This is a genomic window from Bradyrhizobium sp. SZCCHNR1043, from assembly GCF_032489675.1.
Classification (GTDB): Bacteria; Pseudomonadota; Alphaproteobacteria; order Rhizobiales; family Xanthobacteraceae; genus Bradyrhizobium.
The window spans coordinates 1-230,686 of the sequence record NZ_JAUEYN010000009.1 but is presented as its reverse complement, the minus strand read 5'-3'; the positions used below and the strand labels follow the sequence as shown (position 1 = coordinate 230,686).

At 66.0% G+C, this 230,686-nt stretch carries 200 protein-coding genes, 2 tRNA genes, 1 pseudogene and 1 riboswitch (1 of these 204 cut by a window edge); of the genes and pseudogenes, 113 read left to right on the top strand and 90 right to left on the bottom strand.

Translation table 11 applies throughout. The features are described from left to right. Positions 1-1,373 carry the 5' portion of a gamma-glutamyltransferase gene (gene ggt / locus QX039_RS17595; protein WP_315770684.1) on the bottom strand. The gene continues 334 nt to the left of window position 1, outside the view, so only the first 1,373 of its 1,707 coding nucleotides appear in the window; its start codon is at positions 1,371-1,373; its stop codon lies beyond the left edge, outside the window. 169 nt (positions 1,374-1,542) lie between these two features. Here ggt and QX039_RS17590 point away from each other — a divergent pair, with 169 nt between their 5' ends. Next, entirely contained in the window at positions 1,543-2,946 is a 1,404-nt protein-coding gene (locus tag QX039_RS17590) for an MFS transporter (protein ID WP_315770595.1), read from the top strand. 78 nt (positions 2,947-3,024) lie between these two features. On the opposite strand, the gene purH is transcribed toward QX039_RS17590, so the two are convergent. From purH to QX039_RS17575, 3 genes are all read right to left on the bottom strand, one after another. Then, entirely contained in the window at positions 3,025-4,617 is a 1,593-nt protein-coding gene (gene purH, locus QX039_RS17585; RefSeq protein WP_315770593.1) for a bifunctional phosphoribosylaminoimidazolecarboxamide formyltransferase/IMP cyclohydrolase, read from the bottom strand. A 23-nt stretch (positions 4,618-4,640) separates the two neighbouring features. Continuing rightward, positions 4,641-4,721, bottom strand: a riboswitch (ZMP/ZTP riboswitch). Between the two features lie 184 nt (positions 4,722-4,905). After that, positions 4,906-6,621, bottom strand: coding sequence for a heparinase II/III family protein (locus QX039_RS17580; protein WP_315758723.1), 1,716 nt, complete (start codon positions 6,619-6,621; stop codon positions 4,906-4,908). 244 nt (positions 6,622-6,865) lie between these two features. Then, the gene (locus QX039_RS17575; RefSeq protein ID WP_315770591.1) at positions 6,866-8,218 is read right to left on the bottom strand and encodes an RsmB/NOP family class I SAM-dependent RNA methyltransferase; all 1,353 of its coding nucleotides are present in this window, start codon (positions 8,216-8,218) and stop codon (positions 6,866-6,868) included. Between the two features lie 195 nt (positions 8,219-8,413). Here QX039_RS17575 and QX039_RS17570 point away from each other — a divergent pair, with 195 nt between their 5' ends. Continuing rightward, entirely contained in the window at positions 8,414-8,668 is a 255-nt protein-coding gene (locus QX039_RS17570; protein ID WP_315740657.1) for a DUF1674 domain-containing protein, read from the top strand. An 84-nt stretch (positions 8,669-8,752) separates the two neighbouring features. Here QX039_RS17570 and QX039_RS17565 read toward each other — a convergent pair whose 3' ends face one another. Both QX039_RS17565 and acs read right to left on the bottom strand, forming a co-directional pair. Then, positions 8,753-9,259: a L,D-transpeptidase gene (locus QX039_RS17565; RefSeq protein ID WP_409998828.1), complete on the bottom strand. Its 507-nt coding sequence runs from the start codon at positions 9,257-9,259 to the stop codon at positions 8,753-8,755. Between the two features lie 216 nt (positions 9,260-9,475). Beyond that, positions 9,476-11,428 (bottom strand): acetate--CoA ligase, encoded by a 1,953-nt coding sequence (gene acs, locus QX039_RS17560; protein WP_315770589.1) that lies wholly within the window; start codon positions 11,426-11,428, stop codon positions 9,476-9,478. A 377-nt stretch (positions 11,429-11,805) separates the two neighbouring features. On the opposite strand from acs, the gene QX039_RS17555 reads away from it, so the two are divergent. After that, complete coding sequence (locus QX039_RS17555) at positions 11,806-12,993, top strand: DNA topoisomerase IB (protein WP_315770588.1); 1,188 nt, start codon at positions 11,806-11,808, stop codon at positions 12,991-12,993. A gap of 12 nt (positions 12,994-13,005) precedes the next feature. Here the strand turns inward: QX039_RS17555 and QX039_RS17550 are convergent, their stop codons facing one another. Further along, positions 13,006-13,374 carry a hypothetical protein gene (locus tag QX039_RS17550; RefSeq protein ID WP_315770586.1) on the bottom strand — a complete coding sequence of 123 codons (369 nt, stop codon included), beginning with the start codon at positions 13,372-13,374 and terminating at the stop codon, positions 13,006-13,008. A 482-nt stretch (positions 13,375-13,856) separates the two neighbouring features. Here QX039_RS17550 and QX039_RS17545 point away from each other — a divergent pair, with 482 nt between their 5' ends. From QX039_RS17545 to QX039_RS17535, 3 genes are all read left to right on the top strand, one after another. Beyond that, positions 13,857-14,411, top strand: a complete 555-nt coding sequence (locus QX039_RS17545) for a fasciclin domain-containing protein (protein WP_315770585.1) — start codon at positions 13,857-13,859, stop codon at positions 14,409-14,411. A 215-nt stretch (positions 14,412-14,626) separates the two neighbouring features. Next, positions 14,627-15,280 carry a cytochrome b/b6 domain-containing protein gene (locus QX039_RS17540; RefSeq protein ID WP_315770584.1) on the top strand — a complete coding sequence of 218 codons (654 nt, stop codon included), beginning with the start codon at positions 14,627-14,629 and terminating at the stop codon, positions 15,278-15,280. A 14-nt stretch (positions 15,281-15,294) separates the two neighbouring features. After that, a complete protein-coding gene (locus tag QX039_RS17535) occupies positions 15,295-16,077 on the top strand; it encodes a molybdopterin-binding protein (RefSeq protein WP_315770582.1) in 783 nt (260 codons plus the stop codon). A gap of 167 nt (positions 16,078-16,244) precedes the next feature. On the opposite strand, the gene QX039_RS17530 is transcribed toward QX039_RS17535, so the two are convergent. Beyond that, positions 16,245-17,477, bottom strand: coding sequence for a YbfB/YjiJ family MFS transporter (locus tag QX039_RS17530; protein ID WP_315770580.1), 1,233 nt, complete (start codon positions 17,475-17,477; stop codon positions 16,245-16,247). Between the two features lie 213 nt (positions 17,478-17,690). Between QX039_RS17530 and leuB the strand changes: the two genes are divergently transcribed. The 4 genes from leuB to QX039_RS17510 all read left to right on the top strand — a co-directional run bounded on the left by leuB (position 17,691) and on the right by QX039_RS17510 (position 23,031). After that, positions 17,691-18,803, top strand: a complete 1,113-nt coding sequence (gene leuB, locus QX039_RS17525; RefSeq protein ID WP_315770579.1) for a 3-isopropylmalate dehydrogenase — start codon at positions 17,691-17,693, stop codon at positions 18,801-18,803. Positions 18,804-19,400: 597 nt separating this feature from the next. Further along, entirely contained in the window at positions 19,401-20,912 is a 1,512-nt protein-coding gene (locus QX039_RS17520) for a sugar ABC transporter ATP-binding protein (protein ID WP_315770577.1), read from the top strand. 4 nt (positions 20,913-20,916) lie between these two features. Then, complete coding sequence (locus tag QX039_RS17515; RefSeq protein WP_315770576.1) at positions 20,917-21,960, top strand: ABC transporter permease; 1,044 nt, start codon at positions 20,917-20,919, stop codon at positions 21,958-21,960. 129 nt (positions 21,961-22,089) lie between these two features. Beyond that, positions 22,090-23,031: an ABC transporter substrate-binding protein gene (locus tag QX039_RS17510; protein ID WP_315770681.1), complete on the top strand. Its 942-nt coding sequence runs from the start codon at positions 22,090-22,092 to the stop codon at positions 23,029-23,031. Positions 23,032-24,168: 1,137 nt separating this feature from the next. Here QX039_RS17510 and QX039_RS17505 read toward each other — a convergent pair. After that, the gene (locus tag QX039_RS17505; RefSeq protein WP_315740669.1) at positions 24,169-24,552 is read right to left on the bottom strand and encodes a hypothetical protein; all 384 of its coding nucleotides are present in this window, start codon (positions 24,550-24,552) and stop codon (positions 24,169-24,171) included. A 228-nt stretch (positions 24,553-24,780) separates the two neighbouring features. Beyond that, entirely contained in the window at positions 24,781-25,584 is an 804-nt protein-coding gene (locus QX039_RS17500; protein ID WP_315770574.1) for a hypothetical protein, read from the bottom strand. 114 nt (positions 25,585-25,698) lie between these two features. Here QX039_RS17500 and QX039_RS17495 point away from each other — a divergent pair, with 114 nt between their 5' ends. Next, on the top strand, positions 25,699-26,733 hold the full coding sequence (locus QX039_RS17495; protein WP_315740740.1) for an aspartate-semialdehyde dehydrogenase: 1,035 nt from the start codon (positions 25,699-25,701) through the stop codon (positions 26,731-26,733). Positions 26,734-26,767: 34 nt separating this feature from the next. Next, positions 26,768-27,310, top strand: coding sequence for a TIGR00645 family protein (locus QX039_RS17490; protein WP_315770572.1), 543 nt, complete (start codon positions 26,768-26,770; stop codon positions 27,308-27,310). A gap of 66 nt (positions 27,311-27,376) precedes the next feature. Here QX039_RS17490 and QX039_RS17485 read toward each other — a convergent pair whose 3' ends face one another. Then, the gene (locus tag QX039_RS17485) at positions 27,377-28,021 is read right to left on the bottom strand and encodes a carbonic anhydrase (protein WP_315740672.1); all 645 of its coding nucleotides are present in this window, start codon (positions 28,019-28,021) and stop codon (positions 27,377-27,379) included. A gap of 101 nt (positions 28,022-28,122) precedes the next feature. Between QX039_RS17485 and QX039_RS17480 the strand changes: the two genes are divergently transcribed. After that, positions 28,123-29,001: a CoA ester lyase gene (locus tag QX039_RS17480; RefSeq protein ID WP_315740673.1), complete on the top strand. Its 879-nt coding sequence runs from the start codon at positions 28,123-28,125 to the stop codon at positions 28,999-29,001. Positions 29,002-29,005: 4 nt separating this feature from the next. Here QX039_RS17480 and QX039_RS17475 read toward each other — a convergent pair whose 3' ends face one another. From QX039_RS17475 to QX039_RS17455, 5 genes are all read right to left on the bottom strand, one after another. Continuing rightward, a complete protein-coding gene (locus QX039_RS17475; protein WP_315770569.1) occupies positions 29,006-29,377 on the bottom strand; it encodes a cytochrome c in 372 nt (123 codons plus the stop codon). 34 nt (positions 29,378-29,411) lie between these two features. Further along, on the bottom strand, positions 29,412-29,828 hold the full coding sequence (locus QX039_RS17470; RefSeq protein ID WP_315770567.1) for a DUF6455 family protein: 417 nt from the start codon (positions 29,826-29,828) through the stop codon (positions 29,412-29,414). Between the two features lie 111 nt (positions 29,829-29,939). Further along, entirely contained in the window at positions 29,940-30,740 is an 801-nt protein-coding gene (locus QX039_RS17465; protein WP_315770566.1) for a hypothetical protein, read from the bottom strand. Between the two features lie 81 nt (positions 30,741-30,821). Continuing rightward, a complete protein-coding gene (gene leuD, locus QX039_RS17460; protein ID WP_315770564.1) occupies positions 30,822-31,424 on the bottom strand; it encodes a 3-isopropylmalate dehydratase small subunit in 603 nt (200 codons plus the stop codon). A 90-nt stretch (positions 31,425-31,514) separates the two neighbouring features. Further along, entirely contained in the window at positions 31,515-31,913 is a 399-nt protein-coding gene (locus QX039_RS17455; protein ID WP_315740677.1) for a metallopeptidase family protein, read from the bottom strand. A gap of 143 nt (positions 31,914-32,056) precedes the next feature. Here QX039_RS17455 and QX039_RS17450 point away from each other — a divergent pair, with 143 nt between their 5' ends. From QX039_RS17450 to QX039_RS17435, 4 genes are all read left to right on the top strand, one after another. Beyond that, entirely contained in the window at positions 32,057-32,365 is a 309-nt protein-coding gene (locus QX039_RS17450) for a hypothetical protein (RefSeq protein ID WP_409997714.1), read from the top strand. Between the two features lie 275 nt (positions 32,366-32,640). After that, positions 32,641-32,910: a hypothetical protein gene (locus tag QX039_RS17445; protein WP_315770562.1), complete on the top strand. Its 270-nt coding sequence runs from the start codon at positions 32,641-32,643 to the stop codon at positions 32,908-32,910. A gap of 94 nt (positions 32,911-33,004) precedes the next feature. Continuing rightward, a complete protein-coding gene (locus tag QX039_RS17440) occupies positions 33,005-33,280 on the top strand; it encodes a hypothetical protein (protein WP_315740680.1) in 276 nt (91 codons plus the stop codon). A gap of 322 nt (positions 33,281-33,602) precedes the next feature. Further along, a complete protein-coding gene (locus tag QX039_RS17435) occupies positions 33,603-34,247 on the top strand; it encodes a hypothetical protein (RefSeq protein WP_315770560.1) in 645 nt (214 codons plus the stop codon). 84 nt (positions 34,248-34,331) lie between these two features. On the opposite strand, the gene QX039_RS17430 is transcribed toward QX039_RS17435, so the two are convergent. The 7 genes from QX039_RS17430 to ffh form a co-directional block, all read right to left on the bottom strand. After that, positions 34,332-34,547, bottom strand: a complete 216-nt coding sequence (locus tag QX039_RS17430; protein ID WP_315770559.1) for a hypothetical protein — start codon at positions 34,545-34,547, stop codon at positions 34,332-34,334. 191 nt (positions 34,548-34,738) lie between these two features. Next, positions 34,739-36,145, bottom strand: coding sequence for a 3-isopropylmalate dehydratase large subunit (gene leuC, locus QX039_RS17425; RefSeq protein ID WP_315770557.1), 1,407 nt, complete (start codon positions 36,143-36,145; stop codon positions 34,739-34,741). Positions 36,146-36,593: 448 nt separating this feature from the next. Further along, the gene (rplS, locus tag QX039_RS17420; RefSeq protein WP_015663536.1) at positions 36,594-36,977 is read right to left on the bottom strand and encodes a 50S ribosomal protein L19; all 384 of its coding nucleotides are present in this window, start codon (positions 36,975-36,977) and stop codon (positions 36,594-36,596) included. Positions 36,978-37,086: 109 nt separating this feature from the next. Next, on the bottom strand, positions 37,087-37,863 hold the full coding sequence (gene trmD, locus QX039_RS17415) for a tRNA (guanosine(37)-N1)-methyltransferase TrmD (protein WP_315740683.1): 777 nt from the start codon (positions 37,861-37,863) through the stop codon (positions 37,087-37,089). A 202-nt stretch (positions 37,864-38,065) separates the two neighbouring features. Continuing rightward, positions 38,066-38,662 (bottom strand): ribosome maturation factor RimM, encoded by a 597-nt coding sequence (gene rimM, locus QX039_RS17410; RefSeq protein ID WP_315740684.1) that lies wholly within the window; start codon positions 38,660-38,662, stop codon positions 38,066-38,068. 127 nt (positions 38,663-38,789) lie between these two features. Next, positions 38,790-39,122 (bottom strand): 30S ribosomal protein S16, encoded by a 333-nt coding sequence (gene rpsP, locus QX039_RS17405; RefSeq protein WP_008964221.1) that lies wholly within the window; start codon positions 39,120-39,122, stop codon positions 38,790-38,792. 140 nt (positions 39,123-39,262) lie between these two features. Further along, positions 39,263-40,813, bottom strand: a complete 1,551-nt coding sequence (gene ffh, locus QX039_RS17400; RefSeq protein ID WP_315740685.1) for a signal recognition particle protein — start codon at positions 40,811-40,813, stop codon at positions 39,263-39,265. Between the two features lie 412 nt (positions 40,814-41,225). Between ffh and QX039_RS17395 the strand changes: the two genes are divergently transcribed. Next, the gene (locus QX039_RS17395; protein WP_315740686.1) at positions 41,226-42,218 is read left to right on the top strand and encodes an MBL fold metallo-hydrolase; all 993 of its coding nucleotides are present in this window, start codon (positions 41,226-41,228) and stop codon (positions 42,216-42,218) included. 212 nt (positions 42,219-42,430) lie between these two features. On the opposite strand, the gene QX039_RS17390 is transcribed toward QX039_RS17395, so the two are convergent. Together QX039_RS17390 and QX039_RS17385 are read right to left on the bottom strand one after the other, a co-directional pair. After that, positions 42,431-43,141, bottom strand: coding sequence for an SIMPL domain-containing protein (locus tag QX039_RS17390; RefSeq protein ID WP_315740687.1), 711 nt, complete (start codon positions 43,139-43,141; stop codon positions 42,431-42,433). Positions 43,142-43,146: 5 nt separating this feature from the next. After that, entirely contained in the window at positions 43,147-43,917 is a 771-nt protein-coding gene (locus QX039_RS17385) for a GyrI-like domain-containing protein (RefSeq protein ID WP_315740688.1), read from the bottom strand. A gap of 170 nt (positions 43,918-44,087) precedes the next feature. Here QX039_RS17385 and dapF point away from each other — a divergent pair, with 170 nt between their 5' ends. Both dapF and mtaB read left to right on the top strand, forming a co-directional pair. Then, positions 44,088-44,954 carry a diaminopimelate epimerase gene (gene dapF / locus QX039_RS17380; protein ID WP_315740689.1) on the top strand — a complete coding sequence of 289 codons (867 nt, stop codon included), beginning with the start codon at positions 44,088-44,090 and terminating at the stop codon, positions 44,952-44,954. Next, positions 44,951-46,243, top strand: a complete 1,293-nt coding sequence (gene mtaB, locus QX039_RS17375; RefSeq protein ID WP_315740690.1) for a tRNA (N(6)-L-threonylcarbamoyladenosine(37)-C(2))-methylthiotransferase MtaB — start codon at positions 44,951-44,953, stop codon at positions 46,241-46,243. Before dapF ends, mtaB begins: the two co-directional genes overlap by 4 nt. 64 nt (positions 46,244-46,307) lie before the next feature. Here the strand turns inward: mtaB and QX039_RS17370 are convergent, their stop codons facing one another. Beyond that, positions 46,308-47,204, bottom strand: a complete 897-nt coding sequence (locus QX039_RS17370; RefSeq protein WP_315740691.1) for an RNA pseudouridine synthase — start codon at positions 47,202-47,204, stop codon at positions 46,308-46,310. Between the two features lie 59 nt (positions 47,205-47,263). Between QX039_RS17370 and ftsY the strand changes: the two genes are divergently transcribed. Together ftsY and QX039_RS17360 are read left to right on the top strand one after the other, a co-directional pair. Next, positions 47,264-48,211: a signal recognition particle-docking protein FtsY gene (gene ftsY, locus QX039_RS17365; RefSeq protein ID WP_315740692.1), complete on the top strand. Its 948-nt coding sequence runs from the start codon at positions 47,264-47,266 to the stop codon at positions 48,209-48,211. 119 nt (positions 48,212-48,330) lie between these two features. Then, positions 48,331-48,933 (top strand): septation protein A, encoded by a 603-nt coding sequence (locus QX039_RS17360; protein ID WP_315740693.1) that lies wholly within the window; start codon positions 48,331-48,333, stop codon positions 48,931-48,933. Between the two features lie 312 nt (positions 48,934-49,245). Here QX039_RS17360 and QX039_RS17355 read toward each other — a convergent pair whose 3' ends face one another. The 5 genes from QX039_RS17355 to ccmA form a co-directional block, all read right to left on the bottom strand. After that, positions 49,246-49,842, bottom strand: coding sequence for a DsbE family thiol:disulfide interchange protein (locus QX039_RS17355; RefSeq protein ID WP_315740694.1), 597 nt, complete (start codon positions 49,840-49,842; stop codon positions 49,246-49,248). Further along, the gene (gene ccmD, locus QX039_RS17350; protein ID WP_315740695.1) at positions 49,839-50,018 is read right to left on the bottom strand and encodes a heme exporter protein CcmD; all 180 of its coding nucleotides are present in this window, start codon (positions 50,016-50,018) and stop codon (positions 49,839-49,841) included. The genes QX039_RS17355 and ccmD overlap by 4 nt, the downstream gene beginning before the upstream one ends. A 1-nt stretch (position 50,019) precedes the next feature. Beyond that, positions 50,020-50,796: a heme ABC transporter permease gene (locus QX039_RS17345; protein WP_315740696.1), complete on the bottom strand. Its 777-nt coding sequence runs from the start codon at positions 50,794-50,796 to the stop codon at positions 50,020-50,022. A gap of 93 nt (positions 50,797-50,889) precedes the next feature. Further along, positions 50,890-51,558, bottom strand: coding sequence for a heme exporter protein CcmB (gene ccmB, locus QX039_RS17340; RefSeq protein WP_315740697.1), 669 nt, complete (start codon positions 51,556-51,558; stop codon positions 50,890-50,892). 322 nt (positions 51,559-51,880) lie between these two features. Then, the gene (gene ccmA / locus QX039_RS17335; protein ID WP_315740698.1) at positions 51,881-52,510 is read right to left on the bottom strand and encodes a heme ABC exporter ATP-binding protein CcmA; all 630 of its coding nucleotides are present in this window, start codon (positions 52,508-52,510) and stop codon (positions 51,881-51,883) included. 223 nt (positions 52,511-52,733) lie between these two features. Between ccmA and acnA the strand changes: the two genes are divergently transcribed. The 3 genes from acnA (at position 52,734) to QX039_RS17320 (ending at position 57,211) form a co-directional block, all read left to right on the top strand. Next, a complete protein-coding gene (gene acnA / locus QX039_RS17330) occupies positions 52,734-55,451 on the top strand; it encodes an aconitate hydratase AcnA (RefSeq protein ID WP_315740699.1) in 2,718 nt (905 codons plus the stop codon). A 188-nt stretch (positions 55,452-55,639) separates the two neighbouring features. Next, positions 55,640-56,422 (top strand): DUF1223 domain-containing protein, encoded by a 783-nt coding sequence (locus QX039_RS17325; RefSeq protein WP_315740741.1) that lies wholly within the window; start codon positions 55,640-55,642, stop codon positions 56,420-56,422. 423 nt (positions 56,423-56,845) lie between these two features. Beyond that, positions 56,846-57,211 (top strand): DUF2794 domain-containing protein, encoded by a 366-nt coding sequence (locus QX039_RS17320; protein WP_315740700.1) that lies wholly within the window; start codon positions 56,846-56,848, stop codon positions 57,209-57,211. Positions 57,212-57,254: 43 nt separating this feature from the next. On the opposite strand, the gene QX039_RS17315 is transcribed toward QX039_RS17320, so the two are convergent. The 4 genes from QX039_RS17315 to QX039_RS17300 form a co-directional block, all read right to left on the bottom strand. After that, positions 57,255-57,782 (bottom strand): GNAT family N-acetyltransferase, encoded by a 528-nt coding sequence (locus QX039_RS17315; protein WP_315740701.1) that lies wholly within the window; start codon positions 57,780-57,782, stop codon positions 57,255-57,257. Positions 57,783-57,934: 152 nt separating this feature from the next. Continuing rightward, positions 57,935-58,726 (bottom strand): Bax inhibitor-1/YccA family protein, encoded by a 792-nt coding sequence (locus QX039_RS17310; protein ID WP_315740702.1) that lies wholly within the window; start codon positions 58,724-58,726, stop codon positions 57,935-57,937. A gap of 264 nt (positions 58,727-58,990) precedes the next feature. Beyond that, positions 58,991-61,561 (bottom strand): ABC transporter permease, encoded by a 2,571-nt coding sequence (locus tag QX039_RS17305; protein ID WP_315770555.1) that lies wholly within the window; start codon positions 61,559-61,561, stop codon positions 58,991-58,993. Continuing rightward, on the bottom strand, positions 61,558-62,295 hold the full coding sequence (locus QX039_RS17300) for an ABC transporter ATP-binding protein (RefSeq protein ID WP_315757140.1): 738 nt from the start codon (positions 62,293-62,295) through the stop codon (positions 61,558-61,560). Before QX039_RS17300 ends, QX039_RS17305 begins: the two co-directional genes overlap by 4 nt. A 55-nt stretch (positions 62,296-62,350) precedes the next feature. On the opposite strand from QX039_RS17300, the gene QX039_RS17295 reads away from it, so the two are divergent. From QX039_RS17295 to QX039_RS17240, 12 genes are all read left to right on the top strand, one after another. Further along, entirely contained in the window at positions 62,351-62,983 is a 633-nt protein-coding gene (locus tag QX039_RS17295; protein WP_315770679.1) for an arylesterase, read from the top strand. Between the two features lie 204 nt (positions 62,984-63,187). After that, positions 63,188-63,727 carry an RNA 2',3'-cyclic phosphodiesterase gene (gene thpR / locus QX039_RS17290; protein WP_315740705.1) on the top strand — a complete coding sequence of 180 codons (540 nt, stop codon included), beginning with the start codon at positions 63,188-63,190 and terminating at the stop codon, positions 63,725-63,727. Positions 63,728-63,918: 191 nt separating this feature from the next. Beyond that, positions 63,919-65,100 (top strand): cell division protein ZapE, encoded by a 1,182-nt coding sequence (gene zapE, locus QX039_RS17285; RefSeq protein ID WP_315770553.1) that lies wholly within the window; start codon positions 63,919-63,921, stop codon positions 65,098-65,100. 226 nt (positions 65,101-65,326) lie between these two features. Beyond that, the gene (mdh, locus tag QX039_RS17280; protein WP_009031546.1) at positions 65,327-66,295 is read left to right on the top strand and encodes a malate dehydrogenase; all 969 of its coding nucleotides are present in this window, start codon (positions 65,327-65,329) and stop codon (positions 66,293-66,295) included. 127 nt (positions 66,296-66,422) lie between these two features. Continuing rightward, positions 66,423-67,619 (top strand): ADP-forming succinate--CoA ligase subunit beta, encoded by a 1,197-nt coding sequence (gene sucC / locus QX039_RS17275; RefSeq protein ID WP_315740707.1) that lies wholly within the window; start codon positions 66,423-66,425, stop codon positions 67,617-67,619. A 55-nt stretch (positions 67,620-67,674) separates the two neighbouring features. Beyond that, a complete protein-coding gene (gene sucD / locus QX039_RS17270) occupies positions 67,675-68,559 on the top strand; it encodes a succinate--CoA ligase subunit alpha (protein ID WP_172184319.1) in 885 nt (294 codons plus the stop codon). Between the two features lie 139 nt (positions 68,560-68,698). Beyond that, positions 68,699-71,656, top strand: coding sequence for a 2-oxoglutarate dehydrogenase E1 component (locus QX039_RS17265; RefSeq protein WP_315770551.1), 2,958 nt, complete (start codon positions 68,699-68,701; stop codon positions 71,654-71,656). Positions 71,657-71,794: 138 nt separating this feature from the next. Beyond that, positions 71,795-73,033: a 2-oxoglutarate dehydrogenase complex dihydrolipoyllysine-residue succinyltransferase gene (odhB, locus tag QX039_RS17260; RefSeq protein WP_315740710.1), complete on the top strand. Its 1,239-nt coding sequence runs from the start codon at positions 71,795-71,797 to the stop codon at positions 73,031-73,033. Between the two features lie 12 nt (positions 73,034-73,045). Further along, positions 73,046-73,270, top strand: a complete 225-nt coding sequence (locus tag QX039_RS17255) for a hypothetical protein (RefSeq protein WP_315740711.1) — start codon at positions 73,046-73,048, stop codon at positions 73,268-73,270. A 57-nt stretch (positions 73,271-73,327) separates the two neighbouring features. Further along, positions 73,328-74,074: an SDR family oxidoreductase gene (locus QX039_RS17250; RefSeq protein ID WP_315770549.1), complete on the top strand. Its 747-nt coding sequence runs from the start codon at positions 73,328-73,330 to the stop codon at positions 74,072-74,074. A gap of 44 nt (positions 74,075-74,118) precedes the next feature. Next, positions 74,119-75,522: a dihydrolipoyl dehydrogenase gene (gene lpdA, locus QX039_RS17245; protein WP_315770548.1), complete on the top strand. Its 1,404-nt coding sequence runs from the start codon at positions 74,119-74,121 to the stop codon at positions 75,520-75,522. Between the two features lie 129 nt (positions 75,523-75,651). Then, positions 75,652-76,182, top strand: coding sequence for a hypothetical protein (locus QX039_RS17240; protein ID WP_315740714.1), 531 nt, complete (start codon positions 75,652-75,654; stop codon positions 76,180-76,182). 41 nt (positions 76,183-76,223) lie between these two features. Here QX039_RS17240 and QX039_RS17235 read toward each other — a convergent pair whose 3' ends face one another. Further along, positions 76,224-76,814 carry a DUF4337 domain-containing protein gene (locus tag QX039_RS17235; protein WP_315770546.1) on the bottom strand — a complete coding sequence of 197 codons (591 nt, stop codon included), beginning with the start codon at positions 76,812-76,814 and terminating at the stop codon, positions 76,224-76,226. An 82-nt stretch (positions 76,815-76,896) separates the two neighbouring features. Beyond that, a complete protein-coding gene (locus QX039_RS17230) occupies positions 76,897-77,880 on the bottom strand; it encodes a tyrosine recombinase XerC (RefSeq protein WP_315770677.1) in 984 nt (327 codons plus the stop codon). A gap of 117 nt (positions 77,881-77,997) precedes the next feature. Here QX039_RS17230 and QX039_RS17225 point away from each other — a divergent pair, with 117 nt between their 5' ends. Continuing rightward, entirely contained in the window at positions 77,998-80,208 is a 2,211-nt protein-coding gene (locus QX039_RS17225; RefSeq protein WP_315770544.1) for a primosomal protein N', read from the top strand. Between the two features lie 112 nt (positions 80,209-80,320). Here QX039_RS17225 and QX039_RS17220 read toward each other — a convergent pair whose 3' ends face one another. Then, the gene (locus QX039_RS17220; RefSeq protein ID WP_315740717.1) at positions 80,321-80,869 is read right to left on the bottom strand and encodes a septal ring lytic transglycosylase RlpA family protein; all 549 of its coding nucleotides are present in this window, start codon (positions 80,867-80,869) and stop codon (positions 80,321-80,323) included. 650 nt (positions 80,870-81,519) lie between these two features. On the opposite strand from QX039_RS17220, the gene QX039_RS17215 reads away from it, so the two are divergent. The 6 genes from QX039_RS17215 to QX039_RS17190 all read left to right on the top strand — a co-directional run bounded on the left by QX039_RS17215 (position 81,520) and on the right by QX039_RS17190 (position 88,542). Next, entirely contained in the window at positions 81,520-82,080 is a 561-nt protein-coding gene (locus QX039_RS17215; RefSeq protein ID WP_315770542.1) for a F0F1 ATP synthase subunit delta, read from the top strand. After that, the gene (gene atpA / locus QX039_RS17210; protein ID WP_315715935.1) at positions 82,080-83,612 is read left to right on the top strand and encodes a F0F1 ATP synthase subunit alpha; all 1,533 of its coding nucleotides are present in this window, start codon (positions 82,080-82,082) and stop codon (positions 83,610-83,612) included. Before QX039_RS17215 ends, atpA begins: the two co-directional genes overlap by 1 nt. A gap of 156 nt (positions 83,613-83,768) precedes the next feature. Further along, on the top strand, positions 83,769-84,647 hold the full coding sequence (locus QX039_RS17205) for a F0F1 ATP synthase subunit gamma (protein WP_315770540.1): 879 nt from the start codon (positions 83,769-83,771) through the stop codon (positions 84,645-84,647). A 96-nt stretch (positions 84,648-84,743) separates the two neighbouring features. Beyond that, complete coding sequence (gene atpD / locus QX039_RS17200) at positions 84,744-86,186, top strand: F0F1 ATP synthase subunit beta (RefSeq protein WP_315740720.1); 1,443 nt, start codon at positions 84,744-84,746, stop codon at positions 86,184-86,186. Between the two features lie 97 nt (positions 86,187-86,283). Beyond that, a complete protein-coding gene (locus tag QX039_RS17195) occupies positions 86,284-86,691 on the top strand; it encodes a F0F1 ATP synthase subunit epsilon (RefSeq protein ID WP_315740721.1) in 408 nt (135 codons plus the stop codon). Positions 86,692-86,859: 168 nt separating this feature from the next. Beyond that, entirely contained in the window at positions 86,860-88,542 is a 1,683-nt protein-coding gene (locus QX039_RS17190; protein WP_315740722.1) for an adenylate/guanylate cyclase domain-containing protein, read from the top strand. 82 nt (positions 88,543-88,624) lie between these two features. Here QX039_RS17190 and QX039_RS17185 read toward each other — a convergent pair whose 3' ends face one another. The 14 genes from QX039_RS17185 to QX039_RS17120 all read right to left on the bottom strand — a co-directional run bounded on the left by QX039_RS17185 (position 88,625) and on the right by QX039_RS17120 (position 105,161). Then, the gene (locus QX039_RS17185; protein ID WP_315740723.1) at positions 88,625-89,131 is read right to left on the bottom strand and encodes an RNA pyrophosphohydrolase; all 507 of its coding nucleotides are present in this window, start codon (positions 89,129-89,131) and stop codon (positions 88,625-88,627) included. 137 nt (positions 89,132-89,268) lie between these two features. Further along, entirely contained in the window at positions 89,269-89,775 is a 507-nt protein-coding gene (locus QX039_RS17180) for an RNA pyrophosphohydrolase (protein ID WP_315740724.1), read from the bottom strand. 87 nt (positions 89,776-89,862) lie between these two features. After that, positions 89,863-91,077 carry a divergent polysaccharide deacetylase family protein gene (locus tag QX039_RS17175; RefSeq protein ID WP_315740725.1) on the bottom strand — a complete coding sequence of 405 codons (1,215 nt, stop codon included), beginning with the start codon at positions 91,075-91,077 and terminating at the stop codon, positions 89,863-89,865. Positions 91,078-91,263: 186 nt separating this feature from the next. Next, entirely contained in the window at positions 91,264-92,616 is a 1,353-nt protein-coding gene (locus QX039_RS17170) for a S41 family peptidase (RefSeq protein WP_315740726.1), read from the bottom strand. Further along, positions 92,613-93,983 carry a murein hydrolase activator EnvC family protein gene (locus QX039_RS17165; RefSeq protein WP_315770539.1) on the bottom strand — a complete coding sequence of 457 codons (1,371 nt, stop codon included), beginning with the start codon at positions 93,981-93,983 and terminating at the stop codon, positions 92,613-92,615. The genes QX039_RS17170 and QX039_RS17165 overlap by 4 nt, the downstream gene beginning before the upstream one ends. Positions 93,984-94,016: 33 nt before the next feature. Next, on the bottom strand, positions 94,017-94,499 hold the full coding sequence (gene rlmH, locus QX039_RS17160; protein ID WP_315740728.1) for a 23S rRNA (pseudouridine(1915)-N(3))-methyltransferase RlmH: 483 nt from the start codon (positions 94,497-94,499) through the stop codon (positions 94,017-94,019). A 56-nt stretch (positions 94,500-94,555) separates the two neighbouring features. Then, positions 94,556-94,912 carry a ribosome silencing factor gene (gene rsfS, locus QX039_RS17155; protein WP_315740729.1) on the bottom strand — a complete coding sequence of 119 codons (357 nt, stop codon included), beginning with the start codon at positions 94,910-94,912 and terminating at the stop codon, positions 94,556-94,558. Between the two features lie 307 nt (positions 94,913-95,219). Next, positions 95,220-95,843, bottom strand: a complete 624-nt coding sequence (locus QX039_RS17150; RefSeq protein ID WP_315740744.1) for a nicotinate-nucleotide adenylyltransferase — start codon at positions 95,841-95,843, stop codon at positions 95,220-95,222. A gap of 66 nt (positions 95,844-95,909) precedes the next feature. After that, the gene (locus QX039_RS17145; RefSeq protein ID WP_315740730.1) at positions 95,910-97,199 is read right to left on the bottom strand and encodes a glutamate-5-semialdehyde dehydrogenase; all 1,290 of its coding nucleotides are present in this window, start codon (positions 97,197-97,199) and stop codon (positions 95,910-95,912) included. A gap of 74 nt (positions 97,200-97,273) precedes the next feature. Beyond that, positions 97,274-98,410 carry a glutamate 5-kinase gene (proB, locus tag QX039_RS17140; protein ID WP_315740731.1) on the bottom strand — a complete coding sequence of 379 codons (1,137 nt, stop codon included), beginning with the start codon at positions 98,408-98,410 and terminating at the stop codon, positions 97,274-97,276. Positions 98,411-98,553: 143 nt separating this feature from the next. Continuing rightward, positions 98,554-99,624 (bottom strand): GTPase ObgE, encoded by a 1,071-nt coding sequence (gene obgE / locus QX039_RS17135; RefSeq protein WP_315740732.1) that lies wholly within the window; start codon positions 99,622-99,624, stop codon positions 98,554-98,556. Positions 99,625-99,751: 127 nt separating this feature from the next. Continuing rightward, positions 99,752-101,866, bottom strand: a complete 2,115-nt coding sequence (locus QX039_RS17130; RefSeq protein ID WP_315740733.1) for a hypothetical protein — start codon at positions 101,864-101,866, stop codon at positions 99,752-99,754. A 19-nt stretch (positions 101,867-101,885) separates the two neighbouring features. Next, on the bottom strand, positions 101,886-103,121 hold the full coding sequence (locus tag QX039_RS17125) for a phosphatase PAP2 family protein (protein ID WP_315770537.1): 1,236 nt from the start codon (positions 103,119-103,121) through the stop codon (positions 101,886-101,888). Between the two features lie 117 nt (positions 103,122-103,238). After that, entirely contained in the window at positions 103,239-105,161 is a 1,923-nt protein-coding gene (locus QX039_RS17120) for an adenylate/guanylate cyclase domain-containing protein (protein WP_315757165.1), read from the bottom strand. A 494-nt stretch (positions 105,162-105,655) separates the two neighbouring features. Here QX039_RS17120 and QX039_RS17115 point away from each other — a divergent pair, with 494 nt between their 5' ends. Beyond that, entirely contained in the window at positions 105,656-106,573 is a 918-nt protein-coding gene (locus QX039_RS17115) for a DMT family transporter (protein WP_315740834.1), read from the top strand. A gap of 37 nt (positions 106,574-106,610) precedes the next feature. Here QX039_RS17115 and QX039_RS17110 read toward each other — a convergent pair whose 3' ends face one another. From QX039_RS17110 to rplU, 3 genes are all read right to left on the bottom strand, one after another. Further along, positions 106,611-107,201, bottom strand: coding sequence for a GNAT family N-acetyltransferase (locus QX039_RS17110; protein ID WP_315740833.1), 591 nt, complete (start codon positions 107,199-107,201; stop codon positions 106,611-106,613). 140 nt (positions 107,202-107,341) lie between these two features. Beyond that, complete coding sequence (gene rpmA, locus QX039_RS17105; RefSeq protein ID WP_008961804.1) at positions 107,342-107,611, bottom strand: 50S ribosomal protein L27; 270 nt, start codon at positions 107,609-107,611, stop codon at positions 107,342-107,344. 132 nt (positions 107,612-107,743) lie between these two features. Continuing rightward, a complete protein-coding gene (gene rplU, locus QX039_RS17100) occupies positions 107,744-108,127 on the bottom strand; it encodes a 50S ribosomal protein L21 (RefSeq protein ID WP_315740832.1) in 384 nt (127 codons plus the stop codon). A gap of 374 nt (positions 108,128-108,501) precedes the next feature. Here rplU and QX039_RS17095 point away from each other — a divergent pair, with 374 nt between their 5' ends. The 4 genes from QX039_RS17095 (at position 108,502) to QX039_RS17080 (ending at position 111,918) form a co-directional block, all read left to right on the top strand. Then, complete coding sequence (locus tag QX039_RS17095; protein WP_315740831.1) at positions 108,502-109,638, top strand: ROK family protein; 1,137 nt, start codon at positions 108,502-108,504, stop codon at positions 109,636-109,638. Between the two features lie 482 nt (positions 109,639-110,120). Next, positions 110,121-110,780, top strand: a complete 660-nt coding sequence (locus QX039_RS17090) for an outer membrane protein (protein WP_315740830.1) — start codon at positions 110,121-110,123, stop codon at positions 110,778-110,780. 240 nt (positions 110,781-111,020) lie between these two features. After that, positions 111,021-111,110, top strand: a tRNA-Ser gene (locus QX039_RS17085). A 49-nt stretch (positions 111,111-111,159) separates the two neighbouring features. Continuing rightward, positions 111,160-111,918 (top strand): DUF2786 domain-containing protein, encoded by a 759-nt coding sequence (locus tag QX039_RS17080; protein ID WP_315740829.1) that lies wholly within the window; start codon positions 111,160-111,162, stop codon positions 111,916-111,918. Between the two features lie 110 nt (positions 111,919-112,028). Here the strand turns inward: QX039_RS17080 and QX039_RS17075 are convergent, their stop codons facing one another. Further along, a complete protein-coding gene (locus tag QX039_RS17075; protein ID WP_315740828.1) occupies positions 112,029-112,637 on the bottom strand; it encodes a hypothetical protein in 609 nt (202 codons plus the stop codon). A 190-nt stretch (positions 112,638-112,827) separates the two neighbouring features. On the opposite strand from QX039_RS17075, the gene QX039_RS17070 reads away from it, so the two are divergent. Continuing rightward, a complete protein-coding gene (locus tag QX039_RS17070) occupies positions 112,828-113,163 on the top strand; it encodes an MmcQ/YjbR family DNA-binding protein (protein WP_315740827.1) in 336 nt (111 codons plus the stop codon). Positions 113,164-113,204: 41 nt separating this feature from the next. Here the strand turns inward: QX039_RS17070 and QX039_RS17065 are convergent, their stop codons facing one another. Then, positions 113,205-114,239 (bottom strand): hypothetical protein, encoded by a 1,035-nt coding sequence (locus QX039_RS17065; RefSeq protein WP_315770535.1) that lies wholly within the window; start codon positions 114,237-114,239, stop codon positions 113,205-113,207. A gap of 501 nt (positions 114,240-114,740) precedes the next feature. Between QX039_RS17065 and QX039_RS17060 the strand changes: the two genes are divergently transcribed. The 3 genes from QX039_RS17060 to QX039_RS17050 all read left to right on the top strand — a co-directional run bounded on the left by QX039_RS17060 (position 114,741) and on the right by QX039_RS17050 (position 118,883). Then, the gene (locus QX039_RS17060; protein ID WP_315770675.1) at positions 114,741-115,238 is read left to right on the top strand and encodes a YchJ family protein; all 498 of its coding nucleotides are present in this window, start codon (positions 114,741-114,743) and stop codon (positions 115,236-115,238) included. A 365-nt stretch (positions 115,239-115,603) separates the two neighbouring features. Continuing rightward, positions 115,604-117,112: a bifunctional class I SAM-dependent methyltransferase/glycosyltransferase family 2 protein gene (locus tag QX039_RS17055; protein ID WP_315740824.1), complete on the top strand. Its 1,509-nt coding sequence runs from the start codon at positions 115,604-115,606 to the stop codon at positions 117,110-117,112. Between the two features lie 151 nt (positions 117,113-117,263). Continuing rightward, the gene (locus QX039_RS17050) at positions 117,264-118,883 is read left to right on the top strand and encodes a hypothetical protein (protein ID WP_315770534.1); all 1,620 of its coding nucleotides are present in this window, start codon (positions 117,264-117,266) and stop codon (positions 118,881-118,883) included. 19 nt (positions 118,884-118,902) lie between these two features. Here the strand turns inward: QX039_RS17050 and QX039_RS17045 are convergent, their stop codons facing one another. Then, entirely contained in the window at positions 118,903-119,643 is a 741-nt protein-coding gene (locus QX039_RS17045; protein WP_315770533.1) for a GntR family transcriptional regulator, read from the bottom strand. Positions 119,644-119,850: 207 nt separating this feature from the next. Here QX039_RS17045 and QX039_RS17040 point away from each other — a divergent pair, with 207 nt between their 5' ends. The 7 genes and pseudogenes from QX039_RS17040 (at position 119,851) to QX039_RS17010 (ending at position 125,362) form a co-directional block, all read left to right on the top strand. After that, complete coding sequence (locus tag QX039_RS17040; RefSeq protein ID WP_315770531.1) at positions 119,851-120,885, top strand: extracellular solute-binding protein; 1,035 nt, start codon at positions 119,851-119,853, stop codon at positions 120,883-120,885. Further along, a pseudogene (locus tag QX039_RS17035) lies at positions 120,882-121,313 on the top strand (ABC transporter ATP-binding protein); the annotation flags it as partial. The gene QX039_RS17040 and the pseudogene QX039_RS17035, both read left to right, overlap by 4 nt. A 419-nt stretch (positions 121,314-121,732) precedes the next feature. Further along, positions 121,733-121,906, top strand: a complete 174-nt coding sequence (locus QX039_RS17030; protein WP_315770673.1) for a TOBE domain-containing protein — start codon at positions 121,733-121,735, stop codon at positions 121,904-121,906. A gap of 2 nt (positions 121,907-121,908) precedes the next feature. Then, positions 121,909-122,775 carry an ABC transporter permease gene (locus QX039_RS17025; RefSeq protein ID WP_315770529.1) on the top strand — a complete coding sequence of 289 codons (867 nt, stop codon included), beginning with the start codon at positions 121,909-121,911 and terminating at the stop codon, positions 122,773-122,775. Next, the gene (locus QX039_RS17020) at positions 122,772-123,572 is read left to right on the top strand and encodes an ABC transporter permease (protein ID WP_315770527.1); all 801 of its coding nucleotides are present in this window, start codon (positions 122,772-122,774) and stop codon (positions 123,570-123,572) included. Before QX039_RS17025 ends, QX039_RS17020 begins: the two co-directional genes overlap by 4 nt. A 4-nt stretch (positions 123,573-123,576) precedes the next feature. Continuing rightward, entirely contained in the window at positions 123,577-124,488 is a 912-nt protein-coding gene (locus QX039_RS17015; protein ID WP_315770525.1) for a polysaccharide deacetylase family protein, read from the top strand. Positions 124,489-124,546: 58 nt separating this feature from the next. Further along, positions 124,547-125,362, top strand: coding sequence for an NAD-dependent protein deacetylase (locus QX039_RS17010; RefSeq protein WP_315770524.1), 816 nt, complete (start codon positions 124,547-124,549; stop codon positions 125,360-125,362). A 126-nt stretch (positions 125,363-125,488) separates the two neighbouring features. On the opposite strand, the gene QX039_RS17005 is transcribed toward QX039_RS17010, so the two are convergent. After that, entirely contained in the window at positions 125,489-125,662 is a 174-nt protein-coding gene (locus QX039_RS17005; RefSeq protein WP_315770523.1) for a hypothetical protein, read from the bottom strand. 186 nt (positions 125,663-125,848) lie between these two features. Here QX039_RS17005 and QX039_RS17000 point away from each other — a divergent pair, with 186 nt between their 5' ends. Then, complete coding sequence (locus QX039_RS17000) at positions 125,849-126,094, top strand: hypothetical protein (RefSeq protein ID WP_315770522.1); 246 nt, start codon at positions 125,849-125,851, stop codon at positions 126,092-126,094. 60 nt (positions 126,095-126,154) lie between these two features. On the opposite strand, the gene QX039_RS16995 is transcribed toward QX039_RS17000, so the two are convergent. The 3 genes from QX039_RS16995 to QX039_RS16985 form a co-directional block, all read right to left on the bottom strand. Continuing rightward, entirely contained in the window at positions 126,155-127,456 is a 1,302-nt protein-coding gene (locus QX039_RS16995; RefSeq protein ID WP_315770520.1) for a sorbosone dehydrogenase family protein, read from the bottom strand. Positions 127,457-127,599: 143 nt separating this feature from the next. Continuing rightward, positions 127,600-128,028, bottom strand: a complete 429-nt coding sequence (locus QX039_RS16990) for a type II toxin-antitoxin system VapC family toxin (RefSeq protein WP_315770519.1) — start codon at positions 128,026-128,028, stop codon at positions 127,600-127,602. After that, on the bottom strand, positions 128,028-128,276 hold the full coding sequence (locus QX039_RS16985; protein WP_315770518.1) for a type II toxin-antitoxin system Phd/YefM family antitoxin: 249 nt from the start codon (positions 128,274-128,276) through the stop codon (positions 128,028-128,030). The genes QX039_RS16990 and QX039_RS16985 overlap by 1 nt, the downstream gene beginning before the upstream one ends. A 511-nt stretch (positions 128,277-128,787) precedes the next feature. Between QX039_RS16985 and QX039_RS16980 the strand changes: the two genes are divergently transcribed. The 9 genes from QX039_RS16980 to QX039_RS16940 all read left to right on the top strand — a co-directional run bounded on the left by QX039_RS16980 (position 128,788) and on the right by QX039_RS16940 (position 139,707). Further along, entirely contained in the window at positions 128,788-130,125 is a 1,338-nt protein-coding gene (locus QX039_RS16980) for a DUF3422 domain-containing protein (RefSeq protein WP_315770517.1), read from the top strand. 69 nt (positions 130,126-130,194) lie between these two features. Next, complete coding sequence (locus QX039_RS16975) at positions 130,195-130,887, top strand: DUF2848 domain-containing protein (protein WP_315740809.1); 693 nt, start codon at positions 130,195-130,197, stop codon at positions 130,885-130,887. Positions 130,888-131,214: 327 nt separating this feature from the next. Further along, positions 131,215-132,369 carry a glycosyltransferase gene (locus QX039_RS16970; RefSeq protein WP_315740808.1) on the top strand — a complete coding sequence of 385 codons (1,155 nt, stop codon included), beginning with the start codon at positions 131,215-131,217 and terminating at the stop codon, positions 132,367-132,369. Positions 132,370-132,396: 27 nt separating this feature from the next. Continuing rightward, complete coding sequence (locus QX039_RS16965; protein WP_315740807.1) at positions 132,397-134,661, top strand: exopolysaccharide transport family protein; 2,265 nt, start codon at positions 132,397-132,399, stop codon at positions 134,659-134,661. Next, positions 134,658-135,815 carry a glycosyltransferase family 4 protein gene (locus QX039_RS16960; RefSeq protein WP_315740806.1) on the top strand — a complete coding sequence of 386 codons (1,158 nt, stop codon included), beginning with the start codon at positions 134,658-134,660 and terminating at the stop codon, positions 135,813-135,815. The genes QX039_RS16965 and QX039_RS16960 overlap by 4 nt, the downstream gene beginning before the upstream one ends. Then, the gene (locus tag QX039_RS16955) at positions 135,812-136,000 is read left to right on the top strand and encodes a hypothetical protein (protein WP_315740805.1); all 189 of its coding nucleotides are present in this window, start codon (positions 135,812-135,814) and stop codon (positions 135,998-136,000) included. The genes QX039_RS16960 and QX039_RS16955 overlap by 4 nt, the downstream gene beginning before the upstream one ends. Next, positions 135,997-137,517 carry a lipid II flippase MurJ gene (locus QX039_RS16950; RefSeq protein WP_315740804.1) on the top strand — a complete coding sequence of 507 codons (1,521 nt, stop codon included), beginning with the start codon at positions 135,997-135,999 and terminating at the stop codon, positions 137,515-137,517. Before QX039_RS16955 ends, QX039_RS16950 begins: the two co-directional genes overlap by 4 nt. Beyond that, positions 137,514-138,536, top strand: a complete 1,023-nt coding sequence (locus tag QX039_RS16945) for a polysaccharide deacetylase family protein (RefSeq protein WP_315740803.1) — start codon at positions 137,514-137,516, stop codon at positions 138,534-138,536. The genes QX039_RS16950 and QX039_RS16945 overlap by 4 nt, the downstream gene beginning before the upstream one ends. Then, positions 138,529-139,707, top strand: a complete 1,179-nt coding sequence (locus QX039_RS16940) for a glycosyltransferase (RefSeq protein WP_315740802.1) — start codon at positions 138,529-138,531, stop codon at positions 139,705-139,707. The genes QX039_RS16945 and QX039_RS16940 overlap by 8 nt, the downstream gene beginning before the upstream one ends. Here the strand turns inward: QX039_RS16940 and QX039_RS16935 are convergent, their stop codons facing one another. Beyond that, complete coding sequence (locus tag QX039_RS16935) at positions 139,708-140,892, bottom strand: glycosyltransferase family 4 protein (protein ID WP_315740801.1); 1,185 nt, start codon at positions 140,890-140,892, stop codon at positions 139,708-139,710. 147 nt (positions 140,893-141,039) lie between these two features. Between QX039_RS16935 and QX039_RS16930 the strand changes: the two genes are divergently transcribed. From QX039_RS16930 to ipdC, 4 genes are all read left to right on the top strand, one after another. Then, the gene (locus QX039_RS16930) at positions 141,040-142,260 is read left to right on the top strand and encodes a hypothetical protein (protein WP_315770672.1); all 1,221 of its coding nucleotides are present in this window, start codon (positions 141,040-141,042) and stop codon (positions 142,258-142,260) included. Between the two features lie 198 nt (positions 142,261-142,458). Next, positions 142,459-143,370 carry an acyl-CoA acyltransferase gene (locus QX039_RS16925; RefSeq protein WP_315740800.1) on the top strand — a complete coding sequence of 304 codons (912 nt, stop codon included), beginning with the start codon at positions 142,459-142,461 and terminating at the stop codon, positions 143,368-143,370. Between the two features lie 141 nt (positions 143,371-143,511). Next, positions 143,512-143,703: a hypothetical protein gene (locus QX039_RS16920; RefSeq protein WP_315770516.1), complete on the top strand. Its 192-nt coding sequence runs from the start codon at positions 143,512-143,514 to the stop codon at positions 143,701-143,703. A gap of 156 nt (positions 143,704-143,859) precedes the next feature. Beyond that, positions 143,860-145,497: an indolepyruvate/phenylpyruvate decarboxylase gene (ipdC, locus tag QX039_RS16915; RefSeq protein WP_315770515.1), complete on the top strand. Its 1,638-nt coding sequence runs from the start codon at positions 143,860-143,862 to the stop codon at positions 145,495-145,497. A gap of 33 nt (positions 145,498-145,530) precedes the next feature. Here ipdC and QX039_RS16910 read toward each other — a convergent pair whose 3' ends face one another. Beyond that, a complete protein-coding gene (locus QX039_RS16910) occupies positions 145,531-146,682 on the bottom strand; it encodes a hypothetical protein (protein WP_315770513.1) in 1,152 nt (383 codons plus the stop codon). A gap of 315 nt (positions 146,683-146,997) precedes the next feature. Between QX039_RS16910 and QX039_RS16905 the strand changes: the two genes are divergently transcribed. Then, positions 146,998-147,603 (top strand): LuxR C-terminal-related transcriptional regulator, encoded by a 606-nt coding sequence (locus QX039_RS16905; RefSeq protein ID WP_315770512.1) that lies wholly within the window; start codon positions 146,998-147,000, stop codon positions 147,601-147,603. A gap of 127 nt (positions 147,604-147,730) precedes the next feature. Here the strand turns inward: QX039_RS16905 and QX039_RS16900 are convergent, their stop codons facing one another. The 5 genes from QX039_RS16900 to QX039_RS16880 all read right to left on the bottom strand — a co-directional run bounded on the left by QX039_RS16900 (position 147,731) and on the right by QX039_RS16880 (position 152,667). Further along, entirely contained in the window at positions 147,731-147,976 is a 246-nt protein-coding gene (locus tag QX039_RS16900; RefSeq protein WP_315740795.1) for a hypothetical protein, read from the bottom strand. Between the two features lie 240 nt (positions 147,977-148,216). Next, a complete protein-coding gene (locus QX039_RS16895; protein WP_315770511.1) occupies positions 148,217-150,766 on the bottom strand; it encodes a hybrid sensor histidine kinase/response regulator in 2,550 nt (849 codons plus the stop codon). A gap of 6 nt (positions 150,767-150,772) precedes the next feature. Continuing rightward, a complete protein-coding gene (locus QX039_RS16890) occupies positions 150,773-151,087 on the bottom strand; it encodes a response regulator (protein ID WP_315770509.1) in 315 nt (104 codons plus the stop codon). A gap of 223 nt (positions 151,088-151,310) precedes the next feature. Beyond that, positions 151,311-151,700 (bottom strand): response regulator, encoded by a 390-nt coding sequence (locus tag QX039_RS16885; protein WP_008968243.1) that lies wholly within the window; start codon positions 151,698-151,700, stop codon positions 151,311-151,313. Between the two features lie 244 nt (positions 151,701-151,944). Next, positions 151,945-152,667 (bottom strand): Crp/Fnr family transcriptional regulator, encoded by a 723-nt coding sequence (locus QX039_RS16880; RefSeq protein WP_315740838.1) that lies wholly within the window; start codon positions 152,665-152,667, stop codon positions 151,945-151,947. A 651-nt stretch (positions 152,668-153,318) separates the two neighbouring features. Here QX039_RS16880 and QX039_RS16875 point away from each other — a divergent pair. From QX039_RS16875 to QX039_RS16830, 10 genes are all read left to right on the top strand, one after another. Then, positions 153,319-154,068: a histidine kinase dimerization/phospho-acceptor domain-containing protein gene (locus QX039_RS16875; protein ID WP_315770507.1), complete on the top strand. Its 750-nt coding sequence runs from the start codon at positions 153,319-153,321 to the stop codon at positions 154,066-154,068. A gap of 296 nt (positions 154,069-154,364) precedes the next feature. Next, positions 154,365-155,915 carry a flagellin gene (locus QX039_RS16870; RefSeq protein WP_316158702.1) on the top strand — a complete coding sequence of 517 codons (1,551 nt, stop codon included), beginning with the start codon at positions 154,365-154,367 and terminating at the stop codon, positions 155,913-155,915. A 226-nt stretch (positions 155,916-156,141) separates the two neighbouring features. Next, complete coding sequence (gene flbT, locus QX039_RS16865) at positions 156,142-156,537, top strand: flagellar biosynthesis repressor FlbT (RefSeq protein WP_315740791.1); 396 nt, start codon at positions 156,142-156,144, stop codon at positions 156,535-156,537. A gap of 258 nt (positions 156,538-156,795) precedes the next feature. After that, complete coding sequence (locus QX039_RS16860; RefSeq protein WP_315734104.1) at positions 156,796-159,591, top strand: hybrid sensor histidine kinase/response regulator; 2,796 nt, start codon at positions 156,796-156,798, stop codon at positions 159,589-159,591. A 26-nt stretch (positions 159,592-159,617) separates the two neighbouring features. Continuing rightward, the gene (locus tag QX039_RS16855; protein WP_315740790.1) at positions 159,618-160,091 is read left to right on the top strand and encodes a chemotaxis protein CheW; all 474 of its coding nucleotides are present in this window, start codon (positions 159,618-159,620) and stop codon (positions 160,089-160,091) included. 30 nt (positions 160,092-160,121) lie between these two features. After that, the gene (locus tag QX039_RS16850; RefSeq protein ID WP_315716971.1) at positions 160,122-160,511 is read left to right on the top strand and encodes a response regulator; all 390 of its coding nucleotides are present in this window, start codon (positions 160,122-160,124) and stop codon (positions 160,509-160,511) included. 29 nt (positions 160,512-160,540) lie between these two features. Next, positions 160,541-161,410 (top strand): protein-glutamate O-methyltransferase CheR, encoded by an 870-nt coding sequence (locus tag QX039_RS16845; RefSeq protein ID WP_315740789.1) that lies wholly within the window; start codon positions 160,541-160,543, stop codon positions 161,408-161,410. Between the two features lie 34 nt (positions 161,411-161,444). After that, the gene (locus QX039_RS16840) at positions 161,445-161,768 is read left to right on the top strand and encodes a PilZ domain-containing protein (RefSeq protein WP_315740788.1); all 324 of its coding nucleotides are present in this window, start codon (positions 161,445-161,447) and stop codon (positions 161,766-161,768) included. A gap of 197 nt (positions 161,769-161,965) precedes the next feature. Further along, complete coding sequence (locus tag QX039_RS16835; protein ID WP_315740787.1) at positions 161,966-162,475, top strand: response regulator; 510 nt, start codon at positions 161,966-161,968, stop codon at positions 162,473-162,475. Positions 162,476-162,934: 459 nt separating this feature from the next. Beyond that, on the top strand, positions 162,935-163,570 hold the full coding sequence (locus tag QX039_RS16830; protein ID WP_315717165.1) for a response regulator transcription factor: 636 nt from the start codon (positions 162,935-162,937) through the stop codon (positions 163,568-163,570). Positions 163,571-163,669: 99 nt separating this feature from the next. On the opposite strand, the gene QX039_RS16825 is transcribed toward QX039_RS16830, so the two are convergent. The 3 genes from QX039_RS16825 to QX039_RS16815 form a co-directional block, all read right to left on the bottom strand. Beyond that, complete coding sequence (locus QX039_RS16825) at positions 163,670-167,281, bottom strand: PAS domain S-box protein (RefSeq protein ID WP_315740786.1); 3,612 nt, start codon at positions 167,279-167,281, stop codon at positions 163,670-163,672. Further along, complete coding sequence (locus QX039_RS16820; RefSeq protein ID WP_315740785.1) at positions 167,262-167,696, bottom strand: response regulator; 435 nt, start codon at positions 167,694-167,696, stop codon at positions 167,262-167,264. Before QX039_RS16820 ends, QX039_RS16825 begins: the two co-directional genes overlap by 20 nt. 401 nt (positions 167,697-168,097) lie before the next feature. Further along, positions 168,098-168,808, bottom strand: coding sequence for a GntR family transcriptional regulator (locus QX039_RS16815; RefSeq protein WP_315773920.1), 711 nt, complete (start codon positions 168,806-168,808; stop codon positions 168,098-168,100). Between the two features lie 123 nt (positions 168,809-168,931). On the opposite strand from QX039_RS16815, the gene QX039_RS16810 reads away from it, so the two are divergent. From QX039_RS16810 to QX039_RS16790, 5 genes are all read left to right on the top strand, one after another. Continuing rightward, positions 168,932-169,963, top strand: a complete 1,032-nt coding sequence (locus tag QX039_RS16810; protein ID WP_315740783.1) for an ABC transporter substrate-binding protein — start codon at positions 168,932-168,934, stop codon at positions 169,961-169,963. After that, positions 169,963-170,727, top strand: coding sequence for an ABC transporter ATP-binding protein (locus QX039_RS16805; protein WP_315773918.1), 765 nt, complete (start codon positions 169,963-169,965; stop codon positions 170,725-170,727). Before QX039_RS16810 ends, QX039_RS16805 begins: the two co-directional genes overlap by 1 nt. A gap of 11 nt (positions 170,728-170,738) precedes the next feature. Beyond that, positions 170,739-171,599: an ABC transporter permease gene (locus QX039_RS16800; protein WP_315773916.1), complete on the top strand. Its 861-nt coding sequence runs from the start codon at positions 170,739-170,741 to the stop codon at positions 171,597-171,599. After that, positions 171,596-173,332 carry an L-arabinonate dehydratase gene (gene araD / locus QX039_RS16795; protein ID WP_315773915.1) on the top strand — a complete coding sequence of 579 codons (1,737 nt, stop codon included), beginning with the start codon at positions 171,596-171,598 and terminating at the stop codon, positions 173,330-173,332. The genes QX039_RS16800 and araD overlap by 4 nt, the downstream gene beginning before the upstream one ends. Before the next feature lie 163 nt (positions 173,333-173,495). Further along, positions 173,496-174,215, top strand: coding sequence for a ribonuclease activity regulator RraA (locus QX039_RS16790; RefSeq protein ID WP_315773914.1), 720 nt, complete (start codon positions 173,496-173,498; stop codon positions 174,213-174,215). Positions 174,216-174,410: 195 nt separating this feature from the next. Here the strand turns inward: QX039_RS16790 and QX039_RS16785 are convergent, their stop codons facing one another. The 4 genes from QX039_RS16785 to QX039_RS16770 form a co-directional block, all read right to left on the bottom strand. After that, positions 174,411-176,510, bottom strand: a complete 2,100-nt coding sequence (locus tag QX039_RS16785; RefSeq protein ID WP_315773913.1) for a S9 family peptidase — start codon at positions 176,508-176,510, stop codon at positions 174,411-174,413. Positions 176,511-176,518: 8 nt separating this feature from the next. Then, positions 176,519-177,706: a pyridoxal-phosphate-dependent aminotransferase family protein gene (locus QX039_RS16780; protein WP_315740778.1), complete on the bottom strand. Its 1,188-nt coding sequence runs from the start codon at positions 177,704-177,706 to the stop codon at positions 176,519-176,521. A 155-nt stretch (positions 177,707-177,861) separates the two neighbouring features. Beyond that, positions 177,862-178,587: a thermonuclease family protein gene (locus QX039_RS16775; RefSeq protein ID WP_315773911.1), complete on the bottom strand. Its 726-nt coding sequence runs from the start codon at positions 178,585-178,587 to the stop codon at positions 177,862-177,864. A 209-nt stretch (positions 178,588-178,796) separates the two neighbouring features. Continuing rightward, on the bottom strand, positions 178,797-180,524 hold the full coding sequence (locus tag QX039_RS16770) for a hypothetical protein (protein ID WP_315773909.1): 1,728 nt from the start codon (positions 180,522-180,524) through the stop codon (positions 178,797-178,799). A gap of 428 nt (positions 180,525-180,952) precedes the next feature. Between QX039_RS16770 and QX039_RS16765 the strand changes: the two genes are divergently transcribed. Then, positions 180,953-181,813: a caspase family protein gene (locus QX039_RS16765; RefSeq protein WP_315773908.1), complete on the top strand. Its 861-nt coding sequence runs from the start codon at positions 180,953-180,955 to the stop codon at positions 181,811-181,813. Positions 181,814-182,151: 338 nt separating this feature from the next. On the opposite strand, the gene QX039_RS16760 is transcribed toward QX039_RS16765, so the two are convergent. Beyond that, positions 182,152-183,033: an efflux RND transporter periplasmic adaptor subunit gene (locus QX039_RS16760; RefSeq protein ID WP_315740774.1), complete on the bottom strand. Its 882-nt coding sequence runs from the start codon at positions 183,031-183,033 to the stop codon at positions 182,152-182,154. A gap of 200 nt (positions 183,034-183,233) precedes the next feature. On the opposite strand from QX039_RS16760, the gene QX039_RS16755 reads away from it, so the two are divergent. From QX039_RS16755 to QX039_RS16745, 3 genes are all read left to right on the top strand, one after another. Then, positions 183,234-184,229: a L,D-transpeptidase family protein gene (locus QX039_RS16755; protein ID WP_315740773.1), complete on the top strand. Its 996-nt coding sequence runs from the start codon at positions 183,234-183,236 to the stop codon at positions 184,227-184,229. 448 nt (positions 184,230-184,677) lie between these two features. Next, positions 184,678-184,902 (top strand): hypothetical protein, encoded by a 225-nt coding sequence (locus tag QX039_RS16750; protein WP_315740772.1) that lies wholly within the window; start codon positions 184,678-184,680, stop codon positions 184,900-184,902. A 114-nt stretch (positions 184,903-185,016) separates the two neighbouring features. Next, a complete protein-coding gene (locus QX039_RS16745; RefSeq protein WP_315740771.1) occupies positions 185,017-185,388 on the top strand; it encodes a hypothetical protein in 372 nt (123 codons plus the stop codon). A 30-nt stretch (positions 185,389-185,418) separates the two neighbouring features. On the opposite strand, the gene QX039_RS16740 is transcribed toward QX039_RS16745, so the two are convergent. Beyond that, positions 185,419-185,838 (bottom strand): hypothetical protein, encoded by a 420-nt coding sequence (locus QX039_RS16740; RefSeq protein WP_315740770.1) that lies wholly within the window; start codon positions 185,836-185,838, stop codon positions 185,419-185,421. Between the two features lie 716 nt (positions 185,839-186,554). Further along, a complete protein-coding gene (locus QX039_RS16735; RefSeq protein WP_315740769.1) occupies positions 186,555-187,361 on the bottom strand; it encodes an N-acyl homoserine lactonase family protein in 807 nt (268 codons plus the stop codon). Between the two features lie 351 nt (positions 187,362-187,712). Here QX039_RS16735 and QX039_RS16730 point away from each other — a divergent pair, with 351 nt between their 5' ends. From QX039_RS16730 to QX039_RS16715, 4 genes are all read left to right on the top strand, one after another. After that, positions 187,713-189,272 (top strand): caspase family protein, encoded by a 1,560-nt coding sequence (locus QX039_RS16730; RefSeq protein WP_315740837.1) that lies wholly within the window; start codon positions 187,713-187,715, stop codon positions 189,270-189,272. A gap of 134 nt (positions 189,273-189,406) precedes the next feature. Next, positions 189,407-190,084: an OmpA family protein gene (locus tag QX039_RS16725; protein WP_315740768.1), complete on the top strand. Its 678-nt coding sequence runs from the start codon at positions 189,407-189,409 to the stop codon at positions 190,082-190,084. 160 nt (positions 190,085-190,244) lie between these two features. Further along, positions 190,245-191,171, top strand: coding sequence for an efflux RND transporter periplasmic adaptor subunit (locus QX039_RS16720; RefSeq protein WP_315740767.1), 927 nt, complete (start codon positions 190,245-190,247; stop codon positions 191,169-191,171). Beyond that, positions 191,171-194,323, top strand: a complete 3,153-nt coding sequence (locus QX039_RS16715; RefSeq protein WP_315740766.1) for an efflux RND transporter permease subunit — start codon at positions 191,171-191,173, stop codon at positions 194,321-194,323. The genes QX039_RS16720 and QX039_RS16715 overlap by 1 nt, the downstream gene beginning before the upstream one ends. A gap of 24 nt (positions 194,324-194,347) precedes the next feature. Here QX039_RS16715 and QX039_RS16710 read toward each other — a convergent pair whose 3' ends face one another. Both QX039_RS16710 and QX039_RS16705 read right to left on the bottom strand, forming a co-directional pair. Further along, a complete protein-coding gene (locus QX039_RS16710; protein ID WP_315740765.1) occupies positions 194,348-195,982 on the bottom strand; it encodes a glycosyltransferase family 39 protein in 1,635 nt (544 codons plus the stop codon). A gap of 266 nt (positions 195,983-196,248) precedes the next feature. Continuing rightward, the gene (locus QX039_RS16705) at positions 196,249-196,923 is read right to left on the bottom strand and encodes a Crp/Fnr family transcriptional regulator (protein WP_315740764.1); all 675 of its coding nucleotides are present in this window, start codon (positions 196,921-196,923) and stop codon (positions 196,249-196,251) included. 212 nt (positions 196,924-197,135) lie between these two features. Between QX039_RS16705 and QX039_RS16700 the strand changes: the two genes are divergently transcribed. Beyond that, the gene (locus QX039_RS16700; protein WP_315740763.1) at positions 197,136-199,214 is read left to right on the top strand and encodes an AsmA family protein; all 2,079 of its coding nucleotides are present in this window, start codon (positions 197,136-197,138) and stop codon (positions 199,212-199,214) included. A gap of 258 nt (positions 199,215-199,472) precedes the next feature. Continuing rightward, entirely contained in the window at positions 199,473-201,926 is a 2,454-nt protein-coding gene (locus tag QX039_RS16695; protein WP_315740762.1) for an adenylate/guanylate cyclase domain-containing protein, read from the top strand. Between the two features lie 134 nt (positions 201,927-202,060). Here QX039_RS16695 and QX039_RS16690 read toward each other — a convergent pair whose 3' ends face one another. Beyond that, positions 202,061-202,618, bottom strand: a complete 558-nt coding sequence (locus tag QX039_RS16690) for a MarR family transcriptional regulator (protein WP_315740761.1) — start codon at positions 202,616-202,618, stop codon at positions 202,061-202,063. A 166-nt stretch (positions 202,619-202,784) separates the two neighbouring features. On the opposite strand from QX039_RS16690, the gene QX039_RS16685 reads away from it, so the two are divergent. From QX039_RS16685 to fahA, 5 genes are all read left to right on the top strand, one after another. Further along, the gene (locus QX039_RS16685) at positions 202,785-204,419 is read left to right on the top strand and encodes an FAD-dependent oxidoreductase (protein WP_315740760.1); all 1,635 of its coding nucleotides are present in this window, start codon (positions 202,785-202,787) and stop codon (positions 204,417-204,419) included. Between the two features lie 12 nt (positions 204,420-204,431). Next, positions 204,432-204,659, top strand: coding sequence for a DUF2783 domain-containing protein (locus QX039_RS16680; RefSeq protein ID WP_315740759.1), 228 nt, complete (start codon positions 204,432-204,434; stop codon positions 204,657-204,659). Between the two features lie 27 nt (positions 204,660-204,686). Further along, positions 204,687-205,643 (top strand): MBL fold metallo-hydrolase, encoded by a 957-nt coding sequence (locus QX039_RS16675; protein WP_315740758.1) that lies wholly within the window; start codon positions 204,687-204,689, stop codon positions 205,641-205,643. After that, complete coding sequence (gene hmgA, locus QX039_RS16670; protein ID WP_315740757.1) at positions 205,643-206,989, top strand: homogentisate 1,2-dioxygenase; 1,347 nt, start codon at positions 205,643-205,645, stop codon at positions 206,987-206,989. Before QX039_RS16675 ends, hmgA begins: the two co-directional genes overlap by 1 nt. A 122-nt stretch (positions 206,990-207,111) precedes the next feature. After that, positions 207,112-208,386 carry a fumarylacetoacetase gene (gene fahA, locus QX039_RS16665; RefSeq protein WP_315740756.1) on the top strand — a complete coding sequence of 425 codons (1,275 nt, stop codon included), beginning with the start codon at positions 207,112-207,114 and terminating at the stop codon, positions 208,384-208,386. Positions 208,387-208,564: 178 nt separating this feature from the next. Here fahA and QX039_RS16660 read toward each other — a convergent pair whose 3' ends face one another. Next, positions 208,565-208,876, bottom strand: coding sequence for a DUF1272 domain-containing protein (locus tag QX039_RS16660; protein ID WP_315740755.1), 312 nt, complete (start codon positions 208,874-208,876; stop codon positions 208,565-208,567). 93 nt (positions 208,877-208,969) lie between these two features. Then, positions 208,970-209,449 carry an Lrp/AsnC family transcriptional regulator gene (locus QX039_RS16655; RefSeq protein ID WP_315740754.1) on the bottom strand — a complete coding sequence of 160 codons (480 nt, stop codon included), beginning with the start codon at positions 209,447-209,449 and terminating at the stop codon, positions 208,970-208,972. A 121-nt stretch (positions 209,450-209,570) separates the two neighbouring features. Here QX039_RS16655 and hppD point away from each other — a divergent pair, with 121 nt between their 5' ends. Next, a complete protein-coding gene (gene hppD / locus QX039_RS16650) occupies positions 209,571-210,689 on the top strand; it encodes a 4-hydroxyphenylpyruvate dioxygenase (RefSeq protein WP_315740753.1) in 1,119 nt (372 codons plus the stop codon). Between the two features lie 368 nt (positions 210,690-211,057). Here the strand turns inward: hppD and QX039_RS16645 are convergent, their stop codons facing one another. The 4 genes from QX039_RS16645 to QX039_RS16630 all read right to left on the bottom strand — a co-directional run bounded on the left by QX039_RS16645 (position 211,058) and on the right by QX039_RS16630 (position 216,245). Beyond that, entirely contained in the window at positions 211,058-212,170 is a 1,113-nt protein-coding gene (locus QX039_RS16645) for a CaiB/BaiF CoA-transferase family protein (RefSeq protein WP_315773924.1), read from the bottom strand. Between the two features lie 281 nt (positions 212,171-212,451). Further along, positions 212,452-213,252: a xanthine dehydrogenase family protein subunit M gene (locus QX039_RS16640; RefSeq protein ID WP_315773906.1), complete on the bottom strand. Its 801-nt coding sequence runs from the start codon at positions 213,250-213,252 to the stop codon at positions 212,452-212,454. A gap of 68 nt (positions 213,253-213,320) precedes the next feature. After that, on the bottom strand, positions 213,321-215,660 hold the full coding sequence (locus QX039_RS16635) for a xanthine dehydrogenase family protein molybdopterin-binding subunit (protein WP_315740751.1): 2,340 nt from the start codon (positions 215,658-215,660) through the stop codon (positions 213,321-213,323). A 99-nt stretch (positions 215,661-215,759) separates the two neighbouring features. Continuing rightward, positions 215,760-216,245 carry a (2Fe-2S)-binding protein gene (locus tag QX039_RS16630; protein ID WP_315717018.1) on the bottom strand — a complete coding sequence of 162 codons (486 nt, stop codon included), beginning with the start codon at positions 216,243-216,245 and terminating at the stop codon, positions 215,760-215,762. Between the two features lie 299 nt (positions 216,246-216,544). Here QX039_RS16630 and QX039_RS16625 point away from each other — a divergent pair, with 299 nt between their 5' ends. The 4 genes from QX039_RS16625 (at position 216,545) to QX039_RS16610 (ending at position 223,000) form a co-directional block, all read left to right on the top strand. After that, the gene (locus tag QX039_RS16625) at positions 216,545-218,581 is read left to right on the top strand and encodes a methyl-accepting chemotaxis protein (RefSeq protein WP_315773904.1); all 2,037 of its coding nucleotides are present in this window, start codon (positions 216,545-216,547) and stop codon (positions 218,579-218,581) included. Positions 218,582-218,985: 404 nt separating this feature from the next. Continuing rightward, positions 218,986-220,500, top strand: coding sequence for an MFS transporter (locus QX039_RS16620; RefSeq protein WP_315773902.1), 1,515 nt, complete (start codon positions 218,986-218,988; stop codon positions 220,498-220,500). 3 nt (positions 220,501-220,503) lie between these two features. Beyond that, on the top strand, positions 220,504-221,322 hold the full coding sequence (gene otsB / locus QX039_RS16615; protein WP_315740748.1) for a trehalose-phosphatase: 819 nt from the start codon (positions 220,504-220,506) through the stop codon (positions 221,320-221,322). Positions 221,323-221,539: 217 nt separating this feature from the next. After that, entirely contained in the window at positions 221,540-223,000 is a 1,461-nt protein-coding gene (locus QX039_RS16610) for a trehalose-6-phosphate synthase (protein ID WP_315740747.1), read from the top strand. Between the two features lie 36 nt (positions 223,001-223,036). On the opposite strand, the gene QX039_RS16605 is transcribed toward QX039_RS16610, so the two are convergent. After that, complete coding sequence (locus QX039_RS16605; RefSeq protein ID WP_315773900.1) at positions 223,037-223,378, bottom strand: hypothetical protein; 342 nt, start codon at positions 223,376-223,378, stop codon at positions 223,037-223,039. A 221-nt stretch (positions 223,379-223,599) separates the two neighbouring features. On the opposite strand from QX039_RS16605, the gene QX039_RS16600 reads away from it, so the two are divergent. Together QX039_RS16600 and QX039_RS16595 are read left to right on the top strand one after the other, a co-directional pair. Further along, a tRNA-Ser gene (locus QX039_RS16600) sits at positions 223,600-223,689 on the top strand. Positions 223,690-223,856: 167 nt separating this feature from the next. After that, the gene (locus tag QX039_RS16595; protein WP_315773898.1) at positions 223,857-225,134 is read left to right on the top strand and encodes a tyrosine-type recombinase/integrase; all 1,278 of its coding nucleotides are present in this window, start codon (positions 223,857-223,859) and stop codon (positions 225,132-225,134) included. Here QX039_RS16595 and QX039_RS16590 read toward each other — a convergent pair. Then, a complete protein-coding gene (locus tag QX039_RS16590) occupies positions 225,082-225,303 on the bottom strand; it encodes an AlpA family transcriptional regulator (protein WP_315764526.1) in 222 nt (73 codons plus the stop codon). The two genes, QX039_RS16595 and QX039_RS16590, sit on opposite strands and share 53 nt — an antisense overlap. A gap of 621 nt (positions 225,304-225,924) precedes the next feature. On the opposite strand from QX039_RS16590, the gene QX039_RS16585 reads away from it, so the two are divergent. Beyond that, a complete protein-coding gene (locus QX039_RS16585; RefSeq protein WP_315773896.1) occupies positions 225,925-230,607 on the top strand; it encodes a hypothetical protein in 4,683 nt (1,560 codons plus the stop codon). Positions 230,608-230,686: the final 79 nt, after the last annotated feature.

Genomic DNA, 230,686 nt, shown 5'->3' with positions numbered 1-230,686 from the left:
ACGATGGTCGGCGACATCGACGACAGCGGCCGCTTGCCGGGACCGGGCAGATTGGCTTCGAAGCCGACCAGGCCGAAGGCGTTGGAGGCGCCGGGCGCGGCCGTGAAATCGTCGAGCTCGTTGTTGAGTAGCACGCCGGTGCCCTCGGCGACGAGGCCGACGCCATAGGGGAAGTTCAGCGTGTAGGTGTTGCTGACGGCATTGCCGTCATTGTCGACGACCGAGAAATGCGTGGTGTTGCTGCCCTCCCGCAGCGGCGTGGTGTTGAGCACGTCGCCGGCGCTGGTGGCGTGCGCGGGATCGATCCCGGCGCGCTGGCGCGCGGCATAGTCCTTCGACAACATCGCGCGCACCGGCGCGTCGACGAAGGCGGGGTCGCCGAGATAGCGCGCACGATCGGCATAGGCACGCTTCATCGCCTCGATCAGCAGATGCAGCGACGCGGGCGAGCCCTGCTTCAGCTCAGCGAGCGGAAAGCCTTCGAGGATGTTCAGCATCTCGACCAGCACGGTGCCGCCCGACGACGGCAGCGGCATCGACACGATGTCATAGCCGCGATAGGTGCCGCGCACCGGCGTGCGCAGCACCGGCTGGTAGGATTTGAGATCGTCCGCTGTCATGATGCCGCCGGCATCCTGGATCGCCTTGGCGAGTTGGTCGGCGACCGGCCCTTCATAAAATCCGCGCGGGCCCTGCTCGGCAATGGCGGTGAGCGTCGCCGCCAGATCGCGCTGGATCAGCCGGTCTCCTTCCCTCAGCACCGTGCCGTCGGGACGAATGAAGATCGCGGCCGACGATTTCCATTTGGCCAGCCGCGGCGCCATCATCGGCAGGGTGACGGCAACGTCGTCGGTGACCGGGATGCCGTCGCGCGCCAGCACGATCGCCGGATGCAGCAACTGCGCCAGCGTGAATTTGCCCGAGCCGTATTTCTCCAGCGCCAGCGCGAGACCTGCGACCGATCCGGGCACGCCGATCGACAGCGCGGAGTCGCGCGACTTGGCATTGTCGGGCTTGCCATCGGCGCCGAGGAAGATGTCGCGCGTGATGGCAGCGGGGCCGGTCTCGCGATAGTCGATCGCCACGTCGTCGTTGGTCCCGGCGATGTGAATGACCATGAAGCCGCCGCCGCCGATGTTGCCGGCAACGGGATAGGTGACCGCCATCGCAAAGCCGGTGGCAACGGCGGCATCGACTGCGTTGCCGCCGAGCGCGAGGATGCGCTGGCCGACTTCGGCTGCGATCCTCTCCTGTGCCACCACCATGCCATGCGCGGGCGGCTGCGCCGGCGCGGCGACACCGGGTGGCTGCGGGATGTCGATGGCTTGCGAATCCAGCGCCCGCGCCGGCAGGCAGCCGGCCAGCAACAGCATGAAACCCGCAAGGAGCCGTCGTCGATCAATCGTGAACGTGGTCATCGCAATTCCGCCGTTGCTGACATCCGCCTGGGATCGTCAGATGTTATAGGGCCGCGTCGCCGGCGTAAAACGCGACACCGTGATCGTCGCAGGATGCGACGCCGTGATCGCAAAGGATCTTCGAATGGCCGTCACCACGATCGAGACCTCTGGCACTGCCGACGGCCGAATCTATCCCGGGCGCGCGGCCGTCGTCAGCTGGATCTTCTTCGATTGGGCGGCGCAGCCCTATTTCACGCTGATCACGACCTTCGTCTTCGCGCCCTATTTCGCGGCGCATGTCGCGCCGGACGCGGCGAGCGGCCAGGCGCTGTGGGGCTTTGCGACCGCCGCGGCCGGCATCGTCATCGCGCTGCTGTCACCGGTGTTCGGCGCCATCGCCGATGCCACCGGCCGCCGCAAGCCATGGATCGCGGCGTTCGGCGCGATGCTGGTGATCGGCGCCTCGCTGATGTGGATCGGGCGTCCCGGCGCGCCGGAGCTGATCCCGCCGCTGCTCGCGGTCTACGTGATCGCCACCATTGGAGTCGAGTTCGCCACGGTGTTCAACAACGCGATGATGCCGACCTTGGTGCCGCCGGAACGCATCGGCCGGCTGTCCGGCACCGGATGGGCCACCGGCTATGTCGGCGGCATTCTCTCGCTCGTCATCGTGCTCGGCTTTCTCGCCGCCAATCCCGATAGCGGCCGCACGCTGTTTGGATTCAAGCCGCTGTTCGGGCTCGATCCCGTGAGCCATGAAGGCGACCGCATCTCCGGTCCGCTCACCGGGCTCTGGTTCATCGTGTTCGTGCTGCCGATGTTCCTGTTCACGCCGGACTTTCCGGCGCGGCACCGGTTGGGCGCGGCCGTGCGCGAAGGCATCGGTCAGTTGAAGGAGACATTGCGCAGCCTGCCGCAGCAACGTGACGTTGCGTTCTTTCTCCTCGCCAACATGATCTACACCGATGGCCTCGTCTCGCTGTTCGCCTTCGGCGGCATCTATGCCGCCGGCACGTTCGGCTGGAACACGATCCAGATCGGCACCTTCGGCATCATTCTCGCCGCCGCCGGCACGTTCGGCGGCTGGCTCGGCGGCAAGCTGGATGATTTCCTGGGGCCGAAGCGCGTGATCGCCGGCAGCATGACCTTGCTGCTGCTCGCGATCATCGCGATTCTCATGGTGAGCCGCGAGTCGATTCTGTTCATTCCGGTCACGCCGGCGGTGCCCGGCGGCCCGCTGTTCGCCTCGCTGCCGGAGCGCGCCTATCTCTTGCTCGGCTGCATCATCGGCGCCTGCGGCGCGCCGCTGCAGGCGGCCTCGCGCTCGCTGCTGATCCGGATGGTGCCGAAGGAGCGCGTGGCGCAATATTTCGGCCTCTTCGCGCTCACCGGCAAGGTCACATCGTTCATCGGCCCGCTGCTGATCGGCACCATCACCGCGGTCACTGCGAGTCAGAAGGCCGGCATGGCCGTGCTCGTGCCGTTCTTTGCGGTGGGGCTGGTGTTGCTGGCGCGGGTCAACTCAGACCGTCATGCCCGGGCTTGACCCGGGCATCCATCCCGCTTCGACAGGCTCTTCTTCAGACGATGGATTGCCGGGTCAAGCCCGGCAATGACGACCTCGCTAGTGCCGGAAGTGCCGCACGCCGGTCAGCACCATGGCGATGCCGTGCTCGTCAGCCGCCTTGATGACCTCGTCGTCCTTCACCGAGCCGCCCGGCTGGATCACTGCGGTGGCGCCGGCCTCGATGCAGGCGAGCATGCCGTCGGCGAACGGGAAGAACGCGTCGGAGGCGACGACCGATCCCTTGGTCAGGGGCTCGGCGAGCTTCAGCTCCGCGGCCGCATCCAGCGCCTTGCGCGCGGCGATGCGCGCCGAATCGACCCGGCTCATCTGCCCGGCGCCGATGCCGACCGTTGCCGAATCCTTGGCATAGACGATGGTGTTCGACTTCACGTGCTTGGCGACGCGGAAGGCGAAGCGCAGGTCACGCAGCTCGGCCTTGGTGGGCGCGCGCTTGGTCACCACCTTCAGCTCCATGTCATCGACGACGGCATTGTCGCGGCTCTGCACCAGCAGGCCGCCGGACACCGTCTTCGCGGTGAGGCCGGCCTCGCGCGGATCGGGCAGGGCGCCCGCCAGCAGCAGCCGCAGTTTCTTGCGGCCGGCGATGATGGAGATCGCCTCCTCGGTGGCGTCGGGCGCGATGATCACCTCGGTGAAGATGCCGGTGATCGCGCGTGCCGTGGCGGCGTCGAGCTTGCGGTTCATCGCGATGATGCCGCCGAACGCCGAGGTCGAATCGCAGGCCAGCGCCTTCTGGTAGGCGGTGACGAGATCGGGCCCTTCGGCGACGCCGCACGGGTTGGCGTGCTTGACGATGACGCAGGCGGCGGTGCGCGCCGGATCGAACTCGGCGATGCACTCATAGGCCGCGTCGGTGTCGTTGATGTTGTTGTAGGACAGCTCCTTGCCTTGCAACTGGCGCGCGGTGGCGACGCCGGGACGGCGGCCGGGCAGCGCGTAGAACGCCGCATGCTGATGCGGGTTTTCGCCATAGCGCAGCGACTGGATCAGCTTGCCGCCGAAGGCGCGGTAATCGGGCGCGTCGTTCTGGATGGTGGCGGCGAACCAGTTGGAGATCGCGGCGTCATAGGCGGCAGTGCGCGCATAGGCCTTGGCGGCAAGCCGGCGGCGCAGCAGCAGCGTGGTCGAGCCGTCATGCCGCGTGAGGTCGTCGAGCACAGCGTGATAGTCGTTGACGTCGACGACGACGGCGACGTCCTCGTGGTTCTTCGACGCCGCGCGGATCATCGCCGGGCCGCCGATGTCGATGTTCTCGATGCAGTCGTTGAACGGGGCGCCGCGTTCGACCGTGGCCTCGAACGGGTAGAGGTTGACGACGAGCAGGTCGATCGGCGCGATGTCGTGGCTCTTCATCGCCGCCGCATGCTCATCATTGCCGCGGATCGCGAGCAGGCCGCCATGCACCTTGGGGTGCAGGGTCTTGACGCGGCCGTCCATCATCTCCGGAAAGCCGGTGAGGTCGGAGACGTCCTTGACCTTCAGGCCGGCCTCGGAAATCGCCCTGGCGGTGCCGCCGGTCGATACGAGCTCGACACCGCGCGCCGCAAGCGCGCGCGCGAACTCGACCAGACCGGTCTTGTCGGAAACGGATAACAGGGCACGGTGAACGCGACGAAGCTGATTGGTCATGGGCAGAGTCCTTGTGCAGGAGTTCAATTTGCCCAGGCGCACGGCGGTCAATCCCGCGCTCCCCGATGGTGCTCCATCCAAAGTCGCCAGTCGCACGAGAGCGGGCCTCATATCAGCTTTTGCCGCCCGCGACAACGGGTGGGCGATCAAACGATCATCCTGGCCTCACAGCTCACCATGTGGGTGCACGGTCTCGCCCGAACATCGGCCGCGTCCCGAGGGCCCGCCGAAGGCGGACGTCTCGACGGACGGTGATGTGAGATGATCTGAGAAGCGAGAGCCAGGGTGTTACAGCGGCAATTCCGGCTCTCTCCGAGCATTGCGGCGTCCGTTGGTCTCGGTCGGCGACGCCGACGAGCGCACGAAGCTCCAGCGGATCGATGGGGCTTGCTGCGCGTCCTGCCGGATCACCAGCTGCGTGGTGCGGCGCGGACCGTCATTGCCGGCGAGAAACACGCTGTCCTCGAGATCGACGCGATCGTCGAACGTCTCGAACGTCCAGACCTCGCGATTGGGCAGCACCAGCATGGCGCCGCGGCCGTCGCTGAGCCGGCTGGCCTTGACGGCCGGATGCAGATGGAAGCGCAGCGCGTAGTCCGAGCCGCCGCCGCGAAGTCGGGCGCCTTGCGCCGGCGTCACGGTATCCTCGCCGTCGAGCCGGGAGCCGTCCTCGGCCGCCACCAGCACGCGGCGGTGGACGAGGCCGAACTTCGCCGCGTAGCCATTGTGCGAGGTCGACAGCACGGTGCCGTCGGGCACGACCTCGCGGAAGTTCTCGACCCGCGTCGGACCCGACACGATCGGCGCGCCATGCAGCAGGCGCTTCATCGCCGACATCTCGACGAAGGTGCAGGACGAGGTGTTGTGATAGGTCAGCGTCGAATGCGCCACCGTGCTGCGCGCGAAGGCGCGCCAATTGTCGCGGCCGGTGGACGGCATGCCGCAATTGATCACGATGCGGCACGGTCCGGAGGACATCTCGAAGGCGAGACAGCCGGCATGGGCCTCATGGCTCAGATGCGGCGGCGGCGGCGCACCGGTGTCGACGATCACCGTCATCGGTCCGGCGTCGAGCCGCTGGAAACCGGAATGCGGCATGCTCGCCATCGGCGTGCCGTGGGTGTCGTCATAGGCGAGCAGGGTCGCCAGCAGGTCGGACGGGGTGCCGCCCATGCCATTGAACAGCGCCATGTTGCCGTCGCCGTGCCGGAAGAAGCGCAGCATCGGCATCATGCGGTCGATGGCGTTGAGCAGCGCCGGCGGCGGGGCGATGTTGCGGGCCGCAAACGTCTGCCGCAGCGGCAGCAGGTCGATCAGCAGCTCGATCAGCGCGCCCGGATTGCGCGACACGTGGCCGCCATCGGGCAGGATCTGCCGCTGCAATTCGTCGGAGAGTTTTCGGGTCGCGCTGCGGATGTGCTTGGCCTGGTTGGCGAGGCACAGCGCCGCATAACACAGTGCGATCAGCACCTGCAGCCGCGGCGCGCCATCCGGGATGTCGATGGTCGAATAGCGCAGATAGCGGATCTCGCGGGTCAGCCCCCGAAGATAGCGGCGGTAGAACTTGCCGTCGGAATCGGCCAGCACCAGCGGCGCCTGCGACAGCAGCGAGATCACCCGCCGGGCCAGCACGTCGGCGCGCCGGCTCAGCGGATGGCGGCCGATCTGGTTGGTGATCCAGTCGTCGACCAGGGCACGGGCGTTGGCGCGGGTCAGCGCGGTGTCGGCTGCGCGCAGATGTCGCAGCCAGCCGAAGCCGAGCAGGGCGACCTCCCAATCCTCCGATGGCGGCTCCAGGTCGAAGATCGAGCGGCCATGGCAGGTCACGATCTTGCCGGCGAAGACGAAGCGGCCGGCATAGATCTCGGCGGCCCGCGTCGCGTCCGAAGTGCGCAGGTCATGCGGCGCAATGATGAGTCGGTCCGCCCGTCCGGGCCACAAGCCGGACACGGATACCGATACACCGCTGACGTTGGACATCAGGCTGCGCGCAAAGCGGCCCATCACCAGCGTCGATATGCGTCTGCGTTGAGCGGCGGACACGCCAAGCCTTGGATTCAGAGAGGGATTCGGTTGCGCATCCTTCATAGATCGCAACTGCCGCCGATACACCATTTTTGGCCCCGGTGCAGCACCATCGCGGGACCAGAATCTGGTGCAAAATCAGGATTTAACGGACTAACGCAACGCCGACGCCCTCAACCCGCGACCGACGCAGGGCCGGCGCACGGCGCGCACGATGACACGCTCACGGCCGCCGCTCCAGTCTCGCCGCATAAAATCCGTCGAGACCGCCAAGCCGGGGGTCCTGGTGCGGCAAATGGCAGGGCAGAGTGCGCAGGTCGCCGGCCGGCGTGACCAGCTCGGCCAGTCCTGCCACCTCGCCAGGGGTGACGGGGATGCGGCGCAGCTCGGTGGTTTCGGCCAGCACGCGCTCGACCACCTGCTCGCCCTCCTCGGGCTCCAGCGAACAGGTACAATAGACCAGGGTTCCGCCCGGCTTGAGCAGGCCGCTCGCTCGGGTCAGCAGCCGCGCCTGGAGTGCTGACAGGGCGGCGATGTCGGCCTCGCTGCGCAACCAGCCGACATCGGGATGGCGCCGAATGGTGCCGGTTGAGGTGCAGGGGGCATCAAGCAGCAGGCCGTCGAAGCCGCCGCTTTCGGCGGGCTGCCATTCGGCGGCATCGGCCACGACCGTCTCGGCCGTGAGCTGCAGCCGGGTCATGTTGTCCTTCAGCCGGTTCATCCGGGCCGGCGACCGGTCGACCGCGGTGACGCGGGCGCCGCCGTGGGCAAGCTGGGCCGTCTTGCCGCCGGGTGCGGCGCAGAGGTCGGCGATGGTCTTGCCGCCGACGTCGCCGAGCAGCCGTGCAGGCAGGGCGGCGGCGGCGTCCTGCACCCACCATTGGCCCTCGACGAAGCCCGGCAGGACTGTCACCGAACCATGCAGCACGGTGCGCACGGTCCCGGTCGGCAGCACCTCACCATGCAGCCGCGACGCCCATTGCGCCGGGTCCGACTTCACTGTCAGGTCGAGCGACGGCTCCTGGCCGAGCGCCGCGGCGATGTCCTTCGCGGTCGCTTCGCCGTAATGATCGATCCAGCGCTTGAGCAGCCAGGGTGCGATGTCGAGCGGCTGGCCGGTGGCGTCGTCGAGCAGGCCCGCACCCTCGCGCGCGCAGCGCCGCAGCACCGCGTTGACGAGCCCGGCATACTTCGCGGCGCGGCGGTCGGCCTGGACCAGGCGGACGGAGAGGTCGACGGCGGCGTGGTCGGGGACGTCCATCCACAGGATCTGGGCGGCGCCGATCAAGAGCGCGCTCTGCGCCCGCGGCGCGTCGGTCGGCACGCCGCGATCCAACAGCCGCGACAGCACGTGGCCGAGCGTTCCGAGCCGCCGCAGGGTGGTGGCGACCAGCCGGCGCATCAGCGCGCGGTCGCGGTCGGCGAGATGCTTCAGTCCGGGATGCGCGCCGGTTCCGTCGAGCTGATCGTCGAGGGTGCGATGCTTGTGCAGCACGCCGTCAACCACGTCGGCGGCGATGCGGCGTGCCGCCAAGCCTGGGACTTCGGAAGGGGTCGCAAAACGCGGCGGAGGCATGCCTGGGAATTACTCGCGAAAGAAGAAAGGCAGTTCCGCGACGATCGGGTGCATGCCATCAGCTTGCGGGTCCTCTGTCACCGGAATATGCCAAATGTAAGAATCGGCTCCGCATTTTTTAGACCTGTTTTATCGCGTGCGCTCACACGATCTGATGATATCGGGAACGATCCGGTTCAACGGTGGAATGGTACGATGAGTAACGAGCCCAAGAGTGAGTCCAAGAGCGGGCCTGAGACCAGGCCCGCATTGTCGGTGGTCGCCAGCAACGACAATCCGCGCAAGCCGCTGACGCCGGCCGCGCAGCGCGCGCTGGCCGAGGCTGAGGAACGCCGCCGACTGGCAGCAGAACAGACGAAGCCGATGCCGACGGAGTTGCAGGGGCCGAAAGGGCCGGAGCCGACCCGTTACGGCGACTGGGAGAAAAAGGGAATCATCTCGGACTTCTGACGGGATGTCCGCGCGCGACGTTCGCGGTTCGGCGCCGGGCTCGTCGGTCCCGCGTTCGCTGCGCTTCCGTATCGCAACGGTGACTCAGCGCGTGACCACCACCGTCGTGCCGATCGACACGCGCTCGTAGAGGTCGGTGATATCGGGGTTGAGCATGCGGATGCAGCCGTAGGACACGTAGCCGCCGACCGAGTTCGGCACGTTGGTGCCATGGATCGCATATTCGCCGCCCGCGAGCGTCATGGCGGCGACGCCCATCGGGTTCTGCGGCGAGCCGCCGGGGATCACGTCGGGGATGTTGGGCTTGTCGCGCTTGACGTCGGCCGGCGGCGCCCAGGCCGGATATCTGTACTTGCCGTCGATCTTGGTGGTGCCGGCCCATTGCCGGCCGGCCTTGCCGACGCCGACTGTGTAGCGCATGGCGTGGCTGCCATCGAGCACGAGATAGAGCTTCCGCTCGCCGGTCCTCACCACGATCGTCCCCGGCGAATAGTCGCCGGCGATGGCGACCAGCTCGGGACGGGCCGACGCAGAGTCGGCCGTCGTGACCATGGCTCCGACCACCGACGCGGCCACCATCGCGGCCTTCATTGTCAGCCTGCCCGCCCCAGTCCGCATCGCCATCCCCTCACCTGCCGTCAAGGTGCCCGCTCCCCGGCCGGGAGCACGCGGATGGCTTGAGGAAAGAAAAACTTCGTCTGCAAGTAAATGACCTGAAAACAACACTCCCGCGGAATCAGCCGCGGGAGTGCGATGAGCCTTGACGACTGCGGCGAGCGCGTCTCGCGCCCGCCGAGCATGGCGTGCCTACGCCTGCTTCTCCTTGCGGTTCTGACGGTGCTGCACGAGGTCGTCGACCACGCCGGGATCGGCGAGGGTCGAGGTGTCGCCCAGTGCGCCCGGCTCGTCCTCGGCAATCTTGCGCAGGATGCGGCGCATGATCTTGCCGGAGCGGGTCTTGGGCAGGCCAGGGGCGAACTGGATCTGGTCGGGCGAGGCGATCGGGCCGATCTCCTTGCGCACCCAGGCGACGAGCTCCTTGCGCAGCTCCTCGCTCGGCTGCTCGCCGGCCATCAGGGTGACATAGGCGTAGATGCCCTGGCCCTTGATGTCGTGGGGATAGCCGACCACGGCGGCTTCCGAGACCTTGGCGTGGGCGACCAGCGCGCTCTCCACCTCGGCGGTGCCCATGCGGTGGCCGGAGACGTTGATGACGTCGTCGACGCGGCCGGTGATCCAATAGTAGCCGTCGGCGTCGCGGCGGCAGCCGTCGCCGGTGAAGTACTTGCCCTTGTAGGTCGAGAAGTAGGTCATCTCGAACCGGGCATGGTCGCCATAGACGGTGCGCATCTGGCCCGGCCAGGAGCGGGTGAGGCAGAGATTGCCTTCGGTCGCGCCCTCCAGCGGCTTGCCGTCGGCATCGACGATCTCCGGCACGACACCGAAGAACGGCCGCGTCGCCGAACCCGGCTTCAATTTGGTCGCGCCCGGCAGCGGCGTGATCAGGATGCCGCCGGTCTCGGTCTGCCACCAGGTGTCGACGATCGGGCAGCGGTCGTCGCCGACGACGCGGTGATACCACTCCCAGGCTTCAGGATTGATCGGCTCGCCGACCGAGCCGAGCAGGCGCAGAGACGCGCGCGAGGTCTTCTTGACCGGCGCGTCGCCGCCCTGCATCAGGGCGCGGATCGCGGTCGGCGCGGTGTAGAAGATGTTGACCTTGTGCTTGTCGATGACGTTCCAGAACCGCGAATTGTCCGGATAGTTCGGCACGCCTTCGAACATCAGCGTGATCGCGCCATTGGCCAGCGGCCCATAGAGGATGTAGCTGTGGCCGGTGACCCAGCCGACGTCGGCGGTGCACCAGTAGACGTCGCCGTCGTGATAGTCGAACACGTATTGATGCGTCATCGCGGCGTAGACGAGATAGCCGCCGGTGGTGTGCAGCACGCCCTTGGGCTGGCCGGTCGAGCCCGAGGTGTAGAGGATGAACAGCGGATCCTCCGCATGCATCGGCTCGCACGGGCATTCGGTGGTCACCATCTCCGCGGCCTCGTGGTACCAGAGGTCGCGGCTCGGGTTCATCTCGATCTTGCCGCCGGTGCGCTTGACCACGACGACCCAGTCGACATTGTCGACCTTGTTCAGCGCGGCATCGACATTGGCCTTGAGCGGCACCTTGCGGCCGCCGCGCAGGCCCTCGTCGGCGGTGATGATGATCTTGGAATCGCAGTCCTTGATGCGCTGGGCAAGCGAGTCCGGCGAGAACCCGGCGAACACCACCGAGTGGATGGCGCCGATGCGCGCGCAGGCCAGCATTGCATAGGCGGCTTCCGGGATCATCGGCAGATAGATGGTGACGCGGTCGCCCTTCTTGACGTTGCGGTTGCGCAGGATGTTGGCCATCCTGCACACCTCGTCGTGCAGCTCGCGATAGGTGATGTGCTTGGATTGCGAGGGGTCGTCGCCCTCCCAGATGATCGCGGTCTGATCGCCGCGGGTGGCGAGGTGACGGTCGACGCAGTTGTAGGCGGCGTTGAGGACGCCGTCCTCGAACCATTTGATCGAGATGTTGCCGGGGGCGAAGGAGACGTTCTCGATCTTCGTCGGCGCCTTGACCCAGTCGACGCGCCTGGCCTGCTCGGCCCAGAAGCCGTTGGGATCCTTGATCGAGCGCGCGTACATCTCCTGGTACTTCGCGTCGTCGACAAAGGCGCGTTTCGCCCATTCGGCCGGAACGTCGTAGATCTTCTCGGACATTTCACACCCTCCACATGCGGCCCGCCGTGGTCCAGCGCAGGCCGTCGTTGTTCCCACTATGCGTCCGCGTAACCGGCGGCGACAAGGCAAGACAAGTAGAACCTTCGGCGGGGACCCGGTCTGCGCAGGATCAAAGAATTGTGCGCGGAGGTTGCGGCAGCCGGCCGCGCGGCAGAGGTCGCGACAATCAGCAGCATCAAGGTTACCCAGAATCGGGTCGCTGCCCGGTATTTTGAAACCGCTTTGCCCAAAATTAGGGACTCGCTATCCGGCCCATCACGCCCTAAATCGCCTTGAAGCTGTGGATAACTGGGCCGGAACCAAACCGGACTCCGGGGCATTGAGCGGATCAACACGACGGCAGGGCGTCTAAAGCAATGATGGACCAGCAGAATTTCGAGAGCCCGCGGGTCGGCCCGGCCGACGCCGAGGTCGCGCTCGCGAAAGCGCTGGGCCAGTGGCCGTCCAAGCCGCCGCGCCGCAAGCTGACCTTGAAGGATCTGGCCCACGCCAAGACCGCCGACGCCCAGGGCAATGCCAAGACCTCGGTCGAGGAGCTCGCCAAGCGCATCGGGCTGAAGCTCGGTGACCAGGCCGAGCTGACCATCCGCCGCATCAAGCGCGGCAAGAGCTATACCTTCATCCGCGCCAATGGCACCCCGATCCGCCACGCCGGCACGATCCGCCGCCTGCACGCCATGGCGGTGCCGCCGGCCTATCGCGAGGTACGCTACGCCCCCGACCCGAGCCTGCACCTGCAGGCGGTCGGCGTCGACGCCGCCGGCCGGCTGCAATACCGCTATCACGCCGACTGGGAGAAGGTGCGCGAGCATCGCAAGGCGCATCGCCTCGCCAAGCTCGTCGGCGCGCTGCCGCGCATCCGTCGCGCGGTGTCGAAACATCTCGCCGGCGACGAGCCGACGCGCGAGTTCGCGCTCGCTGCTGTCATCGAGCTGATCGCGCGCACGGCGATCCGCCCCGGCAACGAATCCTATGCGCGGCTGAACGGCACCCGCGGCGCCACCACGCTCTTGAAGTCGAACGTCGCGCTCGAGGACGACAGCCTGGTGCTCACCTTCAAGGCCAAGGGCGGCAAGGCCGTGCGCAAGGAATGCGACGCCGCCAAGTTGGTGCGGGCCGTCGGCATCCTGCGCGGCGTGCCCGGCCGGCGCATGTTCCAGTATCGCGACGCGCAGGGCGTCGTGCGTGCGGTCTCGACCACGCAGGTCAATGCCTTCCTGCGCGAGATCGCTGGCATCAAGATCTCGCTGAAGGATTTCCGCACGCTGATGGCCTCCGCCGTCGCGCTGGAGACCTTGTCGCGGATCACGCCGGCGCCGAGCGCGCGCGGCCGCAAGAAGCAGATCCTGGAAGCGATCCGCGCCGCCGCCGACGAGCTCACCAACACGCCGGCGATCTGCCGCCGCAGCTATGTGCACGACACCATCGTCACGGCGTTCGAGGACGGCATTCTCGAACGCTTCGCCGCCACCATGAAGGGCCAGCGCTCGCAGACGCGGCGCGAGCAATTGCTGGCGCAAGTGGTGACGGCCGTCTCGGCCTGACACAGCTAACGATCAAGCCTGGCAGCGCGCCCCGATCTTGGCCGACGCAAGGAAGCGGGCGATCGGATCGAGCTGCCGGCACGGCACCGCCGCACTCTTCACCGTCGCGGCCTCGCGCCTGGCCGGCCGCAGCACGGTCGACTTGCTGGCCGGCTTGGCACGGCGGGCAGCCGACGCACCACGTCCCTCCGCGCGCACGGCCCTCGAGAGCAGCGGCAGGCGCGTGCCTTCGTTGAGATCGAGCGGCGGTGATTCGAAACTGCGATCGGACTCGTTCAACGTATCAACGCCGGGAATCGGCTCGCGGATCAGCGACGACGTCGCTTCGCCCGCGATGTCGCCGGGCGATACCGCGGCAAGCACCATCTTCGTTGCAAGCAAGCAGCAGATTATCACGAGGCAGAACCCCGCAATCCAGATCGTTCTGTTCACTGTAGGAAACCCCCGCCGATCGCGCCGGACAGTGCGGGACATCCCCTTCCCGCAGCCGGCGCCGTGCCGACCAATCAACCTTAAGAAAGTCTTACTCGCAATGTTTTCGGCAGGTTCGGCCGGGCTCGGCTCGCATTGTAGTTAATGACGACGATGATCGGTCATCGGCATCGGCCAATGACCGACAGAGAGCTGATCAGTTCGCAGCAGGCTGCGACATTGCGGCGCGGATCTCGTTCAATGAGTCGGCGAGACGATCTCGATGCCCTGAGGTTTCACGGATCACGTTAAGTTATTCGCCGAAACCAGCTTCCAAAAGCGTCCGTAGCTCGGCTCGACACGACGTGAGAGCAACAGCGCTCTCCAACGCATCGATGTCGCAGTCGAACTCATCGTGCGGCTCTGCCGCCGTCTTCATTAGGGAGCTACCCATGTCCAAGCGCATTGCCTTTCTCGCTGCCGCCGCCTTCAGCGCGCTGTCGCTGACCTCGATCTTCGTCGCGCCCGCCAGCGCCGAGGAGAAGACCGTGATGGTCGGAGGCGCGGCGATGTATCCGTCGAAGAACATCGTGCAGAACGCGGTCAACTCGAAGGATCATACGACGCTGGTCGCCGCGGTGAAGGCCGCGGGCCTGGTGCCGACGCTGGAAGGCAAGGGCCCGTTCACGGTGTTCGCGCCGACCAACACCGCCTTCGGCAAGCTGCCGGCCGGCACCGTCGACAGCCTGGTCAAGCCGGAGAACAAGGCGACGCTGACCAAGATCCTCACCTACCACGTCGTGCCCGGCAAGCTCGAGGCGTCCGACCTGAAGGACGGCCAGATGCTGAAGACGGTCGAGGGCGAGCAGCTCACCGTCAAGCGCGAGGGCAGGAACGTCATGATCGTCGACGCCAAGGGCGGCACCTCGATGGTGACGATCCCGAACGTCAACCAGTCGAACGGCGTCATCCACGTGGTCGACACCGTGCTGATGCCGGCGTCCTGAGGCCCGGCGCGACACCGGACACATCCGTTTCTTCCTCCTCCTCGCGGATGTGACCAGGAGCGAGCCGGGCCACCCCGGCTCGCTTTTTTGTGAACGCGATCGATTCTGCGTATCGTTTTGATCGGCGCCGCGGGTGTAACGGAGCCCGCCGAGCCGGCGTATACTTGGCGTGACGAATGCAAGCGACGTAAATGCAAGCTCCGGAGCCGACCGCCATGACGAGCGCCACCACCAGCGCCCCCTCGACCCTCGCGGCGACCGAGGGGCCTGCAACCGCAGTCGCGACCAAAGTCATTCAGCCGGCCTGGGTGCGCGTCATGCATTGGATCAACGCCGTCGCGATGATCATGATGATTATGTCGGGCTGGCAAATCTACAACGCCTCGCCGCTGTTCGACTTCCGCTTCGACCGCAGCTTCACGCTCGGCGGTTGGCTCGGCGGCGCGCTGCTGTGGCATTTCGCGGCGATGTGGCTGCTGATGCTGAACGGCCTTGCCTATCTCGTCACCGGTCTCGCTACCGGCCGGTTCCGCCGCAAGCTGCTGCCGATCTCGCCGGCGTCCGTCATCGCCGACCTCAAGGCCGCGCTGACCTTCAAGCTCGCCCATGACGACCTCACCGTCTACAACGCGGTGCAGAAGCTGCTGTATCTCGGCATCATCGGCGTCGGCATCGTCGTCGTGCTCACGGGCCTGTCGATGTGGAAGCCGGTGCAGCTGCATTGGCTGGTGAGCCTGTTCGGCGACTATCCGGCGGCGCGCTACGTCCATTTCGTCTGCATGGCGCTGATCTGCGCCTTCCTGGTGATCCACATCCTGCTCGCGCTGCTGGTGCCGAAGAGCCTGCGCGCGATGATCATCGGCCGCTAAGAGGAGAGACAACCATGGCGAAACGTCCGTTCCTCATTCCCGGCGTCGACAAGCGGCTCCTGATCAAGGACTCGCTGAAGGTGATGCCCGATCTCGCGCGGCGCCGCTTCATCACCGGCGGCGCCAGCCTCGGCGCGCTGACCTTGCTCGCCGGCTGCGACGTCGTCGACGGCGACACCGCCGAGGAGCTGCTCAAGAAGGTCTCGAAGTTCAACGACGCGGTGCAGGCCTGGATGTTCAATCCGGACGCGCTGGCGCCGACCTTCCCGGAGAGCGCGATCACCAAGCCGTTCCCGTTCAATGCCTACTACACGCTCGACGAGGCGCCGGAGATCGACGCCGCCGACTGGAAGCTCGAGGTGCGCGGCCTCGTCGACAACAAGAAATCATGGACGCTCGACGAGCTGCACGCGCTGCCCCAGGTGACGCAGATCACGCGCCACATCTGCGTCGAGGGCTGGAGCGCGATCGGTTCCTGGACCGGCACGCCGCTGCGCGATTTCCTCAAGCTGATCGGCGCGGACACCCGCGCGAAATATGTCTGGTTCAACTGCGCCGACAAGGACGGCTACAACTCGCCTTTGGACATGCGTACCGCGCTGCATCCGCAGACCCAGATGACCTTCAAGTTCGCCGACCAGATCCTGCCGCGCGCCTACGGCTACCCGATGAAGATCCGCGTCCCCACCAAGCTCGGCTTCAAGAACCCGAAATACGTCGTCGCGATGGAAGTCACCAACGACTACAAGGGCGGCTATTGGGAAGACCAGGGGTACAATTCGTTCAGCGGGAGCTGAAGACGTCGATCGATTGAGCCGCGATCGCCGCCATTTCCTCCGCTGTCGTCCCGGCCTTGAGCCGGGGCCCATAGCCACCGGCGGTGATGACGCGGGCAACTGGCAGCCTCGTCCCTCGATGGCTTCCGCGGTATGGGTCCCGGCGTTCGCCGGGACGACACCATTTGTTAGGCTCGATCGGCGGCTTTCAACTTCCCCTGCATCGCCGCCATGACCGCCCCTAACAGCAACAAGGCCGCCGACACATTCAGCGCATAGGTCAGGCTGCCCATCGCATCGGTGATCGCCCCGACCACGAACGGACCCAACGTCTGGCCGATGCCGAACACGATGGTCAGGGCCGCGATCGCGCGCGACCACACCGCCTGCGGCAGGTTGAAGCGCACGAACGCGGTGGTTGCCGTGGTGACGGTGGAGAAGGCGACGCCGAAGATCGCGGCCGACAGCGCCAGCATGGCTGGCGAATGGCTGAGCGCCGGCAGCGCGGCGCCGATGGCGTTGATGGTGAGGATGATCGCGGCCGGAATACCGCCGCGATCCAGCGCCAGCACGCGGCGCCACACCCACGGCGTGGTGAAGCCGGCCAGCCCGATCAGGCACCAGAATGCCGATTGCGCGGCGGCGCCGCCGCCGAGGTCGCGGACATAGGCGATCATGAAGGTGAGATAGGCGATGTAGCCGGCGCCATAGAGGAAGTAGCCGAACAGATAGATCGCCATCGGCCGCAGCGAGACCGGGGCTGCGCCGCCGCCGGGCACGGCCGCCATCGCCGGGATCGGCGTCAGCAGCAGCGGCAGGATCAGCACGCAGCCAAGCGCGGTCAGCGCCAGCCAGACGATCCACCACGAGCCAGGCCCGAACGCCTGCAGCACGAACGGCGCCACCAGGCCGGAGGCGACGATGCCGAGCGGCGGTCCGGCATAGAACAGGCTGAGGATGAAGCTCGCCTGGGCCGGCCGCGATTGCGCGATCCGCGCCGCCAGCGTGCCGCCCGCGACGAAGGCGACGCCCGCGCCGATGCCGGTGATCAGCCGCGCCAGGCTGAGCGCGACGAAGTCGCCTGTCAGGGCGCAGACCGCGAGCGAGGCCAGCGCCGCCAGGGTTCCGCCACGCACCGTCGCCGGTGCGCCGATTCGGCCGATCAGACGCGACGCGATCAGCGCGCCGATCAGATAGCCGGCGGCGTTCACGGTGTTCATGAAACCCGCGGCCGAGTACGACCAGTGCAGCGAGTCCCGCATGTCCGGCAGCACCAGCGCATAGGCGAAGCGGCCGATGCCGAGGCCGACGATGGGGCCGAGCGAGAGCGTCAGGTTGAGCCGCGCCGGATGGGCCGGAGGCGGATCGGGCGTGGGATTCAGCAAGACATGCTCCGGCGCAGCGATCGTCCGGCAGTCCATGCTCTCTAGCGGCGATCCCGGAGAACATAGCAGCTCGGCGCGCCGGTCCAGAAGACGTGCGGCGGCAATGGTGGCTTGCCAACCGTGCAGGAGGGCTTTAGCACTCCCGCGGATTTTCGTTCCCGTCATTGCCGGTTTGGCCGGCAATCCGGCCAAGAATGCTGGATGCCCGCGCAACGCCCGGGCATGACAAGCCCCGCGAGGATAACGACCATGGCGACCCAGAAGCTCCTTTTGCTGCCCGGCGACGGCATCGGCCCCGAAGTGATGGCCGAGGTGAAGCGGCTGATCGGCTGGCTCAACGCCAAGGGGCTCGCTTCGTTCGAGACCGAGGACGGGCTGGTCGGCGGCGCGGCCTATGACGCCCACGGCGCGTCGATCTCCGAGGCCGACATGGACAAGGCCAAGGCGGCGGACGCCATCATCTTCGGCGCCGTCGGCGGCCCGAAATGGGATGGCGTTCCTTACGAGGTCCGCCCCGAGGCGGGCCTCTTGCGCCTGCGCAAGGATCTCGGCCTGTTCGCCAATCTGCGCCCCGCGGTGTGCTACCCGGCGCTCGCCGATGCCTCCAGCCTGAAGCGCGAGATCGTCGAGGGCCTCGACATCATGATCGTGCGCGAGCTCACCGGCGGTGTGTATTTCGGCGAGCCCAAGACCATCACCGATCTCGGCAACGGCCAGAAGCGCGCCATCGATACCCAGGTCTACGACACCTATGAGATCGAGCGCATCGCCCGCGTCGCCTTCGACCTCGCGCGCAAGCGCCGCAACAAGGTGACGTCGATGGAGAAGCGCAACGTCATGAAGTCGGGCGTGCTCTGGAACGAGGTCGTCACCGCGGTTCACAATCGCGAATACAAGGACGTCACGCTCGAGCATCAGCTCGCCGATTCCGGCGGCATGAACCTGGTGAAATATCCGAAGATGTTCGACGTCATCGTCACCGACAATCTGTTCGGCGACATGCTGTCGGACATCGCGGCGATGCTGACCGGCTCGCTCGGCATGCTGCCGTCCGCCTCGCTCGGCGAGGTCGACGCCAAGACCCACAAGCGCCGCGCGCTGTACGAGCCGGTGCACGGCTCGGCGCCGGACATTGCCGGCAAGGGCCTGGCGAATCCGATCGCGATGCTGACGTCGTTCGGCATGGCGCTGCGCTACTCCTTCGACATGGGCGCGCTCGCCGACAAGCTCGACGCCGCCATCGCCGCCGTGCTGGCGTCAGGCCTGCGCACCGCCGACATCAAGGCCGAGGGTTCGACCCCCGCCTCGACTACGCAGATGGGCGAGGCGATCATCAAGGAGCTGGAGAAGCTCACGGCGTAGGCGGAGCCGAGGTTCCGCCGCGCCGAAGGTGCACTCCCCTCCCCCTTGCGGGGAGGGGTTGGGGGTGGGGGTCCCCACCCAGCGACACGGCCGTGTGCACCATCTCACCTTGCCCAGACCGTCCTGTTCATTATCGACCTCGAGGCGTTTCATCCGAAGCACCTCTATCGCTCGTCTCAAAACGAACTCATCAGAGAGCATCGCCCGGGGACCCCCACCCCCGACCCCTCCCCGCAAGGGGGAGGGGGGCTCACCGTCGTTGTCGAGATCGCGCAAATCCAACGCACGACGTGTTCGATCTCGCCACCGGGCGCGTCGTCGCTATTCCGCGGTCGCGTCCTGCATGCGCATCGCAAGGCCTGTCGATTTTACCTATAGACTTTCATCCCCGGATGAATAGCCTGACCACAACGCCGCGCCATTGAATGGACGCGGGCTCGCACGCGTTCGACATGATGCGTGCGAAGGCCGGGGAGGATGAATGTGATCGCGCTTGCGATGCGATATGTCGCTCGCCGTGCATGGTGTCGCCGCCAATGTCGCGACCACCGCCCCGTGGCGATTGTACGCAACCTCCATCACCACATGCGCTGACGCATGAGCACGCCGCTCATCTCCGTTCAACGGCTGTGCAAGAGCTTTCCCGGCGTCCGGGCGCTGCACAATGTGCAGTTCGAGCTGCTCGCGGGCGAGGTCCATGCGCTGATGGGCGAGAACGGCGCCGGCAAATCGACGCTGATGAAGATCATGGCCGGCGTCTACCGGAAGGATAGCGGCGACATTCTCTATGACGGCGCGAGCGTCGATTTTCCGAGCCCGCGCGAGGCGCAGGCCGCCGGCATCGGGATCATTCATCAGGAGCTGCAGCTGATGAACCACCTCACGGTGGCGCAGAACATCTTCATCGGGCGCGAGCCGATGAAGGCGTTCGGGCTGCTGCTGGACGAGGACAGGCTCAACCGGCAGGCGGCCGAGCTGCTTGCCCAGCTCAATCTGTCGATCGACCCGCGCACGACAGTCGGCGGGCTGACGGTGGCCAGGCAGCAGATGGTGGAGATCGCCAAGGCGCTGTCCTTCAACTCGCGCGTCCTGATCATGGACGAGCCGACCGCCGCGCTGAACAATCGCGAGATCGCCGAGCTGTTCAAGATGATCCGCGCCTTGAAGGCACGCGGCGTCGGCATCGTCTACATCTCCCACAAGATGGACGAGCTGAAGCAGATCGCCGATCGCGTCACCGTGCTGCGCGACGGCGAGTATGTCGCGACGGTGCCGGCCGAGAGCACCACGATCGAGACCATCATCGGCATGATGGTAGGGCGCAGCCTGAGCGATGCGCGCGTGGCGGGCACGGCGCCGGCCGGCGAGATCGCGCTCGAGGTGCGCAGGCTGAATTGCGGGCCGCTGGTCCGCGACGTCAGCTTCACCTTGCGCAAGGGCGAAATCCTCGGCTTTGCCGGACTGATGGGCGCCGGCCGCACCGAGGTCGCGCGCGCGATCTTCGGCGCCGACACTGCGCCGTCCGGCGAGATCCGCGTCAACAACCGGAGCGTGACGATCCGCACGCCGGCGCATGCGGTCGCCCACGGTATCGGCTATCTCTCCGAGGACCGCAAGCGCTTCGGGCTCGCCACCGGCATGGATGTCGCGTCCAACATCGTGATGTCGAACCTCGCGAGCTATCTGTCATTGAGCTTCCTGCTCAGAAAGGGCGCTATCCGCGACACTGCCGGCCGCTTCATCCGGATGCTGAACATCCGCACGCCTTCGGTGTCGCAGCAGGTTCGCCTGCTTTCCGGCGGCAACCAGCAGAAGATCGTGATCGCCAAATGGCTCGATCGTGATTGCGACATCCTGTTCTTCGACGAGCCGACCCGCGGCATCGACATCGGCGCCAAGAACGAGATCTACCGCCTGCTCCGCTCGCTGGCCGACCAGGGCAAGGCGATTGTGATGATCTCGTCGGAGCTTCCCGAGGTGATCAGGATGAGCGATCGCATCGTCGTGATGTGCGAGGGCCGCATCACCGGCGAGCTGTCGCCGGACGAGGCCACGCAGGAGCGGATCATGCAGCTGGCCACGCAGCGCGAAACCATGAAGGCAGGCTGACGGCATGAGCGACCCGGCATTGGTCAAGGACCACAAGGACAGTCTCGCGGCGCCCGGGTCCGGTGCGATGGCCGCGCTGCGGCGCCGGCTGCTCGGACCTGCGGCGCTGCAGAAGCTGCTGGCCTTCGCGAGCCTGGTGCTGCTGCTGGTCTATTTCAGCTTCGCCTCGCCGGCCTTCATGCAGACCGACAACATGATCAACATCCTGCAGGCGACCGCGGTCAACGGCGTGCTGGCGATCGCCTCGACCTTCGTGATCATCACCGCCGGCATCGACTTGTCGGTCGGCACGCTGATGACCTTCTGCGCCGTGATGGCGGGTGTGTTCCTGACCTATTGGGAGCTGCCGATGTGGACGGGCATCGTCGCGGCCATCGCCACCGGCGCGCTGTCAGGCGCCGTGTCGGGCACGGTCATCACCAAGATGAAGGTGCCGCCGTTCATCGCGACGCTCGGCATGATGCTGGTGCTGAAGGGGCTGGCGCTGGTCGTCTCCGGCAGCAAGCCGATCTATTTCAGCAACACCGAGAATTTCTCGATGATCTCGCAGGACTCGCTGCTCGGCACTGTCGTTCCTGCCCTGCCGATTCCCAACGCGGCCCTGATCCTGTTCGTGATGGCGGTGCTGGCGGCCGTCGTTCTCAACCGCACCGCGCTCGGCCGCTACACGTTCGCGATCGGCAGCAACGAGGAGGCGGTGCGGCTGTCCGGCGTCAATGTCGACCGCTGGAAGATCGTCATCTATGGCCTCGGCGGCGCCATCTGCGGCGTGGCCGGGCTACTGCTCGCCTCGCGCATCAACTCCGCGCAGCCGGCACTCGGCCAGGGCTATGAGCTCGATGCGATCGCCGCCGTCGTCATCGGCGGGACGTCGCTGAGCGGCGGTACCGGCACCATTCTCGGCACCATCATCGGCGCCTTCATCATGAGCGTGCTGACCAACGGGCTGCGAATCCTGTCGGTGGCCCAGGAATGGCAGTTCGTCGTCACCGGCATCATCATCATTCTCGCCGTCTACGCCGACATGCTGCGCCGAAACCGCGGCTGATCCTCAAAGGAGATCCAGCGGACCACCATCGCCCCGAGTTCGAGCCGAACGACCAGCGCCGCGCGCAGCGGCAACGGCAACGAGACCATCGTCAAAACGACAATCACCAGACTGAATGGAGGAACACCCATAATGAAGAAGCATCTCCTCGGCGTCGCGCTCGGCGCCGTCATGACCACGGGCGTGTCCGCAGGCGCGCGCGCCGACGATGTCTACATCCCCCTCGTCTCCAAGGGCTTCCAGCACCAGTTCTGGCAGGCCGTGAAGCTCGGCGCCGAGCAGGCCGCGAAGGCCGCCAACGTCAAGATCACCTTCGAGGGGCCCGAGACCGAGGCCATGGTCGACAAGCAGATCGACATGCTCTCGGCGGCGCTCGCCAAGAAGCCGCAGGCGATCGGCTTCGCCGCGCTCGATTCCAAGGCAGCGATTCCGCTGCTGAAGAAGGCAGATGCGGGCAAGATCCCGGTGATCGCCTTCGACTCCGGCGTCGACAGCGACATTCCGTTGACGACCTGCACGACCGACAACCTCGCCGCGGCCGGCCTCGCCGCCGACAAGATGGCGGACATGATCGGGGATTCCGGCGACGTCGCTGTGGTCGTGCACGACCAGACCAGCCGCACCGGCATCGACCGTCGCGACGGCTTCCTGAAGCGCATCAAGGACAAGCATCCGAACATCAAGATCGTCAGCGTGCAGTATGGCGGCGGCGATCAGCTGAAGTCGACCGAGATCACCAAGTCGATCCTGCAGGCCAATCCGAACCTCAAGGGCATCTTCGGCGCCAACGAGGGCTCCGCGATCGGCGTGCTGAACGGCGTCAAGGAGATGAAGAAGAAGATCGTCGTGATCGGCTACGATTCCGGCAAGCAGCAGAAGGCGGCGATCACCTCGGGCGAGATGGCGGGCGCGATCACGCAAAATCCGATCGGCATCGGCAGCTGCACAGTGGAGTCGGCGGTCAAGGCGTTAAAGGGCGAGAAGCTGCCGAAGGTCACCGACACCGGCTTCTACTGGTATGACAAGTCCAACATCACCGATCCGAAGATCGCGGCTGTGCTGTACGATTGAGACCGGTGCGAGGTCGGGCCGGGCGATCGCATATGATGATCTGAGTTTGTCGCGGTCCATCTCCGCGTCGTCATGGCCGGGCCCGTCCCGGCCATCCACATCGCGAGGCATCCCGGGAAGGACGTGGATGCCCGGGACAAGCTCGGGCATGACGGAGCAACCCACTCGGACGCTTGCTTGTCGCGACTGCCCGTCGGGCAAATCGGATCAGCTCTCGGGTGCGATCGATGCGATTGACGGAGGTTGCCAGTCGTCCCGTTGCTCTATTCCCTTCGCGGCGAAGAACTTTTTTCGCCCGCGATTTCAATCTCGTCCGCTTGATCAGTCGGACTCCGTCAAAAATTTCACTTTCGTTTTTCCAGAATCCATGGTCTTCTCCCTCCATCCCGCTTCGCTTGCGAGGGGCGTTTCGCGATCGTCACGAGGCGCGAGGCGGGAATGCGGTGGCCGCGAGGGCTCGCAGCATGTCCTAGGGGCATGCGGACGAACGAGGCTCTTGCGGACGTGAAGCTGCGTGGTCCTGGCGCCCCGATGCTGGCGCCAAGTCGGAAGGGCGATGATCCCGACGACAACGGTGGCTAACAGGCCGGACACCGGGGAGAGCGTAGAGTAAGCGTGAAGACCATCGCGCGGGGAAGGCCGGGTCGGTCCGGCTGTACCTGTGGTTCCTGCCCCGTGCATTTTTCCCGCACGGGGGCCACGGGCCTCAGCCGAGGCCCGGCCTTCCCTGCGCCCTCTGCAAGGAGAGGGCGATCAGACGAGCAAAGACTCGGACGCGAAAGCGGGGGCGAGGATGACCAGTCGTGCCGAAAATTCCGGTGTCGTCCCGGCGAAGGCCGGGACCCAGACTCCCCGACATGGGTGTGAGGCACGCTGGAGCGATGAGACCGGGCGGTCATGCCGGCCGGTGGTTATGGATCCCGGCGTTCGCCGGGATGACACTGAGGGGTGGGAGCAGGCTGGCCTCCATCGGCGTGTAGCGATGTGTCAGCCATGTCTCCGAACGGTCGTCTCACACGTTCGAAATCGAGCAGTGACCAGCTCATGATCGATGACGACGCGATGGAACGTCAGCGCGGCAAAACAGCAAAAAGCCGGGCGGGGCCCGGCCTTGATGATCTGACGATGCGGCCGCCCTCAGTAGGGGATCGGAATCCGGGTCGGGTAGCCGCCGAGATCGGACGGCGCCATCAGCGGCTGGCGGTCGATCGGCCGGTTCAGATTCTCGCGCGCGAACGACGGGTAGCCGACAGCCGGCGGGAACGCATAGTCCGAGAACTTGCGGTCGCCCGGAAGCACCTCGGTGCCGCCGTCGAGGAACGAGCGGCGGGTGATGTAGATGCGGGTGCGCGGGCCGGACTGGTAGGAATAGTTCGGATTGCCGTTGTTGGTGACGGCAACGGCACGGCGCTTGGTGGTGGCGGCATCCGCCGAGGTGGCGGCAAGAGACGTGACGGCAAGGCCCGTCGCGGCGATCACCGCCAAGGCCATGACCCGGGTCGCAGCAGGAAATTCGATCATCACGTCCTCTTCCTCGCGCCAAAAGGGGCGGGCGCTCGCCATGCGCATGATTTGGCCCGCACAATATCTGGGTCGGCTGTGGCATCACAAGGTCATTCCCGCGGCGAGGGGCAAGATAAATCCCTGCTGTGGCGGGAAAGTTGCATCAATATCCGTCACTTGCCCGTGGGTTTGACGGGTCGAATAGGATGCGGTCACGCCCAGCAACATCCGGACGCAGGCAGACATTCACAAGGCGCCGCGCAGCCTCGGATTGGCGGTCGAAGTCACCCAATCGCCGCTGCCGCTGGCGATGGCGGGTTCGTCGCAGCCGCCGCGCCGCTGATCGGTCCCCATGAAAAGCTGGCTCAGGGCCCGGTTCTGGTCGGGCGCCAGCAGGGTCAGCCGGTTGAGCATGCAGCCGACCATGGCGCGGCGCGCCGGCATCGTCACGCCCTGGCACGACCAGCCGGAGATCCGCAGCGCCGGCTCGGCGATGGTCTTGAGAAAGCCGAGGCAGGCTCCGGCGCCCTCGGGAGCCCCAGCCCGGCGAACCAGACTGACGGGGCCGAACCGGCTGTCGATCACGCCGGCGGTCTCGAGCTCGGAGGTGGAGTTGCGCCCCATCCGGACCGCGAGATCGGCCCGGGGATCACGCCTTGCATCGCGCTCCGGTCCGAACCGGTAGACCTCGAGCTCGGCAGCGGGGCGATCGGCGGGTTCGCCCCAGCGCAACACGTCCTTGCGGCCGCCTTCGGGATGGATGAGCACGGTGTAGGTGGCGGTCCTGTCGGGCTGGTCGGTGAGACGGAGCGAGAACGCCGGCACTGCGGCGTCGGCCAAGGTCCAGCCGGCGCGGCCGGGCGACGTGTCATCGCCGCCGTCGAGATGGTTCCAGCCGGCCACGCCGAGCATGGCGATCAGCGCCAGAGCCCCCACATAGGCGAACAGGCGCGCAAATGTGCCGCAGACCTCGTCCGCGAAGCTCTGGAGCCCCTGCAGGACGGACGCGGATCGGGGCGCTGCGGCTGTTCTGGCCGAATCGGACTGCATCGAATGCGAGACATCGTGGTAACGTTGTGTCAGGGACGTTTCTCGCATAGAAGCGCTGCCGCTTCCGTTTCCGCCTGGTTGCGCGATCGGCCATATTTCTTCGGAGAGTGAATGATGGGTTACAAAGTCGCAGTGGTCGGCGCGACCGGCAATGTCGGACGGGAAATGCTCAATATTCTCGATGAGCGCCAGTTTCCGGCGGACGAGGTCGTGGCGCTGGCGTCACGCCGCAGCGTCGGCGTCGAGGTGTCCTATGGCGACCGCACCCTGAAGGTCAAAGCGCTCGAGCACTACGATTTTGCCGATGTCGACATCTGCCTGATGTCGGCCGGTGGTTCGGTGTCGAAGGAGTGGTCGCCCAAGATCGGCGCCGCCGGCGCGGTCGTGATCGACAACTCGTCGGCCTGGCGCATGGATCCCGACGTGCCGCTGATCGTGCCGGAGGTGAATGCCGACGCCGCCGCCGGCTTCAACAAGAAGAACATCATCGCCAACCCGAACTGCTCGACGGCGCAGCTCGTCGTCGCGCTGAAGCCGCTGCACGACAAGGCGAAGATCACGCGCGTCGTGGTGTCGACCTATCAGTCGGTGTCCGGCGCCGGCAAGGATGCGATGGACGAATTGTTCTCGCAGACCAAGGCCGTCTACACCAATGACGAGCTGGTCAATAAGAAGTTCCCCAAGCGCATCGCCTTCAACGTCATTCCGCAGATCGACGTCTTCATGGAAGACGGCTTCACCAAGGAAGAGTGGAAGATGATGATGGAGACCAAGAAGATCTTGGATCCGAAGATCAAGCTGACCGCGACCTGCGTGCGCGTGCCGGTGTTCGTCGGCCACTCCGAAGCCGTCAATGTCGAGTTCGAGAATCCGATCACGGCGGACGAGGCCCGCAACATCCTGCGCAACGCGCCGGGCTGCCTCGTCATCGACAAGCACGAGCCGGGCGGCTACGTGACGCCCTACGAGGCGGCCGGCGAGGACGCGACCTATATCAGCCGCATCCGCGAGGACGGCACGGTCGAGAACGGTCTCGCCTTCTGGTGCGTGTCCGACAACCTGCGCAAGGGCGCGGCGCTGAACGCGATCCAGATCGCGGAGGTCTTGATCAACCGCAAGCTGATCACGGCCAAGAAGAAGGCGGCCTGAGCGGAGACGTCGTCAGGGTGGGACGCGGGACACGATGAGCGAGAAGGTGCCGCCGGAAGCCGCCAAGCACGTCCCGGGTCCGGTCGAGCGCGGCCTCGAAGGCTTCCTGTTCAAGAGCCGCTGGCTGATGGCGCCGTTCTATGTCGGCCTCGTCATCAGCCTCGCGGTGCTCTTGTTCAAATTCGTGTTGCTGCTGTGGGAGAGCGTCATTCATCTGCCCACCGCCAAGGAAAGCGACATCATCCTCGGCGTGCTCAGCCTGATCGACGTCTGCCTGACCGGCAATCTCGTGCTGATCGTGGTGTTCTCGGGCTACGAGAACTTCGTCTCGCGCATCGATCCCGGCGGCCATCCGGACTGGCCGGAATGGATGACAAAGGTCGACTTCGCCGGGCTGAAGCAGAAGCTGCTCGCCTCGATCGTCGCGATCTCGGCGATCCAGCTGTTGAAGGCGTTCATGAATCTCGACGCCGGCTACGACTCGACCAAGCTCGCCTGGCTGGTCGGCGTGCACATGACTTTCGTGGTGTCGACGGTGATGCTCGCGCTGTCGGACCGCTGGTCGGGTGATCATTGAACAGGGACGAATAGCGAGGAGCGAATGGCGAATAGGGCCGATGAACTCCTCGCTACTTCCCATTCGCTATTCGCCAGCGCGCGCGCTCTTGAATTCCTTGGCCGCCTTGTCGAGCACGAACAGCGAGCCCTCGGCGACGCCGAAATAGGCCCCATGGAGCTGCAGGTCGCCGGCCTCGACCCGGCTGCGGACGAAGGGGAACGTCATCAGGTTCTCGAGGCTACGGAACACCGCGGCCTTCTCGATCCGGGTGACGAAGTCCTGGAAACTCTCATGCGTGCGCTGCTCGACGACCTCGCCGGGCTTGATGAACATCGACATCCAGCGGCCGATGAAGTCGCCCGGGGACAGCGGCGCCGCCTTGTCGACGAAGGCGCGGATGCCGCCGCACTGGGCGTGGCCCAGGATGACGATGTGCTTCACCTTCAGCACGGTGACGGCATATTCCAGCGCCGCCGACACGCCGTGCGCGTTGGCGTCGGGCTGATAGATCGGCACCAGATTGGCGATGTTGCGCAGCACGAACAATTCGCCGGGGCCGACGTCGAAGATCACCTCGGGCGAGACGCGCGAGTCGCAGCAGCCGATCACCATGACTTCGGGCGACTGGCCGCGCTCCGAGAGCTCGAGGTAACGGCTCTGTTCGGTCGGCAGGCGTTGGGTGGCGAAGGCGCGATAGCCTTCGAGCAGGCGTTGCGGAAACGAGATCATGGACCTTGCCTAAACACATGCGCCTTCCGGGAACAAGCCTTTCGGCCTGGCTCCCGAAATGGTATCGCGGGCCGCGTCGATAAACCAAGGGAAACGCCGAAATGATCCGCCCGCGCCGCAGTCTCCTGTTCATGCCCGGCTCCAATGCGCGTGCGTTGGAGAAGGGGCGGAACCTGCCGGCCGACGGGCTGATCCTCGATCTCGAGGATTCGGTGGCGCCGGATGCCAAGGCCGCCGCCCGCGACCAGATCGCCAAGGCGGTGGCGGCCGATGGCTACGGCAAGCGGGAACTGCTGATCCGTATCAACAGCCTGGATACGGCGTGGTGGAGCGACGACGTCGCCATGGCCGGACAAGCGGCGACCGACGGCATCCTCGTTCCCAAGGTGTCGACCGTCGAGGACCTTCGTCTGGTCACGGATCGTCTGGCCGAGGTCGGGGCAGATCCGGCGCTGAAGGTCTGGGCCATGATCGAGACGGCGCGCGCCGTGCTCGATGCCGATCTGCTCGCGGCCACGGTGCACGAGCCGGGCTCGCGGCTCGCCGGCTTCGTGTTCGGTCCCAATGACATCTCGCGCGAGACCCGCATCCGCATGCTGCCGGGCCGCTCCACGATGCTGCCGATGATCAGCCACTGCATCCTGGCGACGCGGGCCCATGGGCTGGAGATTCTGGACGGGCCTTACAGCGACTTCGCCAACACCGACGGCTTCGCGCAGGAATGCATCCAGGCCCGCGATCTCGGCTTCGACGGCAAGACGCTGATCCATCCCGGCCAGATCGATGCCTGCAACGCGATCTTCACGCCGCCGGCCGACGAGGTCGCTGCGGCACGCAAGATCATCGCTGCGTTCGAGCTGCCGGAGAATGCTTCGCGCGGCGCGATCCAGATCGACGGCCGCATGGTCGAGCGGCTGCATGCCGAGATGGCGCGGCGCACGATCGCGATCGCCGATGCGATCGCGGCTGTGGCGAAGTGAGGCGTCAGATGCGGCGGAGACTGAGGATGTAGTTGACCAAGTCGCCGCGCTGCTCGGCGGTCAGGATGACGTTCGGCATCGTCGGGTGGCTGCTCTGCAGGAACACCTTGAGCGACAGCTCGGTGGTCGAGGGCATGTTGGCGACGGCCACAAAGTCGGGGGCGGTCGTGGTCTGGCTTCGCGCGCCGCTGGCGTCGATGGCGTGGCAGGTGCTGCACCAGGCCTCCGCCAGCTTGCGGCCGGCCTGCACGCTGTCGGCCGCGGGCGTCACGCCGCCGGCATTGTGCAGCCGGATCAACAGCATCGCGCCGAGCGCGAGCAGGATCGCGACGCCGACATGGAGCCAGGTGTTGCGGTACAGATTGGGCAGGCTCATCGCGTTGCTTCGCTGAGTGGGAGGGAGACGGCGATCAGTGCTTGACCGCGGCGGTGCCCAGGCGGTCGATGGTCGGGGCGTTGAGGCAGTACTCCTCATAGTGCTCGGCGCTCGTGCCGGCGGCAAGATCGCGATGGCAGCGCGGCTTGTCCTTGCACATGGCGCAGACGCGCTCCATGTCGCGCAGCACCAGCGGCTCGGCGCGCCCCAGCGCAGCTTCGTCGATGCCGAGCGCCTTCAGCATCCGGGGCAGCTCGTCGGCGGCGTGCTCGCCGTGACGGACCAGCTCGTCGAGATCCGCCGGTGTGACCTGCAGGTCCATCGCGATGCGCTCGAAATCGTCGCGGTCCAGCTGCCGGATCTCGCTCAGCTCACGCCGGTGCCGGAGCCATTGCGCGAACGTATCGATCAGGAACTGAACCCGCGGATAGGGCTTGGCGTCTACGGTCATGACACGTCTCCGATAATTGTTCGCAATCAATCACCGGGTGGACGCGCGGACGTTGCGGTAGATCAAGCAGCGAATCGGTCCTGCGCCGGCAGCAAAGCTGCGCGGCGAAGGTCAGCGCGGGGCAAATCGCTCGGCCGCCCACGCATAGAGGCTGCCAGGGATCGGCGCCTCGCCGCCGCGGCCCTTCGGCGAGATGTGCAGGCCGATGATCGCGGGATCGCCGATCAGGCCGGTGAAGTCGGAGGGATCGAAGAACGCCTTCGGCTCGGCATGGACAGCGTAGAAGCTGCGCTTCGGCAGCGCGTGGCGCAGCGAGCTGTGGCGGCGGGCCAGCGCCGTCAGCGCGGCAGGGCCGAAGATGGCGACGCGGATGTCCGAGAGGCGGTCGGAGCCGCCGCGCAGGCGGCGCATCGCATAGGTGAGGCGATGACGCAGCGACAGCCAGTTCGGCGTCAGCTCGTCCTGCGCCATCAGCGCAGCGAACTCGGCGACGATCGGATCGTCCGGCGGCAGGTAGAGCACGGAGTTGCCGAGCTGCCGCGGACGCTCCCAGGCGAAGTAGGGCAGAGCCGGATCGATCTCGACCGGCCTGAGCAGCAGCACGTCGGCATCGAGCCAGAGGCCGGCGCGCTGTGCCATCAGCCGCATCCGGAAGAAGTCGCTGAACTGCAAGGTGGTCCAATCGCGCCAGCTGCCGTCGGGCTGCGGCGGCCTGAGACGTTCGGAGAATGCGTAAGGAAGGACCGCCTCGGCCTCGGCATTGCCGACGCCGTCGGGCAGGCCGGGCAGCGGATCGAAGCTGTAGACGGTGACCTTGTGGCCGGCGGCGAGCTGCGAGCGCAGGCAGGTCTGGCGCAGCCGGTCGAGCGGCCCGCGCCAGAAGGTGACGACCTCGGGCAATACACGCGTCAACGGCGGACCTGCTGGGCTGCTCTCGAAACAAGGCCCCGGACGAGGTCCGGGGCCCGCGAACTCTCTGCCTTCAAGCGGGGCTCAGGCCCAGGCGCGCTCGGCCAGCTTGGCCTCGTAGCTGTCGATCGAGGCCTTCTTCTCCAGCGTCAGCCCGATGTCGTCGAGCCCATTGAGCAGGCAGTGCTTGCGGAACGGATCGATGTCGAACTTGACGGTGCCGCCGTCGGGGCCGCGGATCTCCTCGTTGGCGAGATCAACCGTCAAGGTCGCGTTGGCACCGCGCTCGGCGTCGTCGAACAGCTTGTCGAGATCGGCCTGCGACACGCGGATCGGCAGAATGCCGTTCTTGAAGCAGTTATTGTAGAAGATGTCGCCGAACGAGGTCGAGATCACGCAGCGGATGCCGAAATCGAGCAGCGCCCAGGGGGCGTGCTCGCGGCTCGAGCCGCAGCCGAAATTGTCGCCGGCGACCAGGATCTTGGAATTGCGGTAGGCCGGCTGGTTGAGGACGAAATCCGGGTTCTCGCTGCCGTCGTCCTTGTAGCGCTGCTCCGAGAACAGGCCCTTGCCGAGGCCGGTGCGCTTGATGGTCTTCAGGTACTGCTTGGGGATGATCATGTCGGTGTCGACATTGATGATCTTCAGCGGCGCGGCGACGCCTTCCAGCGTGGTGAACTTGTCCATCGGGGCACCTTCGAGAATACGGGCAGGCCGCTGTTTAGCCCGAACGGCAGGGCGGATAAAGTCAAAATCCCGGTGCTATCGGCCGGGTCGTCAGTCGACGGACGCCTCGATCGCCTCCATGTCGTCGTCGGACATTCCGAAATGGTGGCCGATTTCGTGGATCAGGACGTGGCGGACGATGTGCCCAAGACTCTCGTCGTGCTCGGCCCAGTAATCCAGGATCGGACGGCGGTAGAGCCAGATCATGTTGGGCAGCCGGGGCAGGTCGTCATTGCTGCGAAACGGCAGTCCCGTGCCCTGGAACAGGCCGAGCAGGTCGAACTCGCTTTCGGCCTGCATCTCGTCGAGCACCTCCTCGGTCGGAAAGTCGTCGACCCGGATGATGACGCCCTCGCAAAGCCTGCGAAAATGCTCGGGCAGACGCTCGAACATCTCGTGCGCCATGACTTCCATGTCGGCGAGCGATGGGGCTTTCAGATCCGTCCACATTGCCGCCTTCTAGCCCGGCTTTGATCATCTTGCATCTTGGTTCTATGACATGTGGGGCGGCGCCGGTTGACGCAGGGGATGAAAACGGCGACCGTCTTGGCGCGCGAATTGGGGGTTGGGGACAGATGAGACAGATGTCGATGGTGCTGGCCGGGACGGCGCTGGCCGCGGCGGTCGTGATCTCGATCTCGGCGGGAGCGCAAGCGGAGCAGGCCGCGGGCGTACGCGGCGCCGTCCAGAGCGAGATGAGCACGGATCTCTCCGCGCAGCGTCGGCAACGACGGATCCAGATCTATCCGCGCTACGAGGGCCATTGGCAGCCCGATGTGGTGCCGCGCTTCAATCCGGGTCCGAACGCGGTTCGTGTATGCGATGCCACCTATGTTCCAGAGCATCGGCCGAGCGGCACCGTGATCGTCCCGCATATGAGTTGCGTCTGGCGACGCGGCTGACTGCTGGTCCCGCGCACTGCGCTGCTTGGCGGCGCGGCGAGGCGCGGATCGAGCGCGGCGACGTCACCGTCCGGACACAGTGCCGATATGTCGCGCACTGCGGTGGAACCATGTGCGACATATCGGCATTCTGCTCCTGCGCAGGTCTTCATGTCCCATTCACGTCGCTCGTTCGAGACTGGTCTGCGTCGCGCTGCTGCGGCCGCCCTTCAGGCAACTGACAAGGCGGAATGTACGGTGCCGGACGTGATGTCAGGCGATCGAGGGAGAAGTTCATGACTGTGATGAAGCTGTTGGGCATCGCGGCGGTTGGCGCCGTTCTCGCGATGGCTGCCCCCGCCGAACGCGCGCAGGCGCTGTCGCTGATCAATCCGGGCACCGCGACCGCGGTGCAGCAGGGCACGGCGCAGGAGACCACGCAGGCGCATTGGCACGGCCGCCACCATTGGCATCCCCGGCGCCACTACTATCCTCGGCATTACTATCATCCGCGGCATCACTGGCGGCCGCATCACTACGGATATCGCCATCACGGCCGCTGGTAAGCCGCGCTTTCCGGCCGATCGAGACAATGACCGAAATCAAACAGGCCCGCTTTGCGGGCCTGTACGTTGATGGGGGCTGACAACGAGGTTCGCCATGAAACCATCAGTCAACAGAACCTGGCTCGGGATCGGCATCGTCACGGTGGCGATGCTGCTCGCGAGTTCCGCTGCCACCTCTCCTGTCGCCGCAGGCCCCGCCGTCACGCAGGCGCGTCAGACCGCAACGGATCCTGGCCCGCGCCGGGAGGGTCGCAGAGTGAAGCCCGTGGTGTCGACGGCGGAGGTGCCCCACTATCTTGACCGTCCCACGGACTACGCGCCGGCCTATCCGCCGGGCCCCTTGGTTCTATTCACGCCGTTCTACGATTGAGGCCATGTCAGCGCGTCGCGTTCGCGGAGCAAATGCCTGCGCGTGGTTAGTTGCGAAGTCCCCGCACGAGCAGCGCGTCAGCCCTTGCGTCGGCATCCGTGATCCTGAGTTGCACAACGACGTAGAGGCTCACGTGCATCTCCTCCGCCGCGACGCCACGCCGCAGATGCGCGTACACCGTGCATCACTGACGAGCATCATTCATGCCGCATTCACGTCGCTATCTCTACGTTCATGTTGGGGCGCGCCAATCCACCGATCGGACGACCAGCATCGGCGCTGCATGGGTCCATCGTTGCACGGCATTCAGGGAGAAGGGACCATGATGAGGATGAAGGACCAGCGCGCTGGTCTGGCTCGTCGCCTCAGTCTTGCGGCGGCGACATTGTTTCTCTTGGCCGGCGCATCCGGCCGGCCGGCGCTTGCGATGTCGCCGGTGAGTCCCGGCGCCGGGCCTGCGACGCAGGCGCCCTCCGACGTGTTGGCCGTTCAGGTCCGAGGACCCGGCGGCCATGGCGGGGGTGGCGGCGGCGGACATCCCGGCGGTGGTGGATTTCACGGCGGACCGGCCTTCCACGGCGGCGGCGGTGGCCCGGCGTTCCATGGCGGCGGCGGCCACGCCTTCGGAGGCGGTGGTCCGCGTCCCGTCTTCCACGGCGGCGGCCCGGCCTTTCACGGCGGATTCGGCCCGCGGCCGGTGTTCCATGGCGGCGGCTATCATTATCGTCCGCACTATGCCTACCGGCCGTACTTCCATCACCACCGTCGGCACTTCTACGGCTATCGCAGCTACTACACGCCGGTCTATACGTCGGGCTACTACTATCCTTATCGCCGTTGTCGCGTCGTCTGGACCTATTACGGGCCGCGCCGCATCTGCCACTATCGGCATTGGCGAGGTCATCACTGGCGTCCTCATCACCGGTGGCATCATCGCCACCACCGGCACCATTGGCGCTACTACTGACGCTGTCTGAAGTTCGAACGAGACAGGGAAGGACGCTCAACGGCGTCCTTCTCTCATTTCAAGGGGATGAGTGGGGCGCGGCGGTCAGAGCCAGTCCTTGAACTGCCAGTTCCTCACGCTCAGCTTCCAAGGCACCAGCGTCTCCAGGCGCCATTTGGCAAAGCGGCCGGGCGGCCAGTTCGACAGCCGCCGCTCCTCCCTCGGAGCCTCGGGCTGGGCAATGATCTTGGCGGGCGGTGTCTTCCGGCGCTGGCGCGTCGCATCACGGATGAGGTCGACGTATTCCGGCTTGTCGGCCATGTCAGGCTCCTCGGCACGTTCCTCTGCAGACGCAGCGCGTCCGGCGGTAGGATTGTGCGCGCTGAGACTTAAGAAGCCATTGCCGAACTGTGTCGATGTTGAGGTGAAATGAAAAACGCGACGGCTTGGTGAAGCCATCGCGCTCGTTTGTAGACCGGCCGCCGTGCCGGACGTGAAGCAGCGAGATGACGTCAGCGCCAGTCGCGCACGTCGACGAAGTGTCCTGCGATCGCGGCCGCCGCAGCCATCGCCGGCGACACCAGGTGGGTGCGGCCCTTGAAGCCCTGGCGTCCCTCGAAATTTCGGTTCGAGGTCGAGGCGCAGCGCTCTTCGGGCGCCAGCTTGTCCGGGTTCATCGCCAGGCACATCGAGCAGCCCGGCTCGCGCCATTCGAAGCCGGCCTTGATGAAGATCTTGTCGAGGCCCTCGGCTTCCGCCTGCTCCTTGACGATGCCCGAGCCCGGCACGACCATCGCATTGACGTGGCCGCTCACGGTCTTGCCCTCGGCGATCTTGGCGGCGGCGCGCAGATCCTCGATGCGGCCATTGGTGCAGGAGCCGATGAAGACACGGTCGAGCTTGATGTCGGTGATCTTGGTGCCGGCGGTCAGGCCCATGTATTTCAGCGCACGATGCTTGGAGATGCGCTTGGCCTCGTCGGCGATCTTGTCGGGATCGGGCACCGCGCCGGTCACCGAGATCACGTCCTCGGGCGAGGTGCCCCAGGTCACGATCGGCGGCAGCTTGGCGGCGTCGAGCCGGAGCTCATGGTCGAAATGCGCGCCCTCGTCGGAGCGCAGAGTCTCCCAGTAGCGCAGCGCCGCGTCCCAGGCCGCGCCCTGCGGCGCCTTGGGGCGACCGCGCAGGAAGTCGAACGCCTTCTGGTCCGGCGCGACGAGGCCAGCGCGTGCACCGCCCTCGATCGACATGTTGCAGACGGTCATGCGGCCTTCCATCGACAGCGCGCGGATCGCCTCGCCGGCGTATTCCAGCACGTAGCCGGTGCCGCCCGCGGTGCCGATCTCGCCGATGATGGCCAGGATGATGTCCTTGCCCGTCACGCCGTCCGGCAGCACGCCGTCAACCGTGACGCGCATGTTCTTGGCCTTCTTCTGGATCAGGGTCTGCGTCGCCAGCACATGCTCGACCTCGGAGGTGCCGATGCCGTGCGCCAGCGCGCCGAACGCGCCATGGGTCGAGGTGTGGCTATCCCCGCAGACGATCGTGGTGCCGGGCAGCGTGAAACCCTGCTCGGGGCCGATGACGTGGACGATGCCCTGGCGGCGGTCGAACTCGTTGTAATATTCGATGCCGAATTCCTTGGCGTTCTCGGCGAGCGCCTTGATCTGCTCGATGCTCTCCGGATCAGGGTTCGGCTTGGTGCGGTCGGTGGTCGGCACGTTGTGGTCGACGACGGCGAGCGTCTTCTCCGGTGCATGCACCTTGCGGCCGGTGGCGCGCAGGCCTTCGAACGCTTGCGGCGAGGTGACCTCGTGCACCAGGTGACGGTCGATGTAGAGCAGGCAGGTGCCGTCCGCGGCTTCGTGCACCAGATGGTCGTTCCAGATCTTGTCGTACAGCGTGGTCGGTTTCGACATGAGCGAATGCTCCCGGGAATTTAAGGTTTGAAACAGGACGCGTGAGGGGCACGCGTGAACAATCAGGAATGGCGCTGCGGCTTACAGCGCGCGCCTAAGCTCTGATGTTGCCGAGGTGGCGAAGCGTCCGAAGAACCGCCCGGGCAGCCGGCGGCGATCGTCGATGACGACGCGGCGACAGGCCATGCTGGTGCGATCTAGAACCATTTCAGAGGGATATATAGCACGCACGCCGGGGAGTGCGAGATGCGTTTGTCGCGGTGAGGACGCGCGATCTCTCCGCCGCCATTCCGGGCGCGTCGAAGACGCGAACCCGGAATCCCGAGGTGATCAGGCCATCTTGAGATTCCGGGCTCAGCCCCTTCGGGGCTGCCCCGGAATGACAGCAGCGTAAAAGAAAAAGCGCGGGACCAGCCCGCGCTCTCCGTCAACCCACTGAAAGCAACGATTACTCGTTGACGGCGGTCTGCTGCCGGTCCTGCTTCTCGACGATGCGGGCCGACTTGCCGCGCAGCTGACGCAGGTAATACAGCTTGGCGCGACGCACCTTGCCGCGGCGCACGACCTTGATCGAATCGATCATCGGGGAGAGGATCGGGAACACGCGCTCCACGCCCTCGCCATAGGAGATCTTGCGCACGGTGAAGCTCTCGTTGATGCCGCCGCCGGACCGGCCGATGCAGACGCCCTCATAGGCCTGCACGCGCGTGCGCTCGCCTTCGACCACCTTCACGTTGACGATCACGGTGTCGCCTGGGCCGAACTCCGGAATGGTCTTGTTGGCGGACAGCTTGTCGAACTGCTCTTTTTCGAGCTGCTGAATCAGGTTCACGGGTAAATCTCCATCGGCGGCGCGCCCAGCCGGGTCACGCGGGGGCTGCGCTTGTTCCTGCCGTCACTTGCGGAATTGGGCGCTCCTATAAGCCAAAGCGCGAGGCTTGTCACCCGTCTGTCGTGCTTTTTGGCTCTTTTTGGCCGGTCCCTCTTTGTTCTCGGCCGTCGCGCGCCTGCCATTCGGCCCACAAATCCGGCCTTCGCGCTTCAGTCAGCGCCTCGGCCTGGGCGCGGCGCCAAGCGGCGACCTTGGCGTGGTCACCCGAGGTGAGCACATCCGGAATGGTCCGGCCTTCGAATAGTTGGGGCCGGGTGTATTGCGGGTATTCAAGTAGGCCATCGGAAAAACTCTCGTCGGTGCCCGATTCGAGCTTGCCCATCACGCCTGGGAGCAGCCGGACGCAGGCGTCGATCAGCACCAGGGCGGCGATCTCGCCGCCCGACAGCACGTAGTCGCCGATCGAGACCTCGGTCAGCGAGCGGGCATCGATGACACGCTGGTCGATGCCTTCGAAGCGACCGCAGACGATCAGCGGGCCTGGGCCAGCGGCGAGGTCGCGGACGAAGGCCTGTGTCAGGGGCCGACCGCGCGGACTCATCAGCAGTCGCGGCCGCTCCGGCGCGATGGCAGCGGCGTCGATCGCGGCGGCCAGCACGTCGGCCCGCAGCACCATGCCGGGCCCGCCGCCGGCGGGGGTGTCATCGACGCTGCGGTGCTTGTCGGTGGTCGACGCCCGGATGTCGCGCGCCTCCAGCGCCCAGATGCCGGACGCCAGCGCCCGGCCGGCTAGGCTGACGCCAAGCGGCCCCGGGAACATCTCGGGGAACAGGGTGAGCACGGTGGCGTGCCAGGGCGTGGGAGGGGCGGAAGGCGAAGCGGTCATGATGCTCTGTTACGGCACCGGCGCGGTGAGATCGAGCCCCCGCAGCGGCGCTGGCCAACTGATGCAACTCTCCATTACCGGTGTCGTCCCGGACAAGCCGTGACGCGCACCCGCGCGTCGCGGCGCCGATCCGGGACCCATACCGCGTGATGTTGGAAATGGGCACGCGGCCAATCCCGCGTGAACCAACCAGCTGCGGTGGTTATGGGTCCCCGCTTTCGCGGGGACGACGAGCGGAGTTTGAGGCGGCAGCGTCGTCTTGATCCGAGGCCAACTCATCCGAGGCCGATTCATCATCGCCCTCGATCTCCGCCGGCAGCTCGATGATCACGCGCCCACCCGCGAGATCGACCATCGGCACCACCGCATTGGTGAACGGCAGCATCAATGTGCTGCCCGAGGGCGGGGCGATCTCGATGATGTCGCCGGCGCCGAAATTATGGATGGCGAGGACGCGGCCGAGCGGTGCGCCGGCCGTGGTCTCGGCGGCGAGGCCGATCAGGTCGGCGTGGTAGTATTCGTCGTCGTCGGTCTCGGGCAGGCGGTCGCGCGGCACATACAGCTCGAGCCCGTTGAGGCGCTCGGCCGCGTTGCGGTCGGTGACGCCCTTGATAGTTGCGACCAGATGGTCCTTGGCCTCCCGCGCTTTCGCGACTTCGAACGAGCGGCTGCCGTCCTTGGTCGTGAGCGGGCCGTAATGCAGCACGGCCAGCGGATCCTCGGTGAAAGTCCATAAGCGAACCTCGCCGCGCACGCCATGCGCGGCGCCGATTCTGGCGACACAGATGAGCTTGGACATCAGCGTGCCTCGTCCTTCGAGACGCGCTCAAACGCGCGCTCCTCAGGAGGAGGAGCCAGTTCCTCATGCTGAGGAGCACGGCGCAAGCCGTGCGTCTCGAAGCATGAGGCCGCGCTCGTCAACGACCTTAGCCCTTGGCGGCGGCTTCGGCCTGCGCCTTGCGCTCCTTGCGCGGCACGGCCTTGATCGGGTTCTGGCGGGCTTCGCGCTTCTTGACGCCGGCGGCGTCGAGGAAGCGGGCGACGCGGTCGGACGGCTGCGCGCCCTTGGCGAGCCAGCCCTTCACCTTCTCCATGTCGAGCTTGAGGCGCGCCTCGTTGTCCTTCGGCATCAGCGGATTGAAGTAGCCGAGACGCTCGATGAAGCGGCCGTCACGCGGGAAGCGCGAGTCGGCGACGACGACGTGATAGACCGGGCGCTTCTTGGTGCCGGCACGGGCGAGACGGATAACGACGGACATGAAAGTTCTCCTTTGAGGTCGATATATCGGTTTGAAAGTTGGAAGAGGTCGTCATTGGGAGCGAAGCGAAGCAATCCAGAGCGGCGTGCGCGACTCTGGATTGCTTCGCCGTTTCGCGCCTCGCAATGACGGGAGTGAGATCATTTCTTCTTCCCCGGAGGGAGGCCAAGACCAGGAAGCGTCGGCTTGCTGCTGAGACCGGTGAGGCCGGGGAGATTCGGCAGTCCGCCGCGCAGGCCGGCGGGCAGATCCTTCGGCAGGTTCGGCAGCCCGCCGCCGGGCATGCCACCCGGCATCTTTTCCGCAAGCGCCTTGAGCTGATCCGGTGACGGCATGCCGCCACCGCCGCCAAAACCCATCGCCTGGGCGATGCCAGCCAGCGGGCCGCGCTTGCCGGAACCCATGGCCTTCATCACGTCGGCCATGTTCCGGTGCATCTTGAGCAGCTTGTTGACGTGCTCGACGCTCTGGCCGGAGCCGGCGGCGATGCGCTTCTTGCGGCTCGCCTTGAGCAGGTCGGGATGCTTGCGCTCCTCGCGCGTCATCGAATCGATGATCGCGACCTGGCGCTTGAGGATCTTGTCGTCGATGCCAGCGGCGGCGATCTGGTTCTTCATCTTCGAGATGCCGGGCATCATGCCCATCAGCCCGCCGATGCCGCCCATCTGCGCCATCTGCTGCAGCTGCTCGCGCATGTCGTTGAGGTCGAACTGGCCCTTGCGCATCCGCTCGGCGGCGCGCGCGGCCTTCTCGGCGTCGATGTTCGCCGCGGCCTTCTCGACCAGCGAGACGATGTCACCCATGCCGAGGATGCGGCCGGCGATGCGCGAGGGATAGAAATCCTCTAGCGCGTCGGTCTTTTCGCCGGTGCCAAGCAGCTTGATCGGCTTGCCGGTGACCGCGCGCATCGACAGTGCCGCGCCGCCGCGGCCGTCGCCATCGATGCGGGTTAGCGCGATGCCGGTGAGGCCGACGCGCTGGTCGAAGGCGCGGGCGAGATTGACGGCGTCCTGGCCGGTCAGCGAATCCGCGACCAGCAGCACCTCGTGCGGGTTGGCGACCGCCTTGATCTCGGCGGCCTCCTTCATCATGTCCTCGTCCAGCGTGGTGCGGCCGGCGGTGTCGAGCAGCACCACGTCGTAGCCGCCGAGCTTGGCGGCCTCGATGGCGCGGCGCGCGATCTGCGGCGGCATCTGGCCGGCGACGATCGGCAGCGTCGGGATGTCGAGGTCGCGGCCGAGCACCGCGAGCTGCTCCATCGCCGCCGGACGATAGACGTCGAGCGAGGCCATCAGCACCTTGCGCTTGTCGCGCTGGACCATGCGGCGCGCGAGCTTGGCGGTGGTGGTCGTCTTACCCGAGCCCTGCAGGCCGACCATCATGATCGGCACCGGCGGCACGGCGTTGAGGTCGATGGTCTGGCCGTCGTCGCCAAGCGTCTTGACCAGCTCGTCATGGACGATTTTGACGACCATCTGGCCGGGGGTGACCGACTTGACGACGGTGGCGCCGATCGCCTGCTCGCGCACGCGCTCGGTGAAGCTGCGGACAACTTCCAGCGCGACGTCGGCCTCGAGCAGCGCCCGGCGGACCTCGCGCATCGCGGCGTCGACATCGGCCTCCGACAGGGAACCACGCCCCGTCAGCCGATCGAGAATGCCGCCAAGCCTTTCCGACAGATTGTCGAACACTTGCTTCGTCCTTTGTCCTGCGCGATGCAGGCAGTTGAATGTCTCCGCCGTCATCACCCGCGAAGGCGGGTGATCCAGTGCTCCGAGGCAGCGCGGCTCGATTCGAGGCGCTGCGGCGTACTGGATGCCCCGCCTGCGCGGGGCATGACGATCATCTATGTTGCGGCAGTTCTGCCGAAACCCGATCGTCCAAACACGTTTACGCCCGAGGGCGCACAGCGCTGTCGGGCGTTGACCTCCGGCCTCGAGGACCGGGCGGTGGCTCGAAAAGTGATACTTTCCGAAATTCGGGCGGGTTAAACCCTCGCGGGCGGGAAAAGTCAAGGAAACTTGCTTCTCGCCGTCCCGTTGCCGGACCCTGTGGGGGCGCTTACCTCTTGCGCCAGTTCAGCTTTCCCTTGCGAGGACGACCTTGCTGCGCCGTTCCAGGACCTATTCCGGCCCCGTCACCGACCATTTCGACGGCAAGCGCTTCTACGATCCCGACGGCGTTCCGCCCAAATCCCTGTCCCAGGTGCTGCGCTGGCAGTTCGACCGCAACCGCAAGCGTTCCCGCTGGCCGTCCTGGGCGGCGAGCCCGCACGCCGACACGCCGCCGCACCGGATCGACGGCGAGACAGTGCGGCTGTCCTTCATCGGCCACGCCAGCTGGCTGGTCCAGACCGGCGGGCTCAACATCCTGATCGATCCTGTCTGGTCGGAGCGGGTGTCGCCATTCGCGTTCGCCGGTCCCCGGCGGCACAATGATCCCGGCATCGCCTTTGAGGGGCTGCCGCATATCGACGTCGTGCTGGTGTCGCATGGGCACTACGATCATCTCGACATCCGGACCTTGTCGAAGCTGACCGCGCGCTTTTCACCGCGCGTCGTCACGCCGCTCGGCAACGACCTGACGATGACACAGGCGGACTCCAAAATTCGCGCCGAGGCCTATGACTGGCACGATCGCGTGACCCTGAACAAAGAGGTCGCCGTGACCCTGGTGCCGACGCGGCACTGGACGGCGCGCGGGCTCTTCGACCGCAACAAGGCGTTATGGGCGAGCTTCGTGCTGGAGACGCCGCGCGGCAGGCTCTACATCGTCTGCGATTCCGGCTATGGCACCGGCGCGCATTTCCGCCGCGTGGCGGAGCAGCACGCGCCGATCAGGCTCGCCATCCTGCCGATCGGCGCCTACGAGCCGCGCTGGTTCATGCGCGACCAGCACATGAACCCAGAGGACGCCGTCCAGGCGCTGCAGGATTGCGGCGCGGAGGCCGCGCTGGCGCATCACCACGGCACGTTCCAGCTGACGGACGAGGCGATCGATGCGCCGGTCCACGCCTTGCACGCCGCGCTCGACCAGGCCGGCATCCCGCGCGAGCGGTTCGGCGTGCTGAAGCCGGGGCAGGTGGTGGAGATCTGACTCGCTGTCGCAACCACAAAAGGTGTCGTCCCGGCGAACGCCGGGACCTATCACCACCGGATCAAGTTTTGCGAAGATCAGCCGCTCCATCTCGCACGACAACATCCGCCGCGGATTATGGGTCCCGGCGTTGGCCGGGACGACACCGAGTTTGTCGTCGCGCTGTGGGTTCACGACCGCGCGTGAATGGGCCGCGCCGAAGGGAGTGCGCCTTACTGCCCCGGCTTGATCGCCCAGGTCACGTTAACCGTGATCGCCAGCGTCTCCTCGCCCTGTGCCACCGGCGTCGGCGTCGCGGCCATCGGTGCGGCGAAGGTCTTGGCACGGAACACCGGCGCCGGAGCGCCGTCCTCGGAGATGCTGAGCGGCTGGCCCAGCGTCACGCCGGCGGCCTTGGCGTAGATCTCGGCCTTGCGGCGCGCGTCTGCGACGGCCTTCTCGCGCGCCTGGTCGAGCAGCTTGGACGGCTCGGCGACGCTGAAATAGATGTTGCCGACATCGTTGGCGCCGGCGGCGACCAGCGTGTCGATCACGCTGGCGACCTTGGCGACGTCGCGCACCTTGATGGTGACGCGATTGCTGGCGCGATAGCCGGTCACGGCCGGCTGGGCCGGCCGGTTCTGCGCATATTGCGGCTGCAGCGACAGCCGCGAGGTCTGATAGTCCTTGTCGGCGATCCCCGCCTGCTTGAGCGCCTGCAGCACCTTGGCCATAGCGGCGTTATTGGCCTCGGCCGCCTCGCGCGCGGTCTTGGCGTCGGACGCCACGCCGGCGTCGATCTGCGCCAGATCCGGCGGCGCCGACACGCTGGCTTCGCCGCTGACGGTGATCGCCGGCGTGTCCTGCCGGGCGATGTCATCCGCGAGGGCGGGCATTGCGAAGCTGGTCGCGAGCGCGACCGCGAGGATGGGTCTGATGATCATGGTGCTCACTTCAGCGGCACGTAGACGTTGATGACGAGCTTGTCTTCGGCCGTCTTCAAGGGGTCGGTCAGGTACTCCTCGATGAAGGTGTCCTTGGCCTCCAGCCGGCGCTCGTCGAGGTGGTTGGTGATCGCCTCGTAGGTGTTGTCCATGTTGTCGTAGGAGCCGCGATGGACGAACTTCAGCGCCTTGCCCTCGGGCGACTGGCCGATGCTCATGCCCTTGCCGAGCGTCTTCGGCTCCTGCTCGATCGGCATCTCGGCCAGGAAGGTGAAGCCGGTGTCGTCGGTCGAGGTGTAGACGATCATGCCGTTGCCGGCGGGCTTGATGCCCTGCTTGTCCAGAGTGGCCGACAGCGTTTTGAAGGAGTCGATCAGCGTTTCGAACGCATTGTCCCAATTGGCGGTGCCCTTGACGAGGACAACCTTCTTCGCCTCGAGCTTGATCTCGTCGCCGAAGGCGTCGGCCGCCTGGGCTGGCGCCGCGGCCGGCGGCGACGTGGCCGGGGACTGGGCTGCGGTCGGAGATGACGACGGCGAGGGGCTTGCGCTGGCGGCCGGCATCGGGCTGGTCGCGGGCGCCGGACTGGCCGACGCGGCGGGCGCAGGAGAGGCCGGCACCGCCGGGGCCGGTAGCGCGCTCGGGGCCGGTGCGGGCGTGGCTGAGGCCGCCGGAGCCGGCGAGGCCGACGGCGCCTGGGCCCGGGCGAACGTGCCGCCGAGCAGAAGCGCGACCGAGCTCACGGCCAGAACGAGGCGGAAAGTGCTGAGATTCATTCGACTATTCTCCAGTGGCCGTGCTGCTTTGCCCGGTTCGTGCCGGCGAATGAACCGGTCCTAACATGCTCGGCGGCGCGGCGTCCCATGACAGATGCGTCATGTCGCTCTGCAGGCTGGTCAATGCCGCGCCATTCGCCATATAAGGCGGACACAATTTGGATATTTTCATGAGCGCGCTGGCCAACCACAGCTTCGTCAAGATGAACGGGATCGGCAACGAGATCGTCGTGGTCGATCTGCGCGACGTGAAGCATGTCGTCACGCCGGACGAGGCGCGCGCGGTGGCGGCCCGCGTCCCCTACGACCAGCTGATGGTGCTGCAGCCGCCGCGGCTCGACGGCACCGAGGCCTTCATCCGCATCTACAACAATGATGGGTCGGAGTCCGGCGCCTGCGGCAACGGCATGCGCTGCGTGGTACGGCAGGTGTTCGGCAAGACCGGCCAGACCAGCGCGACGTTCGAGACCCGCGCCGGATTGTTGAACTGCTGGCAGGGGCCGGCGCCCGACCTCTACACCGTCGACATGGGCGTGCCGAAGTTCGGCTGGCAGGAGATTCCACTCGCCGAGGAGTTCCGCGACACCCGCTACATCGAGCTGCAGATCGGGCCGATCAATGCCCCGATCCTGCATTCGCCCTCGGTCGTCAACATGGGCAACCCGCACGCGGTGTTCTGGGTCGACGACGTCAATGCCTATGATCTGGAGCGCTTCGGGCCGCTGCTGGAGAACCATCCGATTTTCCCGGAGCGTGCGAACATCACGCTCGCCCACATCGTCGATCGCGACCACATCACGATGCGCACCTGGGAGCGCGGCGCGGGGCTGACCAAGGCCTGCGGCTCGGCGGCCTGCGCGACCGCGGTCGCGGCTGCCAGGCTGAAGCGCGCCAACCGGATCGTGCAGATGACGCTGCCCGGCGGCGAGCTCACGATCGAGTGGCGCGAGCGCGATGATCACGTGCTGATGACGGGCACCGCCGCATTCGAGTTCGAGGGGCGGTTCGAGCCGTCGATGTTCGCCAGCGTCGCATGAGCGTCGACGTCGTCACCTTCGGCTGCCGCCTGAACGCGTTCGAATCCGAGCTGATCGCGAAACATGCCGAGGCGGCCGGCGCCGATGACACCATCGTCATCAATAGCTGCGCCGTCACCAACGAGGCCGTGGCGCAGGCGCGGCAATCCATCCGCAAGCTGAAGCGCGAGCGCCCGGCGGCGCGCATCGTCGTGACCGGCTGCGCCGCGCAGACGCAGGCCACCATGTTCTCTTCCATGCCCGAGGTCGACCGCGTCATCGGGAATGACGACAAGCTGCAGCCCGACGCGTGGCGTGCGACGACACAGGCGCTGGCCGTGCCACGCTTCGGCATCGATGCATCCGAGAAGGTCGCCGTCTCCGACATCATGGCGGTGACGGAGATGGCGCCGCATCTGGTCGATGGCTTCCAGCGGGGCCTGCCGCGTGTCTTCGTCCAGGTGCAGAACGGCTGCGACCATCGCTGCACGTTCTGCATCATCCCGTTCGGCCGCGGCAATTCGCGTTCGGTGCCGATGGGCGCCGTGGTCGATCAGGTGCGTGCGCTGAGCGAGGGCGGCCATGCCGAGATCGTGCTGACCGGAATCGACCTCACGAGCTATGGCGCGGATCTGCCGGGCGCACCCAAGCTCGGCCGGCTGGTGAAGCAGATCCTGCGCCACGTGCCCGAGCTGAAGCGCCTGCGCATCTCCTCGATCGATTCGATCGAGGCGGATGCCGACCTGCTCGATGCCCTCGCTGATGATGCGAGGCTGATGCCGCATCTGCATCTGTCGCTGCAGGCGGGTGACGATCTGATCCTGAAGCGCATGAAGCGGCGGCATGCGCGCGCCGATGCCATCGCATTCTGTGCTCAGGTGCGCCGGCTGCGGCCGGACATCGCGCTTGGCGCCGATCTGATCGCGGGCTTCCCGACCGAGACCGAGGAGATGTTTACGCGCTCGCTCGATCTCGTCGAGGAATGCGGGCTGACCTTCCTGCACGTCTTTCCCTATTCGCCGCGGCCGGGCACGCCGGCCGCGCGCATGCCGCAGGTGGACGGCACCGTCATCCGCGAGCGGGCGCGGCGGCTGCGGACTGCGGGAGAAGCGGCGCTGCGGCGGCGGTTGGAGCAGGAGATCGGCTGCCTGCGCGAGGTGCTGATCGAGAGCGAGACGCAGGGCCGGACGGAGCATTATCTGCCGGTGGCCGTAGCGGGTCACACGATGGGCACCGTGCAGCGCCTCACGATGTCAGGTCATGATGGGGGCAGGCTGTTAGTCCCGCCCCCGCCGTCATCGCCCGGTTGAACCGGGCGATGACGGCGGTAGGTGTGGTGCGAGCCCAGGTCTCGCTTGCGCCTGATGCGGCGGCTCACTCCCCGTTCCACCCGCACATCCTGAGTCGCTCATGCATGTGCACCGGCGCCGGCGCCACCACGTGTACCGGCGGCTTGTTTTTCGACAGCGGGATCGAAATCTCGCGCGCGTGCAGATGCAGCCGCGGCTCGCCGAAGCGCGGGCCATTGCCGTAGATGTTGTCGCCGACGATCGGCCAGCCCGACGCAGCCGAATGCACGCGCAATTGATGGGTGCGGCCGGTCACTGGTTCCATGGCGAGCCAGGTGAGCCGCGGACCGCGAGTGGAGTGCACTGACTCTACACCTGGCAGCTGCGCTCCCTCCCCCCTTGTGGGGGAGGGCTGGGGAGGGGGGTGGCTCCAAGCGACACTGCCCGTGGGGACCCCCACCCCCGACCCCTCCCCGCCGGCAGGCGGAGGCGGGTCGTTGCCACGAGTGGGAGGGGAGTTCAGGGATTGCCTGGCAGGCGAATACGACCGCCCCAGCACCCGCCATTTCGTCACCGCCGGCTGCCCTTGCGGATCCGGCTTCTGCCACCAGCCGCGCTCGGCGTTGAGCTTGCCGAGCGGCAGATCGATCACGCCCTCGTCAGCGTCAGGCCCGCCCTCGACCACCGCCCAATAGGTCTTCGAAATCTTGCCGTGCTTGAACAAAAGCCCGAGCGAGGCCGTTGCCTTGCGATGACGGCCGAGCACCAGACAGCCCGAGGTTTCCTTGTCGAGCCGATGCGCCAGCACCGGCGGGCGCGGCAGGCCGAAGCGCAGTGCGTCGAACGAGGCTTCGAGATTCGGTCCGCCCTTTGGTCCCTTGTGCACGGGAATGCCGGCCGGCTTGTCGATCACCAGCATCAGCCCGTCGCGATGAAGCACGCGGGCGAGCATCTCCTCGTCGCTGGGTTGGTTAATGTCCATGGAAACCGTAACGCGGGTGTGAGCTTTCGTTTGCGAATGGAAAGGGCTAACACCACGCCATGAACGATACCACCTCCGAAACACCCAAGCTGTCGTGGTGGCGGCGGCTGTCCGCGGGCCTGAAGCGCACCTCCGGCGCGCTCGGCACGGCCGTGGCCGATCTCGTCACCAAGCGCAAGCTCGACCGCGCGATGCTGGACGACATCGAGGACGTGCTGCTGCGCGCCGATCTCGGTACCCAGGTCGCTGCGCGGATTGCGGAGGCCGTCGGGACCGGCCGCTACGACAAGGCGATCAGCGCCGACGAGGTGAAGGCGGTGGTCGCGACCGAGGTCGAGAAGGTGCTGTCGCCGGTGGCGAAGCCGCTCGAGATCGCGCCGGGCCACAAGCCGTTCGTCATTCTCGTCGTCGGCGTCAACGGCTCCGGCAAGACGACCACCATCGGCAAGCTGGCCGCGAAATTTGCGTCCGAGGGCAGGCAGGTGATGCTGGCGGCGGGCGACACGTTCCGCGCCGCCGCCATCGAGCAGCTCAAGGTCTGGGGCGAGCGCACCAAGGCGCCGGTCATCGCCGGCGCGCAGGGCTCGGACTCGGCCAGCCTTGCGTTCACCGCCATCACCGCGGCCAAGGAGCAGGGCCGCGACATTCTGTTGATCGACACCGCCGGTCGTTTGCAGAACAAGGCCGAGCTGATGAACGAGCTCGAAAAGGTGGTGCGTGTCATTCGCAAGGTCGACGCGTCGGCGCCGCATGCGGTGCTGCTCGTGCTCGACGCGACGGTGGGACAAAATGCGCTGTCGCAGGTCGAGGCGTTTCATCGTACGGCAGGCGTCACCGGTCTCGTGATGACCAAGCTGGATGGCACGGCGCGTGGCGGCATCCTGGTGGCGCTGTCGGAGAAGTTCAAGCTGCCGGTGCACTTCATCGGCGTCGGCGAGGGGGTCGACGATCTCTCCCCGTTCGCCGCCAAGGATTTCGCGCTGGCGATTGCGGGAATCGAGGATTGACGTCACGGTGCGGCGCGCCTGCGAGCCCTTCCGCCCGTTGCGCGCCTCCTCCGCCACGAGACATCAGAGGCTACTGGATCGTCCGCGGCCGCGGATGATGACAGCCAACGGGACATGGAATGGACAAGACCCAGCCGCATCCGCTGTTCAAGCTCGCGACCGAACTCGGTCCGCTGATCGTGTTCTTCGTGGTCAACGCCAAGTTCAATCTGTTCGCTGCGACCGGCGCGTTCATGGTGGCGATCATCGCGGCGCTGATCGCGTCCTATGTGGTGACGCGGCACGTGCCGCTGATGGCGCTGGTGACCGCCGTCGTCGTCATCGTGTTCGGCACGCTGACCCTGGTGCTGCACGACGAGACCTTCATCAAGGTCAAGCCGACCATCATCTACTGCCTGTTCGCGGCCGTGCTCGGCGGCGGTCTGCTGTTCAACCGCTCCTTCATCGCGATCATGTTCGATCAGATGTTCAACCTGACGGCCGTGGGCTGGCGCATCCTCACCTTCCGCTGGGCGCTGTTCTTCGCGGCGATGGCGGTGCTGAACGAGATCATCTGGCGCACGCAGAGCACCGATTTCTGGGTCGGCTTCAAGGCTTTCGGGGTCGTGCCGCTGACCATGATCTTCGCCATCGCCCAGATGCCGCTGATCAAGCGCTATCATCAGGACCCCGCGTCGCTCGAAGCCAGCGATGCGGCCGAGGGGGATGTGAGCAAGGGGTAGTACGCGGTGCTGTCATTCCGGGACGCTCGCGTCGGCGAGCGGACCCGGAATCTCGAAGTTCCGGGTCCGATGCTCCGCATCGCCCCGGAACGACAAGCGCGAACTGATCTCGCAAGACGCCGCGCGCCTCAGCGCCTCACTCTCAGTGTCATCATCCGCGAAAGCGGATGATCCAGTACGCCGCGGCAGTCGTGAGTCACCGCGCAGTCACGTCGTACTGGATCGCCCGGTCAAGCCGGACGATGACAGCGAGGATTCGACCAACAGCTTCGCTCGCGATCACGAGAAAATAACTGCTGGTCTTTCAGCAAACTACCCGCCCGCCTTGAGCGCCTTCTCGATCTCCGGCTTCAACACCGCATCGATGTTCTGCGCCGTGATCGGGCCGACCAGCTTGTAGACGATGGTGCCCTCGCTTCCGACCACGAAGGTCTCGGGCACGCCGTAGACGCCCCATTCGATGCCGGCGCGGCCATTGCCGTCGACGCCGACGACGTCATAGGGATTGCCGTAGCGGCCGAGGAAGCGGCGGGCGTTGTCGGCGCCATCCTTGTAGTTGATGCCGATGATCTGAAAGCGCTTGTCGCGGCCGAGCTCGACCAGCAGTGGCGCCTCGTCGTGACATGGCACGCACCACGACGCCCAGACATTGACGATGCTGACCTTGCCCTTGAGCGCGGCCGGATCGAGTCCGGGCACCGGTGTGCCGTCTCTGGCCAGCTCCGGCAGCGGCGGCAGCGGTGTGGCCGGCGCCGGACGGCCGATCAGCGCCGACGGAATGCGCGACGGATCGCCGTTGCCGAGGCGCGACCAGAACAGCGCCGCCAGCCCGAGGAACACCACGAGCGGCAGCAGCATGAGGAATGAGCGGCGGCGCGGCGCCGGCTCTGTCGCGGCCTGTTCAGTCATTGGATGTCCGTTGCCGCGCGGCCGGAACGGCGGCTGATGCCGCTGTCCTCGAGCGCGCGCAAGCGCGCCTTCTGGGTGCGGTAGTCGATGGCGATCCAGCCGATCAGCACCACCACGACCAGCGCCGCCGCAAGATAGGAGGTGGCGATGAAGGAGGTATAGGGGCCGAGGTCCATATCAAGCCGCTCCCGCGATCTGGCCTGCCGGATCGTCGGCTGGTGCGGTCGTTGTGTAGGCGCGCGCCTGCATCATCTGCAGGCTGCGCACACGACGACGCAGGATCTCGTTGCGCATCGCCGCGACATGCAGCGTCACGAACAGGAACGTGAACCCGATTGCCATCACCAGCAGCGGGATCAGGAATGATTTGTCGAGCGCCGGACCGCCCATCCGCATCACCGACGCGGGTTGATGCAGCGTGTTCCACCAGTCGACTGAGAACTTGATGATCGGCAGGTTGATGGCGCCAACCAGCGTCAGCACGGCGGCAGCACGGGCGGCGCGGGTGGGATCCTCGACCGCGCGCCACAGCGCCATCAGGCCGAGATACATCAGGAACAGGATCAGCACCGAGGTCAGCCGGGCATCCCACTCCCAATAGGTGCCCCACATCGGCCGGCCCCACAGCGAGCCGGTGAGCAGCGCGAGGAACGTGAAGCTGGCGCCGATCGGGGCGGCGGCCTTGGCGGCGACGTCGGCGAGCGGATGCCGCCATACCAGGGTGCCGAGCGAGGCGATGCTCATGACGCCCCAGACGAACATCGACAGCCACGCATTGGGCACGTGGATGAACATGATCTTGACGGTCGCGCCCTGCTGATAGTCGTCGGGCGCCAGCGCCGAGAGGTACAGGCCGGCAGCCAGCAGCGCGGTCGTGACCAGCGCCAGCCACGGCAGCAACCGTGCGGCGAGGCCGAGGAACCGGGTGGGATTGGCAAGGTCGATCAGCGACATGAGACCCTTGTTAAAGGCGGAAGCGGTTGCAGGCAATCAGCACGGCGCCACCAGGTAAGAGTTGATCATGGTCAAACCTCGGCGGGCGGTGGGTCAATCCAGCCCGTTCCGCAAGCTTGTCGCAGCGGCGAACGGGCCGATCACGAAACTCACCAGCGACAATGCGCACAGGATCGAGAATGGCGCCCCGAACGGCAGCGGACCGACGATGGCCGCCTGCGACGCCGCGACGCCGAAGATCAGCACCGGGATCGATAGTGGCAGCACCAAGACCGCCAGCAGCAGCCCGCCGCGGTGCATGGTCACCGCCAGCGCCGCACCGATCATGCCGATGAAGGTCAGGGCAGGCGTGCCCGCCAATAGCGTCAGCGCGACGGCGCCGGTGGCGGTGGCGTCGAGATTGAGAAGCAGTCCGAGCACGGGCGTCGCGATCACCAGCGGCAGGCCGGCGGCGAGCCAGTGCGCCAGCGCCTTGGCGGCGCAGGCCAGCTCCAGCGGTGTCCGGCTCATCACGACCAGGTCGAGCGAGCCGTCCTCGTGGTCGGCGGTGAACAGCCGGTCCAGGGTGAGCAGGCTGGAGAGCAGGGCACCGAGCCAGAGGATGGCGGGGCCGAGCCGGGTCAGGAGCGCCAGATCCGGCCCGACCGCGAATGGCATCAGCACCACGACGGTGAGGAAGAACAGCACGCCGATCAGCGCGCCGCCGCCGATGCGCAGCGCGATCCGGATGTCGCGGCGGATGAGGGCACCGAGCGCGGTCATGCGGGGAGGGCCTTGGCTGATTGCTTGATGGCAGATGGTGAGCCACGCTCCCTCCACCCGCAAACTGCGCTCCCTCCCCTCTTGTGGGGGAGGGCTGGGGAGGGGGGTGGCTCCGGGTGACGCTGCCGTTGTGGACGCCCACCCCCGACCCCTCCCCGCAAGGGGGAGGGGTCGGCGTGCCGATGGGACGTTGGTTGGTGCGACCGAATCTCGTCAAACAAGTTAGAGCGCGTCGTGGGGCACCCCCCTCCCTGATCCTCCCCGACAAGGGGGGAGGGAACGGAGAGAGCGGTGGGTGGGACTGCGAAGAGGCGAGAGGGAATCATCGAGCCTCCCCGATCCGCAGCTCGCGCGTGGCGATGCCGAGCGGTCCATGTGTCGCGGCCACGATCAGCCCGCCGCCAGCGAGATGCTCGCGCATCAGGCCGGCGAACATCGCCTGTCCGGCGATGTCGAGCGCGGCGGTCGGCTCGTCCAGCAGCCACAGCAGGCGCGGCACCGCCAGCAGGCGCGCCAGCGACAGGCGGCGGCGCTGGCCGGCGGAGAGATAGGCGGCGGGCAGGTCGATGGCGTGCGCGATGCCCACCGCCGCCAAACAGTCGGGGATCGGTCGCGTGACGCCGCCGCCGAGGAATTCGGCCCAGAAGGTCAGGTTTTCGCGGACGCTGAGCGCCGGCTTCAGCGCGTCGCGGTGGCCGAGATAGTGCGCCTGCTCGGGCACCGTCAACTCGCCTTCGCCGCCCTCGATGGCGATGGAGCCGCCCGCCGGCAGCAGTAGGCCGGCAATCAGCCGCAGCAGTGATGTCTTGCCCGCACCATTGTGTCCGGTCACCGCGAGCGCCTCGCCCGCGACCGTTTCGAACGCAAGGCCTGCGAACACCTCGCGACCGCCGCGCACGCATCTGACGTCGCGGCCGAACAGTTTCGGAGACAATGTTGGAGAAAGCTGCATGGCCCGTCGTGACAGCCCTTACGAAATTGATGGCTAGCGCGTGAGAATTTGTGGGTGATGCCACGTCGCGGCTTGCTTGTGGCTGTGGCGGCGCAGTTAGAAAGCTTCTATAAGCCCGACCTTGATGCAGCACACAATCGCCCGCTGCAAGCCATCCGGCGCCTCGCGCTGACGGTTCTTAAATACCCCCTCCGGGTATACAGATCAATTGGGATTTCCACGCATGACCTCGCTCGACAGCTTCAAGTGTCGCAAGACCCTCAAGGTCGGAACGAAGAGCTACATTTACTACAGCTTGCCCACAGCCGAGAAGAACGGTCTCAAGGACATCTCCAAGCTGCCCTATTCGATGAAGGTGCTGCTCGAGAATCTGCTGCGCAACGAGGACGGCCGCACCGTCACCAAGGACGACATTGTCGCGGTGTCGAAATGGCTGCGCAAGAAGTCGCTGGAGCACGAGATCGCCTTCCGTCCGGCGCGCGTGCTGATGCAGGATTTCACCGGCGTGCCTGCGGTGGTCGATCTCGCAGCGATGCGCAACGCGATGCAGAAGCTCGGCGGCGACGCGGAGAAGATCAACCCGCTGGTGCCGGTCGATCTCGTCATCGACCACTCGGTGATCGTGAACTACTTCGGTGACAACAAGGCGTTCGGCAAGAACGTCGCCGAGGAGTACAAGCAGAACCAGGAGCGTTACGAATTCCTGAAGTGGGGCCAGAAGGCGTTCTCGAACTTCTCCGTCGTGCCACCCGGCACCGGCATCTGCCACCAGGTCAACCTCGAATACCTTGCGCAGACCGTCTGGACCAAGAAGGAGAAGATGACCGTCGGCCGCACCAAGGGCACCTTCGAGGTCGCCTATCCGGATTCGCTGGTCGGCACCGATTCGCACACCACGATGGTCAATGGTCTGGCCGTGCTCGGCTGGGGCGTCGGCGGCATCGAGGCTGAGGCCTGCATGCTCGGCCAGCCGCTGTCGATGCTGCTGCCCGACGTCGTCGGCTTCAAGCTGACCGGCGCGTTGAAGGAAGGCGTGACCGCGACCGACCTGGTGCTGACCGTCACCCAGATGCTGCGCAAGCTCGGTGTGGTCGGCAAGTTCGTCGAGTTCTTCGGCCCCGGCCTCGACCATCTCTCGGTCGCCGACAAGTCGACCATCGCCAACATGGCCCCCGAATATGGCGCGACCTGCGGCTTCTTCCCGGTCGACGCCGCCACCATCGACTATCTCAAGACCTCGGGCCGCAAGGGCCCGCGCGTCGCGCTGGTCGAGGCCTATGCCAAGGCGCAGGGCCTGTTCCGCACCGCCAAGTCGGCGGACCCGGTGTTCACGCAGACACTGACCCTCGATCTCGCCGACGTCGTGCCGTCGATGGCTGGTCCGAAGCGTCCCGAGGGCCGCATCGCCCTGCCGGCGGTGGCCGAGGGCTTCGCCACCGCGCTGGCCGGCGAGTACAAGAAGAGCGATGCCGCGCAGCGCTTCCCCGTTGAGGGCAAGGACTTCGACATCGGCCATGGCGATGTCGTCATCGCCGCCATCACCTCCTGCACCAACACCTCGAACCCGAGCGTGCTGATCGGCGCCGGCCTCTTGGCCCGCAACGCCGCCGCCAAGGGCCTCAAGGCCAAGCCGTGGGTGAAGACCTCGCTCGCCCCGGGCAGCCAGGTGGTCGCCGAGTATCTGGCTAACTCCGGCCTGCAGAAGGACCTCGACAAGGTCGGCTTCAACCTGGTCGGTTTCGGCTGCACCACCTGCATCGGCAATTCAGGTCCGCTGCCGGAGGAGATCTCGAAGTCGATCAACGACAACGGCGTCGTCGCGGCGGCCGTGCTGTCCGGCAACCGCAACTTCGAAGGCCGCGTCTCGCCGGACGTGCAGGCCAACTACCTGGCCTCGCCGCCGCTGGTCGTCGCCTACGCGCTCGCCGGCACCGTGACCAAGGATCTTTCGGTCGAGCCGATCGGCATCGGCAAGGACAAGAAGCCAGTCTACCTGAAAGACATCTGGCCGACGACCAAGGAGGTCAACGACTTCGTCAAGAAATTCGTCAAGGCGTCGATCTTCAAGAAGCGCTACGCCGACGTGTTCAAGGGCGACACCAACTGGCGCAAGATCAAGACGGTCGAGAGCGAGACCTATCGCTGGAACATGTCGTCGACCTACGTGCAGAACCCGCCGTATTTCGACGGCATGAAGAAGGAGCCCGAGCCGATCAAGGACATCGTCGAGGCCCGCGTGCTGGCGCTGTTCGGCGACAAGATCACGACCGACCACATCTCGCCGGCCGGTTCGATCAAGCTGACCTCGCCCGCCGGTAAATTCCTCAGCGAGCACCAGGTCCGCCCGGCCGACTTCAACCAGTACGGCACGCGCCGCGGCAATCACGAGATCATGATGCGCGGCACCTTCGCCAACATCCGCATCAAGAACTTCATGCTCAAAGGTGCCGACGGCAACATTCCGGAAGGCGGCCTGACCAAGCACTGGCCCGACGGCGAGCAGATGTCGATCTACGACGCCGCGATGAAGTACCAGGAAGAGGGCGTGCCGCTGGTGGTGTTCGCCGGCGCCGAATACGGCAACGGCTCGTCGCGCGACTGGGCTGCGAAAGGTACCCGGCTGCTCGGCGTCCGCGCCGTGATCTGCCAGAGCTTCGAGCGCATCCATCGTTCGAACCTGGTCGGCATGGGTGTGCTCCCGCTCACCTTCCAGGAAGGCACGTCCTGGTCCTCGCTCGGCCTGAAGGGCGACGAGAAGGTCACCATCAAGGGCCTGCAGGGCGACCTGAAGCCGCGTCAAACCCTGACCGCCGAGATCGTGTCGGCCGACGGGGCGGCGCAGCAGGTGCCGCTGCTCTGCCGGATCGATACGCTGGACGAGCTGGACTACTATCGCAACGGCGGCATCCTGCACTACGTGCTGCGCAAGCTTGCTGCTTAACCAAAGCGCGACGCGACAGTTTGGCTCACTCTGAAGTGAGTAGCGGGTGATGAAGGAGGCGGCCTATGACAAAGGCCGCCTCCTTTTCGTTTGCAATCTATTAACTACGAGGGCGGCTTCGCAGATCATTGACGCGGCAGGGCGCAGCGGACCATGTTCCAGACAGGACAGTGACGATGAGTGGACAGATGTCGTGGTGGTCGCGCGCGGCGCTGAGTGTCTGTGCGGTCATCGCTTTCGTCCGGCCGGCCGCGTCCGATCCGCGTGCGGTGATCGAACTCTTCACGTCCCAGGGCTGTTCATCCTGCCCGCCGGCCGACAAGATCCTCGGCGAGCTCGCCAGAGATCCCTCGGTCATCGCGCTGTCCCTGCCGATCGACTACTGGGACTACCTGGGCTGGAAGGACACGCTGGCCGACTCCCGCTTCACGGCCCGGCAGCGGGCCTATTCCAGGGCGCGTGGCGATCGCGAAGTCTATACGCCGCAGGCGGTGGTCAACGGCTCCGTGCATGTGATCGGCAGCGACCGCGAGGCGATCGAAGGCGCCATCGAGGAGACTGTCCAGGGTGGCAGGGTGATGTCGGTGCCGGTGAGGCTGTCGGTCGACGGCCAGGACCTCACTGTCTCCGTGGCCGCGGCCAACGACCAGATGCCGCGCAAGCACGGCGAGGTCTGGGTCTGCTCGATCTCGCGGGTGGTCCCGATCTCGGTCGGCCGCGGCGAGAACAGCGGCCGTGATCTGACCTATTACAATGTCGTTCGCGGTCTTCAGAAGCTGGGTGACTGGAATGGTTCGCCGGTCAGATGGAGCGTGCCGCTGGAGAAGATCGCCCGCGAGGGCGTCGATGGCACCGTCGTCTATGTGCAGGACGGCAGTCGCGACCGCCCCGGTGCGATGCTCGGGGCCGCCTTTTCCGAGTTGCCATTGGTCGGACGGGCTTCAGCAACGGCGCGTGCTCCCGAGCGCTGATCTTCCATCGTCCTGATCTTCGTTTCCGTTGACCTGCGGTAGGCGCGTCACGTCCATGGGACGGAGGCGCGCCACAACATGTTCCGTGCAGCTCACGCCAAAAAAGCAAAAGGACCAACTTGCGTTGGCCCTTTGCCTTACTTGTGAATGGACCCGATCCTGACGACCCCGGGGGGCTGGGGGCTGAGGAATCCGGAACCGAAAGGACCGGGCCAACGCACACGAATCTTATGCCTAAGGTCGGGGGCGGTCGGTGGGCGGAAAGACGGCGCGATTATGATTCTGCTAACGATCCCGTGACGCTTGCGTGTTCGCGGAGTTCGCGCGGTTGGCACGCGCGGCCGAACTTCAACAATGAAAACGGCCCCTTGCGGCTTCCGGCGGATGGCGCGATCATGTCACACAGATGACAGGAGGACGCTCATGAACCTCACTCCGGAGGATGCCGACCCCAGCGAGAACCGCGCGGCGGCGCGCAACGCGGCCGCAGCGCCCAACCGGGTGACGTTCGATCGCCTCGAGCTGAATCGTATCCTCAACCTCTACGGCCGCATGGTCGCCGACGGTGAGTGGCGCGACTATTCGATCGACTTCCTGCGTGACCGGGCCGTCTTCTCCGTGTTTCGCCGGGCGTCCGAGGTGCCGATCTACCGCATCGAGAAGGACCCGCGGCTGGCGCGTAAGCAGGGCATGTACAGCGTGGTCTCGGCCACCGGCCTGATCCTGCGCCGCGGTCATGAGCTCGAGCGCGTGCTGCTGGTGATCGCGCCGAAGCCGGCGCTGGTCTGATCCCACGCGCTCCGGCTGATCCTGACATTCCGACTGGCGTTGCTTACGCCGGGACGTCGCTGCTCCCGGCCCCGAGCGGGCGCTGCATCATCACAGTATCGAGCCAGCGGCCGAATTTCAGGCCGACGCTCGGGTGGGTGCCGATCATCTGGAAGCCGCAGGCGGTATGCAGCCGGACCGAGCCGGCATTGGCGGAGTCGCCGATGACGGCGATCATCTGGCGAAAGCCTCCCTCCTCACAGGCGTCGATCAGCCGCCGCATCAGTCGCATTCCGATGCCACGACGCTGGCTGGCGGGGGCGAGATAGATCGAGTTCTCCACCGTGAAGCGATAGGCCGGGCGAGGCCGGTAAGGCCCCGCATAGGCATAGCCAACCACCTCTCCGTCCAGCAGGGCGGCGAAATAGGGAAAGCCGTCGTCGGTGAGCGCCCGGAAGCGGCGCGTCATTTCCGTCAGATCCGGAGGGTCGAGCTCGAAGGTGGCCGTGCCCTCGCGGACGGCCTGGCCGTAGATGGCGGTGATGGTGGGAAGGTCGGCCTCCCGGGTGGGCCGGATCTCAATGTCGGACATGGTGGAAACATACCAAAGCGGACGCGGCGATCAATCCGGCCTCGCGGCATGGCTGCCGTCGCGCCCGCGCCGCGGTCGCAATTGGCTTGCGCAAACGAAAAGCCCCGGCGGTGAGGCCGGGGCTTCGAAGGTCGCTCGTGTGAGCCGCTGGCTCAGTCGCGCTGTCCGAGCAGCTGCAGCAGCAGCGTGAACAGGTTGATGAAGTTCAGGTACAGCGACAGGGCGCCGGTGATCGCTGCGCGCTCGGCAATGTCGCCGCCCGCGGAAGCGTAGCCGTAGATGTACTCGTTCTTCAGACGCTGCGTGTCCCAGGCGGTCAGGCCGGCGAACACGAACACGCCGATCACCGAGACGATGAACTGCAGCATCGAGCTCGCCAGGAACAGGTTCACGAGGCTCGCCAGCACGATGCCGACCAGGCCCATGAACAGGAACGAGCCCATGCCGGTCATGTCGCGCTTGGTCGTATAGCCGTACAGGCTGAGCGCGCCGAACGTCGCCGCGGTGATGAAGAACACCCGCACGATCGAGGTGTGAGTGTACACCAGGAAGATCGACGACAGCGAGATGCCCATCAAGGCCGAGAACACCCAGAACAGGATCTGCGCGGTCGACGGCGCCAGGCGGTTGATGCCGGCCGAGATCGCGAACACCATGACCAGTGGGGCCAGGATGAACAGCCACTTCAGCGGGCTCACGAACATCGCGTAGCCGAACTGCGTCAGGTACGCGTTGCCGAACTTGAATACGCCGGCAGCCGGATCGCCGGTCACCGACGCCATGTAGACGCCCAGCGCCGCGAGGCCGGTGATGGCCAAGCCGATGCTCATGTAATTGTAGATGCGCAGCATGTAGGCGCGCAGACCGGCGTCGACGGTCGCGGCATCGGCGCGCCCGGCCACCCGGCCAAAGGGTGAAGCATAATTGCGGTCTAGGTCCGACATGGTCGATTCCCGTTGGTTGCCCGGCAGTCCGGTCCTGGCAGGACCTTTAGCCGGTTCTCGAAAAACCCTATCTCATACCCACTGCCACAGATATTAAATTTGCGTCATCGGCAAAATCGCCATCTTTTGGCAGGTCTCTGAGCCCATTCCCTAGATGGGAAACTAGCATATCCGCCGCAAGCGTCCACGCGCGGCTGAATGTCGCTCCGCGCGCGTCCCAGCCGTATAAATCGCGTTAACCGTGCGGCATGAGCGCGCAAGCCGCTAGAGATTCCGAAGGACCGTCGCCGGCTTCTGGTTGAGCGCAAGGAGGGTGCCGGCCAGACCGAGGCCGACCGTCACGATCAGCGCGGTCAGGACGACCAGCGCGGCGCTGCCCGCCTGCCAGGCGAAGCTCAAGGTCATCAGCCGGGTCACGATCAGCCACGCGGCGACCGACCCCGCGACGACGCCGAAGGCGGCGGTGGCGAAGCCGATCATCAGATATTCCAGTGCGTAGGCGCCGAGCAACCGCAGCCTGGTGGCGCCCAGCGTCTTCAGGATCACGGCATCGTAGACCCGGTGGCGGTGGCCGGCGGCCAGCGCGCCGCCCAGCACCAGGATGGCCGAGATCAGCGTCACCGCGCTGGCGCCGCGGATGGCGAGCGCAAGGTTGGAGACGACCGAGCCGACCGTCTCCATCACCTCGCGGACCCGCACGCTGGTCACCATCGGGAAGGCGTCGGCCACCTTGCGGATGACGCGCGCATCCTCGACGGCATCGGAGCGCGCCTCGGTCAGGGTGGCGACATGGGTGTGGGGCGCGCCCTTGAAGGCATTCGGGGAGAACACCAGCACGAAATTGATGCCGAGCCCCTGCCAGTCGATGGTGCGCATGTTGCCGATCCGCGCCGTGATGTCGCGTCCGAGCACGTTGACCACGATGTCGTCGCCAAGCTTGAGGCCGAGACCGTCGGCGATCCGCTTCTCGATCGAAACCAGCGGCGGGCCGCCGTAGTTCTCGCCCCACCACGCGCCCTCGACGACCTTGGATCCCTTGGGAATCTCGGCGGTATAGGTCAGGCCGCGGTCGCTCTGCAGCACCCATTCGGTGTCCGTCGTCGCCTTGAGGTCCTCGGCGCGCACGCCGCGGGCGGAGACGATGCGCCCGCGCAGCATCGGCACGTCTTCGACTGCCGATTGAGGGGCGAGGTCCCTGAGGAAGCCGCGGAAGCGGTCGGCCTCGCCCGAGGGGACGTCGATGAAGAAAAACGACGGCGCCTGCTCCGGCAGCTGTGCCAGGAACTGGCGTCGCAGATTGCCGTCGATCTGGGTGATGGTGACCAGCACGGCGAGCCCCAGCCCGAGCGACAGCACTACGGACGGTGTCAGCGCGCCTGGGCGATAGATATTGCTGACCGCCAGCCGCAGCATCGGGAAGCGGCTGCGCGGCAGGGCGCGCGCAATCGCCATCACCGCGGCGGCAATGCCGCGCAACAGCACGAACACCAGCGCGGCGGCGACGACGAACACCGCGGCGATGCGCTTGTCGTAGGACAGGCCGATCACCACCGCGATCAGCAGCGCGACGGTGCCCGCGATCAGCACCAGATAGCTCCAGCGCGGCCGGTGCCATTCGGCGATGACCGCCTCGCGGAACAACGCCGCCACCGGCACGTCACGCACGCGCCCGAGCGGCCACAGACCGAACGCGAGCGCGGTGAGCAGGCCATAGACGAAGGACAGCGCCAGCTCGTCCGGATGAATAGCCGGGATCACGGGCAGCGGCAGGATGTTGCCGAACAGTCCGACGATGGCAAACGGCAGGGCCGCGCCGGTGCAGAGTCCGATGATCGAACCGATCGTGGCGAGCACCATCACCTGCACGAGGTAGATGCCGAACACGTCGCGGCTGGTGGCGCCGAGCGCCTTGAACGCCGCGATCACCTCGGTGCGGCGGTCGACATGGCTCTTGACCGCATTGGCGACGCCGACGCCGCCGACCAGCAGGGCGGCGAGACCGACCAGGGTCAGGAACTGGGTGAAGCGGCCGATGGTCCGCTCGAGTTGCGGCGAGGCGTTGCTGCGGCTGCGGATCTCCCATCCGGCCGACGGCAGTGTCAGGCGGGTATCGGCGATGAAGGACGCCGCGGCGTGATCGTCCTTGGCATTGTCGGGCAGCCTGACCCGGTAGGTCCAGCGCACGAGACTGCCCGGCTGCAGCAGCGGCGTCGCCCGCAGACCCGCCTCGCTGATCAGGAAGCGCGGCCCGAGGCCGATGCCGCCGGACAATTTGTCGGGCTCGGCCTGCAGCACGCTGCGAATCTGGAAGCGGACCGTGTCGATCGTGACGATGTCGTCGACCTTCAGGTCGAGCCGGGCCAGCAGCGCCGGATCGGCTGCAGCTCCGTAGACGCCGTCGCGCTCGGCCAGGATGTCGGCCATCGGCAGATCGGGCTGGAGCTCGGCCTTGCCGAGCAGCGGATAGGCGTCGTCGACGGCCTTCAGCTCGACCAGGGCCAGCTTGGCGTCGCTGGAGCGCACCATCGCGCGCAGGGTTGCCGCCAGCGACAGCTGTCCACGCGAGCGCAGGAAGTCGATCTCCTCCGGCTTGGCCTCGCGCTGAAACAGCGAAAAGGCAACGTCGCCGCCGAGCAGCGTGCGTCCTTCGCGAGCCAGGCCGTCATTGAGGCTCGCCGCCACCGAGCCGACGCCAGCGATGGCGAGGACGCCGAGCGCGATGCAGGCGATGAAGACATAGAAGCCGCGCAAGCCGCCGCGCAGCTCGCGCAACGCGTAACGAACGGGCAGGAGGGCGATCCGGCCGCTCGCGACCGGTTCTGACATGGCGCTCATGCGTCAGCCGGCTCGCGGGCGTCGCTCTCGCTTTCGATCCGCCCCGAGCGCAGCCGCACGACGCGGTCGCACCGGTGCGCGAGGCTGCTGTCGTGGGTCACCAGCACCAAGGTCATGCCGCGCTCGGCGTGCTTGGTGAACAACAGATCGACGATCTGCCGTCCGGTGGTCTCGTCGAGATTGCCGGTCGGCTCGTCGGCCACGAGAATTGCAGGATCGGGAGCGAGGGCGCGGGCCAGCGCCACGCGCTGCTGCTCGCCACCCGACAGCTGGGTCGGATAGTGATGCAGCCGGTGGCCCAGCCCGACCGAGTCGAGCTCGCGGGCCGCGCGCTCGGCGGCGCCGGCGTGGCCGGCCAGCTCGAGCGGCACCGCGACGTTCTCCAGCGCCGTCATGGTCGGGATCAAATGAAAGGACTGGAAGACAATGCCGACCTGGCGGCCGCGGAACCGGGCCAGGGCGTCCTCGTCCAAGACATTGAAAGCGGTCCCGTTGACCACCACCTCACCGCTGTCAGGACGTTCCAACCCCGCCATCACCATCAGCAATGTGGACTTGCCAGAGCCCGACGGTCCGATCAGACCGATCGTCTCGCCCTGTCCGACCCGCAGGCTGACATCCTTGAGGATATGGACCCGCGCCGCGCCGGTGCCGAGCGAGAGGTTGACGTTCGAGATGGTAATGGTGTCCGGCGCGAGGCCGGCCAAACGCGAGGTTTCGATGAGACTGTCCATGGCTCGGTCATATGGCAACTCCGCAAGCCGGGTCGAGAGGCGCGGACACATCTTCGTGCACATACTCGTGTTGATGCTCGCCTTGATGACAGTCGGGTCCGCGTTCGCCGCTGCCGAGGCCGTCAAGCCGATCAAGCTGGTCGTTCTCGGCGATTCCTTGAGCGCGGGACTCGGCCTGTCCGCTTCAGATGCGTTTCCAGCCAAGCTGCAGAAGGCCTTGCAGGCCCAGGGGCTGCCGATCGACCTCACCAATGCCGGCGTATCCGGGGACACCTCGTCCGGCGGCCGCGACCGGCTCGACTGGTCGGTGCCGGAGGGGACCGAAGCGGTCGTCGTCGAACTCGGCGCCAATGACGCGCTGCGCGGCATCGATCCCGCCGTGACGCGCAAGGCTTTGAGCGAGATCGTGACCCGGCTGAAAGCCAGGGGCGTCGCCGTCATGCTCTGCGGCATGCTGGCGCCGCCGAACTACGGCAGCGACTATGCCGCGAAATTCAACGCGATCTATCCCGAGCTCGCCAAGGAATTCGGCGTGCCGCTGTATCCATTCTTGCTCGACGGTGTCGCCGCCGACCCCAAGCTGAACCAGGCGGACGGCATTCACCCCACCGCAGCGGGCGTCGACATCATCGTGTCCAGGCTGTTGCCTACGGCGGAAGCATTCCTGCGTCCGCTTCGTGGGCAATAACGGAACGAAGCCCTGCGCCGATCATTTGCGATAGCCTTAAGGCCGGGTTTTCCGCAGCTTTTACCGACGTTAACCCACCTTCCGTCGCGGAGTCATATAAGTTCGGTAGGAATTATGCATTGGCGATTCGTCGTCGATCATTTCTCGAAGGCATGATCTCGTCAATTTTCGAGATCAGCCTCCAGCATCGGGAGTCCTGAAACGATGCCGCGTCTGTTTACTGGACTGGAAATCCCGGCCGAGGTTGGCCACACGCTTTCCGGTTTGCGGGGTGGCCTCCCCGGCGCCCGCTGGATCGATCCCGAAAATTACCATGTGACGTTGCGTTTCATCGGTGACATCGACGGCGCCTCCGCCAACGAGATCGCCTCGATGCTCTGGCGGGTGAACCGCAAGCCGTTCGAAGTGACGGTGCAAGGTCTCTCCAGCTTCGGCGGCCGCAAGCCGCGTGCCGTCGTTGCCAACATCGCGCCGAGCCGGCCGCTGATCGAGCTGCAGGCCGAGCTGGAGCGGCTCATGCAGCGGATCGGGCTCGATCCCGAGGGACGCAAATTCGTGCCGCACGTCACGCTGGCGCGGCTGCACGATGCATCGAGCCAGGACGTCGCCGACTATCTCTCCGTCCGCGGCTATTTCCCGAGCCGCGTGTTCATGGCCGAGCGTTTCGTGCTGTTTTCGTCGCGTGCCTCGACCGGCGGCGGGCCCTATGTGGTCGAGGACGCCTACGATCTCTCCCCGGGATGAGGTCTGCAGCGCGGTCGTTCAACCCGGCCGTTCGCTGAGGCCAAGAGCGAAGACGAGCGTCGTTAGCCCCGGGCTAACGATCACGGCGGCGTTTGCGTGCCATATACCAAGACATCACGGCTCCGACGCATGGCGGCTTCCACCATTTGCGGATTGCATTTTACGTAAGTCTCGTGACCTAGAGTGGACTCATGCTGTCCACTCCCTCAGACGCGTTCCGCGCGCAATATCAGTCTTTGGTCGATACTGGTGCGATCGAGCCCGACCCCGCCCAGGCCGAGGTCGCCGACGCGCTGGCGGCGCTGGAGCGCCGGCTCTCCACCTACAAGCCCTCGCGCAAGCAAGGCTTGTTCGGTCGCCTTTTTGCCGACAAGAGCGAGCCGCCGAATGGGCTCTATGTCCATGGCGAGGTCGGCCGCGGCAAGACCATGCTGATGGACCTGTTCTTCCAGAACTGTCCGGTTGAGCTCAAGCGCCGCGCGCATTTCCACGAATTCATGGCCGAGGTGCATGAGCGCATCTACGGCTACCGCCAGAACATCGCGCGCGGCGAGCTCGCCGATGCCGATGTGATCGGGCTCACGGCGCAGGCGATCTTCGACCAGGCCTGGCTGCTCTGTTTCGACGAATTCCATGTCACCGACATCGCCGACGCGATGATCCTGGGCCGTCTGTTCGCCAGGCTGTTCGAGCTCGGCACTGTGGTGGTGGCGACCTCCAACGTCGCGCCTGAAGACCTCTACAAAGGCGGCCTCAACCGCGCGCTGTTCCTGCCCTTCATCAAGCAGATCGCCGACCACATGGACGTGATGCGGCTGGACGCGCGCACCGATTTCCGGCTGGAGAAGCTGGCCGGCGTGAAGATGTGGCTGGTGCCGGCCGATGTCGACGCGCGGGCGGTGCTCGACAAGGCCTGGGCGCGGCTCACGGGTCATGCCAAGTGCAAGCCGCGCGACATGACGATCAAAGGGCGCATCCTGCATGTCCCGTGCTCCGCCAACGGCGTCGCCCGCTTCGGCTTTGCCGATCTGTGCGGAAAGCCGCTGGCAGCCTCGGACTATCTGCGGCTCGCGCACGACTATCATACGATCCTGATCGATCATGTTCCGGTCATGGATCTGGCCGAGCGCAATGCCGCCAAGCGCTTCATCACCCTGATCGATACGCTCTACGACAACGCCGTGAAGCTGATCGCCTCCGCCGAGGCTGACCCGGTTTCGCTCTACATCGCGACCGAGGGCGTGGAGGCCATGGAGTTCAAGCGGACCACCTCGCGCCTGATCGAGATGGGCTCGGACTCCTATCTGGCCCTGCCGCACGGGCGGAAGGACTCGGCGGCATCTGGGACTTCCACGGGGTTGGTCGAAACCTGACAACCACCGGAGCCTTGGCGAGCGCCTGCCGCCGGGCACACAGCCGCGAAAAGGCCACGTCAATCATGCTGAAAGGATCATCAGCGCCCGTCGCCCGGTCCTGATCGAAATCAAGGCACGCCCGCCAATTGGCCATAGCGTGACTTGAACGGCCCGGGCGAAAGGGATAACCACCACTCGACTTTTCAACCTCCCTCACTCCTTCGGGTTCAAAGGAAAATTTGCCATGGCGCGCGACAAGATTGCTTTGATTGGCTCCGGTCAGATCGGCGGAACGCTGGCTCACCTCGTTGGCCTCAAGGAGCTCGGCGACGTCGTGATGTTCGACATTGCCGAAGGCGTTCCGCAGGGCAAGGCGCTCGACATCGCCCAGTCGTCGCCGGTCGACGGCTTCGACGCGCACTACACCGGCGCCAACTCCTATGAGGCGCTCGACAACGCCAAGGTGTGCATCGTTACCGCCGGCGTGCCGCGCAAGCCCGGCATGAGCCGCGACGATCTGCTGTCGATCAACCTCAAGGTGATGGAGCAGGTCGGCGCCGGCATCAAGAAGTACGCCCCGGACGCCTTCGTCATCTGCATCACCAACCCGCTCGACGCGATGGTCTGGGCGCTGCAGAAGGCCTCCGGTCTCCCGGCCAAGAAGGTCGTCGGCATGGCCGGCGTGCTCGACTCGGCGCGTTTCCGCTACTTCCTGGCCGATGAGTTCAACGTCTCGGTCGAGGACGTCACCGCCTTCGTGCTCGGCGGTCATGGCGACACCATGGTGCCGCTGACCAAGTACTCGACCGTTGCCGGCATTCCGCTGCCCGACCTGGTCAAGATGGGCTGGACGTCGCAGGCCCGCATCGACGAGATCGTCGATCGCACCCGCAACGGCGGCGCCGAGATCGTCAATCTGCTGAAGACCGGCTCGGCCTATTACGCGCCGGCGGCGTCGGCGATCGCGATGGCCGAGAGCTACCTGCGCGACAAGAAGCGCGTGCTGCCCTGCGCGGCGCATCTCAACGGCGAGTTCGGCGTCAAGGACATGTATGTCGGCGTGCCCGTCGTGATCGGCTCCAAGGGTGTCGAGCGCATCGTCGAGATCGAACTCGCGGGCAAGGACCGCGAGGCGTTCGACAAGTCGGTCGCCGCCGTGCAGGGCCTCGTCGACGCCTGCAAGAAGATCGCGCCCGACCTGCTCGGCCGCTGATCAGGGGTCATTCACGGGGCGTAATCTCGCCCACATCGAGTTGCAGGATGTTTGGTATATGGTATACCAGACATCCTAACAACAATTCTGGTCGTCACCCCATCGCGGGTTCGGGGAGCAAGCGCTTATGAACATTCACGAATATCAGGCCAAGGCACTGCTGCACGAGTTCGGCGTGCCGATTTCCAAGGGCGTGCCAGTTCTCCGTCCGGAGGACGCGGATGCGGCGGCGAAGACGCTCGGCGGCCCGGTCTGGGTCGTGAAGAGCCAGATCCACGCCGGTGGCCGTGGCAAGGGCAAGTTCAAGGAGGCCTCGGCCGGCGACAAGGGCGGCGTCCGCCTCGCCAAGTCGATCGACGAGGTCAACACTTTCGCCAAGCAGATGCTGGGCGCGACGCTGGTGACGGTGCAGACCGGCCCCGACGGCAAGCAGGTCAACCGCCTCTACATCGAGGACGGCTCGGATATCGACAAGGAGTTCTATCTGTCGCTGCTGGTCGACCGCGAGACCTCGAAGGTCGCCTTCGTCGTGTCGACCGAAGGCGGCGTCAACATCGAGGACGTTGCTCACGAGACCCCTGAAAAGATCGTCACCTTCTCGGTCGACCCGGCCACCGGCGTCATGCCGCATCACGGCCGTGCCGTCGCCAAGGCGCTGAAGCTCTCCGGCGATCTCGCCAAGCAGGCCGAGAAGCTCACCACCCAGCTCTACAATGCGTTCGTCGCCAAGGACATGGCGATGCTCGAGATCAACCCGCTGGTCGTCACCAAGCAGGGCCAGCTCCGCGTGCTCGATGCCAAGGTGTCGTTCGACTCCAACGCGCTGTTCAAGCATCCCGAGGTCGTCGCGCTGCGCGACGAGACCGAGGAGGACGCCAAGGAGATCGAGGCCTCGAAGTACGACCTCAACTACGTCGCGCTCGACGGCACCATCGGCTGCATGGTCAACGGCGCTGGCCTTGCCATGGCGACGATGGACATCATCAAGCTCTACGGCATGGAGCCCGCCAACTTCCTCGACGTCGGCGGCGGCGCCAGCAAGGAGAAGGTCGCGGCGGCGTTCAAGATCATCACCGCCGACCCGAACGTGAAGGGCATCCTGGTCAACATCTTCGGCGGCATCATGAAGTGCGATGTCATCGCCGAAGGCGTGGTGGCCGCGGTCAAGGAAGTGGGTCTGAAGGTGCCGCTGGTGGTGCGCCTCGAAGGCACCAATGTCGATCTCGGCAAGAAGATCATCAGCGAGTCCGGTCTGAACGTGCTGCCCGCCGACAATCTCGACGACGCCGCGCAGAAGATCGTCAAGGCCGTCAAGGGAGGCTGAGCGCCGCTTCTGGCGCTCGCTTCGTCCTCACCGCAACGCTTTTAGAGAAAGCACGATGTCCATCCTCATCGACAAGAACACCAAGGTCATCTGCCAGGGCTTCACTGGCAAGAACGGCACCTTCCACTCCGAGGCGGCGATCGCCTATGGCACCAAGATGGTCGGCGGTACCTCGCCGGGCAAAGGCGGCTCGACCCATCTCGGCCTGCCGGTGTTCGACACCGTCAAGGAGGCCCGCGAGGCCACCGGCGCCGACGCCTCGGTGATCTACGTGCCGCCGCCGGGCGCCGCCGACGCGATCTGCGAAGCCATCGACGCCGAGGTCCCGCTGATCGTCTGCATCACCGAAGGCATCCCGGTGCTCGACATGGTCCGGGTGAAGCGCTCGCTGCAGGGTTCCAAGTCGCGCCTGATCGGGCCGAACTGCCCGGGCGTCATGACCGCCGGCGAGTGCAAGATCGGCATCATGCCGGCCAACATCTTCAAGCCGGGTTCGGTCGGCATCGTGTCGCGTTCGGGCACGCTGACCTATGAGGCGGTGTTCCAGACCACGTCGGAAGGTCTCGGCCAGACCACCGCGGTCGGCATCGGCGGCGATCCGGTCAAGGGCACCGAGTTCATCGACATGCTGGAGATGTTCCTGGCTGACCCGAAGACGACCTCGATCATCATGATCGGTGAGATCGGCGGCTCGGCCGAGGAGGACGCGGCGCAGTTCATCAAGGACGAAGCCAAGCGCGGCCGCAAGAAACCGATGGTGGGATTCATTGCCGGTGTCACCGCCCCTCCCGGCCGTCGCATGGGTCATGCCGGCGCGATCATCTCGGGCGGCAAGGGCGATGCCGGCTCGAAGACGGCCGCGATGGAAGCTGCTGGTATTACAGTGTCTCCGTCGCCCGCACGGCTCGGCAAGACGCTTGTCGAAAAGTTGAAATCCTGATTCAGGACTTAGTGCTTTTCGGCGCGAATATTTACAATAAATAAGGTAGACGGTCCTAACCGGAGCCTGATCCGCTTTGTCAGCGGGTCAGGCATTGCGCCGTTTTGATTGGGCGCATCGAAATTACCAGGACGCCACCATGTCTCGCCAAGACGCGAACGCCGCCTTCGCCCTGTCGTCTTTTCTGCAGGGCACCAATGCCACCTACATCGATGAGATCTACGCCCGCTACGAGAAGGATCCCGCCTCGGTCGATCCCGAGTGGCAGGAATTCTTCAAGAGCCTGAAGGATGCGCCGACCGACGTGCAGAAGAATGCGTCGGGTCCCTCCTGGGCGCGCAGCAACTGGCCGGTGGCCCCGCGCGACGAGCTGACCTCGGCGCTCGACGGCAACTGGGCGGTGGTCGAGAAGAAGGTCGGCGAGAAGATTGCGCAGAAGGCGCAGACCAAGGGCGTCGAACTGTCGCTGGCCGACGTCAACCAAGCCACCCGCGACTCCGTCCGCGCGTTGATGCTGATCCGCGCCTACCGCATGCGCGGCCACTTCCACGCCAAGCTCGATCCGCTCGGCATCGAGGCGCCGCGCAACCGCGAAGAGCTCGACCCGCGCTCCTACGGCTTCACCGAGGCCGATTTCGACCGCAAGATCTTCCTCGATCACGTGCTGGGCCTCGAATACGGCTCCCTGCGCGAGATCGTCGCGATCTGCGAGCGCACCTACTGCCAGACGCTCGGCGTCGAGTTCATGCACATCACCAACGCGGCGCAGAAGGCCTGGATCCAGGAGCGCATCGAGGGGCCGGACAAGGAGATCTCGTTCACCCGCGAGGGCCGTCGCGCCATCCTGCAGAAGCTGATCGAATCCGAAGGCTTCGAGAAGTTCTGCGACGTCAAGTTCACCGGCACCAAGCGCTTCGGTCTCGACGGCGGCGAGTCGCTGATCCCGGCGCTGGAGCAGATCATCAAGCGCGGCGGCAATCTCGGCGTGAAGGAGATCGTGCTCGGCATGCCGCATCGCGGCCGCCTGAACGTGCTGACCCAGGTCATGGGCAAGGCGCACCGGGCGTTGTTCCACGAGTTCAAGGGTGGCTCGGCCAATCCCGACGCGGTCGAAGGCTCCGGCGACGTCAAGTACCACCTCGGCGCCTCCTCGGACCGCGAGTTCGACGGCAACCGGATCCATCTGTCGCTGACTGCCAACCCGTCGCATCTCGAGATCGTCGACCCCGTGGTGCTCGGCAAGGTCCGCGCCAAGCAGGATCAGCACGGCGATCCGCCGGACATGCGCATCTCGGTGCTGCCGCTGCTGATGCATGGCGACGCGGCGTTCGCCGGCCAGGGCGTGGTGGCGGAGTGCTTCGCGCTGTCGGATCTGAAGGGCTACCGGACCGGTGGCTCGATTCATTTCATCGTCAACAACCAGATCGGCTTCACGACCTATCCGCGCTATTCGCGCTCGTCGCCCTATCCGTCCGACGTCGCCAAGATGATCGACGCGCCGATCTTCCATGTGAACGGCGACGATCCGGAGGCGGTGGTGTTCGCGGCCAAGGTCGCCACCGAGTTCCGGCAGAAGTTCCACAAGCCGGTCGTCATCGACATGTTCTGCTACCGCAGGCATGGCCACAACGAGGGTGACGAGCCGGCTTTCACCCAGCCGGTGATGTACAAGAAGATCGCCGGTCATCCGTCGACCCTGGAGATCTACTCCAAGCGCCTGGTCGCCGAAGGCGTCATGACCGAGGGCGAGGTCGATAAGGCCAAGGCCGACTGGCGCGCCCGTCTCGACGCCGAGTTCGAGGCCGGCACCTCCTATCGTCCCAACAAGGCCGACTGGCTCGACGGCAAGTGGGCAGGGTTCAAGTCTGCCGACCAGGAAGAAGAAGCGCGCCGCGGCGTGACCGGCGTCGAGCTCGACCGTCTCAAGGAGATCGGCCGCAAGATCACCAAGGTGCCGGACGGCTTCCGCCTGCACCGCACGATCCAGCGCTTCCTCGAGAACCGCGCCAAGGCGATCGACAGCGGCATCGGGATCGACTGGGCGACCGGCGAGGCGCTGGCGTTCTGCTCGCTGCTCCTGGAAGGCCACAAGGTTCGTCTGTCCGGCCAGGACAGCGAACGCGGCACCTTCTCGCAACGTCATTCGGTCTTGATCGACCAGGAGGACGAGAGCCGCTACACGCCGTTCAACCATCTGGCGCCGGAGCAGGGCCATTTCGAGGTCATCAACTCGCTGCTCTCGGAAGAAGCCGTGCTCGGCTTCGAATACGGCTACTCGCTCGCCGAGCCCACTGCGCTGACGCTGTGGGAGGCGCAGTTCGGCGATTTCGCCAACGGCGCCCAGGTGCTGTTCGACCAGTTCATCTCGTCGGGTGAGCGCAAATGGCTGCGCATGTCCGGCCTCGTCTGCCTGCTGCCGCATGGCTATGAGGGCCAGGGCCCCGAACATTCGTCCGCCCGCCTTGAGCGCTATCTGCAGATGTGCGCTGAGGACAACATGCAGGTGGTCTATCCGACCACGCCGGCGAACTACTTCCATGTCATGCGTCGGCAGCTGCATCGCGAGATCCGCAAGCCGCTGATCGTGATGACGCCGAAGTCGCTGCTGCGCCACAAGCGCGCGGTGTCGCGGCTCGAGGAGCTGGCCAAGGGAACGACCTTCCACCGCATCCTGTACGATGACGCCCAGATGCAGGCGGACGACAAGACCAAGCTGGTGCCGGACGATCAGATCCGCCGCATCGTGCTGTGCTCGGGCAAGGTCTATTACGACCTGTACGACGAGCGCGAGAAGCGCGGGCTCAACGACGTCTATCTGATGCGCGTCGAGCAGCTTTACCCGGTGCCGCTCAAGGCGCTGGTCGCCGAGCTCAGCCGCTTCAAGAACGCCGAAGTGGTGTGGTGTCAGGAAGAGCCGCGCAACATGGGCGCCTGGCATTTCATCGAGCCGTATATCGAGTGGGTGCTGAACCAGACCGGCGGCAAGAGCAAGCGTCCGCGCTATGCCGGCCGCGCCGCGTCGGCGGCCACCGCCACGGGCCTGATGTCGAAGCATCTTGCGCAACTGAAGGCGCTGCTCGACGAAGCCCTGAACTGAACCTGCCTATAGAGGCGCCCCGCAAGCCATGCGGGGCGCAAGTACATCGCGTTGATCGTCCGTCCCGCATCGCTTGCTCGCCGCAAGGCGATGGTGGACGGACTTTATGGCCGCACGGGTTATTGAGGATAAAAGACCATGACTGAAATTCGCGTTCCGACGCTGGGTGAATCCGTCACCGAAGCCACCATCGGCCGCTGGTTCAAGAAGGCTGGCGACGCGGTTGCCGTCGACGAGCCCCTCGTCGAGCTCGAGACCGACAAGGTCACGATCGAGGTGCCCGCGCCGTCGGCCGGCACCTTGGGCGAGATCATCGCCAAGGATGGTGAGACGGTCGCCGTCGGCGCGCTGCTCGGCCAGATCACCGATGGCGCCGCGGCTGCCAAGCCGGCCGCTGCTGCTCCGGCTCCGGCAAAGCCCGCTGCCTCCGCGCCGCCGGCTGCGGCACCTGCGCCGGCCAAGGCGCTGCCAGCCGATACGCCGCAGGCCCCGTCGGTGCGCAAGCTCTCGGCCGAGAGCGGCGTCGATGCCACCACCGTGCCCGGCTCGGGCAAGGACGGCCGCGTCACCAAGGGCGACATGCTGGCCGCGATCGAGCGCGCCGCCTCGGCGCCGACTCCGGTCAATCAGCCGGCCGCCGCCGTGCAGGTGCGTGCGCCGTCGCCCGCTGACGATGCGGCGCGCGAGGAGCGCGTGAAGATGACCCGGCTGCGCCAGACCATCGCGCGCCGCCTCAAGGACGTCCAGAACACCGCGGCCATGCTCACGACCTTCAACGAGGTCGACATGACCAACGTGATGGCGCTGCGCAGCCAGTACAAGGACGTGTTCGAGAAGAAGCACGGCTCGAAGCTCGGCTTCATGGGCTTCTTCACCAAGGCGGTGGTGCAGGCGCTGAAGGACATTCCGGCGGTCAACGCCGAGATCGACGGCTCGGACCTGATCTACAAGAACTACTATCACATCGGCGTCGCCGTCGGCACCGACAAGGGCCTGGTCGTGCCGGTCGTGCGCGACTGTGACCACAAGTCGATCGCCGACATCGAGAAGGGCATCGCCGATTTCGGCCGCCGCGCCCGTGACGGCCAGCTCAAGATCGACGAGATGCAGGGCGGCACCTTCACGATCACCAATGGCGGCATCTACGGCTCGCTGATGTCGACCCCGATCCTGAACGCGCCGCAGTCCGGCATCCTCGGCATGCACAAGATCCAGGAGCGCCCCGTCGTGGTTGCCGGCAAGATCGAGGTCCGCCCGATGATGTATCTCGCGCTGTCCTACGATCACCGCGTCATCGACGGCAAGGAGGCGGTGACCTTCCTGGTGCGCGTCAAGGAGAGCCTGGAAGATCCGGCGCGGCTTGTGCTGGATCTCTGAGCGGAGGCGACGATGGAGGAGCCGTCACTGGTGCTGTCGTTGATGCCGTTTCTCCTTACGACGGTGATCTTCTTTGTTTTCACCATTCCGATCGCTCGGAGAAAGGGCAGGGGTCTCGGCTTCGCCGCTTTGAGCCTCATACCCTTCGTGACGCCCTTCATCCTGCTTTATCTAGTGAGTCTGACCGACAAGGCTGTTCTCGATCGCCTTGCAGAACTTGAAGCCAAGTCACAGTAGGAATCGGCCAAGTGGCCCGCGCAAGCAGTCCACTTGGCGCACTCAGCGGGGCTCCTCATGACCGACAGGGTTGCAGTAATCACCGGCGGTAGCCGCGGCATCGGCCGCGCCACCGCCATTGCGGCCGCATCGCGCGGCTTCAAGATCGTGGTCGGCTACGCCTCCAACGAGGCGGCGGCGCAGAGCACGGTGGCCGCGATCGAGGCCAAGAACGGCAAGGCCATCGCGGTCAAATGCGACGTCGGCCGCGAGCACGACATCCTCGCTCTGTTCAAGGCGGCCGACAAGTTCGGCACCCTCGGCGCTCTCATCAACAACGCTGGCATCGTCGGCCCCACCACGCGCGTCGACGAGATGAGCGCGGAGCGCATCGAGCGATTGATGGCGGTCAACGTCACCGGCAGCATCCTGTGCGCACGTGAGGCCGTGAAGCGGATGTCGACGCGGCATGGTGGTCAGGGCGGCGTCATCATCAATTTGTCGTCGGTCGCGGCCAGGCTCGGCTCGCCCAACACCTATGTCGACTACGCCGCCTCGAAAGGGGCGATCGATTCCTTCACCGTCGGCCTCGGTCACGAGGTCGCGAACGAAGGCATCCGCGTCGCCGCGATCCGCCCGGGCCTGATCGACACCGAGATCCATGCCGCCGGCGGCGAGCCCGATCGCGCTCACCGCCTTGCCCCCATGGTGCCGATGAAGCGCGTCGGCACCGCGGAGGAAGTCGCCAATGCCATCGTCTGGCTGCTGTCGGACGAGGCCTCCTATGTCACTTCGGCCATTCTCGACGTGTCGGGCGGACGCTGACGACCGTCGTCATCTTTGACTGCAAGCTTACGGAACATTCGATCATGGCATCTTACGATCTCGTCGTCATCGGCACCGGACCCGGTGGGTATGTCTGCGCCATCCGCGCGGCGCAGCTCGGCATGAAGGTGGCTGTAGTCGAGAAGAACGCGACCCTCGGCGGTACCTGCCTCAACGTCGGCTGCATGCCCTCGAAGGCGCTGCTGCATGCCTCCGAGCTGTTCGAGGAGGCCGGGCACTCCTTCGCCAAGATGGGCGTCAAGGTGTCGCAGCCCGAGCTCGATCTGCCGGCGATGATGAACTTCAAGCAGCAGGGCATCGACGGCAACGTCAAGGGCGTCGAGTTCCTGATGAAGAAGAACAAGATCGACGTGCTCGTGGGCAAGGGCAAGATCCTCGGCACCGGCAAGCTGCAGGTGACCGGCAATGACGGCGCGGTGCAGACCGTCGAGACCAAGAACATCGTGATCGCGACCGGCTCGGACATTGCGCGCCTGAAGGGCATCGAGATCGACGAAAAGCGCATCGTCTCGTCGACCGGCGCGCTGTCGCTGGAGAAAGTGCCTTCGAGGCTGCTGGTGGTCGGCGCCGGCGTGATCGGGCTCGAGCTCGGCTCGGTGTGGCGCCGCCTCGGCGCCAAGGTCACCGTGGTCGAATTCCTCGACCGCATCCTGCCCGGCATGGATGGCGAGATCGCAAAACAGTTTCAGCGCATTCTCGAGAAGCAGGGCTTTGCGTTCAAGCTCGGCGCCAAGGTCACCGGCGTCGATACGTCCGGGGCTACGCTCTCGGCGACCATCGAGCCCGCCGCGGGCGGAGCGGCTGAAAAGATCGAAGCCGATGTCGTGCTGGTTGCGATCGGCCGCGTGCCCTACACCGACGGTCTTGGCCTGCAGGAGGCCGGCGTGGTGCTCGACAATCGCGGCCGCGTCCAGATCGATCACCATTTCGCGACCAGCGTGCCGGGCGTCTATGCCATCGGCGACGTCGTCGCCGGGCCCATGCTCGCGCACAAGGCCGAGGACGAGGGTGTTGCGGCCGCCGAGATCATCGCCGGACAGGCCGGCCATGTGAACTACGACGTCATTCCCGGCGTGGTCTACACGACGCCGGAAGTCGCGTCCGTCGGCAAGACCGAGGACGAGCTGAAGCAGGCGGGCGTCGCCTATACCGTCGGCAAGTTTCCGTTTACCGCGAACGGTCGCTCCAAGGTCAATCAGACCACTGACGGCTTCGTGAAGATCCTTGCGGATGCGAAGACGGATCGCGTGCTCGGCGCCCATATCATCGGCCGCGAGGCCGGGGAAATCATTCACGAGGCCGCCGTATTGATGGAGTTCGGTGGCTCTGCTGAGGATCTCGCGCGCACCTGCCACGCGCATCCGACGCGGTCGGAGGCCGTGAAGGAAGCCGCGCTTGCGGTGGGCAAGCGGGCCATCCATATGTGATGGACGCCCGGAGACGCCTTCGGTGGGTGCGACAAAACGCCCGCTGGTGACGCTGAACCGAACGGCAAGGCGCGAGGTCGTATCGTCATAGCGGCCTCAACCCGCGGGGCCTGGCGGAGATGGAGTCCGATGCTGCGCCGCCTGCTTCAGCCGTTCTGGGTTCTGCTTGCGATCATCTTCCTGATCGAGGCCTGGCTGTGGGACCATCTCGAGCCGATCGTGGCGCGCATTGTCGCCGCGATACCGCTGCGTAGCTTCAAGCACTGGCTGGCCGGGCGCATTGAGACGCTGTCGCCGGCGCTGACCCTGATCGTCTTCGTCGTGCCGGTCGTGCTGCTGTTTCCGCTCAAGCTGATCGGCATGTGGCTGCTGATGCACCAGCAGTGGAAGTTTGCGCTGGCCACGATCGTGTTCGGCAAGATCGTCGGCGTCGGCGTCACCGCCTTCATCTTCGATGTGACGCGCAGCAAGCTGCTGCAGATGTCCTGGTTCGCGTGGCTCTACGAGGCCGTGCTCGCGCTGCGCAGGAAAGCCGCGGCGCTGGTCGATCCGATCAAGCAGCGCATCCGCGAGATCATCCGCGGCAATGCCGATGGCTGGTCATCGCGCGTGCTGCGCGTGATCATGCGCTTCCGCAGGAGCGTGCAGCAGGCGCGGTAGCGGTGGTCGCCACGTCGCAAAGCCAGTTGCTGTCGCTGACCTCAGTGCAGATGCAAGAGATGCGGCTGGAACAGGCCGAGCAACGTCATGGCAATACCGATCAGCGCGAGCCCTCCGGACGCCCAGGCCAGCACGAGCATGCCCGTGATGATCGTCGCTGACGCCAGCACGATGCCGATCTGGAAGGCGGCCGACGCGAGCTCATAGTGGTGGTACTTTGCGGTGGCGAGGTCGCGCTCGTGCTCGGCATGCTTGGCGCGTTCGGCCAGCTGCTCGCTGCCTTCGCCGGTCTCCGGCTCCGAGCGATAGCGCGCGGCATTCTTCTGCCAATCGTCGATCTGCTTCTGCAACGCCGCCTTGGCCGCCTCGTCAGGCAGCGCCGGCAAGCTCAGCTTGCCCTGCTCGGCGGCGGTCTGCACCACGGTGCGGCGAACGGTCTTGGCCTGGAAGAAGGCCCAGAGGTTCGAGGCCTCGACGTTCTTGCTGATCGATTCGGTCTGCGCGCCCTTGCCGAGCGTCTCCGAGAGCGCCAGGAACAGGGCTATGACGGCGATCAGCAGCGCGATCCTCTTGTTTTCGCCGGACGCATGCTCGGCATGCTCCGCATGCTCCATGCTCTCATGTGCGCTCATCTGTTCCCCTCCGGATCAAGCAGCCAAGACGATTGCCGGAACCGGGGGGACAGCGCAAGCGAAACGATATGAACGAAAGATGTCACCGCCGCGGATGCGCTGACGCGTACACCTGCAGCAGGCGCTCCGAATCAATGCCGGTATAGACCTGGGTCGTCGACAGCGAGGCGTGGCCGAGCAGCTCCTGGATCGCACGCAGGTCGCCGCCGCGCGACAGCAGATGCGTCGCGAAGGAATGGCGCAGCGCGTGCGGCGTGGCGCTGTCGGGCAGGCCGAGCGCGCCGCGCAGCCGCTCCATCGTCAGCTGGATGATGCGCGGGCTCAACGGGCCGCCCTTGGCGCCGAGGAACATCGGCCCGTCCGCAGACAGCGGATAAGGACAAAGCTTGGCGTACTCGTCGATCAGCTGCAGCACATTCTGCAGCACCGGCACCATGCGGGTCTTGTTGCCCTTGCCGGTCACGACCAGCACGTCGCCTTCGCCCGGCCGTGGCACCTCGCGGCGCTTGAGGCCGAGCGCTTCGGAGATGCGCAGGCCGGAGCCGTAGAGCAGGGCCATCACAGCGGCGTCGCGCGCCAGCACCCAGGTCTCCCGGGTCTCGCCGGCGCGCTCGTCGGCATCGGCGAGCCGCTTGGCGGCATCCATCGGCAGCGGCTTGGGCAGGCTCTTGGCGATCTTTGGCGCGCGGATTCCGGAGAGTGCGCCGACCTTGCCCTTGCCCTCGCGCTCGAGGAAGCGGCCGAACGAGCGCAGGCCCGCCAAGGTTCGCATCAAGGACCGACCCGCGATGTCGTCTGCGCGTCGCATCGCCATGAAGGCGCGGATATCGGCCGCCTCCAGCGCAGCGAAGCGCGCCAGCGTCACCGGCTCGCCCCAATGGGTGCAGAGGAATTGCAGGCACTGCCGCAGGTCACGGGCATAGGCCTCGACCGTCTTCGGCGACAGCCGGCGCTCGCTGCGCAGATGCGCCAGCCACTGCATCATGACCCGTACCACGCCCTCGTCGGCGCCGATGAGGTCGGTGATGTCGGGCGTCTCCGCCGCTGATGTCGTGGTCGCAGCCATCGCGAACAGCTCGATCTCATCTCGTCGAGTCATGTATATCCCACTATCGTCCTTTACCGTTCGCTAACTTTGCCGGGCGGCTTTCGCTTCAGCCAGAGCAAGGCTATCTCCGGCCTCATGGACCGCCCGACCGATCTCTTTCCAGGTGCAGCCAGCGCGACCGGCGTGGTCGACGTGCTGGTTCCGGTCGCGCTGGACCACACCTATTCCTACCGTGTGCCGCGCGGCATGGATCTGAGGGCTGGCGATGTCGTCGGCGTGCCGCTGGGCCCGCGCGAGGTGCTGGCGGTGGTGTGGGCCGAGAATGCCAATCCCGATCCGCGCCTGCACAACCGGCTCAAGGACGTCAGCGAGAAGCTCGATGTGCCGCCGCTCAAGCCGGAGCTGCGGTCCCTGATCGACTGGGTCGCCAATTATACGCTGTCGCCCCGCGGCATGGTGCTGCGGATGTCCCTGCGCATGGGCGAGCATCTCGGCCCGGAGCGCGTTCGCCTCGGCGTCCGGCTGGTCGGCGAGCCGCCGAAGCGGCTGACGCCGTCACGCCGCCGCGTCATCGACGCCGTTTCCGACGGCCTGCTGCACGGCAAGTCGGATCTGGCGCGCGAGGTCGGCGTGTCCGGGGGCGTGATCGACGGCCTGGTCGACGAGGGCACCTTGACGGTGGAGGCGATGCCGCGGACGCTGGCGCCGCCGGCGCCCGATCCCGACTTCGCCCGGCCGGAGTTCTTCGACGCGCAGCAGGCCGGCGTCGAGGCGATGCGGGCGCTGGCCGCGAGCGGCACGTTCCAGGTTGCGCTGCTCGACGGCGTCACTGGGTCAGGCAAGACGGAAGTCTATTTCGAGGCGGTGGCCGAAACGGTCCGCCGCGGCCGGCAGTCGCTGATCCTGATGCCGGAGATCGCGCTGACCGGCCAATTCCTGGAGCGCTTCTCGCGCCGCTTCGGCGTCCGCCCGCTGGAATGGCATTCCGAGCTGACCCCGCGCAACCGTCAGCGCAACTGGGCTTCGATCGCCGCCGGCGAGGCGCCGGTGGTCGTCGGCGCCCGCTCGGCGCTGTTCCTGCCCTATGCCGATCTCGGCCTGATCATCGTCGACGAGGAGCACGACCAGGCCTACAAGCAGGACGAGGGCGCCCATTACCACGCCCGCGACATGGCCGTGGTGCGCGGCCACATCGCCAAGATCCCGGTGGTGCTGGCGTCAGCGACGCCCTCGGTGGAGACCGAGGTCAATGCCCGCAAGGGCCGCTACCAGCGCGTGGCGCTGCCGTCGCGCTTCGGCGGCCAGCACATGCCGCATATCGAGGCCATCGATCTCCGGCGCGAGCCGCCGCCGCGCGGCCGCTACATCTCGCCGCGGCTGGCCGGCGAGATCCGCACCGCGATCGAGCGCGGCGAGCAGGCGCTGCTGTTCCTGAACCGCCGCGGCTATGCGCCGCTCACCCTGTGCCGCGCCTGCGGTCACCGCTTCGCCTGCACCATCTGCGACGCCTGGCTGGTCGATCACCGCTTTCGCCAGCGGCTGGTCTGCCACCATTGCGGCTTCTCGATGCCGCGTCCGCCGAGCTGTCCGCACTGCGCGGCCGAGGAATCGCTGGTCGCGGTGGGACCCGGCGTGGAGAGGTTGCAGGAGGAGGCGGCGGCGCTGTTTCCGGAGGCGCGCAGCATGGTGCTGTCGAGCGATCTGATCACCTCGATCGAGACCATGCGCGCCGAGCTGACGGAGATCGCGGAAGGCCGCGTCGATCTCATCATCGGCACCCAGCTCGTCGCCAAGGGGCATAACTTTCCGCGGCTCAATCTCGTCGGTGTGGTCGATGCCGATCTCGGCCTCGGCAATGGCGATCCGCGCGCCGCCGAGCGCACCTGGCAGCTCCTGAACCAGGTGATCGGCCGCGCCGGCCGTGAGCAGGGGCGAGGCCGAGGCTACCTGCAGACCCACCAGCCCGAGCATCCCGTCATGAAGGCGCTGGTCGCCTGCGACCGCGAGGCCTTCTACACCAGCGAGATCGACGTCCGCGAGCGCACCGGCTATCCGCCCTTCGGGCGGCTCGCGAGCCTGATCATCTCGGCCGGAGACCGGCCCACCGCAGAGGGCTTCGCCCGCCGGCTGGTCGCGTCGGCGCCGCGCGAGGAGGGTGTGCTGCTGCTTGGCCCAGCCGAGGCGCCGCTTGCGGTGATCAAGGGCCGCTACCGCTTTCGGCTGCTGCTCAAGTCGGCCCGCAATTTCGACCTGTCGGATTATCTGCGCCACTGGCTGGCGCATGCCGAGAAGCCCAAGGGCAATCTCAAGCTCGAGGTCGACGTCGACCCGCAGAGCTTCCTGTAGCGCTCTCTCCACCGTCATTGCGAGCGCAGCGAAGCAATCCAGGGCCGGGTTGGGACTCTGGATTGCTTCGTCGCTTCGCTCCTCGCAATGACGCGCGGAAAGATCGGGTATCTTACGACACGACCTCAGCGGTGACGCGGCCGACGCCGGCGCGGGTCAGGCCGATGGCGCGGGCGGCGCCGGTCGAGAGGTCGAGCACACGGCCACGGATGAACGGGCCGCGGTCGTTGACGGTGACGATGACGCTGTTGCCGCCATGGGTCACGCGCAGCTTGGTGCCGAACGGCAGCGAGCGGTGCGCGCAGGTCATGGCGTTGGCGTTCATGCGCTGGCCGGAGGCAGTGCGGCTGCCGGACTCGTTGCCGTAGTACGACGCCATGCCGGAGAAGCTGCGGCCGGTGCCGGACGACGGCGTGACCGCTGCGTTGGAGTTCATCCACGAGGAGCCGTTGGACGACCATCCGTTCGAGAACGAGTCGGCCGCGGGCTGAGCAGCATGGCGCGACATGTGGTGATGGTGGTGGCGAGCGTGGTGCTGGTGGTGCCTGGACCGGGCCGAGGCTTCGGTGGCGCTGCCGCCGACGATCAGCGTCACGGCAACAGCGAGCGCGGTGCGCGAGCCGGCGATTTTGCCAGCCGAGATGTTCTTCAGTTTCAGCATCTATGTCCCTCGAACAGTATTGCCGCGTTCTGCGGCCAGTGAACCCCCGTCAGGTGTTGAGGCGGGCGCCGTTTGGTGGGGCAATGAGGCGTGAATGGGGCAGTAGAAATTGTTTCGCTCTGATCGAAACATCTTGCATCGCGGTCTACTCATCACGGAAAATTCCGTAATCCGTTGCTTTAACGCTTCTTTAACGATCAAATACTTCAAAATACTGTTGATTTAAGTTCTCGCTTAGGACGCCAAGATGTCAGCAAGTAATGTCGATGCGGGCCGGCCGGCGGCCGCCGGGCACCGCCAACGGGAGTCAAGGCCAAACCAGCATGGCGGCCATGCAGCAACAGCTGGAACCTTGTCCGAAGTGATTGGTATTGGGGTCGGGTCGCGTGTTGGGCGCGATCAGCGTGTCCGTTGGACGGGCGCTTACGCTCCGACCGCGGCGCGGCAACAAGGTGCCGAATAGCGGGCCGCCGCTTGTTGCGGCTGCGCGTACGCTATGTTAGCAAAGCGCCGCTTTTCGTGATCAAGCTGCTCCCGCGGCGATCGAAAATCAAAGTCCTGCTTGAATTCCAAGGGCTTAACCGGTTTGCGCCGCAGCGGCGCGCCGGTGTCCCCCTTGTGGGTTGGGCACATATAAAAAGAGCACGTCTGTGGCTGCTGAAGATCCCTCCGTATCCGGTGTGTCCGGTCGTTACGCGACGGCCCTGTTTGAACTGGCCCGTGACGAAAAGTCCGTCGATGCGGTCAAGGCCGATCTCGACAGGTTCAATGCCCTCCTCGATGAGAGCGCCGATCTCAAGCGCCTTGTCCGCAGTCCGGTGTTCGGTGCGGATGTGCAGCTCAAGGCGCTCAATGCGGTGCTGGACAAGGCCGGCATCGCCGGCGTCGCCGCCAACGTGCTGCGCGTGCTGACCGCCAACCGCCGCCTGTTCGCGGTGACCGACGTGATCCGCGCCTTCAATGCGCTGGTCGCCAAATACAAGGGAGAGGCCACGGCCGACGTCACCGTCGCCGAGCCGCTCTCCGACAAGAATCTCGACGCCTTGAAGGCCTCACTGAAGACGGTGACCGGCAAGGACGTCGCGCTCAACGTGAAAGTCGATCCAGCGATTATCGGCGGGCTCGTCGTCAAGCTCGGCAGCCGCATGATCGATAGTTCGCTTCGCACCAAACTCAACTCGATCAAGCACGCGATGAAAGAGGCAGGCTGATGGACATCCGCGCCGCGGAAATTTCCGCGATCCTCAAGGACCAGATCAAGAATTTCGGGCAGGAAGCCGAAGTTACCGAAGTCGGACAGGTGCTGTCCGTCGGTGACGGTATCGCCCGCGTCTACGGTCTCGACAACGTCCAGGCCGGTGAGATGGTCGAGTTCGAGAACGGCACCCGCGGCATGGCGCTGAACCTCGAGACCGACAATGTCGGCGTCGTCATCTTCGGCGCCGACCGCGAGATCAAGGAAGGCCAGACCGTCAAGCGCACCCGCGCCATCGTCGACGCTCCGGTCGGCAAGGGTCTGCTCGGCCGCGTCGTCGACGCGCTCGGCAATCCGATCGACGGCAAGGGCCCGATCCAGGCGACCGAGCGCAAGCGCGTCGACGTCAAGGCCCCCGGCATCATTCCGCGCAAGTCGGTGAACGAGCCGATGTCGACCGGCCTCAAGGCGATCGATGCCCTGATCCCGGTCGGCCGTGGCCAGCGCGAGCTGATCATTGGTGACCGTCAGACCGGCAAGACCGCGATCGCGCTCGACACCATCCTGAACCAGAAGCCGCTCAACGTTGCCGGCGCCCCCGAGAGCCAGAAGCTGTATTGCGTCTACGTCGCGATCGGCCAGAAGCGCTCCACCGTTGCTCAGTTCGTCAAGGTGCTCGAAGAGCAGGGCGCGCTGGAATACTCGATCGTCATCGCCGCCACCGCGTCCGATCCGGCTCCGATGCAGTATCTCGCGCCGTTCACCGGCTGCACCATGGGCGAGTACTTCCGCGACAACGGCATGCACGCCGTCATCATCTATGACGATCTGTCGAAGCAGGCCGTCGCCTATCGCCAGATGTCGCTGCTGCTGCGCCGTCCGCCGGGCCGCGAGGCCTATCCGGGCGACGTGTTCTATCTGCATTCGCGCCTGCTCGAGCGGGCCGCCAAGCTCAGCAAGGACCATGGTCTGGGGTCGCTCACCGCGCTGCCCGTCATCGAGACCCAGGCCAACGACGTGTCGGCCTACATTCCGACCAACGTCATTTCGATCACTGACGGCCAGATCTTCCTGGAGACCGATCTGTTCTTCCAGGGCATCCGTCCTGCCGTGAACGTCGGTCTGTCGGTGTCGCGCGTCGGCTCCTCGGCCCAGACCAAGGCGATGAAGAAGGTCGCCGGCAAGATCAAGGGCGAGCTGGCGCAGTACCGCGAAATGGCGGCGTTCGCGCAGTTCGGCTCCGACTTGGACGCCTCGACCCAGCGCCTGCTCAACCGCGGCGCGCGCCTGACCGAGCTCCTGAAGCAGCCGCAGTTCTCGCCGCTGAAGATGGAAGAGCAGGTCTGCGTGATCTGGGCCGGCACCAACGGCTATCTCGATCCGCTCCCGCTCAACAAGGTGCGCGCGTTCGAGGACGGCCTGCTGTCGCTGCTGCGCGGCAAGAATGCCGACCTGCTGAACGCGATCCGTGACAGCAAGGATCTGTCCGACGACAGCGCCGCCAAGCTGAAGGCGGTGGTCGAAGGCTTCGCCAAGACCTTCGCCTGACGGCAAAGGATGGCCGGACTTCGCCCGGCCATCAACGTCGTCGACGTGGGACAACAAGACATCTCATGTCCGGCACCAGGCCGGGCATGACCAATCTCGAGGGTTGAACGGCAAGGTCCCAAGGGGATCCGGCCGCCGGGGTGAGATCGACGAACAATGGCGTCACTGAAAGACATGCGGGTCCGCATCGCCTCGACCAAGGCGACGCAGAAGATCACCAAGGCCATGCAGATGGTCGCGGCCTCCAAGCTGCGCCGTGCGCAGCTCGCGGCCGAGGCGGCGCGTCCCTATGCCGAGAAGATGGACGCTGTGATCTCCAACATCGCGAGCGCCACCATCGCCTCCGCCGGCGGGCCGAAGCTGCTCGCGGGTACCGGTCGCGACCAGGTGCACCTGCTGCTGGTCTGCACCGGCGAGCGCGGCCTGTCCGGCGCGTTCAACTCCTCGATCGTCCGCCTGGCGCGCGAGCGTGCGCTCGCCCTGATGAACCAGGGCAAGGAGGTGAAGTTCTTCTGCGTCGGCCGCAAAGGTTATGAGCAGCTTCGCCGCCAGTTCGACAAGCAGATCGTCGAGCACATGGACCTGCGCTCGGTGCGCCAGATCGGCTTCGCCAATGCCGACGAGATCGCCAAGAAGGTCATCGCCCGTTTCGATGCCGGCGAGTTCGACGTCTGCACGCTGTTCTATTCGCGCTTCCGCTCGGTGATCGCGCAGATCCCGACCGCCCAGCAGATCATTCCGCTGGTGGTCGAGGCGCGGCCCGCCAACGCGGCGCCGCTGGCGCCTTACGAGTATGAGCCGGAGGAGGACGAGATCCTGGCCGGACTGCTGCCGCGCAATCTCGCGGTGCAGATCTTCCGCGCGCTGCTCGAAAACAACGCCTCGTTCTACGGGGCGCAGATGTCGGCCATGGACAACGCCACCCGCAACGCCGGCGAGATGATCCGCAAGCAGACGCTGATCTACAACCGCACGCGTCAGGCGATGATCACCAAGGAACTGATCGAAATCATTTCGGGCGCCGAGGCGGTCTAACCGGATCGCGTCGCGCCCCGTTGAAGCGCAACCCAAGGACATATCCCGGTCGAGCCGACCGTGGTTTCGTATACGGATCGTAAGGAGAGAAATCCAATGGCTACCGCAGCCAACCAGATCGGTCGCATCACCCAGGTCATCGGCGCCGTCGTCGACGTGCAGTTCGAAGGTCACCTGCCGGCCATTCTCAACTCGCTCGAAACCAAGAACGGCGGCAACCGCCTCGTGCTTGAGGTCGCCCAGCATCTCGGCGAGTCCACCGTGCGCACCATCGCGATGGACACCACCGAGGGCCTGGTTCGCGGCCAGGAAGTCAGCGACACCGGGTCGCCGATCCGGGTGCCGGTCGGCGTCGGCACGCTCGGCCGCATCATGAACGTGATCGGCGAGCCGATCGACGAGGCCGGCCCGGTCGAGGCCGAGGGCCTGCGCCCGATCCACGCGGACGCGCCGAGCTACACCGACCAGTCGACCGAAGCGGAAATCCTCGTCACCGGCATCAAGGTCGTCGACCTCCTGGCGCCCTACGCCAAGGGCGGCAAGATCGGCCTGTTCGGCGGCGCCGGCGTCGGAAAGACCGTGCTGATCCAGGAGCTGATCAACAACGTCGCCAAGGCGCACGGTGGTTATTCGGTGTTCGCCGGCGTCGGCGAGCGTACCCGTGAAGGCAACGACCTCTATCACGAGTTCATCGAATCCAAGGTCAACGCCGATCCGCACAATCCCGATCCGAGCGTCAAGTCGAAGTGCGCGCTGGTGTTCGGCCAGATGAACGAGCCGCCGGGCGCCCGCGCCCGCGTCGGCCTGACCGGCCTGACCGTCGCCGAGCACTTCCGTGACCAGGGCCAGGACGTGCTGTTCTTCGTCGACAACATCTTCCGCTTCACCCAGGCCGGCTCGGAAGTGTCGGCGCTGCTCGGCCGCATCCCCTCGGCGGTGGGTTATCAGCCGACGCTCGCCACCGACATGGGCGCGCTGCAGGAGCGCATCACCACCACCAACAAGGGCTCGATCACCTCGGTGCAGGCGATCTACGTGCCGGCCGACGACTTGACCGACCCGGCGCCGGCGACCTCGTTCGCCCACTTGGACGCCACCACCGTGCTCAACCGCGCGATCTCGGAAAAGGGCATCTACCCGGCCGTGGACCCGCTCGACTCGACCTCGCGCATGCTCTCCCCGCTGGTCGTCGGCGAGGAGCACTATCAGACCGCGCGTCAGGTCCAGCAGATCCTGCAGCGCTACAAGTCGCTGCAGGACATCATCGCCATCCTGGGCATGGACGAACTGTCGGAAGAGGACAAGCTGACCGTGGCCCGCGCCCGCAAGATCGAGCGCTTCCTGTCGCAGCCGTTCCACGTCGCCGAAATCTTCACGGGATCGCCGGGCAAGTTCGTCGACCTCGCCGACACCATCAAGGGCTTCAAGGGCCTGTGTGAAGGCAAGTACGACCACCTGCCGGAGGCCGCCTTCTACATGGTCGGCAACATCGACGAGGCGGTCGAGAAGGGCAAGAAGCTGGCCGCCGAGGCGGCCTAAGGGCGAATAGCGAATAGGGAGTAGCGAATAGACGAACTGTTCGCTGCTTCCTCCTTCACTACTCGCCATTCGCTATTCGCTATTCGCAGGTTTCCCAATGGCTACTTTCCATTTCGATCTCGTCTCGCCGGAAAAGATCGCCTTCTCGGGCGAGGTCGACCAGGTCGACGTTCCCGGCCAGGAGGGTGATTTCGGCGTGCTCGCCGGCCATGCGCCATTCGTGGCGACGCTGCGGCCGGGTATCCTGACGGTGACCGCTGGCGGCTCGCAGCAGAAGATCATCGTGCTCGGCGGCCTCGCCGAGATCTCGGACAAGGGTCTGACGGTTCTGGCCGACGTCGCGACGTCGCTGAAGGAGCTCGACCAGACCGCTTTCGCGGCCGAGATCGCCGGCATGGAATCCAAGCTGAACGAGAAGCAGGGCAACGAGCTCGATCGTGCGATCGAGCGGCTCGATCACTTCAAGACGATCCAGCAGCAGCTCAACACGACCGCGCTGCATTGATCCAACAGCACGACGTATGAATGAACGTTCATGGCCGGGCTCTGCCCGGCCATTTTCGTTTTCCGGCTCGAACGTCCGGGGCCGGCGGATGACTACTAGCAAGGGATGCCGGTTGCGTGCTCGCCGATCTGACGGCATGCTCCCGGCCGTTCGACTGGGCGTGGTGACATGGCAGGGCAGATCGTGTTGAAGCGCAAGATCGCGGCGATTTTTGCCGCCGATATTGCCGGCTATTCCCGCCTCGTCGCCGAGGATGAAGAGGAGACGCTGCGGCGTCTGGCGGCCTATCGCGAAGTGGTCGACGACTTCATCGCGCGCGCCGGTGGCCGCATCTTCAACACCGCGGGCGATGCCGTCCTCGCGGAGTTTCCCAGCGCGGTCGAAGCGGTGCGCTGCGCGATCGACATTCAGGAGAGCCTGCGCACGCGCAACATGGCCTATCCGCCGAACCGGCAGATGAGCTACCGCATCGGCATCACCATCGGCGACGTCGTCGAGCGCGACGGCGATCTGCTCGGTGACGGCGTCAACATCGCAGCCAGGCTGGAGGGGCTCGCCGATGTCGGCGGCATCTGCATCTCGCGCGCGGTGCACGAGCAGGTCGCCAATAAGCTGTCGGTGCAGTTCGCCGACATGGGTGCGCGGGAGGTCAAGAACATCCCGACCCCGGTGCACGCCTATCGGGTCGCGATGCGCCGCGAGGACGGCACCTACGCGCCGCCGGAAGAAAAGAAAGTCGCCCGCGGCGGCGGGCTCCGCCTGATCTGGCGAATTGCGGCCGCCCTGGTTGCGCTCGGAGCCGTCGGGGTCGGGACTGAGCTCTATCTGGACTACCGCGATCCGCATCCTGTGCAGCGCGATGCCGCCAAGGCGGCGGCGGAGGCGCTGGCCCGGCTGTCGGCCACGCCGGCTTCGCCTTCCTCGGCCCCGTCTTCATCTCCGTCCCCCGCGGCGACGCAGTCATCCGTCGCCGTGCAGCCCGCTGCCTCGCCGCAGCCGTCACCGCAACCTTCGTCCGTTGTCGCCGCCGAGAAGTTCGCACCTGAAGCCGTGCCGTTCGTGAGCGAGCGGACCCGCATTGCGCTGGCGCGCGACTACGTGCTGGCACCGGATCACAAGGCGTTCGCGACAACGATCAACGGCGTCAGCGCCTATGTCACCGGACAGGCGAGCGATGAGGCCGCGAAATCGGCTGCGCTGGAGCAGTGCCAGCAGCGCGCGGAAAACGCGAACGGACCGCGCAAATGCGAGCTCTATGCCGTCGGCGACAGCGTCGTCTACGTGCACAGCAAGCCACCGTTGCCGCCGCAGCCCTGGGTGCGCCACGACCCGATGACCGAGCGCGCCTTCAGCGCTGCAGAGATGCCGCTGGTGCGCGATACAGGCCGAGCCCGGCTCGAGGCGAACTACGGCACGGCGCGACGGACCAAGGCCATCGCGCTCGGGCCCGGCGGGCAGTTCTTCTATAGCGTCGGCGGCGACCTCGTCGACGACGTGGTTCGCCGCAATCTCGAAGCCTGCGGTGCCCAGGCGGGGACCGCCTGCATCATCGTTGCGCTCGACGATGCCTTCGTTGTGCCGGTGCCGACGGTGATGAAAGCCACCGGCTTCTTCCGCGCGGTCAACCATCAGGCGATCGCCCCGGAGACGCGCGAGGAGGTGGCGCGGCGCCTCGAGGCCGCGCCGTCGGGCTGGAATGCAGTCGCGGTCGGAACGGCTGGCCGTCCCGGCTTCGGCCTCAACGGCGATCGCGAGGAGACCGCGATCGGCGGCGCGCTGGCCGATTGCGCCACGCGCGACAGCGATTGCCGGGTGATCGCGATCGGCCCGTTTACGGTCGAGGACAATTAAGCCGGCGAACTCTCTCGACCTCGTCTTTCCGAGGCGCGCGGAGCGCGAGGCCGGAATGACGGTGAGCCTCACTCTTCGTTGATCAGTCGCCAGCTTTGGCGAGATGCGCAAAGGCCTGCGCCACCGCGCGGTAGACCTCTCGGCGGAACGGCACCACCAGATCCGGAATGCGCGCGAGCCGCTCCCAGCGCCAGGCGTCGAACTCGGCCGGCTGGTCGTTGCGCGGCGTCACCGGATCGATGTCGCCCTCGCGTCCGGTGAAACGCATCGCGAACCATTTCTGGCGCTGGCCGCGAAAGCGCGCGAGCCGGTGGTTCGGATCCTCGAATGGGGGAAATTCGTAAGTCAGCCAGTCGGTCTCGCCGAGGATGTCGGCGTCGCGAATGCCGGTCTCCTCCCACAGCTCGCGCCGCGCCGCCGCCTGCAGATCCTCGCCGGGGTCGACGCCGCCTTGCGGCATCTGCCATTCGAGGCCGGGCAGGACGATCTCCGGCCCGTCGTCGCGGAAGCGGCGCCCGAGGAAGACGAGGCCTTCGGCATTGAGCAGGGCGATGCCGACATTCGGCCGGTAGGGTCTGGTTTCGGTCATGCTCATATCCGTGGGGCTTCGTCTCGCATGGCAACGCATCGTGACGGCGTTGTCGCGACGGATCTGCAGAGATTCTTTGCAGTGCGAGCGTATGACACGGTTTCGGCCACGCGTCGCGGTCGGCCCGCGATCGCGAGTCAGCCGCCAGCCAGCGTGGCGAATTCCTTCACCACCCGCTCATAGACCGGCCGCTTGAACGGCACGATCAGCCCCGGCAGGTTCTTCATCGGCTCCCAGCGCCAGCTGACGAATTCCGCCTTGTGGTGGCCGCCGCCGGGCCGCTCGACGTTGATCTCGGCATCGGGCCCGGTGAAACGCAGCGCGAACCATTTCTGGCGCTGGCCGCGATAGCGGCCCTTCCAGGCGCGACCCGCGACCGTGCGCGGGATGTCGTAGGTCAGCCAGTCCCCGACCTCGGCCAGCTTCTCGACGGAGCGCACGCTGGTCTCTTCGTACAGCTCGCGTTTGGCCGCCTCCCAGGCATCCTCGCCGGGATCAACGCCGCCCTGCGGCATCTGCCAGACATGGGTGTCGTCGACATGCTCGATCCCGCCGGCGCGGCGACCGATGAAAACCAGCCCCTCCGAATTGATCAGCATGATGCCGACGCAGGTGCGGTAAGGCAGGTCCTCGTAGCGCGTCATTCCGGTCTCGGCCTTCCTGCGGGACCCTGCGCCTCGCTGCGCAGGCCTCACGCTGTCACGTCGCCAGTCGGGCCGGCGCACGTTCGTTCAGTTCGATTTTGATTTCAGCATCGCGGTTGTCAATGGCACCAGCAGAATGCCCTTGCGGTCGAGCCCCTTGATCCAGGTGCCGATGCGGTCGATCGAGACCGGCAGCGCCGACGCGGTCCCGACGGCGACGCCACGCTCCTTGGCCAGGCTTTCGAGCTTGGCGAGCGCATTGTCGATCTCGACCGGGGTCGGCACCGCGTCGATGGCGACGTCGCCCTTCGCGAACGGCATCGCGCGTCCCGTGGCCAGCGAGGCCGCCACGCTGCGCGGGGCTGCGCCATCGTCGAACAAGGCCAGGCCGCGCTTGGCGGCCTCGTTCACGATCGGCTGCATCGCCGCTTCCGTTGCGACGAAGCGCGCGCCCATGAAGTTGCCGATGCCGACGTAACCCTGCAGCCGGCTCATGTGCCAGAACAACCGGTCGATGTTCTGGTCCGGTGCGAGTGTAGCGAGCAGCGTCTGCGGACCCGGATCGTTGTCGGGATAGTCGTAGGGCTCCATCGGGACCTGGAGCAGGATCTCGTGGCGCTGCGCCCGGGCGCGCTCGGCGAGTTTGGTCGGATCGGAGCCATAGGGCGTGAAGGCCAGCGTGACCGCCGGCGGCAGCTTCATGATCGCGTCCACCGTCTTCGCGGCGCCGACGCCGAGACCACCGATCACGATCGCGACGGCCGGCATGCGCGCCGCCTTGGCGCGGTCAGCCTCGGCCGCATAGGCGGTGAACGGTTTCAGCCCGTCGGCCATCACCGGGATCATGCCGTAGCGCGACTTCTCCAGCAGCCGCGGGTCCACGCCGGGCATCTGGCTCGCCGGAGCGGCCGATCCAGGCTCCGCCGTCTCGCCACCGGCACCGATCGCGACCTCCTGGCGGGTGCCGCTGGAGCCGTCGATGATGGTGACCGTCTTGCGCTCGCCGCCCTCCTGCTTGGCCGCGGGGGCCGCGCCGTGATCGACCTTTGCCTCAGACTTGCCATCCGGCTTGGCGGCCTTGTCGTCGGCAGGCCTTGCGCCTTCGTTGATCGCGACGCGGGCGACCGGCTCGCCACCGAGCGGATTGTCGTTGAACATCGCAAAGCCGGCGAAGACGACCAGGAACAGGCCGAGCAGCATCGCAAGGGCCTGCAGGGCCGTGAAGGGAAGCCGAATGCGGCGCTTGCGACGCGTTTCCGTCTGTCCGAGCGGGGCGCTCAGCTCGTCGGCCGTCTCTGTCATCGAAATTCCCGAATCAATCGGGTCGACGATACCACGGCGAGGATTCGGACGCAGGGCCAGTCTCCCAAAGCCCGTAGATCGGCGGAGCGGGAAAGCAAGAAGCCAAAGAGAAGAGGAAAGGGCGGCCCGGAGGCCGCCCTTCAAACCCGATGCGCGTCTGTCGGCTGCCGCCTAGTTCGCAGCCTCTCAGTTCGCAGCCTTGGCCGGCTTGTCGGCCGCGGCCTTCTCGGTCGGCGCCGGCGTGTTGGCGCTGTTCTTGATGCCGTGGAGGAGGTCGGCGGCCATTTTGAGCGCCTTGTCGTCCTTGGCGTCCGGCGGCACGTAGGATTGCGAGCCGGTCTTCTCGTCGCCGTCGTTCTTCAGATGGCCGCGCAGCGAAGCCTCGCCCTTGGTGTCGGTGCGCGACTTCAGCTCATCCGGCACGTCCTGCAGCACCTCGATGTCGGGCACGATGCCCTTGGCCTGGATCGACTTGCCCGACGGCGTGTAGTAGCGCGCGGTGGTCAGCCGCAGCGCGCCATTGCCGGCGCCGAGCGGGATGATGGTCTGCACCGAGCCCTTGCCGAACGAGCGGGTGCCGACCAGGGTCGCGCGCTTGTGGTCCTGCAGCGCGCCGGCCACGATCTCCGACGCCGAAGCCGAGCCGCCATTGATCAGCACGATGACCGGCTTGCCCTTGGTGAGGTCGCCGGCATGCGCCGCACGGCGCTGCGTCTCCTCGGCATTGCGGCCGCGGGTCGAGACGATCTCGCCGCGCTCCAGGAACGCGTCGGAGACGGTGACCGCCTCCTCGAGCAGGCCGCCCGGATTGTTGCGCAGGTCGATGATGTAGCCCTTCAGCTTGTCACCGATCTGGTTCTGCAGGTCGGCGATGCTCTTCTTCAGGCCCTCGGTGGTCTGCTCGTTGAAGGTGGTGATGCGGACATAGGCGATGTCGTCGCTCTCGGTGCGCGAGCGCACCGAGCGGACGCGGATGTTGTCGCGGGTCAGCGTCACGTCGAGCGGATTGTCGGCGCCCTTGCGCACGACCTTCAGCTTGATCTTGGTGCCGACCGGGCCGCGCATCTTCTCGACCGCCTGGTTGAGGGTCAGGCCCTGCACGGCTTCGTCGTCGAGATTGGTGATGATGTCGTTGGCCTGGATGCCCGCCTTCGAGGCCGGCGTATCGTCGATCGGCGACACCACCTTGATCAGGCCGTCTTCCATCGTCACTTCGATGCCGAGGCCGCCGAACTCGCCGCGGGTCTGCACCTGCATGTCGCGGAAGCTCTTCGCATCCATGTAGCTCGAATGCGGATCAAGGCCCGAGAGCATGCCGCTGATCGCGGACTCGACCAGCTTCGAATCGTCGGGCTTCTCGACATAATCGCTGCGCACCCGCTCGAACACGTCGCCGAACAGATTGAGCTGGCGATAGGTATCGGCGGTCGCGGCGCGCGCCGTCGATCCCATCAACACCGCGCGCGGTTGCGAGACGAACAGGGTCAATGCCGCACCGGTGGCCGCGCTCAGGAGAATTACCGAAGTCTTACGCATCATCCGCGTACCTTTTCGCCTTCATTTGCGGCCCACCATGGGCCTGGATCGATTGGAGTGCCGTCCTTACGGAACTCGACATAGAGCACTGGTTGACTCGCGTTGGTAGCGAGAATGGAGGCGACCTGGGACGAGTTACCCATGGTCGCGACCGGTTCTCCCGTCTGAACAAACTGCCCGATGTTGACGGAAATGCGCTCCATCCCGGCGATCAGGACATGATACCCGCCACCGGCGTTGAGGATCAAGAGTTGTCCGTAGCTGCGGAAGGGACCCGCATACACAACCCAGCCATCACACGGGGTTGTGACCTGGGCGCCCGGCCGGGCTGCCAAAGAAATGCCTTTATCGGAGCCTCCGGCGCCGTCCGACGCGCCAAATTCGCGAATCTTGGTGCCGTTGACGGGAAACGTCAGCATGCCCTTGGTCGAGGCGAACGCGATCGCGGGCGCCTTGCGGCCCGGGTTGCGCAGCGCATTCGCGTCCGGCTTGCTGTTGACCGGCACGCCCTGCAGGCTCGCCGTCGACGCGGCCTTGGCGGCGCTCTTGAGATCGAGCTCCATCGTCGTGATCAGCCCTTGCAGCGAGTCGATCTGCTGGGCCAGCACAGCGGCGCGCGCGCTTTCGGCTTCCATGTCCTTCTCGGCCGAGCTCTGCTTGCGCTGGCGTTCCTCTACCAGGGCCGCGAGACGGGTCTGATCGGTCCGCAGCCTGTCGCGGTCGCCGGCGAGCTTGTCGCGTTCGCTGGCGATCGTCTTGCGGATGGCGACGAGCTCGCCGAGATCGGTCGAGAGCTTTTCAGCGCGGCCACGCATCTCCGGGATCACGGCGCCCAGCAGCATGGCGGTCCGCAGCGACTGCAGCGCATCCTCGGGACGGACGAGCAGGGCCGGCGGCGTGCGGCGGCCGGCGCGCTGCAGCGCAGCCAGAACCTCGATGATCTCGGAGCGCCGTGCCTCCAGTGAGGTGCGCAGATCCTGCTCGCGGCCGTCGAGCCCGCGCAGCCGCGTTTCGGCCTCGCCAACCCGCACCTCGACGCTGCGCACCTGCGCGGCGACGTCGATCAGCTGCTGATTGAGCTTGCCGCGATCCTCGCCGAGCGCGGCGATGTCGGCCTTCAGGCGCTCCTGGGCCTCGGCGGCGGCCTTCTGGGCCGCGCGGGCGGCCTCGAGCTCCTGCTCGCGCTGCTTCAACTGCTCGGGTGTCGCCGGTGTCGGCGAGGCGGTACCGGCGAGGGAAGGCCGAAGTCCGGTCTGCGCCGTCGCCGGCAGACCGGGAACGACGATCAGCAGCGCGACCAGCGACGCGCGGCAAGACCGGCCGCTGCGGACGGTTCTTGAGGAACGGGAGAGGGGCCGCGCAGCGAACATCGAGGTCCTTATTGTGCTCCCATCGTCCCCTATTCAAGCGCGGTGATAGGGGTGACCAGCGAGGATCGTAGCAGTACGGTAAATCTGCTCGAGCAGCAGGACGCGGACGATCTGGTGCGGCCAGGTCGCAGCGCCGAACGCAACCCCAAGCTTGGCTCTGCGCCGTAATTCGGGCGAAAGTCCGTCGGCGCCGCCGATTGCGAAGACGGCGGCCGGAATGCCTTCGTCCCGCCAGCGGCCGAGATAACCCGCAAAGGTTGTGCTGTCGACGTTCTGGCCACGCTCGTCGAGACACACGAGCACGGACTTGTCCGGGATTGCCGCCGACATCGCGGCGGCCTCCTCGGCGATGCGCGTTGCCGCGTCGCGGGCGCGGCTTTCCGGAATCTCATGAATGTCGAGGCCGCGAAAGCCGAGCTTGCGGCCGATGTCATCAAAACGCCCGCGGTAGCGCTCCGCGAGCTCCCGCTCGGGACCCTGCTTCAACCGGCCGATGGCGACCACGATCAGGCGCATGCGCACGGACTAGCACGTGCGCCGCACGATTCGCATCCGGCGCGGCGTGGGACCGCCTAGACCGTCTTCGCCGGGTTCGGCCCTTGAGTCCACAATCGCTCGAGATTGTAGAACTCGCGAACCTCGGGTCTGAACACGTGCACGATCACGTCGCCGGAATCGATCAGCACCCAATCGCAATTGGGCAGGCCCTCGATGTGGAGTTTCTTGGTGCCGGCTTCCTTCAGGCCCTTGGCGACGTTTTCCGCGATCGACCCGACGTGCCGGTTCGAGCGGCCCGTGGTGATGACCATGTAGTCGGAATACGCCGATTTGCCGTGAAGATTGATCGTGACCGTCTCCTCCGCCTTCATGTCTTCGAGGCGGGAGAGGATGGTGCGCAGGGTCTTGTCGGCGTCGGGTTGCGCCTGCAAGGCCGCATCTCGGGTCGACGTCTTACGCGCTGACTTGGCAGTGGCCGACTTGGTCGTCGTTGCCTTCGTCTTGGGTAAGGCCGACTGGGACAATACAGATGTGGTCAGGGACCATTCCTTTCACTGTATCGCAGGCCGAATCCAACCCGGCCTGCTGACCATACTAGGCATGTGGGGTTAACGGTTTCAACAATCCAGTGCCCCGACTGCCCGGCCCGACATTCTCGACCGGCCGCCCCGCTTCGGACCGTAACGGGACGGCAAGTTCCATGCACATCCGATGCCGCGCGACAGCGAGCGCGGCCGTTCAGAACGACTTCCAACTGCCGTCCGGGTTCCTCAGGCCCGTCGACGACAGGCTGAGCTTGAGGCCGGTGAGGTAGACCCAGGCTGGCGCGGCGCTGTCGGCGAGACGGCTGGCCTGCGCTTCGGGAATGCGATACCGCGCCAGGGCGCGTGCGGCGGGTGCGTTCAGGGCGCGGAAGCTGCGCGGCGGGCGGTCGACCACGGCCATGGGAACCTGGGCCGCGATGTGCTGCCACTTTTGCCAGCGATGGAACTGCGCGAGATTGTCGGCTCCCATGATCCACACGAAGCGCAGGCGGGAGGCGCGCCGGCGCAGATAATCGATCGTGTCGGCAGTGTAGCGGGTGCCAATGACGGATTCGAGACAGCTGATCTCGATGCGCGGATCGGCGGCCACTTTCCGCGCCGCCTCGGCTCGCTCGGTCAGCGCATGCAGCCCGCCATTGTTCTTGAGCGGATTGCCCGGTGTCACCAGCCACCAGACACGGTCGAGCTGCAGCCGCTTCAGCGCGAACAGGCTGATCGCGCGATGCGCCTGGTGCGGCGGGTTGAACGAGCCGCCGAGCAGGCCGATGCGCATGCCGTCGCTGTAGGGCGGCAGCGCCTGGCGGATCGCAGGCCGCATGGCTGTGGCGTCGGTCACGGCGGCCCCCGCCTGCTGCTCGTGTAGCTCAACCACAGGATGCGGCGGTCATGGCCGCGTCTGACCACTGCCGTGAATGCGGTATTTGAAGCTCGTCAGCTGCTCGACCCCGACCGGCCCGCGCGCATGGAACTTGCCCGTGGCGATGCCGATCTCGGCGCCAAAACCGAACTCGCCGCCGTCGGCGAACTGGGTCGAGGCATTGTGCAAGACGATGGCCGAGTCGACCTCGTTGAGGAACTTGTCGGCCGCGGCGTTGTCGTCGGTGACGATCGCGTCGGTGTGGTGCGAGCCGTGCGCGTGGATGTGGGCGATCGCGCCCTCCACGCCGTCGACGACCTTGGCGGCGATGATCGCGTCGAGATATTCGGTGTCCCAATCCTCGTTGCTGGCCGGCTTCACCCGCGCATCGGCCGCCCGCACCGCATCGTCGCCCCGCACCTCGCAGCCGGCGCCAATCAGCATGTCGACCAGCGGCTTGATCTTGTCGGCGCTGGCGCGATCGACCAGCAGCGTCTCTGCGGCGCCGCAGACGCCGGTGCGTCGCATCTTCGCGTTCAGCACGATCGACTTGGCCATCTCGAGATCGGCGGCGCCATCGACATAGACGTGATTGACACCTTCGAGATGGGCGAACACCGGCACGCGCGCCTCCGCCTCGACGCGCGCAACCAGGCTCTTGCCGCCGCGCGGCACGATGACGTCGACGCCGCCGTTCAGGCCCGACAGCAGCAGCCCGACCGCGGCGCGATCGCGCGTCGGCACCAGCGTGATCGCGGCCTCCGGCAGGCCGGCTTCGCGCAGGCCATCGACGAGACATTCATGGATGGCGCGGCAGGAGCGGAATGAGTCCGAGCCGCCGCGCAGGATCACCGCATTGCCGGACTTCAGGCACAGCACGCCGGCATCGGCCGCCACATTGGGACGACTTTCGAAGATCACGGCAATGACGCCGAGCGGCACCCGTACGCGCTCGATGGTCATCCCATTCGGCCGCTGCCAGCTCTCGGTCACGACGCCAACCGGATCGGCGACGCCGCGTACCACGGCGATGCCGTCGGCCATCGCGGCGACGCGGGCCGGGGTCAGGGTGAGGCGATCGAGGAAGGACGAGGTCATGCCGGCCGCCTTGGCCTCGGCAACGTCCTCGGCATTGGCGGCGATGATCGCTTCAGTGCGGGCGCGGATCCGCCGCTCCATCGCCTCCAGCGCGCGGTTCTTCTGCTCGGCCGGCGCCAGCGACAGCACGCGGGCGGCCGCACGGGCGCGCTTGGCGAGGTCGTTCATCAGGGCGGGCAGATCGGCGCTGCCGTCGATGGCTTTCAAAGGCGCGGTCATGGGCTTTTCAACCTCGAATTAAGGCTCTCCAGTAGCACGGAACGAGGCCGTTTGCGAACGCCGGTGCCTTGGCCTCAGGCTGGGCCGGCGCCCGCCGGGCCGATCACCAGGTCGTCGCGATGAATCATCTCGGCGCGGCCGGAGACGCCGAGGATGATGGCCACGTCCGGCGACGAGCGACCCTTGATCCGCTCGGCATCATCGGCGTCGTAGGCGACGAGGCCGCGGCCGATCTCATGGGTGTCGGGGCCGCGCACCACGACGGCATCGCCGCGGGCGAACTGGCCGTCGACACGGATGACGCCGGCCGGCAGCAGGCTCTTTCCGGCGCGCAGTGCGGTCACTGCGCCGGCATCGATCGTCAGCGTGCCCTTCGGCTCCAGCGAGCCCGCGATCCAGCGTTTTCGCGCGGTGACCGGGTTCGCTGGCGTCAGGAACCAGGTGCAGCGGCCGCCATCGGCGATCGCCCGCAGCGGGTGCTCGATCTTGCCGGACGCAATCAGCATGTGGGTGCCGCCGGTGGTGGCGATCTTGGCGGCCTCGATCTTGGTGCGCATGCCGCCGCGTGAGAACTCCGAGGCGGCGCTGCCGGCCATCGCCTCGATGTCGGCAGTGATGCTCTCGACCACGGGGATCAGCCGTGCGTTCGGATCCTGCGCGGGCGGCGCGGTGTAGAGGCCGTCGATATCCGACAGCAGCACCAGCAGATCGGCGCTCGCCATGGTGGCCACGCGAGCGGCGAGGCGGTCATTGTCGCCATAGCGGATCTCGGCGGTCGCGACCGTGTCGTTCTCATTGATGACCGGCACTGCGCGCCATTCCAGGAGCTTGGCGATGGTCGAACGGGCGTTGAGATAGCGCCGGCGCTCCTCGGTGTCCTGCAGCGTCACCAGGATCTGGCCGGCACTGACGCCATGAGCACCGAGCACCTCCGACCAGGTCCGCGCCAGCGCGATCTGGCCGACCGCGGCGGCCGCCTGGCTCTCCTCCAGCTTCAGCGGTCCGCGCGGCAGTTTCAACCGGCTGCGGCCGAGCGCGATCGAGCCTGAGGACACGACCAGCAGCTCGCAGCCGCGGCTGTGCAGCCTGGCGATGTCGGCGGCCAGCGCTGTGAGCCAGGAGGCGCGCACCTCGCCGGCCTCGGAATCGACCAGCAGCGACGAGCCGACCTTGACGACGATGCGGCGGAAATTTTCGAGACGGGGTGCCATGGCGTGAACAGGGTCGGTTCGAGCCCTCGCATCGTGATGAGAGGTGCGTGGCTGACACGCGGTCCCACGGGACGGGGCTCAAGTGTTGATGGATGGCGGCGAGTGTCGCAAGCGAGGGCCTGCGAGGCAAGGTTGGCTTCAGTTCAGCCCTGCGGTGACGTTGGGGCCGCCCATGGCTCCTCGGTCGCCGCGCTCTCGGTCGTGCTCTTGGCCTTGAGGGACACCGGCTGTTCGCCGACCACGTCGGCGAGCTTGCGCAGCGCTTCCTTGACGCCCTCGCCGGTGGCGCCGGAGATCAACAGCGGCGTCTTCTTGGCGGCGCGCTTCAGCCGGTCCCTCTGCTTCTTCAGCTCGTCCGGGTCGACCGCATCGATCTTGTTCAGCGCGACGATCTCCACCTTGTCGGTCAGCTCGCCGCCATAGGCTTCCAGCTCGTGCCGCACCGTCTTGTAGGCCTTGCCGGCATGCTCGCAGGTGGCGTCGACCAGGTGCAGCAGCACACGGCAGCGCTCGACATGGCCGAGGAAACGGTCGCCGAGGCCGGCGCCCTCATGCGCGCCCTCGATCAGGCCGGGAATGTCGGCCAGCACGAACTCGCGGCCGTCGGCGTTCACGACGCCGAGCTGTGGATGGAGCGTGGTGAACGGATAGTCGGCGATCTTCGGCTTGGCGGCCGAGACCTTGGACAGGAAGGTCGACTTGCCGGCATTGGGCAGGCCGACCAGGCCGGCATCGGCGATCAGCTTCATGCGCAGCCAGATCCAGCGCTCCTCGCCGGGCTGGCCGGGATTGGCGTTGCGCGGCGCCCGGTTGGTCGGCGACTTGAAATGCGCGTTGCCAAAGCCGCCATTGCCGCCCTGGGCCAGCACGAAGCGCTCGCCGACCGCGGTAAAGTCGTGGATCAGCGTCTCCCGGTCCTCGTCGAAGATCTGGGTGCCGACTGGAACCTTGAGCACCACCGACTTGCCGCCGGCGCCATGACAGTCCTTGCCGGACCCGTTTCCGCCCCTCTGGGCCTTGAAATGCTGCTGGTAGCGGTAGTCGATCAGGGTGTTGAGGCCGTCGACGGCCTCGATGACGACGTCGCCGCCGCGGCCGCCATTGCCGCCGTTCGGGCCGCCGAACTCGATGAACTTCTCGCGCCGGAACGCAACGCAACCGTTGCCGCCGTCGCCGGAGCGCACATAGACCTTGGCTTCATCGAGGAATTTCATAGGGCTCTAGGTAGGCGAGGCGGGCCTCCGGGGCAACTCAAACCGCCGCGGATCGCGCGGAAAAGCGCAAGATTCCCGCCCCGGTCAGGGCCGAAGGCCGCTCGCGCAGCACCGCGACGACCTGCCGCTACGGCGGCTCGAGATCGCCGCCGCCCCTCTTTGCGATCTCCGCGATGTCGTTCGGGGACGGGACGGCGGTGGGCTGAGGCAAAGCCAAGCCGCCGCGCAATCTCGCAAATTGGCGCGCGAGTTGCGGAGCCGCAGTGCTCGTCCCGATCAGGCGCAGGACGGCGCCGCTCCGGTTACCCCCGGCACGGATTCCGGTGAGGGCGTTGTCTTCGTCACAGGGCAGCACGTAATCCGGACCGATGCGGTGGCCGCCGCGGGGCCGGCCCGCCGATGAATAAGGCGTCTTGCGGCCATCCGCCACCACGTACCCGCCTGCAACATGGACCCGGTGCTTCTTGCCGGTTGCGATCCCGTTCAGCGTCCCAAACCGATCCAACAGCGATCCGGTCCGATCGAACTCCCCGTCGATGCGCGTGCAACTGGCCCCAGCCGACCGGGTTTGCTCCCAGTTGGAATCGACAAAATGCGAGCGCTTGGCCCCCGTGCGCGCGCCCATGTTCGGATCGGTGCGCGCCACATAGGCGTGCATTTCGGCGTTTTCGGGAATGCCGTCGACCTTGATGGTCCAGTCGCCGTGCTCGTTGCTGGCCTGATCTTCTGGCCTCACCACGGTCGGGCCGACTTCGAGCAGCCACATCCTGTCTTTGCCCCAGACGATCGGGCCGATCAGCTGAGGGGTGGTGCCGCCCGGCTTCGGAAGCGTTGTTCCGATGACAGCACAGCCTGATGTCAGCTGAACTTTGCCGCTCGGCGACGTCAAGGTGACGGTGACTCCCTGGGCCTCATCGTCCTCCATCCAGATCTCTGCAAAGACCAGCACGGTATTGTCCGGCGGCAAACGCCAGATCCATTCGACGTGCTCGGGCTGCTCGCTGTCGCTGGTGAAGACGACGTGACCGTCGCTGAGATAGGCGTTGCCGGCGGAGAGCACGATGTCGAGCTTCGGCTTGTTGTTCTTGCCGTTGTATTCAGCAACCAGAGCCGACAAGGCGCTCTCGAGTTCTGCCGTGCCGTCATGCGGTCCGGTGGTCGGACCGTAGCTGAGGCTGATGATCACGTTCCTGGTCTTGACCGGGTCTGCAAACGACAGAATGTACTGGATGCCCTGGACGACATAGGTCTTCAGCCACACGCCAGTCGCATCCCGGATACATTCATCGGAGAATTGCACGAACACGACGTCAGCGTCGCACGCAGGATCAGTCGAGGGGCGACCAGGTGTCCAACTCGGCGGATCGCGGCGGTCCTTGCCTGGTTTCGACGGGCCGATACGAGAGGAAATCGGAACAGGCCCCGCCAGGACGTCCATGACATGGCCCCCATGCGAGTCCCGGCGTGCGAGGGTCGTGAACCCGGCGGCTGCGTAACAGCCATCCTCGTCGACGCCATCGGTAGCTGTCGCGTGCAGCGAGATCCAATCGTCGAGTCCGATCTGCTGCGGCTCTATGCCGGCGGCGAAATCGCGTCGGTACTCGAGACCGTAGGCAAAGTCGGTGAGCTCCATTCCGAACTTGCGCGTTCCGATCGCGACCGGCTGCTTATTCTGGTTCTGATCCCAGATGGCTCGGACCCGCGTGCTCAGTGGGCCGCTGGTTCTTAGGAAGCGCGCCGCAGAAAACGGGCAGCCATCGTCCAGCATGCCGATCAGAAGCGGTCCTGGCGCCTCCTTACCTTCCTTGAAGCGGTGGCGGATGGGCGCACTCTTTTGGAATGACTTGGGAGATGACGGTTTGACCGGCAAGGATAACGCGACCCGGTTGACATAATTGCCCCAGACGGACTCGTGCAATGCGCTATCCAGCACCGCACTCGCGCGGCAGCGCATCGTCAGGTACCGCGAGTCTGCCGCATAAGGCGCGAGTTCGATGCCGTACTTTGTCGTGGCGAACTCGGGCTGGGTTGGTTCCAGCTGGCCCGCCACTTTCGCGAAATCTGCGGCCGTTCCAGCCTCTTTCAGCTCGATCAGGAGCAGGAGCCTGTATTTGTCATCGTCGAAACGATCCCATTTTTCCTGGAGGTTTTCCTCGAAGTTCTTGAATTCCGTCGAGATCGCGTATCGGAGATAGGGATCGAAGCATCTCGGATAGCTCTTGGGCGCCCCGGGCTCGGCCATGGCTCGCTCTCCGCATGAATTATGGGTAGCTCGGAACGCCAAATCTGCCCTTCCACTCCGCTTGAGCCTCACACCAGACGTGATGCATCAGAGGGGACTGGGTGACGTTCACGCCGGCAGATTGCGAGAAGTAGAACGGACCCTGGTCGAGATCCTGGGCCGGGACGATCGTGGTGTTGAACGGATTGAAATCCGTCGTCGGGTATTGGTCGATTCCTGCCGCAAGGAAGGTCCGCTTCATGAAGGGCTGGCTCGTCTCGTTCCCATTGCAACGCCCGACAAAGTACTCGCCCAGGGCGACGCCCAGCATGCGTCCCGCCATGCTGTCAGCCGGAAAGTGGACGCCGGCGATGACGCGGTTGGTCGTGATCCGGGCACACACGCGATCGAGCTGATCGATGACCCATTTGTGCCGCGTCGGATCAAGCTTCAGCAACTGCTTCAACACGTAGGTGACCGCATAGGTCTGCGTCGCGTGCCCCATCGGGAAGCTTCCATGCCCCGGGGTCGTGATCATCGGCTGGACCTCGGCGTTGTATTCGACCGGACGGTAGCAGCCCAGCGCGTGCTTGACGCGCATCTCCACGTAGACGCAAAATTGCAGCACCATGTTGATGAGTTCGAATGTGCGCCGCGTCCGCTCGGCATGGAGGTAGACGATCGATGCCCAGAAAGCGAACTGCGGATCGATCTGCGCCAGGATTTCCGTGGCGCGCTCGTTGCGCAGTTCGGCCCAACTGAGGACCAGGGGGATCTGCTGTTCGAAGGTGGTTTGTGCCGGCCGCTGAATTTCGGCGATCAGCGATCTCTGTCCGGATACGGACGACCATATCTGGAAGGCGTCAGAGCTTGACGGTTGAGAGTTTGCCGTGATGCCCTGGAAGGTGATGCCTTGCAGCATCTCTCCGATAGCAACATAGGCGCGAACCCACGCCTCCCAGCGCTCCATTTGGGCGGGGTCATCGATGACCGGGAGCGCCGGCTCATAAAGCACGAGCGGTTTTTCGGTGACGATGCTGCCCTCGCGCACATGGATCAATGCATCGACCATCACCGGATTGGCATAGACATCGCCAAGCGTGCCGAGTACGGCACCGCCCGCGCCGCCGACGCCACCCGCGCCGCCTGCTCCGCCGGCGCCTCCAGCACCACCCGCGCCGCCTGCTCCGCCGGCGCCTCCAGCACCACCCGCGCCGCCTGCTCCGCCCGCTCCGCCCGCTCCGCCGGCACCACCTGCGCCGCCCAGTTGGCCCATGTCCGCCTCCTATGATTGAGTCAGCTCACAATGGTAGGGTCGTCCTTTCAGTTGCAGTTCGCCGGGCGATACTCACTCAGCTGTCGACCAGTTCACACGCCCGGATCCTTTTCGTCCTCAATGCCGCTTGGAGTTGCCGTTACCGGATGGCAGGCCGGCTAACGCCAGACAGCGCGCCCATTCCCGACCGGTTTCGAGCTGAGCGTTCGGCATGCGGGCAAGATAGGTTTCGACCGTCAGCGTCGGGTCGACCTCCCGCACCTTCGCTAGTGTCGATCGGGCCTCCTCCATTCGGCCCTGCAGCACGAGCGCAATGGTCAAGGCTCGCCACGTCGAGGGGTGCATGCGGTTGAGTGCCAGCGATGAGCGCGCAAGTCTTTCAGCGGTGGCATAGTCATGAGCGGAAAGTGCAGCCGTCGCGCTGAGCGACTCGAAGTAATAGCGCATCGGATCAAGCGGCGAGAGCTCCATGGCGCGCTGGGTCTCGTGCACTGCAGCGGCACCGTCACCCTTGAATGCGTCGACCGTCCCAAGGAACAGCCAGCCGAGCGCGTGGCTGGGGTTTGCGAGGACGGCCGCCTCGCAACGCCTGCGCGCCATGTCGAGGTCCTTGAACAGATGACAGTAGACGAACCCCTCGGCTGCGAGCGCGAGCGCGTCGGACGGGTCGCGATCAAGCGCGGCATGGGTCGTCGCCAGGGCCTCGGCTGCGTCGCGGGTGCGGTCCTCGGACCAGCCTCGTGTCAGTCGCAGGATGTACCAGTGGCCGAGCCAGGCGCGCGGGGCCGCAATACGGCCGTGCCGGTTGATCAGCTCCTCGAGGATATTGCGTGTCTGGAGAAACTCTTCCCTGGTGGACCTGTGCATGAGCTTGATTGCGCCGAGCAGGAGCGAGTAGCTCTCGAGCGTCGGCAGCGGCTGGGTCAGGATATGGTCGACCTCGGCGTCGAACACGGCGAAGTGTACGGCTCGTGCGATGCGATCGGCCATCTCGCTTTCGGGCCGAAGCAAATCCTCGACGGATCCGCTGAGCCGATCCGTCCAGATCACCTGATCGTCGCGGGCGGCGGAGAGCTCAGCAGTCACCATGATCTGGCTGCCGTTGGCCACATAGGCTCCACTGAGGACGTAGGCCGCACCCAGATGCGCCGAGACCTGGCCAAGGTCGCTGGTCCGACCGCGGAACACGGCGGTCGAAAGCCGCGAGATCACCTTGAGATTCGCAGACTTCGACAGGCGCCAGATCACGCCGTCGGCGATCAGGTTGCCGACGTCCACGAGCCCAGGCGCCTCGGTTCGGGCTGCGAATGGAATCACGGCAATGCTCGGCTGCATCGCCGCTCCGTAGTCGCGCCTCCCGGCGATGGTCGGCTGCGGCCCCGGCGGACCGACGCGGTATGCTCGAACCGGCCTGTCAAAGTGCTTCAAAACGCAGTTGCCGAGATCTTCGCAGACCGCGTCGACGCCATGCGTCAATTCGTCACGCGCGGCGGCGCTCCCGATCGTCTCGCCTGGGCTGGCGAGGCTAGCCAGAGCGGCAGCCAGCTCCTCCTGCGCCGATGCGCTTGCGATCGTCTCGCCGGGTCCGGCCAGAGTTGCCAGCCGTGCCGCAAGGTTGACGCCGGTCCCGTAGATGTCGACGCCATCGCTCCAAGCCATTGCGGCGTTGATGCCCGCACGCAAGTGAAGATGTCGATCCTCCGGGAGCCCGGCGTTCTGCGCAGCCGCCGCTCGATGCATCTCGGCAACGGCATTCACGGCATCCCTGACGGTCTCGAAACGAGCAAGCAAGCCGTCGCCAAGGCTTTTCACAAGAGTGCCCTGATGCCGGGGCAATATTTCCGACGCGATCAGGCGGATGAGTTCGGTCCAGCGCTGAACGGTAGCAGCCTCATGCGCGCTCATCAGGCGCACGGATTCGACCACATCGACCAACAGCACCACGGTCTGCTGCAGCACCAGACTTGCCGCAGCATTCCCCATCGCGGGCGGTTCCGCCCGGAGATCCAGCTCGTTCTTGCCCTCCGCATCACTGCTCATATCGGACTCGAAACGGGCGCACGCCCTGTTTCATGACGCGGCGGCCAGCCGAGATGTCGCGCGGGTTCAAGCGATGCGGTGCCGGCGCTGCCCTGCTGCCGACGAATGTGGGTATGGGGATATGCTGCGTTGGCATGACCAGATACTCGAACCGCTTCTAAAGCCGCCATCGCGCGTCAGATTTGGAGCGCCTCGTCCCAAATGCAACTGCATATGATGGGTTTTGCCGAGCGCCCGAATGGTTCAGCAAAATCGCAGGCTGAAGAACCGGATCGAAAAGAAGCTGCAGTATGAGGCCGGGCGAGTGTGGTGCGCCGGAACCCCGGCTCGCTCAATCGTGATCTTGTGATCGGCGCCTGTGTTTGCGCATCTTCCCGCCAAGGGCTTGTCGCGCGCGCTCACGACTCCTAAACGAGCCGATGAAGAAGTGAAGGCCGGGATACCGCGACCATATCGCACCCGGGCTTCAGCCAGAACAACCAGCCCATTGCGCAATGACCCTCCTCTCCCGGATCTCCGTCCAAAACGATGTACGATCGGCGCGGCTGGCCGGCATCGGCCTGATGCTGCTGTCGATCGCGATGTTCTCGTTCGGCGATGCCCTGGGCAAGTTCCTGGTGTCGACCTACGCCGTCGGCCAGCTGCTGTGGCTGCGTGCCTGCGCGGCGCTGCTGCTGCTCGCGCCGTTCATCTGGCGCAACCGAGCCGCCTTTCTGCAGCTCGAGCGTCCCTGGCTACAGCTGGTGCGCGTGATCCTGTCGACGCTCGAGGTCGCGGCGTTCTTTCTCGCCACCGTCTATCTGCCGCTTGCCGACGTCATCACCTACTATCTCGCAGGTCCCATCTTCGTCACCGCGCTGTCGGCGCTGGTGCTGCGCGAGCATGTCGGCTGGCGACGCTGGACCGCGATCCTGATCGGCTTCTGCGGCGTGCTGATCGCGCTGCGGCCCTCGGCGCAGACCTTCAGCCTGCCGGCCCTGATTGCGCTCGGCGGCAGTCTGTCGTTCGCGGTGCTGATGCTGATCACGCGCAGCCTGCGCGCAACGCCGGACATCGTGATGGCGTCGTCGCAATTCGTCGGGACCTTCCTGCTCGGCGCGGCGATGTCCTCGTTCGGCTGGGTGACGCCGACGCCCGGCAGCCTGGTGATGTTCGCGGCCGCCGGCATCATCTCGGTGACCGCGCTGTTCTGCGTCAACCGCTCGCTGAAGCTCGCGCCGGCCTCAGTGGTCGTGCCCTATCAGTACACGATGATCGTCTGGGCCGTGCTGTTCGGCTTCGTCGTGTTCGGCGACGTGCCGCATCCCGCGACGATCGTCGGCGCCACCATCATCATCGGCGCGGGGCTGTACATCTACTTGCGGGAACGAAGCCTGGGGCAGGGACAGGGTGCGGTGAATCCGCCGGCCTGAGATGCCACCCTCCCCTGGAGGGGGAGGGTGGCCCGGCCTAGTTCCGCCGTCCCGCATTGGCCCAGGCCTTCAGCGAGGACCAGACGCCGCGGGTGAGGCGGAAGGCGTCGACCGGGGCGGAGGAGCCGATCACCTCGAAGCGGTGCAGTTCGACGCCGGTCCATTGGAAGCCGCACTTTTCCAGGATGTTGCGCGAGGCTGGGTTGCTGACGCGGGCGTGCCCGATCAGCAAATTGTCCTCGCTCGTCTCGAAGAAATGGTCGATTGCGGCGCGCGCGGCTTCGGTGCCGAAGCCGCGGCCCCAATGCGCAACGCCCAGCCAGTAGCCGAGCTCGGCGCGGCCCGTTGCTGGTCGATTGATCCCGACCATGCCGATCGGCGTGTCCAGATGCTCGATCAGGAAGGCGGTCTCACCCGTCTGTTCCAGCGCGCGAACGAAGCGAGCGGCATCGACCTCTGAATATGGGTGCGGCAGGCGGCGGGTGTTCTCGGCGATAACACGGTCGTCGGCGAGCCGGGCGATGGCAGTCACGTCCGCGAGCACCGGCGCACGCAGCGTCAGCCGGGGGGTCTCGAGGACGCAAGGTCTCGCCTCGCGCAAGGTGGGAGTCGTGATGTCCTGCAGCATGTCGGGCTCCATCGACGCTTCGGGATCAACTGATCAGCGAAAAAGAAAAGGGGAGGCCGGTTGTCCCGCCTCCCCTGGAGCCATCTGGCGCTCCGCCGGTTCATCAGGACCCGGCGGACGCATGTTGTTCCACCGTTATTCTATTCGGCAGCCTGGGCGGCTACCGGCCGCACCGAAATGAACGTGCGGTTGGCCCGGTCATGGAACTCGACGACGCCCTCGATCTTGGCGAACAGGGTGTGGTCCGTGCCCATGCCGACGTTGAGGCCGGGGTGCCAGGTCGTGCCGCGCTGACGCGCAATGATGTTGCCGGGAATCACGCGCTCGCCGCCGAACGCCTTGATGCCGAGGCGCTTGCCCTTGGAGTCGCGTCCGTTGCGGGATGAACCGCCTGCCTTTTTATGAGCCATCGCTCGTCTCCGATCTCGCGATCACCTTTAGCGCGATTCCGCCAAGGGATCATTCACATTTGCTGGGCGCGGACGAAAAATCCGCGCGATGAGGGTTCAAGCCAATGCGGCGCGGCAATCGCGCCGGCACGCTTACTCGGCGGCGTCGGCCGCCAGGACTTCCGCCTTGGCCTTCTTCGGCCGCGGGCCCTTGGTCGGCTTGGCGTTGCCGGTCAGGATTTCGCTGACGCGGATCAGCGTCAGCTCGTCCCGGTAGCCGCGCTTGCGGCGCGAATTCTTGCGGCGGCGCTTCTTGAACGCGATGACCTTGGGGCCGCGCTTGTGGTCGAGCACCTCGACGGCCACGGACGCACCGGCCACGGCGGGCACGCCCAGCACCGGGGTGTCGCCACCGACCACCAGCACTTCGTTCAGCTGCACGATCGTACCGGGCTCACCGTCGATCTTGCCAATCTCGAGCACATCATCCGGGGCGACGCGGTATTGCTTGCCGCCGGTCTTGATGACTGCGAACATCGTTCTCATCCTTCGTGTTCGATCCCGGCCTCGAAGCACCATGGCCCCGGGTCGGCTTCTTGTTCAGTCGTTATGGTTCATGAAGTCCGGCCCGATCGGGACCGGCGTCGCGCCCTTGGGCTCAACACCCGCCGGATACGCGCAACGACAAACGGCGCGAGAACACCCGCGCCGGTCGATCGGGTGCTTATAGCCGGGTCGGCTGACGAGTCAAGGGAAAGGGGCGAATAGGGAGTAGCGCGAGTAGGGAACGCAGGTGGCGGCCAACCTCGATCCCTATTCGCTTCTCCCTATTCGCCATTCGCCTCTCCCGCCGCAACCAAACTGTCGCCTGCGCCGTTGTTCGGGCCAACGCACAGCACGGCAGGGATCCGATGGCCGACGACGTCATGACCACCACGGGCATCGCCCGCCACGGCGCGGCGCGGCTGCCGTCGGTCGAGATCGACAGCTTCAACATCGAACTCAAGGACGAAGATGGCTTCCTCGGCGATCGCGCCTCCAAGGGCGCGTTCCGCAAGATCCTCGAGCGCTGGCGCAAGCCGTTGCGCAAATCCGACAAGGACCCGTTCGGTGACGAGGACAGCGACACCATCAGCAAGAAGGCACTGGACGCAATCCTGGTCGGCGACGACACCGAGGCTTCGGCGGTGGTGCATTCGGCGATCGAGGAATTCGCCCAGGAGCTCGCTTATGTGACCCGGCGCTTCCTGCGCACCAAGGCCTGGGCCAAGACCGAATGCATCGTGGTCGGCGGTGGCTTTCGGGATTCCCGGCTCGGCGAGCTCGCCATCGCGCGCACCGAGATCATCCTCAAGGACGAGGGCTTCGGCGTCGAGTTGGAGCCGATCCGCTACCATCCCGACGATGCCGGGCTGATCGGCGCGCTGCATCTGGCGCCGTCGTGGATCTTCGAGGCCCATGACAGCATCCTCGCGGTCGACATCGGCGGCACCAACATCCGCTGCGGCGTCGTCGAGACCGCCCGGAAGAAGGCGCCGGACCTGTCCAAGGCGTCGGTCTGGAAGTCCGATCTGTGGCGCCATGCCGATGACGAGCCGACGCGGGAAGGCGCCGTCAAGCGGCTCGCCAAGATGCTGAAGGGCCTAATCGAGGAGGCCGATACCGAGGGGCTCAGGCTCGCGCCGTTCATCGGCATTGCCTGTCCCGGCGTGATCAGCGAGGACGGCTCGATCGAGAAGGGTGCGCAGAACCTGCCGGGCAATTGGGAGAGCAGCAAGTTCAATCTTCCGGCCAGCCTGGTCGAAGCGATCCCGATGATCGGTGATCACGACACCGCGGTGCTGATGCACAATGACGGCGTCGTCCAGGGCCTGTCCGAGGTGCCGTACATGCAGGAGTTCGAGCGCTGGGGCGTGCTGACCATCGGCACCGGGCTGGGTAATGCCCGCTTCACCAACCGTCGCAAGGAGAACGGTCGCAAGGACAAGGATGACAAGTCGAAGGACGAGAAGGGCGACGACAAGAAGGCGGCCAAGAAGAAGGATTGAGCGTCGGCGCGGCCGCACCACCGTGTCTCTCGGCGGCCCGGAGGGAGCGATGCTGCGTTGCAGCGGGGTGCCTCCCCGGTCCAAGACGTGCGAAAAACCGCTGTGCAACCAATCGGATGGCCTGAAACCCGGTAACCTTGACTGGTTAGGTTAAGGAACGGTTCACATTGCGATGCACGCGCAGATGGCCCAGGGTCGCCGGCGTCGCTCAGGCCGGCCGGATTGACCCCCGTCTCTTCCGTCGGTTTCCCCAAGATGTAGCGACACGGGACCGCCGGTATGTGTCAGCGTACGGCGGTCCCACCCTCTTGCTTGTCCTTTGTCCTTTTCGACCTCCGCCAGCCATCGCGGCCTGCAACGACCAAAAAATCCTCGGCATGATGCCAGTCCATATTTACAAACCGTCTAGTCGGTTTATAAGAAGACATCCCAAATGGGGTGGGATTTTGACGGCGCGCTCGCGCCCAACGGAGTATGTACAGATGACGATCAGAGGCGCGAGATCTTGGCTGGCCGCCCTGGCGGTGACCGCGCTGGCCTGCGGCGGGGCGCGGGCGGCGGACCTGCCGGCGACCGCGTACAAGGCGCCGGCCTATGCGGCTGCGCCGGCGCCGTTCTCCTGGACCGGCTTCTATGCCGGCGCCAATGTCGGCGGTGCCTTCACCGGCAATGATGGGTTCGCCAATGCTGCGAGCGGCAATGGCGGCAAGCTGTCCGGGGTCATTGGCGGTCTGCAGGCCGGCTACAACTACCAGCTCTCGCCGCTCGTCGTGGTCGGCATCGAGAACGACCTCGGCTTCACCGGCCTGTCGCGCAAGGGCGACCTGGTCAATCCCGCCATCAGTGCGCCCTGGCTGACCTCCGGCCGCGCCCGCGCCGGCGTCGCGCTGCTCGACCAGCGGCTGTTTCTGTACGGCACTGCGGGCCTCGCGGCCGGCGAGCTGAAGGACGGTCCGATCCACAAGGTGAAGATGGGATGGACCGCGGGCGGCGGTGCCGAATGGGCGTTCCTGCCGAAATGGTCGGCCAAGCTCGAATATCTCTACACCGACCTCAAGCACGACGGTCTGCTGGACTGGCGGGCAGCCAAGATCCACACGGTGCGGGCCGGCGTGAACTACCATTTCGACCTGTTCCGCTGACTGCACCAGTGTCGACGGTGTTCGAAGGGCCCACGCGTCAGTCTCGGGCCTTCGGGACGCGCGGGTCGGGCGGTATAGCCGACTGACCCGCGCGAGCGGTTCGCTTCCCCGAGCGGACCGCAACCGGCCTGCGCGCGCCGCGCGACGGTCCGGGGAAAAATTCGGCCGGCTGCCTTGTCACCCCCTGCATCGTGCCCTAGAACGACGCCCGACCCGGGGGCTCGCCCCTGATTTGCGCCTGGAGAGGTGGCAGAGTGGTTGAATGCACCGCACTCGAAATGCGGCATAGGTGCAAGCCTATCGGGGGTTCGAATCCCTCCCTCTCCGCCAGTTCCTCCCTCGGCCACCTCCCGGCGGGGCTTGTCATGGGCCTTGAGCGGTGAGCCAGACGTTCGATCCTGCCGCCTCCGATCCTGTTGCGCTCGACAAGCTGAAATCCCGCATTCAGGCTTTGCGCGCGAAGACAATCGCCAATGGCTGCACCGAGGACGAGGCGCTGTCCGCGGCCGCCAAGGTCGCCGAGCTGCTCGATCGCCACGACCTGTCGCTGTCGGACCTCGAGCTGCGGGCATCGGCGTGCGAGCGCAAGGTCTACGAGACCCATCGCAAGAAGCGCATTCCGCTCGACGACTGCATCGGCGCGATCGCGCATTTCTGCGATTGCCGGGTCTGGCGCGAGAAGAACCCGGCCGGCGAGGCGAGCTATGTGTTCTTCGGTCTCCCCGCGGATGTCGAGGTTGCGCATTATCTGGCGGAATTGATCGACAACGCCGTGCGCGCCGAGCTCGGCCGCTACAAGGCCTCGGCCGAGTACCGCCGGTTCCGGCACCAGGACCGGCATCTCGCCAACGCCTCCTTCGCGCTCGGCATGGTGGTGTCGATCGCCGACCGACTGGTGGCGATGAAGGCGGCCCGGGACCAAGTCAACCAGAGCAGCGGTCGCGGCCTGGTCGTGCTCAAGACCTCGGTGGTCGATGCCGAATTCGGCAAGCTCGATCTGAAGCTGCGGTCGGCGCGCAGCACGAGCCGGATGGTGTCGACGACGGCCTATGAAGCGGGAGGTGCCGCGGGCACCACGCTCGCGATCAGTCCGGGCGTCAGCGGAGCGCCGCAACGAAATGGACCGAAAGGGAGCTGAACTCAGTCCCTAACGGTCGTTGCCCTTATCGCTGGCATGTCCGACCCGATCGGCCGCTGATGGGGCAGGCCACCAGCGTTGGCTGCAGCAATCGTCGGTAGCGCATGCCCTCAGCTCTTCGCGCCCGGCCCCTTCAACGCATTCCAGGCCGCCTGGTTGGCCTGGTCGAACGCCTTGCGGGATTCGCTCAGGGCGGCGCTGAGCACCGACCAGGATTCGCTGCCGGTCTGCTTCAGCTTCTCGAGATGGGCGCCGGCCTCCGCCGCGTCGGATTTGAGCTGCTTCAGCACGGCGTCGAGATCGGTGGTGCCGACCGTCGTCACCTTGGCCGCCGCCTCGCGAAACCTGTCGGCCGACTCCCGCCACGCCTTTGCCTGCGCGGCGGCGATGTCCTTGAAGGTCGCCTGCTGCTGCGCGGCCTGCTTGCCGGCGGCGTCGAAATAGGCCTTCATCTGCGCCTCGAATCCGGCCCAGTGCGCGTCCAGCTCGGTCTTCGCGCTGGCCATCGCGGCTTCGCCGGCTTCGGCTTGCGTCTTGAGCAGGGCCTCGAGATCGCCGCGGCGCTTCTTCAGGTCCGCCATGATCTCCTGCGCCTTGGCCTTCGATGCCGCTTCGGCCTCGGTCGCCTTGATTTCGAGCGAAGCCAGCGCGGCATCCATCTCGTGGAGGCGCTCCCTGGCCCAGTTCAGGTAGACCTGCATCGTGCTCTGTGCCGGCATGGCCGCTCTCCTCTGATCCATCCTGCGGCAAGCCATATAGAAACGGCGTCGTATAGTTTTGACATGCATCAAGGCCCCGGGGTGCCGGGCATCACGTTCGCGTGCAGGGCGGCAGTGCGCCCCGCATGGCGGGCCGCCATGGCCGGTGCTAGTCCTATCGTTCGAATATGATCGCACGAGGCGCGTCGAGATGACCGGTGACGAATTTCGTGCTCTCGCTTTGTCGCTCGCCGGAACGACCGAGGCGCCTCACTTCGATCGCACCGCATTCAAGCTGCACCGGACATTTGCGACCTTGGCCGCCGATGGCGCATCCGCCAACGTCCTGCTCACCCCCGACGAGCAGGAGCACTATGCCGGTCTGCTGCCCGGCGTGTTTCGCCGGGTCCCGAACAAATGGGGTGATCAGGGCTGGACCACCGTGTCGCTGGCCGATGTCGACGCCGCTTGCCTGCGCCCCGTGCTCGAGAGCGCGTGGCGCGCCGCGCATCGTGCGCAGGGGTCACGCGGCCGCAACAGGCGCTGAGCCGCCCCCGCAACGAAATTCGCAGGTGGCGAAAAAGGTTCTCACACCCTCCGCCCGACCATCAGCAGGATGCCGCCGATCTGCGGCAGCAGCGCCAGCAGGATCAGGCGGAGCATGATGAAGTCCTCGGCGGAGGGCTTCACCACGCCGCGCGACACCCAGGCCACCAGCTTGATCGCGGCCTCGGTTTGCGGATCGGCGGTCTGGCTGACCGTGGACATCGCCGCGTCCAGCGCCAGCCGGCGCTCGGCGACGGCGGCCTCGCGCTCCCGACAGAACTTGCCGACGCCGCCCTTGCACTCGCGGTCGCGCGCGGTCATGGCATCCGCAAGCGCCGTCTGTGCGGCCTGCACCGCGGGCGTCACCCGCGAGGCGCGCGCCAAGGTGACGTCGCTGATGTTGGTCGAGGCGAAGCCGATGCCGGCGGTGACCGCGAACACGAAGGTCATCAGCCACACCGTCCAGCCGGTCAGTGCCGAGGCGCGATGGCGCCCCTGCCACAGCCGCGCGGCGCAGCTCGGCATCACCAGCGCGACGAGGTCGGCGGTCACGCCGACCGCGAGAAACATCCAGCCGGCCGTGCTGTTCGAGCCGAGCGAATGCGCGAACCAGCCGTTCATGGCCATGCCGACCGCCGCCAGCGCCAGCGCGGCGAGTTGCAGCAGGATCGACGAAGCGGTGAGGCGCCCGCGTGCGACCTTGGCCGGAGTGACCGGCGCGGCGGCCGGAACGACCTCGCCCTCGATCACCGCGGGCGTTTCCCGCGGTGTCATTGTCGTCGGCGCGGTTGCTGCGGGGATCGCCGCGGCGGCCGCGCTCGCGGCGGCCTCCGTCCGTGCCGGCTCGGCCGCCGCCCGGCTCTTAGCCGGCTCGTTCACGAACTCCAGGAAGTCCGGCATGATCAGCGTCTCGGAGGCCAGCATCTCGTCGTCGAGCGCCGCCGTCTTGGCCTTCTCCGCCTTGTCGGCTCGGGGACGCGGACGCGGCTTGACCACCTTTGCCCGCTTCGGACGCGGCTTGGCCGTCTTCGGCTGCTGCCAGGGAATGATGGATGCGACTACGGACTCATCAGCCATCGGGGCTGCTCCAATCGGTGGTGATGGGCACGACTCTGCGTTTGCACGCAGCGCGTCTCGCGCCGGCATCGGGTGCACGTTTGATCGGGAATCGAGCAGCGGCCCGCCTCGAGGCGGGCTTTCGTTCTTGCGGCCGGGCTGGCGTCGCGCGAAGAAATCGTTGGCGTCTCACGCGCCCTGATCCGCCGATGATGCGGAGGGCTTGCGGTCACAAGCGCCACGTAATGAGGCGGCGCCCGGAAGGTTCTGGTCCGCGCGGGGCCGGGCCGGTCAGCCGTGCGCCCAACACCCTTGTTCTTAGCCAATGGTTAACACGGATTCGCCGGTTTCGAAACGGTGCCGGGTCCTCGTTCACATATCGGATGATCGCCAACCGAGAACTGCGTCTTTGCAGTCACAACCGCAAGTGACGCCCTTCTTGTTCAATGGACGAACGCTCGGGGCCTCGGCCTCGCGGCGCGCTATGGTAGGACCTCGAATGTGGAGCTCCGTCGTCGTCTCATGCAATGTCCCTGCGGCTCAGGCTTTCCCTACGATCGTTGTTGCGGTCGCTATCTCCAAGGTGATGATCGCCCGCCGACGGCCGAAGCTCTGATGCGCTCGCGCTATACGGCCTATACGCGCGGCGACATCGGCTACATCGAATCGACGCTCGCCGCCGACCGTCGCAGCGCGTTCGATGCCGCCGCGGCGAGAACCTGGGCGACGCGCGCGACATGGCTCGGCCTGCGCATCGTCTCGTCGGTCCGCGGCCAGCCCGGCGACGCCGATGGCGTCGTCAGCTTCGTCGCAACCTATCGCGAGGCCGGCAAGACCATCGAGCACCACGAGGTCTCACAGTTTCGCCGCGACGACGACGGCGCCTGGCGCTTCGTCGAGGGTGACGCGCGAGCCGTCGTCACTCAGCCGAAGCGGGCGGCCGCCACCGCGAAGGTCGGCCGCAATGATCCATGCCCGTGCGGTAGCGGCAAGAAATACAAATTCTGCTGCGGACGGTGAGCGCAGCTGTTGATAGGAGGGGGCGCGACTGCGGGCTCGTCAGGTGCTTCCGTGCCCCGCGAAGGCAGGCGCGCGGGCGCTCAAGCCGTTGGTGCCGGCGCCAACCTGGCAACGACGGTCCAGCGTCACCGGTCTTCCCGCGCCCGCTTAGTTGCGAGCGCGAATGAGATGCAAAGATCGGAGGTATGCGGCGCGAACGATCGCGGCGGCCTCAATGTGGCTGGCCGATGTCTGCTCGTTTCCGTCGCGCGTCAGAGCGGGGGCGCCACGATGCCAACAGAGCGCAGGACTTCTCTGCCGCCGCCTTGACTCCGCCCAACCGGGCTGGCCTAGAAGGACGTAGTTCCTAACAGGGGTGGTATCAGGTGGCGGAGTTGGACGAGCAGGTCCGGCAGGACGAACGCGAGCGGTCGCAGGTTGCCGCAACCCTGTCGCCGGCAACGAAGGCGCTGTCACCGCGCAAGGCAGCCATCCTCGACCATGCCAACGATTTCGCCGATGCGCGCGCCGGCTGGCGCGACAAGGCGGCGTTCTTTCACAGCGAGGACGCGTGCTATCTGCGCTTCCTGATCCCGCCGGGCAGTCGCGTGCTCGAGATCGGCTGCGGCCTCGGCGACACCCTGGCATCGCTCGCGCCGTCCTACGGCGTCGGCATCGACTTCAGCGAAAAGCAGATCAAGATCGCCCGCAGCCGGCATCCTGAGCTGACCTTCATTCTGGGCGACGCGGAGGATCCGGCCACGCTCGCCGCCGCCACCGGCCCGTTCGACGTCATTCTGGTGCTCGACACCATCGGTTCGCTCGACGACTGCCAGCAGTTCATCGAGCAGTTGCACCCCTTGTGCACGCGCGAGACGCGCCTCGTCATCGGCTACTTCTCGCACCTCTGGTATCCGCTGCTGAAGGCTGCGGAGGCACTGGGCCTGCGGATGCCGCAGCCGGAGCAGAACGTGCTGTCGCCGGCCGACCTGCGCAATCTCGCGCAGCTTGCCGATTTCGATCCGGTGAAATCCGAGCAGCGCGTGCTGTCGCCGCTGCGGCTCTACGGCCTCGGCCGTTTCGCCAACCGCTTCCTCAGCGTGCTCCCGATTCTACGCGCCTTGTCGCTGCGGCACTATCTGGTGTCGCGCTCGCTCCGCTGCGTGAGCGACGACGTCCGCTCGGCGACCGTCGTGATCCCCGCGCGCAACGAGCGCGGCAACATCGAGCCCGCGGTGCAGCGCATCGCCGCGTTCTGCCCGGACATCGAGATCATCTTCATCGAGGGCCACAGCAGGGACGGCACCTATGAGGAGATGGAGCGGGTGCGCCAGGCGTTCCCGGACCACGACATCAAGCTGATGCGCCAACCCGGCAAGGGCAAGGCCGACGCGGTGTTCACGGCCTTCGACGCGGCACGCGGCGACGTGCTGATGATTCTGGACGCCGACCTCACCATGCCGCCGGAGCAGTTGCCGAAGTTCTTCGAGGCGCTGCGCTCGGGCAAGGGCGAGTTCATCAACGGCTCGCGCCTGGTCTATCCGATGGACGAGGGCGCGATGCGCTTCCTCAACCTCATCGCCAACAAGACCTTCTCCTATCTGTTCTCGTGGCTCTTGAACCAGCGCTACACCGATACGCTCTGCGGCACCAAGGTGCTCCGCCGCAGCGACTATGTCAGGCTCAAGGCCGGTAAGGCCTATTTCGGCGATTTCGATCCGTTCGGCGATTTCGACCTGATCTTCGGCGCCTCCAAGCTGAACCTGAAATCGATCGACCTGCCGATCCGCTACGCCGCGCGCAGCTATGGCGAGACCCAGATCTCCCGCTTCCGCCACGGCTGGATGCTGCTCAAGATGGTCGTGTTCGCGTTCTTCAAGATCAAGGCGATCTGAGGATGACGGGAGTTCGCGGTGTCCAGCCTCAGAGGAGGCTGCGCCGATCGTTCGCCAATCGACCTACGTCGTCAAGGCCGGGCTTGACCCGGCCTCCCACGCCTTCTTTCGCCGAGGAAGGACGACGTGGATGCGCGGGACAAGCCCGCGCATGACGAAGAAAACGATTACGAAAACATCGAATCCGCCTCGTGACGCCTTCGATCGCCTGACGCGCTTCGGCTGGCACGGCGGCGTCGCGGTCGCGCTGCTGCTGTCGCTCGTGTCATTCCTGGCCGTCGGCTATTTCACCGTCTATTGGCGCAATGCCGACATGGACTTCATGGTGATCTACAACGCGCTCGCGATCAACGATGGCGGCGCGCAGGCCTTCTTCGATCACCCGGCCTATCTCACCATCCTGTCGGTCGAGACCTGGTTCGCGTTGCTGCATCGGCTCGGCCTGCTCGACGCCTGGACATTGTCGGCGATCCCCGCCGATCACGCCGTCTTCGATGTCGCGATGACCGGCGCCGTCCATGCCGGACGCGTCGCCGCGCTGCTGACGGCGGCGGGCCTCATCCTGGCCTTTGCCTGGCTGGCGCGCCGGCTGGTGTCCGATTGGCGCATCGCCATGCTCGCCGTCACGGCCTTCGTATTTTCCGGCGGCGTGCAGATGCATCTGCGCATCCTGCGCAGCGAGATGATGGCGGCGTCGTTCTGCATTCTCGCGCTGATGATCCTGATCGTGGCGGCGCGCCGCGCCAGCCTCGCGCGTCCGCTTGCGATCGGGCTCGCCGCCACGCTCTGCACGCTCGGTCTGGAGAACAAGGTCCATGCGATCCTCTTGATCGTCGCGATCCCCGTGCTGGTGCTGCCGTTCGGCACGGCGACGAGCCGAAGCGTGGCGTTCTGGCAATCGCCGCGCGCCTGGGCGGCCGTGCTGGTCGCCGGGATCGCTGCGCTGCTCGCCATGAGCGCTGCCTGGCCCCTGATCGTCGCCGGCTTCGATCCTGTCAACGCAACGGCTGCCGGCCTCAAACCCATGCTGTTGGGCCGCTTCGGCGTCTATCAGCTCGCGCTGCTCGGCCTGATCGCGGCCTGCATGGTCGTCTTCGCGTGGCTGTGGCGCGTGAGCGCGGCCGAAACTGTTGCGGCGCTACTGGCGATGGTCGCCGGCGCCGCCATCGGCCTGCTCGCGCTGGATCTGAGCTACGACGTCAACGATGTCGTCGTCGTGCTCAATCCGCTGGAGAAGATGATCACCTTTGTCGACGCGCCAGATGCCGCCGGTAGCCTGAGCGGTGCGATCGGGCTGTTGTTGTCCGGGCTGTTCGGGGTCATCAGGCGCTACACCTTCGTGCTGCAAACTTCGGCGCGGCCCACGGTGTTCATGACCTGGCTGATCATCCCCGGCATCGTCATGGCCTGGCGCCGCGGTGAGCGGCAGGCGGCCATCCAAGCCGTCCTCCTGATGCTGGCGGCCATCGGCATCGACACGCTCGGCGTCCGCCGCGGGCTGAAGGTCGAGTACTTCGTCTTCACCGATCCCCTGATCATCATCGCCGGCATGGTCCTGCTCGATCGTCTGTCGGACCTGCGCTTCTCCCGCTTCGCCTATCCGATCGGCGCGGCGCTGCTCGCGCTCCATGTCGGCATCAGCCAGGCCGAGCCGGTCAAGATGGCGCTCAAGCGCAGGGGGCCTGAGGAGGTCTGCGCGTGGAGCGGCCACTACATGCCACGGATGGCGCTGCCCTGGTGCGCGCCGCCGAACAGCCCGCCGAGGACGTGACGGCCGACGCTCAGGAGCGTCAAGACAATCCTGATCGCACCCTGCGGCGTGGCTTGACCGGCGCAAAGATCGCCGCGAGATCCGCGCCGTCGGGCGCCGGGCACTCGTCGAGCCGCAGCCGGCCCTCGACATGCAGGAAGTGCTCGCGCGACACCGCGATCGCGCGCATCAGGTCGCGGTCGCGTAGCGCCGCGACGATCGCGCCGTGCTCGTCGACCGCGCAGATCGACTGCGCCGCCGGCTCGTACACCGACACCATCACCGAGGAGCGGCTGAGCAGGTCGCCGAGCATGCGCGACAATTCCGGATTGCCGAGCGCGTCGACCAGGTGGACATGAAAGGCGCCGGACAGCCGCACCGAGGTCGCGCGATCACCGCGCCGCGCCGCCGCGTGCTCCTCTGCCAGATGCGCATCGAGCCGGGCGAGCAGGAGATCATCGACCCGCAGCACCAGCTGGCTGAGCACGCCGGCCTCGAGCACGCGATGCGCCTCATAGACCCGTCTGATATCATCAAGCGTCGGCCGCGGCACCCGCGCGCCGCGGTTCGGAATCATCTCCAGCCGCCGCTCGGCGCCGAGCCGGTGCAGCACCTTGCGGATGCGCTCGCGCGACACGCCGAAGACCGCGGCCAGCGGCGTCTCGGCGAGCTTGGTGCCGGCCTTGAGCTTGCCTTCCAGCAGCGCGCGCAGAATGGCCTGATACACCACCTCGTCCTCGGCGGGATTGGCCTTCCCGATTCGCTGCGCTCGCATCGCCATGCTCCGTAGCTAGGCCCAAAGCCGCGGCAGGTCACCTCCAAAAAATGTGCACATTATGCTCGCGACCGGGGAGGGGCCGGTCGAGAAGCGGATCGAGAAATAGCTCAGAGCGATGATCTTATTGATGAATCAAAAAATGTGCACATTTGGCACGGCGCTTGCTGATCCTGGTGACACGCCACGCGACAGCTCACACGGGATCCTCTCATGCACTCCTTCTCCCGCCGCAGCCTCCTGAAGACCGGTGCGGCCTTCGCCGGCACCCTTGCCGCGCCCGCGCTGGTGCGCGCCGCCCCCAAAGAGATCGTGATCGGCGGCCCCGCCGGCGCCGCCAAATATTTCAACGCCGATCTGTTTCCGGTGCTGGAGAAGAAGCTCGACTGCAAGGTGCTCTACGAGGGGACGAACTCGCTGACCAATCTGCAGAAGATGCAGGCCGACAAGGCCAGCCCGAAGATCTCCGTCGTGATCATGGACGACCCGGTGATGCTGCCGGCCGCGGCCGAAGGGCTGATCACCAGGATGTCGTCGGCGGCGATTCCCAATCTCGGCAAGCTGGTCGACGACGCGGTGCACCAGGACGGCATGTGGGCCAACTACCAGAAGCCGTGGGTCGGCATCGCCTATTCCACCAGGCGGATGAAGACGGCACCGGTGAGCTGGGGCGAGCTGTGGGATGCGAAATACGACTCCAAGATCGTCGTGCCGTCGTTGTCCAACACCGAAGGATTCTGGACGCTGCTCGCCGCCGCGCATCTCGAGACCGGCAAGCCCTACAAGGAAGCGCAATACGAGATCGATGCCGGATTCAAGAAGATCAAGAGCCTGAAGGCCAATCTGCTGAACGTCTATACGAACGCACCGCAGGCGATCAATCTGCTGGAGCAGGGCGAGGCCTGGATGATCGGCGGCCAGTTCTCGGCCTATACCTTGATCCGCAAGGCCGACGGCTCGCCGGTCGATCTCGCGATCCCCAGGGATGGCGGCTTCTCGATGCCGTCGGGCATCGCCAAGGTCGCAGGCGCGCCGGCCGGCGATCTCGCCGACGCCGTGATCGACTTCTATCTCAGCCCGGATGCGCAGACCATCCTGGCCAAGACGGCCTTCATCGCACCGACCAGCAAGGCGACGCCGCTGCCGGCCGGCTATCCGGATCCGGCCTCGCTATTCGCGCCCGACTGGGCCTTCATCGCCAAGAACCGCGCCGGCTGGGTCGATCGCTGGAGCAAGGAGATGACATGACCGCCGCGCCGCATCTCGTCATCAGCGGAATCTCCAAGCGCTTCGGTGCGGCGACCGTGCTCGATCGCGTCGATCTCACCATCCGGCGCGGCGAGCTGGTCACCCTGCTCGGCCCGTCCGGCTGCGGCAAGACCACCTTGCTGCGTGCCATCGCCGGCCTGGCGCCACCGGACAGCGGCACGATTTCGCTCGCCAGGCGCGACGTCACCCATGTGCCGCCGCATCGACGCAATGTCGGCGTCGTGTTCCAGAGCTACGCGTTGTTCCCGCATCTCACCGTCGCCGGCAACGTTGCTTTCGGCCTGAAGGTGCGCGGCACGCCGAAGGCCGAGATCGATCGCGCGGTGGAGCGCGCGCTTTCGCTGGTCAAGCTCGGCCATCTCGGCGGCCGCCGCATCTCGGCGCTGTCGGGCGGCCAGCAGCAGCGCGTGGCGCTGGCGCGCGCGATCGCGGTCGAGCCCGACGTGCTGCTGTTCGATGAGGCGCTGTCGGCGCTCGATCGCAAGCTGCGCGAGGAGATGCAGGTCGAGCTGCGCCGTCTGCTGCAGGAGGTCAAGGCGACCGCGATCTTCGTCACCCACGACCAGGACGAGGCGCTGACCATGTCGGACCGCGTCGCGGTCATGAACAGGGGCCGCATCGAGCAGCTCGCCGCGCCGCGCGAGCTCTATGCCCGGCCTGCGAGCTTGTTCGCGCTCAACTTCGTCGGACTGTCGACGCGCATCGCGGGCCAGGTGGTCGACGCGCATGACGGCACGGTGGACGTCGTGACGCCGGTCGGCCGTCTGTCGGCGCGCGGCGCGTTTCAGCCCGGGGCCTCGGTGATCGTCGCGACGCGGCCGGACGGGTGCGCTCTGTCGTGTTTCAGGGCTCGCGAACTCTCGTGGATGTCGATGCCGGCGCCGGCGCGAGCCTGCTGGCCGAGCTGTCGGGCCGCGAGGCCGAGCTGCCGCGCGTTCATGACGAAGTCCGCTTCGCCTGGCCCGTCGCCGAGACGTTCGCCTTCGCCGCCGAAGCTTGACCATGACCGACGCCGTGTTGCCAGCACCGATTGTTAAGCCCGCGCCGGATCGCGAGCGGTTCGCCGCGTTCGGCTTCGTCGCGCCATCGGCGCTGATCATCGCGCTGGTGTTCGTGCTGCCCTTGGCGCTGCTGCTCGGCGTCAGCGTGCTCGATGGCAAAGGCGGCATCACGTCGGCGAACTACACGCGGCTGCTCGGTACGCCCTATTATCTCGGAATCATCTGGAATTCGCTGCGGCTCGGCCTGCTGACGACGCTGATCGCCTTCCTCATCTCCTATCCCGCAGCGTTCGCGCTCGCCCGCGCCCGCGGCGCGTTGCGCTCGGTCCTGCTGGCGACCCTGTTCCTGCCGCTCGCAGCCTCTGTCATCGTCAAGGCGTTCGCCTGGACCATCCTGTTGCGCAGCGACGGCCTCATCAACACAGTGCTGATCACGCTCGGGATCATCGAGGATCCGATCCGCATGATCTTCACCCAGACCGCGCTGATAACAGGTGCCGTCAACATCTTCCTGCCGTTCATGGTGCTGCCGATCTACGCGGTGGTGGCGCAGCTCGACGGCCGCTACGCGGAAGCCGCGGCGACGCTCGGTGCCTCGCCGCTCGTGGTGTTCTTCCGCGTCATCCTGCCGCTGACCCTGCCCGGCATCATCGCCGGCGTGGCGCTGGTGTTCTCGCTGGCGGTGTCGGCCTATGTGGTGCCGACGCTTCTGATCGGCGAGAAATATCCGACGCTCGCCACCACCATCGCCAAGGCCTATCTGCTGGCGCGCGAACCCGGCTTCGGCGCCGCCGCCGGCGTCGTGCTGTTGGCGATTGCGGTCATCGTCGTCGCGCTCAGCACGCTGCCGTCGCGCGAGCCGACATGATGACGCGCGTCGCCATCATCATCTGCTGGCTGCTCGCGATTGGCCTCGCGCTGTTCCTGGTGCTGCCGCTTGTGGTGATCGCGGCCGCGTCAATCTCGCCGACGCCCGTGTTCGACCTGCCGCTGTCGGGCGCCTCGCTGCGCTGGTATGGCCGCATCGGGCGGCTCGACGGTTTCTGGCCGTCGTTATTTCTGTCGCTGCAGATCGCCGTGCTGTCGACCGTGCTCTCGCTGGTCGCCGGCACGCTTGCCGCGATCGCGATCGCCCGGGGCAGACTGCCGGGTGCAACCGCGATCGGGACGCTGCTCGTATCGCCTTTGATGATGCCGGGTCTCGTGCTCGGCATCGCGCTGTTGCAGTATTTCCGCATGATCGGTTTCACCGCGACCTGGAGCGCGCTGCTGGTAGCCCATCTCGTGGTGACCTTGCCCTATGTCGCCCGCACGATGATCGCAGGCCTCTCGCGCTTCGACTTCACCCTCATCGAAGCCGCGCGCACGCTCGGCTGCACCTATTCCGGCAGCGTGCTGCGCGTGATGGTGCCGGCGCTGGCGCCGTCGTTCCTGATCTCCGGCCTGTTCAGCCTGTTGGCCTCGTTCGACAACTATCCCGTCTCGATCTTTCTCACCGACGTGCGCTCGAAAACGCTGCCGATCCGCATGCTGCAATATATCGAGGAGGCGCCCGATCCGACGCTCGCGGCGCTCTCCACCCTCATCCTCGCCGGCACCTTGGTGCTGCTGCTGATCAGCGATCGCGTCGTGGGCCTGCATCGCATGGCCGGAACTACGGATTGACATGATGAGCGCTCAGCCTGCCTTTCGTCGCGATCTCCGGGGCTATGGCGGCCGCCCGCCGCATCCGCGCTGGCCGAATGGCGCCCGCGTCGCGGTGTCGCTCGTGGTGAATTTCGAGGAAGGCTCCGAATTCTCGGTGTCCGATGGCGACGCCAGCAACGAGGCGATCTACGAGGTCGTGCACCGCCTCGACGGGCCGGATCCCTGCATCGACAGCCATTTCGAATACGGCACGCGCGCCGCCTGGTGGCGCATCATGGACCTGTTCGACGCCCATGGCGTCAAGGTCACGCTCAGCGCCTGCGGCCGCGCCGTCGAGCGCTCGCCGGAGCTGGCGCGCGACGCGGTGGCGCGCGGTCACGAGGTGTCGGCGCATGGCTGGCGCTGGCAGAGCCATGCCGGGATGGGCGAGACCGAGGAGCGCCGCGTGATCGCGCGCACGGTCGAGACGATCCAGCGTGTCACCGGCCAGCATCCGCTCGGCTGGCATACGCGCTCGGCGGCGTCCGCGAACACGCGGCGGCTGCTGGTCGAGCAGGGCGGCTTCCTCTACGACAGCGATGCCTACAATGACGACCTGCCGTACTACGTCGATGTCGCCGGCCGCCCGCATCTGGTGCTGCCCTATGCCTTCGACAGCAACGACATGCAGTTCTACAACGGCTCGCGCTTCCGCGGCGCCGACTTCGCCGACTACGTCATCGACGCCTTCGACTGGCTCGCCCGCGAGGGCGCGACGGCGCCGAAGATGCTCTCGATCGGGCTTCATTTGCGCATGATCGGCCGCCCCGGCCGGATCGGCGCGCTCGACCGCATCCTGTCCCACGTCACCGGCAGCGGCGTGGTCTGGATCGCGCCGCGCGCCGACATCGCCCGGCACTGGCTGGCGACCGTGCCGCCACCCGGCACGACCTGACGGACCTTGGCCTGGTGACGGACTGGCGCGGCCCGGCCTGGCCGCCTACATCTGCGCCATGATCGATCCTCTCGCGCTAAAATCCTTCATCGACAGCCACCACCGGATCGTCGTGCTCACCGGCGCCGGCTGCAGCACAAATTCCGGCATTCCCGATTATCGCGACAATGACGGGCAGTGGAAGCGCACGCCGCCGGTGACCTATCAGGCCTTCATGGGCAGTGAGGAGACGCGCCGGCGCTACTGGGCGCGCAGCATGGTCGGCTGGCGGCGCTTCGGCCGCGCCCAGCCGAACGGCGCGCACCATGCGCTGGCGCGGCTGGAGGCGCAGGGCCGCTGCTCGCTCCTGGTGACGCAGAATGTCGACCGGCTGCACCAGGCCGCGGGCACCAGCAATGTCATCGACCTGCACGGCCGGCTGGACCGCGTCCGCTGCATGGGCTGCGGCGCGACGCTGTTGCGGGCCCAGTTTCAGGACGAGCTGGCGGACGCCAATCCGCGCTGGCTGGCGCATGATGCCGCCGATGCGCCCGATGGCGACGCCGATCTCGACGGTGTCGATTTCGCTGAGTTCACCGTGCCGGCCTGTCACGCCTGCGGCAGCGTCCTCAAGCCCGACGTCGTGTTCTTCGGCGAGACCGTGCCGCGCGACGTCGTCGCCACGGCGCGCGGGCATGTCGATCAGGCCGACGCCATGCTCGTGGTCGGCACCTCGCTCATGGTCTATTCCGGCTTCCGCTTCGTCCGCGCTGCCGCCGACCGCGCCATCCCCATCGCCGCCGTCAATCTCGGCCGCACCCGCGCAGATGAGCTGTTGTCGCTGAAGGTCGAGGCGCCGTGTGATGCAGCGCTGGCGTTTCTGCTTGAGGGATAGGGTCGGCGGTCCTCTCTCCGCCGTCATGGCCGGGCTTGACCCGGCCATCCAGCTGCTTTGTCGCGGTAGCGATGGATGCCCGGGTCAAGCCCGGGCATGACGAGAAATCAAGTCCAGGGGGCCGCCTCACCGCGACTGCGGCTTCTCGCGGTTCTGGATGCGGTCCTTGTCGTTGACCTGCTCGCTCTCGGGCTTGCCGACCTCGACCGTCTTGCCGGCCTGGTTGCCTGGATTGTAGTGGAACTTGCCTTCGCGATGCTCGCCCGGCTGCTTCCGATCGGGATTGACATTGTCGGCCATGGAACTCTCCTGTCGCTGTGCCGGACAACGTCGCGGGCGTGATGCTTGTTCCGCGGCGGAGCGCCGCGGCGCCGTCCATGCGGCATCATCCCTCTCTGTGCGGACCGTCACGGAAGCAGCGCGCCCTGACCGTCATGATCCTCGCATGGGCTGCAGGAGCAGCCTCAAGCAACGAGGGACAAGGTCATGACTTCCAGCATTCGTCTTTTCGCCGCCGCCATCGTCGCGGGCGCGAGCCTGCTCGCGTCAGCATCGACATCGCCGGCGTCTGCCGGCTGGGAATGGCTCGGCAACAAGAACTACGTCAACTGCCTGCAGCTGTTTGCGAGCGGCAACTTCCTGATCCCGGCAAACGCCACCCCGGCCCAGCGTGCGGCGAAGCACGAAGCCGGCCGCCGCTACTGCAATCGCCAGTACTACGGCCACGACTGAGCATGGCGGCACATGCGCAAGGCCGAGGCCGATCACGGCCTCGGCCTTCGCTTGCGAGGCTCACGCCCCCGTCACGCGCCAAATGCAGTTGCCGACGTCGTCGGCGACCAGCAGCGATCCGTCCGGCCCGATGACGACACCGACCGGACGGCCATAGGAGAAGCTCTCGTCCGGCGCCAGGAAGCCGGAGAGAATGTCGCGCGCCGGGCCCGACGGCTTGCCGTTCTCGAACGGAATGAACACGACCCTGTAGCCGGACAGCTTGCTGCGATTCCATGAGCCGTGCTGGCCGATCACCATGCCCTCGGGGAAGCCGGGCAAGGTGCCCGCCGGCAGCCAGCACAGGCCGAGCGAGGCGGTGTGGCCGCCGAGCGCGTAGTCCGGCGTCAGCGCGGTCGCGACCAGGCTCGCATCCTGCGGCACCCGGTCGTCGACCGTCCTGCCCCAGTAGCAATAGGGCCAGCCATAGAAGCCGCCCTCGCGCACCGAGGTGAGATAGTCCGGCGGCGTCTCGTCGCCGAGCCCGTCGCGCTCGTTGACGACGGTCCACAGCACCCGCGTCTGTGGCTCGAACGCCAGCCCCACCGCGTTGCGCAGGCCACCTGCGAAGATGCGGCTCGCGCCGCTCGCGATGTCCAGCTCATAGATGCAGGCGCGGCCCTGTTCGACCTCGAAGCCCAGTTCGGCGATGTTGGTGAGCGAGCCGACACCGGCATAGAGCTTGGTGCCGTCGGGGCTGACCAAAAGACTGCGCGTCCAATGGCCGCCGGGCTTGAACGTGGTGAGGCGCTTGCCCTGCGCCGTGATGCGCTCCGCGCCCGCGGCATAGGGGAAGGCGACGATGCCGTCGGTGTTGCCGACATAGAAGGTGTTGCCGACCAGCGCCATGCCGAACGGCTGGCTGAGATTTTCCATGAAGGCATTGCTGATCTCGGCGGTGCCGTCGCCATCGGCATCGACCAGCCGGGTGATGCGGTTGGCGCTGACGCCGAGCGCTGCGGCGCGGCGCATCGTCGCCTGCATCGCATAGCCGAACATGTTGCGCACCGGGCTCGGAATCTGGGTGGCCTCGGCGATCAGCACCGATTTGTCCGGCATCACATAGATCCACCGCGGATGATCGAGCCCGGTGGCAAACGCATTCACCTTCAGCCCCGCCGCCGCCACCGGCTTCTCGCCGTCGCGCCAGCCCCGCGCCGTCGGCATCTTCAGGGTCGGCAGCAGACCCTGCGGCTTCGCCACCGGGATCTGCGGCTGCGCCCCCCACGCCGGCTGCGGCGTCTCGCCCTGCAGCTTGCGCCACTGCAGCGCCGCATTGCCAACCAGCGCGACACCGCGCGCGACGATGGAGGAGAGGGTCATGAAACGTCCTGTGGGATGAGACAGAGGTAGGGTGTGATGGTCGAGATCCATAATACATCTCGCCGACGCGGCGGATGTGACGATTCTGCGGAGCGGGCGCGGTTGGCCTGCGTGCCCTGCATGCGCGGCGCTCCGGGCGTGGCTCAGGGCGCCCCGTCTGCATCGCTCCACGGGTTGAGGAGCGCGACGCCGGTGGCGGCGAAATCTGCGGTGTTGCGGGTGACGACGGTCAGCCCGTGAACCAGCGCTGTCGCGGCGATCAGCGCGTCGCGCTCGGGCCGCGGGTCGGGCACATGCAGGCGCGCGCAGTGCTGCGCGACCGCGGTGTCGACGGCGAGAATCCGGCCGTCGAAATGCGTCAGGATATGCTGGTCTATCCAGGCTCGCAGCGCAGCTCCCTGGATCGGGTCTCTGCGCGCAACGCGCTGCGCGCCCAACTCGATCTCGAGGATCGAGATCGCCGAGAGGAAGACGCTCGCGGCGGGCCGCGCTGCGGCCCAGGCGACGACGTTGCGGTTCGCCTTGTCGCGGCGCCTGAGCTCGGAGACGACGTTGGTGTCGAGCAGGAACATCAGTCGAGGTCGGCGGGCCGGCCGATCGGCCCGGCGATGCGCGGCGGCTCGAAATCGAAATCGGTCCCCGGCTGCGCCAGCGCGTCGGCGAGGCTCATGCCGCCGCCGGCCAGGCGGAGATAGTCTTCGATGGTCAGCAGCACATGCGCCGGCCGCCCGCGGTCGGTGATGAACACCGGCCCGTTGGCCGCTTCTTTCTTAGCGCGGCCAGTGTCCTGGTTGAACTCGCGGCTGGTCAGCGTGGTCATGGCCGGCCTCCTGGCAGTGGTCGTTATCCCTCTGACGGCAGAGCATATGTAGAGACGTTACTACATTCAAGCGCGATGGTGACGGCGACTGGCGACGGGCGTGTTGCTCACGCTGCCCACCGCCGGTCGCACCCGGACATCCGCCGTCGGATTCGACCTCTCACCGCGAAGCCGATGCGCCCCTCCCCCTTGCGGTGAGGGGTCGGGGGTGGGGGTAGCCCAGCCGTGCGCTGGTCATGATCGATCGAATGAATGCCCGCTCCTCATCGTGCAACATCGCATCGGTGATTGCGGCGGAGGGGGGCGCGCTGAGAAAGCCGCCAACACGCACGACATCGCCGCAGCCGTGGCGCCGTCATTGAATTGCACTACAGTGGTGTCACATGCTGCCGGCGCGTCGGCGGCGGGCGACAATGGAAGTCAGGGGGATGCACGGCATGATGGGGGTGATCAATTCAGGCGCAGCGCAATCGTCTGCGTCAGGTGTCGCTCTCACGCGTGGGCTCTGCCGATGACGTCGCTCGACAAGTCCGCCTTCACGCCGCACGCGCTGCGCGAGAGCGTGCTGAACGAGGTGCATGCGCGGCCGTTCACGCCGCTGACGCAGCCGGTGCTGGTGATCCGCTTCGCCTTCATGGCCAGGAAAGGCGTCGATGGCGACAGCGCGGCGACCGACCGCGCCAGCCTCGCCGCGTTCTGCGCGCAGCATGGTGCGCTGCCGCCGGAGCCGGGCGTGAAGCATCACCAGATCGATCTCGGCCCGGTCAGGCTGCGCTTCGAGCAGCATTCGGAATTCGCCACGCTGACCTGGATCTGGAGCCCGCCCGCGGACTCAGGCCCGCGCCGCTTCGGCGCCATCGCGCCCGAGCTGCAGGCGCTGATCGCGGCGCTGCCGCAGGCCGGCGAACTGCTGGTCGCGGTCAAGCTCGAGGTCGAGAATGCGGCCGATCCGGTGGCGCGCGCCGAGGAGATCTTCGACAAGAGCAGCCTCGCCATCGTTGCGATCAAGGGCAGCGCCGGCGCGGTCGCCTCCGACTTCCGCCTCGACGACGACGGCTTCACCCGCATCCTGGTCTGCGCCGATGGCCCGACGCCGGAGCGGCTCGGTGCGCTGGTGCAGCGCGTGCTGGAGCTCGAGACCTACCGCACCCTGGCGCTGCTCGGCCTGCCGGCGGCGCTGGCGCTGGCGCCGGACGTCGACCGCATCGAGCGCCGTCTGGTCGAGGTGCTCGCGGAGATGCAGGGCGCGCAATCGTTCAAGCTCAACAACCACCTGCTCCGCGAGCTGACCGAGCTCGAAGCGCTGCTGGAGCGCGGCGCCACCGGCAGCCTGTTCCGGTTCGGCGCGAGCCGCGCCTATTACGACCTGGTGCAGGCGCGCCTGTCGGTGATCGAGGGCGAGCCGGTCGCGCCGTATTCGAGCTGGTCGTCGTTCCTGGCGCGGCGCACTGCGCCGGCGATGCGCACCTGCAACGCGCTGGAGGGCCGGCAGTCGAACCTGTCGCTCAAGCTCGCGCGCGCCGCCGATCTGCTGCGCACCCGCGTCAATGTCGAGCTGGAGCAGCAGAACCGCGACCTCCTGCGCTCGATGAACGAGCGCACCAAGCTGCAGTTGCGCCTGCAGAGCACGGTCGAAGGCCTGTCGGTGGCCGCGATCGGCTATTACGTCGTCAGCCTGTTCGGCTATCTCGCCAAGGGCGCACATGACAGCGGCCTGCCGGTCGAACCGACGCTCGCCACCGCCGCCTTCGTGCCGGTCGCCATCGCGCTGATCTGGTTCACGACCCACCAGATCCGCAAGCGGCATCTGAAGGAGGACCACGAGGCGGAGAAGACCGAGCACGAGTGACGCGCGGCGCTTGCCAGCGCGCGGCGAGGCGGCTAAGCGGCGGTCTGACGGGACAGAGGCGATGAGACGATGAGCGGCACGACAATCGAATTCCTGGTTCACGCAGGCGGCGGGGCGACGCGGCAGCAGATCACGCTGAGCCGCCTCGTCATCGCCGGCTGGACCGGGCGCGATCCGGTCGCGCGCGACAAGCACATCGCCGAATTGGAAGAGCTCGGCATTCCCCGGCCGGCGACGACGCCGATCTATTACGAGGCCGCGGCCAGCCGGCTGACCACATCCGACAGCATCGAGGTCAGCGGCGGGGAGTCCTCCGGCGAGGTCGAGTTCGTGCTGGTGAAATCGCGCGGCAAACTGCTGGTCGGCGTCGGCTCCGACCATACCGACCGCAAGGTCGAGACCTACAACATCACCGTCTCCAAGCAGATGTGCGACAAGCCGGTGGCGCCGGAGCTGTGGCTGGTCGACGACGTCGCCGCGCATTGGGACCAGTTGATGCTGCGCGCGTTCGCGACCATCGGCGGCGAGCGGGTGCTGTACCAGGAGGGCGCGCTGAGCGGCATGCTGGCGCCTCTCGACCTGATCGCGCGCCGCTACGGCGAGGCCGGCCTGCCCGAGGGCACCGCGATGTTCGGCGGCACGTTTGCCGCCAAGGGCGGCATCCGCCCCGCCGACCGCTTCGAGTTCGAGCTCGCCGATCCCGTGCTGAACCGCGTGATCCGCCATGGCTACGCGATCGCGCAGCTCGCCATCGCCGGCTGATCGGGACGCGCGCGATCACGATCGTGTGCGGCGAGGGTGGACCGGGTGAGCGTCCGCTACGGCAAGGGCCTGTTAAGCAAGACGGCCTAGGGTGTTGGAGTGTGCCGAAGCGGGACCGCCGCGCATCAGGCGTTCGCGTCCGGCACGATCCTGTCGCGACATGAGACGCGGAGCGGCTGGCAAATCCTTAACCGATCCCTACCTGATCATGGCTCATTCGACGGGTCGGAGGACAAGGGCGATTAACTAGAAGTTTAGGAATTGGTTGTGCGCGTGGATACCTCCCTTAAGGGTTTTATTAAATACCCCGGGAATTGGGAGAGTGCGATGCGCGTGGCGATCGTCCACGATTGGCTTTACGTTCTCGGCGGCGCCGAGAAGGTCCTGCAGGAGATCTTGCGCTGCTATCCCGGCGCCGACGTCTTCACGCTGTTCGACCTGCTGCGTCCCGAGGACCGCGCCAAGCTGGGATTCGAAAAGTCGCACACCACCTTCCTGCAGAAGATGCCGTTGTTGCGGAAGTATCACCGCTCCTACCTGCCGCTGATGCCGCTCGCGATCGAGCAGCTCGACCTGTCGAGCTACGATCTCGTGATCTCCTCGAGCTGCGCGGTGGCGAAGGGCGTGCTGACCGGGCCGGAGCAGGTTCACGTCGCCTATGTGCATTCGCCGATGCGCTACGCCTGGGACCTGCAGCACCAGTATCTTCAGGAGAGCGGCTACGCCACCGGCATCAAGGGCCTCATCGCCCGCGCGTTGCTGCACAAGATGCGGATCTGGGATGCGCGCACCGCGCACGGTCCCGACGCCATCTTCACCAATTCGCAGTTCGTCGCCCGCCGCATCAAGAAGATCTACGGCCGCGATGCCAAGGTGATCTATCCGCCGGTGACCATCGCGCAGCGCGATGCGATCCTGCCGGTCGGCAACCACTTCCTCGCCGCCAGCCGGCTGGTGCCCTACAAGCGCATCGAGCCGATCGTGCGCGCCTTCAACACCATGCCGGACCTCGAGCTGGTCGTGGCCGGCGACGGCCCGGAGGCCGCGCGTCTGAAGGCGATCGCGGGGCCGAACGTCAAGTTCGCCGGCTTCGTGCCCGACAAGCAGCTGCGTGACATCATGACCACCGCCCGCGCCTTCGTGTTCGCCGCGGAAGAGGATTTCGGCATCATCCCGGTCGAGGCGCAGTCGGAAGGTGCGCCGGTGCTGGCCTTGGGCCGCGGCGGTGCGCGCGAGTCGATCCTCACCACGGGGCCGCGGCCGACCGGCATGTTCTTCGGCTCGCCCGAGCCTGCGGCGATCGCGGCCTGCGTGCGATCGTTCGTGGCCAAGGAGAAGTCGATCTCGCGTCTCGATTGCCGCCAGCGCGCCGGCTTCTTCTCGGCCGAGCGCTTCCGCAGCCAGTTCGTCGCGGCGGTCAACGAGGAGCTCGAGCATTTCCGTGCGGGACATCAGGGCCGCGCGACACGGCTGATTGCGTAACGTTCGGATGTGGTGCGGGTGCAGATCATGAGGCAGGCGGGTCTTACGGAAGCCTTGTCCGGCCTCGACGCGTTGGGGCGGATCTGGCGCCGTCGCGGCGTGTTCGCCATCGTGGCCGGCGCCGTCCTCGCGATTGCGGTGATCGCCCTCGTCGTATTGCCGGTGCGCTATCTCGCCACCGCCTCGGTGATCATCGCCGAGCAGGAGCCCGGCGCCAACACCTCGGCGGCGTGGGCGCAGAAGGTCGGCGACCCCGCCGACATGGAAAGCCAGCTGCTCGTGATCCGCTCGCCGCGCCTGCTGCGGCAGATCATCTCGTCGCCGGGTGTTGCCGACGCGGTCGTCAGCGAATGCGAGCGCGGCCGCCTGCTCGGCTCGACGGATGCGTGCCAGCGTCTCAAGACGGATGTCGGCGCGTTCATCGACCACGTCGAGAGCCGTTTCAGCGTCGCCTCCGCCGGCCGCTCGCGCGTCATCAACATCTCCTATCAGTCGGGTCTCCCCGACGTCGCGCAGACGCTCGCCAACGCACTGACGCAGACGTTTCTCGAGGATCAGCGTACCGAAGGCGCCAACAGCCGCGAGGTCGCGAGCTCCTGGCTGTGGCAGGAGCTGAAGCAGCTCGATCAGCAGCTGCGCGAGGCCGATGACAAGATCCAGAAGTTCCGCCGCACCAAGGGGCTGATGCGCGGCGCCAACGCGCCGATCTCCTCGGAGCGGCTGACGAGCATCGGCCAGCAATTGTCGCAGGCGGAGGCCGCGCGGGCCGAGGCTGCGGCGCGGCTGCAGGAGATCAAGTCGGAGCAGGAGCGCGGCCCGACCGATGCGCCTTCGGTGCTGCAGAGCCGGACCATCGCCGACCTCAAGCAGCAGCTCACGACAGTGAGCGCGCAGCTCGCGAGCGCCGCCGGCGTGCTCGGTCCGAAACACCCGTCGATCCTGGCGCTGACCCGCGAGCAGGCGAGCATCCAGCAACGTCTCGTCGAGGAGATGCAGTCGATCGCGGCCAGCGCGCAGAAGGCGTTCGATGCCAACACCGCGCTGGTCAATTCGCTCAAGAAGCAGATGGAGACCGCCAAGGCGGAGGCCGGCTCGGCCACGCTGGATGAGGCCTCCATCGAGAGCATGGTGCGCGACACCGAGATCAAGCGCCAGCAATATGCCGAGCTCTACAAGAAGGCGAGCGAGCTCGAGACCGAGCGGCGCGTCCTGCGCGGCAGCACGCGTCTCGTCAGCCTTGCCGAGCTGCCGAGCAAGCCGTTTTTCCCGAAGAAGATCCCATTCCTCGCCGCCGGCATGACGCTCGCATTGATCTTCGGCGTCGGTGCTGCGCTGCTCGCCGATCAGCTCGGCGCGCGCCTGATCAGCCTGCCCGTGCCCGTCACTCCGGAAGCGCCGGCCCAGCAGGTCGAGGCGCCCGCTGTCGACGAAGCTCCGGCCATCGTCCCTGAATTGGCCGAGAGTGCGACCGCACCGGAGACGGCGACGCCACCGCCCGAACGAAGCTCTCATCTCCCGAGCGTCGCCGACGTTTCGATCCTGGCCTGCTTGCCGCGCCTGAAGAGCCTGCGCGAGATGTCGGCGCTCGGCGCGATCCTGCAAGGCCATCAACCGCTGGCGATCCCGCGCGTCTTGCGCCTCGCCTCCGAGGACACCGATTTTCAGCATGCGCTGCATGATCTCGTCCACGAACTCGGTTTGAAGCGGTCCGCGCGATCGCAGCGCATCGTCGTGACCTCTCCCGATGCAGGAGATGGCAAGACGACCACGGCCTGTGCGCTGGCAGAGCACCTCGCGGCCGCAGGCCGGCGCGTGCTGGTCGTCGAGTGCGACGTCTCGCATCCCGCCTTTGCCGAGATCATGGCCCTGCCGGCAAGCCCCGGATGGCTCGGCGCGCTGGAGCGCGGGACGCCGCTCCGGGACATGATTCTGCCGACCGCGCATCCCTCGCTCGACGTGCTGCCGATTGGTGCGACGACCGGTCCGGTCGGCGACATTCTCGACGCGATCAGCCTCGACGGTCTCCTCGCTGGTCTCGATGGCTATGATGCCGTGATCGTCGACACGCCGTTGCCGTCGCAACGGAACGACTTCCTTGCCGGTACGGACTGGGCGATCGTCTGTGTCCGCAGTGACCGGTCGTTGATCGAGCCGGCGGTCGTGACGGTGAACAGGAGCAGGGCACTCGGAGCCCGCGATGTCGGCATCGTCGTCACCATGACCGACGTCGAGCACCGCAGCACGCCTGTGGTCCAGACCGCGCCCGTGGCAGCCTACGCCGGAGCCGGGTGATGTCGACCGAGCGTGTCCTGTTCGTCGATCACACCGGGCAGATCGGCGGCGCCGAGTTGATCCTGCTCGATGTCGTCCAGGGCCGCAAGAATTCATCGGTGTTCCTGTTCGAGCCGGGCCCGCTCGGCCAAGTGCTGGCTGAGCGCGGGATGTCGGTCATCACGTCGCGCTGGGGCCGCGGCCTGGGGCAGTTCAGACGCGACAGTTCGTGGCTCAAGGCGCTGCCGCTGTTCGGTCGACTCGCGGCAATCACCGCGGAGCTCGCGCATGTCGCACGCAAGCATGACGTCTTCTATGCCAATTCGCAGAAGGCCTTTGTCCTGTCGGCCATCGCCAACATCGCGGCACGGCGGCCGTTGATCTGGCATCTGCACGACATCATCAGCCCGGCTCACTTCGGCGCGCTGCAGCGTCGCATGCAGATCTTTCTCGCCAACCGCTTCGCGGCGAAGGTCGTCGTCCCCTCCGAAGCCGCCGCAGCCGCCTTCATCGAGGCCGGAGGTCGACGCTCTCTCGTCGAGATCGTGCCCAATGGCCTCGCCGTCGAACCCGTGCCCGCATCGCGGCAGGAGCTGCGGCAGCGACTCGGCCTGCCGTCCGCACCTCTGGTCGGCGTCTTCAGCCGGCTCGCCCAGTGGAAGGGCCAGCACGTCCTGATCGAAGCGCTGGCCAAACTGTCGGGTGTTCACGGCATCATCGTCGGAGATGCCCTGTTCGGCGAGCAGGACTACGCGGCTGACCTGAGACGGCTGGTCGCGGAGCTGGGCCTCGGCGATCGCGTTCACTTCCTTGGGCATCGCAGCGACGTGCCGCTGCTGATGCAGGCGGTGGACGCGATGGTGCATCCGTCGATCGATCCCGAGCCGTTCGGCCGCACCCTGGTCGAAGCGATGCTCGCCGGCGTGCCGGTGATTGCCACTGACGCTGGCGCTGCGCCGGACATCCTCGAACATGGCCGGGCCGGCCTGCTCGTGCCGCCTGGTGATGCGCGTGCGCTGTCCGAGGCTTTGGACGCGGTGCTGGCTCAACCCGAGATCCTCGCGCCACAGCTCGACTACGCGTCGCGCCGCGCGCGCACCCATTACAGTCTTGCCCGCATGCTGGACTCGATCGGGCTTCTGATCCGCAATGTCGGTGCGGGAGCGGCGGTGTGAGCACGATCGTCACACCTGCCCCGTCCTCCGAGCGGCGTATGGTCGATCTCGTCGCGGACTACGATCCGCTCGGCCCGCTGTTCGCCATTCTCGCGCCGGTGCTGTCGTGGCCGAAACTGCTCGAGGACGGACAAGTCTCTGCGCGATGGAAAGGGCCGCCGGCCGTGTCGGAGGAAGCCGCATGAGCGCCTCCGGTCCTTCGCTCAAGCGCTTCAGCGCGCTGCTGATCAGCGGTGCGCTGGCGAGCAAGATGCTCGGCTTCGGCCGCGAGGTGCTGATGGCGCATGTGTTGGGTGCCTCGCTCATCGCCGACGGCTTTCGCGCCGCGATGGCGGCCGTGCTCATCCCGCTCGCATTCCTGCAGAACGAGAGCGTGCCGGCGATCATGATCCCGATGCATCGCGAGGCGCTGCAGCGGCCGGATGCCGCGCGCAGCCTCGGTGCGCTGACGATCGTCATTGCCATCGTGTCGAGCGCAGTGACCGCGATCATCCTGCTGCTGGGCGAGCTCTGGGTGAACGCCGTCGTCGGCGGCTTCTCGGCGGAGGGGCGTGAGCTCACTTTGCATTTCGTGCGCATGATGGCGTTCGGCATGCCGGCGTCCGCGGTCCTCAACGTTCTGGCGGCCGGCGAGATCGCGCTCGGGCGCACGCGGCTGACCAATGTCCGCGCCAGCCTGCTCAACGTCGCAGTGATCGGCGGAATCGGCCTGCTGGTGCTGACCGGCGACGCCTACATGCTCGCCTGCGCCTTCACCGTCGCTTTCAATGGCCTCGCCGCCTGGGGCCTGGTCTCGCTGTGGCGCGAGGGCGCGCTGAGCGTCTCCGGCCTGACCGCCGGCATGGTGGTCGACAAGGGTGTCGAATTCTTCCGCCGGCTGCGCGTCCTGCTTGCGCTGCCGCTGGCCGAGCAGGGCAATGTCTGGATCGAGCGCTTCACGGCGTCGCGGCTGACGACGGGCGCCGTCGCCTCGCTGGACTACGCGCGCTCGCTGACCGAGAGCGCGCTGCTGCTGATCAGCCAGCCGCTCGGCATGGCCGTGCTGTCGCAGCACGCCCCGCACGATCCGCGCGCGCAGACCGAGGCGCTGCTGCGGCCGCTGCTCGCACTGACTTTGCCGGCCTCGGCGTTCCTGCTGGTCTTCTCGACCGACATCGTCCGCCTGATCTATTTCCGCGGCGCGTTCGGCGACGAGGCCCTGCTGCTGACCTCGCATGCGCTCAAGGGCATCGCCTGCGGCGTCTGGGCCGCGACCCTCGGCTGGATCCTGATCCGCCTGCTCAACGGCGCCGGGCGCAACGGCGTCGCCGCGCTGATCATCGTCTCTGCCTATCTCGCCAACATGGGTTTCAACCTGCTGATGCCGCTGTTCGATCCGTCGCCGGCGGCCGGCATGCAGTTGCTCGGAGTTGGCGAAGCGATCCGCAGCCTCGTGCTGCTGTCGGGCGTGGTGTTCGTGCTCGGCGATGCGCGAAAGCTCCTGCTCGTGATCGGCTTGGCCCTGCTGCCGACCGCACTGATGGCCGTGCTCGGCCTGATGATTCAGACCTCCGTGCCGGGCCTGCTGCCGCGCCTGTTCGCCGGCGGATTGGCCTATATGCTCTGCCTGGCCTTCGCGATCGGCATCCTGCTGCCGGCCGTGGTGGGCACGGCGCTCCGCCATGTTCGTCGTACGTTCAAGATGAAGGGAGAGCTGAGTTGACCCTGTTGGCCCTCGCTGCCGCCAAGGCCATGATGGCATCCGGTGCCTTCGTCCTTCCGCTCGCCAAGGCCGCCGATCGTGTGCTCGGCCCGCGCGGCTGCTGCCTGACCTTCCACCGCACCGCGCCCGCGGAGCAATGGGAGCGTCTGCCCAATCGCGACTTCTACGTCGATGCCGACTTTCTCGATCGTTTCCTCGGCTATGTCCTCGACCAGGGTTGGGATGTCGTGACGATCAGCGAGGCGCTGCGCCGGCCGGCAAGCGCCGAGCCGCCCGGCCGCTACGTCAACTTCTCGATCGATGATTGCTACCGCGATACGTGCGAGCTGCTGGTGCCGGTGTTCCGCAGGCACAAGGTGCCGGTGACGCTGTTCGTGACGACCGGCATTCCCGACGGCACTTTGCCGCTGTGGGCCGCTGGCTTGGAGGATGCGCTGCTGCACAGGGACCACGTCACGGTCGACGATGAGCGGATCGCGCTGTCGAGCGCCGAGCAGCGCCGCGCGGTGTTTGCGCAGGTCGCCTCGCGCTGGGATGGCCCGCAGGCCGCGGATCGTTACGCCGCGTTCTGTGCCGCCAACGCCATCGACATCGATGCAATGCATTGGAAACATGCGATCTCCTGGGACATGCTGGAAGCGCTGGCGGGGGATCCCCTCATCGAGATCGGAGCCCACACCGTCTCGCATGCGCGCATCTCGTCGCTGCCTCCGGAAGCCGCCCTGCGCGAGCTGGCCGGCGCGCGGCTGCGATTGAACGAGCGGCTCGGCATCGACGTCCGGCACTTCGCGTTTCCTTACGGGCGCGCCGCCGATTGCGGGCCGCGGGACTTTGCGCTGGCGCGGCAGGCCGGATTCGCCAGTGCTGCGACCACGCGCAAGGGCCTTGTCAAAGCCGGGCAGGATGCGTTTTCGATTCCGCGCAACACCATGAACGGCGCGCATCGCACGCTGGCGGCGATGGAGCTGCATCTCACCGGCTTCAGCGGGACTGCAGCGAAGGTGATGGGCCGTGTCTAGCAGGGGCCGCTTGCGGATCGTCTCGATTGCGCATCCTGCCACCAGCAGCGAGGCCGGCCGGCTGCGCTACCGCCATCTCGCCTCCCGGCCCGACGTCGATCTGCATCTTGTGATGCCCGAAGTGTGGAAGGAATTCGGCCGCACCATTACCGCGCCTCACTCCAACGAAGGGTTTCCCGTCCATCGGCTTCCGATCCGGCTGCCGAACGCCGGGCCGATGAAATGGTACCTGCACTTCTATCCGGCGCTGCGCCGCCTGCTGCGCGAGCTCGATCCGGACGTGATTCATCTTTGGGAGGAGCCCTGGAGCATCGTCGCGCTGCAGGCGCAGATGCTGCGCGGTCGTGCGGCGCTCGTGCTCGAGGTCGACCAGAACATCCTGAAACGGCTGCCGCCGCCGTTTGAGGCGATCCGCAAATTCGTCCTCGGCCACACCGCTCACATCCTGTCGCGCAGTCCCGATGCGACTGAGGTCGTGAGGGCGCGTGGCTACACGGGTCCGGTGACCCCGATCGGCTATGGTGTCGATCTCGCGACCTTCATGCCGGCAGATGATCCGTCGAATGCGACGACCGGCTCGCCGCTGCGGCTCGGCTATGTCGGCCGGCTGGTGGCCGAGAAGGGTCTCGACGATGCGCTCGATGCGCTCGCACGGAGCAAGTCGGCGGCCACGCTGAGCATCATGGGTGAAGGTCCGCACGAGCCGCATCTGCGCCGGCGCGTGGCCGAACTCGGCTTGAACGGGCGCGTCACGATCCAGGGCTGGGCTTCACCCGCCGCGGTCGCGGCCTTCCTGCGCGGCCTGGACGCATTGCTGCTGCTGACGCGAACCACGGACGCGGTGCGCGAGCAGTTCGGCCGGGTGATCATCGAGGCCCAGGCCTGCGCCATTCCGGTGATCGGATCAACCTGCGGAGCGATTCCGGATGTCGTCGGCGACGGCGGCTGGATCGTGCCGGAGCAGGATCCCGGCAGCCTGTGTCGGCTCATCGATGAGCTCAGCGGCCAGTGGGCGGAGCTCGCCGTTCGCAGTGAGGCGGCCCGCGCAAACGTGCTCCGGCGCTTCACCTATGATGCGGTCGCGGCGGCGATTGAAACGGCATGCCGTGCGGCCCATCAGTCGAGAACCGCATCCCGCCTCGCCCGCCCACAGCGGCTGCAGACGAATTAGCTAGGCCTTCAGCGGCAGTGCAATCGCTGCGCGGCCAGGCTGTCGCTTGGCGGCATCGATCTGCTTGAGCAGCTCGATGTATTGCAGCCCGATCTGGTCCCAGCCATAGGTCTGCGCGGTCGCATGGGCGCCGTCCTGCAGCCGGCGCATCAGTGCGGGATCGGCGAAGACCGCCGCGAGCTTGGCGGCGATGTCGTCGGCGTCGGCCGCGATGCGGAAGCCGTTGACGCCGTCGTGCAGATAATCCTCGATTCCGCCGACCGGCGTTGCGAACACCGGCACCGCGCAGGCCATGGCCTCCATGCAGACGAGCGAGAAGGTCTCATAGCTCGTGGGGAGCACGAAGGCATCGGCCGCCGAGTACAGCGCCGGCAGGTCCGAGCGTGGGCCGGCGAAGATCAGTCGTTGCTGGGCGTTACGCGCCAGTCTGCGGTAGGGCGCGGGATTGTCCGAGCCGACGACCAGCAGCCAGACGTCGTTGCCGAGCCGATCGAGCGCGCCGATCGCATGCGCCAGTCCCTTGCGGTTGAATTCGTGGCCGACGAACAGCAGCAGGCGCGCGTTCTCCGGGATGCCGAACTCGCGCCGGATGGCCTGGCCGCCGACGGCGTCGCGCTTGAAGCGCGCGAGATCGATGCCGTTGGAGATGACATGGATGCGGGCGGCCGGCACGCGGAAGAAGCGCTGCAGCTCCGCGGTGACGCGGGAGGACACCGCCACGAACGCCTGATACCGCAGGCCTCCGATCATGAATCGGTCGCGCAGCGCGACCCACAGATGCATCGGGTTGAGCATCCAGCGCCAGCTGCCGGCGGCGCGCTTCTCGGCCAGGCTCTGCGCATTGACCGCATGCACGATCAGCACGTCGCCCTTGAGACTATCGCCGTGGCTGACGACGACGGCATCGGGGTGCCGCGCCAGCGCCCGTGTCGCGGCGAGCGTGAACAGCGGCACGACCACGGCGCGGCCGATGTGCCGAAACAGTCCGCGAGTCGGAATCCGCGCCAGCCATGGCGCAACGCGCTCGACCCTTATCGTGTGTTCGAGATTGTCCGCGACGGCGCTCGCGAGCACGACGTTCGATAAACCATTCCGGCCGAAAACGCGCGCCAGCTCGATAGCAACGGTTTCCACGCCGCCGGCATTGCTTATCTCTTGAACGATCTGGACAATCTCAAACGTCATAACGGAAATCTACGGGATCAGACATTGCGACTTCGTTCCAATCTGCTGGTCATTAGCACAGCCCTGTTAACGTTTGTCACGTCGCCATGGTCGAGCGCCGTTCGCGCCAACGATACGAACGCCTCGGCGTTGCGGATCGACGAGCGCATCGGCGGCGGCAATCTGGTCACGCATCTGGCCGGCAAGAGCACGCAGATCTATCAGGCGCTGCACGGCGTCGGTGCCAGGATGGGACGAATGGACTCCTACGGCTGGCGGACGCTGGCGCGGGTGCCCACGCCGCACGACTTCGATGCCGCCATGCTGGAGGCGCACAAGAACGGTATCATGCCGCTGATCCTGCTGGAGTACGAAGGCAGCTATCAGAGGTTGGATCCGCCGCAGCCGATCGGATCCTATCAGGACTGGTTCGCCGCCGGGCAGGCGATGGCGAGACGTTTCCGTCCCGGTGGCGATTGGGGCCGCGAGAACGGCATTCCCGATTGGGGCGCAACCGTCTTCACCGCGATCAACGAGCCCGACGTGCAGGCCACGATCCCGCGCCAGGACTATCACGACGCGCTGGCTGGGCTTGCGGACGGTGTTCACAGCGTCGACCCCAAGCTGCGGGTCGTTCCCGGCGGCTTTGCCACCTGCAACTCGCATGGCGATGCGACGTTGCGCGGCTACGGTCCGGCGATCGCCGATCTGCTCGAGGACGGCCGTCTCGACGGCATCGACCTGCATACCTACTACAATGATAAATGGTATCCGATGACCCGCGGCCGCGAGTTCTCGGTGCAGACCTGCTTCGACCGCATCAAGCAGGCGATGGGCCTGAGCCGCGACATCAACTTCTACGCAACCGAGTTCAACGTCGCGCGCGCCGGCGCGTGGGACAGCGATCCGGACGCGGCGAGACTGTTTCTCAATGCGATCTGGGACCAGCTTGCGGTGGTCGGCAAGGATGGCACCTCGCCGGTGTCCATGCTGGCGTTTCCTTGGAATCTCGGCGACACGCCCGATGTCGACGGTCTGGCCTATGCGATGGCGGCGGGCAAGGATCCCTGGACCCCGGAAGCACGCGGCTTCGTGGTGAAGACGGTGCTGCAGCTCGCCGGTCACATGAGGATCGTGTCCATCGACCGCCGGCTGGCGCTCTACACGCTGCGCGGACCGGATGCCGACTTGATCGTGTGGCAGAACATAGCCGGCTGGACCGACCGGCCGGGCCGCGCGGTCGAGCTCGAGCTGCCCGCATGGACGCGCAGCCTTGAGGTCTGGGGCTGGGATGGGCTGCGGCGCCGGATCGAGGCAAAGCCCGGACGTTTCTTCGTCGACGGCCTCAATGCCGATGAAACCTACATGTTTCGCGTGCCGCGGCCGTGAGTGATGACGCCAGTCGCGAGGGTCACCGTGAGGGGGGCGAGTGACAACACCTCGATGTGGTTCGCGAATCCCGTTAACTGAAAAGTAAGGCCAGCGCGACGTGGTTCACTGCCACCTGACCTTTTTACGATAATTGCAGCCACGACAATCCCGCCGCGCGACGGGTGACGCGCTGGACCTCTCTCGGGTGATGCTGGAATGCAGCCGATCAAAAAGGCCGAGATTGCGAACGACAAGCCGGTGCCGGCGCAGGCCGTGACCGGGGTTCGCATCCGAGAGATCCGCACGGCGGATCTGCCGGCGGTCGCTGCGCTGCTGACGCGCGGATTCGCCTTCCGCAGCGAGGCCTATTGGCTGCGCGGACTCGAACGTCACGCGGCGCGCCCGCGGCCGGCCGGCTTTCCGGCATTCGGCTATTGTCTCGACCATGGCGGCGTTCCCGTCGGCGTGATCCTGCTGCTGTTCTCCGAGCTCCACAGCGGCGGTAAGCCGATCGTCAGGGCCAATGTCTCGAGCTGGTATGTCGAGCCGGCGTTCCGTGCCTTCAGCTCGATGCTGGTGCGCGCGGCGACGCGCGACAAGACGGTGACTTATTTCAACATCACGCCGGCCCCGCACACTTGGCCACAGGTCGAGGCTCAGGGCTTTTCGGTCTACTGCAAGGGACAGGTCTACGCCGCGCTGGCCCTGTCGCGATCGCGCTCGGATGTCCGTATCGAAGAATTCTCCGAGGACCATGTGCATGGGCTCTCTCCCGACGCGGCCGATCTGTTGCGGCAGCATGCGCAATGGGGGTGTCTCAGTCTCGTCGCGCGCGAGGCCGATGCGGCGTATCCGTTCGTGTTTCAGAAGCACCGGGTGATGAACGCGCTGCCGGTGTATCGCCTGCTGTATTGCCGGGATGTCGCCGACCTCGTGCGGCTGGCCGGCAACATCGGCCGGTTCCTGCTGCGGCGGGGCGGCCTGCTGGTGCGGCTCGATGCGAACGAGCCCGTTGCCGGGCTGGCCGGCTGGTACTCGGACAAGCGCGGACGCAAATATGCCAAGGGTCCGCATCCGCCGCGTCTCGGCGATCTCGCCTTTACCGAGGCCGCGCTGTTCGACGGCTGAGAGGTGGCAATCGATTGGGTTGCATGGTCCCGCTGCGGCGGCCGGGATACTGGCTCGCGTGGTCTATGGGACCGATGTGACGGCACGCACAGTCTGGGCTTCCGGCCTGCGCCATCCTCCTGGCAAGGGAGGTGGTCATCCATGTCTTACGTTTTCGAACTCGCGCTGGCGGCGATGCTGCTGTTCTTCCTGTTCCTGCCGATCACCGATCGCAGGACTGTTGTGATGAAGCTCTGCATGATCGTGGCAGTCGCTATCCTGTTCACGGTTGCGCTTGCCGTCCCGCATGGCGTTGCACCCTCCGCCCAGGTTCTGCGGCTGACGGCGAACTGATGTGGCGCGGGTGAGCTCGGGGCTTGCCGCTCCAGCATGAAGTTTGGACGGGGCGATCCGGACGGCACGGCTCGCGGACCGAACGGCCGGCGGTTGGCAGTCCGCCCCTCATCGTGTAGCACCGGCTGAACGTCACGCCACGCTCAGGGGATCCGGATGCCTGCTCTTGCCCATGCGCTGCTCGCCGCCCTGAAGGACCACGGCGCCCGCGAGATCTTTGGCATTCCCGGCGACATCGTGCTGCCGCTGTTCAAGGTCATCGAGGAGAGCAACATCCTGCCGAGCTTCACGCTGAGCCATGAGCCGGCGGTCGGCTTCGCTGCGGACGCGGCCGCGCGCTATCATGGCGGCCTCGGCGTCGCCGTCGTCACCTACGGCGCCGGCGCCTTCAACGTCGTGAACGCGGTCGCCGGCGCCTATGCCGAACGCTCGCCGGTCGTGGTGATCGCGGGCGCGCCCGGCGCGCGTGAGCGCGTCTCCGGTTTTCTGCTGCACCACCAGGCCCGCACCGTCGACACGCAGCTCGCGGTGTTCAAGGAGATCACCTGCGATCAGGCGGTGCTGAGCGATCCGGCCACGGCGCCGGCCCAGATTGCGCGCGTGCTGCGCAGCGCGAAGGAGATGTCGCTGCCGGTCTATCTCGAATTTCCGCGCGACATGGTCGATGCCGAGGTCGAGCCGGTGGTGCCGCTGCCGCCGCGGCGGGCCAGCCGCGAGGCGCTCGACGAATGCGTCGAGGAGATCCTCGCCCGCATCGCGCAGGCGGAGCGTCCCGTGATCGTCGTCGACGTCGAAATCCGCCGCTACGGCGTCGAGGACAGGATCGCGGCGCTCGCGCGCAAGCTCGGCCTGCCGCTGGTGACGACCTTCATGGGCCGCGGCCTGCTCGACAGGGCCGACGATGTCGTCGCCGGCACCTATCTTGGCGCCGCGGGCAACCCGGCGATCACGGAACTGGTCGAGAATGCTGATCTCGTGCTGATGCTGGGCGTCATCCTGTCGGACACCAATTTCGCGCTGTCCAACCGGGCGCCGGACCCGCGCCGCATGATCCTGGCCGCCAGCCGTGAGGTTCAGATCGGCCATCACGCCTATCGCGACATGCCGCTCGGCGATCTGATCGATGCGCTCGACGAGCGCGCGGCACCGCGGGCCGCAGCTCCCGGCCTGCCGCGGCAGCGCTCGGTCTATCCGCGCGGCCTCGCGGCCGATGGTGCGCCGATTGCGCCTTCGGACATCGCGACCGCGGTCAACGACATGTTCGATCGCCATGGCCGAATGCCGATGACCTCCGATATTGGCGATTGCCTGTTCACCGCGATGGAGATCGACAATACCGCGCTGGCCGCGCCGGGCTACTACGCCGGGATGGGCTTCGGCGTGCCGGCCGGCATCGGCGTGGCCGCGACCGGCCTTCGTCCGCTGATCCTGGTCGGCGATGGCGCATTCCAGATGACCGGATGGGAGCTCGGCAACTGTCGCCGCTACGGCCTCGATCCGATCGTCGTGCTGTTCAACAATTGCAGCTGGGAGATGCTGCGCGTGTTCCAGCCGGAGTCGCGGTTCAACGATCTCGATGACTGGCACTATGCCGACATCGCCAATTCCATCGGCGGCACCGGCGAGCGCGTCGCCACCCGGAGCGAGCTCGTCGCTGCGCTGGAGCGCGCGGTGCATCGGCGCGGACGCTTCTCGCTGATCGAAGTGATGCTGCCGCGCGGCAAGACCTCGGACACGCTGGCGCGCTTCGTGGCAGGATTCAAGTCGGCGCGCGAGCGCATGGCTCAGCGCTAGGATGGCCGGAAGGGCGCTCTGAACGCGCGGCCGTCAACCGGTTGCCGACCGCAGCACCGTCTTGATCGCGTCACGGCCCTTCCAGGCGAAATAGGTGAGGCGGCCGCCGAGCGAGCGATGGCTGCGCAGCCTGTTGGAGCCGAGCACGTGCCCAACTTCTGCGGGAAAGCGCTTGACCTCGGCCTGCACCATTCTGTCGGTATTGGCCATGATGGCGTTCAGGCGCGTGCCCCACTCGGACTCGTCGATGCGATCGATGCGGACCTGGATCGCATACTCGATGTCATAGATGCTGGTGAGGATTTCCTTGGCGGTCACGACGCGGTTGTTCTTCAACGCGACACGAAGCGCGAGCCGCTTGTCCTCGAGCTGATCGAGCACCATCGGCACGGTCATGGCGTAGGGCGCAGCGATGACGTCCGCGACGTTCTTCGAGCGCGCCGCCTTGGTCGCCAGCCGCAACACCTGCCAGGGCTCCTTCAGACGCTTGGCGACCAGCGTCAACGCAAAGGGCACGGCTTCCGGCTGCCTCTTGCGCAGCGCATCGAGCAGCAGCACCATCTTCTTCACCTGCGGATCGTCGAACTCAACGATCCGGTCCGGCAGCGAATCGGCGAACTTAGCGAGTTCCTCGCGGGCGCGCAGCGCCTTCAACAGCTTGACGACGTCGTCGAACACCGACGGCGAGGCCGTATAGGCCTTCAGCTTGCTGCGGACCTGCTCGATGCCCTCGGCGCGCGCCAACGTGCCTTCCAGCGACTTCGTCACCTTGGTCTGGAACGCGCTCGCGACCTGGCGGATCTCGCGCTGCTTGTCCCCGGCGATCAGGTCCTTCATCTGCGCGTTGTAGTCTCGCGCCATGGTCGGCAGCAAATCGCGCGAGATCCATTCCCAGATCGGCGTGAGGGAGCCGCGGGCAATGCGGCCCTCATTGGCATGCTCCGGCGAACCGTCGATGAGAAGCTGCTCGACGGGCATGAAGAAGTAGCGCGAAGGATTGATGGTGCGGTGGCCGCCGGCGCCATTGTTGTTGCGGATCTCGGCGCGCAGCCGGGCCTGGAGGTCGGCGGATCCCGGCATGTCGACGCCGCTCAGCTCCAGCCGTTCGAGCTCGCTGAGCAGGCAGCTTCGTGTCAGCGGTGACAACCGCTGCAGGAATTCCCAGATCCGGTCGACCGGTCCCATTGGCGTCAGGCTGTCAGCTATATGTCAAGGTCGCTCGTCTCCACGGACGAGCACGGAGCTCATCGAAGCACGAAACAGTTGGTGCGAAATTAATGTCAGTAAACAATCGTAGCATTGCACGACATCGTGGACAGGCGTCGCGGCACGCGCCGGGGACGGGTCTCCCGAAGCACGGCATCACGCCCGGCTTAACCATTTCAGATTGTAACTTTTGGGAAAATTAGCGGCGGTTGCGCGAGTTGCCGGGAAAAATCCCGTATTGCTACGGACGGTATAATTAACCATGTTAAAGTTGCCGCCGCGTCAGAATGAGGCATGGCACAGCTGAACAACAGCCTTTCCGACGCTCACGCCGCACCTGCTCCGGGCGGCCAAGGAGTTAACGACCCGGACCTCCTGGCGACCCGTTCCGGCACATCTGCGCCGCTCGCGATGGCACGTCACGACGACCAGGGCACGCTCGCTTTGGCGCGTCAGCTGAACGGTTCGCTCACCGCCCTGATGCTCTACATGGAGGAAATCAAGCAGCGCAGCGACGAGATCGCCAGGACGCCCGGCGAGCGCCGGCATGTCCAGGTGGTCGTCGACAACGCGTTGCTGCAGACCGAGCGGATCTGCGCCCTGGTCAACCAGATGTCCGGCGCGCACGGGCAGTTAAGACCGCTGTCGCGGATGGTGCCGGCTCACGAGCAGGGCACGGCGCCCGCGCGACCACCCGGCCGGGCCAGCAAGTCGCTGACCCCGCGCGAACACGAGGTCCTCAAGCTGATCAGTGAGGGGCATTCGAACAAGGAGGGCGCCTTGCGCATGGGCATCAGCCCCCGCACCTTCGAGAGCCATCGCGCCGAGGCCATGCGCAAGGTTGGCGCGCGCAACACAGCCGAACTCGTTCGCGCAGCACTTCTCAACCAGATCGGATGACGGCGGACGAGCGCGAATGCCGCGCTCGCGCTTTCGACCCCCGCGGTGCCCCGCGCTGCAGGCAATGAAGATCGGCGTCCGACCGGCTCGGTCGAACGCGCTGAGCGGGACGCGGACGTCCGTGCTGTCAGAAATAATCCTCGGCGAAGGGGCGAACCCGGGAGGTCGGGCGCAGCGGCGCTTGCGCCTTGGGCGGTGCCGGCACGATCGTAATGGTCCAGCGCGGCGGTACGCTCGCTTCGTTCTCCATGACTGAACGGACGTGGCCGGTGATCGTCGATCCGCCGGATTTCACGGTCGCGGTCCGGCCGTTGAACTGCGCAATTCGGAAACGCCTGACTTCCTTCTGGTCGGCGGTTTCAAAAGTAAACATGGGACACATCTCCTATGTGACCCCGAGTCTCGCAGCTCATGATTAGTTGATTGTGAAAATCGTGAGCCGTAGAAGTACGGCGTCAACTTATTGTAAGGGAATATGAAGATCAGGTTCAGCGAATCCGCGTCGTGAAGGTCTCGTTTGCCATCTCGGTCGTCCGAGCCCGTCGCGGCGGTGCGGCGTGCGAGACGCCGCGCAGATCGGATTGCGCCATGGAGGCCTGCGGCCTCCCTCGCTTCAATATTGCAGCTCCTGGGCGCGGGCGGCGGCGTAGGCGGCCTCGATGTTGTCGAGCAGCTCGGCATACTCCTTGGCGGACAGGCGTGGCGCGCTCTTCTCCAGCGCGAGCGCGTAGGCCGCAAGCCGGCGGTACCCGAAGGTTCCGGCTGCGCTCTTCAGCGAATGCGCCTCGCGGCCGATCTTGATGCGCTCGCCGCCGAGCGTCAGCTGGCGGAGCTGCTTCAGCCGCGCATCCGTCTCGCTGAAGAACACGTCGCGGATCTCCTCCGCGGCCTCGTCTCCGATCTCGCCGACCAGCTCGGCATAGGCTTCGCGGTCGAGCGCGGCTTCGGGAGCAATTTCGGTGTCGGCGGCAATGTCGGCGGCCCTGGCATCCGGCTGGGCCGGCACCAGCGGGGCGTCTGACGCCACGGTGTCCAGCACCGGCACGGGCAGGGGCAGCACGCGCAGGATGGCTTCCACGAGCGCTTTCTTGCGGGCCGGCTTGACGACGAAGTCGTTCATCCCGGCTTCCCGGCAGGCCCGAATATCCTCCATGAAGGCGTTCGCCGTGAAGGCGATGATCGGCACGTTGGAACGGCGCTCGCCTCGCGCGCGAATGGTCCGGGTTGCCTGGAAGCCGTCCATCTCCGGCATGCGGACGTCCATTAGGATCAGGTCGTAGTTGAAGCGGCTGGCGGCGGTGACGGCCTCGGCGCCGTCGCAGGCCGTGTCGGTCTGGATGTCGAAATCCTTGAGCATCTTGGTCGCGACCAGGCGATTGGTCGGATTGTCGTCGACCACGAGGACGCGCAGCGGCCGGCCGAACGCCGCGATCCGGTTCTGCAGCGAGGTATAGATGCCGTCGTCGTTCTGCTCTGGCACCGCGATGGTCTCGGCAATCGGCAGCGTCAGGCGGAACGAGAAGGTGGATCCGCTGCCCAGCGTCGAGGTGACCTTGATGTCACCCCCCATCTGCTCGATCAGGCGCTTGCAGATCGCAAGCCCGAGTCCGGAGCCGCCGAACCGGCGGCTGATCGAATTGTCGGCCTGGACGAAGTTCGCGAACAGCGAGCCGATCTTGTCGGCGGCAATGCCGATGCCGGTGTCGGTCACCGTCCATTCCACCGTCGCCTTCTCGTCATCCTTCTCGATGCCGCGCGTCGTGACGACCACTTCGCCTGACGAGGTGAACTTGACCGCGTTGGACACCAGGTTGAGCAGGATCTGGCGAATGCGGCCGGCGTCGCCGACCAGCGCGGGCGGCACCGCCGGGTCGCTGACGCTCCTCAGCTTCAGGTCCTTGGCGGAAGCCCGCGGACCGATGATGCTCAGCGTGTTGTGGACCAGGGCCTCGGCGGAGAACGCGATGTCCTCGAGCGAGAGCTGGCCGGATTCGAGCTTGGAGAAGTCGAGAATGTCGTTGAGGATCTCGAGCAGATTGTCGCCGGCATTGTGGATCGCCACCACCGAGCGGCGCTGCTCGGGATCGAGATTGGTCTCCAGCAGCGTCGTGGCGAGGCCGAGCACCGCGTTCATCGGCGTGCGGATCTCGTGGCTCATCATCGCGACGAAAGTGGACTTCGCCGCGTTCGCGGCCTCGGCGGCCTCGATCAGGTGCTCGTGGCGTTCCCACCAGCGTGAGATCAGGACGGCGGCCGCGAACACGGCCATCGCGCTCACCAGGGACACGATGACCAGAAGCGTCGCCATGTCGCGCCAGGCCTTCAGGACGTCGTGCTCGAACACCGACACCACGATCATCGCGGGATAGTTCGGCAGCATCTTTGCCGCCCGCCGGCGCATCTCGCCGGTTCGTGCGGAGGGTTCGCGCAGCACGCCGCCGGCCGACAGTGCGCGCTGACCGAAGCCGGAGGTCGGCTTGCCGATCTCGCTCGTGGGCGGAAAATGCGCGAGCAGCGTACCGTCCTCGCGGATCAGCGACACCGCGGCATCGAGACCCTGCGCGGTGGAGCCGAAGAAGTTCTCCAGATAGGGCACGGACATGGCGCCGAGCATCATGCCCATGAACTCGCCATTGGAATCGTCGAGCCGGCGGGCAAAATAGATGTTCCAGGTGCCGTCGCCGCGATTCTGAACCGGCGTGCTGAGGAAGGTCCGCAGTGTAGGGTCGGCCTTCAGCGCCTTGAAATAGTCGCGGTCGGCGATGTTGACGTCCGGGATCGGCCAGTAGCGCGAGAAGTTCAGGAGCCCGCCTTGTGCGTCGATCAGCGTCACCGCATCGATCTGCGGCAGTCCTGCGATTTTCTCCTTGAGCAGGAGGTGGGTCTGATGGTCTGACGCGACCTTGCGAAACGCCGCAGCGTCGATGGCGCCGCCGCGCACCAGGTAGTCGCGCACGCTTGTGAGCACGAGGTCGACCGATTTCACCGAGCGGTCGGCGTTCTCTGCAAGCGTGAGGCTATGGCGGCTGAGATCTTCCTCGGCGTGCTGAAGCGCGTTCTCGCGCAGGTTGGTGAGGAAGAACAGGTTGCTGCCGGCAATGACGCAGATGAGGATCAGCGCGATCGCTGCAGGCGCTCCCAGAAAGCGTTTCTTGTTGCTCATCGCCTGCTACCAGCCCGCCGCTCTGACCAGCCGCCGGCAATCGGTCTCCAGCGCGATCTGCTTCAGAGTCTGCCGGAGCCGCATCAGATCGATCGGCTTCGAGAAGGGAGGATCTATGTTCAGCTCGAGAACCTCGGTGCCGGGGCGGTTGTCCAGCGAGAGGTCCGGCATGACGCAGTCCAAGTTCCTCTTCTGCAGGACGATCGAGACGGCGTCGACCGAGCTCACGCCCGTCGTGTTGAAGCCGGCCTGTGCTGCGATCTTTCGCAAGATGGACAGATGCACGGCGGCATCTTCGATCACGAGGAGGTCGTTGCGCATGAATTCCCTGTCCCGTTGCCACCCTGACGCGGTCATCGGCAAGCAGGATTATGTCTATCGGCCGGCTCTGACCCCCTCGTAAATTTTGGTTTCCGTACGACTACGGGGAGGGCACGGCGATGTATGCGTCCTGCCGTCGTCAACCACGCGGAGTTCGCCCGCTAAAGAGAAAGCGGCCGAACACCGGTCCGGCCGCCGCGCAGGACATTCCCAGGGAGCTCGGCTATTCGGCCGGGCCGAACACGGCTTCCATCTTGGTCTTGAGCGTCGCCGCATTAAACGGCTTGACGATGTAGTTGCTCACGCCGGCCTTCTTGGCGGCGATGACGTTTTCGGTCTTCGACTCGGCTGTGATCATGATGAACGGGGTCTTCGACAGCTCCGGGCTGGCCCGCACCTCCCGCAGCAGGTCGTAGCCGGTCATCGGTTCCATGTTCCAGTCGGAGATCACCAGACCGTACTTCTTCGCCTGCATCTTCGAGAGCGCGGCCGATCCGTCGCTGGCGTCGTCGACGTTCTCAAATCCGAGCTGCTTCAGCAGGTTGCGGATGATCCGGATCATAGTGGCGTAGTCATCGACCACCAGGATCGGCATCGACAGATCAAAGGCCATGTCATTACTCCGCGCGTTTGGTCAAAAGCCGAACACGGGCGAGGTATATCAGCACGAAGATTATTCGACGCCTCTTGGAACTCGCGCTCGTCAGCACGTCGACAATTATCAGCGCCCGTTGAACAGCGCGTTAATTCCAGCGGTGCCGACGATGGGGATCATGCCACGGGCCGTAGTTGTACGGAGGCAAGGGCGCTCGGCGAGGCAACGGCGCGCGACGAGCGAGGGCCGGAACGACGCCTGCTCACGGCACGCTGCGTGGCCGGACCAGATTCTCGTAGTGGGCCTTCACCGTACCGTAGCACTCGCACGCCGTCTTCTTCAGCCCGTCCAGATCGATGATCTCGATATGGCCGCGGCTATAGTGGATGAAGTCCGCCTGCTGCAGCGTGCTCGCCACCAGCGAGACGCTGTTGCGCCGGGCGCCGATCATCTGCGCCAGGGCCTCCTGGGTGATGTAGAGCTTGTTGCCGCCTGAAAGGTCATGCGTCTGCAGCAGGCAACGGGCGAGACGCGACTCGACGGTGTGGGCGGCGTTGCAACCGGCGGTCTGCTGGCTCTGCACGTAGATGGCGAGTGCGTGGCGCAACATCAGCGCGCGAAACGAGGGGCTCTGTTCGGCGGCCGCCCGTACCTTGTCGATGTCGACGACCGATGCTGCACCGGGAACGAGGACCGCCGCGCTGTTCAGCACCACCGGATCGCCGCCCGCGAGCAGGGACATGCTTCCGAAGAGACTATCGCGACCGATCATCGCCACCTGAACGCGCTCTCCGCGCGCGAGGTTCACGACCAGCGAGATGACGCCGCGATGAGGAAAGTAGATGCGCGAAAGCTTTTCGCCGACCTCGGCGAGAATGGAGTCTTGCACCAGATCCACGGTCCGCAGATAGGGTCGGATCAGCTCGAAGTCATCGTCGGTCAGTGACGACAGGAAGCCGTTCGGAGAACGCAAGCTGGGGTCCAAAGCCATCTCCTGCATTGCAGTAACGGAGCCTCGCAGATCTCAATGCACTCATGGTTCCATAGAACTGCGTCCTATCCGCTGACAAGAAGAATCACGGGTAATATTCCCAGTAAAGGCCATTCGTTCCTGCTGTGCTCGTTGTCGTGCAGACGGGCGCGGATGCGCGGTTGCGCATTTGGCCATCAACATGTGTGCGATGTGCTGATCTGATAGCGCGCTGTTGTATACAGTCGGCACGCATCGGCCTCGGCTGGTGAAAGCAGCGCAACGCGCTTGCGGCGGGCCTCCTTCTTGCTCCGGCCGCCGCAGCTCCGGCGGGCACGGACACCACGTAGCATGCGGCCGCATTGACAGCGGACATCTTGAAGCCAAAATCGCTAATAAGCGCGCTGATTCGTTGACGGATCTTTTTCTGTCGGATGCAACCCTCGTCGCGAGTGGAGGCATCGGCCGGTGCTTTGCGACTGGCGGTGACGAGGTTGTCGTCATTGCAGGAGCAGGAGTCCGCCTGATGCTGCATCCAGCTGGAGCGCGATCGATGGTCAGCGATGAGACTGAGCGCCAAGACGAAGCTGAACGTTGCAGCGGCGTCCGTTCGTTTGCGTCCCGATAGCCCCGCCGTCCTCCCCCCCAACAGGTAATGCAGGATTCATGGCCTCTTCCACCTACCAGCGGTCCAACCAGTCGTTGCCAAGCGCGGGCGTAGACATTCCGGCCGCAGCGACGCCGGACATCCACCCAGGAATGGCGATCGTCGGTCAGGTTGCCGGTGGCCTGCTGCACGACTTCAACAACATTCTCACCGTGATCACGGGGACCATCGACATTCTCGCCGAAGCGGTCGAGGACAAGCCCGAACTGGCGGCCGTCGCGCGTCTGATCGACGAGGCTGCGACTCGTGGCGCTCGATTGACCTCGCAGCTTCTGTCGTTCGCAAGAGGCCGGCCGCCGCTGCCATGTGCGGTGGAGTTGAACGAGCTCCTGATCGACGTCGCTCGTCTGCTTCGTCCGACATTGGGCACCGAGGTCGAGGTGACGACGTCGGTGGGCGCGGACGTGCCGGCCGTCTTCGCCGATCCGGGGCAACTGATGGCGGCACTGCTGTGTCTTGCGATCGGGGCCCGACATCGATTGGAGCATGGCGGCCGCATCGACATCGAGGCAAGGCGCATGCGTGCGGACGCCTCGGGTGCCGGCGGCATTTCCTCCGACGTGCTGATCGTGTTGACGGCGTCAGTGAGCGCGGCGGATGCCTCTCCGGCCGATCCCGCCTTCTCGGAGATCCGCATGGTCGAGGATTTCGTCAGGCGTTCGAACGGACGTCTGGGGCTCAAGGAGCCGCGCGGCCGGACCGCCGGCGTCGAGATCGTCCTCCCGCGCGCCGACCGCGTCCCCTCGTAGTCGGCCGCTCTTCCGCAAGCTCATAGTTAGCGCTGCCTTAACGGTCACGCCGCGCATCGGCGCACGCCGACCGCGAGGCCGTGTCAGCGCGCCATTTTACCGCGAGTCTCTGCGGTCTGCGCGCATTTGATCGAACTGATTAGCGGCCAATTAGGATTAACGGCGGGGGCGGATGCCGCGCGCGGCCGTTCCGGGATCAATTTAACGAACGGGTAGGATTCCGCGGACCAGTCTGCGCCATCGCCGACAGAACGGTGCGGCGATGTTTACTCATGTTCATCCAGAAGGGAATGACAATGTCAGGTATCGTCCTCTCCGCGTCGGTGCGCCAGAACCTGCTCTCGCTCCAGTCGACGGCTCAGCTCCTCGCCACCACGCAGAACAACCTCTCCACGGGCAAGAAGGTCAACTCGGCGCTCGACAATCCGACCAACTTCTTCACCGCCCAGGGTCTCGACAACCGCGCTTCCGACATCTCCAATCTGCTCGACGGCATCGGCAACGGCGTGCAGGTGCTGCAGGCCGCCAACACCGGCATCACCTCGCTGCAGAAGCTCGTCGACAGCGCCAAGTCGATCGCCAACCAGGTTCTGCAGAGCGCGGTGGGTTACTCCACCAAGTCGAGCGTGACCTCGGCGGCTCTGACCGGCGCGACCGCCACCGACCTGCTCGGCTCCAGCTCGACGGCTGTGACCGGCTCGGTCGTGAACAACGACAATACCTCGAGCGCGGTGGCGATCACCGGCTCGACCAAGCTGTCGGGTACGGCAGGCACCGCGTCGAACAACCTCGCCACCGGCATCACCTCCGGTGAGACGCTGGTCGTCAACGGCACCACCTTCACCTTCGTCACCGGCACGTCCTCGTCCGGCACCAACATCGGCATCGGCGACAGCGTCAGCAACCTGCTGTCGGCGATCCAGACCCAGACCGGCGTGACCGCGTCGATCACCGCGGGTGCGATCACCCTGACGCCTCCGGCGGCGGGATTGACGCTCTCGGGCAGCACCGGCACCTTGGGCAAGCTCGGGCTGACTGCCGTCGGCGATGGCTTGTCAGGCCAGACCTTGACGGTCGGCGCCACAGGAGGTGGCACGGCGACCAGCATCACGTTCGGTCTAGGGACAGGACAGGTCAAGTCGCTGAACGATCTCAACGCCAAGCTCGCAGCCAACAACCTGCAGGCCACGGTCGACTCGTCCACCGGCAAGATCTCGATCACCACGACCAACGACGCGGCTTCGGCCACGATCGGCGCGATCGGTGGTACGTCGGCTGCGGCCAGCCAGGCCTTCAATGGTCTGACGGCGGCGGCTCCGGTGGCGGATGCGACCGCGCAGACGCAGCGCGCAAGCCTGGTCTCGCAGTACAACAACGTGCTGGCGCAGATCAACACGACCGCTGCTGACGCTTCGTTCAACGGCATCAACCTGCTGAACGGCGACACGCTGAAGCTGACCTTCAACGAAACCGGCAAGTCGACGCTGTCGATCACTGGTGTCACGTTCAACTCGGCGGGCCTCGGCCTCTCGACGTTGACCTCGGGCACCGACTTCCTCGACAACAGCTCGGCGAACAAGGTCATCGGCGTGCTCAACTCGGCGAGCTCCACGCTGCGCAACGAGGCCTCCACGCTGGGTTCGAACCTCTCGGTCGTGCAGGTTCGTCAGGACTTCAACAAGAACCTGATCAACGTGCTGCAGACCGGCTCGTCGAACCTGACGCTGGCCGACACCAACGAGGAAGCGGCCAACAGCCAGGCGCTGTCGACCCGCCAGTCGATCGCGGTGTCCGCGCTGTCGCTCGCCAACCAGTCGCAGGCGAGCGTGCTGCAGCTCCTGCGTTAAGGCGCGGGCGGCACCCACGAACATCGGAGGCGGCGGGGCTTGCCCCGCCGTTTTCGGCTCTAGAATATTCGAAGATTGACGTCGCTCGGCTTCGGCGTCTGCGGCGCCGGATCAGCCGGACAGCGAGCACGAGAGCAACGTCGTGTCGACGCGAATGCAGCCTGCCGACGACGCCGCTCCCGAGAGGAGACTCCCGAGAGGAGCCTTCTGAGAGGAGAGTTGGGCCATGCCCCTGCGGGTCGAGCTGAAGCCTTTCGAGCGCATCGTGATCGGCGACAGCGTCATCGTGAATTCGAACACGCGCGCCCGCTTCATCGTCGAAGGCGACGCGCCTATACTCCGCGAACGTGACACCGTCACCGCCGAGACCGCCGATACGCCGGCCAAGCGCCTCTATCTCTGCGTCCAGACAATGTACCTGAAGAACGACGCGATCCGCTATCGCGCGTCCTATCTCGCCTGCATGAACGAGTTGCGCAGGGCGATTCCGGAAGCCGCCGGCCAAGCCGAGACGGTGGATCGCCATGTCACGGAAGGAGCGCTGTACAAGGCGCTGAAGGAGATCAGGGCGCTGATCGAGCGAGAGGATCGCGCAGTCGCGCCGGCCGAAGCGATGCCTTGACATTCCGGCCGCCGAAGGGGCCGGGCTCGCCGCAGCCTGAGAGGTTGATGCTACGTCCGTATTAGCACGGACAATAAAATTAACGGGACGGATAAAAGCCCCACCTAACGATGGCACGGACAGAAAGTCTGTTCAGCCCAGTCAGCGAGGGCCGGGTATCGATCCGCGCGGCTGGTGAAGGCTGGGACCGACCGTTGCTCTGACAGGGATCAGCGGTCGCCCCGTGACCGCGGCGCCAATTCTTGGAAGGCCAGTTTCATGGATGACCTGTTGCGTGAGTTTCTGACGGAGACCAGCGAGAGCCTGGACACCGTCGATAATCAATTGGTGCGGTTCGAGCAGGAGCCGAACAACGCCAAGATCCTCGATAACATCTTCCGGCTGGTGCACACGATCAAGGGGACCTGCGGCTTCCTCGGCCTGCCGCGGCTCGAAGCGCTGGCGCATGCCGCCGAGACCCTGATGGGCAAGTTCCGCGACGGCATGCCGGTCACCGGCGAGGCCGTGACGCTAATCCTCACCACCATCGACCGCATCAAGGACATCCTCGGACAGCTCGAGGCCAACGAGGCCGAGCCCGAAGGCGAGGACCGCGATCTCATCAGCGAGCTCGAAGCCATGGTCGAGCGCGGCATGGCGGCAATGGCCGCGTCGGCGGAGCCGATCGCGATGGCCGGCGAGACCGCGCCACCGCTTGCGCCTGCAGCGCCGGCCGCGCCCGCGGTCACGCACGGCTCGCTGATCGACCAGACGCTGGAGCGTCCGCTGCGTCCGGGCGAAGTGTCGCTCGACGAGCTCGAGCGCGCCTTCCGCGAGACCGCGATCGAGTTGCCGCCCGCGCATGAGAAGGCGCCTGAGCCCAAGGCCGCTGCCCCGGCGCCGGTCGCCAAGGCCGGGCCTGCCAAGGCGGAAGCAGAGGCCAGGGCCGAGGCGCCGAAGAAGGCGGCGCGCGCCAAGGCCAATGCCGATGGCGAGGTGCACGAGAACGACAAGGTCGCCAACCAGTCGATCCGCGTCAACGTCGACACGCTCGAACATCTGATGACGATGGTCTCGGAGCTGGTGCTGACGCGCAACCAGCTGCTCGAGATCGCCCGCCGCAACGAGGACACCGAGTTCAAGGTGCCGCTGCAGCGGCTGTCCAACGTCACCGCCGAGCTGCAGGAGGGCGTCATGAAGACGCGCATGCAGCCGATCGGCAATGCCTGGCAGAAGCTGCCGCGCATCGTCCGCGACCTCGCCACCGAGCTCGGCAAGCAGATCGAGCTCGAGATGCACGGCGCCGACACCGAGCTCGACCGCCAGGTGCTCGACCTGATCAAGGACCCGCTCACCCACATGGTGCGCAACTCCGCCGATCACGGCCTGGAGACGATGGCCGAGCGCGCCGCGGCCGGCAAGGCCGAGCAGGGCACCATCCGGCTGTCCGCCTATCATGAAGGCGGCCATATCATCATCTGCATCGCCGACAACGGCCGCGGCCTCAACACCGAGCGCATCAAGGCCAAGGCCTTGGCGAACGGCCTCGTCACCGAGGCCGAGCTCGAGAAGATGACGGAAGCGCAGATCCACAAGTTCATCTTCGAGCCGGGCTTCTCGACCGCGGCCGCCGTCACCTCGGTCTCGGGCCGCGGCGTCGGCATGGACGTGGTGCGCACCAACATCGACCAGATCGGCGGCACCATCGACATCAAGTCGGTGCTCGGCGAGGGCACCTCGGTCACCATCAAGATCCCGCTGACGCTCGCGATCGTCTCGGCGCTGATCGTCGAAGCCGGTGGCGACCGCTTCGCGATCCCGCAATTGTCGGTCGTCGAGCTGGTGCGCGCGCGCGCCAACTCCGAGCACCGCATCGAGCGCATCAAGGACACCGCGGTGCTGCGCTTGCGCAACAAGCTGCTGCCGCTGATGCATCTGAAGAAGCTCTTGAAGATCGACGACGGCTCGTCGACCGATCCGGAGAACGGCTTCATCGTGGTGACGCAGGTCGGCAACCAGACCTTCGGCATCGTGGTCGACTGCGTGTTCCACACCGAGGAAATCGTGGTCAAGCCGATGTCGACCAAGCTGCGTCACATCGACATGTTCTCGGGCAACACCATCCTGGGCGACGGCGCCGTGATCATGATCATCGATCCGAACGGCATTGCGAAAGCGCTCGGCGCCGCCGGCTCGGCCTCGCAGGCGGTATCCGACGAACACGCCGCGCATCACGCGATCGGTGGCGAGCAGCTCACCTCGCTCTTGGTGTTCCGCGCCGGCACGGCGCAGCCCAAGGCGGTGCCGCTGGCGCTGGTCACGCGCCTGGAGGAGATCGCGGCCGACAAGATCGAGATCTCCAACGGCCGCTACATGGTGCAGTACCGCGACCAGCTGATGCCCTTGGTGCAGATGGAAGGCGTGTCGGTGCAGACGTCGGGCTCGCAGCCGATCCTGGTGTTCGCCGACGAGACCCGGGCGATGGGCCTCGTGGTCGACGAGATCATCGACATCGTCGAGGAGCGGCTCAACATCCAGGTCTCCGGCGCCAAGGACGGCATCCTCGGCTCGGCGGTGATCAAGGGCCAGGCGACGGAAGTGATCGACGTCGGCCACTTCCTGCCGATGGCGTTCGCCGACTGGTTCATCCGCAAGGAGATGGCGACCGAGTCGCAGACGCAGTCGGTGCTCTTGGTCGACGACTCGCCGTTCTTCCGCAACATGCTGGCGCCGGTGTTGAAGTCGGCCGGCTACAAGGTGCGCACGGCGGCGTCGGCGATCGAGGGCCTCGCCACGCTGCGTTCCGGGCACAGCTTCGACATCGTCGTCACCGACATCGAGATGCCGGAGATGAACGGCTTCGAGTTCACCGAGGCGATCCGCGCCGACCAGAACCTGAACCAGATGCCGGTCATCGCGGTGTCGTCGCTGGTGTCGCCGGCGGCGATCGAGCGCGGCCGCCAGGCCGGGCTCTACGACTACATCGCCAAGTTCGACCGGCCCGGCCTGATCGCGGCGCTGAAGGAACAGATCGAGGAACGGGCGCGCGCCGAAGCCAACCGGCGGGCCGCGTGACAGCAAGCGGACAGGAGCAGCGTGCGATGAGCAGCAAGATCGAAACCACCGAAGGCGCCGCCGTCGAATACGTCACTGCGATGATCGGCGGTCAGCTCTTCGGCCTGCCCATCTCCCGGGTGCAGGACGTGTTCATGCCGGAGCGGGTGACGCGGGTGCCGCTGTCGTCGGCGGAGATCGCCGGCGTCCTCAACCTGCGCGGCCGCATCGTGACCGTCGTCGACATGCGGGCGCGGCTCGGCCTCGCCCGCGCCGAGGACGGCAAGCCGCCGATGGCGGTCGGCGTCGATCTGCGTGGCGAGTCCTATGGTCTCCTGATCGATCAGATCGGCGAGGTGCTGCGGCTGCCCGAGGAGAGCCGGGAGGAGAACCCGGTCAATCTCGACCCGCGCATGGCGAAGCTCGCCGGCGGCGTGCACCGCCTCGACGGTCAGCTGATGGTCATCCTCGATGTCGATCGCGTGCTCGAGCTCCTGCCGAAGGCAGCAATCGCCGCCTAGTCCGTCAACCGTCCCATAGGGGAGACAACAATGAAGAGCTGTCTGGTCGTGGATGACTCCAGCGTCGTGCGCAAGATCGCACGCCGTATCCTGGAGGAGCTGGGCTTCTCCGTCGTCGAGGCGGAGGATGGCGAGCGGGCGCTCGAGATCTGCACCAAGAGCCTGCCGGACGCCATTCTGCTCGACTGGAACATGCCCGTCATGGACGGCTATGATTTCCTCGGGCGCCTGCGCCGGCTGCCGGGCGGCGAAGGCCCGAAGGTGGTGTTCTGCACCACGGAGAACGACATCGATCATATTTCGCGCGCGCTGAACGCTGGCGCCAACGAATACATCATGAAGCCGTTCGACAAAGAGATTGTCGCCGCCAAATTCCAGGAAGTCGGTCTCATCCAGGCGCTGTCAGCCGAATCCGCCTGATCCCTTCGTCTGCCCAGAAGAGGCCGTCCGTGAACCAGCCTGATTATGAGTTCCTGCGCAAGCTGCTTCGAGACAAATCGGGTCTCGATCTGTCTGCCGACAAGCAATATCTGATCGAGAGCCGCCTGCTTCCGCTCGCGCGCAAGGCCGGTCTCGCCAGCATCAGCGATCTCGTCCAGAAGCTGAAGGACGGGTCGAGCGCCCTGATCAGTCAGGTCGTCGAAGCGATGACGACCAACGAGACGTTCTTCTTCCGCGACAAGGTCCCGTTCGATCACTTCCGTGACGTGATCATGCCGGAGATCCTCAAGGCCCGCGCCAATCGCAAGTCGATCCGGATCTGGTGCGCCGCGTGCTCGACCGGCCAGGAGCCGTATTCGCTGGCGATGTCGCTCAAGGAGATGGGATCTGCGCTCAGTGGATGGCGCATCGAGATCATCGCCACCGATCTCTCCCAGGAAGTGCTCGAGAAGTCGAAAGCGGGTCTCTACAGCCAGTTCGAGGTGCAGCGCGGGCTGCCGATCCAGCTTCTGGTCAAATATTTCAAGCAGGCAGGCGAGCTCTGGCAGATCAATTCCGACGTGCGCGGCATGGTCCAGCATCGGCAGCTCAATCTGCTGCACGACTTCTCCCAGCTCGGCACGTTCGACGTCGTGTTCTGCCGCAACGTGCTGATCTATTTCGATCAGGACACCAAGATCAACATCTTCGGCCGGCTCGCCAAGCAGATGGAGCCGGACGGCTTCCTCGTACTCGGTGCTGCGGAGACCGTCGTCGGCCTCACCGACGTGTTCAAGCCGCTCGCGGACCGGCGTGGCCTGTATCGCCCGAGCGGGATCGCTTCCGCGGCGAAGGCGCCCGCTCCGGGAATGCCCAGGATCGCGGCCGCGGGCAACTAGATGTTCCCGCAGCCCAACAGAGCAGGACGCGAAGATGTCTGACGAGAACAAAGGGACGGAGCGCGTCACCTTCAGCCGCGGCTACGATGTCTGCATCATGGGCATCGACGGGACCTGGCGCAGGGACTGCCAGCTCAACGCCATCTCGGACAACGACGCGGTGCTGACGGTCGAAGGATCGATCCAGGGATTGAACCTGAAGGAGTTCTTTCTGCTGCTGTCCTCGACGGGGCTCGCCTACCGCCGCTGCGAGTTGGTCCGGGTCAACGGCTCGGAGATGGACATCCAGTTCATCAAGGGAAAGAACAAGAAGAAGCGTGGCAACGCTTCCGCCGGCCAGGAAACGACCGTCAACTAATTCGTCTTCCGGCAGCGCGGCGCATTGCGCGCCCACCGCTCGGGAAGCTTCCGCGCGCGAAGCGACGAGGAGACGCGTCGCCCTGGATCCTGCGCAAGTCCTAAGGCCGGGGGCCTTTTTTCGGAGAACCGCTTTACGCCGCCGCAGGGTCGGGCGTGTATGACAATGACCTCGGTCAAATTGTCCAGGAACGACCAATGCCGGTCATGAGTTCGGAACTTGCACCCAGCCGGCCGGAGCGCGCGGACGATGGCGGACGGCGCGCGTTGCAGCTCTTGGTCGTCGACGACGACGCTGCGCAGCGGACGCTGATCGCGCTGGCGGCCAAGCAGGCCGGCCATGCCGTGACGGTCGCGGCCACCTGCAGCGACGCGATCCGCGAGGTGCGCAACAAGCGCTTCGACTGCGTGACGCTCGATCTCATGTTCGAGGATGGCGACGGGACCGAGGTCCTCAAGGTCATCGCAGATACCCGCTTCGCCGGTTCCGTGATCGTAATCAGCGGCATGGATGCGGCGAAGCGAATTGAGGCCCGGCTGCTCGCGCGCTCGCTCGGGATCGACCTGCAGAGTCTGCCGAAGCCGGTCGATCTGGCGGCGCTGCGCATCTGCCTTGCCAATCTCGGCAAGACTGCGCTCGGCCTGCCCGTGGTCCACACCTGGGGCGGCGTCGCAGCCGAAACTGTTGCCGCGAAGCATCGGTCCTGAGAGACCTACATCGGCACAAGCCGCGGTCCAGAGTGCACATCCTGTGCAACGTCCAAATACCGCCGATTTCTGATCAAGACGAGGGCAAGGGCCGACTGACGGCTGCACGTCTTGTGTCAAATGCCGTGCAGATTTTCGTGGCAAGAGCCGTGCACTGGTCTGGCACCGAGCATGCCCGTTCGGCGTGGTGCAAGCGGGCAACGCCGATGCGATCAGAGCTTGATGTCGATCATGACGCTGTCGACGTTGATGTGTTTTGCAAAGCAGCATGCCGCTCACGACGGCTGCCTTGAGATCGTGTCCAGATCGTGGTCTCGTGAAGGCGGTCACCGATCTGCAGCTACTACTTGTGGGTTAGGATCATAAACCGTACAAATACGGGTGCCCAAAGCACCCGACGAGTATGGTATCATAAGACGCGCTTTCATTGTTTCTTCTCCTTTGCAAGAGCAATCGCCCATGGCCGAACAAACAACTTCCCGCGGTGAGATCTTTGTCGTCGATGACGATCCAGCCGTGCGTGACACCCTCTCGATGGTCTTGTCGGCGGGTGGGTATGAAGTGATCTGTTTTGCGGACGGCGCCGCGCTCCTGGCGGTGGCGCGGAGCAGGACACCGGCCTGTATCCTGCTCGACGTGCACATCCCCGGAAAGTCGGGTCTCGACATTCTCAGGGAACTGCACGGCGAGGACTATCCGGCTCCGATCTTCATGATCTCGGGCCAGGGCGACATCCCGATGGCCGTGAACGCGATCAAGAACGGGGCGCTCGACTTCATCGAGAAGCCGTTCCGCGGCAGTGAGATCGTGGCCCGTCTGAACGAGGCGATCGGCGCGTTCGCGCGGCGGCAGAAGGAGAACGCCTCGCCGAAGATCGGCTCGCTGCATTTCCCCGGCCGCGAGCCGCTGACGCGGCGCGAGCGCGAGGTCCTGGAACAGTTCACGGCGGGGGCCTCGAACAAGGAGGCGGGGCGCACGCTGGGCATCAGCCCGCGCACGATCGAGGATCACCGCGCGAACATCATGAAGAAGCTCGGCGCGCGCAACGCGGCCGATCTGATCCGCATCGTGATGACGGCGTCGCGCGCCAATTGAGCCGATGGCCGGGCCGCCCGCACGTGGCCTCGCTCTGGAGCAGCGGCAATCGCAAGCGCCAGGCCGCGTTGGTCAGGCCGCATGGTCAAGCCGCATTGCTCAAGCCTCGGTGGCGGCGAGCGCCTTGCGGATCATCTTGGCGAGCTCGGATTTGCGGTACGGTTTCGGCAGCAGAAGAATTCCCTCGTCGAGCCGACCGTGATGCACCACGGCATTTTCGGTGTAGCCGGAGGTGAATAGGACCCGCTGCGCCGGGCGAATCCGCTGGATCTCGGATGCGAGCTGGCGGCCGTTCATCGTCCCCGGCATGATGATGTCGGTGAAGAGCAGATCGAACGGCTCTCCGGCATTGGTGATCGCCAGCGCTTCGGCGGCATTGGCCGCTTCCAGCGTCGCATAGCCCAGCGCATGGAGCTGGGCGAGAACGTAGCCGCGCACCAGCCGATCGTCCTCCACCACCAGGATCGTCTCCTGGCCGCCCTGGATCGCCGGCGCGGCGCCCGATGGCTCCGTGACCGCCTCTTCGCTGCCCGGCGGCAGGTACATCCGGATCGTGGTGCCGTGGCCTTCTTCGCTGTAGATCCTGATGTGTCCGGCCGATTGCTTCACGAAGCCGTACACCATCGACAATCCGAGCCCCGTCCCCTTGCCCGGCCCCTTCGAGGTGAAGAACGGATTGAACACCTTGTCGATGATGGCGGCCGGAATGCCGCTGCCACTGTCGCTCACCGCGATCATCGCGTAGCGACCGGGCCGCACGTCGTCGTAGAGACTTGCGTAGTTCTCGTCGAGGTCGGCCCAGCCGGTCTCCAGGATGAGCTTGCCGCCATTCAGCATCGCGTCGCGGGCATTGAGCGCGAGGTTGATGACCGCCGTGGCGAGCTGGTTCGGATCGACATGCGCCACGCAGGTCTCGTCCTGGAAGACGGACTCGATCTCGATCTGCTCTCCGAGCGTCGGCCGCAGCAGCTTGGCCGTGTCGATCATGAGCGTGTTGACGTCGACCTCGCGCGGCTGCAGCGGCTGCCGGCGCGCAAAGGCGAGCAGATGCTGGGTGAGATCGGCACCGCGCGCGGCGGCCTCGTCGATCATCCTGGTGATCGCGGCGAGCTGCGGCTCCTTGGCCACGGCCGCGGCGAGAATCTCGATCGTGCCGGTGATCACGGTGAGGATGTTGTTGAAGTCGTGCGCGATGCCGCCGGTGAGCTGGCCGATCGCCTCCATCTTCTCGGACTGGCGGATCCGCTCCTCGGTCGCGATCTTGTCGGTGAGGTCGCGGAAGAAGCCGTTCAGCACGAAGCCGTTGCGGGTCTTCAGCGCGGTCACGCTGAGCTCGGCCTTGAACTCGCGGCCGTCGCGCCGCTTCACCATGACCTCGCGCCGACGGCCAACCCCGAGCGCGCTCGCTTGTCCGGTCATCAGGATGCGGCCGAGCGCCTCGCGCAGCTCCTCGCCGACGTCCCCGACCGTGATCACGTCGAACACGTCCTTGCCGATGATCTCGGCGCGCGACCAGCCGAAGATCTTCTCGGCCTGGGAGTTCCAGTTGAGAATGGCGCCGTTGTCGTCGACCTGGACGAAGGCATCGAGCGCGGTCTCGATGATGTTGCGGGCGAGCTGCTCGCTCTCCCGCAGCGTCTCCTGCGCCAGCCGGCTCTCGGTCATGTCGCGCCCGATGAAGAAGTGGCGCTGCACCGGCTCCGACCAGTTCGAGGTCCAAGACAGCGTCACCACGCGGCCGTCCTTGTGGACGTAGCGGCAGTCGGAGGTGCGTGCGCGCAGGCCGAGGCGCGAGGCACGAAGCTCCTCGCGTGCTTTGAGCAGATCGCCGGAGTGGATGAAATCCGCGCCGCTGCGGCCGATCATCTCGGCCGGCGTATAGCCGAGAATCGTCTCCACGCTCGGTGAGACCTGGACCAGGATGCCATTGCGGTCGGTGATGAGGATCAGGTCCCGCGACGTCTCGAAGATGCGCCGCCGCTCCTCGGTCTGCTGGCGCAGCGCCAGCTCGGTCCGGCGGCTCTCGGTGACGTCGCGTGCGATCTTGGAGGCGCCGATGATCTGGCCCGTCGGTGATTTGATCGGCGAGACGCTGAGCGAGACCTGGACCAGCTCACCGTCCTTGCGGATCCGCACCGTCTCGAAGTGCTGGATCCGCTCGCCGCGGGCCATGCGCGCCAGAATGTCCTGGGCCTCGGCCATGCGCTCTGGCGGCACGAGGAAATCCGCACGGCGGCCCACGGCCTCCTCGGCGGAGTAGCCCAGCATGGCCTCGGCTGCCGGATTCCACGCAGTGATGGTGCCGTCCAGCGACAGCGTCACGATCGCGTCGTTCGACGATTCCACCGCTGCACTGTACAGCCGTTCGCGGGCGGCGAAATGGTCGCGCGCCGCTTCGGTCAGGTAATGCTCCTGGACTTCGCGCTCGAGCTCGGCGGTCTTGGTGCGAACCTCGTCCAGCACGCGGGCAAAGGCGCGCGCCAGCACGCCGGTCTCGCCGACCGCCTCGAGCGGAATGTTCACCGCCTCGCCGCGGCCCACGCCCTCGACGGCCTGGGTCAGCTGGTTGATCGGCCGCGTCAGCGAGCGCGCGACCACGAAGGCGAGCGCGGCTGCGCACAGCATCGCGATCAGGCCGACCTCGATCGCCGTCTTGCGGATGGCGAGGGCGGGCGCCATGAAGGCGGTGTTCGGGATCGTCTCGATCACCGCCACCCATTCCTGTCCCGCGAGCAGCGCCGGAGCAAAGGCGACGCCGCCGGGACGATCGGCCTCGTCGTGCAGGATCTGCGCGAAACCTTCGGCGCTGCCCGTTGCGCCGGCGAGCGTCGGAAAATCGTCCTGCCATCGCGTCGATCGGCCGCGCTTGGAGGCGAATTCCCGGTCTGATTCGGGATGGAAGAGATAGTCGCCGCGGGCGTTCACCAGGTAGAGCTGGGCGCCCGGCCGGGCCGCGGCGCGCAGATGCGCAAAGATCGGGCGCATGTCGAGATCGATCATCAGGATCGCGTACGGCTTGCCGTCCGGCGCGAACACCGGCGTGCCGACGCACAGCATCGGCACGCCTGTCTTGGGATCCGTCGTGTTGCCGTCGAGAATGATCGGCGAGAGTCGGATGCCGCCGGGCGGCAGGCTCAGCGTCTCCTTGATGTAGTTGCGTTCGCCGCGCGTGATCAGCTCGTTCTCCGGAACGATCCGCACCGTGTTGCCCGGCCCGAGCCGGTCGACCCGGAGCAGCTCGCGATAATTGTTCTCGATCCCGACAAGGCGGATCATCGCGTAGGTCTGCTTGGCCTGCAGCTCGGCGAAGTAGCGCATTGCGACCCGCTCGCGCCACGACTGCGCCGGCAGCCCTTCGCGGGGATCGGGAGCCCCCGTCTTCAGCGTGCGTATCAACGTTGCCAGATTTGGCGAGGCGCGATAGCCGTTGATGTCGTTGCGGGCGCCGCCGACATAGTTTTCGAGCTCGGTCGCCATCAGGCGCGAATGCGACTCGATTCGATCGAGCGCGCGCGGCAGCAGCGCCCGCTCGAGGCTGCGGTAGCCGAGCCAGCCGACGGCGAACACCGCGATCGCGACCAGCAGGATCATCGCGACAGCCAGTCGCGTCGTCAGCGTGATGCGGCCGCCGAGCCGCGGACCCTCGCTCGCGGGCTGCGCGCCGCTCAGCAGGGGCTCTTCGCTTCGGCTGTCAGGAGTTCGGAACAGCATTGTGGCCTGGCCTGGGTCGAGTAGCCTGATCGCCTGCCGATGCCAGGCAATCGGAAACCATCGTCAGGAGGGCTGCCGGCTTGAACGGCTTGGGCAATGCGGAAACCGCTCCCAGTTTGGTGGCCATGGCAAGATAGTCGGGCTCTGACATCGAGGTCGGGGTGTGGGGACGTCCCGAGGTCATGATGATCGGAACACCCGGCGTTTGCTTGAGGATCATGCGCATCGCCTCCAGCCCGTCCATGCCCGGCATGAAGATGTCCAGGATCACCAGGTCGAAGCTCTCGCTTTTGAAGCGGACGAGCGCCTTCTGGCCGTCACCGGCGATTCCGACGACGTGACCGGCGCGTTCGAGCACGCGCTGAATTGTCAGCTGCATGAGCGGATCGTCGTCCACGACCAGAATCTTCGCCACGCTCCGCATCTCCCGATTGGCTGGCAGCAAGACCAACGGTCAGTTGTAAAGGTTTTGCCCAATTCGCGGCGCGCCGCAAGCGCTTCGCCGCGCAAGTCACATGCAGGATGGGACGCGGTGATGGATGTCCCGTGCGGGCGAAGGGTGGAGCATCCGGGCGCCGTGCCTGCATTCGAGGCGCTCGCGCCGTAGTTGCAGGGCGCGGAGCGCTTCACAATCGCCTCGTTCCGGCGAGGGCAGTCCCGCTGAATGCACAATATTTAAGCACATGTCTAAGGTCGACGATCCCGGGCGGCGCGACGGGTGGAGACAATGCGGACCTGCACGGGACGGAGTGGCCACAGGAGCGACATGCCGGGGTGCGGCGTGACACCGCTTATGTCCTCCGATTGGGCGGGCCGCTAGCCGCTGAGATAGTCCGGCCAGCGGCCGCGAATGGTCGCGAGGTCGCTCAGCGTGCCGGTCAGGTGCTCGCGCAGATGCGTCTGCGCCTCGTCCGGCCGGCCCGCGGCGATCGCGTCGACGATCTGCTTGTGGTGGCGCAGGATGGTCTGCGCCTTGCCGGGCGAAGGCAGATGCAGCCGGCGCAGCCGGTCGATGTGACCGCTGCGGCTGCGGACCAGACTCCACAGCTCGTGCTTGTCCGCGGCGGTGTAGAGCCGCTCGTGGAATGCGTTGTCGACGATCGTGAACGAGGTGAAGTTGCCGTCCTTGGCGAACCGTCTCTGCTGGGCGATCAGGGCATGCAGCTCGTCGATCGGGGCCGCCGCCGGTGTCAGCGCGAGCAGCCGCACGATCTCGAGCTCCAGCGCCTGGCGCAGGAACTGCGCCTGCTGCGCGCGAGCCACGTCGATGCGGCTGACCAGGGTCGCATGCTGCGGGAAGACGTCGACCAGGCCCTCTTCGGCCAGCCGCATCAGCGCGTCCCGGATCGGTGTCGAGCTGAGGCCGAACTCGGCTTGCAGCGCCGGCCGCGACAATGGCGCTCCCGGCGGCAGCGCCAGCGCGATGATCTGGTCGCGCAACCGCTCGAAGACCTGCGGTGCCGCGCGCCGGCTCGGATCGAGCCGTTCGGGTGGGAGAACCGCAGCAGGCGTCGCGGGCAATGCCATTTGGTCGGACGTCCGGCTCGAATGTCGCAGGGCAGAACAGCCCTTGTCAGAGATGCACTAATGCATTAGTGCATCTCTCCGTCGGCCGTCAAGAAGGAGCCGGCACGCGAGGAGGGATGTCCCATGTTCGAGAAGTTCGGGCGCTCGGCCGCACGAGCCGCCGGCCTGCTGGCCGCGCTGCTGGTCGCGGCGGCCTGGAATGACGCCGCACAGGCCCAGCAGAAGACCGAGGTCTCGCTGTCGCGCCAGCCCGGCATCTTCTACATGCCGAGCCACATCATCGAGAAGAACAAGCTGATCGAGAAGCATGCCGCGGCGCTTGGCGTGCCCGGCGTCACCACCAAATGGCTGACCTTCTCCGGCGGCGGCGCGCAGACCGATGCGCTGCTGTCGGGCAGCGTCGACATTCTCAACACCGGCACCGGCAATCTGCTGTTGTTGTGGGACCGTACCCGCGGCGGCGTGAAGGGTATCGTCGCGACCTCGGCACAGCCGATGACCCTGATCAGCCGCGATCCCAACATCAAGTCGATCAAGGACTTCGGTCCCAGCGACAAGATCGCCGTGCCGACCGTCAAGGTCTCGACCCAGGCCATCGTGCTGCAGATCGCAGCCGCCGAGGCGTTCGGCGCCGATCAGTGGAACAAGCTCGACGCCAACACCGTGCAGCTCGGTCACCCCGATGCCTATACGGCGCTGTCGAACCCGCAGCACGAGGTGCACAACCATTTCTCGATCCCGCCCTATACGTTCCTCGAATTGAAGAACGTCCCCGGCGCGCACGTCGTGATGAATTCGCCCGACGTGATGGGTGGACCGCTGAGCCAGGCGCAGTTCTTCACCACCACCAAGTTCGCCGACGCCAACCCGAAGATCATCCAGGCGGTGCGCGACGCCACCAAGGAGGCGCAAGACCTGATCCGCAGCGATACCCGGACGGCGGTGGAGATCTACAAGGAGATTACCGGCGACAAGACCTCGGTCGAGGATCTGCTCGCTTGGCTCAAGGAGCCCGGCATGATGGAGTGGAACCTGGAGCCGCAGGGCACGATGAAGTTCGCCGCGCATCTCGCCAAGATCGGCACCATCAAGACCCAGCCCAAGGCTTGGACCGACTACTACCTGCCGGTCGCCCATGATCTGAAGGGCAACTGATGTCTGCGCTGCTCGATGTCGATGGCGTCACTTTGCGCTACAAGACCTCCAGCGCCGTGATCACGGCAACCGAACGCGTCGGCTTCTCCGTCGACCGCTCCGATCGCTTCGTCCTGCTCGGACCGTCCGGCTGCGGCAAGTCGACCCTGCTGAAGGCGGTCGGTGGTTACATCAAGCCGAGCGAAGGACGGATGCGCATCAACGGCCGCGAGATCACCGGTCCCGGCGCCGACCGCATGATGATCTTCCAGGAGTTCGATCAGCTGCTGCCGTGGAAGACCGTGCTCGCCAACGTCATGTTCCCGCTGCTGACGGCGCGGCGCATGCCGCGCAAGGAGGCCGAGGGCCGGGCCCGCGCCTATATCGAGAAGGTCGGGCTGACGCGCGTCGTCGATGCCTATCCGCATACGCTGTCGGGCGGCATGAAGCAGCGCGTGGCGATCGCCAGGGGCATGGCGATGGAGCCGGACATTCTCTTGATGGACGAGCCGTTCGCGGCGCTCGACGCGCTGACGCGGCGCACCTGCCAGGACGAGCTGTTGCAGCTCTGGAGCGAGACCAAGTTCACGGTGCTGTTCGTCACGCATTCGATTGCGGAGGCCATCAAGATCGGCAACCGCATCCTGCTGCTGTCGCCGCACCCTGGCCGGGTCAAGGCCGAGGTCATCGACGTTGACAAGGTCTCGGCCGAGGATGGCAGTGCCGCACGCCTGGAGAAGCAGATCCATGACCTGCTGTTTTCTGAACCCGCAACGGCACATTGAGGGCCGCTCCCATGGCTGACGCAAAGATCATCCTGCGTGACACGGCTGCGGCGAGCGCGTCCCCGGCCGAGGTCGAGCGCAAGCTCGGCATGCTCGAGCTGCTGTGGAACGACGGCTTCGTGCGCAAGAGCCTGATCATCGTCGTGCTGGCCGCGATCTGGCAGGCATACGGCAGCTATCTCGACAATCCGCTGCTGTTCCCGACCTTCTCCGACACCATCGTCGCGCTCTGGGAAAAGGTGCGCGACGGCACCATTCCGATGCGCGCCTGGACCTCGCTGAAGGTGCTGTTCATGGGCTATGCCGCCGGCATTACGCTGGCGGCCATCCTGACCGTGCTCGCGATATCGACCCGCATCGGCACCGATTTCCTCGAGACCGTCACGGCGATGTTCAACCCGCTGCCGGCGATCGCGCTGCTGCCGCTGGCGCTGATCTGGTTTGGGCTCGGCAGCGGCAGCCTCGTCTTCGTGCTGATCCATTCGGTGCTGTGGCCGGTCGCGCTCAACACCCATTCCGGCTTCAAGAGCGTGTCCAACACGCTGCGCATGGTCGGCCGGAACTACGAGCTGAGCGGCCTTTCCTACGTCATCCGCATCCTGATTCCGGCGGCGTTCGGCGCCATCCTCACCGGCCTCAAGATCGGCTGGGCGTTTGCGTGGCGGACCCTGATCGCGGCCGAGCTGGTGTTCGGCGTGTCCTCGGGGCAGGGCGGCCTCGGCTGGTTCATCTTCGAGAACCGCAATTTGCTGGAGATTCCCGCCGTTTTCGCCGGCCTCTTGACCGTGATCGTGATCGGCCTCGTGGTCGAGAACCTGATCTTCCGCACCATCGAGCGCCGGACCGTGCTGACCTGGGGGACGCAATCATGAGCGAGCGCAAGCAACCCGATCAGCTGCGCAGCGCGCGCTGGTTCGCACCCGACGATCTCCGCTCCTTCGGCCATCGCTCGCGCGTGATGCAGATGGGCTACGCCCAGGAGGAATGGAAGGGCCGGCCGGTCATCGCCATCATCAACACCTGGTCCGACGCGCAGCCCTGCCACATGCACTTCAAGCAGCGGGTCGACGACGTCAAGCGCGGCGTGCTGATGGCCGGCGGCTTCCCGATCGAGCTGCCGGCGCTGTCGCTGTCGGAGTCGCTGTTGAAGCCGACCACGATGCTCTATCGCAACATGCTGGCGATGGACGTCGAGGAACTGCTGCGCAGCCATCCCGTCGACGGCGTCGTGCTGATGGGCGGCTGCGACAAGACCACGCCGGCGCTGCTGCTCGGCGCCACCAGCATGAACCTGCCGGCGATCTATCTCCCCGCAGGACCGATGCTGCGCGGCAATTGGAAAGGCAAGACGCTCGGCTCCGGCTCCGATGCCTGGAAGTACTGGGACGAGCGCCGCGCCGGAAAACTGTCGGACGCCGACTGGAATGCGATGGAGGCGGGCATCGCGCGCAGCCACGGCACCTGCATGACCATGGGCACGGCCTCGACCATGACCGCGATTGCCGAGGCCATCGGCATGACCTTGCCCGGCGCCTCGTCGATTCCCGCCGCCGATGCCGAGCACATCCGCATGAGCTCGGAGTGCGGCCGCCGCGTCGTCGAGATGGTGTGGGAGGACCTGACGCCGTCGAAGATTCAGACGCGGCCAGCGTTCGAGAATGCGATCGCGGTCGCGATGGCGATGGGCTGCTCCACCAACGCGATCATCCACGTGATCGCGCAGGCACGCCGCGCCGGCGCCGATATCGGCCTCGACGATTTCGAGGCCGCGAGCCGCAAGGTGCCGGTGCTCGCCAATGTCCGGCCGAGCGGCGACACCTATCTGATGGAGGACTTCTATTACGCTGGCGGGCTGCCCGGCCTGATGAGCCGGATGAAAGAGCATCTCCATCTCGACTGCCTCACCGTCAACGGCCGCACGCTGGGCGACAACATCACAGGCGCCGGCGTCTACAATGACGACGTCATCCGCCCGCAATCCAACCCGATCTACCGCGAGGGCGCGCTCGCCGTGCTCAAGGGCAACCTCGCGCCGGATGGCTGCGTCATCAAGCCCTCCGCCTGCGAGCCGCGCTTCCTCAGGCACACGGGCCCGGTGCTGGTGTTCGACGACTATCCGTCGATGAAGAAGGCGATCGACGATCCCGATCTCGACGTCACGGCCGATCACGTGCTGATCCTGCGCAATGCCGGGCCGCAGGGCGGGCCGGGCATGCCCGAATGGGGCATGCTGCCGATCCCGACCAAGCTCGTGAAGCAGGGCGTGCGCGACATGGTGCGGCTGTCGGACGCCCGCATGAGCGGCACCAGCTACGGCGCCTGCATCCTGCACGTCGCGCCGGAGGCCTATGTCGGTGGTCCCTTGGCGCTGGTGAAGAACGGCGACCGCATCACGCTCGACGTCGCCGCGCGCACCATCAATCTCGATGTGCCTGAGGACGAATTGGCGCGCCGCCGTGCCGCCTGGACACCGCCAACGCCGCGCTTCGAGCGTGGCTATGGCTGGATGTTCGCCCGCCACATCAAGCAGGCCAATGACGGCTGCGATTTCGACTTCCTCGAGACCGGCTTCGGCGCCGCGGTCGGGGAGCCCGCGATTTATTAGTTCATAGCGCCGCGTTAGCCCGCGCTGTTTCCGCGCACCCGGTGCGCTCCCTCCCCCCTTGCGGGGGAGGGTCGGGGAGGGGGTACCCCAAGCGACACCGTTGATGTGGACCCCCACCCCCAACCCCTCCCCGCAAGGGGGAGGGGAGAACGACGAGCACCGCATGACCAAACTCAGCGACACCACCCGCAACAAGCTCAAGACCGTCTCCACCGCCACCGTTGCGACCGCGCTGTTTAAGCGCGGCCTGCGCATCCAGTGCATCCAGAACGTCCATCCGCTCAATCCGGACGCGCCGACCATGGTCGGCGAGGCATTCACCCTGCGCTATATCCCGGCGCGCGAGGACCTCAACACCATCGAGGTGTTTCGCGACCGTGCCCATCCGCAACGCAAGGCCGTGGAGGAGTGTCCGCCCGGTGCCGTGCTGGTGATGGACAGCCGCAAGGACGCGCGGGCTGCCTCGGCCGGCGCCATCCTGGTGAGCCGCCTGCAGCAGCGCGGCGTCGCCGGTGTCGTCACCGATGGCGGGTTTCGCGATGCGGCCGAGATCGCCAAGCTCGGCATTCCCGCCTTCCACCAGCGCCCGAGCGCGCCGACCAATCTCACCCTGCATCATGCGATCGAGATCAACGGCCCGATCGCCTGCGGCGACGCGCCGGTGTTTCCCGGCGACGTGATCCTCGGCGATTCCGACGGCGTCATCGTCATCCCCGCCCATCTCGCGGACGAGATCGCGGAGGAGACGTTCGAGATGACCGCGTTCGAAGATTTCGTCGCCGAGCAGGTCGCGAACGGCCGCTCCATCCTCGGCCTCTATCCGGCGACCGATCCGCAGACGCCGGCGGATTTCGCCGCGTGGCGCGCGAAGAACGGCAGGTAACCGTCACACACTCCGCTGTCGTCCCGGCCTTGAGCCGGAACCCAGAAACACAGGCGGATGTGACTACGAAGAAGGTGGCTCCAGCCTGCCCAACAACCGAGGACGGTGGTTATGGGTCCCTGCGTTCGCAGGGACGACACTGTTGGTCGGGCGAGATCCCGCTACACATCTCGCTGTTGCTGTCAGTCGCCGCGCTCACGCGCTTCTATCCGCCAAGCCCACCGCCCACAGCGCGAACGCATAGACGATCGCGACCTCATCCAGCCGGTTGAAGCGGCCGGAGGCGCCGCCGTGGCCGGCGCCCATGTTGGTGCGCAGCACGACAGGGCCGCCACCGGTCATGGTCGCGCGCAGCCGGGCGATCCACTTCGCCGGCTCCCAATAGGTGACGCGCGGGTCGGTGAGACCGGCCATCGCGAGGATCGCGGGATAGGGCTTGGCAGCGACGTTGTCGTAGGGCGAGTAGGACAGGATGGTGCGAAAATCCGCTTCGCTCTCGATCGGGTTGCCCCATTCGGGCCATTCCGGCGGCGTCAGCGGCAGGCTGTCGTCGAGCATGGTATTGAGCACATCGACGAACGGCACCTCGGCGACGATGCCGGCGAACAGCTCGCCCGCGCGGTTGGCGACTGCGCCCATCAGCATGCCGCCGGCGCTACCGCCATGGCCGACGATGCGCTTCTCGCTGGTGTAGTTGGCGGCGATCAGCGCCCGCGCACAGGCTGAGAAATCGTCGAAACTGTTGGTCTTCTTCTCGCGCTTGCCGTCGAGGTACCAGCCCCAGCCCTTGTCAGTGCCGCCGCGAATATGCGCGATGGCATAGACGAAGCCGCGGTCGACCAGCGACAGCCGGTTGGTGGAGAACGACGCCGGCATGGCATGGCCGTAGGACCCGTAGCCGTAGAGCAGCAGCGGCGCTGACCCGTCGGCCTTGAAGTCGCGCCGATGCAAGAGCGAGACCGGCACCTCGGCGCCGTCGTCCGCCTTCGCCATGATGCGCGTGGTGACGTAGTCCGCCGGATTGTGCCCCGACGGGATTTCCTGGCGCTTGCGCAGCGTTCTAGCGCGCGTCACCATGTCGTAATCCCACACCTCCGACGGCGTCGTCATCGACGAATAGGCAAAGCGCAGGTTGGTGGTGTCGAACTCGTAGGAGCCCATCGCGTCGAGCGAATAGGCACCCTCGTCGAAGGCGATCGCGTGCTCCTCGCCGGATTTCAGGTCGCGGATCACGATCGACGGCAGCGCATTGGCGCGCTCCAGCCGCACCAGATGGCCGGCATAGAGATCGTGGTCGAGCACATAGATGCCGGCGCGATGCGGAATGAGGTCGCGCCAATTGGTGCGCTCGGGCGCGGCCAGCGGCGCGGTCACGATCTTGAAGTCGATCGCGCCGTCGGCATTGGTGAGAATGAGCAGCTCGTCGCCGCGATCGGCGATCGAATATTGCACGCCGTTCTCGCGCGCGGCGACCAGACGCGGCGGCGCATCGGGATGATCGAGATCGATCAGCCGCTGCTCCGAGGTCTCATGGTCGCCCCCGGCAATCACGCAGAACCGGCCGGAGGTCGACTCGTGCACATGGGTGAACCAGCCGGTGTCCTTCTCCTCATAGACCAGCAAATCGTCTGATTGGTTGGTGCCGAGCTTGTGCCGCCACACCTGCATCGGGCGGTGATTGTCGTCGAGCTTGACGTAGAAGAAGCTCTTGCAGTCACGCGACCACACCACGCCGCCGTCGGTCTCCTCGACGAGATCGACGAGATCGTTTCCACCGTCCCAGTCGCGGACGCGGATCGTGAAATATTCCGAGCCCTTGGTGTCGGCGCTCCAGGCGGCCAGCTTGTGGTCGTGCGAATGCCGGCTGCCGCCGAACTTGAAATACTCATGCCCGCGCGCCAGAGCATCGCCGTCGAGCCCGATGGTCTCCGCCCCGCCGTTGCGCGGCGTGCGGCAGAACAGCTCGTGCTGGCCGCCCTCGCGGTACTTTCGGAAGTAGGCGTAGGGCCCGTCCGGCGATGGCACCGAGGAATCGTCCTCCTTGATGCGGCCGCGCATCTCCGCGACGAGCTTCTTCTGCAGCGGTGCGGTATGGCCGAGCACGGATTCCGCATAGGCGTTCTCGGCCTCGAGATAGGCGCGGATGTCGGCGTCGAGCAGCGACGGATCGTGCAGCACCTCCTGCCATCGCGCATCCTTCAGCCAGGCATAATCGTCGCTCACGGTGATGCCGTGGCGGGTGAAGGAATAAGGGCGGCGCGGCGCCACCGGCGCACTTGTGCTGCTGTCGGTCATGTCGTCCTTTACGGGGTCACGCTCTCGCCGAGCCATTGGATCGCGGCGTCGAGGCCGCCGCGGCCATGCGGAATCTTCAACGCCACCAGCGCCATTTCGATCACGCCGAGCGTGCCCAGCACCATCGGCGCGTTGACATGGCCCATATGGGCGATGCGGAACGCCTGGCCCTGGAGGTCGCCGATCCCGGTGCCGAGCACGACGCCGCACTGCTCCTTGCAGTAGGTCTGCAGTACGGCCGGATCATAGCCGCCGCCGACCAGCACCGTGGTCACGGTGTTGGAACGCTCCGCGGCGTCTGCGATATTGAAGCCGATCACCTGGCCCTCGCTCCACTTCGCCACGGCGCGACGCACGGCCTCGGCGAGCAGCGCATGGCGCCGGAAGGCGTGCGGTAGCCCCTCGGCGAACAGCATGTCCATCGCCTGGCGCAGCGCGAACAACAGATGAACCGGGGCGGTGCCGCCATATTTGCGATAGTGCTCGGCGCCCTCGCGCTCGCTCCAGTCCCAATAGGGCGTGCGCATGTTGGCGCGCTTGTGTGCCTCGAGTGCGCGCGCGTTCGCCGCGACGAAGCCGAGACCGGGCGGCGTCATCAGGCCCTTCTGCGAGCCGGACATCGCGACGTCGATGCCCCAGGCATCCATCTCGAACGGCATGCAGCCGAGCGAGGCGACGGTGTCGACCATATAGAGCGCCGGATGGCCCGCGGCCTTGATGGCGCGGCCGATCGCCTCGACATCGTTGACGACGCCCGAGGCGGTGTCGATCTGCGCCACCACGATGGCCTTGATGGTGTGCTCCTTGTCGGCGCGCAGCCGCGCCTCGACCTCGGCCGGGCGCACCGCGCGGCGCCAGTCGCCCCTGAGAACCTCGACCTCGGCGCCCATCGCGCGCGCCGCATGGCCCCAGCCGATCGCGAAGCGGCCGCTCTCCAGCACCAGCAGCTTGTCGCCGCGCGACAGCACGTTGGAGAGCACGGCCTCCCAGGCGCCATGGCCGTTGGCGATGTAGATGTAGGTCTTGCCCTTGGTCGCGAACAGGCGGCCGAGATCGGACATGATGCCGTCGGTCAGCTCGACCATCTGCTTGGAGTAGATGTCGAGCGCCGGGCGGTGCATCGCCTGCAGCACCTCGTCCGGCATCGTGGTGGGTCCCGGGATGGCCAGAAACTCCCGGCCCGCGCGAACGGTCATTGTCAGTGTCCTCGGCGATGTGGTTTGGCGGTTGAGGGTGGTGGCGGGCTCTCGCACACGGCTGGCCCATGGTCGTTTTACGTGGCGCGGCGCATTAAGAAAAGCCGGAGAAGCCGGGGGGCTGGCATGCCCCGGCAGGCCGGCGCGTCAGGCCGTCAGCGCCTCGTCTCGCGGCAGCCGGCGGCCTCGGCCTCCTCGACCGAGCAGAACCAGCGCGTGCCCTTGGCGACGTGCATCTTGATCTGAGCGTACCAACGGCTCTTCGGCGTGTGATAGATGCACTCGCCGGCGCCGTTGACGTTGCCCTTGATGGTGCAGTCGGGCGACGGAGCGACCGGTCCCGAGGCCGAGGCGAGCAGGATGGCTTTCGCGCTGTCCGGCGGCTTGGTGGCGCCGAGGATCGTGGTCTTCTTGTTGCGCACCCGCCAGTCCCACGGCGCGATGAATGCGCCCTGCCACATGCCGGCCTTGGCGGCCCGCGCCTCCGCCTCGTCGGGCTCGTAATCGTGCGAGATGGTGCGATAGGCCAGCGCCCAGCCGCTGCGCACCAGCCATTTCTGGATGTCCTCGCCGTCGACGTCGCAGCGCGCCACCTGGCGACCGCGGCGATCGATCGAACGCGGATGACAGGTCCAGCTCTTGCCGTCGGCGTGCTTGATCAGTTCGTCACGCGCGGCCACGCCGCAGGTCCAGCGCTCGCCGTTCTTGTTCAGGCAGAGCTGATCGACGGCGGGCGCGTCGATGCCGCCGAGCCGGATGCGGGTGGTCCCGATCGTGATCCCATCGGCCTCACGGACCTTGGGAATCCCGGCGATGTCGGCCGCGGACGCGACGGACGGCAGCAGCAGCAGGAGCGCGAGCAGGGCTGGTTTCATCGACATGAACGGGCGCGGATCGTCCTTGGGGATGGGAGGGCTGAGGCAATTGTGCGGCGGATCGCCCGGTTGTTCCAGCGCCGTGATTGCCTGACCCGCTCAACTTCACGCGATGGTGGGGACGTTTCGACTCAAGCTATCACAACAACGGTCGTGCGCTCCCCTCCCCGCAAGGGGGAGGGGAGTGGACCGACATCGGCGACACAGCTTCGTCCTCACCGCACCACGACCCTTCGCGCCAGCGCCAGGCCCATCAGCACGAAGGCGGATGTCACCTCGGGGCCGCCGACCAGGATGCGGGTCGGGGTCTTCATCTTGTTCCATTCATAGGCGCGGTACGGATGCCGCCGGCCGCCCTCGCCGAACGACGTCACGATGCAATGCACCGCGGGCGCGAAGCTCGCCGCAGCGCCGCCGAGATGGCCGAGCGCAATCAGCGCCAGCGCGGCGTCGAACGGGTTCATCTCGCGGCCGATCAGCTCGTCCTCGACATAGCCGAGCACGCGCAGACGTATGAGCTCGAACGCGCCGTCGGGATCGATCGCCCGCCGCGCGGCGGGCGGCAGTGCCATGAAGGCGTGGTAGCAGCGGCCGAAATAGGCGCAATACAGCTCCGGCAGATAATAGATGTGCGCGCGCGGGTCGGCGAAGGCGCCGCTCAGCACCAGTCGCTGCTGGAAGCCGACGATCCGCCTGACGACGTCGAGCCGCGCTTGCGTCTCCAGGACCTGCCAGCGTGCGAGGTTGCGGAACGACACTTCGAGCACGTCGAGATTCAGCGTCGGATCGAGATCGTTGCCGTAGGGCCGCTCGCCGGCCAGACTGTCGATCCAGGTCGCGATGCCGCCCTCATAGTCGATGTTGTCGTTGATCGGCACCGTCACGCGCGGCTCGTTGCCGCCGGCGCGCACCTGGTAGCCGGCATAGAAATCCAGCAGCGGCTGGTTCAGCATCGGATCGTCCGAGCCGGCCTGCGTCGCCGCCGAGAACGAGCACGCCGTGGTGTCGCAATCCGGCACGTAGACGCCGAAGCCGAGGTCCTGCTTGATCTGGGTGAAGAAGCGCGAGAAGCGCGGATGCGGCGGCGGCGCCAGCGCGGTGACGACATTGTAGCTCTTGCCGTCGGCGCCGCGCACCTCCTCGCGGCTGACGGTCAGGCAGAACTCGACCATGGCCGAAATCGCCGTGCGCGCCGCGGTCGTCTGCTCCGACGAGGCGAGGCCCGTCTCCAGATAGCTCAGCAGCGCCTCGGTGAAGAACGCGTCGTAATAGGCCGAGCGGTGGCGGATCTGCACCGGCTCCCACATCGGCTCGGCGATGCCGCGCCACGGCGGATTGATGACGGCCGCCGCCGGCGAGCGCGCGATGAAGACGCGGGCGAGGTTGAACAGCAATGTCGAGTTCTTGTAGCCGCGCGCGTCCAGCCCCTGCAGCGCCATCAGCACCTCGCGGCCCTTCATGTCGGGATCGCCGATCAGGTTGAAGGCGGCATAGGTCGGGATGAAGCCATTGCGGCTGAACGAGCCGAGCAGGTCGGCGCCACAGGCCCGGATCACGCGGTCGATCTCGCCTTCCGGCGGCATGGCCGCCGCCGCGGCGGTCCGGCGCGGCGGGGCAGGGTGATGCAAGGCGACGCTGTCGACCAGATCGGCGATCGGGCGGCCGACCTGCTCCCAGTCCGGCGTCGGATTGTCGCGGGCGAGAACCAGCGCGTCGCGCAGCGCATTGAGAACAGCGGGATCGTTCAACTCGGGCAGGCCGGCACGGCGCAGCAATGCGCGCAGCGCGGGGTTCCCCAGCGCGGTCCGGTAGAATTTCGACAGATGCGGGTCGCCGCTGCCGGGCCGGCGCAGGATGGGATCGCAGACCTCGTACAGCGACGGCCCATCCTTCCGGGCCGTCAGTGCGCGGCAGGCCGCGCCGGCGAAATACTGGAAACTCAAGCGAGGACTCGCGGGTTGTCGGAGGCGGGACGAACGGCATGCGCTGCTCGAGACGCCCGGCAACGGCGCGTCACGCGCATGCATGAGGCAAACTGACACGCTGGACGGCCAAAGACAACGTGACGGCGGTCACGGCGCGAGGCGGATTGGGCGGCAATATGGCTTCCCGGCGGTCCGCCCAGGGCCCTTTGGAGATCGGCGCCATGGTTAAATTTGCGTTTCTCTTCAAGTGCTTGAAAAGTCAAGGCTGTTCCGATGTTGCTTGGGATGCGGGTTCGGGTTAAGCCTTTCCTCGTTGCGGTGCCGCAAATTGCGCGCAATTCGACGACACATCGTCTCGCAACCCCTCAAACCTCAGAGGCGCCAGCGCGACCAAAGGGTGCGCCCCTTTGGTCACGCTTGGGCAGGCTCGGACCAGGATTGACGTGATGACCGCAAGGCAGCCTTCTCTCTCCCGCCGATCGGCCGTGATCGCCGCCGCGCTTCTCTGCACGGTGTCGCTCGCGATCGGTGCGCATGCTGCCCTCAACAAGCGTTCGCTCGAGGCGCCCAAGGCGGCAGCCTCCGAGCAGAGCAGCGTGGCGACCGGCAACGGCGCGCGCCTCGCGCTGGTCATCGGCAATGGTCATTACCCCGATGCGAATGCGCCGCTCGTCCAGCCGATCAACGATGCCCGGGCGCTGACCGGCGCGCTGCGCCGCGACGGCTTCGACGTCGATGTCGTCGAGGATGCCAACAAGGACGACATGATCCGCGCGGTCGAGCGCCTCAAGGCCAGGATCAAGCCGGACTCGGTCGTGATGCTGTTCTTCGGCGGCTACGCCATCCAGGCGGGACGCGAGAGCTACATGATCCCGGTCGATGCCAAGATCTGGAAGGAGGCCGACGTGCGCCGCGACGGCACCAGCATCGAGGGCCTGCTCGATACGGTCCGCGAGCAGGGGGCGCGCGCCAAACTGGTCGTGATCGACGCCGCGCGCCGCAATCCCTATGAGCGCCGCTTCCGCGCCTATTCGCACGGCCTGGCGCCGATCAATGCGCCTGCCAATGCGCTGATCCTGTCGTCGGCGACGCCCGGCAAGGTGCTGGACGATCCGAAGGGCCAGAACAGCGTGCTGGTCGGCGAGCTGCTCAATCAGTTCGGCAAGAGCCCGAGCGCCGAGGCCGTGTTCAACAAGACCCGCAACGCCATCGCGCGCAGCTCCGACGGCGAGCAGGTGCCGACCGTGTCGTCCTCGCTGGTCGAGGACATCCGCTTCAGCGCCGACGTCGCCAACGCCGGCAGCTGAGGCGGCGGTTTTCCATCTCTCGTCCAACACATCTGACGCTCGGAGCGTCTGCCCCGCTCTCACCAAGCTGACGGTCAGCTCCCCTCCCCCTTGCGGGGAGGGGTTGGGGGTGGGGGTTCGCAGGCGCCGCGCGTCGTTGGCTTGAGCCTTCCCTACAAGCCGCTTTGGCAGGGATAGCGATCCTAGATCGCTGAAGATTTCCCTGGAGCTCGCGCGCTTATCACGTCGAGTGCGACTCGGAGAACCCCCACCCCCGACCCCTCCCCGCACGGGGGAGGGGAGCGGACCGCGTCTGGCGCGGTCTCCCCGCTATGTCTCGCAGGACTCGGCCGTGTCCGTCAATTGCTCGCCATCACCGGCCGCACCGGATCGCCTTCGCGCAGCAGCGCGCCGGCGCGGGTGACCACGACGTCGCCCTCGGCCAGGCCGTCGCGGATCTCGACCTGGCCGCCGGCCATCAGGCCGATCTCGACCCGCTTGGTCTCGATGCGCTGGGCGCGGACCACCTGCACCACCGTGCCGTCCGGGTCGTACAGCACGGCGGTCAGCGGCACCGCGACGCCGCAGCTCTGGCCGATCTTGATCACGGCGCGCCCGAACGAATTCACCAGCAGCCGCGCCGTGCCGTTGATGCCGATGAAGGCCTGGCCGAGCTGGCTGTTCGGCTCGACGGTCGGCGCGACCCTTCGAATCTTGCCTTCGACCTCGCCGGCCCCGACGATGCGGATCCGCGCCGTCTGGTTGACCGCGAGCTTGGCGAGTTGCGCGCTCGGCACCAGGCCGACGAGATCATATTCGTTGCGGGCGAGAATGGAGAACAGCGCCTCGCCGCGACCGGAGGCAAACGCGCCGATGGTGGCGCTCGACGACAGGATGGTGCCCGCCACCGGCGCCTGGATCATGATCGTGCCGCCCTCCGGCGGCGTCAGCCGCGCCAGGTTCTGTCCGGCCGTGACGGTGTCGCCGGCATCGACCAGCACCTCCGCGACCTTCAGTCCGGGACGGTCGGGCCTGACCGCGGTCTCGTCGCGCGCCAGCACCATGCCGGACACCTCGACGGTGTTGTCGAAGCAGGCCTTGGTCGCCTTGAGCACGCTGACCGCGGCGCCCCTCGGCGCGGTGTCCTCGGCTGCCGCCGCAGCCTGGATCATGGCCAGCAGGCCGGCGGCGGCGAGCATCGGCATCCGGCGCATCGTGGCGGCAATTGCGGCATGTCCCATGCGAAACCGATCCTCGCGAAAATCCATTCATTCAGCGGCCGCGGTCGGGATAGCAGACGCGCAGCCGCCGGGCCAGCCGACCCGCGTCCCTGGTAGTCGCGCCAGGACGCCGCGACGTTCAGCCGACGCCCCCCGAACTTCTCGGCAGCGTCCACGTTGACGCTGCCGATGTCAGCCATCTCCACTTGAGACTCACGCTCATGCTTCGGCCCTGGATACCGCTTCTGCTCTGCGCCGTCGTCGTCACGCCTGCGGTCTCCGCCGAGCTCACCGCCGACGCCGTCAACGGTGCCGAGCTGCGCAAGCGGCCGCCGGCCGAGGAGAAGATGGACCCAGTGGCGATCCGCGCCCAGGTGCTGCTCGATCGCGCGCGCGTCTCGCCCGGCGAGATCGACGGCCGCTTCGGCGACAATGCGCGCAAGGCGCTCGCCGCGTTCGCGCGCGCCAAGGGGCTTGCGGGCGATCAGGGCCTTGCCGGTGATGCGAAGCTGAAGCCCGAGCTGTGGGATGCGTTGCTGCGCGGCGACCAGGCGCCTGCCATCGTCTCCTACACGATCACCCGCGACGATGTGAAAGGGCCGTTCCTGAAGAAGCTGCCGCATCACATGGAGGACATGAAGGACCTGCCGGCGCTCGGCTACACCTCGCCGCGCGAGGCGCTGGCCGAGAAATTCCACATGAGCGAAGCGCTGCTGTCGGCGCTCAATCCGAAGGCCGGCTTCGACAAGGAGGGCGAGCAGATCTCCGTCGCCAATGTGATGAAGCCGGACGACGCCGCGCCGAAAATCATGCGGCTCGACATCAGCAAGGACGCCGGCACCGTGCAGGCGTTCGACCGGGACGGCAAGCTGGTGGCGGTGTTTCCCGCCACGGTCGGCAGCGAAGAGAAGCCGACGCCGGTCGGCAGCTTCAAGGTGATCTCGATCGATGCCAACCCGAACTACCGCTATAACCCCGACTACAAGTTCAAGGGTGTGAAGGCGCGCAAGCCGTTCACCATCAAGCCCGGCCCCAACAACCCGGTCGGCGCCTATTGGATCGGCCTGTCGGTCGGCATCGGCTACGGCATCCACGGCACCGCCGAGCCGTCCAAGGTCGGCAAGTCGGAGTCGCATGGCTGCGTGCGGCTGACCAATTGGGACGTGCGATTCCTCGGCGACCACCTCGCGAAGAAGGCGAAGGTGGAGCTGCATTGAACGTGGCTGCGATTTCCACCGGCCTTCAATGGACCCAAGCCGCATCGGCAACCTCCGCCGTCGTCCCGGCCTTGAGCCGGGACCCATAACCCCAGGAAGTCGTTTGAGGCAGACGGGGCGCTGACACCGCGCCCCGACAACCGCTGCGGCGCGTGGGGGCCCTAGTCAGTGCCACGCCGCGCCATCGCGCGATGCTGCCTGCCCGGGACGACGGCTGAGCGCACCATGCCAACCCTACGTCATTGCGAGCGCAGCGAAGCGATCCAGACGATGTCCGCGGGGCCATTCTGGAATGCTTCGGCGCAACTGCGCCTCGCAATGACGACGCAACTCATGAGGAGACGGTAGCAAAGCCAAACAAGCACGCGCTACGCCGCCGCCCGGACATTGCCAACGCCCATCCAGCGCGCATAATCGCGTCCACCGCAACCGGAAAGCTGGCCCGAACATGACCCCGGAGCATTTGCGCGACCGCCTGTGGCCGCCGCCCAAGCCAGGTGTCGATTGGTCGAAGTGGATCGGCTCGCCGGTGGCGTGGCTGGCGCTGTTGCTATCGGCGGCGAGCCTGTATGCGACCGTGGTGAGGACCAGGGACGACCTCCGCGTGGTCATCAACAATATCCCATTCATGTCGGTGTCGTCGAAAGCGCAGGAGCTGAGCGGGCTGAGCTAAAATCTCGTCTTCGTCAACGCTGGCAACCGGCCTGTGGCGGTTACCAAGATCAACCTCACCGTCTGGTTTCGTCCCGGCAACGAGAGGCCAGAGCCGTCGTGCGATGAGCATGGAATGAAGGCGCTTTTGAACTATGTCTTCACGCCTCTGGTGATCAAGCCAGGTGAAATGAGTCTCCTCGCGCTCGACACGTTGGAGGACGGTGGAGCTGGCGCCGCCGCGTCGGGCTTTTCGGGGCCCACGCGTGCGATCAGCTACGAGGTCCGGGACGGCAGGTTAACTGCTTTCGATCTCACACCCGCGCCGAAGAACGGCGATCTCATGCTGGCCTGCCTGCGTTTCCACGTGATCCTGCCCGACAGCGAGTCACAGCAGAAGGAGGTCTTGATCGGCGCCGCACCGATGAGCAACGTCAGCGGCTCGCTCTATTCGGAGACGTACATGCTGATGCGAAACCCAGTTCCTCAAGTGCTCGTCAGTCGCTGACGGCCGCTTCGAGGGGGCGGTCGCCCCCGTTCAAAACGAAAGCCGATCATTTGACAGGGGGGCCCGCCGACCTCGCTTCCCGTTCGGGGGCGCGGCCGCCGCGCGCTGCGCGCGGATGCGCTCGAGCAGGACGCTGGCCGGCTCGTCGTTCGGGTCCTGCGGCACCAGCTCGCCCTTGAATGCCTTGGTCAGGATCGCCGCCTCCAGCCGGTCGAGCAGCGCCCGTGCGCGCGCCGCCTCGGCTTCGAGGCGGTCGGCTTGGGTAAAGCTTGCTTCCAGCCGTCCGATCAATTCCCGCCGAACCTCGCCTGGGGGAAAGGGAAGGCGGATGCGACGGAATGCATCCTGACTGATGTTGCGCATCGAGCAGATTTCCGGTGGCAAGGCTCTCGATTTGATGTCGTCCTGCCGGCGATCTGAGAAACCACAGAATGCCCCCATCGCGGCCAAATCGTCTCATCGAAATACCGCTCAATCCTTGGTCGCAAAAGACGAATTTGTCTAGCCGTTTCAAGCTGATTTGCCCTGTCCAGATGTTCGGTAAAAAAGAAATCGCTTGCGCCGTCGGGCAAATCGGGTGGAGATTTACGCCCGTCCCGCCTCGTTGAAGAGGGGCGCTTTCGCGAACGTCACGACGCGTTGGGGTGGGATGCGATGGCCGCGATGTGGTGCAGCGTGCTGAGAGCATGCCGACGTACGCCACGCCGCGGACGGTGAAGTCGCAGGGTCCTGGCCTCCCGACGCTGAGGTCCGCGCAATGCGCGTCATGCGCGCGTTGTCGCCACGGTGGCAAACAAGCCGGTCACCGAGGAGACTGCGTATAAATCGTAAAGCCATCGCGCAGGGAGGGCCGGGTCATTCCGGCTGTACCTGTGGTTCTGCCGCCTGCATTTTTTCTCGCAGGCGGACCGCAGGCCTCAGCCGAGGCCTGGCTCTCCCTGCGCCCTCTGCTTCAAGAGGGTGTCCCGATGATCACAGCTCGGACGCGAAACGCGCCGCGAGAACGCGGGGGCATATTTGTTTGCACAGCCCGTGCGCCGAATCAGGTGTCGGCTATGTCTCCGGGCTACCATCAAGCCGGACGATGACGGCGCAGCAAATCGGCAGCGCTTCGAGATGGCGGAAACGACGCTCATCGTGTCACGTCACCTGGTCCTGCCGCGCCACTATCTCGCAAACGACCGCGACGGCGCCACATGCAGCGCGTAGGCATCGGCCGTCTCGCTCACGCGCGGATAGAGCTCGGTCACCAGCGGATCGTGGCCCGGAATGAATCGATCCGGATGCCCGGCGAGGCGCTCGATGATCTCCCAGCCCTGGATCATGTCGCCGATGTTGAGCACGATCGGAAACGGGCTGCGGCGCTGCAGGTTGGCGTAGTAATGCGCGGCGTCGGAGGCGAGCACCACCGGGCCGCGCGCGGTGTCGACGCGCACCACCTGCAGCCCGTCGGAATGGCCGCCGACCCGGTGCACGGTGACGCCGGGCGCGACCTCGCCGTCGCCGTTGTGGAAGGTGACGCGGTCGCCATAGACGTGGCGCACCATGGTGGTGACGTGCTCGACCGTGAACGGGTAGCGCAGCATGCCGTTGCACATGCAGCGGCCGGTCGCATACGCCATCTCGCGCTCCTGCAGATGAAAGCGCGCGTTCGGGAAGCGGTCGAGATTGCCGGCGTGATCGTAGTGCAGGTGCGTCACGATGATGTCGCGGATGCCGCCCGCGTCGACGCCGAAGGAAGCGAGCGCGTCGATCGGATCGCGCGTCAGGGTGCGGTGGCGGATCTCGGCCTCCGCGACGTTGAAGCCGGTATCGACCAGGATGTCGCGCCCGTCACGGCGGATCAGCCACACGAAATAGTCGAGGTCCTGCGCCGTGCTGTCGTGCGGATCGGGCTGCAGGAAGTTCATGTGCGGCGTGCGCGGCGACATCGTCGCATAGCGCAGCGCGTAGATCTCGGCAGCGTTCCCCATGATGGCCTTCTCGTTGGTTGGGCACGGCCGCCATCGAGCCATCGGCAGGGATCGAGGTCAATCGCATCGAGGTCAATCGCGGTGCTCGTCGAACCGGACGGCGCGCTGCCGCGACACAGCGTGAGGCATCTCACATTTCAAGCCATTGGGATCGTTGCATGGTCCGCTCGTGTCATGACCCGCAGCTCGCAAGAGGCTCCTGCGGGCGGTCGTCGCCTCAGACGATTCGTCAACCTCTGCAAGCGGTTGACGTGCCGTCACGGCGATTTGATAATGCCTGACGCGTGGGATATGGTCGCCGCGGCGCAAGCTGGACGGCGCCTGATTGCTGACCGCTGGACCGCCATCGTGATGACTTTCCGCCTGCTGTTGCCGCTCGGCCTGATGTTCTCCGTCGCGTTCTCGGCCGTGGTCTCGGCCGTGGTCTCCTGGCCCGCGCGCGCGGCCGGCGACCGCTTCGCGCTGGTGATCGGCAATGCGAAATATCCCGATGCCGAGGCGCCGCTCAAGGAACCGGTCAACGATGCCCGCGATCTCACCGACGAGTTGAAGCGCGACGGTTTCAGCGTCGAGACGCTGGAGAATGCCGGCGGCGACGCGATGCGCCGCGGCCTCGATCGGCTCTATGGCAAGATCAAGCCGGGCTCGGTGGCGCTGCTGTTCTTCTCCGGCTACGGCATCCAGTCGAGCCGGCAGAGCTACATGATCCCGGTCGACGCGCAGATCTGGCAGGAGGCCGACGTGCGGCGCGACGGCATCGGCCTCGAGCAGGTGCTGCAGGAGATCAACAGCCGCGGCGCCGGCGTGAAGATCGCGCTGCTCGATGCCTCCCGCCGCAATCCCTATGAGCGCAGGTTCCGCACCGCCTCGGCCGGGCTCGCTCCGGTCATCGCACCGAGCGGTACTTTGGTGATGTACTCGGCGGCGCTGTCCGCTGTCGTGACGGATGGCGGGCGCGATCGCAGCCTGTTCGTGCAGGAGCTCCTGAAGGAGATCCGCGTTCCCGATCTCACCGCCGAGGAGACGCTGAACCGCACCCGCGTCGGCGTCACCCGCGCGTCGCGCAGCGAGCAGGTGCCGTGGATCTCGTCGTCGCTGGCGGAGGACTTCTCCTTCGTGCCGGGCAACGGCGTCAGGCCGACGCCGCCGGCCGAGAGCAGTGTCGCACCTGCACCTGCGCCTGCGCCGACCCCGACACAGGTCGTGGTGGCGCCGCCGGTGCCGTCACCGCTGCCGCCGGCTCCGCCCGCGCCGCAGCCGACGCCGGTGCAGAAGGTGGATACCCCGCCGCCTCCGCCGCCGGTTGCTCCAGCGCCGCCGGCGCCATCTCCTGTGATCGCGAACGTGGCACCCGCCGCGCCTGCTGCGCCCGCGGCCCCCGCCGCTCCGGCAGCGCCCGCGCAGGATCCGTTCGCCGAGGATCCGACGATCAAGAGCCTGAGCGCCAAGATCGCGGCCAATCCGGAGGATGCCGGTGCGCTGTACCGGCGCGGCCAGGTGTATGCGAGCAAGGGCGCCTACGCGCAGGCGATCCGCGATTTCGACGACACCATCCGGATCAATCCGAAGGACGTCGAGGCGCTCAACAACCGCTGCTGGGCCCGCACCGTCGTCGGCGAGCTGCAGCCTGCGCTGCGCGATTGCAACGAGGCGCTGAGGCTGCGGCCGAATTTCGTCGACGCTCTCGACAGCCGCGGGCTGGTCAACCTCAAGAGCGGCGCGGTCAAGAACGCGATCGCCGATTTCGATGCGGCGCTGAAGATCAATCCGCGGCTGACGTCGTCATTGTACGGCCGGGGCCTCGCCAAGCAGCGCAACGGTGCCGCGCAGGAGGGCGCGCTCGACATCGCCAACGCCAAGGCGATGGACCCCAACATCGTCCGCGAGTTCGAAGCTTACGGCGTGCGCTGATTTCTTGCGCGCGTCGGCCGGCCGGCTCGAACCATGCGGCAGGCCGGACCGACATAACAGCGGACAGCCGGGTGTCGCGAGCGGGCCTTCGCGACGGACACCGGGATGATCAGTTCGCGTGAGGAGGGATGGCAATGACCGCACCGAAAACGAATTCGACCAGGACCGCCGGCCTGACGGCTCTCCTGGCCGCGACGGTCCTGAGCGCAGCCGCGTCGCTGAGCGCGATGCCGGCGTTCGCGGCCGATGATGTCAGCGAGGATCAGATCGTCCGCGCGTTGGCCGGGCCGAAGAGGCCGCTGACCCGCGGACTGTCGATGTCGCCACCGTCCGAGGCCGCGCCTGCGGTCGCGCCGGAACAGGACAAGTTCCTGCAGAGCATTCGCGGCCGCTCGACGCGCTCGCTGTCATCAGCCGAGCGCGAGGAGATCGCGGCGGTCGCCAGGACCAAGCCGAACATCGATCTCGAGATCACCTTCGACTACAACTCCGCCAACATCAGCCAGAAGTCGCTGCCGTCGGTGCAGGCGCTCGGCCGGGCGCTGACGAACGCCGAGCTGAAGGGGTCGACCTTCGTCGTCGCCGGTCATACCGATGCCGCCGGTGGCGAGGCCTACAATCAGGACCTCTCCGAGCGCCGCGCCGATTCGATCAAGCGCTATCTGGTCGAGAAGTTCGGCATCGCCGGCGCCGACCTGGTGACGGTGGGCTACGGCAAGAGCAAGCTGAAGGATCCGAGCCAGCCGCTCGCCGAGGTGAACCGCCGCGTTCAGGTCGTCAACATGCAGAGCAAGACGGCGGCGGCCAAGTAGCGCCGCGTCCATCAAGCGCCGTCGGGGGTCGCGTGGCCGGAGATCGAAGTGAACGGATGCGTCCCGCAGGATTGTGGGGCGCATCGCCTTGTCGGGGCGCCCCGCGCCAAATTCGCAGCATCCATAACCCGCATCTCGCGCCGACCGGATCCACCTGCCGATGAAGCTGCCAAAATCCCTCAAGACCGCGGCCAGCGCGGTCGTCTTCGTGGCTCTGTTCGCCGGCTATTACTGGTACGAGCATCGTTCCCATCACGCTGCCGAGGAGCCGCCGATGCAGGCCCAGGTGCTGGTGACCAAGGCGGTGAAGGCCTGCTTCTCCGATCTCGTGCGCGTCACCGGCTTCGTCATGGCCCGCCGCGAGGCGGTGGTCGGCGCCGACCAGGAAGGCTCGCGAGTCATCGACGTCCTGGTCAAGGAGGGCGACACCGTCACCGAGAACCAGGAGCTGGCGCGCCTGACGCCGCCACCGCCGCAGCCGGGAGCGCCGGCGGCGGCCGCGAACCGGCCGGTGTCGCTGCGTGCGCCGGCGGCAGGACTCGTCACCGAGGTCCGCACGATCGCCGGTGCGCCGGCCTCGCCGCAGGCCGGTCCGATGTTCCGTATCGCCGTCAACAACGAGCTGGAGCTCGACGCCGAAGTTCCGAGCATTCATCTCCTGAAGCTCGGCGCGGGCGCGCCGGTGCGCATCACCCGTGACAACCTTCCCGACATTGTCGGCCGCCTGCGCGTGGTGGCACCGCAGGTCGACCGGACCACCCAGCTGGGCCATGTCCGCATCGCATTGACCAGCAGTCCGTCGCTCAAGCCTGGCATGTTCGCGCGCGCCAATATCGATGCCCGGCGGAGCTGCGGCGTCGCCGTGCCCAACACGGCGATCGATCATCTCACCATCCAGGTCGTGAAGGGCAACACGATCGAGACCCGCCGGGTGCGGGTCGGCCTGGTGTCGGATACATCGAGCGAAATCCTCGACGGTCTGACAGAGGGTGAAATCGTGGTGGCCGACGCCGGCAGCTCGCTGCACGACGGCGACCAGATCAAGACCATGTTTGCCGAAGACATCGATCGCACGCGGGTACGCTGATGGCACTGAATATTTCGGCATGGTCGATCCGGAACCCGCTGCCATCGATCCTCTTCTCCATCATCCTGCTGATCCTGGGCTGGATGAGCTTCACCAAGCTCGCGGTCACGCGGCTGCCGAACGCCGACATTCCGGTGATCTCGGTCGCGGTGGCGCAATTCGGCGCGGCGCCCTCGGAGCTTGAATCCCAGGTCACCAAGATCATCGAGGACGGCGTCTCCGGCGTCGAGGGCGCGCGCCACATCCAGTCGCTGATCACCGACGGCCTGTCGGTGACGACGATTACGTTCGCGCTCGAGACCAACACCGATCGCGCCATCAACGACGTCAAGGACGCCGTGACCCGGGTGCGCTCCGATCTGCCGCAGAACGTCACCGAGCCGCTGATCTCGCGCGTCGACAAGATCGGCCTGCCGATCGTCACCTATGCGGCGATCTCGCCGGGCAAGACGCCGGAGCAGCTGTCGTTCTTCGTGGACGACGTGGTCAAGCGCGAGCTGCAGGGCGTGCGCGGCGTCAGCCAGGTCGAGCGCATCGGCGGTGTCGAGCGCGAGATCCTGGTCTCGCTCGATCCCGACCGGCTGCAGGCCATGGGGCTCACCGCGGTCAATGTCAGCCAGAGCCTGCGCGGCACCAATGTCGACGTCGCCGGCGGCCGCGCCGAGATCGGCAAGAACGACCAGGCGATCCGCACGCTTGCCGGCGCGAAAACGCTGAACGAGCTGTCCAACACGATGATTCCCTTGTTCGGCGGCGGCGAGGTCCGGCTCGCCGATCTCGGGACGGTCACCGACACGATCGCCGATCGCCGTACCTTTGCGCGCTTCAACGGCGAGCCGGTGGTCGCGCTCGGCATCAAGCGCTCCAAGGGAGCCAGCGACGTGGTCGTCGCGGCCGCCGTGCAGAAGCGCATCGACCAGGTGAAGGCCGCCCATCCCGACGTCGATCTGAAGCTGATCGACACCTCGGTCGAGTTCACCAAAGGCAACTACGAGGCCGCGATCTCGACCCTGTTCGAGGGCGCGATCCTGGCCGTCATCATCGTGCTCCTCTTCCTGCGCGACTTCAGGGCCACGGTGATCGCGGCGATCTCGCTGCCGCTGTCGATCTTCCCCGCCTTCTGGGCGATGGACATCCTCGGCTTCTCGCTGAACATGGTCTCGTTCCTGGCGATCACGCTGTCGACCGGCATTCTCGTCGACGACGCCATCGTCGAGATCGAGAACATCGTGCGCCACATGCGGATGGGGAAGTCGCCCTATCGCGCCGCGCTCGATGCCGCCGACGAGATCGGGCTCGCGGTCATCGCGATCAGCCTCACCATCATCGCGATCTTTGCGCCGGCGAGCTTCATGTCCGGCATTGCCGGCCAGTTCTTCAAGCAGTTCGGCATCACCGTCTCGGTGCAGGTGTTCTTCTCGCTGCTGGCGGCGCGCTTCGTCACACCGATGCTGGCGGCCTACTTCCTCAAGCATCACGACCATGACGATCCGCCGCCGGGATTCATCCTGCGTGCGTATCAGCGCATCGTGACATGGTCGGTGAAGCACTACTTTGTCACGGTTCTCTTGGGCATCGGCATCTTCGCAGGCTCGATCTGGAGCACGACGCTGCTATCGCAAGGGTTCCTGCCTGCCCAGGACGCGGCGCGATCGCTGCTCGCGATCGAGCTGCCGCCAGGCGCGCAGCTCGCCTACACCGAGAAGGTCACCGAGGACATCGTCGCGCGCCTGCGCAAGCGGCCAGAGGTCCGCAGCGTGTTCGTCGACGGCGGCCGGCTTCAGGGCGCGATGGAGGTTCGTCGCGCCGGAATGATCGTCAACTACACGCCGAAGACCGAGCGCAAGATCACCCAGAAAGAGCTCGAACTCGAGATCACCAAGGATCTCGAAACCATTCCGGACATCCGTTTCTGGTTCACCGACGAAAACGGTCTGCGCCCGATCAAGCTGGTGCTGACGGGCTCGGATCCCAAGCTGGTCGACAACGTTGCGAGCGAGCTCGCCTCGCAGATGAAGCGGATTCCGATCATCTCCAACGTGGTGTCGGACACTTCGCTCGACCGGCCGGAATTGCGGGTGCAGCCGCGCGCCGACCTGGCCGCTCGTCTGGGCGTGTCCACCGAAAGCCTGTCGCAGACGATCCGCGTCGCCACGATCGGAGATGTCGGACCGGCGCTGGCGAAGTATGACGCCGGCGGCCGGCTGGTCCCGATCCGGGTGCAGCTCGAGGATGCAGCGCGCAGCGACGTGAAGATCCTCGAACAGTTGCGGGTGCCGCTCGGCCAGTACGGCGAAAAGGGCGGCGTGCCGCTGGCGGTGGTCGCCGACATCAAGCTCGACCAGGGGCCGACCAGCATCAGCCGCTACGATCGCGGGCGGCAGGCGACCGTCGCCGCCGACCTCGTCGGGCTGGCGGCGCTCGGTGACGCAACCAAGCAGATCGATGAGCTGCCGGTCAGAAAGAGCATGCCTGCCAGCGTCAAGCTGATCCCGTCCGATGACGCCGAAAGCCTGAACGAGCTGGCCTCCGGCTTCATCACGGCGATCACGGCGGGCCTGATGATCGTCTACGCCGTGCTGGTGCTGCTGTTCGGCACCTTCCTGCAGCCAATCACGATCCTGTTCTCGCTGCCGCTGTCGATCGGCGGGGCGATCGGAGCTCTGATGCTCACGGGCAAGCAGCTCACGATCCCGGTCTATATCGGCATGATGATGCTGATGGGTATCGTCACCAAGAACGCGATCATGCTGGTGGAGTTCGCGGTCGAGGCGATCCATGCCGGGATCAGGCGCGACGAGGCGATCATCGATGCCGGCATGAAGCGGGCGCGTCCGATCGTGATGACCACGATCGCGATGGTCGCCGGCATGATGCCGAGCGCGCTCGCGGTCGGTGCCGGCGGCGAGTTCCGCTCGCCGATGGCGCTGGCGGTGATCGGCGGGCTGGTGTTCTCGACCGTGCTGTCGCTGTTGTTCGTGCCGGCGATGTTCCTGGTGATGGACGATGTCGGCGCGTTGTTCGCCCGGCTCGGCCGCAAGCTGATCGTCTCCTCCGGCGAGGCCGCCGACGAGGCGCAGTCCGGCCATGAACCGGAGGTGGGGCATCAGCCAAAGCCGCCGCCGTCGGCGATGTCGCCGGCCGCGGAATGAGATGACGTGCCGGAACGAGCTGTTTCAGTTCGCGGTCGAGGGCATGCGGCGGCGTGCGCTGAGATCGTGGGCCTCGCTCGGCGTGCTCTCGAGCGGCGCGGCGGTCTCAGGCGGAACGATCAGGGCAACGAAGCCCTGGCTCGCGCCCTCCAGGCCGAACAGCTTGGTCCGGAGCGTGAAGTCGGCCCGCACCGAACGTCGCGCCTGCGCCGCCGCAGCTTGCATGCCCGAGATGCAGGAGATGTCGGAGTCGTAGCACAGCGCCGCCCAGCCCTGCGCGGTCAGCACTTTGGACGGAGGCTGCAGCTCGTGCGGGTGCACCAGCGCCATTTCATAGCGCGGATGGTCGGGACTGTAGAACGCGGCGGCAAAAGCAAGGCCGTCGTCGCCGCCGACAGCGGGAAGGACGCCGTTCGACGCCGTCCGCCACAGGCGGTCGAGCTCGGTCACGGCCGGCTCATAGAAGTTGCGGCCCTCGTTCAACGGAACGTAGTTCCGGTACAATGCATGGAGGGGCGCCACGACGGTGGCCGCGAATGCCGCGATCGCGATCGTCGCCGCGGCGAGATTGATCGTGATGTCGCGGGGAGCGTGATAGCTCGCGCCGCACACGATCACGATGACGAACAGGAAGACGCCCTGCAGGCCCCACAGCGGCGGCATGTCGGTGCCGAACACGACCGAGACCAGTGTGGGGAACACAACGGTCCCGATGCTGATTGTCGCCAGCAGCCGGAGCCCGGGTTCGAGGCTGAGCGCATCGTTCAGCAGGCGGGTGGGGCGAGGCCGCGTCATGGCGAGCCATATGAGGCCGGGGATACCGGCGATGCCGGCCATCGCCAACAGGAAGCCGCTGCCCTCGACCAGGGCGGCCGCGGCGGTCTTGCCGACGTGATGCTCGATCGCATGCGAGAACGGCTGGGCGCCGGTCGTGGCGAGCCAATAGATGTGAGGTGCGAGCGCGGCCAGGCCGGACAGCGCCGCGATCCAGGGCGCGGACGAGGTGAAATAGGCGCGACGCTCGCCGTGACACAACGCTGCGACCGCGAAGCCCGCGATCAGGAAGACCGCGTAGTACTTGCCGAGCATGGCGAGCGCCGCGGTCAGGCCGGCCGCGATGGCCCAGCCGACGTGACGCGTCTCGAACGAGCGCAGGAAGCACCACGTCGCCAGCGGCCAGCTCGACAGCAGCACGGCGTTGGCGTTGAAGCGCTGCGCATGCAGTTGATAGACCGGCAGCAGCATGAGCAGCAGCAGTACGACCAGACGTTTGTCACCGCGCGCGAAACGCCGGGTGATGAGGTCGACGGCCCAGAGGCCGACCGCCGCGTTGGTCAGCGCCAGCAGGTTGAACGACCAGTTGGTCAGCGGAAACACGGTGGTCCAGGCCCGCGCGGCCCAGCCCATCAGCGGCGGATGCTTGGTCGAGCCCCAGTCGAAGCTGCGTCCGAGCGACCAGGTTTCGATCACGTCCTGGTGGAGATCGCCTCCCAGATAGGCGATCGAGAAATACACCATCCAGACCGCGACGAACCCGACGATCAAGGCCGGAACGGCCCAACCATCCTCCACGGCGTCGATCCAGACCGCGAGAGCTTTGCGCCAACGGCCAACCGAACCACTGGCCTCGATCGCGATCGCCGGCAACGCAAGACTCATGACTTTACTTCCAACCACGCTCGCCTGGCGCGCAAAGCTCCACCCGCGCGCAGCCGCGCGCGAGCAAATGGAACTCTCCGCCGCCGGATTGAACCCTGTTAGAATTGTTAAAAAGAGTTCATGTCGCAAATTGTGAGGCGTGGTGGCCCAATTGCGATCATGTTTGGCCGATGCCGATACCAAACGATGCACGACGGGCGGTTCCCGCCATGGACCGGACCCGCAATCGACAAATTCGCGGTGAACGAAGCTGGGCGCCCGGCTTGCTACTCGTTGCGTGCGATCGTGTTCAGCTTCGTCAGGTCATGCAGCAGGATGCGGCCGCGTTGCAGATCCAGGATCTTGTCCTTGCGCCAGGCCTGCAACTGGCGGTTCACGCTTTCACGCGCCGCGCCGACGAAGACGCCGAGCTGTTCCTGCGAGATATGAACCTCGGAGCCGAAATCCTCCGCCAGCGCGCACAGCCGGCGTGCCAGCCGGACCGGCAGCGGCTGCAGCACCGATTCCTCCATTCGCTCGCTCTGCCAGCGGATGCGCTGGCACAGCAGCTGAATGATCCTGATCGCTACCTTGGGCTCGCGTTCCAGGAAGCTGAGGAAATCCTCGCGGCGAAGCACGAACAGCTCGGACGCTTCACCGGCCGTGGCGTCCGCCGTGCGCTCCTGCCCGTCGAGCACGGCGACCTCGCCGAACAGATCGCCGGGTCCCATGAAGTTGAGGGTCAGTCGGCTGCCGTCGGTGGCGCCGGTCTCGATGCGAATCTGGCCGCGCCGCACCCCGAACAGGGCATTGCCGGGATCGCCCTTCTGGAACAGCACCTCGCCCGACGACAGATGCTGGGTGTGGCAGAGGCTCGAGATTCGCTGCAGCTCGTCCGCGCCGAGGTCGGCGAACATCGGGTTCATCTTCAGAATGACCGCAAATTCGGCCTGCTTGCTCATCACTATACCTTCGGCAGTGGTTCAAAGCCCGAGTTACAGAATCCGCCCGGGCGGAAGTGTGTCATAAGTCACATAATGGCGCACGTGCTCACGACTATGTTGGTCGCTCTCGGAGCGGTCTTCGTTCCGAGAAAAATTCGGATTGAACCGGGTCGGCGTTGCCGCACGCTAACCCGTGGAGACCGCTCGCGCCTTGCGCTTGGGACATCGACATGAAGGCATTGAAGATCGCAGGCGGTTTGATTGGCGCCGTCATCGTCGTGCTCGCTCTGGCGCTCGCTTTTGGACTTCCGGCGAGCTTCCTCACGGTCGCCATCCAGGACCGCGTCGAGCGTGACACCGGCTATCGCCTGAGCATCGCCGGCTCGGCAAGCGTCAGCCTGTGGCCGTCGCTGCATGCGACCCTGACGGACATCACCCTGCAGGATCCGAAGGAGCGGGACGGCAACAATCGGCTGACGATCGGCACGCTGCAGGCCGACGTGGCGCTGTCGAGCCTGTGGTCCGGCCGGCCCGACATCGGCGAGATCATCATCGACAAGCCCACACTCTATCTGCCGCTGCTGCGCGAACGGCTGCGGGACAACGCGCCGCGCAGCCGTGCCTCGGCGAAGTCGGAAGCGGTGCCTGCGGTCCGGATCGAACGGGTCACCGTCAGGGACGGCGCTGTCATCCTCTCCAACCCGCGCGACCGCGTCGAGAATCGGCTCGAGGGCATCGGCGCGACGGCGTCTCTGTCCGACGGCAAGGTCAAGATCACGGGCGCGGCCCGTGCCGGCGGCCGCCCGGTGACGTTCGACGTCACAGCGGCGGCGCCTGCACTGCCAATCGACCGCCAGACGCTGCCGGTCGACTTCAAGATCGACATGGCCAATGCATTTCGCGGAGTCCTTGCTGGCCGCGCCGACGTTCGGCTGAATGGCCCGGTGGTGATGATCAACGGCCTCAGCGGTACGCTTGGCGATGGCGATTTCAACGGCTGGGCCTCGGTCGATCTCGCGAGCAAGCCGCTGGTGAAGGTCGATCTCGACGTTCGCCGGCTCGACTTGGGGGCGCCTGCGGGGCAGGGCTCTGCCGGCGTGTCGGGATGGAGCACGGCGGCAATCGACTTGCGCGGTCTCAACTACGTCGATGCGCGCGTGAAGCTGTCGGCGACGGATGTCGTTCTCTCCGGGGCTCGCCTCGGTCCGCTTGATCTCGAAGCCTCGCTGGCCGGCGGCCTGCTGAAGGCGACCGTCGCCAATCTTGGCGCCTATGACGGGCAGGCCAGTGGCGAGGTCGTGATCGACGCCTCCACGGGCAATCCGGCCTATGCGATGCACTGCGATCTCGTCGGCATCCGCGCGCTGCCGCTGCTCTCGAGCGTCGCCGGATTCGACAAGCTCGATGCGCGGATGCAGGGCAAGCTGGCCTTGCGCTCCAGCGGCGCCAGCCAGCAGGCTCTCATGAGCAACCTGAGCGGTTCGGCGTTCCTGCTGTTCCAGGACGGCGCGATCCGCGGCATCAACGTCGCGCAGATGATCCGCTCATTGACGGCCAATCCGCTATCGGGATGGCAGGATTCGAAGGAGCTGACGACCGATCTCACGCAGCTCTCGGCCTCGTTCCAGGTCGAGCGCGGGCAGGCCGCCACCAGTGACCTCAACCTGGTCGGACCGCTGGTCAAGGTCACCGGTGCGGGGACGATCGATCTGGGCAATCGGGCGCTGGCGATGCGCGTCGAGCCGAAGCTCGTGATGACGACCGAGGGGCAGGGCCGCACCTCGGAGCCGATCGGCCTTGGGATTCCCGTCGTCATCGACGGCCCCTGGAGTCAGCCGCGCTTCTACCCCGACATCGCCGGCATCCTCGACAATCCGGATGCTGCCTACGCCAGGCTCAAGCAGATGGGCCAAGGCCTGTTCGGCAAAGACGGAGCCGGGCTGAACAATCTGATCAACGGCATCGGCGGCCTCATCGGAAATGCTGCGCCCAACGCCGGTTCGAATGGCGCGCCATCGACGGTGGCTCCGAACGCGCAGGCCCCGGCGGCCGGCCAATCCGACCTGCTCGGCGGTGATCTCGGATCGGCGATCGGCAATCTGATTCAGCAAGGGCTGCAGCAGGGCGCGCAGCCGCAGGCCAAGGGCCGCGGCCGTACGCTGGTTGCGCCCCAGGGCGGCGCTGTTCCGCTGTCTTCGGGCGATGCCGGCCAGGGCCCGGCGGAGGCCGCCCCCGCCGAGCCTCGGCAGGACGGCGCGCAGGACAGCCAGCCGATGAACGATGTACTGAAGCGAATCTTCAATAGGTAATATAGAACCGCAGGCAACCGAATCCGGAGGGATCTCCTCCGAGCGGTGGAGGGGTTCAAGGCCAACCGCGCAAACAACGGCCGGTGCGGGTGCGCGCACTGCGCGCGGCTCTGCTTGTCATTCTGTGCTAAACGGATGCCGGCGACGGACCGTCTCGCACTCGAGCGGTCCCGTCTCCGAGGTGTCGCTGCCGCGAGGACGGCAGCGGACGCGCTTGTCCGAGGCTGACCTCGGCGATGACGCGCGTGAGGGGTCCGGATGAACGAGGTCGAGAACAGAGGCTGGTCGTTGCGGCAGGGCCTGTTCGCCAAATACGTCGTGTCGCTGGTCGGGCTCGTCGTGTTCGTCCTGGCCGTGAATGGCGCGACCGAAACCTGGATCAGCTATCAGTCCACCAAGGCGAGCCTGACCGCCGCCATGGCCGAAAAGGCCGACGCCAGCGCCCGGCGGATCGATCAGGCGCTCTCGGATCTGCAGCGACAGATCAGCTGGGTGACGCGGGCGAGCGCCAATACGCTGGAGCTCCGCCGCGCCGACTATGTGCAACTGCTGAGCCAGGCGCCGGCCGTGCGGCAGCTCTATCAGCTCGACGGCCAGGGTCGCGAGCAGCTCCGGGTCTCACGCACCTCGATCGCGTTCTCCTCGGGCAACGATCTGTCGCGCGACCTGCGCTTCACCGACACGGTCACGCACGGCAGCAATTTCTCCGCTGTGACCTTCAAGGGTGCGCAGCCGACGATGTCGATCTCGGTCGCGCATTCCGGCTTCAATGCCGGTGTGACCGTGGCCGACATCGACCTCGACTTTCTCGAAGACTTCATGACCGAGGCGCAGATCGGCAAGGTCGGCACCGCCTACGTGGTGGATCCGCGCGGCCAGGTGCTGGCGAGCTCGGCGAGGGGGCCGGCGGTCGGTCAGGACCTCTCCAAGCTGCCGCAGGTCGCGGCGGTGCTCACGCCGGATGGCCAGCCGCTGGCCTCCGGCACGGACAGCGCCGGGCACGCCGTGCTCTCGGCGGTCGCGACGCTCCCCAAGCTCGGCTGGTCCGTGTTCTTCGAACAGTCTACCGCGCACGCATTGGCGCCGATCCGCGATCAGCTGTTGCGCGGTGCGCTGTTGATTGCGCTCGGTCTTGCCGTTGCGATCCTCGCGGGCTCGCTGCTGGCGCGACGCATGCTCGTCCCGATCACCGCGTTGCGCGCCGGCGCGCGCAAGCTCGGCGCCGGCGATTTCGCTCAGCGCATCGAGGTGAAGACGCATGACGAACTGGAGGAGCTCGCCGATCAGTTCAACAGCATGGCCGGCCAGCTCGCGCAGTCCTATGCCGTGCTGGAAGCCAAGGTCGAGGAACGCACGCGCGATCTGGCTCAGTCGATCAATGAGCTGAAGGTGCTCGAGGAGGTCGGCCGCGCGGTGGCCTCCTCGCTCGATCTCAATGCCGTGCTGCCGACGGTGGCGGCCCGGGCGCTGGAGATCACCAAGACCGACGCCGTGCTGATCTATTCCTATGAGGCCGCCGAACGCCGCTTCAGGCTGGTGGAGGCCAAGGGTGTCGACCGGGACGGCCCGCACAATGTGCTCGACGAGCGGACGAGCCTGCTCTCCGACTCCGTGCGCAGCGGCGAGCCGATCGCGATCGCCGAGCTCGAAAACGCGCCCGATCACCCGCTGCGCGACGTCGCGGTCGCCGCCGGCTTTCACGCCGTGCTGTTCACGCCGCTGGTCGATCAGCAGGGCGTGCTCGGCGCGCTCGTGGTGCTCCGGCGGTCGGCCGGCACGTTCCCGCCGAACCTGATCGGACTGATGCGAACGTTTGCCAACCAGGCCGTGCTGGCGATGCGCAACGCACGACTGTTCACCGAGGTCGATCAGAAGGGCCGCGAGCTCGCGCTGACCCACGCGACGGTGCAGCAGCAGGCCGAAAAGCTCACCGAGCAGACCGAGCAGCTGCGCGAATGGAACAAGTCGCTCGAGGAGCGGGTCGAGAAGCAACTGGCGGAGATCGAGCGGATCAGACGGCTGGAGCGCTTCCTGGCGCCGCAGGTCGCGCAGATCATCGCGTCGTCGGACGGCCATGATGCGCTGCTGGAAAGCCACCGCCGCGAGGTCACGGTGGTGTTCTGCGATCTGCGCGGCTTCACCGCGTTTACCGAGACGACCGAGCCCGAAGAGGCGATGAACGTGCTGCGTGAATATCACGCCGCGCTCGGCAAGCTGATCTTCAAATATGAGGGCACGCTCGATCGCTATGCCGGCGACGGCGTGATGATCCTGTTCAATGCACCGATCCCGTTCGAGGATCACACCATGCGCGCGGTGAAGATGGCGCTCGAAATGCGCGACGAGATCGGCCAATTGACGGAGCGCTGGAAAAATCGCGGCCACAGCCTGGGGTTCGGCGTCGGCATCGCACTGGGATATGCGACGCTCGGCCAGGTCGGCTTCGAGCACCGGCTCGAATACGCCGCGATCGGCAGCGTCACCAATCTCGCCTCGCGGCTATGCGACGAGGCCAAGGCAGGACAAGTGATCGTGTCGCGCCGGGTGTTCGGCGTGGTCGAACAGTCGGTCGATGCCAGGCCGATCGACGACCTGCATCTCAAGGGCTTCAATCACCCGGTGCTGGCGATGGAGATTTTGCGCTGGCGTGGGGAGGGCGCCGACGTGGTCGAAGTCGAGGAGCGGCGGCGATCGTCGGCGACTAACAAGTAGGGCGGGCAAAGGCGCGCGGCGCCTTGCTCGTCGTCGACGGCAGTCTCGCGCGCCCCCGTGCCCATCGCTGTCGTTTGACGAAGGATGTGGGCACCGGTCGCCTTCGGCGCTTTGCCCACCCGACGAAGCGCGGCTCAATAGGCCTGCTTCGCATCGGCCTCCTCGCTGGTCTGGATCAGATCGAGGCTCTCCTCGATCTTGCCGATCAGGCGGTCGAACGTCTTGCGCTCGTCGGCCGACAGGCATGCCATGATTTCGCGCTCGCGCTGCTGCAAACGCGGGATCAGCTCCTCGTAAAGCGTCTTGCCCTTACGTGTCAGGCGCAGACGGAACTCGCGGCGATCCTCGGCGTTCTCGACGCGCTCGATCAGCCGCCGCTCCAGCAACGACGTCACGGCCCGGCTGATGGTCGATTTGTGCGTGCGGGTGCACGCCGCGACATATTGCGCGCTGCAGGCCTCGCGGCGGAAGCCGAGCGTCGCCAGCACGCGCCATTCCGGAATGTCGAGCCCATAGCGCTCCCGATATTCGATGGCGAGCGCCGCGCTGACCTCGGCGGCCAGACGGTTGAGCCGGAATGGCGCGAACTTGAACAGGTCGAGCCGCTCGTCTTCCTGCGGCACTGCGGCATTTCGGTCATCCTCGACCGGCTTCGCCTGCCGCCCGGACGCCGCGCTGGATGGCTTCGCCAAGATCGCGCTCCGATTTTTGAGTTGACGCGGCCGAAGCCGTCGGCTTTAGAATAGTTGCAGGTGAGACTATCTGGCAAGACGGCCGAATGGCCTCGCCCGAGGAAATGTCGGTCGCTTCGAAAGTCGTCGTTTCGAAAGTCCAAGAAAACCACAAGGCGAGCAAGCCATGGTGCAAGCCAATCCGGGGCAGGGCGCGAGCCAGGCGAAGGTTCAGTTCGGCTATCGTCGGCACGAAGACCAGGATCAGGCCACGCCGGCCGCGCATCCGGTCGTCGTCGTGGGTGCGGGTCCCGTCGGGCTGTCGTTCGCGATCGATCTTGCGCAGCGCGGCCATGCGGTCGTGGTGCTCGATGATGCCGACCGTATCGGCGAGGGCTCGCGCGCGATCTGCTTCTCCAAGCGCTCGCTGGAATATTGGGATCGCCTCGGCGTCGGCGACCGGATGGTCGACAAGGGCGTGGTGTGGAACGTCGGCCGCATCTTTCACGGTCCGTCCGAGCTCTATCAGTTCAATCTGCTGCCGGAGCCCGGGCACAAGCGGCCGGCCTTCATCAACCTGCAGCAGTTCTACGCCGAGGCCTATCTGGTCGATCGCGTCAACGCGCTGCCGGAGATCTCGCTGCGCTGGCGCAACAAGGTGACGGCGCTGGAGCAGCGCAACGATCATGTCGTGCTGACGATCGAGACGCCGGATGGCCCCTATCGGCTGTCGGCGCAATATGTGATCGCCTGCGACGGCGCGCGCTCGTCGCTGCGCCAGATGGTCGGCGCGGGTTTTTCCGGCAAGGTGTTCGAGGATCAGTTCCTGATCGCCGACGTCAGGATGACGGCTGAATTCCCCACCGAGCGTTGGTTCTGGTTCGATCCGCCGTTCCATGCCGGGCGCTCGGCGCTGTTGCACCGGCAGCCGGACAATGTCTGGCGCATCGACCTGCAGCTCAGCCGCTATGCCGATCCCAACGTCGAGAAGCAGCCGGAGAATGTGCGGCCACGGATCGCGCGCATGCTCGGCCATGATCAGTTCGAATTCGAATGGATCTCGCTCTACAAATTCCAGTGCCGGCGCATGGAGCGCTTCATTCATGGTCGCGTCGTTTTTGCCGGCGATTCCGCCCATCAGGTCTCGCCGTTCGGCGCGCGCGGTGCCAATTCGGGGCTGGAGGATGCCGAGAACCTGGCCTGGAAGCTCGATCGCGTGCTGCGCGGTACCTCGCCCGCGGCGCTGCTCGAAACCTATCATCTGGAGCGAAGCGCAGCGGCCGACGAAAACATTCGCGAGTCCACGCGGGCGACGGATTTCATGGCGCCGAACTCGCACCAGGAGGCGCGGCTGCGCAAGGTGGTGCTCGCGCTCGCCAGGGACACCGAATTCGGCAAGCGCATGGTCAATGGCGGCCGGCTGTCGGTTCCCTCGGTCTACCAGACGCCGCTGTCGACCGAAGACGACGAGGCTTGGCGCAGTGGCCCTTGTCCGGGAACATCGATGCCGGATGCGCCGCTCGAGACGGCAGACGGACGGCACGTTCATCTCACCGATGCATTCAATGCTCAGGGCCGGCGTTTCACCCTGCTGTCCTTTGCCAATGGTGAGGCGATCGATGTGCCCGACGATGTCGGTGTCGTCAGCATCGGCGGTCCGAATGGACTTGCCGATGGCGAGGGTTTCGCGGGCAAGCGTTACGGGGCCGAACCCGGCACATCCTATCTGCTGCGTCCGGACGGCTATGTCGCGGCGCGCTTCCGGCATCCGCGCCGCGCCGCGATCGCGGCGGCGGTCGCACGCGCCTCCGGCCTGAGCTGAGGAGCCGCAACGATGACACTCTCGACCGCCTCCAATTTCGCCAAGCCCGACGATGCCTTTCGCGCCATCGTCGAAGTCCATCGGGGCCTCTCGGACCTCGAAAGCGCCGACCTCGATGCGGCATTGGTCCTGATCCTCGCCAATCACATCGGTGACATCGGTGTGCTGGGCGAGGCGATCGCGCTGGCGAAACGCAGCATGGCGGATGCCGGCCAACAGCAACAACAGCAGCAGCAATAGGCTGCTGCGCACACAAGGAATGAAGTGATGGCGAAAGGTTTCGCATCGACCACGGATCTCGCCGAGAAGAAGGTCACCTTCTCGGAGATCGGCCCGGATCTCTATGCATTCACTGCAGAGGGCGATCCGAATTCGGCGGTCATCGTCGGCGACGACGGCTGCATCGTGTTCGATGCCCAGGCGACGCCGGCGATGGCCAACAAGGTGATCGAGCGCGTCAGGACGGTGACCGACAAGCCGATCAAATATGTCGTGCTGTCGCACTACCACGCGGTGCGCGTGCTCGGCGCCTCGGCCTATCACGCGCAGGGCATTGTTGCGTCGCAGGAGACGCGCCGGCTGATCGTGGAGCGGGGACAGCAGGACTGGGACTCCGAATACGGCCGCTTCCCGCGCCTATTCCAGGATGCCGAGAGCATTCCTGGCCTGACCTGGCCGACGCTCACCTTCGAAGGCGAGATGACGATCCATCTCGGCAAGCGCGAGGTGCAACTGATCCAGCTCGGTGCGGGCCATACGTCCGGTGACATCGTCGCCTGGGTGCCGGACGCCGAGGTGATGTTCTCCGGCGATCTCATCGAATATCACTCGGCCTGTTATTGCGGCGACGCCTATTTGCGCGAATGGCCGTCGACCCTGAACGAGATCCGCGACTTCAATCCCAAGGCGATCGCGCCCGGCCGCGGCGACGCGCTGAAGGGCGAGACCACGGTGCGCGAGGCGATCGCGATGACGCGCGACTTCGTCTCGTCGCTGTATGGCGCGGCCGAGATGTCGGTCGCCAGGGGGCGCAGCCTCAAGGAGTCCATGGCCGCCACGCGCGAAGTGATGGATCCGAAATTCTCGAGCTTCGCCATCTACGAGCACTGCCTGCCGTTCAACGTGTCGCGCGCCTATGACGAAGCCAGCGGCATCGACGATCCCGTGATCTGGACCGCCGAGCGCGACCGCGAGATGTGGGCCCGCCTGCAAGGAGAAGGATGATGAACATCAACACATCGCCTGACCGGTTGCACCGCGCATCGGGACAGGTCACGCCGGGCTACATGTCCGGCTTCGGCAATTCGTTCGAGACCGAGGCGCTGCCGGGCGCGCTTCCGATCGGCCGCAACTCGCCGCAGCGCTGCGCCTACGGGCTCTACGCCGAGCAGCTGTCTGGCTCGCCGTTCACCGCGCCGCGCGGCTCCAACGAGCGCTCCTGGCTGTATCGCATTCGGCCCTCGGTGAAGCATTCCGGACGCTTTGCGAAGGTCGATGCCGGCCTGTGGCGGACCGCGCCCTGCCATGAGCAGGAAATCACGGTGCAGCAGCTGCGCTGGGATCCGGCGCCGATTCCGTCCGGCGATGTGACGTTCCTGCAGGGCGTGCAGACCATGACGACGGCGGGCGACGCCGCGACGCAGGCCGGCATGGCGACGCACGTCTACGTCATCACCAGGTCGATGGTCGACCAGCACTTCTACGATGCCGACGGCGAGCTGATGTTCGTGCTGCAGCAGGGACGCCTGCTGTTCGTCACCGAGTTCGGCCGCATCGACGCCGAGCCCGGCGAGATCGTGGTGATCCCGCGCGGGGTCAAGTTCCGGGTCGAGATTCCGGCGGGCCCTGCGCGCGGCTATCTCTGCGAGAATTATGGCGGGGCCTTCACCCTGCCGGAGCGCGGCCCCATCGGCGCCAACTGCCTCGCCAATGCCCGCGACTTCCTGACGCCGGTGGCTTCGTATGAAGACAAGGACACGCCGACCGAGCTCTACGTCAAATGGGGCGGGGCGCTGTTCAAGACCGAGCTGAAGCATTCGCCGATCGACGTCGTCGCCTGGCACGGCAACTACGCGCCGTACAAATATGACCTGCGCACCTTCTCGCCGGTCGGCGCCATCGGCTTCGATCACCCCGATCCGTCGATCTTCACGGTGCTGACGTCGCCGTCGGAGACCGCCGGGACCGCCAACATCGATTTCGTGATCTTCCCCGAGCGCTGGATGGTGGCCGACAATACCTTCCGTCCGCCGTGGTACCACATGAACATCATGTCCGAGTTCATGGGCCTGATCTACGGCGTCTATGACGCCAAGCCGCAGGGCTTCGTGCCCGGCGGCATGAGCCTGCACAATTGCATGCTGCCGCATGGCCCGGACCGCGAGGCGTTTGATCATGCCAGCAATGGCGAGTTGAAGCCGGTTAAGCTCACCGGCACCATGGCCTTCATGTTCGAGACGCGCTTCCCGCAGCGCATCACCAGGCATGCGGCGGAGTCCGGCACGCTGCAGAGCGACTACGCGGATTGCTGGAACGGGCTGGAGAAGCGTTTCGATCCGACCAAGCCGTAGAGCGAATTATTTCGACACCGTCGTGGCCAGGCTTGACCCGGCCATCCACGACCTTCTTGACGCCTTGCGACGTGGATGCCCGGGACGAGCCCGGGCATGACGACGTGGTTTGGAGACGCATCTTGCCTCACCCCAACGATCCTTCGCTCCGCTCCTTCATCCCGGTCGAGCCGACCTCCGACTTCCCGATCCAGAACCTGCCTTACGGCGTGTTCTCCGCGGCCGATTCGCCGAAGCCCCGCGTCGGTGTCGCCATCGGCGATGTCGTGCTCGATCTTGCCGTGCTCGAGGATGAAGGCCTGCTCGATCTGTCGCCGGCTTACGAGGTATTCGCGCAATCCTCGCTGAATGCCTTCATGGCGCTCGGCCCCGCCGTTTGGTCGAAGACCCGTGCGGCCATCAGCGCGCTGCTGCGCGATGACAATCCACGTCTGCGCGACGACAAGCCATTGCGCAGCCGCGCGCTGCTGCCGCGCCAGGATGTCAGGCTGCATCTGCCGTTCCACGTTGCAGGCTACACCGACTTCTATTCGTCGAAGGAGCACGCCACCAATGTCGGCGTCATGTTCCGCGGCAAGGACAATGCGCTGCAGCCGAACTGGCTGCACATGCCGATCGGCTACAACGGCCGCGCCTCGACCGTGGTGGTGTCGGGCACCCAAGTGCGCCGGCCGCGCGGGCAACTGAAGCCGCCGAGCGCCGAGGTGCCGAGCTTCGGGCCGTGCAAGCGGCTCGACTTCGAGCTCGAGATGGGCGTCGTCATCGGCCAGTCGTCGCCGCTCGGCGAGATGCTGAGCGAGGCGCAGGCGGAAGCGATGATCTTTGGCTTCGTGCTGCTCAACGATTGGAGCGCACGCGATATCCAGCAGTGGGAGTATGTGCCGCTGGGCCCGTTCCAGGCCAAGGTCTTCGCGACCTCGATCAGCCCTTGGGTGGTGACCCGGGAGGCGCTGGAGCCGTTTCGCGTTCAAGGGCCGGCGCAGGATCCGACGCCGCTGCCCTATCTGCAGCAGGCGTCTGCGCAGAACTACGATCTCGGACTCGACGTGGCGCTGCGCGCTGCCGGCAGCAACGCTGCGCAGGACATCTCGCAGACCAATTTCAAATACATGTACTGGTCGAGCGTGCAGCAGCTGATGCACCACGCCTCCTCCGGATGCGCCATGAGCGTCGGCGATCTCCTGGGGAGCGGCACCATCTCCGGTCCGGAGAAGCATCAGCGCGGCAGCCTGCTGGAGATCAGCTGGAACGGCACCGAGCCGGTCGAGCTCCCTGGTGGAATCAAGCGCACGTTCCTGGAAGATGGCGATTCCCTCGTCATGCGCGGCTGGTGCCAGGGCAACGGCTATCGGGTCGGCTTCGGCGAGGTCGAAGGCACGATCGTCGCGGCCGAGTAGCCACTCCACCCACCGCCGTCATTCCGGGGCGGCCCGCAGGGCCGAGCCCGGAATCCATAACCACAGGCGGATGTGGTGACGCGAGCCGCCCGTGGCTAAGCCTTCCATCCAAAATCTCGATCGTGAGTATGGATTCCGGGCTCGCGCTGCGCGCGCCCCGGAATGACGGGGATAGAGATCAGCGCTCTTCCGGCGCCACGCTCTTGATACCAGCCACGAAGGCCGCGACGTCCTCGGCCGCATATTTCAGATGCACGCGCTTGTCCGATGGCACCTGCTTCACCGTGCAGACGCCCGGCCGCCATTCTCGCGCGGGCCGGATCGGCCGTGGCGCGAAGCCGCCGGCGCAGTTCGGGCAGACGTTGAACAGCTTCGTCTCGACACAGTCGGCGCAGAAGGTGCATTCGTAGGAGCAGATGCGCGCGTCCTGCGCCTGCGGTGGCAGGTCCTTGTCGCAGTACTCGCAGTTGGGGCGAAGCTGCAGGGCCATGGTCGTCTCGCGGGTAATTGAAACCCGGCGAGTGTCGCAGAGCGAGCGATGACGGTGAATGACGCATTTCCCTCGATTTGCGCCACGGCGGCGTCAGCCATGCGGGAGCGCCGCCAGCGGCAGCTTCGCGCTCTCCTTGAGTCGATCGAGCACGATCGAGGAGCGCACATGCGCCACGCTCTGGTGCGGCATCAGCACGTTGTTGACGACGTCGGACAGGCTCTTGAGATCGCGCAGTACGACCTTGAGTAGGTAGTCGGAATCGCCGGTCAGCGCGTAGGCCTCCTGGATGTCGTCGACCCGGTCCACCAGCGTGCGGAACTTTTGCGCGTTGTCGGGCGAGTGCGTTGCCAAGGTGATCTGGATGAAGGCGATCAGCTCGAAGCCGAGCGCCTGACTGGCGAGCTGCGCGCGATACCCCGCGATCACGCCGTCCTGCTCCAGCCGCATCCGCCGCCGCGAGCACTGCGAGGCCGACAGGCCGGCAAGATCGGCCAGCTCCTGGTTGGTGAGCCGGCCGTCGTTTTGCAGCGCAGCCAGGATGCGGAGATCGAAGGTGTCGACAGAAACCATGCGCCATTTCCTCTGATGGTGCACGGATCGTGCATATTCTCTCAGGAATGACAATGGTTTGCATGCCCCGTGCGCCCGATCCGGGAGATGATGGGTGCATCAAGCCGAAGGAGAACTCCCCATGGGTCCGTTTCCGCACGATGCGTCGCCCGCCACTATCTCCGCCGACAACCCGATGGGTACCGACGGCTTCGAGTTCGTCGAATATGCGCATCCGGATGCCGGTGAGCTGCATGCCTTGTTCAAGCTGATGGGTTTTGCCGCGGTGGCGCGGCACAAGAGCAAGGCGATCACGCTGTATCGTCAGGGCGACATCAACTACCTCGTCAATGAGGAGCCGGGCAGCCACGGGCACGATTTCGTCGCCGCGCATGGTCCGTGCGCGCCATCGATGGCGTTTCGCGTCGTCGATGCGAAGGCGGCCTATGCGCGGGCGATCGCGCTCGGCGCCGAGCCGGCCGACCTGCCCGCATCACGGAAGGCGCTCGATGTGCCCGCGCTCAAGGGCATCGGCGGCAGCCTGCTGTATCTGGTCGATCGCTATGGCGCCAAGGGCTCGGCCTACGATCTCGAATTCGAGTGGACCGGCGAGCGCAACCCGCGCCCGACCGGGGCCGGCCTCTACTACATCGATCACCTGACCCACAACGTGCATCGCGGCCGCATGGATGTCTGGGCCGGCTTCTACGAGAAGCTGTTCAACTTCCGCCAGATCCGCTTCTTCGACATCGAAGGCCGCGCCTCCGGATTGTTCTCGCGCGCGCTGACCAGCCCCGACGGCAAGATTCGGATTCCGATCAACGAGGATGCCGGCGAGTCCGGGCAGATCGAGGAGTATCTCAAGATCTATCGCGGCGAAGGCATCCAGCACGTCGCCTGCGGCGCCCGCGACATCTACTTGACCGTCGAGGGCCTGCGGACCGCGGGCCTGCCGTTCATGCCGTCGCCCCCGGACACCTATTTCGAGCGCATCGATAGCAGGCTGCCCAAGCATGGCGAGGACCTCGCCCGTCTGAAGAGAAACGGCATCCTGATCGATGGCGAGGGGGTCGTTGCAGGCGGTCATACCAAGGTGCTGCTGCAGATCTTCTCGGCCAATGCGATCGGCCCGATCTTCTTCGAGTTCATCCAGCGCAAGGGCGACGACGGTTTTGGCGAAGGCAACTTCAAGGCGCTGTTCGAATCGATCGAAGAGGACCAGATCCGCCGCGGCGTGCTGAAGGTGGAGGCGGCGGAGTAGGTGGAGGAGATGCGCCCGTCATTGCGAGAAGCAGAGCGACGAAGCAATCCAGACTTCCGTCCGCACCCTGGATTGCTTCGCTGCGCTCGCAATGACGGCGTGATTGGAGGCAGGATGTCGCCAAACCCTCAACTGTCGTCCCGGGCAAGCCCGACGACGCGCCAGCGGCGTCGGGCGCCGACCCGGGACCCATACCGCGTGATCTATCGATAGGGCATAGTCGCAGACGATTTTCGCCAAACTGCGGCCGGTGGTTATGGGTCCCCGCGTTCGCGGGGACGACACCGAGGGTGAGGCGCGGGCGTCGTCAACTCACTGGCATCGGGATTGTCGCGCAGCGTTGATCGGCGCGACCGCGCCGCAATCGCTTACCCGCCAGCCTTCCACGCACTCACGACAGCCCCAATCTCCACCACCTCCGGCTCCCGTATCGTCGACGGCGTGCGCGAGAAGCGCGGCGCCGGGGCCGGCTGCGTCACGCCATGCCGCTGGATGAACACGCCGCGCGCCGCCATGTGCGCGTGCTTCGGTGCCTCCGACATCGTCAGCACCGGCGCGAAACAGATGTCGGTGCCCTCCATGATCGCGCACCATTCCTCGCGCGTCTTGCTCTTGAACACGGCGACCAGCTTCTCCTTCAGCGCCGGCCAGGCGCGCGGGTCCATCTGCGCGTCGAAGGCGGGATCGGACAGGTCGGCATGCTGCCGCAGCAGCGCGTAGAACTGCGGCTCGATCGAGCCGATGGAGATGAACTTGCCACAGGCGCATTCGTAGACGCCGTAGAAGTGCGCGCCGCCGTCGAGGAAGTTGCGCTCGCGCCCCTCGGTCCAGCGGCCCATCGCGGTGAGGTCGAAGAACATCGCGAGCAGCGAGGCCGCGCCGTCGCACATCGCGGTATCCACCACCTGCCCCTTACCGGACTTCGAGGCTTCGAGCAGTGCGGCGAGCACGCCGACGACGAGATAGAGCGCACCGCCGCCGAAATCGCCGACCAGGTTGAGTGGCGGCACCGGCCGCTCCCTGGGTCCGATCGCGGCCAGCGCGCCGGTGATCGAGATGTAGTTGATGTCGTGGCCGGCCGCCTGCGCCAACGGTCCCTGCTGGCCCCAGCCGGTCATGCGGCCATAGACCAGCTTGGGATTGCGCGCGAGCACCACGTCGGGGCCGAGGCCAAGGCGTTCCATCACGCCGGGACGAAAGCCTTCAATCAGCGCATCGGCGCCGGCGAGCAAGTCGAGCACCTCGGCAATGACGGCCTTGTCCTTGAGGTCGAGTTCGATGACCTTGCGGCCGCGACCGGCGACCGACTTCATGGTCTTGCGCGCGCCGACGCGATCGAGCGTCACCACCTCCGCGCCCATGTCGGCCAGCAGCATGCAGGCGAACGGTCCCGGTCCGATGCCGGCGAACTCGACGATGCGAAAGCCCGCGAGCGGTCCGGTGGCGCGGGTCTCGGTCTGTGGGGCGGTCTTGTCGAGCACGTTGTCTTGTCCCTGCGGTGCTTCGGCGCGTGATGAGGTCGATCGGACAAAGATGGTCGCCGCGACCTTCACCCCTCCCCCTCCAGGGGAGGTGGGTGTGCTTGGCTGCTGTCCGCATCAACCAGACATCATCACGCGCGATGCGTTTCCTGATCCGCGATTGTCCCGCGTGTATCCGGCCAACGCAAGCGCGCCGTATGTCGCAAAGCAAAACGGCGCGCATCGCTGCGCGCCGTGTGGATTTTGTTGTGCCGTTGCGCGGAATGATCCGCGTTGTGAGGTCAGCCCGCGGCTTGCACTGCGCGCTGCGCCATCACCTTCACCAGATTGGCGCGGTAATCAGCCGAGCCGTGGATGTCGCTGAGCAGGCCGCTCGCCGGGATGCTGACGCCGTCGATCGCCGAGGCCGACCAGTTCGACTTCAGCGCCGCCTCGATCGCGGGCACGCGCATCACGCCGCTCTGCGAGGCGCCGGTGGCGGCGACGCGGACGTCGCCGCCCTTCGTCTTGGTCACGAACACGCCGGTCAGCGCGAAGCGCGACGCCGGATGGCGCATCTTGGCATAGCCCGCCTTCTCCGGCACCGGGAACGACACCTCGGTGATGATCTCGCCGTCCTCGAGCGCCGTGGTGAACAGGCCCTTGAAGAAATCATCCGCCGAGATCGTGCGCTTGTTGGTCTTCACGGTCGCGCCGAGCGAGATCAGTGCCGCCGGGAAATCCGCGGCCGGATCGTTGTTGGCGATCGAGCCGCCGATGGTGCCGCGGTGACGCACGGCGGGATCGCCGAGCACCGAGGTGAGGTAGGAGATCGCGGGGATCGCCTTCTTCACGTCGGCATTGGTCATGATGTCGTAATAGGTCGTCGCCGCCTTGATCACGAGCGTGTCGCCCGACAGCTGCACGCCGATCAGGTCCTTGATCTTGCCGATATCGATGACATCGGACGGGCTGGCGAGGCGCTGCTTCATGACCGGAAGCAGGGTGTGGCCTCCGGCCAGGAACTTGGCCTCGCTGCCCTTGGCGAACAGCGCCGCCGCTTCGTCGACCGAGGAGGCGCGATGGTAGGTCGTCTCGTACATGGGAATCTCCCTGAATTTTTCATCGAGATCATTCCGGGGCCGCGCCTGCGCGCGCCCCGGAGCGATGATCAACCGTGGATCGCATGCCAGACGCGGTCGGGCGTCGCCGGCATTTCCAGCTTGTTGTTGCCGATCGCATCCGTGATCGCATTGATCACGGCGGCGGATGCGCCGATCGCGCCGGCCTCGCCGCAGCCCTTCACGCCGAGCGGATTGCCCGGGCACAGGGTCGTGGTGTGGCTCAGCTTGAACGACGGCACGTCGTCGGCGCGCGGCATCGCGTAGTCCATGAAGGACGCTGTGACCGGCTGGCCGTTGCTGTCGTAGATCGCGTGCTCGAGCAGCGCCTGGCCGATGCCTTGGACGAGGCCGCCATGGACCTGGCCCTCGACGATCATCGGGTTGATCAGCCGGCCGAAATCGTCCGCCGCGACGAAGTTGACGAACGACGTCTTGCCGGTGGCCTCATCGACCTCGAGCTCGCAGATATAGGTGCCGGCCGGGAAGGTGAAGTTGGTCGGATCGTAGAAGGCGGTCTCCTTCAATCCGGGCTCCATGCCGTCCGGCAGGTTGTGCGCGGTGTAGGCGGCGAGCGCGACCATCGGCAGCGCGATCGACTTGTCGGTGCCGGTCACCTTGAACTCGCCGTTCTCGATGACGATGTCGCCTTCCGACGCTTCGAGTGCGTGGGCTGCGATCTTCTTCGCCTTGGCCTCGACCTTCTCCATCGCCTTCAGGATCGCCGTGAGACCGACGGCGGCCGAGCGCGAGCCGTAGGTGCCCATGCCGAACTGCACCTTGTCGGTGTCGCCATGAACGATCGAGACCTGGCTGATCGGCACGCCCAGGCGTTCGGCGATCAGCTGGCAGAAGGTGGTCTCGTGGCCCTGGCCGTGGCTGTGCGATCCGGTGAGGACCTCGATGGTGCCGACCGGGTTGACGCGGATCTCCGCGGACTCCCACAGGCCGACGCCGGCGCCGAGGCTGCCGACCGCCTTCGACGGCGCGATGCCGCAGGCTTCGATGTAGCAGGACAGGCCGAGGCCGCGCAGCTTGCCCTGCGCCTTTGCCGCCGCCTTGCGGGCCGGGAAACCGGCATAGTCGATCGCCTTCATCGCCGCGTCGAGCGAGGCGTTGAAGTCACCGGTGTCGTAGGCCATGATCACCGGGGTCTGGTGCGGGAACTGGGTGATGAAGTTCTTCCGCCGGAGATCGGCCGAATCGACCTTCAACTGGCGCGCCGCCGTCTCGATCAGCCGCTCCAGTAGATAGCTTGCCTCGGGACGTCCGGCGCCACGATAGGCGTCGACCGGCGTGGTGTTGGTGTAGACGCCCATCACCTCGGCATAGATCGCCGGAATGTTGTACTGGCCCGACAGCAGGGTCGCGTACAGATAGGTCGGCACCGACGACGAGAACAGCGACATGTAGGCGCCGAAATTGGCGTGGGTCTTGACCCGCAGGCCAAGGATCTTGTTGTCGGCATCGAACGCCATCTCGGCCTTGGAGATGTGGTCGCGGCCGTGCGCGTCGGTCAGGAACGCCTCGGTGCGGTCGCCGGTCCATTTCACCGGACGGCCGACCTTCTTGGAGGCCCACAGCGCGACCATCTCTTCCGGGTAGATGAAGATCTTGGAGCCGAAGCCGCCGCCGACGTCGGGCGCGATGACGCGGAGCTTGTGTTCTGGTGCGATGTTGTAGAACGCCGACAGCACCAGGCGAGCGACGTGCGGGTTCTGCGACGTCGTATAGAGCGTGAAATGCTCCTCGGCCGCATCGTACTCGGCGATCGCCGCGCGCGGCTCCATCGCGTTCGGTGCCAGCCGGTTGTTGGTCAATTCCAGGGTGACGACGTTGGCGGCCTTGGCGAAGGCGGCGTTGACCGCGGCCTCGTCGCCGATCGACCAGTCGTAGACGACGTTGCCGGGGGCTTCCGGGTGAAGCTGCGGCGCGCCGGGCTTCAGCGCGGAGGGCATGTCGGCGACGGCCTGCAGCTCCTCGTACTCCACCACGACTGCCTCGGCGGCGTCACGTGCGAGGTTCTTGCTTTCGGCGATTACCACGGCCACGGCCTGGCCGACGAAGCGCACGGTCTCCGGCGCCATCGCCGGCCATGCGCCCATCTTCATCGGCGAGCCATCCTTGGAGGTGATGGCCCAGCCGCAGATCAGGTTGCCGACCTTGTCGTCGACGATCTGGCGGCCGGTGAGCACCGCGACCACGCCAGGCATCGCCTCGGCGGCCGAGGAGTCGATGCTCTTGACCTTGGCGTGCGCGTGCGGGCTGCGGATGAAATGGGCAAAGGTCATGCCCAACAGCTTGACGTCGTCGACGTAACGGCCCTTGCCGGTGATGAAACGCTTGTCCTCCTTGCGGACGACGCTGGCGCCAATGCCTTCCATACCCATGCGAATCTCTCCCCTACCGGAGTTCTGTTGTCCCGCCGCGGCCATCGCGCGCAGCGGTCGTGGTCTCGGTATTGCGGTAAACGGCGGCTCTCGCCGGCCTCATTCGGCAGCTTGCGCGACCTTCATCCGCCCGGCAGCGTCGAGCACGGCCTTGACGATGTTGTGATAGCCGGTGCAGCGGCAGATGTTGCCTTCCAGCTCCTCACGCACCGTGCTCTCGTCGAGCTCGCCTCCGTGGCGGTGCACAATATCGATGGCCGACATGATCATCCCCGGCGTGCAATAGCCGCATTGCAGGCCGTGATTGTCGCGGAAGGCCGCCTGCATCGGGTGCAGCTCGTCGCCCTTGGCGATGCCTTCGATGGTGGTGACGTTGGCGCCGGCGGCCTGGCCGGCCAGCACGGTGCAGGATTTCACGGCACGGCCGTCGATATGGACGACGCAGGCGCCGCATTGGCTGGTGTCACAGCCGACATGGGTGCCGGTGAGGTTCAGATGATCCCGCAGGAGGTGAACGAGCAGGGTGCGATCCTCGGCCTCGACCGAGACCGCCTTGCCGTTCACCGTCAGTTTGACTGTCGACACGAGTAACCTCCCGATGAATTATTCTTATTCTGATTAGAAACAGCGCCCTCAGGACTTTGCAACTCGAATTTTCGTCTCCGATGTCATTGCGACGTCTTGCGCGCGGCATCGGCGATCCGGTCGCATGTGGCGCGCCACGCGAGGCCGGCACCGGCGCAGGTGAAGCGCAGGCCGTAGGCCGATGCCGTCCATTTACCGCCCCTTAGCCATTGTGACGTAGTTTTGATCACGCTCTGGTGCGTTGCCGCCGGGCGGTTTGGTTTCTGGCCAATATAAAGAATGGCGTGTCGGGGGTGGGAATGTCTGCGCAGCTTGCGCCGCAGTCGCGGCGTGCCAATTTTCTGACCCTGCGTTTTCGCGGCAAGATCGTCCTTGGCTTCGCCGTTGTGCTGGCGATCTCTGCTGCCAGCATCGGCTTCTCCTATCTGGGATTCGAGCGGGTCGCCGCAGCGGTGGCAGCCTATCGCGGCAGCGTCGCCGAAGCCGACACCACCCGCACCATCGATCGCGAGCTGGTCTCGTACCAGGCGCTCGCCCGTTATTATGCCCTGACCGGTAAAGCCGACGACGAGGCGGCGGCCACCGCTGCCCAGCAGGCACTCCAGGCCGCGATCGACAAATCCATGGCGGCGACCGGCGCCGAGCGGCGGGCGCAGGTCGGCAAGCTGCAGGCGCAGTTTCAGGCCTTCGCCAAGACATTCTCGAGCATCGTTGCTCTGACCCGCGAGAACGCGAAGCTGGCGACCGACCAGATCGGCCTCATCGGCAACAAGATCCGCTTCAAGTTCGATGATCTGGCAGACACCGCCGCGCTGGCCGGCCTGCCGTCGGTGCAGACCACGGCCAAGGACCTCACCGGCCAGTACCTGACCGTGTCCGCGCTGGTCGGGACCTACGTCGCCAAGCCCGATGCCAAGACGGCAGACGGCGCCATCGCGCGCACGCGCTTCCTGGAAACCTCGCTGGTGACGATCTATGCCAATGACGAGAAGATCACCCAGCGCGTCGCCGAGCTCGGCGACCTGATCAAGCAGTACCGCGCCGCCTTCATCAAGCTGTCGGAGAACATGAAAGCGCTCGGCAAGCTCGAACAGGAGATGAGCGTCGTCGGCACCGAGATCATCGCGCTGTCGAACGGGCTGAAATCCGAGGTCGCCTCCGACCAGCAGCGCATCGAGGCCGCCACCAACACCACCATCGCGGACATCGAGCGGCTGATCGCAATGCTGGCGATCGGCGGGCTGACGCTCGGCGCCGTGCTGGCGCTGATGCTCGGCAACGGCATCTCCAAGCCGATGATCACGATGTGCAAGGCGATGCGCGAGCTCGCCTCGGGCAATTTCGACGTCCGGCTGCCCGGCCTCGGGCGTGCCGATGAGATCGGCGAGATGGCGGCGGCGGTCGAGGAGTTCAAGGTCCAGGCGGTGGCCAAGGCCGAGCGCGACGCTGCGACGCAGGACGCCCAGAACAAGGCGGCGGGCGCCGCGCGGCGGGCCGAGCTCATCCGCTTCGCCGACGAGTTCGAGACCGCCGTCGGCTCGATCGTGTCCAACGTCTCGACCTCGGCCGAGCACCTCGAGCAGGCGGCCTCGACCCTGACGCGCACCGCGGAGACCACGCAGTCGCTGGCGAGCCGCGTCAGCGGCACCTCCGACCAGGCCACGGGCCGCATCCACTCGGTGGCGAGCGCGACCGACGAACTGTCGGCCTCGGTCAACGAGATCGGCCGCCAGGTCCGCGAGTCCAGCCGCATCGCGGAGTCCGCCGTGGCCCAGGCCGAGGAGACCGACGGGCGCATCGGCAAGCTGTCGCGTGCGGCGCAGGAGATCGGCGACGTCGTCAAGCTGATCACCGCGATCGCCGAGCAGACCAACCTGCTGGCCCTGAACGCGACCATCGAGGCGGCCCGCGCTGGCGATGCCGGCCGCGGGTTTGCGGTGGTGGCTTCCGAGGTCAAGTCGCTGGCCGAGCAGACCGCCAAGGCGACCGACGACATCTCCAACCACATCTCCGGCATGCAGGCGGCGACCCAGGAGTCGGTGACGGCGATCAAGCAGATCGGCGGCACGATCCGCCAGATCTCGACCATTGCCGCGTCGATCGCCACCGCGGTCGAGCAGCAGGGCGGCGCGACCCAGGAGATCGCCAGGAACGTGCAGAGCGTCGCGGCGGGCACGCAGGCCGCCGCCACCGACATCACGCAGGTCAATCGCGGCGCGACCCAGACCGGCGAAGCCTCGGAGGAGGTGCTGCGCTCGGCCCAGTCGCTGTCCTCGGAGAGCGCGCGGCTGCGCGCGGAGCTCAACCGCTTCATGGCCAACATCCGCGCGGCGTGAGTTTTGCGGCGACAGGCTGGTCTTCACGCCGCTCGCAAGTGCGTTGGCGAGCCCGCGGCCAAACCCTCCGCTGTCATCCCGGCGAACGCCGGGATCCATACGCCGCGGCAGATGTGTGGCGGGCGGTATTGATCGCGTGCCCCAATCTTGCATCACGCGGTATGGATCCCGGGTCGCGCTCGCTTCGCTCGCTTGCCCGGGACGACAGCTGAAATGAGGCGCGCCTGGGCCTCACCCAGGAAACGCTGCGGCCCCCAGGCGGGTCGAGCGCCGAACCCCGCCCCACTCCGGGAACCCTGCGCGCGACGAGACGTTGAGTCGCAGCGGCAGGCATTCGCTGCCGCATTTGCTTCATCCTCTCGGTCGAGCATGCGGTGCGACCTGCGCCGTCGCATTGGGATTCCATGGCACCCCGACAGGCATCCTTTCCCAACCTCCGCGTCGTCACGTCAGCGCCGCAATCCGGCGCTCCGCCGGGCGACATGGCAGGCCGGGATCGCGTCATCGAAACCAACATTCCCGCCCGGCTCGACGACCTCCGCTGGAGCGCCTTTCACACCCGCGTCGTGCTGGCGCTCGGCATCACCTGGGTGCTCGACGGGCTCGAGGTGACGCTGGCAGGCGCCTTGTCGGGCGCGCTCAAGCAGAGCCCGGCGCTGCATTTCTCCAATCTCGACATCGGGCTTGCCAACAGCGCCTATCTCGCCGGCGCCGTGCTCGGCGCGCTCGGCTTCGGCTGGCTGACCGACCGCATCGGCCGCCGAAAGCTGTTCTTCGTCACGCTTGCGCTCTATCTGTCCGCGACGGCCGCCACCGCCTTGTCCTGGAACATCGCGACCTACGCGCTGTTTCGCTTCCTGACCGGCGCCGGCATCGGCGGCGAGTATACCGCGATCAACTCGACGATCCAGGAGCTGGTGCCGGCGCGCTATCGCGGCTGGACCGATCTCATGATCAACGGCAGCTTCTGGCTGGGTGCCGCGCTCGGTGCGGTCGGCGCCATCGTGCTGCTCGATCCCGACGTCACCGGCCCGGATGTCGGCTGGCGGCTGGCCTACGGCATCGGCGCCTGTCTCGGCCTCGTCGTGCTGGTCATGCGGATGTGGATTCCGGAAAGTCCGCGCTGGCTGATGATTCACGGCCATCCCGAAGAGGCGCATCGGATCGTCGCGGAGATCGAACGCGACGTCACCGGCCACGACCGCGAGGCGCGCGCCAAGGAATTGCCGAGGATGCGGCTGCGGATGCGTAGCCACACGCCGTTACGAGAGGTCGCGCATACGCTGTTCTCAGTTTATCGCCAGCGCTCCCTGGTCGGGCTCACCTTGATGATCGCCCAGGCGTTCTTCTACAACGCGATCTTCTTCACCTTCGCGCTGGTGCTGACCGACTTCTACGGCATCAAGTCCGATCATGTCGGCTGGTACATCCTGCCCTTCGCGGCCGGCAACGTGCTCGGGCCGCTGCTGCTCGGCCGCCTGTTCGATACGCTCGGGCGCCGCGCCATGATCACCTTCACCTATGGCGTCTCCGGCGTGCTGCTTGCGCTCACCGGCTATCTGTTCTCGATCGGCGTGCTGAGCGCCGCGACGCAGACTGCGGCCTGGATGGTGATCTTCTTCTTCGCGTCGCCGGCGGCGAGCGCCGCCTATCTCACCGTGTCGGAGAATTTTCCGCTGGAAGTGCGCGCGCTCGCGATCGCGCTGTTCTACGCCATCGGCACCGGGATCGGCGGCGTCGCGGGCCCCGCGCTGTTCGGCGCGCTGCTCGACAGCGGGGCGCGCGGCGCGGTGTTCGGCGGCTATCTGTTCGGTGCCGCGCTGATGCTGGTGGCGGCGCTCGTCGCTTGGCGCTATGCCATCGCGGCCGAGCGCAAATCGCTCGAACAGGTGGCGCGTCCGCTCGCTGTCATGGAGTAGTTGATGATGTCCGAAAACTCCGATCTAATCGCTTCTCCTGCGTCGGAGCCCGCCGAGATCGTTCCGGCGCCCACCAGTCTCGTGCCGCATCTTCGCGAGGTGGCGATCCTGCTCGATATCGACGGCACCCTGCTCGATCTCGCGCCGACGCCGCGCGAGGTGTGGGTGCCGCCGGGCCTGGCCGAGACCCTGAACGCATTGCTGCAACGAACCTCCGGCGCGCTGGCGCTGGTCTCGGGCCGCTCGCTCAACGACATCGATCTCATCTTCGCGCCGGAGGTCTATCCCGCCGTCGGCGGCCATGGCGCGGAGATGCGGCTCGGCGGCGGCGGCGAGGCGGACGCCATCAAGGCGCCGCCGCTGGACAAGGAGCTGAAGCGCAGGCTCGCTGCGATCGCCCGGCTCAGCCCCGGCATTCTGCTCGAGGACAAGGGCTACTCGCTGGCGCTGCATTATCGCCTCGCGCCGCAGGCTGAGAAGGCGATCTACGAAGAAGTGTCGCGCATCCGCGCCGAGTTGCCGGGGGCGCCGATCGAGGTGCTGCCCGGCAAGTGTGTGTGCGAGATCAAGCATGCCGGCTTCACCAAGGCGAGCGGCGTGCGCGAGCTGATGCGGAACGCACCGTTCAAGGGGCGCAAGCCGTTCTTCATCGGCGACGACGTCACGGATGAGACGGTGTTCGCGATCATGCCGGATTTCGCCGGCCTCTCGTTCTCCGTCGGCCGCCGTGCGCTCGGCGTCGACGGACATTTCGACGCACCGGACGACGTGCGCGCATTCCTGGCGCGCCTCGCCGGCGGTGGAACTAATTCATCGACCTAGCGATCCGTGCAGTGGTTCCGCATCGCTACATTGTTAGTTCCATTCGCCAAGCGGTCGCATGTTGAATGCGTCGCTGTTGATTAGAACAGTTCTGACTTGATTTGACGCTGTGATTACACCGCGCGAATGCCCGAATTTGGTTTCAATTGGTTGAAAGGGTGGCCCGGAACCATATTGATGAACAGCTGTTAACCGACATGACCAACAGGAGGGAGCTGTGAACCTCGTCGTGGTTTCGAATCGGGTGGCCCGTGGCAAAGCCAATGAGCCAATGACCGGCGGACTTGCGGCAGCATTGCTGCCCGTTGTGGAGAAATCGGGGGCAGTATGGGTGGGTTCCTCGGGTCGGGTGCGCGACGGCGCGCAGACGGAACCGATCGCGGAGATCGAGCAGATCGGTGAAGGCGCGCTCGCGCTGCTGGATCTGCCGGCTGCGCATTATGCCGGCTACTACGAAGGCTTCGCCAATTCGGCGCTATGGCCGGCGCTGCATTCACGCAGCGATCTGATCAGCGTCTCGCATGATGATTATCGCTCCTATCGCGAGGTCAACGCCTTCGTGGCGCGCGCGCTGCTCCGGTTCCAGAAGCCGGACACCTTGTTCTGGATCCAGGACTATCACTTCCTGTCGCTCGGCGCGGAGTTGCGCACGCTGGGCGTGAAGAGCCCGATCGGCTTCTTCCTGCATACGCCGTGGCCCGCGCGCAGCGTCATCGACAGCGTGCCGAATCACCGCGATCTCGTCACCGCGATGCTCGCCTATGATCTGATCGGCTTCCAGACCGAGGATGATCGCGAGAGTTTCACCGCCTGCATCCGCGCCGATCTCGGCTTGCAGGTGCGTGACGGCGTGGTCAGGTCGCTGCACGGCCGCACACGTCTGGCCGTGTTCCCGATCGGCATCGACGCCGACAAGTTTGCGCAGCAGGCGGCAAAGGCGGTGGCGCATCCGGATGTGTCGCGGCTGCGCCGCAGCCTGAATGGCGAGAAGCTCGCCATCGGCGTCGACCGGCTCGATTACTCCAAGGGTCTGGTCAACCGCATCAACGCCTTCGACCGGATGTGGACGATGCACCCGAGCCTGCTGCGCGCCGCGTCGCTGCTGCAGATCGCAACGCCGTCGCGCGAATCGATCGAGGCCTATGGCAATCTGCAGAGCGAGGTCGCGCGCCTCGTCAGCGAGGTCAATGGCCGCCATGGCGAGGTCGACTGGACGCCGATCCGCTACCTCAACAAGGGCTATGGTCAGGGCGTGCTGGCCGGCCTCTATCGCAGCGCCCAGGTCGGCGTCGTCACGCCGCTGCAAGACGGCATGAATCTCGTGGCGAAGGAGTATGTCGCGGCGCAGAGCCCGGTCGATCCCGGCGTATTGGTGCTGTCGAAATTCGCCGGCGCCGCCAACGAGCTCGATGCGGCGCTGATCGTCAATCCGCATGACATCGACGGCATGGCGCGGACGATCGCGATGGCGCTGTCGATGCCGCTCAACGAGCGCCGCATGCGCTATGAGATCATGATGACGAAGCTGCGCCGCCATTCGATCCAGCAATGGTTTGCCGACTTCGTCGAGGCGCTGCAGGACGGTGACGCTGCCGAGGTCGAGATCGAACCCCTGCCTGCCACTCCGGCGGGTTTTCTGGCCGGCCGCATGCTGTCGCCTGGCGCGCGCTATCACTGAACCGGACTTGCTCCTCGTCGCTCCGCGCGGCGAGGCTCAATGGCAGTAGGAGACGCCGTCGAGCACGGCGCAGCGCAGCTTGTTCGGCGAGCTCGGATTGTCCATCGGCACCATCCCGTTGCCCTGTCCGACGAACACGCCGGGTCCCACCACCACCGATGCCTTGTTGCCGACGATGACGGACGGGTGCGGCTTCAGGCTCGACTTCGTCCCGTCCGGCCACAGGATCGCATCGCCCTGCCAGACCCCCTTGCGGCCGTCGTCGCAGGTCACGTCGACGCCCTGCTTGGTGCATTGATCGGCGCGGGCCGGGCCGGCGGCGAGGCTGAGCACCGCCGTCAGCAGGACGGCGAGACGGGCAGGGGAGGTTGACGGCATCGCGAATCCCTCAGTCGGCAGCCGGATCGACGGGCTGCAAAACAGTGGTCGTGCCGCCCGGCCGGCCGGTTCATGATGGGCCGGCCGGGCGGCACGGCCTCCCGATCGAGCCCGCGACCAGGGCGGATTGATGATTTTTATCAGCGATTTGGAGGAAATTTAGCCCTTGAGCCCCCGCCCGGCTTGCAAAACGCCGCCGACCCCGCCAAGAGAGGGCCGCCGGAGAGATGGCCGAGTGGCTTAAGGCGCACGCTTGGAAAGCGTGTGTGCGGGAAACCGTACCGTGGGTTCGAATCCCACTCTCTCCGCCAGCCACCCATCCCAGTCATTCCCAAAACCTGCCAAAATGCTTGTTTAACAATGCATTAGGTGGTGGAATCGTTACCGGCCCTTCCCAGGATGACCCATCCAAACCCGGTCTGGACCGGGTATGAAACCGGGTATCGGGCCGAGCTGACCGGGTATCGCGGGTGAGATCATGCTGACTGACGTCCAGATCCGGAAAGCCAAGGCGGCGGACAGGCCCTACAAGCTCACCGACGGCGGAGGCCTCCACGTCTACGTCTCCGCTGCCGGCGGCAAGTTATGGCGCCTGCGCTACGAGTTCGATGGCAAGGAGAAGCTGCTTTCGCTCGGACCGTATCCCTCGGTCGGTCTCGCCGAAGCCAGGGACGCGGCGGCAAACGCCAAGCGCTTTCTTCGAGAGGGGCGGGATCCTGCCGTCGAGAAGCGGCTCAGGCGCCTCCAGGTCGCCACAAGCCAATCGTCGACGTTTGAGGCGATTGCCCGCGAATGGCACGATCTGAACAAGGGGCATTGGGTCGAGCAGCACGCCTTCGATGTCCTCCATTCGCTGGAGCGGGACGTGTTCCCCGATCTCGGCTCCATCCCGATCAGGGACATCACTGCGGCCAACGTGATTGCCGTTCTGCGTCAGATCGAGAATCGCCCCGCTGTCGAGACTGCGCGCCGCGTCCGCCAGCGGATGTCGGCGGTCTTCGTCTACGCCATCGCATCGGGCCGGGCCGAAAACGATCCCGCCGCTGCTGTTCAGAAGGCGATGAAGCCTCTGAAGAAGGGGCGGCAACCGGCCGTTACGGATCTCGAGCAAGCGAGGACGGTACTGCGCCGGGCTGACGAGACGCCGGCCTCGCCTGTCACCAAGCTTGCGTTGAGACTATTGGCCTTGACGGCGTTGCGCCCGGGAACGCTGATTGCGGCGCCCTGGGCAGAGTTCGACGATCTGGATCCGGACTCTCCGATCTGGGTTGTGCCGGCCGAGCGGATGAAGCTCCGTCTCCAGTACAAGGATGATCAGAGCAGAGATCACCTGGTGCCGCTCTCGACCCAGGCTCGCGATGTCCTTCGCGCCCTTCGCGAGCTCACGGGGCGAACACCCTATCTCTTCCCCAACCAGCGACATGCTCATCGTCCGGCCAGCGAGAATGCGATCGGCTACTTGCTGAACCGTGCTGGCTACCATCATCGCCACGTCCCGCACGGCTGGCGGGCGACGTTCTCGACGGTGATGAACGAGCGCTACAAGCACGATCGGCACATCATCGATCTGATGTTGGCACACGTGCCCAAGAATGCGGTCGAGGGCGCTTATAACCGGGCCGAGCACCTCGACCGCCGCATCGAGCTGGCGCAGGCCTGGGCTGACCTGCTGATGGTCGACCAGATGCAGATCGGGGATATCCTCAGTCTTCGGCGTTCGCCGAAGCCGGGACGCGAGATGGCGGCAATGATTTGATCCAGGCGTCGATATCGGACTGCAGCCAGCGTACGGTGTTTGGACCGAGACTGCGAGGAACGGGGAAAGTGCCGTCGGCGATACGTCGATAGATCGTGGACGTGCCTAGCCCGGTTTTTTGTTTTACGTCGCGAAGCCGCAAAAGGCGCTCGTCCAGGTCGCCGATCATTCCAATCGCCTCACTACAAGTTTCACATAAACTGCTGCCGGGCTAAGGTTCTCGCCTTGCTCTCGCTCGGGTCCAACATTCCTTAGGCAGTTTGGCCGAGTCCGAGCAGTGCGAACAATGGCCTATTCGTACGCCAGAGCACTCCCATTGGGGCCTGACCGTGAGACGTGATTGAGTGAACTGAGGTACATCACACTACGAATCTGAGGGGCGGACGTTCGAATCGTTCCGGGCGCGGCAAAATATCATCAGTCAGAACAAAACCGCGAAACTCGTTGGGTAGTGCCGGAGCCCGGACGCGGTCTGCAAGGCTGCTGACTTTGGAGGTGGCATTCCGAGAACCGCCCCACAATCGGCATCTTTGCTGCGGATCGGACTGGCCGATCCCACCTTTGCGTCCGGCTAGATGAAAGCAGGCGGCGCCCAATCGGGACGCCGCCTGCGGCGCAAGACGGGGCTGGCCGAGGCTGCTATGATTCCGGGTGGATTCGGATGCCGCGCCACCGACCGATAACCAATTTCCGCATTGGCCACGGGCGTTCATGCCTTGAGGCCCGCACACGAAGTCCGCTTTGTTCTGTCCCTCAGTTTCTGTCCCGCTTCTGTCCCAAAGCCCGCCCCATGTCGCTGAGCGCTGCCGACCGAACCCATCAGGAAGCACTGAAAGCCGCTCTTCAGGCAGATCGGAGCGCGCACAAGCTAGAAAGTCTTGCGGCAGGCCTTGTCGGACGGTTGCTTGGCATCTCGGTCGCGGTCGCTAAGTCGGGATTTCAGCACGGCGGCGATGCCGGTGCAGCTAGCCAGCAGGGCCGCCGATTCCGCTTGGAGTGTAAGAAATACGGAGACGACACCAGCCTTAGAGACCGCGAATTGCTTGGAGAAATTGATCATGCGCTGGCGCGTGACGAGGCTCTGGAGGCGTGGACATTGGTTGCCACACGGAGCGTCCCCGAGCAACTTGCGCAGGATCTTGTCCAGAAGGGCGAGCGGCTGGGGGTCCCAGTTCTAGTCATCGACTGGAAAGAGCACGAGCCTGCACCGCTCGCAGCTCTTTGCGCGTTTGATCCCGACCTCGTCGCAGTCGAATTCTCGAAGCGTGCGGCCGACCAAGCGCTTGCGCTCCAGCCCGTCATGGGCGAGGCCATCGCCGTCCTGCGCCGTAGTCTGCAGGCCTGGTCACTTGGCTTCGAAACGCTGCGATCCCAATCACATCGCAAGCTGGAAGGCATCTGGACCTCGCGGCGCACGTCTAATGCCGAGTTGGGGCAGGACGCCGCGGGGGGCGCGCAGGCCAAGAAGGTGCGTCGCCTATCCGTTCACAATGCGCTCGACGCTTGGTGGCGTGGTCCAGCGCGCAACGATGCTCCAGCCGCAATCATCGGATGGGATGGTGTCGGAAAGACCTGGGCCGCGCTCGACTGGTTGAGCGAGCGGATGCCCGAGCACCCAATTGTCCTCACCGTTCCATCTTCCGCTCTCGCGCCTATGGCCGGGACTTCCGAATCGGCCTTCAAGCGTTTTCTTGCTGAGCGCCTCTGCGATCTCACCGGTATCCGCGATCCCGAGCATTGGTTGCGCCGCCTCGACTACTTGCTCAAACGGCCCAAGGAAGAAGGCCCTGTTCTCACTGTATTTTTCGACGGTCTCAATCAGGAGCCGTCGGTCCCGTGGCTATCCCTCCTTAAGGTCGCCCAAGGCACAGCGTTCGAAGGAAGGGTGCGAGTGATGCTAAGCACCCGACGGCATCACTTCGAGGAGAGACTCTCAAGCTTGCGCGGGCTTGTGGTCGCGGCAGTGCCAGTTGTCGTTGACGTCTATGACGCCGAGGCGGCCGGCGAGCTTGGTCAGATGCTCGCTTTCGAGGGCCTCACCCAGGCGGATTTGCATCCCGAACTCATTGAGCTGGCGCGGACGCCGCGTCTCTTCAAGCTGGTTATCCGTTTTCGCGATCGGCTCGTCGAAGCGGGGCAGGTCACGGTTCATCGTCTTCTGTGGGAATACGGACGCGATACCTTCGGGGATCGCGCCGGCAAATCCTTTAGCGAGGATGAGTGGCGAGCGTGGTTAGCCGAAATTGCCAAATGCTACCGCGGCGGCATTCAGGAATTTTCGCTCAAGAGCCTCGGCGAAACTGCAAGCCGGCCCGATCTCTCCGAGCGCGAGGTCTACGCCCGGCTCAGCGACATCATTGACGCGCGCTTTGTGCGCCCCGGACCGGCGGGCGTCATGCAGCTCAACCCGACCGTTGTTGCTCATGCACTTGGGGCGGCGTTGCTTGCGCATCTCGATGCGAAAAACTGGGCGACCTTTGCGGAGGCCGACGCCGAAGTCAACCAATGGCTAGACCCGATTGCCGGCCTTGATCAGCGCGCCGAAATTCTGCGCGCAGCCGTGTCGATCTTCGTTGAACGGGGCGGGCCGTCCACGACTCCAATTGGCGGCGTTCTGGTGACCGCTTGGCTGCAAACCCAAAATGTTACCGACGGGCACCGTCGCGAGCTTGCCAGTCTCGCGGTCAGCGTTCCTGAAGCGCTTCTTGATGCCGTCGAGCATTCGAACGCGCATGCCCAGGCGTCCGCGCGACTCTGGGCTATCAGCGCGCTTCGTGCCATCCCGCGCATCGAAGGTCCGCAATTGATGACTATCATCGGGCGGGTTTGCACTTGGTTTTCGATCGTGTCACGCGAAGTCGACAACACGCCCAACGCGAACGAGGATTTTGAGCGGCGGCGCGCGCAGCGCTACCACAGTCGAATTGGAGTTGATGCGTCCGGGCCGCTGACTGTTCTGGGCGTCAGGCTTCAGCTGGTGGATCGCGACGATGGTAGGCCGCAGACAGCTGCGCCTTCAATCCTTGAAGGATTTCCTCTGGCTAATATTCTGCCGTGCTTCGAGGCTATAGCGGTTGCTTCGGCTGTTCGCGGGCACGCAGAGGCATGGCAGGGCTTGAAATGGCTGTGCTACCTGAACGAGGTCGATCCCGAACCGACCGCCGCCTCCCTGCGCACTCTGTCTGTCGAGATCCGTGCGCGCCGGCCTGAGTCCGGGATTAATCCGGAGCTCTCTGCGCGTGCCGCTGCGCTTCTGCTGTGGCTCTCCGGCCAAGAGATCGACGAGGAGAAGGCGGCTGCCATCGACCCTGGCCTCGACCGGCAATTCACCTATGAGAAGGACTATCTGGAGAATCCAAGCCGTAGCCTTTTTGAGTTGGAACGCCGCCACGCAGCGATCGCGCTAGACGACAAAGAGAGCCATCTCCACAGCCGCCTGCAGCGCACCAGCAAGTTATGGCTCGACCCAACATTTCAGCCACCCTCCGGTTTGATCGACGAATTGCGCGCAGCCGCCGCAACTTTTGATGTCGAGAAGCTCCATCGGCAGATGGGGCACACGCACGCAGAGTATCAGTTTGAGGTAATGGAGCCAGCACTCGCCCGGTGTGTGCCTGACGCTCTCGTCACGTTGGTTCGTCGCAAATTGCACGCTTTCGCCTCATGCCCGCCGGAATCACGCTATTGGAGCGCAATCCACGCGAGCGAATCCTTCATTCTGGCGGGCGCGACCGAAGCGGCGGCAGCGCAAGCGTTGCGCGAGAGCGCACGCGACAAGGATGCCAACCACGAGGCCTATGCCGCAAGCGAACTGCTCAAGATCGAACTGGCGCATCTTGCCGATGCGCAAAGCCAGATCGACAAGCTGATCGCCGCTGACCTGAGATTTATCCCTGCCGATTTCGTCGAGATCGTGCGAACGCCGTCCAATGAGGATGTGGACGCTCTCATCATCCGGTATGCAGACGCACCCGCGAAGCAGCAACGCGATCTTATAGTGCTCCTGTCGTTTCACGGGTGCGCTTTTAGCGAAAACGCTTGGCAATGGCTCACCGGTTTGGCCGAACAACCCGACCACGAGTTGCGCCATGTCTTGTTTCGCATGCTGACCATGGCACATGCTGCACGTTTTGGGCGCATCCTTGCGACGAACGGGTGGGCATGGGATCCGTTGGCTCACATCTGGGTCAACCATTACGGCACTGACGCACTCATCAAAGCCGAACCGGCTCTGCCCTTCGACCAGCTGGCACCCCGGCTCGCTCCGTGGCGTCTACTCGAAGCGACGCGTTTGCGCGGCGCTGATCCGGCCGAAGTCCGTGTTGCTGCCGAAATTCTCGGTCACGTGCTCGCCGCCGAAAAAATCGCTGAGCCCGACCCGGGATCTACGCTAACGGTGGATCGCTCCGAGAAGAGATTTATGCCGTTTGTCATCTCCGTGCGGCCCAGGCCCAGTGCCGACGAACGGGGCAACCCGATGGCATCGTTGCGCGCTACGCTCGATGCCGATGCTCGCGCCAAAGCCTACGTGCGCGCGGTCGAAACCGCAACGGCGCGCATGGAGGAAGCGCGTAAGGCAGGAGCTAGTCTCTATCTCACTAACGTTGATGCGCTCGACATGGAACTCGTGGTCCTGCATGCCCCTGATATGCTTGATCGCTGGCTCGAAGGGGCGGGCGAGATCACCACCGATTTCCGGCGGCGGGTGCGCCTCGCCGAGACGGTTTTCCTTGCCCTATGTGAGGCGTTGCTCATTCACAATCCCGAACGCGGCGCCGCGCTGTGGCGCGCGCTGCGCATGACGATGGCCACTCGCTATCTTGGTGCAGCCAGCATCGACGAATTGCTGCATGTCATCTTTCGTGCGCCCGATTCACCGGCCGTCTTGTCGCTCCGAGACGAAGTCTTGAGCCTACAGCTCTGCCATTCGGATCGCGATCTCTTCGACGTCGCCGTTGCCGCGTCCTACAACGGCAAGTCCGCGTGGATAGCTGAATCCGTAGCGGCAGACCGCGCATCCCCGTTGGTGTGGCGGCAGCGGCGCGGCACTCTACTAGCTGGCCTTGGCACCGGATACGCTCTGCCGGTTACCGAAGCATGGCCAGAAGGTGAAATGCATTCGGACTGCGCCGGCATCCGGCGCAAGGCCGCGCGGCTGCGCTGGCGTGAAGCCTGCGCACGCCACTGGTGGCTTGCCTATCTCAAAGCCGATGATCCGGTCGAGGCTTACGCTGCATGGGTCCTCTTTCTGCGTTCAGCGGACGCACGCGCCTGGACCTGGATGCGCGATGATGTGGGAGTGCACTATGACAATAGCGACTTCTTTTCCCTTAAGCTCGCCCATGTGCAGCTCAATCGGAACGAGCTCAAGCGCGCGATGGACAAGCATCTCGACAGGCGCGACAAGAAGTTCCTCGATCATGACATCGTGGATGGTATCGGGCCTTGGGGTAAGGAGATTGATTCCGACTAGGCTATGACTTTATGAACGTCTCAGCTTAATGCACACTCTTCGCGTCCCGCGCGCGCAAGTAAATTTGGGGGCGAGTTAC

Coding starts and splice junctions, on each gene's coding strand:
- QX039_RS17250 (WP_315770549.1), top strand. CDS start 73,328: ATGACCGACAGGGTTGCAGTAATCACCGGCGGTAGCCGCGGCATCGGC.
- QX039_RS17385 (WP_315740688.1), bottom strand. CDS start 43,917: ATGAATCTCAGCACTTTCCGCCTCGTTCTGGCCGTGAGCTCGGTCGCG.
- hmgA (WP_315740757.1), top strand. CDS start 205,643: ATGAACATCAACACATCGCCTGACCGGTTGCACCGCGCATCGGGACAG.
- QX039_RS17480 (WP_315740673.1), top strand. CDS start 28,123: ATGATCCGCCCGCGCCGCAGTCTCCTGTTCATGCCCGGCTCCAATGCG.
- QX039_RS16885 (WP_008968243.1), bottom strand. CDS start 151,700: ATGGCCTTTGATCTGTCGATGCCGATCCTGGTGGTCGATGACTACGCC.
- QX039_RS17175 (WP_315740725.1), bottom strand. CDS start 91,077: ATGACAGAGACGGCCGACGAGCTGAGCGCCCCGCTCGGACAGACGGAA.
- QX039_RS17370 (WP_315740691.1), bottom strand. CDS start 47,204: ATGGACATTAACCAACCCAGCGACGAGGAGATGCTCGCCCGCGTGCTT.
- QX039_RS16920 (WP_315770516.1), top strand. CDS start 143,512: ATGTCTTACGTTTTCGAACTCGCGCTGGCGGCGATGCTGCTGTTCTTC.
- QX039_RS17000 (WP_315770522.1), top strand. CDS start 125,849: ATGACTTCCAGCATTCGTCTTTTCGCCGCCGCCATCGTCGCGGGCGCG.
- QX039_RS16825 (WP_315740786.1), bottom strand. CDS start 167,281: ATGCTGTTCCGAACTCCTGACAGCCGAAGCGAAGAGCCCCTGCTGAGC.
- QX039_RS16590 (WP_315764526.1), bottom strand. CDS start 225,303: ATGATCGGCGACCTGGACGAGCGCCTTTTGCGGCTTCGCGACGTAAAA.
- QX039_RS17360 (WP_315740693.1), top strand. CDS start 48,331: ATGGACAAGACCCAGCCGCATCCGCTGTTCAAGCTCGCGACCGAACTC.
- QX039_RS16635 (WP_315740751.1), bottom strand. CDS start 215,660: ATGGGTATGGAAGGCATTGGCGCCAGCGTCGTCCGCAAGGAGGACAAG.
- QX039_RS16890 (WP_315770509.1), bottom strand. CDS start 151,087: ATGCGCAACGACCTCCTCGTGATCGAAGATGCCGCCGTGCATCTGTCC.
- QX039_RS17125 (WP_315770537.1), bottom strand. CDS start 103,121: ATGGGCCAACTGGGCGGCGCAGGTGGTGCCGGCGGAGCGGGCGGAGCG.
- QX039_RS16950 (WP_315740804.1), top strand. CDS start 135,997: ATGAGCGCCTCCGGTCCTTCGCTCAAGCGCTTCAGCGCGCTGCTGATC.
- QX039_RS16860 (WP_315734104.1), top strand. CDS start 156,796: ATGGATGACCTGTTGCGTGAGTTTCTGACGGAGACCAGCGAGAGCCTG.
- QX039_RS17045 (WP_315770533.1), bottom strand. CDS start 119,643: ATGGCGATGCGAGCGCAGCGAATCGGGAAGGCCAATCCCGCCGAGGAC.
- QX039_RS17520 (WP_315770577.1), top strand. CDS start 19,401: ATGAGCACGCCGCTCATCTCCGTTCAACGGCTGTGCAAGAGCTTTCCC.
- QX039_RS17575 (WP_315770591.1), bottom strand. CDS start 8,218: ATGCCTCCGCCGCGTTTTGCGACCCCTTCCGAAGTCCCAGGCTTGGCG.
- QX039_RS17240 (WP_315740714.1), top strand. CDS start 75,652: ATGCTGCGCCGCCTGCTTCAGCCGTTCTGGGTTCTGCTTGCGATCATC.
- zapE (WP_315770553.1), top strand. CDS start 63,919: ATGCTGTCCACTCCCTCAGACGCGTTCCGCGCGCAATATCAGTCTTTG.
- QX039_RS17580 (WP_315758723.1), bottom strand. CDS start 6,621: ATGGGCCGCTTTGCGCGCAGCCTGATGTCCAACGTCAGCGGTGTATCG.
- QX039_RS16910 (WP_315770513.1), bottom strand. CDS start 146,682: ATGGGACCGGTCGACCGGATCTGGGAATTCCTGCAGCGGTTGTCACCG.
- acs (WP_315770589.1), bottom strand. CDS start 11,428: ATGTCCGAGAAGATCTACGACGTTCCGGCCGAATGGGCGAAACGCGCC.
- QX039_RS16595 (WP_315773898.1), top strand. CDS start 223,857: ATGCTGACTGACGTCCAGATCCGGAAAGCCAAGGCGGCGGACAGGCCC.
- QX039_RS16750 (WP_315740772.1), top strand. CDS start 184,678: ATGACCCCGGAGCATTTGCGCGACCGCCTGTGGCCGCCGCCCAAGCCA.
- QX039_RS17590 (WP_315770595.1), top strand. CDS start 1,543: ATGGCCGTCACCACGATCGAGACCTCTGGCACTGCCGACGGCCGAATC.
- QX039_RS17075 (WP_315740828.1), bottom strand. CDS start 112,637: ATGCCGGCACAGAGCACGATGCAGGTCTACCTGAACTGGGCCAGGGAG.
- QX039_RS17235 (WP_315770546.1), bottom strand. CDS start 76,814: ATGAGCGCACATGAGAGCATGGAGCATGCGGAGCATGCCGAGCATGCG.
- QX039_RS17265 (WP_315770551.1), top strand. CDS start 68,699: ATGTCTCGCCAAGACGCGAACGCCGCCTTCGCCCTGTCGTCTTTTCTG.
- purH (WP_315770593.1), bottom strand. CDS start 4,617: ATGACCAATCAGCTTCGTCGCGTTCACCGTGCCCTGTTATCCGTTTCC.
- trmD (WP_315740683.1), bottom strand. CDS start 37,863: ATGACCGCTTCGCCTTCCGCCCCTCCCACGCCCTGGCACGCCACCGTG.
- QX039_RS17310 (WP_315740702.1), bottom strand. CDS start 58,726: ATGTCGGACCTAGACCGCAATTATGCTTCACCCTTTGGCCGGGTGGCC.
- QX039_RS16835 (WP_315740787.1), top strand. CDS start 161,966: ATGCCGGTCATGAGTTCGGAACTTGCACCCAGCCGGCCGGAGCGCGCG.
- QX039_RS17180 (WP_315740724.1), bottom strand. CDS start 89,775: ATGACGCGCTACGAGGACCTGCCTTACCGCACCTGCGTCGGCATCATG.
- QX039_RS17065 (WP_315770535.1), bottom strand. CDS start 114,239: ATGGCTGATGAGTCCGTAGTCGCATCCATCATTCCCTGGCAGCAGCCG.
- QX039_RS17070 (WP_315740827.1), top strand. CDS start 112,828: ATGACCGGTGACGAATTTCGTGCTCTCGCTTTGTCGCTCGCCGGAACG.
- QX039_RS17495 (WP_315740740.1), top strand. CDS start 25,699: ATGGGTTACAAAGTCGCAGTGGTCGGCGCGACCGGCAATGTCGGACGG.
- QX039_RS17565 (WP_409998828.1), bottom strand. CDS start 9,259: ATGAAGGCCGCGATGGTGGCCGCGTCGGTGGTCGGAGCCATGGTCACG.
- rlmH (WP_315740728.1), bottom strand. CDS start 94,499: ATGCGCCTGATCGTGGTCGCCATCGGCCGGTTGAAGCAGGGTCCCGAG.
- QX039_RS17355 (WP_315740694.1), bottom strand. CDS start 49,842: ATGACTGAACAGGCCGCGACAGAGCCGGCGCCGCGCCGCCGCTCATTC.
- rplU (WP_315740832.1), bottom strand. CDS start 108,127: ATGTTCGCAGTCATCAAGACCGGCGGCAAGCAATACCGCGTCGCCCCG.
- proB (WP_315740731.1), bottom strand. CDS start 98,410: ATGGCACCCCGTCTCGAAAATTTCCGCCGCATCGTCGTCAAGGTCGGC.
- QX039_RS17170 (WP_315740726.1), bottom strand. CDS start 92,616: ATGATGCGTAAGACTTCGGTAATTCTCCTGAGCGCGGCCACCGGTGCG.
- QX039_RS16965 (WP_315740807.1), top strand. CDS start 132,397: ATGAGGCAGGCGGGTCTTACGGAAGCCTTGTCCGGCCTCGACGCGTTG.
- sucC (WP_315740707.1), top strand. CDS start 66,423: ATGAACATTCACGAATATCAGGCCAAGGCACTGCTGCACGAGTTCGGC.
- QX039_RS16905 (WP_315770512.1), top strand. CDS start 146,998: ATGGCACAGCTGAACAACAGCCTTTCCGACGCTCACGCCGCACCTGCT.
- QX039_RS17325 (WP_315740741.1), top strand. CDS start 55,640: ATGTCGTGGTGGTCGCGCGCGGCGCTGAGTGTCTGTGCGGTCATCGCT.
- obgE (WP_315740732.1), bottom strand. CDS start 99,624: ATGAAATTCCTCGATGAAGCCAAGGTCTATGTGCGCTCCGGCGACGGC.
- QX039_RS17025 (WP_315770529.1), top strand. CDS start 121,909: ATGACCGACGCCGTGTTGCCAGCACCGATTGTTAAGCCCGCGCCGGAT.
- QX039_RS16675 (WP_315740758.1), top strand. CDS start 204,687: ATGGCGAAAGGTTTCGCATCGACCACGGATCTCGCCGAGAAGAAGGTC.
- QX039_RS16725 (WP_315740768.1), top strand. CDS start 189,407: ATGACCGCACCGAAAACGAATTCGACCAGGACCGCCGGCCTGACGGCT.
- ccmD (WP_315740695.1), bottom strand. CDS start 50,018: ATGGACCTCGGCCCCTATACCTCCTTCATCGCCACCTCCTATCTTGCG.
- leuD (WP_315770564.1), bottom strand. CDS start 31,424: ATGGACAAGTTCACCACGCTGGAAGGCGTCGCCGCGCCGCTGAAGATC.
- QX039_RS16975 (WP_315740809.1), top strand. CDS start 130,195: ATGAGCGGCACGACAATCGAATTCCTGGTTCACGCAGGCGGCGGGGCG.
- odhB (WP_315740710.1), top strand. CDS start 71,795: ATGACTGAAATTCGCGTTCCGACGCTGGGTGAATCCGTCACCGAAGCC.
- QX039_RS16850 (WP_315716971.1), top strand. CDS start 160,122: ATGAAGAGCTGTCTGGTCGTGGATGACTCCAGCGTCGTGCGCAAGATC.
- QX039_RS16705 (WP_315740764.1), bottom strand. CDS start 196,923: ATGAGCAAGCAGGCCGAATTTGCGGTCATTCTGAAGATGAACCCGATG.
- QX039_RS17485 (WP_315740672.1), bottom strand. CDS start 28,021: ATGATCTCGTTTCCGCAACGCCTGCTCGAAGGCTATCGCGCCTTCGCC.
- leuB (WP_315770579.1), top strand. CDS start 17,691: ATGGCGACCCAGAAGCTCCTTTTGCTGCCCGGCGACGGCATCGGCCCC.
- QX039_RS17010 (WP_315770524.1), top strand. CDS start 124,547: ATGATCGATCCTCTCGCGCTAAAATCCTTCATCGACAGCCACCACCGG.
- QX039_RS17490 (WP_315770572.1), top strand. CDS start 26,768: ATGAGCGAGAAGGTGCCGCCGGAAGCCGCCAAGCACGTCCCGGGTCCG.
- rimM (WP_315740684.1), bottom strand. CDS start 38,662: ATGTCCAAGCTCATCTGTGTCGCCAGAATCGGCGCCGCGCATGGCGTG.
- lpdA (WP_315770548.1), top strand. CDS start 74,119: ATGGCATCTTACGATCTCGTCGTCATCGGCACCGGACCCGGTGGGTAT.
- mdh (WP_009031546.1), top strand. CDS start 65,327: ATGGCGCGCGACAAGATTGCTTTGATTGGCTCCGGTCAGATCGGCGGA.
- ccmA (WP_315740698.1), bottom strand. CDS start 52,510: ATGCAGCTTTCTCCAACATTGTCTCCGAAACTGTTCGGCCGCGACGTC.
- QX039_RS17440 (WP_315740680.1), top strand. CDS start 33,005: ATGAAACCATCAGTCAACAGAACCTGGCTCGGGATCGGCATCGTCACG.
- ftsY (WP_315740692.1), top strand. CDS start 47,264: ATGAACGATACCACCTCCGAAACACCCAAGCTGTCGTGGTGGCGGCGG.
- rpmA (WP_008961804.1), bottom strand. CDS start 107,611: ATGGCTCATAAAAAGGCAGGCGGTTCATCCCGCAACGGACGCGACTCC.
- QX039_RS16745 (WP_315740771.1), top strand. CDS start 185,017: ATGAAGGCGCTTTTGAACTATGTCTTCACGCCTCTGGTGATCAAGCCA.
- acnA (WP_315740699.1), top strand. CDS start 52,734: ATGACCTCGCTCGACAGCTTCAAGTGTCGCAAGACCCTCAAGGTCGGA.
- leuC (WP_315770557.1), bottom strand. CDS start 36,145: ATGTCGAAACCGACCACGCTGTACGACAAGATCTGGAACGACCATCTG.
- QX039_RS16900 (WP_315740795.1), bottom strand. CDS start 147,976: ATGTTTACTTTTGAAACCGCCGACCAGAAGGAAGTCAGGCGTTTCCGA.
- QX039_RS17540 (WP_315770584.1), top strand. CDS start 14,627: ATGACGAGCGCCACCACCAGCGCCCCCTCGACCCTCGCGGCGACCGAG.
- QX039_RS16695 (WP_315740762.1), top strand. CDS start 199,473: ATGAACGAGGTCGAGAACAGAGGCTGGTCGTTGCGGCAGGGCCTGTTC.
- QX039_RS17345 (WP_315740696.1), bottom strand. CDS start 50,796: ATGTCGCTGATCGACCTTGCCAATCCCACCCGGTTCCTCGGCCTCGCC.
- QX039_RS17530 (WP_315770580.1), bottom strand. CDS start 17,477: ATGGACTGCCGGACGATCGCTGCGCCGGAGCATGTCTTGCTGAATCCC.
- flbT (WP_315740791.1), top strand. CDS start 156,142: ATGCCCCTGCGGGTCGAGCTGAAGCCTTTCGAGCGCATCGTGATCGGC.
- QX039_RS16710 (WP_315740765.1), bottom strand. CDS start 195,982: ATGAGTCTTGCGTTGCCGGCGATCGCGATCGAGGCCAGTGGTTCGGTT.
- QX039_RS17185 (WP_315740723.1), bottom strand. CDS start 89,131: ATGACCGAAACCAGACCCTACCGGCCGAATGTCGGCATCGCCCTGCTC.
- QX039_RS17190 (WP_315740722.1), top strand. CDS start 86,860: ATGGCAGGGCAGATCGTGTTGAAGCGCAAGATCGCGGCGATTTTTGCC.
- QX039_RS17505 (WP_315740669.1), bottom strand. CDS start 24,552: ATGATCGAATTTCCTGCTGCGACCCGGGTCATGGCCTTGGCGGTGATC.
- QX039_RS16810 (WP_315740783.1), top strand. CDS start 168,932: ATGTTCGAGAAGTTCGGGCGCTCGGCCGCACGAGCCGCCGGCCTGCTG.
- QX039_RS17110 (WP_315740833.1), bottom strand. CDS start 107,201: ATGCTGCAGGACATCACGACTCCCACCTTGCGCGAGGCGAGACCTTGC.
- hppD (WP_315740753.1), top strand. CDS start 209,571: ATGGGTCCGTTTCCGCACGATGCGTCGCCCGCCACTATCTCCGCCGAC.
- QX039_RS17500 (WP_315770574.1), bottom strand. CDS start 25,584: ATGCAGTCCGATTCGGCCAGAACAGCCGCAGCGCCCCGATCCGCGTCC.
- QX039_RS17555 (WP_315770588.1), top strand. CDS start 11,806: ATGATGGACCAGCAGAATTTCGAGAGCCCGCGGGTCGGCCCGGCCGAC.
- QX039_RS17475 (WP_315770569.1), bottom strand. CDS start 29,377: ATGAGCCTGCCCAATCTGTACCGCAACACCTGGCTCCATGTCGGCGTC.
- QX039_RS16700 (WP_315740763.1), top strand. CDS start 197,136: ATGAAGGCATTGAAGATCGCAGGCGGTTTGATTGGCGCCGTCATCGTC.
- QX039_RS17145 (WP_315740730.1), bottom strand. CDS start 97,199: ATGACCGCGCCTTTGAAAGCCATCGACGGCAGCGCCGATCTGCCCGCC.
- QX039_RS16990 (WP_315770519.1), bottom strand. CDS start 128,028: ATGTTCCTGCTCGACACCAACGTCGTCTCCGAGCTCAGGCGCCGCGAC.
- QX039_RS16680 (WP_315740759.1), top strand. CDS start 204,432: ATGACACTCTCGACCGCCTCCAATTTCGCCAAGCCCGACGATGCCTTT.
- QX039_RS16660 (WP_315740755.1), bottom strand. CDS start 208,876: ATGGCCCTGCAGCTTCGCCCCAACTGCGAGTACTGCGACAAGGACCTG.
- QX039_RS17390 (WP_315740687.1), bottom strand. CDS start 43,141: ATGATCATCAGACCCATCCTCGCGGTCGCGCTCGCGACCAGCTTCGCA.
- QX039_RS17095 (WP_315740831.1), top strand. CDS start 108,502: ATGGCCGACGACGTCATGACCACCACGGGCATCGCCCGCCACGGCGCG.
- QX039_RS17315 (WP_315740701.1), bottom strand. CDS start 57,782: ATGTCCGACATTGAGATCCGGCCCACCCGGGAGGCCGACCTTCCCACC.
- QX039_RS17115 (WP_315740834.1), top strand. CDS start 105,656: ATGACCCTCCTCTCCCGGATCTCCGTCCAAAACGATGTACGATCGGCG.
- QX039_RS17220 (WP_315740717.1), bottom strand. CDS start 80,869: ATGCTGAAACTGAAGAACATCTCGGCTGGCAAAATCGCCGGCTCGCGC.
- QX039_RS17430 (WP_315770559.1), bottom strand. CDS start 34,547: ATGGCCGACAAGCCGGAATACGTCGACCTCATCCGTGATGCGACGCGC.
- QX039_RS16655 (WP_315740754.1), bottom strand. CDS start 209,449: ATGGTTTCTGTCGACACCTTCGATCTCCGCATCCTGGCTGCGCTGCAA.
- QX039_RS16735 (WP_315740769.1), bottom strand. CDS start 187,361: ATGGGGAACGCTGCCGAGATCTACGCGCTGCGCTATGCGACGATGTCG.
- atpA (WP_315715935.1), top strand. CDS start 82,080: ATGGACATCCGCGCCGCGGAAATTTCCGCGATCCTCAAGGACCAGATC.
- QX039_RS17515 (WP_315770576.1), top strand. CDS start 20,917: ATGAGCGACCCGGCATTGGTCAAGGACCACAAGGACAGTCTCGCGGCG.
- QX039_RS16760 (WP_315740774.1), bottom strand. CDS start 183,033: ATGGGACATGCCGCAATTGCCGCCACGATGCGCCGGATGCCGATGCTC.
- QX039_RS16985 (WP_315770518.1), bottom strand. CDS start 128,276: ATGACCACGCTGACCAGCCGCGAGTTCAACCAGGACACTGGCCGCGCT.
- QX039_RS17305 (WP_315770555.1), bottom strand. CDS start 61,561: ATGAGCGCCATGTCAGAACCGGTCGCGAGCGGCCGGATCGCCCTCCTG.
- QX039_RS17455 (WP_315740677.1), bottom strand. CDS start 31,913: ATGTGGACGGATCTGAAAGCCCCATCGCTCGCCGACATGGAAGTCATG.
- thpR (WP_315740705.1), top strand. CDS start 63,188: ATGCCGCGTCTGTTTACTGGACTGGAAATCCCGGCCGAGGTTGGCCAC.
- QX039_RS16780 (WP_315740778.1), bottom strand. CDS start 177,706: ATGACCGTTCGCGCGGGCCGGGAGTTTCTGGCCATCCCGGGACCCACC.
- QX039_RS17535 (WP_315770582.1), top strand. CDS start 15,295: ATGGCGAAACGTCCGTTCCTCATTCCCGGCGTCGACAAGCGGCTCCTG.
- QX039_RS17445 (WP_315770562.1), top strand. CDS start 32,641: ATGACTGTGATGAAGCTGTTGGGCATCGCGGCGGTTGGCGCCGTTCTC.
- QX039_RS16875 (WP_315770507.1), top strand. CDS start 153,319: ATGGCCTCTTCCACCTACCAGCGGTCCAACCAGTCGTTGCCAAGCGCG.
- QX039_RS17130 (WP_315740733.1), bottom strand. CDS start 101,866: ATGGCCGAGCCCGGGGCGCCCAAGAGCTATCCGAGATGCTTCGATCCC.
- QX039_RS16855 (WP_315740790.1), top strand. CDS start 159,618: ATGAGCAGCAAGATCGAAACCACCGAAGGCGCCGCCGTCGAATACGTC.
- mtaB (WP_315740690.1), top strand. CDS start 44,951: ATGAGCGTCGACGTCGTCACCTTCGGCTGCCGCCTGAACGCGTTCGAA.
- QX039_RS17230 (WP_315770677.1), bottom strand. CDS start 77,880: ATGGCTGCGACCACGACATCAGCGGCGGAGACGCCCGACATCACCGAC.
- QX039_RS17060 (WP_315770675.1), top strand. CDS start 114,741: ATGCAATGTCCCTGCGGCTCAGGCTTTCCCTACGATCGTTGTTGCGGT.
- QX039_RS17165 (WP_315770539.1), bottom strand. CDS start 93,983: ATGTTCGCTGCGCGGCCCCTCTCCCGTTCCTCAAGAACCGTCCGCAGC.
- QX039_RS16805 (WP_315773918.1), top strand. CDS start 169,963: ATGTCTGCGCTGCTCGATGTCGATGGCGTCACTTTGCGCTACAAGACC.
- QX039_RS17005 (WP_315770523.1), bottom strand. CDS start 125,662: ATGGCCGACAATGTCAATCCCGATCGGAAGCAGCCGGGCGAGCATCGC.
- QX039_RS16980 (WP_315770517.1), top strand. CDS start 128,788: ATGACGTCGCTCGACAAGTCCGCCTTCACGCCGCACGCGCTGCGCGAG.
- QX039_RS16685 (WP_315740760.1), top strand. CDS start 202,785: ATGGTGCAAGCCAATCCGGGGCAGGGCGCGAGCCAGGCGAAGGTTCAG.
- QX039_RS16765 (WP_315773908.1), top strand. CDS start 180,953: ATGACCGCAAGGCAGCCTTCTCTCTCCCGCCGATCGGCCGTGATCGCC.
- QX039_RS16775 (WP_315773911.1), bottom strand. CDS start 178,587: ATGTCGATGAAACCAGCCCTGCTCGCGCTCCTGCTGCTGCTGCCGTCC.
- QX039_RS16840 (WP_315740788.1), top strand. CDS start 161,445: ATGTCTGACGAGAACAAAGGGACGGAGCGCGTCACCTTCAGCCGCGGC.
- QX039_RS17225 (WP_315770544.1), top strand. CDS start 77,998: ATGGACCGCCCGACCGATCTCTTTCCAGGTGCAGCCAGCGCGACCGGC.
- QX039_RS16995 (WP_315770520.1), bottom strand. CDS start 127,456: ATGACCCTCTCCTCCATCGTCGCGCGCGGTGTCGCGCTGGTTGGCAAT.
- otsB (WP_315740748.1), top strand. CDS start 220,504: ATGATGTCCGAAAACTCCGATCTAATCGCTTCTCCTGCGTCGGAGCCC.
- QX039_RS16790 (WP_315773914.1), top strand. CDS start 173,496: ATGACCAAACTCAGCGACACCACCCGCAACAAGCTCAAGACCGTCTCC.
- araD (WP_315773915.1), top strand. CDS start 171,596: ATGAGCGAGCGCAAGCAACCCGATCAGCTGCGCAGCGCGCGCTGGTTC.
- QX039_RS17120 (WP_315757165.1), bottom strand. CDS start 105,161: ATGAGCAGTGATGCGGAGGGCAAGAACGAGCTGGATCTCCGGGCGGAA.
- QX039_RS17545 (WP_315770585.1), top strand. CDS start 13,857: ATGTCCAAGCGCATTGCCTTTCTCGCTGCCGCCGCCTTCAGCGCGCTG.
- QX039_RS16585 (WP_315773896.1), top strand. CDS start 225,925: ATGTCGCTGAGCGCTGCCGACCGAACCCATCAGGAAGCACTGAAAGCC.
- QX039_RS17050 (WP_315770534.1), top strand. CDS start 117,264: ATGACGAAGAAAACGATTACGAAAACATCGAATCCGCCTCGTGACGCC.
- QX039_RS17020 (WP_315770527.1), top strand. CDS start 122,772: ATGATGACGCGCGTCGCCATCATCATCTGCTGGCTGCTCGCGATTGGC.
- QX039_RS16800 (WP_315773916.1), top strand. CDS start 170,739: ATGGCTGACGCAAAGATCATCCTGCGTGACACGGCTGCGGCGAGCGCG.
- QX039_RS17300 (WP_315757140.1), bottom strand. CDS start 62,295: ATGGACAGTCTCATCGAAACCTCGCGTTTGGCCGGCCTCGCGCCGGAC.
- QX039_RS17090 (WP_315740830.1), top strand. CDS start 110,121: ATGACGATCAGAGGCGCGAGATCTTGGCTGGCCGCCCTGGCGGTGACC.
- QX039_RS17255 (WP_315740711.1), top strand. CDS start 73,046: ATGGAGGAGCCGTCACTGGTGCTGTCGTTGATGCCGTTTCTCCTTACG.
- QX039_RS16605 (WP_315773900.1), bottom strand. CDS start 223,378: ATGCCGTCAACCTCCCCTGCCCGTCTCGCCGTCCTGCTGACGGCGGTG.
- ccmB (WP_315740697.1), bottom strand. CDS start 51,558: ATGACCGCGCTCGGTGCCCTCATCCGCCGCGACATCCGGATCGCGCTG.
- QX039_RS16830 (WP_315717165.1), top strand. CDS start 162,935: ATGGCCGAACAAACAACTTCCCGCGGTGAGATCTTTGTCGTCGATGAC.
- QX039_RS16715 (WP_315740766.1), top strand. CDS start 191,171: ATGGCACTGAATATTTCGGCATGGTCGATCCGGAACCCGCTGCCATCG.
- QX039_RS16815 (WP_315773920.1), bottom strand. CDS start 168,808: ATGGCATTGCCCGCGACGCCTGCTGCGGTTCTCCCACCCGAACGGCTC.
- QX039_RS17040 (WP_315770531.1), top strand. CDS start 119,851: ATGCACTCCTTCTCCCGCCGCAGCCTCCTGAAGACCGGTGCGGCCTTC.
- QX039_RS17195 (WP_315740721.1), top strand. CDS start 86,284: ATGGCTACTTTCCATTTCGATCTCGTCTCGCCGGAAAAGATCGCCTTC.
- QX039_RS16755 (WP_315740773.1), top strand. CDS start 183,234: ATGCTTCGGCCCTGGATACCGCTTCTGCTCTGCGCCGTCGTCGTCACG.
- QX039_RS16625 (WP_315773904.1), top strand. CDS start 216,545: ATGTCTGCGCAGCTTGCGCCGCAGTCGCGGCGTGCCAATTTTCTGACC.
- QX039_RS16895 (WP_315770511.1), bottom strand. CDS start 150,766: ATGAGCAACAAGAAACGCTTTCTGGGAGCGCCTGCAGCGATCGCGCTG.
- QX039_RS16730 (WP_315740837.1), top strand. CDS start 187,713: ATGACTTTCCGCCTGCTGTTGCCGCTCGGCCTGATGTTCTCCGTCGCG.
- dapF (WP_315740689.1), top strand. CDS start 44,088: ATGAGCGCGCTGGCCAACCACAGCTTCGTCAAGATGAACGGGATCGGC.
- QX039_RS16970 (WP_315740808.1), top strand. CDS start 131,215: ATGCGCGTGGCGATCGTCCACGATTGGCTTTACGTTCTCGGCGGCGCC.
- QX039_RS16720 (WP_315740767.1), top strand. CDS start 190,245: ATGAAGCTGCCAAAATCCCTCAAGACCGCGGCCAGCGCGGTCGTCTTC.
- atpD (WP_315740720.1), top strand. CDS start 84,744: ATGGCTACCGCAGCCAACCAGATCGGTCGCATCACCCAGGTCATCGGC.
- QX039_RS17205 (WP_315770540.1), top strand. CDS start 83,769: ATGGCGTCACTGAAAGACATGCGGGTCCGCATCGCCTCGACCAAGGCG.
- QX039_RS16785 (WP_315773913.1), bottom strand. CDS start 176,510: ATGACCGACAGCAGCACAAGTGCGCCGGTGGCGCCGCGCCGCCCTTAT.
- ipdC (WP_315770515.1), top strand. CDS start 143,860: ATGCCTGCTCTTGCCCATGCGCTGCTCGCCGCCCTGAAGGACCACGGC.
- QX039_RS16925 (WP_315740800.1), top strand. CDS start 142,459: ATGCAGCCGATCAAAAAGGCCGAGATTGCGAACGACAAGCCGGTGCCG.
- QX039_RS17320 (WP_315740700.1), top strand. CDS start 56,846: ATGAACCTCACTCCGGAGGATGCCGACCCCAGCGAGAACCGCGCGGCG.
- QX039_RS16640 (WP_315773906.1), bottom strand. CDS start 213,252: ATGTACGAGACGACCTACCATCGCGCCTCCTCGGTCGACGAAGCGGCG.
- QX039_RS16935 (WP_315740801.1), bottom strand. CDS start 140,892: ATGACGTTTGAGATTGTCCAGATCGTTCAAGAGATAAGCAATGCCGGC.
- QX039_RS17470 (WP_315770567.1), bottom strand. CDS start 29,828: ATGACCGTAGACGCCAAGCCCTATCCGCGGGTTCAGTTCCTGATCGAT.
- QX039_RS17570 (WP_315740657.1), top strand. CDS start 8,414: ATGAGTAACGAGCCCAAGAGTGAGTCCAAGAGCGGGCCTGAGACCAGG.
- QX039_RS16870 (WP_316158702.1), top strand. CDS start 154,365: ATGTCAGGTATCGTCCTCTCCGCGTCGGTGCGCCAGAACCTGCTCTCG.
- sucD (WP_172184319.1), top strand. CDS start 67,675: ATGTCCATCCTCATCGACAAGAACACCAAGGTCATCTGCCAGGGCTTC.
- QX039_RS17435 (WP_315770560.1), top strand. CDS start 33,603: ATGATGAGGATGAAGGACCAGCGCGCTGGTCTGGCTCGTCGCCTCAGT.
- rpsP (WP_008964221.1), bottom strand. CDS start 39,122: ATGTCCGTCGTTATCCGTCTCGCCCGTGCCGGCACCAAGAAGCGCCCG.
- QX039_RS17150 (WP_315740744.1), bottom strand. CDS start 95,843: ATGCGGCCTGCGATCCGCCAGGCGCTGCCGCCCTACAGCGACGGCATG.
- QX039_RS17015 (WP_315770525.1), top strand. CDS start 123,577: ATGAGCGCTCAGCCTGCCTTTCGTCGCGATCTCCGGGGCTATGGCGGC.
- QX039_RS16620 (WP_315773902.1), top strand. CDS start 218,986: ATGGCACCCCGACAGGCATCCTTTCCCAACCTCCGCGTCGTCACGTCA.